General features: G+C 43.0%; 210 protein-coding genes, 2 pseudogenes, 2 riboswitches and 1 other annotated feature (1 of these 215 only partly in view). Of the genes and pseudogenes, 81 read left to right on the forward strand and 131 right to left on the reverse strand.

Features of this window, described 5'->3' with window-relative positions; genetic code table 11:
- From NYE72_RS15935 to NYE72_RS15965, 7 genes are all read left to right on the forward strand, one after another.
- Positions 1-470 carry the 3' portion of a hypothetical protein gene (locus tag NYE72_RS15935; protein ID WP_076099137.1) on the forward strand. It extends 1,378 nt beyond the left edge of the window, so 470 of the gene's 1,848 nt are visible here — the last part of the coding sequence; its start codon lies beyond the left edge, outside the window; its stop codon occupies positions 468-470.
- 565 nt (positions 471-1,035) lie between these two features.
- Positions 1,036-2,400 carry a cytochrome ubiquinol oxidase subunit I gene (locus NYE72_RS15940; protein ID WP_076099136.1) on the forward strand — a complete coding sequence of 455 codons (1,365 nt, stop codon included), beginning with the start codon at positions 1,036-1,038 and terminating at the stop codon, positions 2,398-2,400.
- Positions 2,397-3,413 (forward strand): cytochrome d ubiquinol oxidase subunit II, encoded by a 1,017-nt coding sequence (locus NYE72_RS15945; protein ID WP_036677093.1) that lies wholly within the window; start codon positions 2,397-2,399, stop codon positions 3,411-3,413. Before NYE72_RS15940 ends, NYE72_RS15945 begins: the two co-directional genes overlap by 4 nt.
- Before the next feature lie 68 nt (positions 3,414-3,481).
- On the forward strand, positions 3,482-5,326 hold the full coding sequence (gene cydD / locus NYE72_RS15950) for a thiol reductant ABC exporter subunit CydD (protein ID WP_076099135.1): 1,845 nt from the start codon (positions 3,482-3,484) through the stop codon (positions 5,324-5,326).
- Complete coding sequence (gene cydC / locus NYE72_RS15955; protein ID WP_076099134.1) at positions 5,323-7,050, forward strand: thiol reductant ABC exporter subunit CydC; 1,728 nt, start codon at positions 5,323-5,325, stop codon at positions 7,048-7,050. The genes cydD and cydC overlap by 4 nt, the downstream gene beginning before the upstream one ends.
- Before the next feature lie 337 nt (positions 7,051-7,387).
- On the forward strand, positions 7,388-7,981 hold the full coding sequence (locus NYE72_RS15960; RefSeq protein ID WP_076099133.1) for a sigma-70 family RNA polymerase sigma factor: 594 nt from the start codon (positions 7,388-7,390) through the stop codon (positions 7,979-7,981).
- Positions 7,982-8,066: 85 nt separating this feature from the next.
- Positions 8,067-8,891 carry a hypothetical protein gene (locus tag NYE72_RS15965; RefSeq protein ID WP_076099132.1) on the forward strand — a complete coding sequence of 275 codons (825 nt, stop codon included), beginning with the start codon at positions 8,067-8,069 and terminating at the stop codon, positions 8,889-8,891.
- A gap of 199 nt (positions 8,892-9,090) precedes the next feature.
- Here the strand turns inward: NYE72_RS15965 and NYE72_RS15970 are convergent, their stop codons facing one another.
- Positions 9,091-10,113, reverse strand: a complete 1,023-nt coding sequence (locus NYE72_RS15970) for an MBL fold metallo-hydrolase (RefSeq protein WP_076099131.1) — start codon at positions 10,111-10,113, stop codon at positions 9,091-9,093.
- A 206-nt stretch (positions 10,114-10,319) separates the two neighbouring features.
- Here NYE72_RS15970 and NYE72_RS15975 point away from each other — a divergent pair, with 206 nt between their 5' ends.
- The 10 genes from NYE72_RS15975 to NYE72_RS16020 all read left to right on the forward strand — a co-directional run bounded on the left by NYE72_RS15975 (position 10,320) and on the right by NYE72_RS16020 (position 28,152).
- Positions 10,320-10,901 carry a TetR/AcrR family transcriptional regulator gene (locus tag NYE72_RS15975; protein WP_076099130.1) on the forward strand — a complete coding sequence of 194 codons (582 nt, stop codon included), beginning with the start codon at positions 10,320-10,322 and terminating at the stop codon, positions 10,899-10,901.
- A 380-nt stretch (positions 10,902-11,281) separates the two neighbouring features.
- Positions 11,282-12,229 carry an ABC transporter permease subunit gene (locus tag NYE72_RS15980; protein WP_076099129.1) on the forward strand — a complete coding sequence of 316 codons (948 nt, stop codon included), beginning with the start codon at positions 11,282-11,284 and terminating at the stop codon, positions 12,227-12,229.
- A 13-nt stretch (positions 12,230-12,242) separates the two neighbouring features.
- On the forward strand, positions 12,243-13,112 hold the full coding sequence (locus tag NYE72_RS15985; protein ID WP_036677077.1) for a carbohydrate ABC transporter permease: 870 nt from the start codon (positions 12,243-12,245) through the stop codon (positions 13,110-13,112).
- Positions 13,113-13,178: 66 nt separating this feature from the next.
- A complete protein-coding gene (locus tag NYE72_RS15990) occupies positions 13,179-14,765 on the forward strand; it encodes an extracellular solute-binding protein (protein ID WP_036677074.1) in 1,587 nt (528 codons plus the stop codon).
- 294 nt (positions 14,766-15,059) lie between these two features.
- Positions 15,060-16,799, forward strand: a complete 1,740-nt coding sequence (locus NYE72_RS15995) for a histidine kinase (RefSeq protein ID WP_076099128.1) — start codon at positions 15,060-15,062, stop codon at positions 16,797-16,799.
- Between the two features lie 2 nt (positions 16,800-16,801).
- Positions 16,802-18,421, forward strand: a complete 1,620-nt coding sequence (locus NYE72_RS16000) for a response regulator (protein ID WP_256715539.1) — start codon at positions 16,802-16,804, stop codon at positions 18,419-18,421.
- A gap of 84 nt (positions 18,422-18,505) precedes the next feature.
- On the forward strand, positions 18,506-20,737 hold the full coding sequence (locus NYE72_RS16005; RefSeq protein ID WP_076099126.1) for an FAD-dependent oxidoreductase: 2,232 nt from the start codon (positions 18,506-18,508) through the stop codon (positions 20,735-20,737).
- Positions 20,738-20,754: 17 nt separating this feature from the next.
- Positions 20,755-21,963, forward strand: a complete 1,209-nt coding sequence (locus NYE72_RS16010; RefSeq protein ID WP_076099125.1) for an SGNH/GDSL hydrolase family protein — start codon at positions 20,755-20,757, stop codon at positions 21,961-21,963.
- A 296-nt stretch (positions 21,964-22,259) separates the two neighbouring features.
- Positions 22,260-27,866 (forward strand): hypothetical protein, encoded by a 5,607-nt coding sequence (locus tag NYE72_RS16015; RefSeq protein WP_076099124.1) that lies wholly within the window; start codon positions 22,260-22,262, stop codon positions 27,864-27,866.
- Positions 27,867-27,978: 112 nt separating this feature from the next.
- Positions 27,979-28,152 (forward strand): hypothetical protein, encoded by a 174-nt coding sequence (locus NYE72_RS16020; protein WP_179087750.1) that lies wholly within the window; start codon positions 27,979-27,981, stop codon positions 28,150-28,152.
- Between the two features lie 306 nt (positions 28,153-28,458).
- On the opposite strand, the gene NYE72_RS16025 is transcribed toward NYE72_RS16020, so the two are convergent.
- Positions 28,459-29,175 carry a discoidin domain-containing protein gene (locus NYE72_RS16025; RefSeq protein WP_249267696.1) on the reverse strand — a complete coding sequence of 239 codons (717 nt, stop codon included), beginning with the start codon at positions 29,173-29,175 and terminating at the stop codon, positions 28,459-28,461.
- Positions 29,152-30,300 (reverse strand): annotated as a pseudogene (locus NYE72_RS16030) (glycosyl hydrolase family 8); the annotation flags it as partial. The gene NYE72_RS16025 and the pseudogene NYE72_RS16030, both read right to left, overlap by 24 nt.
- A gap of 975 nt (positions 30,301-31,275) precedes the next feature.
- Here NYE72_RS16030 and NYE72_RS16035 point away from each other — a divergent pair.
- The 26 genes from NYE72_RS16035 to NYE72_RS16160 all read left to right on the forward strand — a co-directional run bounded on the left by NYE72_RS16035 (position 31,276) and on the right by NYE72_RS16160 (position 64,379).
- On the forward strand, positions 31,276-32,217 hold the full coding sequence (locus tag NYE72_RS16035; protein ID WP_076099121.1) for a hypothetical protein: 942 nt from the start codon (positions 31,276-31,278) through the stop codon (positions 32,215-32,217).
- 109 nt (positions 32,218-32,326) lie between these two features.
- A complete protein-coding gene (locus NYE72_RS16040; protein WP_339209986.1) occupies positions 32,327-39,124 on the forward strand; it encodes a stalk domain-containing protein in 6,798 nt (2,265 codons plus the stop codon).
- A 200-nt stretch (positions 39,125-39,324) separates the two neighbouring features.
- Entirely contained in the window at positions 39,325-40,002 is a 678-nt protein-coding gene (locus tag NYE72_RS16045; RefSeq protein WP_036677049.1) for a response regulator transcription factor, read from the forward strand.
- Positions 39,999-41,015, forward strand: coding sequence for a HAMP domain-containing sensor histidine kinase (locus NYE72_RS16050; RefSeq protein WP_339209988.1), 1,017 nt, complete (start codon positions 39,999-40,001; stop codon positions 41,013-41,015). The genes NYE72_RS16045 and NYE72_RS16050 overlap by 4 nt, the downstream gene beginning before the upstream one ends.
- 87 nt (positions 41,016-41,102) lie before the next feature.
- Complete coding sequence (locus NYE72_RS16055) at positions 41,103-41,816, forward strand: ATP-binding cassette domain-containing protein (protein ID WP_339209990.1); 714 nt, start codon at positions 41,103-41,105, stop codon at positions 41,814-41,816.
- Positions 41,813-42,586 carry an ABC transporter permease gene (locus NYE72_RS16060; RefSeq protein WP_326047211.1) on the forward strand — a complete coding sequence of 258 codons (774 nt, stop codon included), beginning with the start codon at positions 41,813-41,815 and terminating at the stop codon, positions 42,584-42,586. The genes NYE72_RS16055 and NYE72_RS16060 overlap by 4 nt, the downstream gene beginning before the upstream one ends.
- Positions 42,583-43,341, forward strand: coding sequence for an ABC transporter permease (locus NYE72_RS16065; protein WP_076223724.1), 759 nt, complete (start codon positions 42,583-42,585; stop codon positions 43,339-43,341). Before NYE72_RS16060 ends, NYE72_RS16065 begins: the two co-directional genes overlap by 4 nt.
- Before the next feature lie 294 nt (positions 43,342-43,635).
- Entirely contained in the window at positions 43,636-44,220 is a 585-nt protein-coding gene (locus NYE72_RS16070; RefSeq protein ID WP_232061372.1) for a TetR/AcrR family transcriptional regulator, read from the forward strand.
- A gap of 157 nt (positions 44,221-44,377) precedes the next feature.
- Entirely contained in the window at positions 44,378-45,247 is an 870-nt protein-coding gene (locus tag NYE72_RS16075; protein ID WP_076179410.1) for an NAD(P)-dependent oxidoreductase, read from the forward strand.
- Positions 45,248-45,311: 64 nt separating this feature from the next.
- Entirely contained in the window at positions 45,312-46,364 is a 1,053-nt protein-coding gene (locus tag NYE72_RS16080) for an LLM class flavin-dependent oxidoreductase (RefSeq protein ID WP_076106687.1), read from the forward strand.
- 60 nt (positions 46,365-46,424) lie between these two features.
- Positions 46,425-47,366 (forward strand): alpha/beta hydrolase, encoded by a 942-nt coding sequence (locus NYE72_RS16085; protein WP_036677034.1) that lies wholly within the window; start codon positions 46,425-46,427, stop codon positions 47,364-47,366.
- 307 nt (positions 47,367-47,673) lie between these two features.
- Positions 47,674-48,600, forward strand: a complete 927-nt coding sequence (locus NYE72_RS16090) for an ADP-ribosylglycohydrolase family protein (RefSeq protein ID WP_339209995.1) — start codon at positions 47,674-47,676, stop codon at positions 48,598-48,600.
- A gap of 44 nt (positions 48,601-48,644) precedes the next feature.
- The gene (locus NYE72_RS16095; RefSeq protein ID WP_339209997.1) at positions 48,645-50,297 is read left to right on the forward strand and encodes a DUF6138 family protein; all 1,653 of its coding nucleotides are present in this window, start codon (positions 48,645-48,647) and stop codon (positions 50,295-50,297) included.
- Positions 50,298-50,338: 41 nt separating this feature from the next.
- A complete protein-coding gene (locus tag NYE72_RS16100) occupies positions 50,339-50,668 on the forward strand; it encodes a hypothetical protein (protein ID WP_339209998.1) in 330 nt (109 codons plus the stop codon).
- Between the two features lie 33 nt (positions 50,669-50,701).
- Positions 50,702-51,154: an 8-oxo-dGTP diphosphatase gene (locus NYE72_RS16105; RefSeq protein ID WP_339210000.1), complete on the forward strand. Its 453-nt coding sequence runs from the start codon at positions 50,702-50,704 to the stop codon at positions 51,152-51,154.
- A 386-nt stretch (positions 51,155-51,540) separates the two neighbouring features.
- Positions 51,541-52,221, forward strand: a complete 681-nt coding sequence (gene pnuC / locus NYE72_RS16110) for a nicotinamide riboside transporter PnuC (RefSeq protein ID WP_339210002.1) — start codon at positions 51,541-51,543, stop codon at positions 52,219-52,221.
- On the forward strand, positions 52,218-53,228 hold the full coding sequence (locus NYE72_RS16115; RefSeq protein WP_036677020.1) for an AAA family ATPase: 1,011 nt from the start codon (positions 52,218-52,220) through the stop codon (positions 53,226-53,228). The genes pnuC and NYE72_RS16115 overlap by 4 nt, the downstream gene beginning before the upstream one ends.
- 26 nt (positions 53,229-53,254) lie before the next feature.
- Complete coding sequence (locus NYE72_RS16120) at positions 53,255-54,142, forward strand: NUDIX domain-containing protein (RefSeq protein ID WP_076106699.1); 888 nt, start codon at positions 53,255-53,257, stop codon at positions 54,140-54,142.
- Positions 54,143-54,144: 2 nt separating this feature from the next.
- Entirely contained in the window at positions 54,145-54,696 is a 552-nt protein-coding gene (locus NYE72_RS16125) for an NADAR family protein (RefSeq protein ID WP_036677017.1), read from the forward strand.
- A 59-nt stretch (positions 54,697-54,755) separates the two neighbouring features.
- Positions 54,756-55,031 carry a hypothetical protein gene (locus NYE72_RS16130; RefSeq protein WP_036677015.1) on the forward strand — a complete coding sequence of 92 codons (276 nt, stop codon included), beginning with the start codon at positions 54,756-54,758 and terminating at the stop codon, positions 55,029-55,031.
- 410 nt (positions 55,032-55,441) lie between these two features.
- Positions 55,442-57,412 carry an AraC family transcriptional regulator gene (locus tag NYE72_RS16135; RefSeq protein ID WP_339210004.1) on the forward strand — a complete coding sequence of 657 codons (1,971 nt, stop codon included), beginning with the start codon at positions 55,442-55,444 and terminating at the stop codon, positions 57,410-57,412.
- A 74-nt stretch (positions 57,413-57,486) separates the two neighbouring features.
- Entirely contained in the window at positions 57,487-58,512 is a 1,026-nt protein-coding gene (locus NYE72_RS16140; RefSeq protein ID WP_339210005.1) for an iron ABC transporter permease, read from the forward strand.
- Positions 58,509-59,522 (forward strand): iron ABC transporter permease, encoded by a 1,014-nt coding sequence (locus NYE72_RS16145; protein ID WP_339210007.1) that lies wholly within the window; start codon positions 58,509-58,511, stop codon positions 59,520-59,522. Before NYE72_RS16140 ends, NYE72_RS16145 begins: the two co-directional genes overlap by 4 nt.
- Before the next feature lie 9 nt (positions 59,523-59,531).
- Positions 59,532-60,389, forward strand: a complete 858-nt coding sequence (locus tag NYE72_RS16150) for an ABC transporter ATP-binding protein (protein ID WP_339210009.1) — start codon at positions 59,532-59,534, stop codon at positions 60,387-60,389.
- A 768-nt stretch (positions 60,390-61,157) separates the two neighbouring features.
- Positions 61,158-62,651 (forward strand): SMI1/KNR4 family protein, encoded by a 1,494-nt coding sequence (locus NYE72_RS16155; protein WP_339210010.1) that lies wholly within the window; start codon positions 61,158-61,160, stop codon positions 62,649-62,651.
- Positions 62,652-62,906: 255 nt separating this feature from the next.
- On the forward strand, positions 62,907-64,379 hold the full coding sequence (locus NYE72_RS16160; RefSeq protein ID WP_339210011.1) for a serine hydrolase: 1,473 nt from the start codon (positions 62,907-62,909) through the stop codon (positions 64,377-64,379).
- 248 nt (positions 64,380-64,627) lie between these two features.
- On the opposite strand, the gene NYE72_RS16165 is transcribed toward NYE72_RS16160, so the two are convergent.
- The 3 genes from NYE72_RS16165 to NYE72_RS16175 all read right to left on the reverse strand — a co-directional run bounded on the left by NYE72_RS16165 (position 64,628) and on the right by NYE72_RS16175 (position 66,680).
- Positions 64,628-64,978: a hypothetical protein gene (locus NYE72_RS16165; RefSeq protein WP_036677002.1), complete on the reverse strand. Its 351-nt coding sequence runs from the start codon at positions 64,976-64,978 to the stop codon at positions 64,628-64,630.
- Positions 64,968-65,207 (reverse strand): helix-turn-helix transcriptional regulator, encoded by a 240-nt coding sequence (locus NYE72_RS16170; RefSeq protein ID WP_036677000.1) that lies wholly within the window; start codon positions 65,205-65,207, stop codon positions 64,968-64,970. Before NYE72_RS16170 ends, NYE72_RS16165 begins: the two co-directional genes overlap by 11 nt.
- Positions 65,208-65,501: 294 nt before the next feature.
- Positions 65,502-66,680, reverse strand: coding sequence for an MFS transporter (locus NYE72_RS16175; protein WP_076099109.1), 1,179 nt, complete (start codon positions 66,678-66,680; stop codon positions 65,502-65,504).
- Positions 66,681-66,822: 142 nt separating this feature from the next.
- Between NYE72_RS16175 and NYE72_RS16180 the strand changes: the two genes are divergently transcribed.
- Entirely contained in the window at positions 66,823-67,434 is a 612-nt protein-coding gene (locus tag NYE72_RS16180) for a TetR/AcrR family transcriptional regulator (protein WP_038571358.1), read from the forward strand.
- Between the two features lie 551 nt (positions 67,435-67,985).
- Here NYE72_RS16180 and NYE72_RS16185 read toward each other — a convergent pair.
- Complete coding sequence (locus tag NYE72_RS16185) at positions 67,986-68,909, reverse strand: 2-dehydropantoate 2-reductase N-terminal domain-containing protein (RefSeq protein ID WP_076099107.1); 924 nt, start codon at positions 68,907-68,909, stop codon at positions 67,986-67,988.
- A 148-nt stretch (positions 68,910-69,057) separates the two neighbouring features.
- Between NYE72_RS16185 and NYE72_RS16190 the strand changes: the two genes are divergently transcribed.
- From NYE72_RS16190 to NYE72_RS16215, 6 genes are all read left to right on the forward strand, one after another.
- On the forward strand, positions 69,058-69,609 hold the full coding sequence (locus tag NYE72_RS16190) for a TetR/AcrR family transcriptional regulator (RefSeq protein ID WP_036676995.1): 552 nt from the start codon (positions 69,058-69,060) through the stop codon (positions 69,607-69,609).
- Between the two features lie 417 nt (positions 69,610-70,026).
- The gene (locus NYE72_RS16195; protein ID WP_036676993.1) at positions 70,027-70,953 is read left to right on the forward strand and encodes a DUF2268 domain-containing protein; all 927 of its coding nucleotides are present in this window, start codon (positions 70,027-70,029) and stop codon (positions 70,951-70,953) included.
- Positions 70,928-71,677, forward strand: coding sequence for a MerR family transcriptional regulator (locus NYE72_RS16200; protein ID WP_076099106.1), 750 nt, complete (start codon positions 70,928-70,930; stop codon positions 71,675-71,677). The genes NYE72_RS16195 and NYE72_RS16200 overlap by 26 nt, the downstream gene beginning before the upstream one ends.
- A gap of 386 nt (positions 71,678-72,063) precedes the next feature.
- Positions 72,064-72,297 carry a hypothetical protein gene (locus tag NYE72_RS16205; RefSeq protein WP_036676988.1) on the forward strand — a complete coding sequence of 78 codons (234 nt, stop codon included), beginning with the start codon at positions 72,064-72,066 and terminating at the stop codon, positions 72,295-72,297.
- 271 nt (positions 72,298-72,568) lie between these two features.
- A complete protein-coding gene (locus tag NYE72_RS16210; protein WP_339210015.1) occupies positions 72,569-74,068 on the forward strand; it encodes a dienelactone hydrolase in 1,500 nt (499 codons plus the stop codon).
- Positions 74,069-74,250: 182 nt separating this feature from the next.
- Complete coding sequence (locus tag NYE72_RS16215; protein ID WP_143758593.1) at positions 74,251-74,715, forward strand: ATP-binding protein; 465 nt, start codon at positions 74,251-74,253, stop codon at positions 74,713-74,715.
- Positions 74,716-75,692: 977 nt separating this feature from the next.
- On the opposite strand, the gene NYE72_RS16220 is transcribed toward NYE72_RS16215, so the two are convergent.
- The 12 genes from NYE72_RS16220 to NYE72_RS16275 form a co-directional block, all read right to left on the reverse strand.
- A complete protein-coding gene (locus NYE72_RS16220; protein ID WP_081393459.1) occupies positions 75,693-76,220 on the reverse strand; it encodes a putative immunity protein in 528 nt (175 codons plus the stop codon).
- 15 nt (positions 76,221-76,235) lie between these two features.
- On the reverse strand, positions 76,236-78,113 hold the full coding sequence (asnB, locus tag NYE72_RS16225) for an asparagine synthase (glutamine-hydrolyzing) (protein WP_036676962.1): 1,878 nt from the start codon (positions 78,111-78,113) through the stop codon (positions 76,236-76,238).
- A gap of 147 nt (positions 78,114-78,260) precedes the next feature.
- Positions 78,261-79,199 (reverse strand): alpha/beta hydrolase, encoded by a 939-nt coding sequence (locus NYE72_RS16230; RefSeq protein ID WP_051490944.1) that lies wholly within the window; start codon positions 79,197-79,199, stop codon positions 78,261-78,263.
- A 279-nt stretch (positions 79,200-79,478) separates the two neighbouring features.
- Positions 79,479-79,691, reverse strand: coding sequence for a DUF896 domain-containing protein (locus tag NYE72_RS16235; RefSeq protein WP_036676956.1), 213 nt, complete (start codon positions 79,689-79,691; stop codon positions 79,479-79,481).
- A 62-nt stretch (positions 79,692-79,753) separates the two neighbouring features.
- Positions 79,754-80,170, reverse strand: a complete 417-nt coding sequence (locus tag NYE72_RS16240; protein ID WP_254848917.1) for a MarR family transcriptional regulator — start codon at positions 80,168-80,170, stop codon at positions 79,754-79,756.
- 190 nt (positions 80,171-80,360) lie between these two features.
- Positions 80,361-81,455 (reverse strand): HAMP domain-containing sensor histidine kinase, encoded by a 1,095-nt coding sequence (locus NYE72_RS16245; RefSeq protein ID WP_036676951.1) that lies wholly within the window; start codon positions 81,453-81,455, stop codon positions 80,361-80,363.
- Positions 81,456-81,536: 81 nt separating this feature from the next.
- Positions 81,537-82,175: an ABC-2 transporter permease gene (locus tag NYE72_RS16250; RefSeq protein ID WP_036676948.1), complete on the reverse strand. Its 639-nt coding sequence runs from the start codon at positions 82,173-82,175 to the stop codon at positions 81,537-81,539.
- Between the two features lie 17 nt (positions 82,176-82,192).
- Positions 82,193-82,828 carry an ABC-2 transporter permease gene (locus NYE72_RS16255; protein ID WP_036676945.1) on the reverse strand — a complete coding sequence of 212 codons (636 nt, stop codon included), beginning with the start codon at positions 82,826-82,828 and terminating at the stop codon, positions 82,193-82,195.
- Entirely contained in the window at positions 82,821-83,690 is an 870-nt protein-coding gene (locus NYE72_RS16260; RefSeq protein ID WP_036676942.1) for an ABC transporter ATP-binding protein, read from the reverse strand. Before NYE72_RS16260 ends, NYE72_RS16255 begins: the two co-directional genes overlap by 8 nt.
- Positions 83,687-84,067 (reverse strand): GntR family transcriptional regulator, encoded by a 381-nt coding sequence (locus NYE72_RS16265; RefSeq protein WP_036676940.1) that lies wholly within the window; start codon positions 84,065-84,067, stop codon positions 83,687-83,689. Before NYE72_RS16265 ends, NYE72_RS16260 begins: the two co-directional genes overlap by 4 nt.
- Before the next feature lie 156 nt (positions 84,068-84,223).
- Positions 84,224-84,901 (reverse strand): succinylglutamate desuccinylase/aspartoacylase family protein, encoded by a 678-nt coding sequence (locus tag NYE72_RS16270; protein ID WP_339210022.1) that lies wholly within the window; start codon positions 84,899-84,901, stop codon positions 84,224-84,226.
- A 181-nt stretch (positions 84,902-85,082) separates the two neighbouring features.
- Positions 85,083-86,381, reverse strand: coding sequence for an alpha-glucosidase/alpha-galactosidase (locus NYE72_RS16275; protein ID WP_036676934.1), 1,299 nt, complete (start codon positions 86,379-86,381; stop codon positions 85,083-85,085).
- Positions 86,382-86,638: 257 nt separating this feature from the next.
- Here NYE72_RS16275 and NYE72_RS16280 point away from each other — a divergent pair, with 257 nt between their 5' ends.
- On the forward strand, positions 86,639-87,502 hold the full coding sequence (locus NYE72_RS16280; RefSeq protein ID WP_076099101.1) for an AraC family transcriptional regulator: 864 nt from the start codon (positions 86,639-86,641) through the stop codon (positions 87,500-87,502).
- A gap of 10 nt (positions 87,503-87,512) precedes the next feature.
- Here the strand turns inward: NYE72_RS16280 and NYE72_RS16285 are convergent, their stop codons facing one another.
- Both NYE72_RS16285 and NYE72_RS16290 read right to left on the reverse strand, forming a co-directional pair.
- Positions 87,513-88,043: a GrpB family protein gene (locus tag NYE72_RS16285; protein ID WP_235219390.1), complete on the reverse strand. Its 531-nt coding sequence runs from the start codon at positions 88,041-88,043 to the stop codon at positions 87,513-87,515.
- Positions 88,044-88,082: 39 nt separating this feature from the next.
- A complete protein-coding gene (locus tag NYE72_RS16290; RefSeq protein ID WP_076099100.1) occupies positions 88,083-89,303 on the reverse strand; it encodes an MFS transporter in 1,221 nt (406 codons plus the stop codon).
- A gap of 188 nt (positions 89,304-89,491) precedes the next feature.
- Here NYE72_RS16290 and NYE72_RS16295 point away from each other — a divergent pair, with 188 nt between their 5' ends.
- Both NYE72_RS16295 and NYE72_RS16300 read left to right on the forward strand, forming a co-directional pair.
- Positions 89,492-90,271, forward strand: a complete 780-nt coding sequence (locus tag NYE72_RS16295; protein WP_076099099.1) for a GNAT family N-acetyltransferase — start codon at positions 89,492-89,494, stop codon at positions 90,269-90,271.
- A 24-nt stretch (positions 90,272-90,295) separates the two neighbouring features.
- Entirely contained in the window at positions 90,296-90,604 is a 309-nt protein-coding gene (locus NYE72_RS16300) for a DUF4190 domain-containing protein (RefSeq protein ID WP_036676925.1), read from the forward strand.
- A gap of 76 nt (positions 90,605-90,680) precedes the next feature.
- On the opposite strand, the gene NYE72_RS16305 is transcribed toward NYE72_RS16300, so the two are convergent.
- The 8 genes from NYE72_RS16305 to NYE72_RS16340 all read right to left on the reverse strand — a co-directional run bounded on the left by NYE72_RS16305 (position 90,681) and on the right by NYE72_RS16340 (position 102,186).
- A complete protein-coding gene (locus NYE72_RS16305; protein WP_036676923.1) occupies positions 90,681-91,871 on the reverse strand; it encodes a Ger(x)C family spore germination protein in 1,191 nt (396 codons plus the stop codon).
- Positions 91,864-92,967: a GerAB/ArcD/ProY family transporter gene (locus NYE72_RS16310; protein WP_036676920.1), complete on the reverse strand. Its 1,104-nt coding sequence runs from the start codon at positions 92,965-92,967 to the stop codon at positions 91,864-91,866. The genes NYE72_RS16305 and NYE72_RS16310 overlap by 8 nt, the downstream gene beginning before the upstream one ends.
- A gap of 37 nt (positions 92,968-93,004) precedes the next feature.
- The gene (locus tag NYE72_RS16315) at positions 93,005-94,675 is read right to left on the reverse strand and encodes a spore germination protein (RefSeq protein ID WP_036677387.1); all 1,671 of its coding nucleotides are present in this window, start codon (positions 94,673-94,675) and stop codon (positions 93,005-93,007) included.
- 172 nt (positions 94,676-94,847) lie between these two features.
- Positions 94,848-97,046, reverse strand: a complete 2,199-nt coding sequence (locus NYE72_RS16320) for a DEAD/DEAH box helicase (RefSeq protein WP_076126645.1) — start codon at positions 97,044-97,046, stop codon at positions 94,848-94,850.
- Positions 97,043-98,362, reverse strand: a complete 1,320-nt coding sequence (locus tag NYE72_RS16325) for an ATP-binding protein (RefSeq protein WP_036676916.1) — start codon at positions 98,360-98,362, stop codon at positions 97,043-97,045. The genes NYE72_RS16320 and NYE72_RS16325 overlap by 4 nt, the downstream gene beginning before the upstream one ends.
- A 15-nt stretch (positions 98,363-98,377) precedes the next feature.
- Positions 98,378-99,937: a TerB N-terminal domain-containing protein gene (locus NYE72_RS16330; RefSeq protein ID WP_076296604.1), complete on the reverse strand. Its 1,560-nt coding sequence runs from the start codon at positions 99,935-99,937 to the stop codon at positions 98,378-98,380.
- A gap of 187 nt (positions 99,938-100,124) precedes the next feature.
- Complete coding sequence (locus tag NYE72_RS16335) at positions 100,125-101,336, reverse strand: MFS transporter (protein WP_094900681.1); 1,212 nt, start codon at positions 101,334-101,336, stop codon at positions 100,125-100,127.
- An 82-nt stretch (positions 101,337-101,418) separates the two neighbouring features.
- A complete protein-coding gene (locus tag NYE72_RS16340; RefSeq protein ID WP_036676915.1) occupies positions 101,419-102,186 on the reverse strand; it encodes a DUF1836 domain-containing protein in 768 nt (255 codons plus the stop codon).
- A gap of 114 nt (positions 102,187-102,300) precedes the next feature.
- On the opposite strand from NYE72_RS16340, the gene NYE72_RS16345 reads away from it, so the two are divergent.
- A complete protein-coding gene (locus NYE72_RS16345) occupies positions 102,301-103,611 on the forward strand; it encodes a hemolysin family protein (RefSeq protein WP_076296603.1) in 1,311 nt (436 codons plus the stop codon).
- 50 nt (positions 103,612-103,661) lie between these two features.
- Here the strand turns inward: NYE72_RS16345 and NYE72_RS16350 are convergent, their stop codons facing one another.
- Genes NYE72_RS16350 through NYE72_RS16360 form a run of 3 tightly spaced genes read right to left on the reverse strand, consistent with a single transcriptional unit; the run spans position 103,662 to position 105,027 of the window.
- On the reverse strand, positions 103,662-104,195 hold the full coding sequence (locus NYE72_RS16350; protein WP_076296602.1) for a GNAT family N-acetyltransferase: 534 nt from the start codon (positions 104,193-104,195) through the stop codon (positions 103,662-103,664).
- 24 nt (positions 104,196-104,219) lie between these two features.
- On the reverse strand, positions 104,220-104,648 hold the full coding sequence (locus NYE72_RS16355) for a GNAT family N-acetyltransferase (protein WP_076106756.1): 429 nt from the start codon (positions 104,646-104,648) through the stop codon (positions 104,220-104,222).
- A 25-nt stretch (positions 104,649-104,673) separates the two neighbouring features.
- Positions 104,674-105,027 (reverse strand): VOC family protein, encoded by a 354-nt coding sequence (locus NYE72_RS16360; protein WP_036677380.1) that lies wholly within the window; start codon positions 105,025-105,027, stop codon positions 104,674-104,676.
- 191 nt (positions 105,028-105,218) lie between these two features.
- Between NYE72_RS16360 and NYE72_RS16365 the strand changes: the two genes are divergently transcribed.
- On the forward strand, positions 105,219-106,535 hold the full coding sequence (locus NYE72_RS16365; RefSeq protein ID WP_036677378.1) for a TrkH family potassium uptake protein: 1,317 nt from the start codon (positions 105,219-105,221) through the stop codon (positions 106,533-106,535).
- A gap of 57 nt (positions 106,536-106,592) precedes the next feature.
- On the opposite strand, the gene NYE72_RS16370 is transcribed toward NYE72_RS16365, so the two are convergent.
- The gene (locus NYE72_RS16370) at positions 106,593-106,868 is read right to left on the reverse strand and encodes a hypothetical protein (RefSeq protein WP_038571400.1); all 276 of its coding nucleotides are present in this window, start codon (positions 106,866-106,868) and stop codon (positions 106,593-106,595) included.
- A gap of 178 nt (positions 106,869-107,046) precedes the next feature.
- Here NYE72_RS16370 and NYE72_RS16375 point away from each other — a divergent pair, with 178 nt between their 5' ends.
- The 3 genes from NYE72_RS16375 to NYE72_RS16385 all read left to right on the forward strand — a co-directional run bounded on the left by NYE72_RS16375 (position 107,047) and on the right by NYE72_RS16385 (position 109,963).
- Positions 107,047-108,279 (forward strand): aminopeptidase, encoded by a 1,233-nt coding sequence (locus NYE72_RS16375; protein WP_038571402.1) that lies wholly within the window; start codon positions 107,047-107,049, stop codon positions 108,277-108,279.
- Between the two features lie 44 nt (positions 108,280-108,323).
- Positions 108,324-109,553: an aminopeptidase gene (locus tag NYE72_RS16380; RefSeq protein WP_076099098.1), complete on the forward strand. Its 1,230-nt coding sequence runs from the start codon at positions 108,324-108,326 to the stop codon at positions 109,551-109,553.
- 227 nt (positions 109,554-109,780) lie between these two features.
- The gene (locus tag NYE72_RS16385; protein WP_036676895.1) at positions 109,781-109,963 is read left to right on the forward strand and encodes a hypothetical protein; all 183 of its coding nucleotides are present in this window, start codon (positions 109,781-109,783) and stop codon (positions 109,961-109,963) included.
- A 74-nt stretch (positions 109,964-110,037) separates the two neighbouring features.
- On the opposite strand, the gene NYE72_RS16390 is transcribed toward NYE72_RS16385, so the two are convergent.
- The 10 genes from NYE72_RS16390 to NYE72_RS16435 all read right to left on the reverse strand — a co-directional run bounded on the left by NYE72_RS16390 (position 110,038) and on the right by NYE72_RS16435 (position 118,286).
- A complete protein-coding gene (locus NYE72_RS16390) occupies positions 110,038-110,730 on the reverse strand; it encodes a hypothetical protein (RefSeq protein WP_036676892.1) in 693 nt (230 codons plus the stop codon).
- 25 nt (positions 110,731-110,755) lie between these two features.
- Positions 110,756-111,328: a TetR/AcrR family transcriptional regulator gene (locus NYE72_RS16395; RefSeq protein WP_076106759.1), complete on the reverse strand. Its 573-nt coding sequence runs from the start codon at positions 111,326-111,328 to the stop codon at positions 110,756-110,758.
- Positions 111,329-112,045, reverse strand: coding sequence for an MBL fold metallo-hydrolase (locus NYE72_RS16400; protein ID WP_339210025.1), 717 nt, complete (start codon positions 112,043-112,045; stop codon positions 111,329-111,331).
- Between the two features lie 98 nt (positions 112,046-112,143).
- A complete protein-coding gene (locus tag NYE72_RS16405; RefSeq protein WP_038571413.1) occupies positions 112,144-112,611 on the reverse strand; it encodes a DUF6773 family protein in 468 nt (155 codons plus the stop codon).
- Between the two features lie 2 nt (positions 112,612-112,613).
- Entirely contained in the window at positions 112,614-112,817 is a 204-nt protein-coding gene (locus NYE72_RS16410) for a helix-turn-helix transcriptional regulator (RefSeq protein WP_036676881.1), read from the reverse strand.
- Between the two features lie 1,078 nt (positions 112,818-113,895).
- Positions 113,896-114,498 carry a nitroreductase gene (locus NYE72_RS16415; RefSeq protein ID WP_076099095.1) on the reverse strand — a complete coding sequence of 201 codons (603 nt, stop codon included), beginning with the start codon at positions 114,496-114,498 and terminating at the stop codon, positions 113,896-113,898.
- Positions 114,499-114,649: 151 nt separating this feature from the next.
- Positions 114,650-115,426: a phosphate ABC transporter ATP-binding protein PstB gene (gene pstB, locus NYE72_RS16420; protein ID WP_036687516.1), complete on the reverse strand. Its 777-nt coding sequence runs from the start codon at positions 115,424-115,426 to the stop codon at positions 114,650-114,652.
- Positions 115,427-115,464: 38 nt separating this feature from the next.
- The gene (gene pstA, locus NYE72_RS16425; RefSeq protein ID WP_036687518.1) at positions 115,465-116,361 is read right to left on the reverse strand and encodes a phosphate ABC transporter permease PstA; all 897 of its coding nucleotides are present in this window, start codon (positions 116,359-116,361) and stop codon (positions 115,465-115,467) included.
- Positions 116,358-117,260: a phosphate ABC transporter permease subunit PstC gene (pstC, locus tag NYE72_RS16430; protein ID WP_036687519.1), complete on the reverse strand. Its 903-nt coding sequence runs from the start codon at positions 117,258-117,260 to the stop codon at positions 116,358-116,360. Before pstC ends, pstA begins: the two co-directional genes overlap by 4 nt.
- Positions 117,261-117,350: 90 nt before the next feature.
- A complete protein-coding gene (locus NYE72_RS16435) occupies positions 117,351-118,286 on the reverse strand; it encodes a phosphate ABC transporter substrate-binding protein PstS family protein (RefSeq protein WP_036687522.1) in 936 nt (311 codons plus the stop codon).
- 328 nt (positions 118,287-118,614) lie between these two features.
- On the opposite strand from NYE72_RS16435, the gene NYE72_RS16440 reads away from it, so the two are divergent.
- Positions 118,615-119,505: a LysR family transcriptional regulator gene (locus NYE72_RS16440; RefSeq protein WP_076223783.1), complete on the forward strand. Its 891-nt coding sequence runs from the start codon at positions 118,615-118,617 to the stop codon at positions 119,503-119,505.
- Positions 119,506-119,555: 50 nt separating this feature from the next.
- Here the strand turns inward: NYE72_RS16440 and NYE72_RS16445 are convergent, their stop codons facing one another.
- The 15 genes from NYE72_RS16445 to queF form a co-directional block, all read right to left on the reverse strand.
- Complete coding sequence (locus NYE72_RS16445) at positions 119,556-120,545, reverse strand: substrate-binding domain-containing protein (protein ID WP_036687526.1); 990 nt, start codon at positions 120,543-120,545, stop codon at positions 119,556-119,558.
- Positions 120,542-122,326: a sensor histidine kinase gene (locus tag NYE72_RS16450; protein ID WP_038571423.1), complete on the reverse strand. Its 1,785-nt coding sequence runs from the start codon at positions 122,324-122,326 to the stop codon at positions 120,542-120,544. The genes NYE72_RS16445 and NYE72_RS16450 overlap by 4 nt, the downstream gene beginning before the upstream one ends.
- Positions 122,323-123,933 (reverse strand): response regulator, encoded by a 1,611-nt coding sequence (locus tag NYE72_RS16455; protein ID WP_076106763.1) that lies wholly within the window; start codon positions 123,931-123,933, stop codon positions 122,323-122,325. The genes NYE72_RS16450 and NYE72_RS16455 overlap by 4 nt, the downstream gene beginning before the upstream one ends.
- Before the next feature lie 80 nt (positions 123,934-124,013).
- Positions 124,014-124,994: an ABC transporter substrate-binding protein gene (locus NYE72_RS16460; protein ID WP_076106765.1), complete on the reverse strand. Its 981-nt coding sequence runs from the start codon at positions 124,992-124,994 to the stop codon at positions 124,014-124,016.
- A 60-nt stretch (positions 124,995-125,054) separates the two neighbouring features.
- Positions 125,055-126,008 carry an ABC transporter permease gene (locus NYE72_RS16465; RefSeq protein WP_036687770.1) on the reverse strand — a complete coding sequence of 318 codons (954 nt, stop codon included), beginning with the start codon at positions 126,006-126,008 and terminating at the stop codon, positions 125,055-125,057.
- Positions 126,009-126,079: 71 nt separating this feature from the next.
- Complete coding sequence (locus tag NYE72_RS16470) at positions 126,080-127,579, reverse strand: sugar ABC transporter ATP-binding protein (RefSeq protein WP_036687534.1); 1,500 nt, start codon at positions 127,577-127,579, stop codon at positions 126,080-126,082.
- 225 nt (positions 127,580-127,804) lie between these two features.
- Positions 127,805-128,650: a class I SAM-dependent methyltransferase gene (locus NYE72_RS16475; RefSeq protein WP_076099090.1), complete on the reverse strand. Its 846-nt coding sequence runs from the start codon at positions 128,648-128,650 to the stop codon at positions 127,805-127,807.
- 32 nt (positions 128,651-128,682) lie between these two features.
- Positions 128,683-129,597 (reverse strand): DMT family transporter, encoded by a 915-nt coding sequence (locus NYE72_RS16480; RefSeq protein ID WP_176462518.1) that lies wholly within the window; start codon positions 129,595-129,597, stop codon positions 128,683-128,685.
- Between the two features lie 142 nt (positions 129,598-129,739).
- Entirely contained in the window at positions 129,740-130,876 is a 1,137-nt protein-coding gene (locus NYE72_RS16485) for a zinc-dependent alcohol dehydrogenase (protein ID WP_076273253.1), read from the reverse strand.
- Between the two features lie 81 nt (positions 130,877-130,957).
- Positions 130,958-131,776, reverse strand: coding sequence for a VanW family protein (locus tag NYE72_RS16490; RefSeq protein ID WP_076142194.1), 819 nt, complete (start codon positions 131,774-131,776; stop codon positions 130,958-130,960).
- A complete protein-coding gene (locus NYE72_RS16495; protein ID WP_036687540.1) occupies positions 131,777-132,298 on the reverse strand; it encodes a cysteine hydrolase family protein in 522 nt (173 codons plus the stop codon).
- Positions 132,299-132,433: 135 nt separating this feature from the next.
- A complete protein-coding gene (gene queE, locus NYE72_RS16500) occupies positions 132,434-133,156 on the reverse strand; it encodes a 7-carboxy-7-deazaguanine synthase QueE (RefSeq protein ID WP_076316482.1) in 723 nt (240 codons plus the stop codon).
- Positions 133,149-133,631, reverse strand: coding sequence for a 6-carboxytetrahydropterin synthase (locus NYE72_RS16505; protein WP_036687544.1), 483 nt, complete (start codon positions 133,629-133,631; stop codon positions 133,149-133,151). Before NYE72_RS16505 ends, queE begins: the two co-directional genes overlap by 8 nt.
- Positions 133,631-134,293 carry a 7-cyano-7-deazaguanine synthase QueC gene (queC, locus tag NYE72_RS16510; protein WP_036687545.1) on the reverse strand — a complete coding sequence of 221 codons (663 nt, stop codon included), beginning with the start codon at positions 134,291-134,293 and terminating at the stop codon, positions 133,631-133,633. The genes NYE72_RS16505 and queC overlap by 1 nt, the downstream gene beginning before the upstream one ends.
- A 29-nt stretch (positions 134,294-134,322) precedes the next feature.
- A complete protein-coding gene (gene queF / locus NYE72_RS16515) occupies positions 134,323-134,796 on the reverse strand; it encodes a preQ(1) synthase (protein WP_036687775.1) in 474 nt (157 codons plus the stop codon).
- A gap of 163 nt (positions 134,797-134,959) precedes the next feature.
- Positions 134,960-135,003: riboswitch (PreQ1 riboswitch) on the reverse strand.
- Positions 135,004-135,322: 319 nt separating this feature from the next.
- On the opposite strand from queF, the gene NYE72_RS16520 reads away from it, so the two are divergent.
- Positions 135,323-135,658 carry a hypothetical protein gene (locus NYE72_RS16520; protein WP_036687547.1) on the forward strand — a complete coding sequence of 112 codons (336 nt, stop codon included), beginning with the start codon at positions 135,323-135,325 and terminating at the stop codon, positions 135,656-135,658.
- Positions 135,659-135,721: 63 nt separating this feature from the next.
- Here the strand turns inward: NYE72_RS16520 and murB are convergent, their stop codons facing one another.
- The 11 genes from murB to NYE72_RS16575 form a co-directional block, all read right to left on the reverse strand.
- Complete coding sequence (gene murB / locus NYE72_RS16525; RefSeq protein ID WP_036687548.1) at positions 135,722-136,633, reverse strand: UDP-N-acetylmuramate dehydrogenase; 912 nt, start codon at positions 136,631-136,633, stop codon at positions 135,722-135,724.
- Positions 136,634-136,783: 150 nt separating this feature from the next.
- Positions 136,784-137,584, reverse strand: coding sequence for an ABC transporter ATP-binding protein (locus NYE72_RS16530; RefSeq protein ID WP_036687549.1), 801 nt, complete (start codon positions 137,582-137,584; stop codon positions 136,784-136,786).
- 55 nt (positions 137,585-137,639) lie between these two features.
- Entirely contained in the window at positions 137,640-138,674 is a 1,035-nt protein-coding gene (locus NYE72_RS16535) for an iron ABC transporter permease (protein ID WP_076273257.1), read from the reverse strand.
- Positions 138,674-139,729, reverse strand: coding sequence for an iron ABC transporter permease (locus NYE72_RS16540; protein WP_051491521.1), 1,056 nt, complete (start codon positions 139,727-139,729; stop codon positions 138,674-138,676). The genes NYE72_RS16535 and NYE72_RS16540 overlap by 1 nt, the downstream gene beginning before the upstream one ends.
- A 220-nt stretch (positions 139,730-139,949) precedes the next feature.
- Positions 139,950-140,957: an iron-hydroxamate ABC transporter substrate-binding protein gene (locus tag NYE72_RS16545; RefSeq protein WP_081389272.1), complete on the reverse strand. Its 1,008-nt coding sequence runs from the start codon at positions 140,955-140,957 to the stop codon at positions 139,950-139,952.
- Between the two features lie 203 nt (positions 140,958-141,160).
- Positions 141,161-142,978, reverse strand: a complete 1,818-nt coding sequence (locus tag NYE72_RS16550; RefSeq protein WP_036687552.1) for an APC family permease — start codon at positions 142,976-142,978, stop codon at positions 141,161-141,163.
- 124 nt (positions 142,979-143,102) lie between these two features.
- Positions 143,103-143,262: riboswitch (cyclic di-AMP (ydaO/yuaA leader) on the reverse strand.
- 194 nt (positions 143,263-143,456) lie between these two features.
- Positions 143,457-143,921 (reverse strand): disulfide oxidoreductase, encoded by a 465-nt coding sequence (locus NYE72_RS16555; protein WP_036687553.1) that lies wholly within the window; start codon positions 143,919-143,921, stop codon positions 143,457-143,459.
- Positions 143,918-144,670: a DsbA family protein gene (locus tag NYE72_RS16560; RefSeq protein ID WP_036687554.1), complete on the reverse strand. Its 753-nt coding sequence runs from the start codon at positions 144,668-144,670 to the stop codon at positions 143,918-143,920. Before NYE72_RS16560 ends, NYE72_RS16555 begins: the two co-directional genes overlap by 4 nt.
- Positions 144,671-144,831: 161 nt before the next feature.
- The gene (locus NYE72_RS16565; RefSeq protein WP_036687555.1) at positions 144,832-146,148 is read right to left on the reverse strand and encodes a hemolysin family protein; all 1,317 of its coding nucleotides are present in this window, start codon (positions 146,146-146,148) and stop codon (positions 144,832-144,834) included.
- A 314-nt stretch (positions 146,149-146,462) separates the two neighbouring features.
- A complete protein-coding gene (gene gerQ / locus NYE72_RS16570) occupies positions 146,463-146,927 on the reverse strand; it encodes a spore coat protein GerQ (protein WP_036687556.1) in 465 nt (154 codons plus the stop codon).
- A 121-nt stretch (positions 146,928-147,048) separates the two neighbouring features.
- Positions 147,049-147,480 carry a cell wall hydrolase gene (locus NYE72_RS16575; RefSeq protein WP_036687557.1) on the reverse strand — a complete coding sequence of 144 codons (432 nt, stop codon included), beginning with the start codon at positions 147,478-147,480 and terminating at the stop codon, positions 147,049-147,051.
- A 294-nt stretch (positions 147,481-147,774) separates the two neighbouring features.
- Here NYE72_RS16575 and NYE72_RS16580 point away from each other — a divergent pair, with 294 nt between their 5' ends.
- Complete coding sequence (locus NYE72_RS16580; protein WP_155288137.1) at positions 147,775-148,185, forward strand: hypothetical protein; 411 nt, start codon at positions 147,775-147,777, stop codon at positions 148,183-148,185.
- A 258-nt stretch (positions 148,186-148,443) separates the two neighbouring features.
- On the opposite strand, the gene NYE72_RS16585 is transcribed toward NYE72_RS16580, so the two are convergent.
- The 3 genes from NYE72_RS16585 to ltrA form a co-directional block, all read right to left on the reverse strand.
- On the reverse strand, positions 148,444-148,836 hold the full coding sequence (locus NYE72_RS16585) for a DUF2500 domain-containing protein (RefSeq protein WP_036687780.1): 393 nt from the start codon (positions 148,834-148,836) through the stop codon (positions 148,444-148,446).
- 194 nt (positions 148,837-149,030) lie between these two features.
- Positions 149,031-149,207, reverse strand: a complete 177-nt coding sequence (locus tag NYE72_RS16590; RefSeq protein WP_169744776.1) for a hypothetical protein — start codon at positions 149,205-149,207, stop codon at positions 149,031-149,033.
- A gap of 252 nt (positions 149,208-149,459) precedes the next feature.
- A complete protein-coding gene (gene ltrA / locus NYE72_RS16595; RefSeq protein WP_036681916.1) occupies positions 149,460-150,722 on the reverse strand; it encodes a group II intron reverse transcriptase/maturase in 1,263 nt (420 codons plus the stop codon).
- 213 nt (positions 150,723-150,935) lie between these two features.
- Here ltrA and NYE72_RS16600 point away from each other — a divergent pair, with 213 nt between their 5' ends.
- Entirely contained in the window at positions 150,936-151,217 is a 282-nt protein-coding gene (locus NYE72_RS16600; RefSeq protein WP_339210032.1) for a hypothetical protein, read from the forward strand.
- 105 nt (positions 151,218-151,322) lie between these two features.
- Here the strand turns inward: NYE72_RS16600 and NYE72_RS16605 are convergent, their stop codons facing one another.
- Both NYE72_RS16605 and NYE72_RS16610 read right to left on the reverse strand, forming a co-directional pair.
- Positions 151,323-152,612, reverse strand: coding sequence for a hypothetical protein (locus tag NYE72_RS16605; protein WP_038571444.1), 1,290 nt, complete (start codon positions 152,610-152,612; stop codon positions 151,323-151,325).
- A gap of 30 nt (positions 152,613-152,642) precedes the next feature.
- Positions 152,643-154,025 (reverse strand): amino acid permease, encoded by a 1,383-nt coding sequence (locus tag NYE72_RS16610; RefSeq protein WP_036687561.1) that lies wholly within the window; start codon positions 154,023-154,025, stop codon positions 152,643-152,645.
- Between the two features lie 172 nt (positions 154,026-154,197).
- Here NYE72_RS16610 and NYE72_RS16615 point away from each other — a divergent pair, with 172 nt between their 5' ends.
- A complete protein-coding gene (locus NYE72_RS16615; protein WP_036687562.1) occupies positions 154,198-155,121 on the forward strand; it encodes an L-lactate dehydrogenase in 924 nt (307 codons plus the stop codon).
- Positions 155,122-155,312: 191 nt separating this feature from the next.
- On the opposite strand, the gene NYE72_RS16620 is transcribed toward NYE72_RS16615, so the two are convergent.
- From NYE72_RS16620 to NYE72_RS16630, 3 genes are all read right to left on the reverse strand, one after another.
- Complete coding sequence (locus NYE72_RS16620; RefSeq protein WP_249267770.1) at positions 155,313-156,284, reverse strand: glycosyl hydrolase family 53; 972 nt, start codon at positions 156,282-156,284, stop codon at positions 155,313-155,315.
- 110 nt (positions 156,285-156,394) lie between these two features.
- A complete protein-coding gene (locus tag NYE72_RS16625) occupies positions 156,395-157,300 on the reverse strand; it encodes a tyrosine-type recombinase/integrase (protein WP_038571448.1) in 906 nt (301 codons plus the stop codon).
- Positions 157,301-157,328: 28 nt separating this feature from the next.
- Positions 157,329-158,231 (reverse strand): LysR family transcriptional regulator, encoded by a 903-nt coding sequence (locus tag NYE72_RS16630; protein WP_038571451.1) that lies wholly within the window; start codon positions 158,229-158,231, stop codon positions 157,329-157,331.
- A gap of 128 nt (positions 158,232-158,359) precedes the next feature.
- Here NYE72_RS16630 and NYE72_RS16635 point away from each other — a divergent pair, with 128 nt between their 5' ends.
- The 3 genes from NYE72_RS16635 to NYE72_RS16645 all read left to right on the forward strand — a co-directional run bounded on the left by NYE72_RS16635 (position 158,360) and on the right by NYE72_RS16645 (position 162,339).
- A complete protein-coding gene (locus NYE72_RS16635) occupies positions 158,360-159,682 on the forward strand; it encodes an amino acid permease (RefSeq protein WP_036687567.1) in 1,323 nt (440 codons plus the stop codon).
- A 198-nt stretch (positions 159,683-159,880) separates the two neighbouring features.
- Positions 159,881-160,837, forward strand: a complete 957-nt coding sequence (locus tag NYE72_RS16640) for an alpha/beta hydrolase (protein ID WP_036687569.1) — start codon at positions 159,881-159,883, stop codon at positions 160,835-160,837.
- A 188-nt stretch (positions 160,838-161,025) separates the two neighbouring features.
- Entirely contained in the window at positions 161,026-162,339 is a 1,314-nt protein-coding gene (locus tag NYE72_RS16645) for a PQQ-binding-like beta-propeller repeat protein (RefSeq protein ID WP_036687570.1), read from the forward strand.
- Positions 162,340-162,345: 6 nt separating this feature from the next.
- Here NYE72_RS16645 and NYE72_RS16650 read toward each other — a convergent pair whose 3' ends face one another.
- From NYE72_RS16650 to NYE72_RS16670, 5 genes are read right to left on the reverse strand one after another with little or no spacing between them, the layout of a single operon-like run.
- Positions 162,346-162,729 carry a hypothetical protein gene (locus NYE72_RS16650; RefSeq protein WP_036687572.1) on the reverse strand — a complete coding sequence of 128 codons (384 nt, stop codon included), beginning with the start codon at positions 162,727-162,729 and terminating at the stop codon, positions 162,346-162,348.
- Positions 162,730-162,732: 3 nt separating this feature from the next.
- Positions 162,733-162,909: a spore gernimation protein GerPD gene (locus NYE72_RS16655; protein WP_111504304.1), complete on the reverse strand. Its 177-nt coding sequence runs from the start codon at positions 162,907-162,909 to the stop codon at positions 162,733-162,735.
- Complete coding sequence (gerPC, locus tag NYE72_RS16660; RefSeq protein ID WP_036687573.1) at positions 162,887-163,501, reverse strand: spore germination protein GerPC; 615 nt, start codon at positions 163,499-163,501, stop codon at positions 162,887-162,889. The genes NYE72_RS16655 and gerPC overlap by 23 nt, the downstream gene beginning before the upstream one ends.
- Before the next feature lie 42 nt (positions 163,502-163,543).
- Positions 163,544-163,771, reverse strand: coding sequence for a spore germination protein GerPB (locus NYE72_RS16665; RefSeq protein WP_036687575.1), 228 nt, complete (start codon positions 163,769-163,771; stop codon positions 163,544-163,546).
- A gap of 13 nt (positions 163,772-163,784) precedes the next feature.
- Positions 163,785-164,009, reverse strand: coding sequence for a spore germination protein (locus NYE72_RS16670; RefSeq protein ID WP_036687577.1), 225 nt, complete (start codon positions 164,007-164,009; stop codon positions 163,785-163,787).
- A 114-nt stretch (positions 164,010-164,123) separates the two neighbouring features.
- On the opposite strand from NYE72_RS16670, the gene NYE72_RS16675 reads away from it, so the two are divergent.
- Positions 164,124-164,582, forward strand: coding sequence for an Hsp20/alpha crystallin family protein (locus tag NYE72_RS16675; RefSeq protein WP_036687578.1), 459 nt, complete (start codon positions 164,124-164,126; stop codon positions 164,580-164,582).
- Positions 164,583-164,802: 220 nt separating this feature from the next.
- Positions 164,803-164,970, forward strand: coding sequence for a hypothetical protein (locus NYE72_RS16680; protein WP_169744777.1), 168 nt, complete (start codon positions 164,803-164,805; stop codon positions 164,968-164,970).
- 121 nt (positions 164,971-165,091) lie between these two features.
- On the opposite strand, the gene NYE72_RS16685 is transcribed toward NYE72_RS16680, so the two are convergent.
- On the reverse strand, positions 165,092-165,964 hold the full coding sequence (locus NYE72_RS16685; RefSeq protein WP_076142209.1) for a GNAT family N-acetyltransferase: 873 nt from the start codon (positions 165,962-165,964) through the stop codon (positions 165,092-165,094).
- Between the two features lie 186 nt (positions 165,965-166,150).
- Between NYE72_RS16685 and NYE72_RS16690 the strand changes: the two genes are divergently transcribed.
- A complete protein-coding gene (locus NYE72_RS16690; RefSeq protein WP_076099078.1) occupies positions 166,151-166,543 on the forward strand; it encodes a hypothetical protein in 393 nt (130 codons plus the stop codon).
- Positions 166,544-166,653: 110 nt separating this feature from the next.
- On the opposite strand, the gene NYE72_RS16695 is transcribed toward NYE72_RS16690, so the two are convergent.
- On the reverse strand, positions 166,654-167,334 hold the full coding sequence (locus NYE72_RS16695; RefSeq protein WP_076099077.1) for an SDR family NAD(P)-dependent oxidoreductase: 681 nt from the start codon (positions 167,332-167,334) through the stop codon (positions 166,654-166,656).
- 153 nt (positions 167,335-167,487) lie between these two features.
- Here NYE72_RS16695 and NYE72_RS16700 point away from each other — a divergent pair, with 153 nt between their 5' ends.
- Positions 167,488-168,036: a TetR family transcriptional regulator gene (locus tag NYE72_RS16700; RefSeq protein WP_076099076.1), complete on the forward strand. Its 549-nt coding sequence runs from the start codon at positions 167,488-167,490 to the stop codon at positions 168,034-168,036.
- 126 nt (positions 168,037-168,162) lie between these two features.
- Here NYE72_RS16700 and NYE72_RS16705 read toward each other — a convergent pair whose 3' ends face one another.
- The 3 genes from NYE72_RS16705 to NYE72_RS16715 all read right to left on the reverse strand — a co-directional run bounded on the left by NYE72_RS16705 (position 168,163) and on the right by NYE72_RS16715 (position 171,557).
- A complete protein-coding gene (locus NYE72_RS16705) occupies positions 168,163-168,576 on the reverse strand; it encodes a VOC family protein (RefSeq protein ID WP_339210035.1) in 414 nt (137 codons plus the stop codon).
- A gap of 34 nt (positions 168,577-168,610) precedes the next feature.
- The gene (locus NYE72_RS16710) at positions 168,611-169,540 is read right to left on the reverse strand and encodes a ketopantoate reductase family protein (RefSeq protein ID WP_038571470.1); all 930 of its coding nucleotides are present in this window, start codon (positions 169,538-169,540) and stop codon (positions 168,611-168,613) included.
- 244 nt (positions 169,541-169,784) lie between these two features.
- Positions 169,785-171,557, reverse strand: coding sequence for an ABC transporter substrate-binding protein (locus NYE72_RS16715; RefSeq protein ID WP_339210037.1), 1,773 nt, complete (start codon positions 171,555-171,557; stop codon positions 169,785-169,787).
- A 143-nt stretch (positions 171,558-171,700) separates the two neighbouring features.
- Here NYE72_RS16715 and NYE72_RS16720 point away from each other — a divergent pair, with 143 nt between their 5' ends.
- Entirely contained in the window at positions 171,701-172,945 is a 1,245-nt protein-coding gene (locus tag NYE72_RS16720; RefSeq protein ID WP_036687590.1) for an MFS transporter, read from the forward strand.
- 162 nt (positions 172,946-173,107) lie between these two features.
- Here NYE72_RS16720 and NYE72_RS16725 read toward each other — a convergent pair whose 3' ends face one another.
- The gene (locus tag NYE72_RS16725) at positions 173,108-174,064 is read right to left on the reverse strand and encodes a WYL domain-containing protein (protein ID WP_076142206.1); all 957 of its coding nucleotides are present in this window, start codon (positions 174,062-174,064) and stop codon (positions 173,108-173,110) included.
- Between the two features lie 111 nt (positions 174,065-174,175).
- Here NYE72_RS16725 and NYE72_RS16730 point away from each other — a divergent pair, with 111 nt between their 5' ends.
- Positions 174,176-175,111 (forward strand): Gfo/Idh/MocA family oxidoreductase, encoded by a 936-nt coding sequence (locus tag NYE72_RS16730; RefSeq protein WP_339210039.1) that lies wholly within the window; start codon positions 174,176-174,178, stop codon positions 175,109-175,111.
- A 560-nt stretch (positions 175,112-175,671) separates the two neighbouring features.
- On the opposite strand, the gene NYE72_RS16735 is transcribed toward NYE72_RS16730, so the two are convergent.
- The 4 genes from NYE72_RS16735 to NYE72_RS16750 all read right to left on the reverse strand — a co-directional run bounded on the left by NYE72_RS16735 (position 175,672) and on the right by NYE72_RS16750 (position 179,343).
- The gene (locus tag NYE72_RS16735; RefSeq protein ID WP_076099071.1) at positions 175,672-175,977 is read right to left on the reverse strand and encodes a DUF3889 domain-containing protein; all 306 of its coding nucleotides are present in this window, start codon (positions 175,975-175,977) and stop codon (positions 175,672-175,674) included.
- Between the two features lie 317 nt (positions 175,978-176,294).
- The gene (locus tag NYE72_RS16740) at positions 176,295-176,921 is read right to left on the reverse strand and encodes a type 1 glutamine amidotransferase family protein (protein WP_076099070.1); all 627 of its coding nucleotides are present in this window, start codon (positions 176,919-176,921) and stop codon (positions 176,295-176,297) included.
- 109 nt (positions 176,922-177,030) lie between these two features.
- On the reverse strand, positions 177,031-177,993 hold the full coding sequence (locus NYE72_RS16745) for a YafY family protein (protein WP_076099069.1): 963 nt from the start codon (positions 177,991-177,993) through the stop codon (positions 177,031-177,033).
- 537 nt (positions 177,994-178,530) lie between these two features.
- Entirely contained in the window at positions 178,531-179,343 is an 813-nt protein-coding gene (locus NYE72_RS16750; RefSeq protein WP_036687600.1) for a hypothetical protein, read from the reverse strand.
- Positions 179,344-180,059: 716 nt separating this feature from the next.
- Between NYE72_RS16750 and NYE72_RS16755 the strand changes: the two genes are divergently transcribed.
- Both NYE72_RS16755 and map read left to right on the forward strand, forming a co-directional pair.
- Positions 180,060-180,605: a TetR/AcrR family transcriptional regulator gene (locus NYE72_RS16755; protein WP_254924482.1), complete on the forward strand. Its 546-nt coding sequence runs from the start codon at positions 180,060-180,062 to the stop codon at positions 180,603-180,605.
- Positions 180,606-180,612: 7 nt separating this feature from the next.
- The gene (gene map, locus NYE72_RS16760) at positions 180,613-181,359 is read left to right on the forward strand and encodes a type I methionyl aminopeptidase (RefSeq protein ID WP_036687603.1); all 747 of its coding nucleotides are present in this window, start codon (positions 180,613-180,615) and stop codon (positions 181,357-181,359) included.
- A gap of 221 nt (positions 181,360-181,580) precedes the next feature.
- Here the strand turns inward: map and NYE72_RS16765 are convergent, their stop codons facing one another.
- The 8 genes from NYE72_RS16765 to NYE72_RS16800 all read right to left on the reverse strand — a co-directional run bounded on the left by NYE72_RS16765 (position 181,581) and on the right by NYE72_RS16800 (position 188,023).
- The gene (locus NYE72_RS16765; protein ID WP_080742510.1) at positions 181,581-182,321 is read right to left on the reverse strand and encodes a class I SAM-dependent methyltransferase; all 741 of its coding nucleotides are present in this window, start codon (positions 182,319-182,321) and stop codon (positions 181,581-181,583) included.
- A 178-nt stretch (positions 182,322-182,499) separates the two neighbouring features.
- Positions 182,500-183,474 (reverse strand): aminoglycoside phosphotransferase family protein, encoded by a 975-nt coding sequence (locus tag NYE72_RS16770; protein ID WP_076099066.1) that lies wholly within the window; start codon positions 183,472-183,474, stop codon positions 182,500-182,502.
- Positions 183,475-183,699: 225 nt separating this feature from the next.
- Positions 183,700-184,572: an AraC family transcriptional regulator gene (locus tag NYE72_RS16775; protein ID WP_076099065.1), complete on the reverse strand. Its 873-nt coding sequence runs from the start codon at positions 184,570-184,572 to the stop codon at positions 183,700-183,702.
- A 238-nt stretch (positions 184,573-184,810) separates the two neighbouring features.
- A complete protein-coding gene (locus NYE72_RS16780; RefSeq protein ID WP_076099064.1) occupies positions 184,811-185,290 on the reverse strand; it encodes a flavodoxin domain-containing protein in 480 nt (159 codons plus the stop codon).
- Between the two features lie 33 nt (positions 185,291-185,323).
- On the reverse strand, positions 185,324-186,175 hold the full coding sequence (locus NYE72_RS16785) for a hypothetical protein (protein WP_081384389.1): 852 nt from the start codon (positions 186,173-186,175) through the stop codon (positions 185,324-185,326).
- 61 nt (positions 186,176-186,236) lie between these two features.
- The gene (locus NYE72_RS16790) at positions 186,237-186,860 is read right to left on the reverse strand and encodes a TetR/AcrR family transcriptional regulator (RefSeq protein ID WP_038571504.1); all 624 of its coding nucleotides are present in this window, start codon (positions 186,858-186,860) and stop codon (positions 186,237-186,239) included.
- Positions 186,861-187,045: 185 nt separating this feature from the next.
- On the reverse strand, positions 187,046-187,147 hold the full coding sequence (locus NYE72_RS16795; protein ID WP_197069683.1) for a sporulation protein YjcZ: 102 nt from the start codon (positions 187,145-187,147) through the stop codon (positions 187,046-187,048).
- A gap of 366 nt (positions 187,148-187,513) precedes the next feature.
- A complete protein-coding gene (locus NYE72_RS16800; RefSeq protein WP_052097079.1) occupies positions 187,514-188,023 on the reverse strand; it encodes a GNAT family N-acetyltransferase in 510 nt (169 codons plus the stop codon).
- A gap of 165 nt (positions 188,024-188,188) precedes the next feature.
- Here NYE72_RS16800 and xerS point away from each other — a divergent pair, with 165 nt between their 5' ends.
- Positions 188,189-189,271, forward strand: a complete 1,083-nt coding sequence (gene xerS, locus NYE72_RS16805) for a tyrosine recombinase XerS (RefSeq protein ID WP_076316734.1) — start codon at positions 188,189-188,191, stop codon at positions 189,269-189,271.
- Positions 189,272-189,971: 700 nt separating this feature from the next.
- Here xerS and glp read toward each other — a convergent pair.
- From glp to NYE72_RS16845, 8 genes are all read right to left on the reverse strand, one after another.
- Positions 189,972-191,234: a gephyrin-like molybdotransferase Glp gene (gene glp / locus NYE72_RS16810; RefSeq protein ID WP_076179953.1), complete on the reverse strand. Its 1,263-nt coding sequence runs from the start codon at positions 191,232-191,234 to the stop codon at positions 189,972-189,974.
- A gap of 168 nt (positions 191,235-191,402) precedes the next feature.
- The gene (locus NYE72_RS16815) at positions 191,403-191,909 is read right to left on the reverse strand and encodes a DUF4178 domain-containing protein (protein WP_076130052.1); all 507 of its coding nucleotides are present in this window, start codon (positions 191,907-191,909) and stop codon (positions 191,403-191,405) included.
- A gap of 14 nt (positions 191,910-191,923) precedes the next feature.
- Positions 191,924-192,328, reverse strand: a complete 405-nt coding sequence (locus NYE72_RS16820; RefSeq protein WP_036687618.1) for a DUF350 domain-containing protein — start codon at positions 192,326-192,328, stop codon at positions 191,924-191,926.
- A 123-nt stretch (positions 192,329-192,451) separates the two neighbouring features.
- Complete coding sequence (locus NYE72_RS16825) at positions 192,452-193,120, reverse strand: PspA/IM30 family protein (RefSeq protein WP_036687619.1); 669 nt, start codon at positions 193,118-193,120, stop codon at positions 192,452-192,454.
- Between the two features lie 70 nt (positions 193,121-193,190).
- Positions 193,191-193,529: a hypothetical protein gene (locus NYE72_RS16830; protein ID WP_254924479.1), complete on the reverse strand. Its 339-nt coding sequence runs from the start codon at positions 193,527-193,529 to the stop codon at positions 193,191-193,193.
- A 24-nt stretch (positions 193,530-193,553) separates the two neighbouring features.
- Positions 193,554-194,486, reverse strand: a complete 933-nt coding sequence (locus NYE72_RS16835; protein WP_038571513.1) for a dihydroorotate dehydrogenase — start codon at positions 194,484-194,486, stop codon at positions 193,554-193,556.
- The gene (locus NYE72_RS16840) at positions 194,479-195,183 is read right to left on the reverse strand and encodes a dihydroorotate dehydrogenase electron transfer subunit (protein WP_076144768.1); all 705 of its coding nucleotides are present in this window, start codon (positions 195,181-195,183) and stop codon (positions 194,479-194,481) included. Before NYE72_RS16840 ends, NYE72_RS16835 begins: the two co-directional genes overlap by 8 nt.
- Before the next feature lie 87 nt (positions 195,184-195,270).
- Positions 195,271-196,305 carry an NADH:flavin oxidoreductase/NADH oxidase gene (locus NYE72_RS16845; RefSeq protein WP_076141996.1) on the reverse strand — a complete coding sequence of 345 codons (1,035 nt, stop codon included), beginning with the start codon at positions 196,303-196,305 and terminating at the stop codon, positions 195,271-195,273.
- 187 nt (positions 196,306-196,492) lie between these two features.
- Here NYE72_RS16845 and NYE72_RS16850 point away from each other — a divergent pair, with 187 nt between their 5' ends.
- Positions 196,493-197,374 (forward strand): polysaccharide deacetylase family protein, encoded by an 882-nt coding sequence (locus NYE72_RS16850; RefSeq protein WP_036687626.1) that lies wholly within the window; start codon positions 196,493-196,495, stop codon positions 197,372-197,374.
- Positions 197,375-197,478: 104 nt separating this feature from the next.
- Here the strand turns inward: NYE72_RS16850 and NYE72_RS16855 are convergent, their stop codons facing one another.
- Complete coding sequence (locus NYE72_RS16855; protein ID WP_036687628.1) at positions 197,479-198,135, reverse strand: 3D domain-containing protein; 657 nt, start codon at positions 198,133-198,135, stop codon at positions 197,479-197,481.
- A 400-nt stretch (positions 198,136-198,535) separates the two neighbouring features.
- Between NYE72_RS16855 and ppk1 the strand changes: the two genes are divergently transcribed.
- The gene (ppk1, locus tag NYE72_RS16860; protein ID WP_036687629.1) at positions 198,536-200,650 is read left to right on the forward strand and encodes a polyphosphate kinase 1; all 2,115 of its coding nucleotides are present in this window, start codon (positions 198,536-198,538) and stop codon (positions 200,648-200,650) included.
- On the opposite strand, the gene NYE72_RS16865 is transcribed toward ppk1, so the two are convergent.
- From NYE72_RS16865 to glgB, 5 genes and pseudogenes are all read right to left on the reverse strand, one after another.
- Positions 200,598-202,127, reverse strand: coding sequence for a Ppx/GppA phosphatase family protein (locus NYE72_RS16865; protein ID WP_036687631.1), 1,530 nt, complete (start codon positions 202,125-202,127; stop codon positions 200,598-200,600). The genes ppk1 and NYE72_RS16865 overlap by 53 nt on opposite strands.
- A gap of 161 nt (positions 202,128-202,288) precedes the next feature.
- The gene (locus tag NYE72_RS16870; RefSeq protein ID WP_036687633.1) at positions 202,289-203,011 is read right to left on the reverse strand and encodes an amino acid ABC transporter ATP-binding protein; all 723 of its coding nucleotides are present in this window, start codon (positions 203,009-203,011) and stop codon (positions 202,289-202,291) included.
- A pseudogene (locus NYE72_RS16875) lies at positions 202,998-204,461 on the reverse strand (ABC transporter permease subunit); the annotation flags it as partial. The gene NYE72_RS16870 and the pseudogene NYE72_RS16875, both read right to left, overlap by 14 nt.
- Before the next feature lie 452 nt (positions 204,462-204,913).
- Positions 204,914-206,338, reverse strand: a complete 1,425-nt coding sequence (gene glgA, locus NYE72_RS16880) for a glycogen synthase GlgA (RefSeq protein WP_036687636.1) — start codon at positions 206,336-206,338, stop codon at positions 204,914-204,916.
- Positions 206,339-206,385: 47 nt separating this feature from the next.
- The gene (gene glgB / locus NYE72_RS16885; protein WP_076098785.1) at positions 206,386-208,323 is read right to left on the reverse strand and encodes a 1,4-alpha-glucan branching protein GlgB; all 1,938 of its coding nucleotides are present in this window, start codon (positions 208,321-208,323) and stop codon (positions 206,386-206,388) included.
- A 216-nt stretch (positions 208,324-208,539) separates the two neighbouring features.
- On the opposite strand from glgB, the gene NYE72_RS16890 reads away from it, so the two are divergent.
- Complete coding sequence (locus NYE72_RS16890) at positions 208,540-209,763, forward strand: glucose-1-phosphate adenylyltransferase (protein ID WP_076098784.1); 1,224 nt, start codon at positions 208,540-208,542, stop codon at positions 209,761-209,763.
- 100 nt (positions 209,764-209,863) lie between these two features.
- Here the strand turns inward: NYE72_RS16890 and NYE72_RS16895 are convergent, their stop codons facing one another.
- The 6 genes from NYE72_RS16895 to NYE72_RS16920 form a co-directional block, all read right to left on the reverse strand.
- Positions 209,864-210,922, reverse strand: a complete 1,059-nt coding sequence (locus tag NYE72_RS16895) for a GNAT family N-acetyltransferase (protein WP_081382393.1) — start codon at positions 210,920-210,922, stop codon at positions 209,864-209,866.
- Positions 210,923-210,928: 6 nt separating this feature from the next.
- Complete coding sequence (locus tag NYE72_RS16900; protein ID WP_051491526.1) at positions 210,929-212,395, reverse strand: HAMP domain-containing sensor histidine kinase; 1,467 nt, start codon at positions 212,393-212,395, stop codon at positions 210,929-210,931.
- Positions 212,392-213,090 carry a response regulator transcription factor gene (locus NYE72_RS16905; RefSeq protein WP_036687642.1) on the reverse strand — a complete coding sequence of 233 codons (699 nt, stop codon included), beginning with the start codon at positions 213,088-213,090 and terminating at the stop codon, positions 212,392-212,394. Before NYE72_RS16905 ends, NYE72_RS16900 begins: the two co-directional genes overlap by 4 nt.
- The gene (locus tag NYE72_RS16910) at positions 213,083-214,363 is read right to left on the reverse strand and encodes a hypothetical protein (RefSeq protein WP_235219555.1); all 1,281 of its coding nucleotides are present in this window, start codon (positions 214,361-214,363) and stop codon (positions 213,083-213,085) included. Before NYE72_RS16910 ends, NYE72_RS16905 begins: the two co-directional genes overlap by 8 nt.
- A 34-nt stretch (positions 214,364-214,397) precedes the next feature.
- Positions 214,398-215,123, reverse strand: coding sequence for an ATP-binding cassette domain-containing protein (locus NYE72_RS16915; protein ID WP_036687647.1), 726 nt, complete (start codon positions 215,121-215,123; stop codon positions 214,398-214,400).
- Positions 215,124-215,213: 90 nt separating this feature from the next.
- The gene (locus NYE72_RS16920) at positions 215,214-216,368 is read right to left on the reverse strand and encodes an MFS transporter (RefSeq protein WP_076098793.1); all 1,155 of its coding nucleotides are present in this window, start codon (positions 216,366-216,368) and stop codon (positions 215,214-215,216) included.
- A gap of 148 nt (positions 216,369-216,516) precedes the next feature.
- On the opposite strand from NYE72_RS16920, the gene NYE72_RS16925 reads away from it, so the two are divergent.
- From NYE72_RS16925 to NYE72_RS16935, 3 genes are all read left to right on the forward strand, one after another.
- Entirely contained in the window at positions 216,517-217,434 is a 918-nt protein-coding gene (locus NYE72_RS16925; RefSeq protein WP_036687649.1) for a helix-turn-helix domain-containing protein, read from the forward strand.
- 36 nt (positions 217,435-217,470) lie between these two features.
- Positions 217,471-218,217, forward strand: a complete 747-nt coding sequence (locus NYE72_RS16930) for an HAD hydrolase-like protein (RefSeq protein ID WP_036687651.1) — start codon at positions 217,471-217,473, stop codon at positions 218,215-218,217.
- Between the two features lie 109 nt (positions 218,218-218,326).
- A complete protein-coding gene (locus tag NYE72_RS16935) occupies positions 218,327-219,034 on the forward strand; it encodes a DsbA family protein (protein WP_036687653.1) in 708 nt (235 codons plus the stop codon).
- A 141-nt stretch (positions 219,035-219,175) separates the two neighbouring features.
- Here the strand turns inward: NYE72_RS16935 and NYE72_RS16940 are convergent, their stop codons facing one another.
- From NYE72_RS16940 to NYE72_RS16990, 11 genes are all read right to left on the reverse strand, one after another.
- Positions 219,176-220,132, reverse strand: coding sequence for an ABC transporter ATP-binding protein (locus tag NYE72_RS16940; RefSeq protein ID WP_036687656.1), 957 nt, complete (start codon positions 220,130-220,132; stop codon positions 219,176-219,178).
- Positions 220,122-221,108, reverse strand: a complete 987-nt coding sequence (locus NYE72_RS16945) for an ABC transporter ATP-binding protein (protein WP_036687658.1) — start codon at positions 221,106-221,108, stop codon at positions 220,122-220,124. Before NYE72_RS16945 ends, NYE72_RS16940 begins: the two co-directional genes overlap by 11 nt.
- Position 221,109: 1 nt before the next feature.
- The gene (locus NYE72_RS16950; protein ID WP_080742512.1) at positions 221,110-222,012 is read right to left on the reverse strand and encodes an ABC transporter permease; all 903 of its coding nucleotides are present in this window, start codon (positions 222,010-222,012) and stop codon (positions 221,110-221,112) included.
- A gap of 36 nt (positions 222,013-222,048) precedes the next feature.
- On the reverse strand, positions 222,049-223,011 hold the full coding sequence (locus NYE72_RS16955; RefSeq protein WP_036687660.1) for an ABC transporter permease: 963 nt from the start codon (positions 223,009-223,011) through the stop codon (positions 222,049-222,051).
- 75 nt (positions 223,012-223,086) lie between these two features.
- The gene (locus NYE72_RS16960) at positions 223,087-225,228 is read right to left on the reverse strand and encodes a peptide ABC transporter substrate-binding protein (protein ID WP_051491527.1); all 2,142 of its coding nucleotides are present in this window, start codon (positions 225,226-225,228) and stop codon (positions 223,087-223,089) included.
- Positions 225,229-225,772: 544 nt separating this feature from the next.
- On the reverse strand, positions 225,773-226,639 hold the full coding sequence (locus NYE72_RS16965) for an SDR family oxidoreductase (RefSeq protein WP_036687662.1): 867 nt from the start codon (positions 226,637-226,639) through the stop codon (positions 225,773-225,775).
- Between the two features lie 2 nt (positions 226,640-226,641).
- On the reverse strand, positions 226,642-227,145 hold the full coding sequence (locus tag NYE72_RS16970; protein ID WP_174890041.1) for a hypothetical protein: 504 nt from the start codon (positions 227,143-227,145) through the stop codon (positions 226,642-226,644).
- A 109-nt stretch (positions 227,146-227,254) separates the two neighbouring features.
- A complete protein-coding gene (locus NYE72_RS16975; RefSeq protein WP_036687664.1) occupies positions 227,255-227,821 on the reverse strand; it encodes a MarR family transcriptional regulator in 567 nt (188 codons plus the stop codon).
- Between the two features lie 134 nt (positions 227,822-227,955).
- Positions 227,956-228,138, reverse strand: a complete 183-nt coding sequence (locus tag NYE72_RS16980) for an HAD hydrolase-like protein (protein WP_256715430.1) — start codon at positions 228,136-228,138, stop codon at positions 227,956-227,958.
- Positions 228,139-228,188: 50 nt separating this feature from the next.
- The gene (locus NYE72_RS16985) at positions 228,189-229,055 is read right to left on the reverse strand and encodes a GNAT family N-acetyltransferase (RefSeq protein ID WP_036687666.1); all 867 of its coding nucleotides are present in this window, start codon (positions 229,053-229,055) and stop codon (positions 228,189-228,191) included.
- Positions 229,056-229,185: 130 nt separating this feature from the next.
- Positions 229,186-229,420 (reverse strand) — a binding site (T-box leader).
- Positions 229,421-229,601: 181 nt separating this feature from the next.
- Complete coding sequence (locus tag NYE72_RS16990) at positions 229,602-230,594, reverse strand: helix-turn-helix transcriptional regulator (RefSeq protein WP_339210049.1); 993 nt, start codon at positions 230,592-230,594, stop codon at positions 229,602-229,604.
- Positions 230,595-230,686 lie beyond the last annotated feature (92 nt).

Raw genomic sequence — 230,686 nt, forward strand, 5'->3', positions numbered from 1 at the left:
GAGAGCTCTGGGATGGCAAGAATGGCCATTTAAAAGCTGTAGCTGGAATTACGGTTGAGCATTTAGGCAGCATGGAGTGGAAGGACGATGATACGGGTCACTATGGTCCAACTGGACAAATAAGTACAGAATATACGTATGCAGGCAATGAAATGATGGCAGCCATTTGGCTGAAGGCTATTGAAAAGACAGATAGCACACGTACTGTATTATTGCGTGGACATAACAAGTTTGAGTTTGGAGAGAGTCAGCCCTTATTTGAAGCAGGGATACCGGTGATTGGATTCATTCCAATGCCCGACTATCTGCTCGTGGATAGTGACAACAGAGAGATGGACAAATTTGATGCAAAGCTAATGAATACGCAAATTGTATCGTTGCTGAAAGCGGTCAAGCTAGTGGACGGAACGGAGACGACTAAACTCGGGAAGTCAGATGGGTATTCTTTTTTCTACGGTCGTACTAAATGATGGTGGCAGTTCAAGATTTGTCATGACGAAGATGAAATTAGCTTGAATTCAAAAACACTGATGATTTAAGTCAGTGTTTTTTTGTTGCAAAAAGGGGGTATATTACGGCTTAAAATGAGAAAATTTCGTTTTTTTGTTAGCATCGAAGTAGGAGGAAACTTGTGACATCACATATACGCTAATCAATCAATAGCTCCTTCGGGTGCTTTTTGTGTTATTCACTGAGTTGTTAGAAAGATTTGTCCCTTTCTTGAACGTTTAGGGATTAAGAGATGTCGATGATTGAAATACTTAAAATTTAAGATAAGATAACTTTAATTATTAGGCCACGTTATTAATTTGACTGCTCAGTAACAGGTAAATCAGGTTCGCCAACTCTTGCTTTGTGAAATATTTCTCTTTTTACATAGCAAAGAACGAGGAATGTCATACTAAAACGAACAGGAAACGATGTCGCTGAGCCTTGCTAAACCTGATATTGAATGCAGCCTACAGTTAGCGGGCCTAATCATAAGTATCAACTTAAGACGAAAAATGAACAGAGTTTTGAAGGGAGCAGTAAAGAATGGCAATTGATACGGTGCTATGGAGCAGGCTAGTGACAGGCTTGACTCTCGGGTTCCACGTTATTTTTGCGACGATTGGCGTCGGTATACCGCTAATGATCGCTATAGCAGAGTTCATCGGGATCCGGAAGAAAGACCCCCATTATACACTTATGGCAAAGAGGTGGTCTCGAGGATTTGTCATTTCTGTGGCGGTTGGTGTTGTGACCGGTACAGCGATTTCACTACAGCTGGCCCTGGTATGGCCGAATTTTATGAAACTGGCTGGGAATGTCATTGCACTTCCGTTATTCATGGAGGTGTTCGCGTTCTTTTTCGAGGCTATCTTCCTGGGCATTTATTTGTATACGTGGGATCGGTTCAAAAATCCATATACCCATTGGCTGCTGACGATACCGATTGTCGCCGGGGCAGGCATGTCTGCCGTTTTTATTACGACGGTGAACGGATTCATGAACCAGCCTGAAGGCTTTGTCATGGAAGCAGGCCAATTCACAGCGATTAACCCGGTGCAAGCGATGCTGAATACGGCGACGTTCTCCAAAGTGTTCCATGTATTAAGCTCGGCCTATTTAACAGGAGCTGCCTTGTTAGCCGGGATTGCAGCCTTCGCGATGCTGAGAAAAGGTGTGTCCGCATACCACAAAAAATCTTTAAATCTCATGATGGCGGTCGTTTTACTATTCGGTTTGCTGAACACGTTAGCCGGTGATGTGTCCGCCAAGTTTTTGGCCGAGCATCAACCAGAGAAGCTTGCAGCGGCAGAGTGGCATTTTGAGACGAGTAGCAGTGTGGATTTGGTTCTATTGGGATGGCTGAATGCAGAGCATGAAGTTCTAGGGGCTCTTCATCTTCCGAAGCTGCTCAGCTTCCTGGCCTTTGGAGACTTTAATGCAGAGGTGACGGGGCTCGAGGAATTCCCCAAGGAAGAATGGCCACCACTTCTCGTTCATTATCTGTTTGATTTAATGGTCGGAATCGGATTTACTCTGCTCGCGATTTCGTTCCTATATTTTCTGTTTGTGTTCTGGAAAAAGCGTAATGAGCTTAACAAGTGGATGCTTCGCATCATCGCACTGAGCGCCCCCCTCGCTTTTCTGGCTGTTGAGCTGGGCTGGTTTTATGCAGAGGTTGGCCGACAGCCGTGGATTATCCGTGGATATATGCGTGTTGAGGAGGCGGCCACGTCTTCACCGAATGTAAGAATTATATTCTTCGCCTTATTGCTCTTGTACATCGTTCTCGGCAGTATGTGTGTAATCGTGCTAAGACGCTTGTTCAACAATAATCCGGCAGAAGCTGAGATGGAGAAATGGATGAAGGATCATCCTAATCAATCTACGGAAAAGGGGGGCACTGAATGATGAGTTACGAATTGATTGGCATCTCGGTGCTCTGGCTGTTTTTGTACGGCTATTTAATTATAGCTTCCATTGATTTCGGAGCGGGCTTCTTCGCCTTTTATGCCCGTTTAACGAAGCAGGATCATCTCATTAATCGTCTGATTTCGCGTTATTTATCACCCGTTTGGGAAATTACAAATGTATTTTTTATCTTTTTCTACATTGGCATCGTCGGTTTTTTTCCGGACACAGCCTATTATTATGGCTCCGCGCTACTTGTTCCGGGAAGCATTGCATTGATTCTTCTTGCGATTCGCGGTTCATTCTATGCTTTTGAAAATTACGGTTCCAAGAAAAACATAGTATATCTTTTTTTGTACGGAGCTACAGGTTTGCTTATTCCAGCATCGTTGTCAGTGGCGCTAACTTTGTCTGAAGGCAGCTTTATCGTGAAGCAGGGGGAGACGGTTTCTCTGGATTACTGGGCGCTGTTCACCAATCCGTTATCGTGGAGTATCGTTGGACTGGCAATTGTGTCCGTTTTGTTCATTAGCGGCTCATTTCTGACATTTTACGCTTCTCGGGCAGAGGATCATTCCGCGTTGAAGCTGATGCGCAACTACGCCCTGTTTTGGAGCACACCGACGATAATCCTCGCACTTACAGCATTTATCTATTTGGGTCAACACAATGAGCGGCATTTTCAAAATATGATGGATTTATGGTGGTTGCTGGCACTTTCCGTTGCTTTCTTCATGATCGCGATGTGGCTATTATATAACGGACGCCGTTACGGATTAGCTTTTATATGCGTCATGTTGCAATTTTTCTGTGCCTTTTTCGCTTATGGAATTGGGCAATACCCTTATATTCTTGATCCGTATATCACGATTCAGAGCAGTGCAACTTCACCGGCAATGGGCTTAGCATTAGTTATTGTGTTTATCGGCGGTCTATGCCTGTTGATCCCATCCCTTATTCTGGTCTTCAGACTCTTCCTGTTTGATGCGGATTATGTAAAAGGGAAAAAATAAAGCTGATTAATCCATTACGGCATGTTTGAGGTTTCCCTACAAGCCTATATATAAAGGAGGTGTGATCTGTGAAGAGGAAATCCAGTTTGATTTCTCAACAAATGTCTTCACAAAGGAAAAACATGGCTCTCCTCGCAATCATTTCGCTCGGGCTTGGTATAGCTATTGTGAGTCAGGCTGGACTGCTTGCTGAAGCAGTCCAACGGATTTTTGTGGAGAGAGCTTCATTTTCATCGGTTATCCTGTTGCTCGGTATACTTCTGGCTATTATGGCTGTACGCACACTATTGTCTTATGGAAACGGTATTGTTGGCTTGCATATGGCAGCTGCTGCCAAGACAAATATGCGCGCAGCCGTGCTGCAAAACTTGACCCATGCTTCCATGCCTTCAACCCTTAGTGGACAGACGGGAGGGAAGGTCAGTATTGCTCTGGATGCTGTGGATGAGGCTGATAGTTATTTCAGTCAATACATGCCGCGTATGATGGAAGCTGCTATCATCCCGGTTCTGATTTTGGTCGTTACATTTATCCAACATGCCAACACGGGGTTCATTCTATTGTTTACTGCTCCGTTCATCCCGCTGTTCATGATTTTGGTAGGGCTGAAAACGAAGAACAAATCCGAAGAAAAATATGCGCAACTGGCTGAGTTTTCAGGGACGTTTCTGGACTCTCTTCAAGGACTGGTGACATTGAAAATATTTGGACGGGCTCACCGTCAGCAACAGGAGATTGAACGCAGTAGCTTGGGTTATCGTGATGCCACGATGGGTATTTTGAAGATTGCGTTTACGAATACATTCATGCTGGAATCAATCGTGATGCTAAGCATTGGTATTGTGGCTCTCGAACTGGCCATCCAGTTGCTTGTTTTCAAAGCTATGACGTTCCACACTGCCTTTTTCGTTTTGCTGCTCGTTCCCGAGTTTTACAACCTGTTAAAGAATACGGGAACAGCCTTTCACAGCGGCCGGACAAGTATGGGTGCGGTTCGTAAGGTGGAACAGATGCTTGAGGAAACGGCAGGGGAGAGCAGGGACGCTAATGGCATTGAAGGAGCATTAACAACCGATGGAATCGACGAGATCGACAGCATAGATAAGGTCGGGGATAGGACCGACAGAATAAGCAAACTGGAACTTGCCCATTCTGGAGACCTTTTAATACCACCGTCTATCGTAATTGACCAACTTCGGTTTCAGTATGCTCCAGATTCTTTCGAGCTTAAGACGGGGCGGATCCAGCTTAGTCCAGGAGAACACATTGCCATTGTTGGCAAAAGCGGTTCCGGCAAAACGACTTTGCTACATCTCATTGCCGGTCTGCTGAAACCAGAATCGGGTACGCTTCTGGTGAATGGAAGTCCACTCTCGCAATACGATGAAACCGAATGGTTCGAACATGTTAGCTACATTACACAGCATCCGTATATTTTTGCAGGCACATTTTCTGAAAATATTGCGATTGGTGCTGGTGGAAACATCTCCAGAGCTGAAATTGAGCGGGCGGGGGAGGAAGCCGGACTTGCTGCGCTTACAGCCCAATTAGAGCATGGATTTGATACCTTTGTTGGTGAAGGAGGCCGGGGACTGTCTGGTGGGGAAAAGCAGCGGCTTGCCTTAGCACGCGCTTTTTTGAAGCGTCCTGCTATCATTTTGTTTGATGAACCCACAGTTGGACTGGATTTGCACACCGAGCGGGTACTGCAACGCTCCATAGCCAAACTGGCAAAAACGGCTACGATGATTACGGTGGCTCACCGATTATATACGATTCAACAAGCCGACAAGATTTTGTTTATGGACAATGGAGTGTTGGTGGACTCGGGACGACATGACGAGCTTCTGGAGCGCCTGCCTCAGTATGCCGAGATGATTGATGTAGAGCGGAAAGGGGGGATATCCTCATGAATGAACTGGCTGTTCTGTCAAAGGCGATGATTCAGGAGCGCAAGGATATCATTCTTTCGATTTTGGGTGGATTTATTGCCGGCATAGCCGGTGTGGCACTCTTTTCTGCGAGCGGGTATCTGATTTCGCAAACGGTATTTGCGCCACCGCTTTATACTTTAATTGTACTCACCTCCATGGTCAAACTGCTGGGTCTGCTTCGGGCGGCGAGTCGTTATGGAGAACGCTTGTATTCTCACCGGGCGACTTTCTCCATGCTTAGCCGTTTACGTACATCCTTTTTCGCCAAGCTTATTCCTTTAACGCCTGGTATATTGAACAAAAATCGAAGCGGGGATCTGCTTGCGCGGATCGTTGGGGATGTGGAAAGTTTGCAAAATTATTTTTTGCGAGTCGCTTATCCTCCGATCATGGTCGTCATGGTATTTTTGGCTACGGTGCTGTTTACTTCTACCTTTTCGATCTGGATTGCCGTTTTGTTTGTAATAGGTATGCTGGTAACGGCATTCGTTGTACCGGGAATTGTGTTACTCGGGCAGCGGAGAACACATGGACGCGTTCGTGAGCAGAGGGCGCAGCTGTCCACGGAAGTTACCGAAGTGTTGTACGGTTTCCGGGATTTGAAAGTATATGGTCAATTGGCACAGCGGGAGGAGCAGCTTCAGCATGCTTCCGCTGTATTGGCAACTGAACAGCAACGAGCAGCCGGGCACTTGCTGCGCGGGCAATCGATGCACACTTTTGTTACATTTCTCGTTTCCTGGGGAGTGCTGACGCTCGGCGCCTATTTAATTATGGAAGGAGCGCTTGCAGGCGTATTTCTTGCCATGTTGGTTATGGCATCACAAACCGTATTTGAAGAAGCGGCGGCTATGGCCACATTACCCGCGTATAAAGAGGATAGCGAACACGCAGCCAAACGACTGACGGAAACAGTTCAGACTTTTGATGAGCAGTCTTCGCAACCAAGTGGCACATTGCCTGTTAATCATGCTGTTACGATGGAACTATCCAATGTTACATTTCAATATGAAGGGGAGTGGAGACCGGCACTCAGGGATATGTCCCTGCACATTTCACCTGGCTCCAAAACGGCAATAGTCGGGCCGAGTGGGTCAGGAAAATCAACAAATATCGAATTGCTGCTCAAACTGCGAACACCAACGGCTGGCGAGATACGATTAAACGGTATTTCGGTGAAGGAACTGGACGAGACGAGCATTTGGCAAACGGCTAATGTGGTATTTCAGCAAAGTCATTTCTTCCGGGGAACGATTCGGGACAACCTGCTGCTGAATGGAGAAGAACACGCTGACGAACAATTGTTGGATGTGCTAGCTAAAATGCAGCTGCCCGATACATCGTTGACCGATATGGTGTATGAAAAAGGGGAGAATCTGTCAGACGGCGAGAAGCAGAGGTTGGCTATGGCGCGAGCGATGCTCCGCAAAGGACGGGTATGGCTTCTGGACGAACCAACTTCATCGCTGGATTATGTGACAGAGCATCACGTATTGAAGCATCTCTACGCACAGGCGGCTAATGATACGCTTCTCCTGATTTGTCATCGGCTAACCGGATTAGAAGAGATGGACCAGATTGTGGTCATGGACCAAGGCAGGGTAGTCGAAACGGGGTCCTATTCGGAGTTGATGGGGCAAAAAGGCTATTTTTATGAGATGAAACAAATCGAACAGCAAATGATCGGAGAAGTTGAAGTGTAAATATAGACCAAACACATCAACTTGTTGCAAATGCCACTTCTCAGATTCCGATGGTTTATACACGATTGATTCAAAAAATGGTTAAGATAAAAACTAAAGGTTGATCTTGTTTGGTATTATCCCCTTCAAGTAGACACTCGAAAAAACCTGCATGTTATCATGGAGGTTCGAGTGACACTTGGAGGGGATATTTTTATGGCGAAAAAAGGACAAACATTCCAACGGAAAAGGGCCACACAAGCTCCTTGCGAAGCTCGATTTAGATTGTAATGATCTTTATTGCTGTCACATTTTGGGTCGAGCTCTTCGTTGTATAGAGTGAAAGGGGGGAGACAGCTTGAATGATACGGAGTTAAATCAGATCATTGCAGATGTGTTGGATGGGAACACAGAACAATTCGAGAAAATCATGGAGATTTATCAAAAACCGATTTTTCTCTACTGTTATCACATGCTGGGCAATTATGCCGAAGCCGAGGAGAACGCACAGGAGGTATTTTTGAAGACCTTCCGCACCTTGAAAAAATATACCCAATATCAGATCGATTTTGGCGCCTGGATATACAAGATTGCCTACCATCAATGTATAGACATCATCCGTAAGCGAAAGTTGGTTAAATATTTGCCTTTCTTTTACCAGGATGATAAAGAAAATAATGAAGTCGATTTGCATATTGAAGCCAACTATTTTGATGAATCCGTACATCAGGCCATGGCAAAATTATCGGCGGAAGAGCGTAATTTGTTAATCTTACGTTGTGTCGAGGATAAAAGCTATCAGGAGATCGGATTGATTCTCGGTAAAAACAGCGCCAGCCTTCGTAAAAGGTACGAACGTACATCTGCAAAATTTCGAAAGTATTATGCTCAAGTGAAGGGAGTGGGAGTGTATGAATATGGACAGGGATCGGGATTTGAAAAAACTGTTTGATGACGCGAGCATTCCTGACGCCGACTTGACAGGAAAAGTAATGAGAATAATACATGCTAAGCCAAAAGAAAAGGAGAGGTTTTTTATGAAATATAAAGTTGTTCTGACTGCGTGTGTAGGGATGATGTTAATGGCCTCCACGGGTTATGCGGCAGTTCAATATCATTCTTTGACCAATAAGGATGGCAAAGTCGTATATGAAACGAAATCTACGAAAGATTACGAAAAAACAGAATCGAAAGATGAGGCAGCGCGGTTCAAGGCATTTTTTGAACTGAAGGAAAAGGTGCTAAAGAACGGGGAAGCTGGGCTGTTCTATTTGGTTGCCAATAACCCGAATCATCAAACAGATCTTGGAACAAAGTTGACTATCTTCCACGATTCATCTCAATTGCGTGATAAGATTACGGATCAATCCATTAAGATCGCAGACAACATCAATGGAATTTATACATTCCAGAAGGCGGACGTAATCTTTAAAAATGCTCAGGAAGTGAATCCTCCTTCTTCGGAAGAAAAAAAGAAAATGGCAGAAAAACTGAGAAAGCAGGCGGAAGAATCCAATCAGGGATATGCCATGATGCCGGTTGAAATGACAGATCAGTTTTTCCTTCTCTTTGCTACGTATAAAAATGGCGAAGATGAAATCGGGGTTGATATCACTAATCTGAGTGGAAAGAGCGACCCTACAATGTATATTGACGAAAAGGTTGAATTTAAGCAGGAGAAGATTCAAGTGAAGGGAGTAGAAATGCTGCATACAGAATTTGCTCCTTCGCAGACGCACGAGCTGAAATGGGTATACGAGAGCCCAGACAAAAAGGTGAAATACGCCTATACTTTACGTGGTGACATAAATAAAGTAAGCAAAGAAACCCTAATGAAACTTGCCCAAGGCTATTTGGAATAATAAATACAACAACAACGGGAATCTCTCCAATCCAATTGGGGAGATTCTCCTCTAGTAAGTCATAGTCCTTCTCCATTTTTTATCATAATCGTTTCTAAGCACCGATTTTAATTCCTTGGAACAATGCAAAAGAACCGCCGCTGTTCGCATCATTAGCGACAGGGCCGTTCTTTTGTTTTCATAGGTTAGCTGTAAATTGCTATTCTTGCCAAACACTCATAGGGTCCCATGGCTTGATCTGATTGTCATATTTTCCAGCCAAGAAAGCTTTCATGTCTTCCAGCTTAGCAGGCACCTCGTTCCAAACTGGAAGGGGTGGCAACCCTCGTTTGCTTTTCAATAGGATATCCACTGTAACATACAAGCGTTCTGGCTGAATCCAATGAAGGAAGCGGGAAATATCCATTTGCTTGGTCAGGGACAAGGAATCGATTTCATCATTGTAATACTTGTTGAACTCGCTGATCAGGTTCAAGAGGTAGTCTCTCTGTTCCTTCACGAAATCCAAGCCGCAAATGGCGCCATGCCCTGGAACAACGATTTCGGGTTTAATTTCATCAATAATGCGATCAAGCACTTTAACCCAATTGAGGGTTCCCTCTTCGCTGTATGCCGTACAACCATTAAACACGACATCGCCAGCGAACAGCACTTTTTCTTTTGGCATCCACAACAGTAAGTCACTATCAGAGTGGGCTGGAGCTACGTTGTGAATCATAACTTCTGTATCGCCAAGACGGATGTTGATATCGTCCTTTATCTCAATACTCGGGAGCACCCATTCTACGCCTTCCAGGTCGAACCCTTCAAATTCCGCTGCAAAAAACCGCTCGCCCGGAGTCGATTCCGGAGAATTCTTTCCTCTTCTGATGACGCTGTCCATCCAGGCGATATTTTCGGTGAGACGCTCTCTGGAGGCTTCCTTGTGCATAATAATACAAGCATCTTCAAACACTTTGTTTCCCCAGGCGTGGTCGCTGTTATAGTGCGAGTTCACGACATATGCGGGAGAGCCGCCGTTGCTTACTTCCATAAAAACCTCCCGCATTTCCCGTGCATGGAACAAATCGAAGAACGTATCATACACCAACCCATCACCCTTGTTGATGAATCCGGCATTGGCCCAACTGATCCCACGATACGGCGAAATACCAGCAAAGACGCCATCTGCGACTTCAAAAAATTTAACGCGAGGTTTTTGGATAATACGTCCATACTTCATAAAAATTCTCCTTTACGTTTATGTTTTTAGGATAAGGCATACTGACTAAGTCATTATTATAGAGAATGCAAAGAATAAATACAAGCGAGTACTTGCTTGCATTTATTCTTTGCGATATGATAGTAAAAGGGCACGCTCACGCAATTGGTACCTGACTGCAGAACTTGTAGTAGAATAGGTTTAACATATGCAAAAGGAGAAATACAATGCAAACTTCAGACAGAATCATTGAAGCCGCGACACGGCTCATCAAAAAGAATGGCTATCGGGGAGTAAGCACCAAAGCCATTGCAACAGAAGCTAAAGTCAATGAATCTACGATTTTTCGGCAATTTGGAAGTAAGCAAGGGATATTGGAAGCCATCATTGAAAGACATTCGGATATTCCGCAATTTGAGAAGCTGTTAAAAGAGGAAGCGACCGATAATCCGGAAGTCGATCTGCTAAATGTAAGTCAGCAGTACCGTTTGTTTTTCCATAAAAATGCGGACATCATTTTGATTGGCATCCGCGACAAAGGAATGCTTCCCGAATTAGACAGAGTGCTCGCGGATCCGCCGGCGAAGCTTCACTCCTTGCTGGTTGAATATTTCGAACGCTTGCAGAAGAAAAAAGTTATCGCCAGACAGGATGAGCGTCTTGTCGCAATGTCTTTTCTCTCGATGTGTTACGGATTTCAGATGAGCGAGCTGATTCACCGGCAATATCAATCCCAATTTGTCACCGAGGAAGAGTTCTACAAGCATAGTGTCTCATTGTTTGTTAAAGGAATTTTGGCTCAGTCATAAACATTATTAATTTATATATTGAGAAGTCTAAACTTACGTGAACAGGGATGGAGGATGCCTTTTTTGCTCATGAATGTAGTTTTTAGTAATGGAAAATAAAATACGTGGATGCATTATATAAAAAAACATGACTCATTAAATTAAGCCCAATTTTTTCTAGGGCTTTTTTTGTTTGGGACCTCAGGATTGTATTTGGTCTATACTGAAACTTTCGAGCCAGAGTTATTGTACAGCTTTAAATCAAGACAATCATGCCTATTGCATTGGAATTATCCAGGGCTGTACTTACTTAATATCTTATAAGAAATTCTTGAAATTACAGAAATTTATCCAATAACGAGATGCTATTATACAAATACAAATAAAGACGAGGTGATGATATGCAAGCAAAATTGGCAGCGGACGCCATTCCCCTCCCCAAAAAGCGGAACTCATGGATAAGGACGATAAAAAAGTATAAAGTGATGTACGCTCTCTTGTTCCCGGCATTAGTTTACTTTGCCGTATTCAAATACATTCCTATGGCGGGAATCATTATTGCCTTTAAAAACTATAACCTAGCTTTGGGACTATGGGATAGCCCATGGGTGGGATTTAGAAATTTCACAGATTTTATGAACGGCGTTTATTTCTGGGACATCATGAGAAATACGATTATCATATCCCTGTATAAGCTGTTGTTTGGTTTCTCAGCTCCTATCATACTTGCTTTGCTGCTCAATGAAGTTTATACCCAATGGTTTAAGAAAATCGTACAAACGATCACTTATTTACCCCACTTTCTATCATGGGTCATTGTTTATGGAATGATGGTGGCATTACTAGCCCCAGGGGATGGTCTTTTTAACATGATTTTGAAGGAAACTGGAGTTGAACCCATCTCATTCCTAACGGAACCTGCCTGGGGCAGACTGCTGATCATCTTATCTGAAATATGGAAGGATATTGGATGGGGAGCGATATTGTACCTTGCAGCATTAGCAGGAATCGATCCAAGCTTATATGAAGCGGCTAAAATTGATGGCGCTTCCAAGTGGAGACAGCTATGGCATGTAACACTTCCCGGCATTCGAGGCGTTATGATTCTGATGCTGATCCTTAAATTAAGCCATATTCTGGATGCTGGTTTTGACCAAATATTCATGTTTGCCAACAGCTTTAATCAGGAGAAGATCGACATTATCGACACATGGGTATACCGTGAAGGGCTCGAGCGACTTAAGATTGGCTTGGCTACTGCTGTGGGATTATTTAAAGCGGTCATCGGATTTGTTTTAGTGTTGGCAGCGAATAAGCTCGCCAAAAAATTCGATGGGCAAATTTGGTGAGGTGGTTATCAAAATGATCAATTTGACAATCGGAGAAAAGGTCTGGCAAGCATTCGTTTATTTTATTCTTATTTTGCTAGCTCTACTTTGCTTACTACCCTTTCTATATGTGGTTGCTGTTTCAGTAACGCCAGAATCGGAAGTGCTAAGAAGAGGAATTGTTATTATACCAGAAACCTTTACCTTTCTAGCCTATAAAGAAGTATTTATTTCTCATGGTATTGGGCAGGCGTATAAAATTACATTGTTTCGAACGATTGTGGGCACTGCTCTCAATGTGTTCTTTACGGTAATCGCGGCATATCCGTTATCCAAAAAATATTTGCCGGGTCGCAGCCCATTTTTACTATTCATTGTCTTTACGATGATGTTTGGGGGAGGATTAATTCCGACTTATTTACTAGTCCGCTCTCTGGGATTGCTAAACAGCCCGTGGGTATTGATTATTCCAAATCTCATTAGTGCATTTAATCTGGTGATCATTAAAGGCTTTTTCGAGCAATTGCCTGCTGAAATCGAGGAATCAGCGAGGGTAGACGGTGCAAGTGAACTTCAGTCGCTATGGCGGATCATCTTACCTCTGTCCTTGCCCGTCCTATCCACAATTTCTTTATTTTACGCAGTCGGGCATTGGAACAGTTACTTCGATGCTATTGTTTATATCAATGATTCCAACTTAATGCCGCTTCAAGTGATCTTGCGCAACATCCTGCTTAACGTCGCAACACAAAGTGCTGATTCGCTTGCCAATACCGGAGCTGTTAGTACGTTCGCTATACAAATGGCAGCAGTTGTCGTGACTACAGTTCCGATTTTGATCGTTTACCCATTTATGCAAAAGCATTTTACCAAAGGTGTGCTCTTGGGATCGGTTAAAGGTTAAAAAGATATTCCAACCTGAGTTGTTACGGGGAAACCGTGATAATATAGAAGCAAAGGAGAGGTCATTATGCAACGTAAAGCGATTACATTTGCTATTCTGACAGCAATGGTCGGTGTGGGAACAGTATTGTCAGGCTGTGGGGAACAAAAAGAGGTTACATCGACAGCTTCGGGTAATTCACAAGGCCAGTCTAGTCCCTTTGAAACCAAATTGAAAATTTCGATGTTTAACCAAGGAACTTTCAATGCTGCTGCTCCGATTCCTCCCCGTGAAGAAGATATCCAACGCCAAATGTTGGAGAAAGCAGTAAATATCGACTTGGAAATGATGATTCCTCAATCAGGGCAAGCAACGACTAAATTAAATACGCTCATTGCTGGCGGAGATATTCCAGATTTGATCTTCTTAAAGAGCCGGGCTGATCTTGCACAATATTATGACCAGGGCGTTCTTGCGGATTTGACACCGTATCTGGATCAATTTCCTGAATTGCAGAAACGTTTTAGCAACGACTCCTGGGAGGCGATGTCCTATCAGGGAAAAACCATTGGGGTTCCAGGTTATGATAACGTAAACGGTATTAGTCGAAGCTTCTTTATCCGTAATGATTGGCTGAAAAAGCTGAATATGGAAGTGCCAACAACACCCGACGAGCTATTTGAAGTTATGAAAGCCTTTACAGAAAAAGACCCGGACGGCAATGGCAAAAATGATACGTACGGATTCATAGGCGGTATGAATAAAGAAGGTAATCTGCAAACCTACGGCTTCGATAGTTTGATGTGGATGTTTGGTGTCAATCCTCCCTCAGCCATTGATGTGAAAGACAATGAACCGGTGTTCCTGTTTACCGACCCAAAAATGAAAGAAGCACTCGCTTATATCAATAAAATGATGGAAGCTAAAGTTGTAGATCCAGACTGGGTGACGATGAATACTCCCGATTTATTGGACCAAAAGTTATTTAAGGGTAAAGTTGGCTTCATGATAAGAGATGCCCGCAGGTTGGAACCAGATTATCAGCAAAAAATGAAAGAAATCAGTGGAGAGGTGCCGGAATGGATCGTCATTCCTCCAATGACAGGTCCTTATGGTGATCAAATTGTAGAGAGAAAATCGTTCCAAGGCAATTCATGGGCCATATCCAAGAAAGCGGATAAGGACAAAATCATTCGGATCTTGTCCATGCTAAATTATCTCTTTACGGACAAAGAAGCATATCCGAATTTTGCATACGGAATTAAAGGGATTCATTGGGATTTGGTAGACGGCAAGATCAAAAATAAAACCTCCGAATTATCAAAGGAGATGAAAGAAAAGTACTTATGGGTCGATCATTATAGAATGCCGCGTCGTGGTGATGATGCTGAGTACTTCAGCTTCCAGAATCCTAAGACGGCAGAAGCTTTTGAGAACAACCAGAAATACGTGGCGGCTACGTTGCCCGGGAATTTATTGACTGAAGACCCGAACGATTCATTGGCAGCTGACCGCCAACGTTACATTAATGAAAGCTTGGTCAAATTTATGACTGGCAAAGAACCTCTTTCGAACTGGGACAATTTCCTCAATACATTGGAAACTAAGTTTGACATGCAGAAGTATAAAGACTCAGTAATCAAGCAATTTAAAGAAGCAGGCTTAATCAAGTAAATCAAGTAGAAACGGCGCCGTCCTTTTAAAGGACGGTACCGTTTCAGCGAGAAAGATAAGGAACATTTATGCGCGAAGCATATAAATGTTCCTTATCTTTTAAACGAAGAGAGCGGCCATAATTAGCCCCTCTCTTTATTGAAATATAAGAAGGTTAAGTTTTACTTTTTACTTTATACTTTATTTTTCTATTTTTCGAAGAAACGCTTATCGTCCTTAAAAAGGACGCCGAAGGCGTTTCTTCTTATCATATGCTATTATTTGTTTATTACAGATTTAAAAGGAAGATGATCGATGCGAAGAAGAATCAGCTTGCCTTTAAAACTATTTTTTATCGTGTTTGCATTTGTATTAAGCTGCATAATCTTGATAAGCCAATTGTCTTATCGCTATGTCCAAAAGGAAATAAGAACCTCTGACATTTATTACACCAACCAAATACTTGATAAGATTGATCAGTATTTCACAGTTAATTTTTCCTCCTTCCAGACGATGCTGTTCTCGGTCGAGTCATCGGTGAAAGCCAACATTGACAATCCGGACGTGATTAAAAAGCAATTAAGAGAGCTGTATGAACTCAACAGTAATTACGTCAGTAATATTTATTTGATCAAAAGCGATTTATCTATTCTAGGCGGAAGTACACCTACCCGAATATTTGATGAACCTTTAGCTGAAAGAGAACCATTGTTTGATGCAGCTGACAAGAATAGAAGGATTACATTTGTCAGTGATCCTTACAAATCTAAATATTCCGGCTGGACAGTTACGATGGTCCGATATCTGAACAGCGCTCCGTTTCCTATGGCCATTGCGGTAGATTTAGATCTAAATGCCATTGAAGAAACCTTGTTCAAGATTAATAAAAAAGAACAAATGAATTTGGCTCTAATCACCGCATCGGGAAAAATCATTGCCGGATTTTCGGAAAATAAAGGCCCCCTGAATGTTCAAGATCATACTTTTTCAATCGGTGAAACGTCAGCGGAACAAATTCTGGATACTACAGAAACAAACCTTCAACTGCACACTAAGGAGGGGATTCAGGTCTCCCTTCTGAAAAAACCGACTGAAAAATTCAACTGGACCATCATCTCAATCAACGATGAATCACGCCTAAAAGCTGCTTTATCCAGATTGGAAACCTATTATATCGAGCTTCTAGCTGCAGGTTTTCTCTTAAGTCTGTTCGTTTCCTTCTTTATTGCCAAATATATTAGGAACCCGCTCTATGCACTCAAAACAAAAATGAAGCGGGTGGAGCAAGGCTCCCTCACAACTACAATATCGATTAACCGAAACGATGAGTTTGGAGATCTCTCCCGAGCATTCGATCGTATGCTGCAGCAAATTGTGGAACTGATTCGGGGAGCAGAGCTTCATAATGAACTTGAACGCAAGCTGGAAATTCAAGTACTGCAGTCTCAAATAAACCCTCATTTTCTGTATAACACGCTTGGTTCTATCAGCAATGTCATACGACTCGGACAAATAGAGAAAGTAGATGTGGTGATTGAGTCTCTTATTTCAATATTGGAATATGGGATAGCCGACGCTTCGGAGAAGGTATCACTGCGTCAGGAATTGCAAAATGTATCGGACTATATCGCGATCCAGAACATCCGCTATAACAGAAACTTCCACTTAATCGAAAATATCGAAGCAGGGCTAATAGATTTTCCGGTTTTTAGAATGCTGCTGCAGCCCCTTGTGGAGAATAGTATCTTCCATGGTTATAACGGTGGGGGGATCGAAGGCCCTATTACTATTCATGCGTACAGGGAGGGCGGCAATGTCATCATAGAAGTAGTTGATCAGGGCGAGGGAATTCCAACTGATAAAATAAAGCATATTTTAATTTCAGAACCGGGGGATGTGGAATTGAAAAGAAAAAGAATCGGGTTAAACAATATTCATGACCGAATCAGACTTCACTACGGAGAACAATTCGGGCTCCAAATCATAAGCATACCTAAGGAAATAACCCGGGTTCGCGCCTTATTCCCAGCAGGCTTGTTTAAAGGAGATGCATGATGATGAGAGACTACACCTGCTTCATTGTTGACGATGAAGATCTAATCATTCAGAGATTGGAATTGTTTTTTCACGAGCTCTCCCTTAGGGATAGGCGATTTCATTTAGTGGGAAAAGCGAATAATGGGCTGAAGGGGTTAGAGGAGATCGTAAAGCTTAAGCCGGATATCGTAATATCTGATATCGTCATGCCGCGAATGGATGGGATTTCCATGATTGAGCAGCTAAAGCCAAAGCTTCCCCATACCCAATTCATTCTTTTGACCGCTTATTCATCCTTTGAATACGCCCAGAGAGCTATTCAAGCCAACGTATTGGAGTACATTGTTAAGGTTCCGCTCAGGGACGCGGATTTGGATCGAGCTTTAGATAAGGCAGCCGGGATTTTAAATGAGGTAAAGAAAAAAGAAGCGGAATTTCAATCGTTAAACGTATCCGTGCTTGAAAATAAATATAGAGTCCGCAAGCAATTTTTTAACGAGCTTATCAGAGGCGAAATTCCTTCTCATCGGGCATCTGATTTTGCCAATCGCATGCAGTTCCATTTTTTTCAAGCCAACTATCGCTGCTTCATTGTCGAAATGAATATGTATGAAAGTTTCCGAAACGATTATTCAGCGTCTGATCAAAACATCTTGCGGTATGCGATTACAAATATAATCGAAGAAACGGTGATGAATGGCGGCAGTGGTGTAGCTGCGGATCTATCCGATAATCGTTTTATTGGCTTTCTTTCCTGGGAAAATAATCGTAGTGATCTGGAAACGGAATATGATTGCCAGACACTGGGGGGGCAGATCGTCTCCCATTTGCATCAATATTTGAATCAAAGGGTATCTGTCGCTTTTGGAGGTCAGCACCGAGGCTGGGAATCCATCAAACAAGCTTACACGGAAGCACAAAATGTGAGTGATGATTTCTATTATCATACAGAGAAAGTAGTAAAAACACCCATGCATCGGTTCCATTACCATAATGACAGAAAAGAAGAATTTCAGCAGAAACTGGCTGATTTTCTTGCTGGGGTGAAAAGAAAGGTTTCCAAGGAAGAGCTGGAGAAAGCATTTGCTGATCTGAACCAATTTGTTACGGACCATAAAATCCATAAGTCCATCATGGCGCCTATGCTACGAGACTTGTACAGAGACATTATTGTGAAGTTTAAATCGGGGAACAAGTTGGCCACGGAAGTAGCAGAGTTTCCCATAGAATTTTTAGCTTTTCGGGAGCAGCTTGCCTATATTGGCGACTTTACCTTCGAATATGTACACGCTGGCCAACTTTTACATCGTATAGAAATCATGAGTGCTATGCGGTTTATAGAGAAAAACCTGAAACAGCGATTAACGCTCGAGGCGATTGCCGAGGAAGTGAATTTAGCTCCATCGTATTTTAGCAGCTTATTCAAAAAAACAATGAACGAGGGCGTTATCAGCTACATCAATCGTAAAAAAATCCAATTAGCTCTCGAGCTGTTAAATGTTCAGGATTATTCTATATTGGAATTGTGCGAGGAAGTAGGAATTGTGAATGAAGGTTATTTTTGCAAATTATTTAAAGAATATACGGGTGATACTCCTAAGCAATATCGGATAAAAATGACACGGTATGAATCCAATTAAGGTTGCAAAAAATGTGTGATTTTTTCGCGAAATCATGTAAAAAAAAAGGGAGCAAAAGGATTACCATGATAGAAGGATCTAATCATGGAGGTTATCAAAATGGAGCTTATTAAAGCAGATGTAACCGTCGTCGGCGGAGGTATTGCTGGGATATGCGCTGCCATTGCTGCCGCACGCCAAGGGCTGCAAGTGTCACTTATTAATGATCGACCGGTTCTTGGGGGAAATGCGAGCAGCGAGGTCAGGGTTCATATCAACGGGTCGGCATATCTCGGAAACAGTCCATCCTATTATGCACGCGAAGGAGGGTTGGTGGAAGAACTCAAGTTGAAGATTTTCCACTATAATCCGTTATACAACAAGAAGCTGATGCTTTCGCTTTCGGATACGGTCTTGTTGGATATGGTCTATGCTGAGCCTAACATTTCTCTATTTCTGAATACATGCGTGCATGAAACGGGCATGGAGAACGGCAGAATTAAATGGGTGGAGGGCCTTCAATTGGCTTCCGAAAGGAAATTTCGTTTTGAAAGCCGAACCTATATCGATTGCTCCGGAGATGGAGTTGTCGGATATCAGGCAGGTGCTCTCTTCCGATGGGGGAGAGAAGCGAAACATGAATACAAGGAAGAATTGGCTCCTGAAGTGGCGGACCATTACACCATGGGCGATACGATCCTGTTTCAAGCCCGTGACGTAGGATATTCCGTTCCATACAAAAGACCTGGCTTTGCGTATGATATTACGAAATTGGCCTTTTTCGATAGTATCAGAAAAGGCTTGAACCATCGGGCTTTTCCAAGAAAAATCAACGGGCTTGGCGGATTGTGGTGGCTGGAATACGGCGGACATATGGATATTATCAAAAATAATGAAGACATCGCGTTGGAACTGCGGAAATTGGTGTACGGGATTTGGGATTATCTCAAAAATAGCGGTGAATTTGATGATGTAGACAATCTCATCTTGGATTATGTATGCCCGATCCCGGGAAAGCGGGAGTCGAGGAGGTTTATTGGGGATCACATGTTGTCTCAGAACGATCTCACAGCAAAGCCGCATTTCGAAGATGCTGTATCCGTCGGTGGATGGTATATGGATTTACATGCTAATAAGGGTATCTACGATGAGGGGCCGGCTACAGCTTGGAATTTCGTGCCCGGATTGTACAATATCCCTTTCCGCAGTTTATATTCACGAAATATTCCTAATCTCTTGTTCGCTGGTCGCAATATAAGTGCTACCCATGTGGCTTTCGGATCTACAAGGGTTATGGCAACCTGCGGTTGTATGGGGCAGGCGGTTGGAACAGCTGCTTCTTTGTGCTCGAAATATGAGGTAGACCCCGCGGCCATAGTCGAAGCTCATATGGGGGAGCTGCAGGCGCTACTGCTTCGAGACGGGCAAACCATTGTAGGCCTTCAAGAAGAATTGGATCCTTACTTCGCTGACGGATTAACTATTCGTGCCTCGTCTCAGCGCAGTTATGACAATCTTCATCCAACCGAAGAGATTTCCTTGGAGAAAGGGTTATGTTTGGTCTTGCCGATTCAGACATCCGTGGCTGAAAGCGTACGGATCAAAATTAAAAATAGGTCCAAGCATTCGGAAACTCTACATGTGAAGCTGTTTGGCGGGGAACGGAAGGAAAATTACATTCCAACCAGCGAGTTGAGAGACTACCACTTGGTTATTACAGCCGGTCATGACGACTGGATTACGCTAGACTTGGACTGCAAGAAACCGGCTGACGACAAAATCTACATCATATTGGAGGGCACGGCGAGCATTGCCATATACGGTAATGAAGAGAAATTGACAGGTGCGGTCAGCTTCCATTATAGGCCGGAAGAGCCGTCCAGGCTGAAGAAATTCAATAAGAGCATTTGCTTTAAGGACCTGATGCCAGCTCAGAATATGTATAGTCCTGAGAATGTTGTCAATGGCTACTCCAGACCTTATGGCCAACCGAACGGCTGGATTTCTGAACATTCGAAAGGACAGGAATGGTTGGAATTCTGTTTTACAAGCCCCAAAAATCTGGACGAAATCCATCTTGTTTTTAATTCGCAGCTGGATTTGGAGCATTTCAACGATCCGATCGAGTCCCTTATTCAAGATTATGATATGACCTTGACCTTAGAAGACGGAACCGATAGGACAATCATAACTCGTGGGAATTATCTCACCTTGAATAAACATAAGGTGGATGAGAAACGTGTATCCCGAATCCGGATTAATTTCTGCGCAACTTATGGTTCGCCTTATTTCGAAGTGTTTGCTGTAAAATTGTTTGCTCCTAAAATCGATAAATGAGGTCAGGTGAAGTCACGATGAAGGAATTATTCCCTCGTAAAGGGCTCCCCAATATAATTCAAAAATTGGAAAATGGGGATACCGTAACAATCGTCTATTTCGGCGGCAGTAATACACGTTCTGAAGGCTACAGGGTCATGACGGCGGATTGGCTTCGTAAGCAATATCCTAAGGCGGATATCCGCTCTGTGAATGCAGGCATTGATGGGACAGGATCGGATTTGGGCTGTGCCCGTTTGGAGACAGATGTACTGCGTCATCGGCCTGATCTAGTATTTGTTGAATTTGTCGGTAACGATGGCGGAGATCCCGAATCCAAGGCGCGTATCGAAGGGATTGTCCGTCAGATCCGCAAGCGGAACCGGTTTACCGATATCCTGTTCGTTTATACGCTGAAGGAGCGGGATGTGGCCTTATTTCAGTCTGGGGAATACCAGAAGGGGGCTATAATGCAAGAGGAAGTGGCCGACTATTACGGCATTCCTTCGATTCATCTAGGCGTAGAGGTCAGTCACTTGGTGTCGGAGGGAAAACTCGTTTTTACCTCAAGGGAAGACGTGTCCATTTCCGGAGCCGTTGTTTTTACGCATGATTCGATCCATCCGACTATTCCTGAAGGACACCAGATTTACACGGATACGATCACCCGGTCATTTGAGAAAATTAGAGAACTTCAAGATCATCCGGGAAGGTCAGTACATCACTTACCTCAGAATCCGTTGGTTCCGGCTAATCCTTGGGAGTATGCGACCATGCTGTCACTGGATAGTCTTACCGATTTTTCCGCAGGATGGTCTTACATGACTCCGGATGATTGTGCTTTAGTGCGCGAGTACAATTGGTTGTTCCCCGGCCTATGGCGAGCAGTCGATCCTGGAGAGGCTATCACGGTGCAGTTCGAGGGAACCCATATCGGATTATTCGATATCGGGGGGCCTGATTCTGGCAGATTGAAGGTGTCGGTGGATGGTGGAGAACCCTTTATTGTCGATCGATTCACACTACACAACGATCATAATCGTAATCAGTATGTATTCTTGCCAGAGCTCCCGAATGGGAAACATACAGTTCGCTTCGAAGTCGATACCGAAAAGACAGACAAAGCGGCTGTGTTTGAGGCATGCGGAAATGAACGAAGTATTGAGCATGTTCGGCAGCATCCAGATTGGTATGATCAAACGGTGATCCAGCTTGGGAAGTTGTTATTGGTGCAGCCGCCATTATAATTAATCTAAAGGTTTTATCCAATTGAAAGACCTATTTTATACTGACTGCAGTTGAGCGGCCAGTTATGATGTAGGTCTCTTTTTTAAAGGAAGACAAAGTCGTTTCTTCTTGCTTAAAATCTTATAAGAAATTCTTGAAATCAAAGAAATTTCACAGTTCTGTGACATGCTATGATAAAAACGACGGAGCGGGATTAGCCAGAAGGATACGGCTGATCGCTTCTTTATGATCTTCGAACAAAGGAGGGCTTTATTATTTTGAAAGCGTTATCAACTTAAGGGAGGCTGTGAGTTGTATGATAAAAAGGAAGCTGTTTTTCTTAATCGTTTTCATCGTGACGATATTAGTTCCTTTCAGCCTAGACGGAATAAGGACCGCTTATGCAGAGACCTTACCGTATAAGACGATTATCATCGATGACGGGAGCATCACGATCAATGATGTTGTGACACCTGATGTGGGTAACGAGAACAACGGATATTTGGCACCGAATTGGACCACAAGTACAGGGGTGAAGGGGTATGATAACTCCAGTTCCAAATATACGAGTACAGCAGGCAGAACGATATCATGGAATCCACGATTGGAAGCGGGAACGGCGAGAATTTCGTTATACAAGCTTAACTGGGAAGATAAAGCAGATAGCAATGTAAAAATTGAAATCGTCCACAATGGAACGACGGATGTTCTTTTTATGGATTTGAGACCTTCATTTGGCGCTTCTGTGGGATGGGTTGATTTGGGAGAGTACTATTTTTCCGGAGTGGGTAACGAATTCGTTAGATTAACTCGGTCTACCAGCACAACCAGCACGATACTTACTCGTGCAGATGCGGTCAAGTTCGAAGGTAATATTCAGCAAAAAGAACCTCATAAGACGATCATCATTGATGATGGAAGCATCACGATTGATGATGTCGTCACCACTGATGTAAATAACGCAAATAACGGATTCTCCGCTCCTGATTGGACTACAAGTACGGGAGTGAAGGGATATAATTATTCCAGTTCCAAATTTACCGATGCAGTAGGAAGAAGCATCACATGGAATCCGCGATTAGAAGCAGGGACGGCGAAAATTTCATTCAACAAGCTTGATTGGGCGGACAAAGCAGACAGTAATGTTAAAATCGAAATTGTTCACAATGGGATTACGGATGTCATGTTTATGGATCTGAGACCCTCGTCGGGACCATCGGCCGGATGGGTTGATTTGGGGTCATATTATTTCAGTGGTGATGATAGCGAATTTGTCAGACTGACTCGAACACAACCTACGACCGGAAAGATCATTACGCGAGCCGATGCGGTCAAATTTGAAGGGAATATCCGGCAGCAGGCTCCCCCGTTGCCTCCGCTGCGCAGCCGTACATTGGCGAATCTCAGTTACACGGAAAAAGGCAGCATCGAGAATGACGGCTATAAAGCAACCTTCTATGAAGCAGCTTGGGATGGTGGCAAATCCATCGTTCGTGATTTGTTCTACAAGGACGCGGATACGGAGAACTGGGTACCTGTCAATAATGTATCAGAAAGACTTGAAGAACAATGGGTCTTATTGGATGGGAATGCGGGGAGTCGTACCAATTACTACGATACGATGAACAAACACTGGATTACATTCGACGAGATCGACTTCCCCGACAGCCACACGGCGATATTAACCGATTCATCACATGAAAGCGATTACGATTTACAAGTGAACTGGTCTATGTCAGGGGACAAACCTGATGTTTCCTTCGCCTTTACACCTCGCAGGGATGGCAATTATGTAATCGGTTATCAGTCCTTCACAACAGAGCAAATCTCAGGTGTCAATGAAGTGTTAAATGGTTTCAGATCACACGCCAAAATGGTAGGTTCAGTGGAATCAACAAGCTTAAGGGAACTGAGCGCTCCGATGAGTCTGGTTGAGAAGAATGACGGTTCGGGGAATCCATTGACGTATGGGGTATTTGTACCGTCGGATGAGCTTCTGGTTGAATTTGAACCGACGGGAGGTGTTACGAAGCAAAGGCTCGGCATGAGCCTTGTCAACAACGAAGGCAGCATGCAGCCAATCTTGTATGCTCCTCAATTAGGGACCTATTCGCAAATGAACGCAGAAAGCACTTATCAATTTCATATGGGACTAATCGCTCAAAAAAGTAATTTGTATGAGTCCTACGCGGATATTCTTCGCAAAGAGTACGGTTATTCTGCATACCGTGAGAATGTATCAGATCAGTCGCTTACTGACGCGATGTTCAATATGATCGATTTACTTAAGATAGAGCCGCAAGGAGATGACTCTGTTGATTATGTCCCGTCACCCAGCGGGTGGTGGAGCCGTGCCAAGGGCTTCATTGACATCGAAAACGAGGATAGCGTTCGAACAAGCTCGAATGCGGTTCTTTTGGGGGCTTACTATTTGACTGGGGATGACCAGCTTTACGATACGAGAGCATTGCCGTCCGTCCAGTATGGCTTATCGCGAAATGGCATAGGTTGGTCGCCGACGCAGAAGCCAGTATACGGTGTGCCGTCATTATGGAAAATGGCAACCTTGCCGTTTGATTTTTCAAGCGTAGCCGCTGTCAATCAGATGATGGGTACTTCGGCAGGAATTGGGGCGCTAGCACAGGAAGAGTACCTCGTGCGTGATCCTGACCAGAAAGACCGCGGTCCTGTCATTCAGCCCCTGATGATGTATCGTATGACGGGAGATGCGCATTATTTACAGGCTGCCAAGGATGCAGCCGACAGCTATATCATGCAGCATATTGATACGCCTGCATCTGTTAATGTGAGTAAAAATGAGTTCATTTATTATTATAGCAAGCTGTGGATGGAGATCTTGGAGCTTTACGAGGAAACTCAGGATCCCAAATACTTGAATGCTGCTTATAAGGAAGCCAAACGGTATGCAACGATGTTCGTTGCTCGTCCGGTTCCTGAAGGTGCCGTTACGATTCCGCAGCCTGAGACGTATAATTACGCGGAGTCGTTCCATTGGCCGGAAAGTGGTAAATATCAATATCCTCGGATCAAGCTCCCAGAAGATGTAGCCGGAGGCGTACAAGCGGATAGTGAGCTTGTTTCTCCCAATGGATTGACGTTTGAAGCGGGAAGTACAACTGGCTATTATCGGATGAATGCTCAGGAAGCTCCATTCATGCTGAGATTGTCGCTCTATACAGGTGATAAACTGCTGCAGGATATTGCTCATAATGCGGTTATTGGTCGGTATTCCAGTTATCCAGGTTATTACTATAAGGGCTTCGCCGTTAGCCAACTTGAACCAGAGTTTCCTCTGGAAGGCCCAAGCGGGGCTACATCTATCTATTATCACCATATACCGGGACAACTCGGGCAAACTATGGATTATTTGATCAGCGAACAATCGTTGAAATCGAATGGTAGTATTACATTCCCTACTGTATTTGAAACTAATTTTTTATGGTTCAAATATCACCTCTATGGAAATAAACCAGGTCATTTTTACGGTAATTCCGACGTTTGGCTCTGGATGCCCAAGGGGATTATTAAGACCAACCATCCTCAATTGAACTGGATAACGGGAGAGAGCGGGAATAAATTCTACATCGGGTTAAGCAACGAATCGTCAGCTGAAGTCCAGACTCCTATCGAATTGAATGCGCAAATCATTGGGTTCAACCCGGCACAAGATTATACCGTAACCATCATCCGCGACAATGGCACACCAGAGCAAACGGTTATGAGTGGCGGAATCATTCAAGCCACGGTTTCAAGCAAGGGAATAACCGCTATCATTGTAGAAGGACTCAACATTGATGTGCCGCTGCACCAGGTCAGAACTGCTGATACATCGGAGGCAAGCTATTTCTTCGATATCCACAGCCCTATAGATGCGGTTAAAGGTATGCTGATCGTCAAGCCCGACGAAACGGCCTATGATGCTTATGTGCAGGCAAAAACGACAAAACCAGCGACGATCCATTATTCCTTGGATGGCGGGGCGACGTATACGACGATTCCAGATACGATTTATCCGATGGAATGGTCGATACGGGTAAACGATTTATCCCAAACCTTCACTTATTATGTGGAATCGGACGGGAAACAGACTCGCAAGCGGACACTCTATTTGCCTGATCAGGTACAAGAAACTCCGGTTCAACCGGATTGGCAGAAGGGTTCATCGATCATTGTGGATAATACGGAGGCGGAGACAGAAGGCGTCTGGATACGGGATACAACCGCTAACGACTATTACTATGATAACTATGTGTACGCCAAATCGGCTGCCGGCACAGCGACAAGCAGAATTAAATGGCAGCCTGAGCTGCCGGAAAGTGTTACTTACAGTGTGTATTACAAGCTTCCGCAAATAACCGCTACAAGTGAAAATTGGGCAACGAATGCCTCATTTACCGTTTATTATAGTGGAGGCTCCGAGACGGTTACCGTTGATGAGACAACGGCCAATGGGACTTGGGTGCACCTGGGAGATTATCCTTTTGCAGCAGGCTATAGCGGATATGTCGAGTTAACCAATAAGGCCAACAAGTCACGGGTAGTTGCCGATGCGATGATGTGGGTCGATCCAAAAAGTATGCCGCAATTGGAGTCTGTGGTGATCCTGTCGGATCGGAGTGAACTGCAAATGACTCAAACCGCACAACTAAGCGTGACCGGCTATTTGGATAACGGTCTGATTGGTGATCTATCACAGGCAAATGTGCAATATTTCGTTGATCGAACCGATCTGGCTGAAGTGGACAGTAGCGGTATGTTGACCCTTCTAAGTCTCGACGGAGAAACGGATCATATTGAGGTATGGGCCACTGTAACGATTGACGGGGTGACCTTAACAACGCCGTCTTTGACAATTGCGATCAGGGACTTAACGGTTATTGTCGACAGCACGAATACGACTGGGTTATACACGACAGAAGGATCTTGGAGCCAAAGCAATTTAGCCGGATACAAAATTGGGGTTAAGTCCCGTTACTCTACCGTGCAAGGATCATCAGCGACGTGGAAAGGCCAGTTCCCAGAGGGGAAATATACGGTCTCCATCTACAAGCTCGTCCATACGACGGCAAACGATAATTATGTCAAAGTAGAAGTGAAGCATCAGTCGGTTACCGAGGTCACGTATATTGATGCAACCGTCGGCTCCTCAGGTTGGGTTAATCTAGGAACGTTCGACTTTACTGGAGACGGCAGCGAGTATGTTCGTCTAACCAGGGTTACTCCGACAACGGTAGATCCGCCAACTCTACCTGCCGATATGATTTATACGAGGGCTGATGCAGTCAAGTTCGAACGGCATTCCGTTAGCCCGGAATTGCTTGCAAATGGGGTGCCAGGTAAACCGGCACTTTCGAATAATAGCGGTGTTGCCACAGGCATAAATGATGGCAATTACGAAGTTACGATGAATATGTGGTGGGGAAACAATGGCTCACTGTATAAGTTGTACGAGAATGGCCAATTGATCCAAACGAAGTCACTGGCCGATGTTTCGCCTGCTGCCCAGACTTCCATTATTCCTATTCAAGGAAAGCCGAATGGAACCTATGTGTATACATGTGAGTTATCGAATTTGTATGGAACGACTTCATGTGATCCACACACCGTCACCGTGACTGAGGCGAATCCCGGCAAACCTGTGTTGTCTAGTGACAACTGGGATCAAGATGGGGACTATAACATTACTGCTAATATGTGGTGGGGCACGAACGCAGCACAATATCGATTATATGAAAATGGCGAACTCATTGAAACGCAATCTTTATCTTCACAAACACCAAGTGCTCAATCGGCCATTACACAAATCTCAGGGAAAACTCCTGGCATTTATCAATATCACTGTGAGTTTATGAATGGAAGTGGAACTACGGAAAGTGATACTATACAGATTATTGTAAAATAAACCTATGAGCTGAGTGGATGAGAACGATCCATTCGGCTTTTTATTTCTAGGAATTTAGTATTGAATTATGCAAAACACTTGTAAAACGATGATGTAAGAAGACAGTACATTTTTGGAACATATGCCGGAGCATCCGATCGTATTTAATCTAATCTTTCAAAGCTCACAACTGGGTGATATTTACACGATACTGCTCATGCTAGATCAGCAGGGCGATATCAGCCAACCGTATTATTTTGAACGTGAGATGTGCCAGATTAAAAAATATAACTATGTGCATCCTTGAAAAATCAATTACGGCTTTGATCGGCCCCTCCGGTTGCTGGAAATCAACCTTGTTGCGAACGATAAATCGAATAAATGAACAAGATCAGGATATGAGAGTGGAGGGAGGCATCCAGATTTCGGGATATTTAATCTTTAATAAAGAGATACGAGCAAATGTCGCAATGGAAATGGTTCTTATTCTCCTATAATCGAAATGAAGTCCATATAGCTGCACATCCAGTGATAATACGGTTTATAGAACCGTCGCTGCCCTAAGCAAAAGTAACAAAGCCTGACGGATTCATATCCGCCAGGCTTTGTTCAATTAAGAGCCGTAAACCTCGAAATCGAATATTGAATATCCGTATACGGTCCCTCTAGCAGTACACAGCACTCTGACGTAACGTCCGCTATTTGCGGTAAATGTAATATCGTCAATAGAACCATTACCGGTCGTTGTTACGTAAGTATCCGTCCATGTTGTTGCGTCGTTAGACACCTGAACTTTGTAGCCTTTAGCGTAAGCATCTTCCCAATTCAACTTGACGCGGTTCACACTTTGGGTTGCACCCAGATCGACGTAAATCCATTCATTGTTGCTTCCTTCCATGCTCGCCCAACGGGTAGTGGAGTTGCCGTCTGTTGCCTTGGAAGCTTCAAATCCTGCACCTTCGATAGAGCTGGCTACCGCTGTCTTACCTAGCGCAAGGTTGGTGTTGTCAGGAGAAGTTGCACTTGTAGTTGCTGTTGCGGTATTGCTGTTAGCAGACAGGTTGCCTGCGGCATCGACAGCTTTCACCGTATAGCTGTAAGCTGTCGATGCGGTAAGTCCGGTATCGCTGAAGGATGTGTCTGTAGGTGCGCCTACTTCCACGCCGCCACGGAAAACCCGATAGCCTGTTACACCGACATTATCTGTGGAAGCAGTCCAACTCAGATTAATTTGGCTGCTTGAAGCTGCTGTTGCGGTCAGATTCGTTGGATCCGAGGGAGCTTGTGCATCCGCTGCACTGTAGGTAGGCTTCCACCAGTTCCCCGAGATGAACAGTAGGTTCAGCATGTTAAAGGAGTCGCTGAAGTAACTTTCCTTTTTGTTCTTCATCCAGTCCCAACCGGCATTGACCCAAGCTTGATGCGTGCTGGTAGTCGTCGCTGCGGAGATGAAAGGCGCTACGAATACCGCTGTTGCATAAGTACCGCGATTCGAACCGTTCAGTTGGTAACCGTCCTTCACATTGTTCGGATTGTTGCCTGTTTTTCCTTTGATCCATACCACCATTTTATTAGCGATATCCTTACCGCGGGTATCTCCGTACAAGGCGTAATCCATTACGATCCGAAGTGGTACACGGCTTGCATTGTAGTTGTATTCATTTGTTTCAGGGAACTCTTCCAAATAGTTTGGGGGAGCCGGCTTAGGCGGGTTGCCTACCACGAAGTCCGATATCAGACCTGTGCTAGACGAATAAGCTGCTGTAAATTGGCTGTATACGTTATACAGATTGTTGATGACACTTAGCCAAGTTGAATCTCCAGTTACTTCATTGAAAGCCCGTAGATGGCTGAGCATCCAGTCGGAGGGACGGGTATTCAAGGCGCTCTTCGTATCCCAGTCACCAAGGTTCAGCCTGTTGTTAGTTGTCACATTGCTAAGCTTAATAGCGCCAATCATCTTTTTGGCTTCAGCCAAATAATTGATCGTTCCGGTCGAGCCCCATTGGCGATCAGCTAGAATAAGGGAGTAAGCGATATCGAGGTCCCCGTCTGTTGCCGAACCGAAGTGCCCTTGAGCCCCAGTACTATCTGCTACTACCCATCCCATCAGGTTCGGGTTGTTAGAGCTCTTGAACGCTCTAGCCGTTTTGAACAAACCGTCATAGATTGTTCTGGAATTCGTATCGTAACCGGCCATAAGCACGGTAATGACCATACCGTATCCTTGGCCTTCCGATGTGCCTAGCGGATCGAAGCCGTCCGCTTCGCCAGTAATGTCACCTTTTACATAGTATCCTCCAGGCAGCGAGGACAGGTTGTTTTTAAGATAAGTAGCCTTCCAGTAGTCATAGTAGGAAGCTACAGAACTATTCAACGAGGATTGACTGACGTGGTTTGGTTTAATGATACCCGGATAGCTGACTTGTTGAGGAAACGGTTTCAATTCACCCGCTCCATGAGCTTTTGGTTGAAGCGGTGCAGGTGCGGCTAATGTCGATAGAAGCATAACCGCCGAAAGCATAACAAGTAACATCACTTTCATTGTGCCTGAGGTCGATTTCAATGAGTACATAAAAATTCCTCCTTAAGTGATGGTTAGTTTAATTAACGTCAATGAATTCTCCTTCCCTATAGAATGATCTCCAAAGTAAAACGCTTAACAATAAGTGCTACACACGCTTATAATGTTAAAGCGCTTTAACTTTAGGGCGGAAGTGACATTTACTTATATGCTGAAAAAGATTTGGAGATACGTGCTTCATTAGGGAATCATCGCATCCTCAACGTTACTATTAACACTTTCATTGTGCCCGAGGTCGATTTCAATGAGTGCACAAAAATTTCTCCTTAAGTGACGGTTTTTAATTAACGTCAATGAATCCTCCTTCCCTATAGTCTGATCTCCAAAGTAACACGCTTAACAATAGATGTTATTTAAGCCTATAAAGTTTAAGCGCTTTAACTTTAGGGCGAAAGTGACATTTGACTTATATGCTGAAGAGATTTGAAGATATGCGCTTCAATAGGAAATCATCGCATCCTCAACGTCACTTTTCACCTATAGGTAGAAATTGCTAACCCAGCAGCATTACTTATGCTCAAATGTATCACAACTATTTTCGCCGTGTCTAGGTGTTTGTGAATAAAATTTAAAAATTAATATCCATAAATAAAAGCGTTTACACCAAACGACAGTTCCTTTTTAAGATATTGATCCCCTAGTACACACAAAGTTGCGAACTAGGACTGTTTTTTTATAAGTCAAATTTGTTCTAATTCAGTCTAAATAAGCGCTTACATTAGGGGGTGGCTAAACTTACAATAATGTCTAACCATTTAAATTTGGGAACTTCTCCTGCAACGGGGAAGAATTTCACTGTCATGGCTTTCATGCAAAGCTAGGTTGAATATTGGAAAGGGGGCTGTCATGGGGATTACAAGACGAAAACCAACAGTGATTATCTTGTTTACCGCTCTGATTGTTCTTGCTTTACTCATGTTGGGCTTAACTAACAAAAAGGCGGAGCTGCCTGAAAACTGGATATTTACCGTAGATGGATATGCAGTAACAGAGGAAGAATTTCATTTCTATGTAACAGAGCAAAGAGCTGTAACAGCAGACTATTTCTTCAGAACTTATGGGGCTCAAGTAGATGAGGGCTTCTGGACACGTAAATACGGCAAAAATCATGAAACCCCCTCTGAATACGCCAAAAATTCTGCGATGACTGCATTGCTAAAAACCAAGCAGGAGCAGTTTATTGCAGATGAGCGGGGGATCGCCCCTTACAAAAGCTTTGATGAGCTAGAATCCGACATGGATGATGAAAATGTTAAGCGAGCTAAGATGGATGATTCAGGAGAGACATACTATGGGCTGCCTCAGTTTGATTTATATCAATACATGCAATATTTAAGTGGCGCCCGTTGGCCGGATTTGGTAGAAACCCAGGTTAAGAAAACGAAAATGAGCAACGCGGAGTTACAAGTTGAGTATGCATCAAAAAGTGCGGAATATACTCGTGTTGCTGATAAATTAACGGCTGCGTTAGCGACAACGGGGCAGGCCAAGAAAGAGAAAGTGCTAAATCGTTTGGATATATCCAAAGAAGATACCGAGTCTCTTAAGTTCTGGGAGTCATTAGCTGCTGCTTCTGTAGGTGAGACAGTAATCGGTAAATATATGGACGAGGATGTCATTGCCACATTAATCACAAAACCGGAAATCACCAAGCTTAAACTGGAAGAAGTGAAAGATTCCATTATATACGAATGGGCGGAATCTGACTTGCGAGCGTTAATAACAAATACGAATAAGTTGAAGATCGTGTATAACGGTAATCGATTCAGTGAATTAGTAGTGAACTAGAATAGTTAGTTTTTAAGTTTATAAAAATCTTTGTCTATTGAGATTTCCATAGATACAGATTTTTTTATAAAGTATAAATTTATTAATTTCAAAGGGAGGAAATTTTGGAATGATACGATCGAAATGGATGCAAAAAGCTTTGTCGATAGTTACGGCAACAACGTTGGCATTCCCTGGTCTGTTCGGCTTGGCGCCTTCATCTGAAGTATCAGCTGCGGGAGGGGGCGAATCTTTTGACTCCGTTGTACTAGAATTGACACAAGCCGCAGGTCAGGCAGGCAGGGTAAATCTTTCCTATAAAGGTTCGCCTTTAAGCAGTCTGGTTAAAGGACCGGTTATTGACGAGGTAAGTTATGATTCCAGCAATTCGCATCTTTTAACTGTTAATAATCAGGGTAACATTACTTTATCTAACGGTTATACATTTGCGTCGCCAGGTGCCCCGGGCGTCCCGGTGACAATCACGGCCACGGCAGGTTATTACCCTGACTCAGAAGTGTTATTCATGGAGGACTTCGAGAACAACAATGGTCCGATGACATCTATGAGCAAATTAGGCTCGTCCTTCACGCTGTCCGATGCACAGTCCCGCTCTGGATTGAAAGCGATTACACCATCGGATGATACGAATAATGAAAAGGTAGCCCAGGACGTGGCATTGCCGGCTGGCAGCAATTATAAGATGACGGCATGGTATTTTGACCCGTATCCTAATGAGGAGAAGACTGCGACGGATAGAACGCAATTTGCTATTGTAGATGGCAAAAATGCCACCTTTGCCGGGACATTCTATCAAAGTTCAGAGGCTGATGTTATTCATAACCCGACGAAATATACTTGGGCTTATGAACCATCATCAGCGGGTACAGCAGGCAACCGTTGGAAAGATAGCGGGGCTTTACGTTCCACAGGCTGGCATAAATTCGAGTGGCTTATTACACCGAATGGTGCGACGTTACAAATAGACGGAACATTAATATCCGATTCAGCGCAAAGTGATATTTACAAAGCTATGAAGAGCGGTACAACCATTCAGCCTAAAATAGCTGGAGGATGGAATAGCCAGTCAGGGAACAAAGCTTATATTAAAAATAAACATCTAATTGACGATTTTTATGTTGTAAAAGATGTGGCTACAACAACAGGTACCAGAACATTAACAGTGAATTTGGTACCTCCCGGCGGATTGCCAAATTTAGAAATAATCACTCAGCCAACAAGGGCAGAAGTGAAACAAAGTGAGACAGCAACATTTAGCATTACGGCATCAGCCGCTGCTACTGCTTATCAATGGTATGTATCTGATGACGAGACTGGCTTGAGCGGGACAAAAGTCAGCGGAGCTGATAAGGCAGTATTAACACTTTCCAATGTGGACGCAGCTTCACAACAAGGCAATTTTTATTATTGCGAAGTCTCCTCGGCAGAGGGAGTTGTGGTGAAATCCCATGCTGTACCGTTGTTGATAACCACCAATACGCAGGTGAATGCACCAATTAATCCAAGGCTTGACTCGGATACGGGTATTTATAATGGCGCTTCCAATTACGGCGATACCCTTGTAACACTGTTCAAAGACGGTGGACCTGTTGGTTATTATTTATCGAAAAATGGGGGTCCCGACCAGCCTAACAATCATGAAAGGCATCATGTTCTGCCCTATGCAAGGGCACTGGGAGTGGGCAACTACACTGTTACAGCTATTGTCATAAATAATGCGGGAGATATCAGTGAAGAAGTTGCAGCATCCGGAATATTGAAAATCGAGAAATTGCCTACACCGGCAAATGCCAGATGGAACGGCACATACGCTACATGGGATCGCGTCGCTAAAGCATCTGCCTATTCGGTTCAACTCTTCAGTAATGGAGTGGTTAATGGAAGCCCGATTGCAGCGACAAGCAATGATACGGCTTTGTCTCCGACTTTAAACGATACCTTTAAAGTAAAGGCAAACGGCAACGCAACGTCACGATTCTTGGACTCTGATGAATCAGGGGAGAGTGCACAATATTCAGCGAACATTGCGCTAATTCGCCAGAACGATACATTACGGGCAGGAGATAGAACGCGGTTAATGGTTGACACAGCTGATGTGTTCGTTGCTGATAACATCAGCTTCAGTCCGGCGGATCAAGACAAGAATAAGATTGAAGTTGATGATGCCGGATTCGTGACGGTTAAGAAAGGTTATATTCCGACAGGGAACGAAGAAGTTACTGTACATGTGAGCGTTGATTACTTCAATAAGGCTGACACTAAATTTTACGATGGATTTGAAGGGGAGAAGAAATTTTCAAATGGTGCGAACGGATATATTCACAGCGATGTGATGTCCCGTACCGGAGGAAAGGCCGCGACATCAAGCGGCGCCGGTCAGGTGGCGACTGTTCCAGGAACCTATAATTACGCCCCTGCAACCGGTAAGACAACAATCGTTACTGCTTGGTACTATGATGATGGCAGAGCGGCTTCCAATGACCACGCTGTCTTTGGCTTAACCCCATCGTCCAATGAACATATCGCAATAAATTATGGCAATGGAGATGGTGACTGGACGGCAAATCTGACCAATTACGCAGTCAGACCCGGTTCATCCGGGAGATTCTATCCTGTAGATGTCAAGCGAAGTGAAGGCTGGCATAAATTTCAATGGTTCGTTACATCAACAGGAACAACCTATAAAATTGACGGACAAGACATTCAAAGGCAATCAACAGATGGCGGAAATTTTGATACCCTAGTCAAGAACAATATTTCCAAGATCGATGCATTGCAGCTTGCTACGAACTGGGGCAACAAGGCTGGAACGGTTAAGGATATACAGAACAGGCACTTTATCGATGACGTATATGTTATCGATAGTGGAATAACAGCCCAAACCGGAACATCTTCTATTACGCTAAAGCTTTTGCCCAAAGAGTATAGCCACTTGGAAGACAGCACATATGTTATGGGTCTGGACGACTATAATATCACCGTAAATCCTGATTTAGCAGATCTAGCTGGAGTGGAGATCGGCGCTGTAACACTGCAGCGGGATGTGGATTATACGGTTAGCGGTAATGTATTGAAAATTAACAAAGAATCATTCGCAAGAAATAATATCGTGCCGGGGAAATATACCGTTAGACTTGATCTGTATCCTGCCGAAATCACATTCGAGTTGAACATTGTACCCCTTGAAGTCCGTGATTATTATTTCTCCAATAACGGTGACGATCATGCAGATGGACGCACACCGGCTACAGCATGGAAATCAATCTCCAAAATTAATGAATATGTATTTATGCCAGGTTCAACCATTTATCTGGATGCGAATAGCGTATGGAATGAACAAATCAGACTGCGTGGCAATGGTGAGGAAGGAAATCCGATTACGCTTACAAAATATAATACGACCGACCCTAATCAACGCCCGGTAATTAATGGTGGAGGAACAGCGTCGAGCCCATCTGGCATTTCCTTAAACGGTACCATTGAGTTATATGACGTTAACTATTGGATTGTCAGTGGAATTGAAGTAACGAACATCGGCAATGCGGCAGGTGACGGCCGTTCCGGTATCGCTGTAATGTCACGGATTTCCAAGCTGGGACAAGGACAGTTTAATATTCAAGATTATGCTGATGCTCGTATGCAAGGAATCGTCATTCGAGATAACTATGTTCATGATGTTAATGGGCTGCACCAAGCAAATGGAGCAAGTAAGGTATCCGGCGGCATCATTATTAATGGCTATGTAGATATATTGGTTGAAGGCAACAAAACCCTTCGTTGTGATAACGAAGGTATTCGCAATAATGCCTACGGGCCAAGCAATCCAGGGACTAATAACACAGGCATTACTTGGAGTAACTCAAGCTATCCTTGGGCATCCAACGCTGTGTTTAGAAACAACTGGGTTTCTAGTTCGGTTGGAGATGGCATTGTCATGTCCGGCGGGAACAACTCCCTTGTGGAACGAAATGTGGTCACAGACAATGGTTATAGCTATTTAAGCGATAAGAGCGGCAATCTGGTTACGAACTGGGGTCCAAATAATACAACACCAACATATCTAGGTTCGCAAAACTATGCAGCAGCGTGGATTATGGCAAGTAAAGGCACCATCTTCCGCTATAATGAAGCTGTGGATAACCCTTATCATGCAAGTAATGACGGTATGGCTTGGGACATTGACAACTATTGTCAGGACAATGTGTATGAATACAATTACAGCCGAAATAACTATGGTGGTTGGTACTTACAGATGAACGCTGCCAAGGGCAATATCGTTCGTTATAATATTAGCGTGAACGACGGCCGCAGCCCGGATTTTAACAAGAGTTTTAACAGTCTAATATTGCTTGCAGGAGGTTCTTCAACGAGCGAGGAATTAAGTGGCTTATACTATAACAATGTTATCGTCACACCATTGAAGAATAGCAGTTCGTTAGTATTTGACCCGACAGCCTCCAACTTGCACATTTATTTCCAAAATAATATATTTGCCTACACTGGGGCAAACAACCAGGTTGGTCTGAAAGGCGGGGGAACATCAGCTCCATTTGCAACCGGACGGTTTACAAACAACATTGTATATCCGGCTAATCTTTTTGGCAGTATGAACGCAGGTGGAGGCGGATATCTAGGTGCAGGCGTAACAGCAACAGACAACCGCTATGTAACGGAAGAGGAACTAAATTCTATATTAAATGATTATAAATCTGCGCCGGAACATTGGATTACCAACAGCGGAACAGTGGATGCCAAGCTTGATTACAGTGCGATGAACGGGTTCCGTCTTGCTGATGGTAATAACCTGGCCTATGGTGCAGGTGCCGAGATTGTAAGCCCATATGTGGATCGGGCGAACGCTCTGCCTCATATGACGAAGAGAACAGACTTCTTCGGCAATCCACTTAGCGGAAGAACGCCTTCCATCGGCGCGCACAACCCTTATGCGGTAACTTTTGATTCCAATGGTGGCAGCGAAGTTGCGATGAAGTTCGCTGATATGGGCGGGACAATTACCGAGCCAACAGCGCCAACAAAAGAAAAAACTGTTTTCGGCGGTTGGTATCAAGATACAGGATTAAACGATGCCTGGAATTTCGTTGCTGATCCTGTTACAAGGGATATTGGATTATATGCGAAATGGGTTGAAGACGCAGGTACGGCACCAACGATTACGACGAATTCGCTTGCGGATGGCAAGGTCGGACAACCTTATTCGGCAGTTCTTACGACTGAAGGCGATAAGCCTATCAAATGGGCCGTTGTAGAGGGACAATTACCATCAGGATTGAGCTTGGATGAAGATGCAGGTGTTATCTCTGGTACACCGGATCAGTGGGGTCAATTTACGTTCAAAGTTCAAGCAAATAATGACGCAGGCAGTGACACAAAACCTTTCAATATAGTGATCACTGAAGATGTCTCAGTTGACACAGCTCCGGGGATTATCACTAAGAATTTGCCAAGCGGAAAAGTTGGACAACCGTATACGGTAACACTAGCGGTATATGGCAGCGAACCGATTACTTGGAAGGTCCAGGAAGGAGATTTGCCAGTAGATTTGAACCTAGATGAAGCAACAGGCGTTATCTCGGGTACGCCTCAAGAGACAGGATATTACGAATTCACGGTTGCAGCAACGAATGACTTTGGTATAGATGAGCGAGTATTGAGCATCGAGATTAAAGAGGATAAGCCAGTTGTTACAGCTCCGGAGATTATCACTAAGAATTTGCCAAACGGCAAAGTTGGACAACCGTATACGGTAACATTAGCGGTTTACGGCGACAAACCGATTACCTGGACAGTGAGTGATAATTATTTACCTGCTGGGCTGAATCTAGAAGGAGCTACGGGTGTTATTTCAGGCGTGCCTACTGAAGCGGGAACTTACAAATTCAATATTACGGCTTCCAATTATGCAGCTATGGATACGATAGAGTTAACTATTGTAATTACTACAAATGACAGTGGTGGCAATAATGGCAATAACAATGGCGGCAATTCAAATGGCCACAGCAGTACGCCGACTCCTTCGCCAGAGTTATCAGTAGCGGAGCGTATTGATGCTACAATCAAAGAGAAGCTGAAGAAGGGCAATTCCATTGAATTGACGATGTCAGCCGGAAAAGATGAGCTTGAGATTCAAAGCGATACGATCGGTGCGATTATTAAAGCTGACAAACCGCTAATCGTTACGAATGACACCTTATCTGTTGAATTGTCCGCTGAATTGTTGAAGCAATTGAATACAGGAAAGCGGATGAAGGTTGTTATTAAACCTGTAGATGAAAGAGACGGAGCTATAGGGCGGGGATATGAATTGAAGATCTTCGCGGATGGCCGGGAAGTAACGGATTATACAGGGCTTATACCCGTAATCTTCGATCTGTCAAAAGAGAAGTTGTCGACAAACGATCTTAGCATGTTATGCGGTGTCATGCTTCGATTGAACGGTAATATGGAACGTTTAGGCGGCAACTATGACCATGAGACAGGTAAATTTACCTTCAAGGCAAAAGGACTAGGCTATATCTTCGTTACAACCAAGCCTGAACCTGTGAAATTGGAATTCACTTTAGGGAAGACAGGGTATAAATTAAACGGAATCGAAATGAGTATGGATGTTGCTTCGATGGTAGTTAAAGGCAGAACGTTAGTGCCACTGCGCTTCGTTGCTGAGAGCTTAGGAGCAAATGTAAGCTGGGATAACGTTATGAAAACCGTAATGATTACCTTGAAAGGTCAGACTTTGTCGATTAAGATCGGTGAACTTGCACCAGGAATGGATGTAGCAGCTGAACTTGTAAACGGTCGTACTATGCTCCCATTACGTTTCATTGCTGAGTATTTTGGTGCAAATATATTCTTCGATAATACTTCGAAATCTATTAGTATCATGAAGTAGTATTCCTAAAATTAGCAGCTACGCACGAAACCCTCTAACATGCACTGTATGTTAGAGGGTTTTCTAGTGTGCGCCAGGCATGGACGATAACTTGGCAGTGAAAGTCCGCACGAACTATATAATTGTCTTAACTGGAAACAATTCTTTAGATTGTGTTAATCTGTCTAATAGTGAACTCGATTTAGAGAGAGGGAAGTTACTTGAAAAGAAACGTGTTATATATTGAAGATAATGAGAAGATAGGCAGTTGGGTAAAGGAAGAATTGGAACAACGAGGATTTTCAGTACAATGGCTACTTTCTGGTGAAGGAGCTGAAAAAGAAGTGAATCAGCATGAAATCGTTATTTTGGATATCATGTTACCCGGTTTAGATGGATTTACTGTGGGAAAACGATTAAAAAAGGCAGCTCCTGTTGTTCCAATTTTGTTGTTAACTGCTCGAACATCGATAGATGATAAGGTAGAAGGGTTACAATTTGCTGATGACTATTTAACGAAACCATTCCATACGGATGAATTAGTTGCTAGATTAGAAGTATTAATCCGTCGAAAGGGCGGAACACATTCCGAACGTATTTCATTAGGGAAATATATTGAAGTAGATCCAGAAGTTCAAATGGTATTTGACAAACACACAGGAGAAGAAATTATATTGACAGGGAAACAACATCATATTTTGATGTACTTCTTACGCCATCCTAATCAAGTTTTACCAAAAGAACAAATCTATGAAGCCATCTGGGAAGAAGCTTATATAACAGGTGATAAAACATTAATGGTACATATCCATCGACTGCGCCAAAAGCTGGAACGTCATCCAGACTCCCCAGAGATTATTGAAACGTTGAAGGGAATAGGCTATCGGGTGAAACTATGAAACAGACTAAATCATTATTTCGTCGTTTTCTAAAAGGACATTTTCTATTTATCTTTTCACCTCCGATCGTACTTATTTTCTTATCTGCGTTCATTGAGTCTCCTATTAATGGTGAAGAACTGAATGCGTTAAATCTATTTTACGTTGTACTACTTTTGTTTGGTTTTATTATTGTCGCATTTGTGGTAATCTCTTGGATTTTCTTCTTGAGACTTCGTAAACGTCTCACCCACTTACAGGAAGTCATGTCATTTTCCGCTAATCATAACTCATTTCCTAAACCAATATCTGTTCAAAGTGATCGTATGGATGAAATAGACCAGTTAGGCAGTTCTTTTAATTGGATGATTCAACAGCTTGAAGACAGTCGCAAGCGAGAACATGAAGAGGAATTGTTACGACATCGACTCATCGCGAATTTATCTCACGACTTACGAACACCGCTTACCATTTTGAGAGGACATGTCACCCGATTAAATAAAGAATCAATGAGTCTAGAAGGACAAAACTCATTATCAGAGATGAACCATACGATTACTAGAGTCGGAGAACTAATGGATGATTTACTTTCCTATACATTGCTTACATCAGGAAAACATCCTTTTGAGCGCACTTCAACAGATATTGGACGTTTAGTAAGAGCATCTGTTGCTGCGTGGTATCCTGTATTTGAAGAAAAAGAAATCCAGATCGAGGTTGATTTACCGACAGAGGCGACTTTTTATTGGGAAGCAGATCCTAAATGGATGACACGGGTTCTTGATAATTTATTTCAGAATATTCTTCGACATGCAGCAGAGGGGAAATATGTAAGCATTGGGGTTGATGTAGAAAAAGAACAGATCATTGTTGCAGACAGAGGTCCAGGTATGGATAACTCTTCCTATGAGCGTGGGGCGGGGATTGGTTTATCGACTTCAAATTATATGTTAAAAAAAATGAAACTGAAAGCTGACTTTACATCAAATGAAAATGGCACAAGAGTAGCTATTGGTAGAGAGAGCTTAACCTAAAGTTAACCCAGAAGTAAATAGCAGGATAACCGAGATGTAACTTTGCTTCTTTATAATTAGAACCATAACAGAAGGGAAGTGTTATGGTTGCTTACAATTAATAACTTAGTCAAACATCGCGGAACTGGGGAAATCTTATCAGGTATCAGTTTTAAAGCTAGACCTGGTAGAGTAACTGGTTTTTTAGGTCCAAATGGGGCAGGTAAAAGCTCTACGCTTCGTATCCTGCTTGGGTTAGATCGTGCCACCTCAGGGAGTGCGCTAATCAATGGAAAGCCATTCGCAGAACTACATAATCCTCTAGCAACAGTAGGTGCCGCACTTGATGGATTTGGAGCTCATCGTATGCGAACAGGACGGGCACACTTGCGTTGGATTGCTCGTGCCGCAGGATTGTCTAACTCACGTGTCGAGGAAGTTTTGGAAATAGTAGGTCTTACTAATGCCGCTGGAAAAAGAGTTGGGAAGTATTCTCTTGGTATGGGGAGAAGACTTGGAATTGCAGCTGCGCTGCTTGGTGATCCAAAAATATTGATTTTAGATGAGCCCGTAAACGGGCTCGACCCAGAAGGAATTCGTTGGATTCGGACATTTTTACGTGAACGTGCTAAGTCTGGAAATACGGTGTTATTATCCAGTCATCTAATGGGAGAGCTTGCAGAGACGGTTGATGATGTGGTGATTATTAAGCATGGAACCATCGTTGCAGATGGAACTTTGGAAGAAGTAATAGGTAACTATTTCACGCTGGAGGAAGCCTTTTTTGCCCTGACATCTGAAAATGCAGGTGATGTTATATGAGGGCATTCAACGCGGAACTATCTAAATTGATCTCCCTGCCAGGCATTTGGCTAGCCTTACTTATTGGAGCATTTGCTCCAGCGGCCATTGCTGCTTTGGACAGCATAGCACAAAAAGAGGAGATTATAGCTGGAATTAGCACACGGCTATCGGAAGTTGGCTATATCGGGTTAGCTCTTGGTGTGCAAGGTGTTATTATTCTTGGTGTGCTTGCTGTCAGCAGTGAGTATTTGACAGAGAGCAGTGAATCAGGTGGAGGACAACAGATTACAACGAGTTTAACAGTTGTTTCATCCCGTCTTCATTTTTTGCTGGCAAAAGCAGGCGCTGTGACTGTGATCAGCATACTGCTTTGTATTGTTGCTATTATGACAACTGTGTCTGTAACGCATCTTATTCTTGGTGAATATGCCCCTGCATTTGAATGGTCCAGACTTATCGGTGCCATTTGTTACTGGACATTCACTGCTCTTTTAGCACTTGGAATTACTTTGCTAACTAAGAATGGCATCATCCCGCTTGCAGTGCTCATAATAAATTCATCCGTTGTATCATTTAGTGTCCTGTTATATAGGGTTACAAAGTTGGCGTTTTACTTACCAGATAGGGCTGGCGCTGAAATGTTTATGTTTACGGACAACACGTCAACAGGCAGTTTATTCGACAGGTTTCACACCCCCTTCACAGGCGGTTTAGTCATGTTTGCCTGGGTAGTCGTTGTTTTCATTGTTGCAGCTATTGTATTCCATAGGAGGGACGTTGCAGCATGAGTGTCTCATCTAGTAGAAAGATAACACAAATCCTTGGTGCTGAACTGGATAAATTAGTTACATTACCATTGATAGGGCTCACTCTTATGGTTACATTCATACTTAATTTAGGTTTAGCCGCAGCTTTTACTTCTGTTGATCTACAAGAGGCAGCAGGAACGCAAAATATACTGAATACAGGACTTTCTTCTATGGGATATCTTCAAGCAGGGTTTATTATTCTTGGTATATTAACTACTTGTTCGGAGTATACAGGGGGACAGATTCGAACTACTTTAACTACGATACCTTGGCGAGGGTTTCAATTATCCACGAAGTATTTGGCCTTGGCCATTATAACCATTCCTGCGGCGTCTATTACTACTGCATCAGGTGTGCTATATACCTTTATCATGATGAAAGACACAGCAGTAGTGATTGAAATAGACGAAATGATAAAATCATTAGCAGGTGCAACAGGCTATCTAACTTTAACCACACTTCTCAGTGCAGCTATAGGTGCTTTATTAAGACGAACTACTCCTGCTTTAGTGGTACTGCTTGGCTATTACTTCATTGTCAGTCCATTGTCGAAAGATTTTCTACACAATACTAAATATTTTTTTCCAGATACAGCAGGTTATTATATGTTTATGCCGCCTTCCTCCGATGAAATAAATGTCCTTACACCAATGGAAGGGACAGGTATTTCCATGTTATGGACACTGATCTTTATTACAGCAGCCATTGTACTTTACCGTAAACGAGATGCCTAACTCTGAACTAGCTGATATGATCATTTAACTAGATCAATATGCAACAAACATTAATGTTTGAATAAAAGATGTTTTTGAGCAATTCAATGAATAAGTATTTCATCTAAGAACGGACACCAATATGAGTGTCCGTTTATTTTATAAATCAAAAGAATAGTCTGGATTAATGACATAGTCTAGGATTTTAATAATAGAAAATAAATGTACAAATATCGCAAAGAATCATGAGCGAAAGTTCTGCTCACTTTTTTCTGGACTGATCAGTTCAGATATGTTATATTTCAATGACGGGAGGTGTTACTTATCGCTAGGACAAAAGAATTTAACAAAGATCAAGCGCTGCATCAAGCCATGCTATTGTTTTGGAAAAAAGGATACGAAGCGGCTAGCATACCAGATTTACTAGAAGTGATGGGCATTAGCAGATCCAGCCTTTACGATACATTTTCCGACAAGCAAACCTTGTATACAGATGCCCTTGAGCATTATAAAAAGGGGAATTTCAATAAGCAGGCTATTCTTGAACAGGCATCAAGCGTTAGAGATGGAATTCTTCAATTTTTTGAGTATCACATTGCTTCAGCATACGATACCAGCCTGCCGGGCGGATGTTTTGTTACGAATGTAGCTACAACATTGGAGTCGCCAGATGAAAAAATTAATGAGTTGATAAAGACTAGTTTTTTGGAATTAGAGCAAGCTTTTTGTGACCTTTTAGAAAAGGGCCAGCAACGGGGAGAAATTGATAAAACGACTGATATCAAAGTGTTATCTTATTTATTGCTGAATTTACATCAAAGCATAAATATTATGGCCAAAGCAGATCAGCACCCGGAACGTGCAAAAGAGATGATTAGCTTTGTAATTGCAGGAATCTAATTTTTTTTAATTATTTTGGAACGATCGTTCCGTTATCATGTTTCCCATATTATGAAGGTGATAATTGAAGAGTATATGTTAGACTATATTTTTTTTGATTATTTCGGAACGATCATTCCGTTATTGAGAAGTCCATCAAAATAAGGAGAGGTGTCTAATGAAAGTATCGTTTATTGGGCTTGGAAATATGGGACTACCAATGGCCCAAAATCTATTGAAAGCGGGTTATGAATTAGTCATCTTTAATCGGACCCCTGAAAAAGTTGAACCCTTAATGAAACAGGGAGCACGATATGCCAAAACACCGCTAGAGGCAGTGAAAGAAGGCAATCTTGTAATTACCATGCTTTCTGATGATGCTGCTTTGAAGGAGGTCGTCGAGGGACCGAATGGTGTTCTGAATGGATTATCGGAAAATGGAATTCACATCTCTGCCAGTACAATCAGCGTAGATCTGGCTCGAAAATTATCCGTCTCGCATGCGGAGCGAAAGCAACACTTTGTGTCTGCCACGGTGATGGGGCGCCCAGATGCCGCTAAAGAAGCTAAATTGCGTATTATTTTAGCTGGTCCGGAACAAGCAAGACAACGGGTACTTCCCTTTTTAACAGCAATGAGTCAAGAGATAGTAGAGATTGGGGATCACGGCGAAGAAGGGAACGTTGTAAAAATTGGCGTTAACTTTCTAATTGCTTCAATGCTGGAAGCTTTGTCGGAAGTGCAGCTAATGGTAGAAAAGCACGGTATTGATTCGTCCCAATTTATGAATGTTGTAAATGCTCTTTTTCAGTCTCCAATATATCAGAACTATGGAGCGATCATGAGCGAACAGCGCTTTGAACCGGCCGGTTTTAAAATGAAGCTTGGGTTAAAAGATGTTGCATTGGCTATTGAGGCAGCGAAGTCCGTTCAAACTCCTCTACCTTTAGGTCAGCTTATCCACCATCACTTGTCTGAAGGAATTGCCAATGGTTATGGTGAGTTGGATTGGACGGCTTTAATCCGTTGTCTTGAGCATTCTTCTTAAGAAATTGGGTTGTCACCGATGATGTCGGACAAATTGCAAGAGAAAATATAAGGAGAGATTAACTATGGAAATAGGTGTTACTTCGTTCATAGAAACAAAGCCAGATACTGAGACCGGAGTTGTGATGAGTCACGCACAACGATTACGTGAAGTCGTCGAAGAAATCGTCCTTGCGGATCAGGTAGGACTAGATGTGTTTGGCATAGGTGAACATCATCGTGAAGATTATGCAGCTTCATCACCAGCAGTGGTGTTATCTGCTGCGGCCCCCCTAACAAAGCGGATTCGATTGACGAGTGCTGTGACGGTCCTTTCATCAGCTGATCCTGTCCGTGTGTTTCAGGATTTTGCCACGCTGGACGGCTTATCCAATGGACGTGCCGAGATTATAGCGGGCCGGGGTTCCTTTGTTGAATCTTTTCCGCTTTTTGGTTATGACCTGCATGACTATGAGGATTTATTTAATGAAAACATTGAGCTGCTTCTGAAAATACGGGAATCTGAGAAAGTAACATGGAGTGGAGGACATCGATCAGCGATAAATAATCTGGGTGTATACCCGCGCCCTGTTCAGCACTCTTTACCCGTATGGATTGGTAGCGGCGGTACTCAGGAGTCTGCCGTACGTGCAGGACTTCTGGGTCTGCCATTAGTCCTGGCGATTATCGGTGGAAACCCAACCAATTTTGCGCCGCTTGTACAACTGTATAAAAAGGCGGCAGCTCATGCCGGACATGATGTTTCGCAGCTTCAGGTAGGTTCACATTCCATTGGATTTGTTGCAGAAGATACGGAACAGGCGGCAGAACTCTTTTTTCCGTCTACCCAGTACGGTATGAATAAGCTCGGTAAAGAACGGGGGTGGGCGTACTATGATCGTTCCAGCTATGATGCTGCCCGACGCTTTGATGGTGCGCTGTATGTAGGGGATCCGGAAACAGTCGCCCAAAAAATTATCCATCTGCGTAAGCATGTAGGGATTACACGATTCATGATGTATGTTCCCTTAAGTACGATGCCGCATGAGTTGGTTATGCGGGCTATAGAACTGCTCGGTACAGAGGTTGCGCCGCGAGTACGAGAGGAAATTGCCAAGTGGGAAGCTCAAATGGGATAAGGATTATCTATGAATAAAACGTAAACGAACGAATTCATTATTTTATTTGGAGGGATTATCATGAGTAATGAAACACGTATACTACCAGAATTAAGAGAGGTTTATTCACAATTTCCTGGGTTTGAATTGGAGAAGAATTTAGAGTGGAGCAGGAGCTTAGTGTCAGCTGCATCCGTGAAAGGATCAGAGCATGTAAACACAACCAGTCGCAAAATCCCGAGGGATGGAGGCGAGATGCTGGTGAAAATTTATGAACCTGCCGGGCGAACGAATGACTTGTTACCTGCCATGCTATGGATTCACGGGGGCGGATACGTGTTAGGACATCCGGATATGGACGACGAATTATGCGAACGTTTTGTTCAGACAGCTGAATGTATTGTCGTATCGGTTGATTATAGGCTTGCTCCCGAGCATCCTTATCCGGCGGCGATCGAAGATTGTTATGCTGGATTGGTATGGATGACGGAGGAGGCAGCCTTGCTTGGCATTGATGTGAATCGGGTTGCAATTGCCGGTGCTAGCGGTGGTGGCGGACTGACAGCAGCACTCGCGCTGATGGCGCGTGATAAAGGAGGACCCTCTCTTATTTTCCAAATGCCATTATACCCGATGCTTGACAACCGTAACATCACACCGTCCAGTCATGAGATTACAGAAGCAGGCGCAATCTGGAACCGAACAGACAACATAGCAGCTTGGAACATGTACCTGGGCGAGGAGAGCGTTGGCAGAGGAGAATCTACTTATGCAGTACCCTCGAGAGCGGAGAACTTGGCAGGTTTGCCGCCAGCCTATACTTGTATAGGTCAGCTCGATCTATTCCGAGACGAGACAATGGAGTATGTGGCACGACTTGCACAAGCAGGTGTGGATGTCGAATTCCACCTGTATCCCGGTTGTTTTCACCTTTTCGAAATTTTCGCTCCAGAAACAGAAGTGAGTCAGCGCGCTGTTCAGGGCTATATGGATGCGATGGCCCGGGCACTTCACCCTAACTAATTACTGGGACTAAAGTAAATTGCGAATACGCAGAAAAACTTGATTGGTTATTTAAGTAGAGACACGTAATTATTCGGGAAAGATTCATAAAAAAGATGAGGTTGTTGATTTTTAAAAACAGCCTCATCTTTTGTTATATATTATTGATTTTAAAAAAGGCTTAGATTACTATCGTATTGTTCATTGGAAGCTTATTTTTTCAATTTTTATTTAGATGATGCAAAACAGTTTAAATATTGATAGGGTAGGCTTATATATTTGTAGGCTACTTGATCCAAATTATATCTAGTGATAAGGAGAATACAACATGTGGGATAAAATTAAGGGTGGGCTTTACGGCTTATTGATTGGAGATGCTCTTGGTGTCCCCTATGAATTCAGATCAGCGGAGCAGCTCCCACCTCTGAAGCATATTGAGTTTACTCCTCCTGTGGGCTTTCAGCCCACCTACCGAGATGTCCCTGCAGGCACCTGGTCGGATGATGGTGCGCAGGCACTATGTCTGCTGGAGAGTCTGATCGATAAAGGTACACTGGAGCTAACTGATTTTGCAGACAAATTGGTCGATTGGTATCACGAAGGTAGATGGGCAGTAGCCCAACAAGTTTTTGATATTGGGATACAAACCAGTCGTACGCTGACTACTTATTACCATGGAATGTCCCCTTACGAGAGTGGCAATACGGTTCCTGATGGGAAAGGGAATGGAGCGCTGATGCGCGTGCTACCACTTGCCTTGTGGCATAAAGGAACAGACGAGCAGCTCGTTCAAAACGCACATACTCAATGCCTTGTAACTCATGGACATATCTGTAATCAGGTATGTTGTGCCTTGTATGTGTTAATTGCACGTGAACTGTTGCAAAAGCAAGACTTCAATCTGTGCTACCGAACTGCTCTTAGCAAGCTTCGAAAGATCTACCAGCAGATGCCTGAGCATGAACGGGAGCTTGAAGAGAACATTCAGCCTGATAAAGTATTCTATGGCGAAGGATCTGGTTATGTCGTGGATTCCTTGTTCAGTGCATGTATGATCCTCCAAACCTGCACTTCCTACGAAAATGCCGTCAAACGAGCAGTTGCCTTAGGCAACGACACGGATACAACGGCCTGTATCACAGGCGGTCTTGCGGGAATCCAATATGGCTATGAGCATATCCCTCAGCGCTGGATCAACCAGCTGCGAGAGACAGATCTGGTTGATCAACTGCTGCTCCGTCTTCAATCTGCATGAGGAGTACTAAGTTCTATTAGCATTAACTATGAGGAGGAGTGGGAATGAACGCAGCAGTACAGAGGTTTTTAAACGATGTGTGGAGCGAGATGATGACCATATATAACAAAGAGACTATAAGAATAAATGAATTCATAGGCAATCGTCCGCTTCAGGCTGGGATAAAGGATTATCTCCAAGTAGCTTGGCGTGAAGGAAAAATACATATTGATGTTGAAGAACCGCTTGATTGGACGGACAGCTCTTATGAAATCGAAGCAGGTCCTTATATCGCCGAGCTCACGGATGAATTAATTAGATCTGAACTTTACCCGGCATTATGCAAGAGAGTGGAGGAGCTTTTTTTATCAGATAAACTAGGTCCTCGTTTTTTTGATTACCGATTCCAGATCGTACTTTCCTTTGAAATGGAGGACGAAGACTTAACGCTTTGCGTGCATCTGGTAAACGAAGAGAAGCTGAACGAACTCCGCCAATCATTACAGAAGTTTATAACATCCAAAATCATGTCTGATCTTCCGGTATTGCCGAGTGTTGATGACCAGTTTTTCTTTTCTCATCACTTGATGAATCCTAATCTTTTGAAGCAGGAAGAGAATGCGGTTGGCCCATTAATAGAGCGTTTGTCCGACAAGCTCAGAAGTAATAGGGGACGCTTAGACGAATGGACTGGCCAGTATACTTCGGCTATGGATGATTGGATTCAGAATGTTTTTCTTCCTCGCCATTTTGTGCGTACAGGCAGCTTTAGAATGGATTGGATACCTAAAGAGAATATGGCGCTTATGGATCCGAATGCAGATCAACTTTCCTTTTTTGTATATGCCGCTCTGCAAATTGGAAAAACGAAACCGGACATCCGGGAACAATATTTGAAACTTGCTGTCCAGCTTGGTTCAAAACGCGCAGCGGAGTATATTCAGGGGGGAAGCGGGAAATTCACTCCAGTATATAAAGGAACCCGTGTTGAAGTTGATAATAATGATGTAACCCAGAGCATTGAAATCCGGATTTTGACCGAGGAGGAAACAGCTTATGGAGAAGCATTAGATCACATTAACGAATTGCTCCAGCAAGGATTTCCGAAGGAATATTACCTGAAGCTTAAAAGCAAACAAAAGAACTATCTTCCTCTAAAAAAAATGGCTAAATCAGGTCTTCATCAGTTTTTTGCTGGTGCACTCGCATATCCGGCTCTATATCCTAAGCTAGCTACGTATGCGAATATCGCTATGGAGCCCTATGCGTGGTACAAGGACACAAATCCGGGTGAAAAGTCGGTCATGCCTGGTACCTATGCTGTACTCGGATTAGGATTGTATAGCAAGGAATATTTTTCACTCGTCTCTCGTTATATGGAGATGGTAGATACGGAGCACCAAATGATACAAGATGGTTATGCGGAGGCCTTTATTGATGCGCACGGTGTAGAGGCTGAGCTTATACCAGTCCTAGTAGACATTCTGCTAGCAGGAAATGAGGAAGCAAGATCTGTCAAAAACTTCGTGATCGATCGGGCCGAGCTAGCAGAAGTGCTGCTTCAAGAGGTGTCGCCTAAAGAAATATATGAACGGGAGCAGGTTCTATACCGGATATTCGGAAGTCGAGCAAAGCTGGAAAAAGCCGTGAAGTCAGAGCAGACGGAGCATGAGCTTAGAGTTATTCTATCAGAGCTGCTGACTCTTATAACTTGCTGATGCTATATAGAGATAAGTGAAGCTAGGATCTGAAATAGATCTTGGCTAAAGGAGGGACACAAAAGAGTAACCTAACCTCTCAAAATTGCAATCTAAATATATGGTATTACCTATCAGATGAAGTCTGGGATAAAGTAACTAATATATATGAGAGTATGCCAGGTTGGATAGGATATAAAAATGGAATTCCCTATTGGTTCGGGCAGGAAGATGATGATATTTTTATTGTGGCCTCAGTAGAGCCAAGTGGATTATCATTTTATGCACAGATGAGTAATGGTGACTGGAATTCTTGGATAGAGAGATTTAAATTGGAAGCGACAAAAGTATTAGGATTTGATGTTGGTGAACCCGAAGACGGGTTTATCTGATGTAGTGCACAATTTAATTGTGGAGATGATTTCGTGTTTCAATATAATGTGTGTTTTTTAAAGAGTGACGACCGTATCTTAATGTTGAATCGTGAAAAACCACCAATTATGGGCGTGTGGAACGGTGTTGGCGGTAAAAATGAAGTAGGCGAAAATGCTGATGATGGTGCAAAACGTGAATTATTAGAAGAAACGGGTATTAAAGTAAGCAAATACTATTCAAAAGGTATCATTACCTGGGATAAAAATGGCGAGGAAAAAGATGGATTGTATCTGTACTTATTCGAAGTAGATAAGAATTTAGGAAATCAGCCCATACAAATAACGAGAGAAGGTATTCTCGATTGGAAACAAATTGATTGGATATTGAACCCAAGTAATTTAGGAATTGCTGAAATGGTAGCTCAATATTTACCTGTTCTCTTAGAAAAAGAGGGTGATTATTTATTTAAGTATAAAGACGGAATAGTAAACCTTATAGAGTGAGAATTATAAAATACATACCTAAAAAAACAGTTCACCTATTGGTACGTTAGTTGAACAAGATTGGAGGAAACCCCTTTTTATTAGGGGTTTTCTTTTATTTTCACACAATTAAAGTTAGTTCTGTTGAGAAGCCTTCTGGACTTCCAAACGCATACCTTACTGGCGAGGAGTTCAATTATCCCTAGAGCAAAGGGCTTATGCTTGATCCTATAACGAACCATTACAAATGAATAAGTACCTGTCTGTAGAAATAGGAAGAATTTACTTGCCCTTCGCAGGATTTTCTGTTATTTTTGATAGTAACAATATGTTATTAACAAAATGATACTAAGTAAAACTTATGTTTTTCACTCTATGAATGAGTCGAAAAAGCGGAGGGATGCAAGATGAAAAAGGTGGCGGGTAGCTGGAATCTGTTCGAAATTACGTGGTTGGTACTGTTTACCTCAATCGCTGTCGGGTTTACGGTGATAACAAAGGACTCTTTATTCGGATTTACGGTTTTTATTACTGGGGTGTTATGCGTGGTGCTTGCGGCGAAGGGCAACCTGATGAGCTATGTTTTCGGCATGTACAATACAGTCGGTTACGCTTATTTGGCCTATATTAACGGTTTGTTTGGAGAGGTTATGCTCAATCTGCTATTCTTCGTTCCAATGAATGTCATTGGCTTCTACATGTGGAAAAGTAATCGGCAAGAAGACGGTAGGCTGACCATGAGGCAGATGGATCTTAGAAGACTGCTCCTCGTTGGGATGGTCTGTGTAATCGGCTGCTTGCTCCTCGGATTTGGTCTTTCGTTCATTCCGGGACAGAACTCGCCTAACATCGATGCTACTACGACGGTGCTGTCTGTTGGGGCGACCTTCTTAATGGTTAGAAGATTCAAGGAACAATGGCTGGTCTATATCGTGCTAAATCTCTTTACGGTGCTATTGTGGGTGATTCGTATGCTGGAGGGTAGCGGAGAAGGCCTGCTGATGATCGTGATGTGGAGCGCGTATCTGGTCAACGCAGTATACGGGTACTATATTTGGAATAAAGGGGCTAAGGAGGTGGCGGCATGAAAACGCTTGGACTAACACTGGGGAAGTTTGCCCCGCTGCATAAAGGCCATCAGTTCATGATCGAGACGGCACTACAAGAAGTCGATGAATTGATCTTGGTCATTTACGAAACGACGGTCACCCCGATCCCGCTTCATGTCCGGGCAAATTGGATTCGCAGGCTCTATCCGGAAGTCCGGGTAATCGAGGCTTGGGACGGTCCGGACGGGTATTCGGATGACAGGGAGCATGAGATTCGGGAAGAACAGTATATACTCGGTTTGCTGAACGGAGAGCAAGTAACGCATTTTTACTCGAGCGAGTTCTACGGCAAACATATGAGTCTCTCTTTGGGTGCAATAGACCGGCGGGTGGATGAAGCCCGAGAGCGGGTTCCGATCTCAGCGACGATGGTCCGTTCCAATCCATATAAGTACAGGGAGTTCGTAAGTGATATCGTGTACCGGGATTTGATCACGAAAGTGGTGTTCGTTGGAGCGATGTCGACGGGGAAGTCGACGATCACCGAAGCGCTGGCACGGCGATATTGCACGACGTTCGCGAACGAATACGGACGCGATTATTGGACCGAACATCAGGTGGACCGCCGAATCGGTTTGGAAGCGTTCGATGAAATCGCGGTGGGTCATATCGAGCGCGAAGAACAGGCAATACTTGAGGCGAACCGGGTTCTGTTCGTCGATACCAATGCGATCACGACGTATATGTTCGCCCTGGATTACCACGGCCGGGCCCCAGAGCTGTTAACCCGGATCGCTCTTGAGAACGCGCAACGTTATGATCTGTTCTTCCTATGCGCTGACGATATTCCTTACGACGATACTTGGGACCGCAGTGGGGATCAGAAGCGGCATGTGTTTCATAAACAGATTATCGCGGATTTGAAGGAGCGGCGGATCCCCTATATTACGCTGCGGGGGAGCCTGGAGGAACGTATTCGCAAGGTTGATGAAGTGTTGGCAAAGTTCGAGCCCTACGGAAACTATTTCGGAGAGCTGAACGGTTAAATCAAATATAAAGGAGGCGTACCCACTTGGATTTGTTGGATAAGGATGGTCTTATGGAACGCGAATTTTTGGAGCAATACAGAGCAGGGGATTACGAGCGGCCTTCAGTGACAACGGATATGGTTATTTTCACTGTGACGGAAGAGGATGCTGACAGTTATCGCAAACTGCCGGAAAAAGAGCTACGCGTCCTCCTTATTCGCCGGGGGGCTCACCCCTTCTTGGGCAAATGGGCTCTGCCTGGCGGTTTTGTCCGGCCGAATGAGACGACTGAGCAGGCAGCAGTAAGGGAACTATGCGAGGAAACCGGTGTGGAAGACATTTATCTGGAACAGCTGTATACGTTCAGTGATATCGGGCGCGACCCACGAACCTGGGTGATAAGCTGCAGCTATATGGCTCTGATCAACAGCGACAAGTTGGAGCTTAAGGCAGGAGATGATGCAGCAGACGCCGCCTGGTTCAAGGTATCCTATCGGCCGCTGCGGGAGCAAAAAGAGCTGATTGAGGACGGATACATCAAGACGCTGGAGTACGAACTCAAACTAAGCAGTGAAGAAGAAGAACTTTCGGCGGTCGTGGCAAGGACTATGACAGCGAAGACTACATCGACTGGCACGGATTATGAGATCGTATCGAATGACGGATTAGCCTTCGACCATGCGAAGATCATAGCATGCGCGATTGATCGGTTGCGGGGAAAAGTGAATTATACCGATATTGCACTGCACTTGATGCCGATGCTTTTTACCTTGACGGAACTGCAGCAGGTGTATGAGGTAATTATGGATAAAGAGCTGTTGAAGGCGGCCTTCCGGCGTAAAGTTGCAGATCTTGTAGTGGAGACCGATCATTATACCGAAAATGCGGGGCATAGGCCATCCCGCTTATATCGGAGAAATTTGGAGGGTTAACGATGATTTACAATATCGATGAGTTAAGAAAAGTATATAACGAAGGAAAAAAGTTCAAATTCGTATTTTTTTGGGGACATACACCGCCTAAGGACGGGAGCGTCGATAAAAGCTGCTTCAGCCAATGGTGGATGTGCCCGTTCACGGTAGAGGGAACGCAGTACTCCTGCGCCGAGCAGTTTATGATGGCCGAAAAGGCAAGGTTGTTCGGCGATGACGAAATGCTGGAGTCCATCCTTAAAGCTAAGCACCCAAAAGAGATGAAGGCTTTTGGACGTGCGGTCCAAAACTTTGACAAAGATATTTGGGATAAGGAATGTTACGGTATCGTCAAAAGAGCCAGCTTGGCCAAATTTTCGCAGAATCCGAAGCTTAACGATTATCTTAACTCGACGAAGAACCGCATCCTTGTGGAGGCTAGCCCGCGGGACCGTATTTGGGGGATCGGCATGGGCCAGTCCAATCCAGATGCGGAGAATCCCGTGAAATGGCGGGGTAGAAATCTGCTGGGGTTCGCACTGACGGAAGCGCGGGACGAGTTGCTGCGGAGTTAGATTTATACAAGATTAAGAAAATAGACATGATGAAATCAATGAAAGGATGAGGGAAGACCGTGAGATATACCGATTATATCCGCCTGAAAACAGGTAGATACCAATCTGTAGGAAAGTTTGGTGACAATATTTATGCATATGAGGTCCTAACGGGGGTAACCGACTCCCCGGAGTACCATCAAATATCAATGGCGGAATTCGATTCGTTTGAAACTTGGAGCCAAGAGTACATTTCCGATCTTAAAAAAATGTATGAAATCATTAACCGCCCCGTTATCTGCAGCGGCTACTTGGGGAGAGCGGAGCTTAATACTTCACTGCTTCGTGATATTTAGCTGTAAACTATATCTTCTGCTGAGATTGAGAAACGATTCTCCGATCAGAGGACAAGAACATAGTCTCACTGGAATCCGCGCTGGGCGCGGTTTTTTTATTGGAACAAGTTCTTGTCTTTTGTTCAGGGCAAGAACTTGTGATTGCCGATTCGATGTTCTTCTAAATTTCTCGAAGCGGAAGCCCGCTGAAACGTTCATTTTTACGATATCTGTGTTTAAAGGTGGGGTTGATGCAACGATGACCGTTCATGAAAGCATCCTAGATAAGGATTCTATACATTTATTCGGCCCCTGTCCCCAATGTCACTTAATGATGATATACTTACCTCATGAATTATGATATTGATAATCAATATCAATTAATAGGTGATATATAAAATGGAAAAAGTGAGATGAGGGAGCGCAGATAGATGCAAGACGAAGCAGCAGCAAGCCAGGTATTTACACCGGAGATGATCGATACGATGGCCCATATTTGGACACGTTCGATCATTACATTAATAGACGTGCGTTTTCAGAATGTAGCGTCCCAATACCCGTTGGAGCAGTATAAAATGCCTAGTAGCATGTTTATCTATGCATGTGGAGGAGAAGCACAAATTCAACTGAATGAAACCACATTTGGAATGGAACGCTTTGGTTTAGTTCACGGAGGGAAGGGGAGCCTGCTCAGTATTTCACCTATAGGGGAGAATGTGAAGACCTTTATGGTGTTTTATAAAGCAGAATTACCTCTTTTTTTCAAGAGGCACCTGCAGCAATTACTGGAGGAAGTGAACCCATTTGTTCAACAGTTTGGTTATACACCAAGTAATCCTATCTTGCTACTCGATTGGTTTCAACAGATGATGAATGGCTGGAACCGCGGCAAGGCGATGGATCAGCTGCAGGCCAAAAGTTTTCTATATCAATTGATTCATGGGGTCTACAGAGATTTTGAGAGTGGTGAGATTCGGTATCTCCAGCCAGATCCGGCTTGTTCTGCCAAGATATACCTCGATAAACATTACATGCAGCCGATTATGTTTCAAGAAATTGCCGATATGTTTGGGATCAGTGGCGGGCAATTGACGCGGCTGTTCAAAAAGAAGGAAGGCATGAGCTTACAGGAGTACCTCATTCAGAGAAGGGTTGAAGCTGCCTGCCATGACTTGAAGCATACAGAAGCAACCATTAAAGAGATCGCAACAGGATCTGGTTTTGCAGATGAGAAAAATCTGTTTCGGATGTTTAAGAAGTATTACAAGATGACACCAAGTGATTATCGGAAAATAAACGCACTATCCATGCAGGTTGATGGTATTGATAATGATTCTCATTTTCTTTACTATGAGAGGGAACTAGCAGGTCTAGTCCAGTCTTATAGAGAAGGGGAATCAATCATGTTTGGAAAAGTAAGAAGTAAAGAAATGATCTTGGCGGCGGCGATGAGCTTGATGCTGTTATTGTCGGCATGTGCGTCGGGAACGCCATCGAATAACGGGGGAACGGTAAATCCAAACCCTGCACAGACACAACAGACGACACAACCGGAAGTATCGGAGACGAAAGCTTCAGAAGCAGTCTCGCAGACGAGAACGATATCCACAGTAAAGGGTGACGTTAAGGTGCCTAACAACCCTCAGCGTGTTGTAGTCGATTACTTGGTTGGTGATGTGGTAGCCCTGGGTGTAACTCCTCTAGGTGTGGCGAGAGCAGCAAGGGACGGGAAAGAGGCTGTTTTTGCTAACCAGATTACAGACTCCATTAAAATAGCTATGGAGCCGGAAGATGTCATGACTCTTGAGCCTGATCTGATCATTTTAGCATGGGGTGATGAAAATTATGAAGATTTATCCAAAATTGCCCCAACAATTTATGTCCCTTATGGTGATATGACTACAGAAGAGCGTATACATTTTATTGGCGATGTTTTGAACAAGCAGGAAGAGGCTAAGGCTGTTTTGAGTGCTTATGCCGGAAAAATCGAAGAAGCGAAGTTAGCCCTTCAGAATGCAGGTCTTTCAGACGTGACGATTACTATGGGGGAATTCAGTGATAAAAGTAACTACATCGCTGGAGCCAAACATGCGGTTGGCGAGCTTGTTTATAATGAACTTAAAATGAAGGCACCATCAAAAGTTCAAACTGATATTATTGACGCAGATAAATATTGGGGAGATATCTCTATGGAGGTATTGGCTGCTTACATAGGGGATTATCTAATCGCTATAGGAGATACGGAAGTTCCAACTGATAATGCGGTCTGGAAATCACTACCTGCTGTGCAACATAACCGGATCATAACGGTGGGTACATCGCTATCTTGGTCCACGGATATAATGACTTCCAGTGCATTGATTGATCATATTATCAATCAATTGCTGGCAATGCCTCAATAAGGGTTTTGACAAGGTATTAAGAAGTACTCCAATTTACAAATATGACTGTCAGTAGGTAAGGAAAGGAAAACGTAATGAAAAACAAGCCTGAACAAAAACGCCGTGGGGCGGTGAACTTCACCATGTACATGGTGGTAGGGCTTGGATTAACGGTTCTCATGTCGGCGGCGTCGATTAGCTTCGGTGCCGCCGACATGAGGTTAGCGACTGCATGGGAGGCTATTTTCCGATTTGATCCAACGCTCACTGAGCATCAAATTATTCAAACCCTACGTCTTCCGCGTACCGTAGCCGATCTGATCGTCGGGTGCAGCCTTGCGGTATGTGGGGCTATTATGCAGGGAACGACGCGCAATCCGCTGGCCGACTCCGGGCTGATGGGGATCAGCTCTGGGGCAGCATTCGCGATTGCTCTTTGCCTGGCCTTTCTGCCGGGTTATTCGTATGGGCAGATGATGCTGTTTGCTTGTCTGGGAGCAGCGCTCGCGACCGGGATCACTTATTTCATCGCGTCACTGGGCAAGCGCGGGATGACGCCTCAGCGGCTGGTACTGGCAGGACTGTCCATCTCCATGCTATTTGGCGCTCTCAGTCAGTATTTAGCGATCAATTATAACCTGGGTCGAGCATTGGCATTTTGGACGGCAGGCAGTACAGCGGGGGTCAAGTGGGGGGAATTGCTGATTATCTCACCGCTATTTGTTGGTGGTGTGCTGCTGGCGCTGGCGCTATCTCCTTCTGTTACACTGCTCAGTTTGGGGGATGATGTGGCAAGTGGTCTCGGTATTCGTAGCGGACTGGTCAAGGGGTTATCGACGATTATCGTGCTCGTACTGACTGGATTGGCTGTTGTCTTAGTTGGCCCCATCGGTTTTGTTGGTCTGATTACCCCACATATTGTGCGATACATGGTCGGTGTCGACTATCGTTACATTATTCCGGCAGCTGCGCTATATGGTGCGTTGCTGACCGTGTCGGCCGATCTGGCTGGACGCTTGATCAATAAGCCGTTCGAAACACCGATTGGCATTATATTTTCTATCATTGGTGTGCCGTACTTTCTCTTCCTGGCTCGCAAGCAAAGGAGGGAATCTGAATGATCAAGCAGCGTTATACGGTGCAAAGGGGCATAATCGTCAATATAGTGCTTATGGTGCTCATCCTTATGTTTGCTGTCATTAGCATGAATTCTGGCAAAATGAATCTTTCACCGCTAGAAGTGCTGAATGTTCTCCTGGGAAACGGTACAGACAAGCAAAATCTGATCGTGTTCGATTTTCGCCTGCCACGAATCACACTGTCCATCTTGGTAGGCCTGGGAATGGGAGCGGCTGGGGTCGTGATGCAGAGTTTGCTGCGTAATGACATGGCTAGTCCGGGGACGCTGGGGATTAGTTCGGGATCGGGTTTGTTTGTCCTGTTCTTCGTCGTATTCATCGCATCGACAGGAAAGGGCTCCTTTATAGCCCTGCCACTACTGGCCTTTGTTGGCGGATTGTTGGCGGCGGGATTGATCTTCTTAATATCGTATCGCCGTGGGCGAGATATTTCGCCAATCGGTTTGATCTTAACCGGGGTCGCACTCGGAAGCGGGTATGAAGCGCTGACCACCTTCCTGACTCTCAAGCTGAATGATTCGCAGATGGATTTCATGCTGCACTGGCTGGCGGGAAGCTTGTGGGGCGCTGATTGGCGTTATATTTCCGTACTGGCGCCATGGGTATTGATTTTACTCGGCTATATTTTCTACAAGTCTCGCATACTCAACACCCTCCATCTGGGCAATCAGACGGCAGTAGGGCTGGGTCTTGCCGTGAAGCGGCAGTTTTTGGGGTTGTCGATCGCTGCGGTTGCTTTATCCTCTGGCAGTGTGGCCGTGGGTGGAAGCTTCTTTTTCGTTGGCTTGATCGCTCCGCATATGGCAAGAAAACTGGTCGGGCCCGATCACAAATTGCTCGTTCCCGCTGCCAGCCTGACCGGGGGATTAGTCGTGGTACTTGCTGACACGATTACGCGCACGGTTAGCCTGGGGGGAGATGTGCCGACGGGAATTGTCATTACGGTCATCAGTGTTCCGTACTTTCTTTATTTACTATCGAAGGCCAATTAGGAGGACGTCATGGAAAGTATTACAGCGCAACAAATCGATATTGCCTATAATGACACGCTTATCGTACAAGAACTGGACTTGCAGATTCCGCGTGGACAGATTACCTCGATTATTGGTCCCAATGGATGCGGCAAATCAACCGTACTAAAGGCAGTTGGTCGGCTGCTTAAGACGAATAATGGTACGGTTTATCTGAATGGTGCAGATATCCGCACGCTGTCCACCAAGGAAGTGGCCAAGCAGATGGCGATTCTGCCGCAGACGCCGACCGCACCAAGCGGTTTGACGGTCGGTCAATTAGTCGCCTATGGGCGTTTTCCACATCAACGGGGCTTCGGCAAGCTCTCCAAAGAGGATAAGCAAGTAGTAGCCTGGGCCCTATCGGTTACACAGCTTACAGCGTTTGAGCATCGTGAGGTCGATACGCTATCTGGCGGTCAGCGTCAGCGCGTATGGATTGCGATGGCTCTCGCCCAGCAAACCGATCTGATCCTGCTGGATGAACCCACCACCTATCTGGACCTGGCGCATCAGCTTGAAGTGCTGGAACTGCTCTATGAACTGAATCGCAGTCAACAGGTGACGATTGTGATGGTGCTGCATGACCTGAATCTGGCAGCACGCTTCTCCGACTATATGGTGGCGATTCGTGAGGGCCAGGTGGTGGAGCATGGTTCGCCAGAGCGTGTAATGACGGTACGAACGCTGCGTGAGGTGTTTGCTATTGATGCCGAGATTATGCTGGAACCACGAACAGGGCGACCGGTGTATGTGACGTACGAGCTCTTCCGTGATAGTCGTAGAGAACAAGGAGTAGATCAAGGATTCCCAAAAGCTAAGGAACAGAAAGAGGCGATTGCCACTTGAAAATCGCATAGCGTGTCCTCCTAGGAGCACGGAAATACTGGTGCAGTTAGGCATTGGATTTGCCGGGGTCGTGATAGCCACGATTCAACGCGTATAGCCTTTGCTGTAGCTTCCACAAGCAACTCCATAAAAGGGGGCTATGGCTTTGTTGGGGAGGGGAGAGATAATAATAAATTACAACATATCCTAAATAAAATTCAAAGCCGCAGGTACCTAGCTTGCGGGCTTTTTTTATTATTCGGAGCACTAGATTACGTGATTAATTTGAGAAAACCAGTATATATAACACTAAATGAAGCAAGGAGGACTATTGAAGGTATCAGAGGAATGCGCAACAAGCAGATTGCCCGGAAACTGCAGATGGGGACCGCAACACAGCAGTTGAGAAGATCAGCTGGTTCAGACTCAGGGCGCACAATCACAATAGAATCTAAACGTGGCTGAAAGCTTGGAACAGATGTATCCCGCGGTGAGGACAAATCGGGCTGAACCGTACCATAAATAGGGTAAAAAATTAGTTGTGAATGAAGTTTATATAGAGATAAAATTAACCCCTAAGATGACTCTTAGGTTTTTGTATATGACTTAATACAACAATATTTACAAATTCATGATACGATATTGCTAAATTGGGAAATAGATGCTCCATATGTAAGATAGAATTAATTATTGATAGAACTGTTGAAGATGAATCATAACAAAATGATTGATGATCAACCAAGGATGTTTACTGAAACTATTATGACTCTGTAGAATGGGGGCCACTATATGTCATTAGCTAATAAAAAAGAAGAGTGTTTAATTATTGAGACATTAAAATCGCATATACCAAATGTAGAGGAATTATTGAATCCAGCAGTTGAGGAATCAGAAATAGATCTTTTCGAGAGCATGATGAACTGCAAATTTCCAGAAGATTTCAGAAAGTTATACATGAATTCTAATGGAGAAGGAGAGCAGATTTTTGGTGTTATGGCTGGTCTTGGTTGGATGAACATTGAATCGATAGTAAGCAACTGGAAGTCCCTTTTGGAATCAGCATACGATATTATATCCAGCAAATCAGATGTAATAAAAGATGGGAACTACAGAGAAGGCTGGATTCCTTTTGCTGAAGATGGTGGTGGCTCATTTTTGGCAATAGATTTAGACCCCGGAAATAAAGGCGTTTATGGGCAAATTATTACGATTGATCATAATTCTAATTTTTCCTATGTTATTGCTGAAAGTTTGGGGCATTTCTTTGAATTTATTGATTCGAGCCTCAGAAATAATAGTATTGGTATTCGTGAAGAAGATGATGTAATCATATTATCTCGTGAAAATGGAAGTTTGTTAGATGATATTTTAGCTTTGACTAATTGGAATATCGAAGAGAACAGCCTTATCCCTGTAAGCGGATTTTGGGAAGAGTATTTTAAAGACGATGTTGATAGTGGTTTTGTATCTTCAAAAACATTGAAAAAAAAGAGAATGGTATTTATTAGAGCTGATCAAGCTCAAAAATACGGAGCAATATCTTTGGATATTTTAACCCATATGGTTAATCTTAAAGAACTTATTATACATGCGGATGAAATTACTAATTTTGATGTACTTCAACGGTTGACTTCTTTAGCAGAACTTGTGATAGGATCAGAAGCTTTTAAAGAGTCTGATTTGAAGTACTTGGTTTCTTTAGATGGGTTAAGGAAGCTAACATTAATAGGACTTCCATTAAAAGATATACATAAACTGAAAGATATAAAGAATTTAAAGAGTTTGAGATTATGTAGAATGAACTCAATTGAAATGGAATTAATAGGAACTATAAAAAATTTGAAGGAACTAAGTTTAGAAGAAATGGAGGTTGGCGACCTGCTTTATATTTCAAACCTTAGTAAGTTAATAAAACTAGAGCTCAAACAAGTGACAATACCACATTTATCATTCTTAAAAGCTTTAAAGAATCTTACGGTTTTTGAGACAGATAGCTGTGCAATAGATGAATCACATATAGAGGTTATAGGAGAATTGAAGAAATTAAAGCAGTTCACTTATCCGGTTGGAGATTTAACAATACTCAAAAATTGTATGAGTCTAAAGCAGATTGGAGTAGATGCATCAAGACTTAAAGGTTTGGAGGAAATTTCAGACTGTAATATAGTCGATATAACTATATTTCATGCAACATCGAAAGAGAATGCGAAGTCCGTAGTCGCGGAGTTTAGTAAATACTTTAAACTTCAGTCATATGGATGGCAGGTAACATGGAAAGATTAATGAAACTTGCCTACGCTGAGCTTTATCATAATAGGGTGGAATTTTTATAAAAGAAAGGAGACCTTTCCGGTAAGCAATCAGAGGGGTCTTTTTTGCGAAACAAGAAATAATATACATGGGTCTGTGAAGTTTACAATTGTAATCTAATTATTGAACGTCTAGCATTAAGTAAAATGGAACGATACATTAGGTGGATAAGGCGTACTACGGGTTGTTTATATTATCCTCGCATAATTTTTTCGATATGGAGAGTTTATGAAAAAGACTATTGTTTGTGTGATAACGATACTTATATTAATCTCAGGATTCGCAACACAAAGTTATGCGTCGTTGTCAGATACGCAATCTGCGGCAATACACGCGTTGCTGGATGATGCCCGTCGTATATCAGGTGTGCCGGGAATGTCAATCTCGATACTTGCTGCTGATGAAATGTTCTACTTTTCTTCCGGGTATGCAGACCGTGAAGGTGGATTGTCTGCAAGTGAAAATACACTATATGAGTTAGCCTCGGTCAGTAAAGCTTTTACCGGCATGGGCATTCTGCTGTTGGAGGAGCAAGGGCTGCTGTCAATGACTGACACTGTCCAAAAATATTTACCTTGGTTTACGTTAAAGTATCAAGGGAAACCTGTTGATATGACAAGCCTTACACTCAATAACTTTCTTCACCATACTAGCGGCCTAACAAATGGTAGGCATTCTCAAAATATTCCACAAGGCAATACACCAGATTTGTTGCAAAAGACTGTGGAAATGCTGGTAGATGCTGAGTTGGCGTTCCCTCCCGGTGAACAGTATAGCTATGGAACCGTTAATTATGACGTATTGGGTTTGGTTATTGAGATTGTGTCGGGACAAAGCTATGAAGACTTTATGAGGGAACAGGTATTTCAGCCGTTAGGTCTTCACCAGACGTATGTTTATAAAGAAGAGGCTCAAGCCACCGGACAGTTGGCACAGGGCTACCGTTCTTCCTTTTTTATGACAACTCCATATAACGCGCCGGATTATTCCGGGAATAAACCCGCAGGCTACATCATTTCTTGTACAAAAGATATGGCGCGTTGGATGGGCATACAGATGGGTATTGTGAAGGACATACCCGAAATATTCCATACGGTTATCGAAAAATCACATCAGGGGGATATGTCTGTTCCGGATGTCAACGAAATGTATTATGCGGCGGGCTGGACGGTAAACGCCAACCAAACGATTATAGAGCACCCCGGGGGAAATCCCAATTTTGGAACCGAAGTGATCATACTGCCAAATGAACGAACAGCCGTCTGCTTGCTGACCAACGGCGCCAATATCAACAGAAGCATGGTACTAAAAATCAAAGATATATTAGACGGCAATCTAACGCAGTCATATGAAATAAGCGGCACACAGCTTTTGGACATCATTTTATCGTCTACCACAATTATTTTTTGCCTATTGGCCGTTCTGTTCTTTCTCTTAGGATTACGCAGAAGAAAAATGAATGGGCGGCAGCCAATGACAAAAAAGCGAATAATCGTAACATCTATTTTGCTGATTGCTACGATTGCCCTGTGTATAATGTGCTGTGCATTAGATTGGTCAACGATACTTATTTGGCAAACATATAGTGTTCTTACAGCCTTGATTGCGTCAGCATTATTAACAGCAAGCATTACATGGTTTGTATACACTCACCGATATAATAGTCCCATAAGAGGCGGGGGTGAGCGCGGTTTTTTTTGATTTATGAATACATGTTCTTGTCGCGATCAAAGGACAAGAACATGTAACCATTGCCAAAAATGGACAAGAACATGTATCTATTTCCGCTAGAAGCAGAGGGGGGAAGGTACATAAAAGGATATTTTTGATTTTAGAAATTTATTTTACAACCCGATTGCACCTATTGAACTTCCATATCACTTAGTTAGTATATTTATCAACATTGTCTAATCCCCATCCTTAGCTGGCCCTCGCTCTGCGACCCTTCCTTACGACAAATCCTTTTTATACTGGATGGCCATGTAAATTCCACCAGCTAAAAATGCTAGCGCATATTTGAACAAGAAAAAGATGTTCCACATATACTCTTTAGGAAAAATCATGTCACATAGAATAATTGTCAACAGCATAAAGTAACTGCTTTTCAAAAAGATTTTATTTGTCCGTTCATCGTCTTGCCCAATCTTCTTATAAAATACATAGGTAAAAATCGCACTACCCATGAGCAGTAAAAAACCGACTCCAATGAGAATATTCCAATTTCCCGTAGATTGCTCAGCCCAGGACTTTAAAGGGTGAAAAATTGCGTTATGGATATCAGAAATAGACTTAATTTTCATTTTGATCATTTCCTTTCAAATAAGTAAAAACATCGTTTACATCAACATTAAAAAAATCAGCAATCCGAAAAGCCAATAGCAGAGTCGGAACATAATTCCCTTTTTCCATTACGAAAATGGTTTGTTTGGAAACCCCGACTTTCTCTGCTAATTCTTGCTGAGACATTCTGGCAAGTACACGATATTCATAAACCTTATTGGATATTGAATCACCAAAATCTTTCTTCATGACCATCACCTCTTGAAGCAAATTATAAACTTATTTTTAACAATAGTAAAGTATACTTTTACTAAGTAATATAAAACCTTTATATTTACTTAGATTGCTTTGATTTACAAGACTAGACTACAAAAAGAACCTGACGAAATTCATGATTCCGCCTGGTTCACATATCGATCTGATATAATTTATGGTTTTTGGTGGTGCATTTTATGATTTTCAGTGGCGCAAATCGATGAATGATTGCCACGATCGTGCAAGAACAATTCACAGTCAATAGCAGACGGATGGCAATCGGATTACTTAACGGATCTGGGATGGACGAAATCCATACCTTTTAGCACGCCAGGCAACAAACAGAGCAAGAAGCAAGAGAAGCAGGAGTGCCCAAGGAAAGGAGGTTGTACCCCATTGATTCAGAAGGACTCCTCCCAATATCCCACCGCCGGCGATAGCCAGATTCCAAACCGTTGTATTGATAGGCATCACGATATCCACACCTTGCTTCCCGGCAGCCTGGGCAAGTGCCGTCTGCAACAATGTTGCCGCACCACCGAATGTCAGCCCCCACAGCGCAACAGAAATGAAGATAATAGTACCATGCTCACTCCAAAGTCCTAGTACAAGAGATATCAGAGCAAATCCGGTAAGACTGATGAGAACCAACGGACGCAACCAACGATCAATGAAAATCCCAATCACCCAGATTCCCACCAGTGCCATAATCCCAAAAATAAGTAGAATCTGTCCGAGATAGGGTTCTAGCCCCATATCATCCAGGAAAGGAGAGATATAGGTGTACAAAATATTATGTGCCAGCATCCAGGTAAGAACCACAGCCAAGATAGGAATCACCCCAGGTGTGAGTAAAACTTTGAATACTGAAATGCGTTTATCAGCCGACTGTCCCGGATAATCGGGAACTTTCCAGAGCACCCAGAAAATTAGCAAGAACGCCAACAACGACATCAACCAGAACACCGAGCGCCAGCCCATTAAGGTTCCTATCAGCGTACCGGCAGGAACTCCAAGGGATAAAGCAATGGGTGTTCCAATCATGGCTACAGCCATGCCCCTTCCCTTTAGATGATCAGGCACCATACGTAGAGCATAACTGGCAATCAAACCCCATAAAACACCGGCAGCTACTCCGGCAAAGAAGCGAGCGACAAGTGTTAGTACATAGTTCAATGAGAGAGCTGTAATAGTGTTGAAAATAAGAAATCCGATAATCGATAGAAGCAAAAGCGGACGCCGCCGCCACCCCCCAGTCAGTACTGCCACGGGTATGGCGGCAACCATCGAACCAATGGCGTACAATGTGACAAGTTGTCCAGCCAATGCTTCCGACACCTGTAGCCCTTCTTTGATTTGCGGCAACAACCCCGCGGGAAGGGTTTCAGTCATAATTGCAATAAAACCAGCCACAGCTAAGGCTAACAACCCCAACCATGGGAAACGATTAGAAGATAAATCAGACATCTATGAGCCTCCTTTTAGGCAGATATGAAAAGTTAATCGACTTGTGGATCGATCATTCCTTATGTTATTCAACCTTTCACACCTTGTCAATAACTTTTGGATCGATTAGTATATAATTAAGAAAAACAAGGGGGGATCTCTTATGGCAAGAACTGGACGTCCACGCATTTTTGATCGGGATGAAGCGCTTTTAAAGGCGATGATGCTCTTTTGGGAACAAGGATACGAAGCAACCTCGTTGCTACAACTTCGAGCGGACATGGGGAATATTTCAGCAGCCAGTTTCTATGCGGCCTTTGAGTCAAAAGAAGCCCTGTTTAAAGAAGCTGTTGAACAATATATGGGGACTTTTGGACGAGTCACGGAAAGTCTTGCGGATCACACGCTTACTCCTCGGGAAGCAATTGAAACAACTTTAAGACGTACTGCAAAAATGCAAACGGATAGCGATCATCCGAATGGCTGTTTGATTGTGCTGTCAGCTAGCACATGCTCCTCCAAAAACAATCATATTCGTGAAATTGTTGCTGAAAAAAGAAAGCAGATTCGTAGCCACCTGCAAGATTGCATCCAGCGTGCCATAGATGTTGGTGAAATTCCTTCGTCCATAGATGTCTCGATGATGACTACCGTCTTTGATACCTTCATGCATGGCATATCTACACAAGCAAGGGACGGAGTCCCTTTTGCAACGATTGATCGCGCCATCACGGAGGTAATGGGCATCTGGGAGCTATTTAAACATTCAGCCTGACTTTAAAGCGATAGAAAAACCAAAATAGAGCACTCGGCCATAACGTGAGTCAAATCAAAACACCTTTAAGAAAGTTCTTCCCAGTCGTAAGATAGGGGGATCATTTGAGAGGTGTTTTTGTGTTGGTAACCAAAGTGGGCTACTCCGTAGAAGTGAAGATGAAAGGCACAGAAATGAGATTGGCGGGCGTTTCGGGGAGAGATTATCATGGGGCGTTTTGGACTTAATGGATTGCAAGTTAGGAAAAGTGGGAGGGGAACGTTTATGAGTTTTGATTATTTCTGGGGATTCTTTAGTGCGATATGTGGATATGTATGGTGTTCTGTGAAAAAAAGTCTTAGACTGGGTCCAGTAAATAAAGCAGCGACAGAAAAAGACTTGATAAATAAAGTCTTAGACTGCCGCTGTTGTTGTTCAATTATCGTTTCCCGTTAGTTTAGTCAAGGATGTTACGAAAAAACTATATATTTCGATTTTCATATTTAGATTAACCCCAATTGAAGGATTTAATGAAAATAAATTAAAAATCACCATACTATTTTAACAAAAAATTACTGAACATGTATTTCCGATTTGATATCATTTTGACTTAAAAATTTCATTAAATCATTACTCAACTGCACAATCTCATTGTTAGCATTATTCGCATAATCCGGCAACATCATATCCCTAACCATTTTAGTTCTTAGCCATGTCATAAAGAAAAGATCCAAAAATAAGTTTGGAAATTTCAGCACCATTTTAAGCATTGATGGATCAATTGAAACGCCAGCTTTTTGTATTGCCCTTAGATAGGTTTTTAAAGTGACTGTTATTTTGCGTGCCGTCTTTCTGGTTCTGGCTGTTTTTTTGTCAATTATCTTATTCTCAGAATGCAAAAAACTCAACATGGCAATATCTGATACGGAATGTGTGATTAAATACGCTTGCATATCCTTTTTAATAACGTAGGGAAGCTTTGCTGTCTTAAATAATTTTGCGAGGTTTTCTATGCGTTCTGTCACTACACTATTAATTTCTCCAAATGCAGTTGCCGCTATGAACTTTGGTAGAAATCGAGCATGCAATACTCCATCTTTAATCTGTCCGCCGAAGCCAGGAAAAGCTGGTAAAAGTCTATCTCCTATGATATCCAGCCACGAAGAAAATCCAATTGAATTACTAATCATCGTAACTATATTTTTGCTTTGATTATCTTTTAGCGCTAACAATGCTGATTCGGACCGATCATAACGAACGGTAACGAAAATAAAATCGTATACATCGTCATTTTCGAGCGTATCAATGACATTCACTTGTATCGATCTAATTGTACCTTTTTCTATATACTGCAGGCCATTTTCTCTTAATGATTTATATCTATTCGAATGTGCAAACAGGCTAACGTCAAACCCTGCTTCAAAAAGCTTAATTGCGTACATGCTCCCGATGACACCTGCACCAAAAATTAAAATTCTATCTTGTTTTGCTGACAATTAAACCACCCCTACTTATTAGCATTTTCTTTTAATTATCCGACAACATGTTGTATGATGTGATTATATATCTTCATTATTCCTTGATCAACCATCAGTTTTTTATGATTTGTCGGATGATATTCTTATTCACTAGCAGGAGGGTAACATGAAAAAGCAACCCCAAATAACGGAGAAAACAAGACAAAAGTTTGTAGAAGTTTTTTGTGAGTTATATAGCCAAAAGCCGATTGAAAAAATTTCGATTCAGGAAATTTCGAATAAGTCAGGATATAACCGCAGCACCTTTTATCAATACTTTACTGACATTTACGAATTGTTAGACTCTGTTGAAAATGACTTATTGAATGACATAAAAAAAGAATTGGCGAATAAAGAGCTATCGAAGGATACGGTTCAAGATACGCTCAATTGTCTGGATAAAAAAGAACATCTCCTGGTTCTTAATGCCCTTTTGGGTGATTATGGAAGTGCCCGTTTTTTAAAACGCTTAAAGAAAGAAATCACTTTGGATCAATTAGAATTAAACGTTCCGCAAAACCAATCCTTAACGCCATACTTCATTGAGTTTTACCTGACAACTGCTCTTTCTTTGTTTCGTCTTTGGCTCCAGCGTCAAAAGGATTTGTCGTCAGAAGAATTTTTCAAGTTAGTGGAGAACCTATATTCAAAAGGGATTACGCCCTATTTTAACGAATGAGTCTGTCATTCAAACCAAATCCATATGTTCTATAACAATAAATAAGCGCGCATAAGCTTGTTTACACAATATACTCCATAAAAACTGACCTAACTTACTCTTAAGGTGGACGATGTTATAGAGCACGAGATAGGGCGTTATTGCTTATATATTTACTGAGCGACGTTCCATACGATCAGTTTCTATTATATTGAAATATCAACGAAATTGTTTGTAACCTTTTGCAAAAAAATTCGTATCTAACAATTTATTCAACAGTGTAATCATAATTATTAAGGCAAAGGAGAACCATCTGGGAAGAAACTTATATAACTGGCGATAAAAATACCTAATTTTCAGTATTTGATCCAAATCCCTTGACTATGACGTTAGGTCATAGTGCATAATTCTCACTATAGACGACTAGGAGTGAGAGATATGAACATAAAAACATTGCGTTCAGACCACATTTATCAAAAAGTTGCCCAAGCTTCGCCCGAGGAAAAACTTGAATTATTCAGAAATGAAATGATGGCTCCCTTTATGAAACAATGGCAAATTCAACAGATCCCTTTTAGAGCTGAAGAGGGGAATGGTTTTGACGTTGTTACGTTTAATAGTATAATGCATCGATCCCCTGATCAGATTACCCAGCAGATTTCATCTGAGGTAGAGTTGATTTCATCAGATTCTTTTTGGTTAGAGTGTGAGCACGCGGTAAGGAAAAGCCTCCGTCTATTTATAGAGCATGAAATAAGTCTCCCCGTATCCGAATATTTGTTTACCATTCAACTAGGGAATCCTGAAAGCAGTGCCTTAACAATAAACGAAGGATATAGTGGCTTTGGGGGCATTCCCGGGTTTATCTGGGGTACACTCTTGCCAAATGAGTACACGATTTCTCGAATGAAGGCTGCGCTGGCGCACGAATGCAACCATAATGTGCGATATCAATTTATTCAGTGGGATCACACCGTTAATTTGGGCGAGCTCATTGTAAGTGAAGGATTAGCTGAAAACTATGCTATGTTCATGTTTGGCGAAGAATTGCTCGGCCCTTGGGTAACGAAAACAAACGCAGACACACTTAACAGGCGCATAAAGCCTGTCCTTAGAGAGCAATTGCAATTAACAGGGTTTGATAAATTTGCTCCGTATCTTTACGGTGACGAGATCGCCAAACTTCAAAACTTTGAACCGGTCAATATGCCTTATAGTGCTGGCTACGCTTGCGGATATTATTTAATCCAATATTATTTAAGAAAAACAGGAAGAACAATCTTTGAGGCCACAATAACACCTGCTGCTCAAATACTAGACGAAGTAAAAGGATTTTGGGATGAAGAAACCATTATTAGCTGTTAAAGATATTGTTCAGATTACAGGCATTACTAGCCGGACCTTGCATTATTACGATAGGATTGATTTATTTAAACCGACACATCTGACGGAAAAAGGGTATCGCTTATATGATCGAAGCAGTTTGGAAAAACTTCAAACTATTTTGTTCTTAAAGGAATTGGATTTTCCCTTGAAAGAAATTGCGGACATTTTAAAGCTGACCAGGCAAGAACAGAATCAAATATTAAAGAAGCAGAGACAAACCTTATTTTCGAGAAAACAAAGACTAGAAACCATCATGGTTGCTCTCGAAGAATACGTTTCGGGGAATGATATTAGTAATTTGCAAATTTTCAACAATTCTTCCGTTTTGCCATTAAAAGAACAATATGCAAATGAGGCGAGATTCATCTATGGTGAAACAGAAGCGTATAATGTGTTTAATGAAACGTTGGATAAACTATCACAAGATGAAAAAGATGAACGTTTTCAATCGATGGAGGAAGTATTCAAGCAAATTGCGTCTTGTGTCGATCAGCATCCTTCCTCCGATGAAGTTCAACGATTAATCGAGGAGTGGAAAAAAAATCTAATGCAATTCATGCCATGTGATAAAGAGCTACTGGCTTGCATTGCCGATACTTATAAATTCGATGTACGATTCAATAACTACTTTAATCAATATAGCAATGAGGATTTTGCAGATTTTCTACACAGTGCTATTATGCATCATATATCTCAATCGTGAACAGGAAAATTCGTTTGAAACTTCGGTTGATAAGCGGAGTGTGAAGATAGAAGAGAGGAACAATATAGAAAAGACAGCCAAGATAAATAATTTGAAAGCCACAGATAATGCAGTTTTTATAATAAAAAATGAGGAACAGATAGAGAACGCCATACCATATAAATCGAAAACATTTTGGTATGAGTCTTGGTTGAAGATAAAAGAGTTCTTCGGAGTCTAACACGGTTGAACTAACGGGAAACGAAGGCCCGCGATGGAACTCGCCCAACAATTGGGCAGACGCATGGGGAACTTCATCGTTATAGGACTCATTATGAAGTATATTCATGCTGGCAATGGACAACGCTTAAGGTTAAGTATTATCTTATACGGGAGGTCATCGCTTCTTGAAATTTGAACTAGGACGTTGCTTACTGAATGAACGATTGATGGAATCCGGAAAGTCAGCGGAATGGCTGGCAAAAGACTTGTTTTTTAAACCGGAACGAGTTTACGACTTTATTGAAAACAAAAGAGTGATGCCACTCAAAATTGCCATATCGATCGCCGATTCCATCGGTTGTGATGTTCGTGCCTTGTATGAATTAATTCCGAACGATAATGAAGTAAAGGGAGATTAAGGGAATAAGTGGTAGGTTGCATTAAAACTACAAATGTGATCCATTAAGCTAGTTAATGATAAACGATAGCTCAATCAAAATGAAAAGGCAGCCGGTCAAATGATCGGCTGCCTTTTCATTAGCTAATAAGCAGTTTACAGTAACGAAACTGATACATTTTGGATTGAGAAACCGTCTTTATACTGAAGCAGCAAAAGGAGGGGAGGTTAGGCTAGCTAGGCAGGAATGATTGGAACAAATGAAAATGAAATTTTTTTAAAGGAGACTTGAGATGAGATTGTTTGAATTATTGCTATATTTGTCAAACATCAGTTTGTTTGTATTAACAGTTGTATTAAAAAAAGGTCAGCGTATAATTCTAGTATTCGTTGCAAGCGGGATCGCCGCAGTTTTACTGGTCATTCATTGGACGGTGGAAGGATACCGAGTGCAGCTGTTTTTATCATATTGCATAACGGTCTTTTTTTTAGCCATTTCAAGTTATAGTTATTTAAAAAAAATCAGTTTCCAAAAAATCCCTCGATTCCTGTTGGGTTCAGCTTATACCGCTATAGCGATCATGCTGGTCGGAACAGCGGTCCTCATGTATGCTTTTCCTGTATTTAAACTCCCTGAACTGACAGGCAAATTTAAGGTAGGAACTCAAACGTTTCATTTTGTGGATACCAATAGGGAAGAGATTTTTGATAAAGCAAGAGAGGGTAAAAGAGAATTGATGGTTCAGGTATGGTATCCGACTCAAGCTGGTAGTGGCAAGCGAACTGCTTTTATTCCCGATACGCGGATTTTAAGTTATATGGCCGCGAACTATGGTCTTCCCGGGTTTACTTTTCAACACCTGAAGTACGTATCCAGTCATGCATATTCGGAGGCGGAAATCTCTACGGCACAGACTTCATACCCACTGATCCTTGGGAATCCCGGCAACGGCTCTTCTAGGTTCCTCCACACGTCGCAAGCCGAATATCTCGCGAGTCACGGATATATCGTGGCAATGATAGACCACACCTACAACACATCTGCAACCGAGTTTCCGGACGGTCGAATCACGACCAGCACAACCAACGACTTATTCTCGCCTGACCATGATTATCGGACGGAAAGCGGAAATCGCGACAAGTTAGGGAAAGTTTTAACCGACGATGTGGTGTTTGTGCTGGACCAATTCGAACTTATCCAATCGGGGCAGATTCCAAGTCATCTAAAAGGCTGGATTGATCTCGACCATGTCGGGGTGTTCGGTCATTCTATCGGTGGAGCAACGGCTTATGACGCTTCTTACGATCCGCGAATCGCGGTTGGCATAGACCTGGATGGAGGGCTTTATCGTCTGCGTGAAAGAGAGGGACTGCAAAAGCCGTTTTTATTCCTCAACTCGGAAAGCTATTTTGAAAAATTAAAAATGGTGATGGATAACCGGGTCTACACGGATGCAGAAATTAACCGTATGGGCTCAACCAGAGAGTGGGAGGATCAAGTAACGGAAGATAAAAAGTTAGAGCTAGAACGAATGCGCAAAGCGGTCGACGAAGGGGGACAAGTCCTCTATATCGAAAATACGGAGCATTTGAATTTTACCGACGTACAGTTCATTTCTCCGATTTTCAAAATGCTGGGCATTACAGGAAAGATTAAGCCCGATAGAGCGGACTCCGTTACCAATACCTATATGCTGAATTTCTTCGATATGTATCTGAAAAATCAAGACGGAATCTTAATGAAAGGACCGGATAGCCGTTTTCCGGAGGTGAAGTTCGTAACCTCGCTATAAATTACGGAGCAGGTTAATATGATTGCAGTTATTTTAGACTGAAGCAACATCATTACGCTTACGGGGAATGATCGATCAATCCATACACGATAGCAGCCGTCTAGATGATCGGCTGTCTTTTTATTAAGCTAACGGCCACCCGTTAACTTTACCCTTTTAAGTACCGTAGCCGAAGTAGAATATTGTTACGCCATCCCGATCATACGATCGAGGAAGAAAGTGCTCCAATTTCAGCCATTCTGAAAGAAACCAAAAGAATGAGCAACATGGTAGACGGCCTACTTCTTCTGGCAAGAGGCGATTCACATGAGGAAGTTATCTCATGCACACCTGTTCGTATTGACGGGATCATTAAAGAGATCGCCAAAAAAATGGAGCCAATAATGGATTACAGGCAGTTGCGGGTACAGCTTCATGTCGAAGGCTCGGAATTGCTCATGAATGGAGATGAGAATCGTCTCATACAGTTGTTCATGATTTTGTTGGACAATGCCATTAAATTTACGCAGGCGGATGGGCAAATCGATCTTGAGTGTCTTAGGCAGGGGAAATCAGTTCTTGTAACCGTCAAGGATAACGGAGTGGGTATTTCGGAACATGAATTACCACTCGTATTTAATCGCTTTTATAAGGGGAGATTCCTCTAGAAGTAGAGGGGATCATGGAGCAGGTCTAGGGCTATCGATCGCACGTTGGATCGTCGATCAACATCAAGGTACTGTCCACATTAGCAGCGGGGTAGGGTGTGGTACGACAGTTATGATTCGTTTTCCGGTGATTAGTTAAATAATAATAGTACTCTTCAAAAGAGACTTGCAATTGTTGTCGGGACTTTTGGGGATATCTATAGAACGCAGCAAAGTTCTTTATTATCTAATCTTTTCAAAAAAGAAGAAATTAGTACATACTGTGCAATAAGCGAAGAAGATTATATGGCTTCGCTACCGGTTATTAGCGCATATAAACAAAGGGTGATTATCGCTCAATGTTTAACTTGGATGTGATGCCTTGTAGGAATTTCAAAAAAACCGTTGAATCAGCTCAGCTCAACGGTTTTTTTGAATGCATTTGTGTGTCGTCCTATAAGTGGTTGATGAAACTCTGAGCAATTGATATGGCCAGTCGAAATCGCAAGGCTCTAATTAATGATGTGGTTATTGCTCGGAACTCGAAAGAGGAAGTGATAAATAGATCAAATAATATAAACCCCTAGATTGTGACACAATCCATATAGATCTATGTATAGTCTAAGTAGAATGCATCTTAGTGACATATGTACAAAATACGGGTTTTGTGAGGAAGTAGTATATAAATTAAAGGAACCAACCAATTTGATCCAAATTATTGTCAATTTACTGTCTATTAATGATTATCTAATCAATGTTCAAACCTGTTCAAAATAGCTGCCCTTTCATAAGCAATTGATTCTTATTTAGTAATCGCTTTATCTTAAACGAGTATTAAGCTTTAAAGCTCATCAGAGTGTCGCATAAAACTTTAAGTGCTGATAATGTTTTTATTGTTGCATTAGATTACATAACTCTCGATTATAAAAAGTTAATTATTACCAGTATTTAATTTTTTAGAATCATCCTCATACATGTTCATCTTTAAAGCTTTAATTTCAAAGCAACTCTTCAGCTATCCTTAATTGTCTTTCCCGTTCTTTAGTAGCTGCCTCTGCAACTGAAGAATGTTCTGATATGTAATTCACTAGTTTAACTGCATAGTCACTGCAAACCATAGCATGTCCTCTCATATGTCCAGTTGCAATGGCTTGTGCAAAAGAACGGGCAGCATACTTACTAACCTCGGTTGTGGACTCTTTGGCCAATTCATTGACTATGAATCCAACTTTTCTTAAATCAAAGGCTCTAATCTCACCAGTTATACGCTTTTCTAGCGTTTCTATACCTAAATCAATCCGCGGGTCATTTACAAGCTGCTGGTCCAGATGATCCAGGTGCTCAACTGCTACTTTCAAAGCCCATTTGGCCAGAAACTTCTGCGGCAGCTCTTCAAGCGTTTCTTCAAGCCAATTTCTTAATTCATGGTTATCTACAATCTTTATCTTTGGACTACTATAAGTAAACATGTTAGTTTCTCTTAATTGCTGTTCATGTTTATTCCATGCATATTCCTCAATATTCAACGAATCACTCCCCCATTACAAAACAGCACTATTTAATTGCTTCAGATCTTCTTTTATAAAAAGAGTGTACCATACTGAAAAAATGTAAATTAGCCATATTCTACGCGAATAGTCGCCTTTATTACTCCGATGCTGGGTAAACATCTCTTCGATGATATTCATATTGAATATTTCTTCAATGCCACTATATCGTATTTGTTCGAACATTATATCTGAAATTGGAGTTTTGAGCCAATCACGAATGGGTACGGGAAATCCTAGTTTCGGGCGATTCACAATAGCTTCCGGAACGATTCCTTCCATAGCTTTACGCAAAGCAAGTTTTGTTGTTTTTTGCCCAATCCGATTGGACACAGGTATTTTACTAGCCGTTTCGAAAACCTCTTTATCTAAAAATGGGACTCTTAATTCTAATGAATGAGCCATGGATAGCTTATCTGCTTTTGATAAAATATCTCCAGGTAACCAAAAATTCATATCAATAAACTGCATTCTTGTCGTAGGGTCTAGGTGAGCTGTCTTATCATAAAAAGGCTTAACGATATCCGCGGGATGTAAAAAGCTATGCTGAGCGTGTACCGATTCGTGGAGCAAATTCATCTTACCGGTTTTGTTGAAGATGTTCGCATTACCGAAAAAACGTTCTTCTAAAGGTGTCAGACCCCGAAGCAAATAATTTTTTCCATAAAAATGATAGGGATATACGGATAATGATTTTCGTAACGAATCCTTTATAAAGTTAGGCATCCAGGTTATCGGTCTTAAAGCATTTGGCTCTCTATAGATTCTGTATCCTCCGAATAATTCGTCAGCACCTTCCCCTGATAAGACAACCGTAACATGTTCTTTGGCAAGCTGGTTTAGATGATAGAGTGCAATGGCAGAAGGATCCGCTACAGGTTCATCTAGATGCCAGACCGTTTTCGGGATACTTTCAAAAAAGTCTTTTTGCGATAAGATGTGAAAATAATGATCTGTCCCCAGTTTGGCTGCTGTTTGATTTGCAATGATTGTTTCATTGTTCAACCCTTCAAATCCAATTGAAAAGGTTTTGGTGGATTCTTCTGTTCTCATCATTGCAGCTATAGCTGTAGAGTCAATTCCACTGGACAAAAAACATCCTCTATTCACATCACTTTGTAAATGAAGGTTTACAGACTCTTTCAATTTCCACTGAATTTCTTCTGCGTAGTCTGCTAAAGATCGTACTACCGGTTGAAAATGGGGTTCCCAATATTTCTCGATCTTCATTTCACCTTCCGAGTTAACAAATACTCGCTCTGCAGGTCCTAATTTATGAATGTGTTCAAACATCGTATCAGGATGCGGGACATACTGAAAAGTTAAGTAGCTGAATAAACTTTGATACTGAAGCTTTCTGGGTACCCCTTGCACTGCAAGTATGCTTTTAATTTCCGAAGCAAATAAAAGATTATTTTCGTCTTTGTAATAATAAAAAGGCTTGATCCCGAAATGATCTCTAGCAGCAAAAAGAGATTGTTCCTTAAGATCCCAAATCGCAAAACTAAACATTCCACGTAAATGATGGACACAGTCCTTGCCGTATTCCTCAAATAAATGCACAATGACCTCTGTATCTGATTGCGTCTGAAATTGATGTCCCTTTAGCTTAAGTTGATCTCGTAGTGTTTTATAATTATAGATTTCACCATTAAAAATAATCCAAAGAGTACGATCTTCATTCGTCATCGGTTGATTGCCATCACGTAAATCAATTACAGACAATCTGCGAAAACCAAGTCCAATGCGAGAATCGAGCCATACTCCCTCATGATTGGGACCTCGGTGATTCATAACCCCTGTCATTTGTTTTAAGGTTTCTTCATGTGGTGGCTGTCCATTATATTTTAATATTCCTGCTATTCCACACATACTCTGGCAGTCCTTCCTATTATAAAGATTAGGATATAGAGTGCCCATAATTGCTTTGATAAATTTATCATTTTTTTCTAAAGGATTCACTTATTTGAAAATATAAAAAAAGAAAAGCCTGTATTAGCAGGCTTTTCTCATTCATTTTTACTTTATCTCTCCCCGAAAGCTTCTAAAGTTCTCGACAATGTCTTTAGATCGGGTATGGTGCAAATAATGCTCCCCATCAAGCAACATCAATTTCCCGTGTAAGGAGTCTTTAATCTGTTCTTTATGCAGGGATTCCCAGCCTGGAACATCCGTATTGTCTTTCACTAAGAAGAAAATAACAGGAAGTTCTTTAGGGAAATTTAATGTTTCCGTGGCTTTGAAATTGCTTTTAAAATGCTCTGCTTCGCTGATGATATTAGGATTCATCATGTTTTTAAGTGAAATCATTCTATTTTGTTCTTTAGTTTCCTCATCATCACTTGGTGTAACGATTTGGGCCGGGTTGAGTTTTACCAGCAATCGCATAAATCCTGATTTTTTAAGCAGCTTATAGGTTCCTGATGGAAATTCTTCATCGTTACCCCCTTGTGTGGGTACGCTGCTGTCGATGCCTACGAATGCACTAACTTCGTTTTCGTATTTGTTCACATAGTCCAGTCCGTAAATTCCTGCTATAGAGTGTCCCATCAGAATATAACGATCTATCTTTAATTCTTGTAAAGCTTCATGAAGCTCACTCACTATATTGTCGACTGTTCGTTCTTTTGTGGTGACATCACTTAGTCCATAACCAAACGGCTCAACTACTACAACTTTATAGAAAGGAGTCAGTTCATCTACAAGTGGTTTGAAATCAATTACGGGTGATGCGGTTCCAAACCCTGGGAGTAACACGACCGTTTCCTTGCCTTGCCCTTGTATGGTTACATTCATCTTTTTCCCGTCGACAGGTACAAGCTGACCATAGGGTTCTATTTTTCCTTTCTCCACTTTATTGCTGATCACATTGACTGTAAAAACGATGACCAGAAAAAGTGCTATGAGTATGACTATAGCGACTATTACTTTAAGTAAAATTAATAATGTTTTCTTCATACTTTCATTTCCTTCCTTGATGTTTCTTTTAGTTTCTCCAACTTCTGCACCCCTTCTTGTTATCCCTTATCTGTTGTCTATTCCATTCTATCAATCCAGTCTTAGATCCTGTGTAACGCAAGTTTAATTGATTCTTAACTTTCAACAGCCCCTAATGATAACGATTTAAGCTTCTGTTAAGATTGGAATAACAAAAAAACACCTTTAGTTATCCGTCGATTAACCATAGGCCAATTCAACGTTTTCTAAAGGTGTAGTTTCCACTTATTAGTTCATTGATTATTTACGCGCTGCACGAAGCTTCTCAGGAGTTACATCATTTCCATCCGGATCTAAAATTGTCACTCCAGAAAGACTGTTACGAACTTGTCCACGAATTTCACGCAGGTAGTCTTCACGCAATGCGATCTGTTCAACCCATTCGCCTTGTGTCAGACCTACTTCACGTTCTTTCTTAGCTAATTCATTGATGCGAGTCAAACTTGTAATCATCTATATTCCTCTTTTCTTAGTTTTAATTAGCTTACTAACGGTTATGGCGATTAGTTCCAGATTCAAGCTAAATTATCAGCCATTTGTTTCATAAGTCTTCTTAATAATAAACGTTCTTCAGGTATAATTCCGGCTAGTAATTTATCCAGCTGTTTGTTCCAGATCTGTTCCACAGGTTCGCAGAGATTACGTCCGGCTGGGGTTAGATACACTCGGCTAACTCTGCCATCTTCAGGATCTCTTTTTCGAACAACAAACCCATGATTTTCAAGAGATTTCACCATATTTGTTATGGTTGGAGGCTCACAATTCAAGCGTTCACTTAGCTGTATCTGTGTCATTCCATCTGTTCTCCATAACCGGCATAATAACTGTTCTTGACCCACATGAAGATTTAGTTCTCTAAGCAGCTCTGCATAATCTCTACGCATTTCCGCTGATATTCTATCCAGTAGTTCCCTTATCTCATCTTCTATCACAGATATTTCCTCCGTACTGCCTTACAAATTACTTAGCAAGCTAATAATATCACGATTTATTAAAAATTTCAAATAAATGTCCGTAACGTTCATCCTGTTTGCTGACCAAACCATTAAAAAAGAAGTAAAACCACAAGATCACGTAGATCTTGTTTTTTTACTCCTGCCCAGTCAACACTTGACTTCGTTCTCAATTATTTTGTGGAAGCCGCACTTCAAACATCGTCCGCACTACACTGCTTTGTGCAGAAACTGTTCCAGCATGTTGTTCCACAATGTTTTTAGTGATAAATAAGCCCAGTCCCGTACTCCCTGTGGGATGCGTTCGCGCTCGATCCCCGGTGTAGAACATATCAAAAATACGCGGCAGCTCTTCTGGATCAATACAATCTCCATAGTTAATAATCTCAATAACGACTTCGTTTTCTTCTAAATACCCATGAATATCAATAAATTGACCGTCGCTTCCGTATCGCGCTGCGTTAGTGAGAAGATTCTCAAATACACGTGCCAGCAGCTCACCGTCACCCTCTATCTTCAGAGGTTGGGTTACATCCAAGCGGGAAGTAAGACCATTTTTCTCAAAAACGGGATATAACTCTTCATTTAACTGCAAAAGAAGCTCACTCAGGTCGATCGAGGTTTTCTCAAGCGTAAGCTTACCATAGTTCATTCTTGTGATTTCAAATAGCTCATCAATTAATTTTTCCAAACGTTGAGATTTAGTATAAGCAATCGTTGTGTAATGTCTGGTCTGTTCTGGCGTTAATTCATTGTCCTTAAGGATAAAATCCAAATAACCTATAACTGAGGTAAGTGGAGTACGCAGATCATGTGCCAGATTTAACACAAGTTGATCTTTACTGCTCTCCGCAAAGTCTCCCCGCTCAATAGCTTCCTGAAGATGATCAATAGCCAGATTGATATCATGGCCAATAAGGCCGAATTCATCTTTAGAAGGGATATCCACCCGCTCCGAGAAATCACCCGACGCCAGCTGATGGATCCCTTTCGAGATTTCCTTGAAATAATTTGCATATGGTTTAGTAAATATAAAAAAGAATAAGATGGCCAAAGGAATGAAGATAATCAAAAACGCATTAACATCACCGATATCCCGCATCAAGTAGCGAACTTTAGTCAATGGATTTTCTAATAAGACCTCTGATCGATAATATCTCTGCAGAATTTTATAGATTGAAAAGGTAATTCCACCGGATACAAGCATACTGGCCATCAGCAGCATAATCATTTTTGTACGAAAGCTATAAATCATTTTAGGCATTGGTTGTATACCCTTCCCCTACTATTTATCTTTGTAGTGACAATGGTATATGAATTCATTCAAAATCTCAAATCCTTCGAATCAAAGATCTTTCCGCACAAAAATCCGCAGAGAAATGATATATGAACAGCTAAGCAAGAATATATAAGCCAGCCCTAGGATTATAAAGGGAATGACCGTACCTTTCACTCCAAAACTTAGCCATCTGTTCACATCAGGTATCCACTGGATCAAAAAGCTAAACACGTTCGGGCCAAACATAACAATCATCATAAAAACAAGATTAACCACTTGTGCCCCCTTTGCCCCTAACCAGTAATGAATCGGTAAATAAAGCATCGCAAGGAGAGGGAAAATGGATATCGTAATACCAACCTCTTGCCAAAAATGAGGGGTTACGGCTTTACCTGTCACAACAATCAGGAGATAGGTAAAGGCCGTTGCTGCCAGCCCGACAAGAGCAAACGGAAGGATCGAAAAATATTTGGCACGGACAAGCTCTTGTCTCCGTACAGGGAGATTAACGAGAAACCGTTGCGTCATCTGCTGAGTATCCATTGAACAGGAGCTTATCAATAACAGCATAGGTGGCATTACCGTAAATAAACTGAAGCTATGATAGTTTGAGTATGCTATGAAAATAAAGAAAGGGATTAGCAGCATCAGAAATTTACGCAGAAGAATGAAGTCTTTTTGAATTAAAAAAAATGATTTATACACTTTACGTCCTCCTTAGCTTATAACTCTTCCTTACTAAACAATCGTAGTGAAATTCTATACGAGCAGTACAATATAGATAGATAAACAATCCCTGTCAAACCAACCGGCACCAGATGATCTTGCAGCTTTAAATGGGTAATCGTTAAGAAAAAGGATGAATTTGAGAGTGAAGATCCAGTGTTTAGGGTGGTAATCGTTATTACTACATTAAAAAGGATATTGAAGTAATAGTTTTTGGAACCAAGCCAATAATGAATCGGCAGATAAATAGACGCAGTCAAAGGAATCATCAGTAATGTTAAAGATACCCCTATCCAATAAAACGGGCTAATGGAATATCCAAATGAAAAGGAAATTAGTAACAAAGCTAAAGAGCAAACCAAACCGATGAAACAATAAGGAACAAGTGATAAGTATTTAGCCAAGATAATCTCTTGCCGTCTTACTGGCAACCCTATAACAAACTTTGTGTTGTTATTCTGTGCATCCATAGAACAGGAGTATACGAGCAACAGTAAAGATTGAAATGTAGCAAACATGCTGGAGTTATCCAGTTGAACATATGCGATAAACAAGATACTCAAGAGAAATATAGGGATAAAATTCCGCAGGAGAATAAAGTCTTTTCGAATCAGCAAAAAGAGATTAAACATACAAAGTGTTTCCCTTTACCGTAAAATACATGATTTCTTCCAGAGTAGGTGTTTCGCATATGGCATGACCTTTAAAGAAGTGTTCCCCCTCAGAGCGATTGTTCAGAAGACCCTCGAAACCAACTTCCGTCTCTCTAAGCCCGATGAACCATTTTCGTACATCCCGATCAAGCAACTCTTTTTTGCCTTTAACCAGCATATATTTGTTGGCTAGAGATTCTTTCATTTCATTAAATACTAGGCGCCCTTCATTCACAAAAACAATATAGTCTGCGATCCGGTCCAAATCAGTCGTATTATGCGTTGAAAAAAGAATAGACTTCTTCTCATCCTGGATATGCTCACTAAGCAAATCAAGCAACTCTCTTCGGAATATAGGATCAAGTCCTGCAGTAGGTTCATCCATAATGAGCAGATCTGCACCATGTGATAAGGCAATAGCGAGCGAATACTTCATTTTCATTCCTTTGGAGAGCTCCTTAATCTTTTTCCGCGGGGAAAGCTTGAACATCTCTATGTATTTCCTATACGTTTCTTGATCCCAACGACTATAAAAAGGAGCAATAATCTTACTCATCTGATCGATGGTTAATTGATCGTAAAAGTAATTTTCATCGGAGACATAGCCAATCCGATCCTTATTCTCTGCTTCATGAATAGACATCTCTTGGTCAAAAATCTTGACGCTGCCGCGATCAGGAAACACCATCCCCATCATCATTTTAATTATTGTTGTTTTCCCTGCCCCATTCGGCCCAATTAGCCCCGTGATATACCCTTCTTTGATACCGAACGTAAGTTCGCATAGGCTAAAATGGCCATATTTTTTAGAAATTTGGTCCAATTGAATGACTTCTTTCATTCTGTCTCCTCCTCATAAAGCAATTTCAACATCTCACTAAACTCAGCAAAATTAATCCCCAGCATTTTACTCTCGTCGATAATCTCCTTCATTTTTTGCTCCATAATCCGTAGCCGTTGTTCCCGAATAAACTCCTGATCTGCACCAGAAACAAAGGAACCTTTCCCCACAATTGAATTGATAAGCCCTTCTCTCTCCAGTTCTTCATAGGCTCGTTTCGTTGTAATTACGCTAATCTGCAGCTCTTTGGCTAATAGCCGGATAGAAGGTAATGGGGTACCAGACACTAATTCTCCTTGCAGAATCATCTGGCGGATCTGGCTGACAATCTGTGCATAGATGGGTTCACCGGAAGTGTTGGATATCAATATGTTCATGGAATCGTGCCCTCACTCCTAGTTTATGTGTTATCAATGTATATATGTAATATATACACTATACTCAATGTTGTCAATTACCTTTCTTGTATCGGCAAAAAAGCTGATTCCTAGGATCTAAGAACCAGCTTACACAGTTATCAGATATTTTCTCCATCACAATAATCCAGCACTTTTTAAAAAACGGCTAACAATATCTATCTGATAGCGAATCCGTAGCTCACGATCAAGGCTCCAGCAGGTTTCCACAGTAAATACTTTAGCCCCTAATATACGGGTAACGGCTGCCCTTGAGGAGCCGGGGCGCTCCCGTAAACGGATATTAAAATGATAAGCGGTTTTGGGAATCGTTCGATTAATGCCTTTGATGACACGTTTTGCTGTACCTATTCCTCGGCTTCCCGGAGTGACGATGATCGACTGGCCAAGTCGCTTCGGATTTTTTTGTGACAACCCATTTGCTTCATGAAGATCCAGAAACCAGGTGGGACGATATCTTAGTACTAGCTGTAGCAAAGCTGAAGCTAATGGATGTTTTGCCACTACTTTGTTAGAACGTGGAAAGGTGCGATTTAAATCGGGTACACCTCTGATCCGTTTGCGGTAAGCTTTTTGATTCAATAGAGGAACTACAATGATCGTGCCCCGGTGTATATACAACCTTCTCTGGTTAAAACGTTCTACAATGATCTGTGCGGCACGAATACTTCCTGTCTCATTCCCATGTATCCCCGACACCACCATAAAGACAGGACCAGGAAGCTCACCTCTAATCACATAATAAGGGGTAGCAAAAGCTGTGGACGATGCTAAGGTATAGCTTTCAACGATCATAAAGGATCACCTCCACATTTAGATAATCCATATATGTGTATTCCGATATACCCCAGTTGTCCTAGACAGATAAGCAAGAAGAAACGACGTTGTCTTTTTTTAAAGATAACAATCGTTTCTCGTAGAAATATATTCAAAAAAAGCCTGATTTCTCAGGCTTCCTTAGTCCTAACTAGTTAATTTATTTATACGCCGGGAGCCAGTCTCCATGGGCTGTGATCAGCTCGTCGCACATATTTGTAATGTCATCCATCGACAATTCAGCTGCTGTATGTGGATCAAGCATTGCGGCGTGATAGATATGCTCTTTCTTATGGGTAATGGCCGCTTCGATCGTTAACAGCTGTGTATTGATGTTTGTACGATTTAGTGCGGCGCACTGCGGAGGCAGATCTCCCACGTAGGTCGGAGTTACTCCGCTTCTATCTACTAAACAAGGGACCTCTACACATGCTTCATTTGGCAAATTGGTGATAAGACCTGTGTTCATAACATTGCCACCTATTTTGAAAGGCACATTAGTTTCGATGGCTTCCATGATATAAGACGCATATTCATGCGAACGTTCATGTTTAAGTTCTTTGTTATTAACCAATTCTTCCCGCATTTGTTGCCAACGTTCAATTTGATCTACACAGCGGCGTGGATACTCGTCGAGTGGAATTTGAAACCGTTCGATAAGCTCAGGGTAATTACGTTTGATAAAATAAGGATGATACTCTGCGTTATGTTCCGAAGATTCCGTAATGTAGTAACCGAATTTAAGCATCATTTCATAACGGACCATGTCTCCGTGATGTTCTTTTTGCTTCTCAGCTGCACGGCGTTTAATTTCCGGATACAAATCCTCGCCGTCTTTAGTAACCTCCAATAACCAAGCCATATGGTTAATCCCAGCGATCTTAGCCTGAACACCTGTCTGATCCATACCCAGATGCTCGAACAAGCCCGGAATACAATGCTGCACACTATGACATAATCCCACCGTCTTTACACCGCCATAGGTATTCATCACATTGGTCAGAACTGCCATAGGATTCGTATAGTTCATAAAGAGTGCGTCCGGACAAACCTCCCGTACATCCGCAGCAAAGTCCAGCATCACTGGAATAGTACGCAGGTTACGGAATATCCCACCTATGCCAACTGTGTCCGCAATCGTTTGCCGCAAGCCATATTTCTTCGGAATTTCAAAATCTGTGATGGTGCAAGGATCGTAACCTCCCACTTGGATTGCATTAATGACATATTTAGCTCCACGCAAAGCTTCTTTACGATCCGTATAGGATTTCACAACACAAGTGCTGCCGCTGCTCTCTTTTATATTATTAAGCATATTCTCGGAATCTTTAAGGCGTTGCAGATCAATATCATACAGGGCAAGTTCAAACCCTTGCAGGGCTGGCGTTCTCATACAATCTCCCAACACGTTTTTGGCGAATACGGTGCTGCCCGCTCCGATAAATGTAATTTTAGACATATGAAATATTCCTCCTTATAGGTGAGGTGAACGGTGTTAACATCGCAGTTTTATGGAGTAGAGTAAACTATAATTCCCTTATAAACACTAGGATGTTAGATCATAACCGTCTGCTCTCTTCACTAATCACTATAAATGAGAGCGGTCCCAATGAGTATGGAGAAATACAAGAGAAATATGGACGTTTGTTGCATTTGTATATTCAATCCTATACTCTAAATGTATTATAAAAGCAATCTTGGGGAGGTCCTAAGTGAATGGCTTCAGAGCATTATCATTTTACAGCAGGGTTTAATCTGGCTCCCGATGATCATGACCTATCTGTATTATTCAGCGGAGAAGGCAAGCCTGTTCCTGGCCATAAAATGGGCCCCTCTGTTCATGATTACTATCTCATTCATACAGTAATTGATGGTAAAGGTGTTTTTCAAAGTGGCAGTAATTCACAGGGATGTAGTAAGGGGGATACCTTTGTAATTTTTCCGGGTGCGTTATTTAGCTATCAGGCAGACATGGATCGTCCGTGGACATATGTATGGGTGGCCTTACAAGGGGAAGCGGTTGAACAGCTACTACACGAAGTGGGAATTACAAGGGACAAGCCAATAATCCACTTAGATAACCTAATAGAGATACATAAAATATATGAACATATTCGTTTATCCTTTCAGCAATCTGCTTATCCTCGACTGGAGAGCTTAGAAGCTTCGGGTTGGCTGCGGCTGCTAGTGCACAAATTCGGTGTTGCGAACATAAGTTCGCTTTCCTCTCAATCGATAGAATTACCGGATGTTATCGACCGCCAGATCGATCAAGCGATCCGTTGGATTTCTCTGCAGTTTCATCAACAGATCAGTATCGACCATATGGCATCGTCTCTAGGCTATCATAGAGCGCATCTCTCTAAAGTCTTTAAACAAAAGATCGGCATGTCTCCCAAACAATATTTATTAAAGGTTCGTATGGATAACGCAAAAAAACTGCTAGGAGGAACGCTGACCATCGACCAGATCTCTTCCTCGGTCGGTTTCAATGACGCGTTATACTTCTCCAAGCAGTTTCGTAAGTGGAGCGGCATGTCTCCAAGTGAATTTCGAAATCATCTTCGAACGGGCAAATGATTGATCTTTCTTACGTTTCTTTCATGGCTTTAGATAAAATAGAGGTAACAAACGTTGTCTTTCCTTCACAATAAGCATCAATGTCATAACGATGTTGTTCTGCCAGGCGCTGTTTGACCTCTGCATACGCTTGACGCGCTGCTGTATTCGATCGCAGATAGTCTCTGAAAGCGATATGCTCCAAGTAGCCTTTTCCATCCTTAGGGCAAACATACAGATGATATTTCATAAACCCGTCATCCTGAAGTCTTTGAAAAGCTTCTCTGCCCTCTATTCCCAAGTTCCCTTGGTGTTCATAACCACGCTGTTGTAAACGTTCGATGATTTGTGGGAGTACATCGTAGCTTTCCATCACAAGATCTAGGTCGATGATAGGTTTAGCAGCCAGCCCTTCAATGGAAGTACTGCCCACATGCTCGATAGAAATAATAAGATCTCCGACATAAGATAAGAGCTGTTCTTTTAATCTATTGAATTCTGCCTTCCACTCTGGGTTATACGGGACAACCTCTATAACTTTCGTCTTCTCAGCGATGATCAAACACCTCCCGGGTATAATAAAAGGTAATATAATACGTTTCTAGCTAATCTCCGGTATATCCTCTTTCTCGATCACTCTATAGACTATCCATATACATAGAGCGGCTACAACAAGCGTTCCCCCCATTAAGCAGACGCCACTCCAGCCCCAATGCTGCCATGCAAAACTTCCCAGCGTGGATCCAATCGCTCCACCTGTAAAAGTGCTGACCATAAAAACAGTATTTATACGACTTCGAGCCGCTGGTTCAAGTGCATATATCCGTGTTTGGTTACTGACCTGTGATCCCTGTACCCCAAGATCCAGAATAATAACTCCTGCAATCAAACTCCAGATTGTAAATCCGGCTAAACCAAAAAATCCGTAAGCAATCAATGTAATTAACAGTAGGATTCCTACAATCTTTTTGGGAGCAATTCTGTCTGCTAACCTCCCGATAAATGGAGCACCAGCAGCACCTGCTACACCAATAAGACCAAACAATCCTGTGATTGAGCTACTGTAGTGATAAGGTTCTCCTTCCAGAAAGAAAGCTAGAGAAGTCCAGAACACACTGAAGCCGCCAAACATGCAAGCCCCAATTAAAGATGACTCACGAAGCGTCGAATATCTGAGAATCAGTTGCCCCATTGATTTCAGCAGATCGGAGTACGAAGAATTATTGTCTGGTTTCGTTGCCGGGATTAGCCGATAAAGAATAAGGGATAGCAATAACATGACTACTGCGGCAATCCAGTACATCGCCCTCCAGCCGAACATATCCCCTATAATTCCGGATATTGTTCTTGCTAGCAGAATACCAAAAAACAATCCACTCATTACTGTACCTATAACCTTCCCCCGTTCCTCCGGTAAAGCTAACTCAGCCGAGAGAGGAATGATGACCTGCGGCACCACCGTAGTTATGCCGATAGCAAAGCTCGCGATATACATCCAAGTGAGGTTTTGTGCGGTAGCGAAACCAATTAGGGACAGTGATACAGCAATAAGAAGTCCGGATATCAGTGTTCTGCGTTCACGAATGTCACCTAGTGGAACAAAAAATAACATTCCCAGCGCGTAGCCGATTTGAGTAAGCATCGATACATATCCCACTGAGTTAGAGGAAGCATTAAAGGTGCGTCCTATCTCAGCTAGGAGCGGCTGATTATAATACATATTTGCCACGCTTAGTCCTGATGCAATGGCTAGAATTAGGATGAATTGCTTAGATAGACCTTCTCCTACACGAACAGCAGCGCCTGTGATAGATTGTGTCATGAAATTATGTGCCTCCGTTCACGTATGCTGCTTCAAACAGCGAGCTTTATTTTCCCTAATATATTATATCAGTCACTGTCAACCTTCTTTTTTCAATAGATTAATGATTAGTAAAAGCAAAAATATAAATATCTGCATAAGTACAATTTATAGTAAAATATATAAATCTGAGCTAGGAGTGGATGGGTGTGCACCAGAACGAACAAATCATAAACAAACTACAAAAGAACCCCTTAAAGAATGTTAGCTTGTTAAAAATGTTAACCTCCTTCCACGAAGTCATGAAAACACATCTAGTAGAGCAAGGTGAGCAGTGGGGTGTTGTTTTACTTCTTCCAGCCACAGCATACGCATATGATCATAGGGTATATCCTCAAGCGGATTACATCGTATTTTTGGATTACAGCTGCCCCGATATATTTCCAGCATTACTAACGCTGCTCCCCACAGAGGCGAAGCTTGTTTTTAAACTGCAGGATGTGAAGTACCAAGAGGCACTGTCTGCGCATTTTTCTTTAGAAAAAGTTCGGGGGTTTTTCTCTTACAGCACAACTGAGGGGTTAAGGTATGTTAAGGACAAAGAGGTAACAATCAATCATTCATTTGACGACAGACTACTTCCACTTTGGGCTGCTAACCATTACAATAAGGAAGAAATTGAGGAATATTTCCAAAAAGGAGCGTTTTCCGTTTCAATCTTTCAGGGCGACAATCCGGTTAGTACCTGCCTAGCGTTCCGCAATGAAGAGCAGATTTGGGAAATCGGCGCTGTACATACTTTAGAAGCATTTCAAAGATACGGATACGCGAAAATGGTAGTTCGCACAGCCATACAAGAAACGTTAGAACGAGGCTTTATTCCACGCTATCACGTCCTTGAAAGAAATCAAGCGTCCATTCGTCTAGCTGAATCTATTGGACTTGTCCCTTGTGTGCAGCTAGAGCACTGGATTAACTACATTCAATAACAATTTCTATTGGAGGTGATTTTAATGAGCTATCCACCAAACGACAATTTGAACTATTATCAGCCTCCACCCCCTCCGGCACCAACGAATGGCAAATCAATCGCTGGTTTTGTCTTGGGAATCCTCTCCATTGTTGTGCCTTATATTGGTTTTCTGTTAGGAATTATTGCGATTATTCTATCCGCCTTATCGCTGAAGGAAATCCGTAATCGTTATGAACAAGGCAAAGGCTTAGCGATTGCAGGTCTGGTATGTGGAATTGTGGGCACGCTGATGTACGCAATTATTATATTATTCGTCGTTGTGTTTGTTTTTGCAGCTTCTACTTACTAACCACGAAAAGGATCTCAATAGCCATCATCGGCTGCTGAGATCCTTTTTGAGTTAACACGTTTATCAAGTGAACCCTTCATTCAGTCGTGGAACCAAAATCGGTGATTTTAAGCTTTACATCAAAGGTTAATGGCATCCGAATAAATTCCTCGTCCCAATGATCCTTGACCTTTTTCCAAACCTGCGGTTTTTCTATGCTGAACCAATTTCCGAACCCTGCCACATCTACTTTATAGGTGGAATGCATTTTGTGAATAAGAGCATTAATTTTTTCGGTCAATCTCTCCTCGAATATCTTCTCCAATTCTTTGAAATAGGCAACTTCCGCGGAATGCTCATTATCATCCCAATGCTCAATAAGACGTCCATCAGACTCAATCGCAACATGAAAGGAAAACTTCTCATCAGCAGTCTCCTTCAGTGTAATCTTGCTCTTGACTGATTTAATCTCATAAGTAATTGCTTCGTTTGACTGATCATATGTTTTGATGCTCCCGCCTTTAACATCGCCTTTGATCCAGGCAATACTCTCCACATCCTGTTGGTTCAGATTGCCGATCCAATATCCTGTGTCTCCCTTGATAATACCGGCACCGGAAAACTCCACCTCACCATTTGCCTCAATAACGTTCTGCAAAACAAAGCTTTGCTTCGAATACATCAATGCATCTAGATTCGACAATGTTATGCCCTTCATAACTTTACTAGTCCTGAAGTGGTTATGGACCATGTCCTCCAGACGAAAAGAAGGAACCTCCTCTGCTGTCGTGTTTAGCGTATCAGACGCACGTCCTTGGCTAAGAAAGATGAGGCAGCTAGGGCGAATATCGTTATCACGCAACAGAAAGTCCATTAGCCGTCGGATTTTCTCCTCTTGTATCAATTTCTCGGATATGACAACAACCTTGAGGTGATGGCCTATAATCGGACGGTTCTTGCGGATCGAAATCTGGCGGAATACTTCAAGCAGGGAATCTCCAGACTCTGAAATATTATGGAAATGAGTTTTGGGTGTTTCACCTTCTTTGCCGGAGTTTCCAATTACATTTTCAGGCACAATTTGTACCGTAGCCGTCAATTTATTATGCTTAAGGTAACTTCCTCCGAGTTCCTCAAATTTCTTTTCGACTGTTTGAGGTTCCCCCTTGTCAAGCGCCAATCCCGTATAAACACTCAAGTCTTCAATTTCCTTACTGCTCCAGCAGCCGGACTGCGTAAGCAGAATCATAAATACCAATAGTAAGCGAATAACCTGCTGTCTAAACATTCTGCTTGAGTCCTTTCTTCCTAATGATTAATACAATCGACAATAACAGTGGCAGCAATATAAAGATCAGCACACCCATATAGCCAATCGCATCACCAAGACTGAAGACATCATTGATGCGTTGAGGGATCATCGTGCAGATGAAGATGATGGGCATTAAAGCGAACATAACCGGATGGATCTTTAGGTGAAACACCTGGGAGATTCCGAGTGACGCATTAAAGAAAAAGCTGCAAAAATTGCAGAACATCTGCATCAGCCAGATAACCAGCAACGGAAATTCAAATCGTTCAAAAAAGAACCCTGAAATTTCAAAGCTCCGCACCAAATCTATCGTCGGCCAGGTGCTGGAGATTACAGAATTAATAGATAAGCCGCCGATAACCATTACAACAGTAACCAAATATAATACAAATGGTATGCTTAAACCAACCAACATTCCCTTGACTGCTTGCTGTGGATGCTCCATAAAGGCCGTCATTGTCATCACAACCTCACAACCGGTAAAGATCAGGATGCTCGACTTCATGCCTCGGATCACCGGGATCATACCTTCACTCAGAAAAGGACGCAAATGCTGGATATCAAATATTCTGGTACTTAAGATATAACAAATTATCAGGATAAAAATACTGATCGGAAATACAATCTGAAACACGCGGGCCATGGAATTAATCCCACCATACACCAAATAAGTGCCCACCCAGATGAACGGCATCACAATCGCCCAGATCGGTGTCCCTTCCAGAAGAAAAAACAATGTTACTTCCGCCAAAACGCGGATTTCGAAACCCGCTATCACAATAAAGTACAGAATCAATATTGTACTCATTACACTGCCTGGAATATTCCCAACAATTCTTTTAGAATACTGAAAGACAGTCTTCCCTGGAAATTGCTGGCTAAGCTTCACCATAACCAATATCACCAAAGATACGGTGATACCTCCCAGCACTACTGAAATCCAGGCATCGGGAGTCTGTACAGCCTTAACAACATTTCTGGGCAAAGTCAAAATTCCCGCACCTAGCATTGAATTGGTCAAGATTATGGAAGCCTGCGAGGTTGTGATCTTGTCATCAGTTCGTTTGAACACTGTGGTCTCCCCTCTGCTCCTGCTAAGAATACATTCTCTAGGACCTGCGCTTTTTCTTCTGGGTCTTCAGCATCTCCGGTCTTCGCTTCATGATTGATAACGGTGCACGGACGAACAAATCCTTCCAGTCACTTAACCGGAAAGGGGAAATAGGAGTGACGTAAGGAACTCCAAAGCTTGAAAGCCGAGTCAGATGACTGCAAATAAGCAGGAAGAAAAGGATGGTTCCGAACATGCCCAGGACCGCCGCAAATAACATGCCTGCGAATCGTAAGATCCGGAGAGTAATCCCCGCACTGTACATCGGTATGGAAAACGAAGAGATCGCTGTCACGGCTACAACAATTACCAGAAACGGACTCACAATACCAGCCTGTACCGCGGCATCTCCAATGATCAGACCTCCGACAATCCCCATTGCCGGACCTATGGGCTTCGGCAGCCGGATTCCAGCTTCACGCAAGATTTCAATGGAAATTTCCAGAATCAACACTTCAATTAATGCAGGAAAGGGTACACCTTGGCGTGTTTCGATAATGGAGATCGCCAGTTGTGTAGGAATCAGTCCCGGATGAAAGGAGATAAAGGAAATATACAGCGCCGGAGCCAACAGAGCCAGAAATGATGCGCAAAACCGGAGTATCCGCAAAAGTGTACCCGGAATCCAGCGCTCATAATAATCCTCAGGAGACTGCAAAAGCATACTGAACGTCACTGGAACAACGAGTGCAAACGGTGTGCCATCCAGCAAAATAGCGACTCTTCCCTCTAACAAGGAAGCAATTACCCGATCGGGTCTTTCCGTATTCTGTGTCTGCTGAAACGGGCTTAAATAATCATCCTCGATCAACTGTTCCACATAGCCGGATTCCAGAATAAAGTCCATATCAATTTTGGAGATACGTTCCTTCACTTCCTGGAGCAGATCAGGATTTACAATGTTTTTCATATAAGCGATAACCAGGTTCTTCTTGATTTCGCTGCCTACTTCAACCATTTTCATTTCCAGATTCTTATTAAGCCCTTGGCGCCGCAGCATAGAGGTATTCTCACTGAGCACCTCGGTAAAGCCAATCCGAGGCCCCCGCAGCAAAGCCTCTGAGGTCGGCTCAGTAATCGAGCGCACTGCTCCATGCGGAGAACCCACCAGCAACATCTCACACATGCCTTCGACAATCAGCGCAGTGTATCCGAATAGGACAAACTCCTGCAGCTGGTCTAAATCCTTGGCTTCACTGAGCTGAGCTAGCGGGAGCATATTCTGTTTCAAGTAGTTGTATATTCCTTCTGAAGCTTGCGTTTCGCCGGCAAACATCAAATTCTGCAGCACCTGCTGATTGATCAGTTCTTCGTGCTGCATCCCCTCTACATAGACTAATGCGGCACGTGCCTGAATACCTTTAACTGAGAATTCACGAAAATGTACATCACTGTTCTCCCCCAATGCCGTTTTTATCGCTGTCAGATCGGCATCATAGTCCTGAGTAAAAGCAGTAGACACAGGAGGCTGCGGATTTACTTCCCGATTGTCATTCTTCTTCAGTTCCGCATCCTGTGATTTGGCCTCTGTTTCCTTAGAGCGTCCGCTTCCAACATAAAAATACAAATGCCTGTAAAGATAAAAAATCCCTACGGGAAAGAGCAGCGTAATCGCCGCCTGCATAAAAATTGTCCAGTCCGGAATATAAGAGACTATTTTAGGCCACATCGCAATCATCCTCTATAGGAATCTGTTAGTACTATTCTCCTTCCACCCTATTCTTATGCAACATTTGAAACTTAAGGAAAGTTCATATATCACCATGGATCCGGACATAACAAAACGCCCGCTTATGCGGGCGTCTGCAATTTAGAGTATTTTCGGTGTTTACTGCTCAAGGTTAATTAGGTTGCTGCCACTGCTTTAAAACTTCAATCAGACCCGGGACATCTAATCCATCCAAGGAAAAAGCTTTGCGCAGCAGCTCATGCGGGATGAACTCATCGTATTTTCCGAGGTAGGGCGCTTCATCTGGTGATAACAATGATAATGGATCTGTGGCAGCCATACTTTCGGCAATGATCTCTGCTTCCAGCGTTTCTGCATCAGTTTTACCCGCAACAACCATATAATAAGGTTCCATCGGAACGATAGAACGCAGTCCCAGAGGGCTCTTCAGATTGTTCTTCAGAAGGCGCTCCAGCGTGCGGAATTGTCGACTGCCCGCCCAGGGCAGAATGAACATAGAATCTCCACCCGCCGGCATAACGGATCGCACAAGCATTCCGCTTTCCTTCGCTAAACGACGAGCTCGTTCGAGCCGCGCAGCCGCACTCGGAGCTAAATACGGATACAATGAAGTGGCTCCTAAGATTTCACGGATCTTGTTCATGATGCGTGTATGTACATCCCCACCCGCACCAAGCCACAACGTATCTACTTTGCCGCGTGAGGTTTTCACATAAACGGCTTTATGGCGATTATCCACCTCTTCTACCTTCCAAAGCTTACCTGCTAGAGTAAAACAGTAGCCTGGTGGTGGAACCGTTGTGATCGATCCGATTTCCTCAGTTCCGTTATAGACCACATGCTCTTCATCATCTTTGAAGACCGCGTAGAAGCGGAAGTTATTCACGATCTTCTCTCCCGCCATCCCGATGATCAAGCTGCCTTCGTCCATCTTCTCAATTTGTCCCATGCCTAACATATAGGTCATGAAAATATCATAATCAGTAGGATCTATGGTTTTAAACGAAGGCAAACTCAGAACCGCTTCTTTTAAATCATCCGGTTCGGCCTCACCCATACTTTTCAAAATGCTCATCGTCTGATGGTATAGCAGTCCAACTGGCAGCTGACGCACGACCAGGGGTTCAACCCATTTCTCGCGCACATATAGCTCAATAACCGCTATCGCTCGAAGCAGTGTCCACGGCATCCGCGCCGGAAGCTGAGCTTCCTCGTCCTCTTCCTCGGGCGTGACAAAGATCATCTCGGATGCAGCGTCTCCACGCCTGCCCGAGCGGCCTAACCGCTGCACAAAGCTAGCACAGCTATAGGGAGCGCCGACCTGTAGCACTCGCTCCAGCTCGCCCAGATCAATGCCCAGCTCCAGCGTCAACGTCGCTGCGGCAACAGCCGGTCCGGTGCCTTGCCGCAGCGCGGCTTCCGTCTCTTCACGCAGCATCGCGGAGATGCTGCCGTGGTGAACGTGAAACACATCCCGTTCACCACGCTTCGCGGCCGTTCTCCGCATCTCTAGGGTCGCCGTCTCCGCATCTGAGCGGCTGTTGGTGAAGATCAACGCCTTCTTCAGATGCGTATGATCATAAATAAAATCGTAATAAGACTGCTTCGCACGTTCTAAATGCTCCGCCTGCACCTCATCCCGTGCATCCGGGAAAGAGAAATGCTCCACACTTAACCTGAGCTTACGCCCGCCTTGTGGAGCGGACACTTCAACGCTCTCCCGTGTGCCTGCCGCTAGCCACTCCGTGACAGAAGCGTAGTCGCTCAGCGTAGCAGATAGACCGATTCTGCGAGGATGGCATCCCGCCATTCGTGAAATTCTCGCCAGCTGGCTTAACACCTGGATCCCCCGGTCAGCTCCCATAAAGGCATGCACCTCGTCAATGACAATAAAACGTAGATCATGGAACAACGCTGGAATAGCATTCGGGCGGTTCATCAACAATCCTTCAAGCGATTCAGGGGTGATTTGCAGCACGCCTGAAGGATTCTGCACCAGTTTTGTTTTATCAGCTTGTGGTACATCTCCATGCCAGTGCCACACCGGAATGTTGCCTTCGCGAAGCAAATCATTCAAACGTGTAAATTGATCGTTGATCAAAGCTTTCAAAGGGGCGATATACAAAATGCCAACCGAACCGGAAGGACGTTCATACAGCTCAGTAAGCGCAGGGAAAAAAGCTGCCTCTGTCTTACCTGAAGCGGTACCTGAGGCAATCAGCAGATGATGCGGGGTATCAAAAAGCACACGGCAGGCATCCACCTGTGCCTCACGCAAAGTCTCCCAGCGGTTCTTATAAATAAACTCTTTAATGAAGGGTGCCAGCCTATAGAACGGATTATCACTCATAATTCAAACTCCGCTAAGAACCCATCCAGTTCATTTTGCTCGGTCTCAGCTGGCTTAGCTGTTTTTTCGCCCACTAGCTGTTCAAAAGTAATCTCCGGATGCTGGTGGAGCGTATGCAGCAGATCCATGAAATCACGAACTACCTCCCGTGGAGTCAAGAGTTCCTCAGCCCCTAATCTTCCAACCGCTTCCTCCATAAAATGAACCAATTGTTCCTGTGATAAACGCGCTTCATAACCATAATGTAGGGCGTGAATCCCTTTAAGCTTTTGCAGCAGTACCAGAATTTCCTCGTGTGATAACATGTCCAGTGCAATGATAGGTCCAGTATAATTGTTCAGACCCGCCGCCCCGTACCGGCCTGCAACCAATCTCGATCGCAGTGCCTCATAACTAAATAATCCGCGCCGTCCATCTTCCACAAATTGCGGTGTTCCCCCTATAAAAATCCCAAGGTTCTCTGCCTTCCCCTGCATCGTATCATTGAACATGGTAAGCAGCTTTTCATAGTTGCTCTGGCGGGAAATACTGTTCGTAATTTTATAGAGATTGACACCTTCATCAATAAACAGCAGCAGACCTTTATAGCCAATAGCCGCGGTAAATTCCGCCCAAAGCTTCATATAGTCATACCAATTATCATCATCAATAATCACGCCAACTCCAAGCGCTTTGCGGGCTTCTGTCCGAGTTGCAAATTCTCCACGCAACCAGCGAAGCGAATCCTGTTTCTGGTCATCATCAGCCAGCTTGTGTGCATTCCAATAAGAGGCGAGTACTTTGGCAAAATCAAAACCATGCACCAAACCACGCATTTCAGAGGCTACAGCGTAAATTCGCTTCTCTACTTCTTCACCAAGCTGAGGGTGATCAGGTCCATATTCCTTCTCCTGCATCACGGACTGCTGTAGCGTAATAATCCATTTCTGCAGGATGATCTCCAACGCTCCACCATCTGGACGTGTGCGGGTCGATAAATGGCTCATTAACTCCCGGTAAGTCGCTAGGCCTTGTCCTTTGGTTCCCACTAATCTGCGCTCAGGGGAGAGGTCAGCATCTGCTACTACAAAATCACGATCCATCGCGTAATTACGGATCATCTGAAGCAGAAAGCTTTTGCCGCTGCCGAATTTGCCTGTAATCAGCTTAAAAGCTGCCCCACCCTCTGCAATGTTCTCCATATCTCTTAATATGGCTTCAATCTCCGGCCGGCGGCCAACGGCTATATGCTCTAGTCCGATACGCGGAACAACACCAGCCGTCAACGAATTGACTAGCGCAGTTGTCATTCGTTTAGGTATTTTTAATTCACTCATCCAAAGTTCACCTCATTAAATATTGCGCAGCATAGAGATATATTCCTCAACAATATCTTCACCCTCAATGATCAGATCACCGAGAATATCCATTGCGATTTCATTAATCTCATCAATTAAAAGCTCTGACATCGTGCCATTGGCAGCAGCCAGCTTCAGCATAGATTGACTTCCATCCTCATCCAAAAGAGCAAACAGTGCTTCCCGTTGTAGTGGACTTAAAGCATTGGCAAACTGTTCTGCCTCCGACCCTATGTTAACCACTTGAGCTTCTTCCATCACATCTACAGGCAACAATTCTTCCTTGCTGTCTTTTATTGGACCGATTTCATCGATAGTTACATCGATCTCGCTATCCTCGTAATCTTCCTGCTCGTCCATATTCTCAACCGTAAGCATCGTCCGTACAATTTCAGAATCACTTTGCAGGCGTTCTAGCTTCTCCGGATCTATGACGACTGCCGGCCCCTTGTCTTCCTGCGTCTCTTTAAGGTACTCACGCTTTAGAAAACGAGTGATCAAATCGTCCATATCGGCATCCACATTAACACCTTTAAGTCGTCCGCGGTAGCCCATCAGTTCCCGTAGTTTATTCTCAGTCAGACGAAATAGCCTGGTAATCAGACTGCGAAGTGGTGGAGATTTACTAATACGTACAACCGGTATAAGAACAGAATAGCCATATAATGAAATGTCATATACGGCACTTCGGAATAAATAACGCTCCCGCATCACCGCTGGTCCAGGTGGAAACATTTCAACTAGATTGGAGCCGTGTTTTCGGGTGACATAAGCATTGATTAACGCCACGACCTGCGGAATGTATTGTTCAAGAGCTTCTTTGCCTTCTCCGATGTAGAACTTGGATTTACTAATATCATAGTCCGACATTGCCGTTAATACTGCAAAGGTTAGTTGCTCAGGCGCTGCGGTCAAGCCTCTCATTAATTCAAGTTCCGCCAGATCTCCTGCAAGACCACGTGAACGAGCCACAATGATAGAAAGCGGGACATCCAAGTGATGTACAAAAGAGAAGTCCGCGATCCAGCCGCCAAGATATTGATCCAAGCGTTTATAACTTTCCCGGTAAGCTTCCCACATCTGATTTAGCTGCCTATAGCCATCATAAGGATCAGTCCACCCCACGCCATTAATAAGCTCATATACATGCAGAAAAATATAAGAAAGATCTGTTTTCAGATATCTGCCTTGTCTAACTTCATTCCGCCAATAAAAATACCATCTGCTTTGCGTGCCTGTCATATGGCCATATGTAGGCCAGTAACTCTTAAAAGGAACAAATAGCGCTGAATCCTCAGTTTTATCAACCAATTCCTTCGCTCTTGTTACGAACTGCCCTTCGGTGGTAGTCACAGGCTCCGGCGTTTCCATCTCTGTATCCCAAAGCTGCAGCTGTAATGAAGGTTCAGGGGTGGAATTTGTTTTGCCATTATTCTTAGAAGATGACTTAGGCAGCGCAGGTTCAGGGGAATTTCGCGGCGGAATCGGTACATTTTGTTCCGTACTTTCCCAGACTAATTCTGTGAAATGCGGCTGCTTCCTATCATTACTCATGTGCGATCGCTCCGTCCTTATAACTAAGGATTAATGTAAAAAAACGGTCCTGTTCACAACTGTGAAGGAACCGTTTTGTTCTTACGTAATAGTAGTGGTCGTCCATACAGGACGACAACATCGTTTCTTCTTGATATTTTAGCACTGTTGATAGATTAACATCAAGTATGTAATGCAGAATCACACTTTAGAGAAGCTCGGTACCCTTTGTTTCTTTGCCAAGGAACAATACCGCTAATGCACCGATAATAATTGTTACAAAAAATAACATAAAGATCGAGCCAATCGCCATAGATTTACCTACTAGAACCCCTACCAGCAAAGGTGCGATAATGCCCCCAATCCGGCCAAAGGACGTTGCTAAACCAGCACCTGTGGAACGAATAGCCGTTGGGTACAGCTCTGGCGTATAAGCGTACATGCCACCCCAAGCGCCAAGATTGAAGAAGGATAAACAAATTCCGGCAGCCATCAGCATACCTTCAGTAGTCGCATTTCCGAACCATGCAGCGCTAACCGCAGTGAACAGCATATAGATGACTAGGACAAATTTACGTCCGAACTTTTCAATAAAGTAAGCGGCAGTAAAATACCCAGGCAGCTGAGCGAGCGTCATAATAAGCACATACTCGAAGCTTTTGACCAAGCTGAAGCCTTTAAGTACCATAACTGTAGGCAGCCATAGAAACATGCCATAATACGAGAACACCACCGTAAACCATAAAATCCACAACATAATTGTAGAACGGCGATATTCTGGCGACCATACGGTAGCGATTCGTTTCTTTAAGGAAACGGGTGCCTTTTTAATCTCAGCAAATTTCGGTGAATCATCAATCGCCCGTCTTAGATATAAAGCGTAGAGTGCAGGTACAGCCCCAATTCCGAAAGCTATACGCCAGCCATAATCAGGGATAATGAAGAACGCGATTAATGCAGATGCAATCCAACCGACTGCCCAAAAGCTCTCCAAAAGCACAACCGCACGGCCTCTCTCCTGAGCAGGCATGCTCTCTGAGACCAAGGTAGAAGCGACAGGCAGCTCTCCGCCAAGGCCAAACCCAGCAATAAAACGAAGCACACAGAGGATCGCAAAGCCTGTTGCAAATGCAGATAATCCGCTTGCCGCCGAGAAAATAAGGAGTGTCCACAGCAATACCGGTTTACGACCAAAGCGGTCTGCTAATATTCCTGCCGCTGCAGCACCTACTGCCATACCGACGGAATTAATACTAGTCAATATACCGATCTGCTCCGGTCCCAGATTCCAATCCTTAGCTAAAGCTGCTACAACAAAAGAAATCATTCCGACGTCCATCGCATCGAACATCCAGCTCAAGCCAGCGCTGAAGAGTAATTTCCTTTGTTTCGGATTCCGCAGCAGTGTCATTTGATTCACTTCGAAGCCCCCTTATTTCAACCTGCTAACTAATAAAACTTACTTTTGATTGTTTCACTTATACATTTTAAAATTGAAGTGCTCAAAAATCAAGAAATAAAGCAGCATTAAAGTATTGCCTAGCCAGCGATTGAAAATAACAGGTCTGCACAGAAATTGTGGCGATAAGCAGCATATTACGAACGGATTCTCTCTGCGCTCTCGACAAATGTGTCAGCCGGTTAATTACACGATCTATAGAGCTTTTTAACGAGGTATCTTCTTTCCAAGAGAACTCCTTGTGCAACACTTGATCTACTTTACATTGCGTCTGAATCGATGGATTGCTTTTGATCTCCTCAAAAAGCCCTGCATATGCGTAATACAGCTTGGCCGGTTCAATTAGATCATCATCATCGCGATCCGGCTTTAGGAACATTAGCTGGAACAATTGGCGAATACTTTCAAAGTTAAGGGCTGATTTGAGATCATCAATAATAAACAAAAGCGCCGCCTGATTAACCGAATATTTCTTTCCTTCTTTAGGCGAACCGAGATATTCCTTGAAGTCGCGCTTGACCCAATTTTGCATAGCTGTGACGGTCAATGTGGAATACTCTATAAGATGGCCCAATGAAGCAATTTCACCAAGTGAAAAGCCTTTTACATGGCCGCCTTTAATGATCTTTTGTAATATGGGTGGAACATTGGTTGATAAAAAAGCGGGTAACGAAGTCCCCTTTTGTAATTCTTCACGGTGAAACTTTGCCCATGCCTCTTGGAGGATATTCAGCGGTTTCCGGTCTGACAATCCGGTCAATGAGAGCAGTAGACTGGACATCTCCACACGAGTCAATGCAAATGATTCCATATCTGTTTCCCTCCACCATTTGATATTTTACTGAAAAGTTCGTAGAATAGTTCATAAGAACTCATAATAATGAGTATAACCTATTTTAGGAACGAAAGGGATGGTAAAGATTATATGGGTATAGGACTTAGTTTGACGTTGGTGGTTATTTTGATTATTTTAACCGCTTTTTTTGTAGCAACAGAATTTGCATTGGTGAGACTTAGAGGTAGCCAGATCAGTCAAATGGTGCTTGACGGAAAGAAGAATGCCTTAGCAGTACAGAAGGTATCCGCTAATCTCGATGGCTATTTATCCGCTTGTCAGCTCGGGATTACAATCACTGCGCTGGGTATTGGTGCACTGGCAGAACCTGCATTCGAACAGTTATTGCTTCCGATTTTCGACTGGGCCAATATCAGTTCTAGTGTGAGTCACCCTCTTGCGTTTTTACTCGCATTCATCATTGCAACATTCTTACACGTTGTTGTCGGAGAACTTGCTCCGAAGACGGCAGCTATAAACATTCCGGAAAAAATCGGTCAAATTACTTCACCGCTGATTATTTGGTTCTACAGAATTTTGTACCCTCTCATTTGGTTCATGAACGGTTCCGCTAATATGCTTGTTCGTCTTTTCGGGATGAAACCAGCTAGTGAGCATGGAGACGCGCATAGTGAAGATGAGATTCGTTTGATCTTGTCCGAGAGTTACGAAAGCGGGAAAATCAATAAAGCCGAATATGGCTATGTTAACCGAATCTTTACTTTTGATGAGATGCTCGCCAAAGAAATCATGGTTCCGCGAACCGATATGGTATGTCTTTTTACCAATCATTCGTTGAAAGAAAATTTCGAAATTATCCGCAAGGAGCAATATACTCGTTTCCCTGTGGCACAAGGCAGCAAGGATAATATTATCGGGATGATCAATACAAAACAGCTCTATTTGCAGTATGATAACAATCCTGATTTTGATTTCCAAAGTTTGATTCAACCCGTCCTGACAGTATCTGAGGTTACACCAGTCAAGAATCTTCTAACTCGTATGCAGTTGGAACGTGTGCATATTGCCTTGCTGCTTGATGAATATGGTGGAACATCCGGTCTCATCACGATTGAAGATATTTTGGAAGAAATCGTTGGTGAAATCCGTGACGAGTTTGACGGTGATGAACGCAGAGAAGTCGAAAAAATAAGCGATACTAACTATCTGTTCGATGGTAAAGTATCTCTGTTAGAGGTCAAGGAACTTACAGGGCTTGATTTCGAAGATGAAGAAGTGACTACAGTTGGAGGTTGGGTATATAGTCATATTACAGATCCAGCCATTGGCAAAAGTATTGTTCGTGACCATGTAACATTGACCATCCGCGAGATGAACAGATACCGTGTCCGCAAGGTTGAAGTTGTTATCGAACAATCAAGCAACACTGAATCATCATAAATTACGAAATCATAACCTTTATTCATAAAAAAAAGGATAGAGTCATCAGATTAAATCTGATCCTCTATCCTTTTTTCTTTTGGGAGAATTTTGCTCATATAATATTCGTCCACCCACTCACCATCGATAATAAGAGATTTCCGCTTCGTCCCTTCGATTTCAAACCCGTTCTTGATATATAGCGCCAAAGCAGCTTGATTATGGGTCATGACGGATAACTCAAGACGAACAATCCCATTGTTCATAGCCCAGATGTCCATCTCACGGAACAGGCCAGCTCCAATCCCATTCCCCTGATATTGTTTCTGAATCCCAATCACTATGTACGCGCTATGTCTATTGCGTCTAACACTTCCACCTCTAACAGACAAGTAACCTGCCAAATGATTGTCAACCTCTGCCCCTATAAGAATTGAAGTTTTCCCTGCCAGAAAGCTTTCGAGCATTTCTTTGACCTGACAAAGACTAGCTTGTCTTTCATCCGGTTCCAATAACATAAATTTGGACTCCTGGTCTAACTGATGCTGAAGTCGAAGCAATTCACCTGCATCCTCCGGCACCAGCTCTCTAAGTGTGACCATCATATCATCACTTCCAATCGTAAATAACTATAAATACTTCTTGAACAACTTGCTGGAGCTGCCATCATAACCTAGATGCTCGTAAAAACGATGCGCTTCTTCTCTCTTTGCAGCACTTGATAACATAATCTTAAGGGCTCCCTTGAAGATTGCTACATTCTCGGCATGTCTCATTAGCATTGCGCCATACCCTTTTCCTCGTACTTTTTCAGCCACAATAACTCTTTCTATAACAGCAAAGGGCCTATCGTCACACAAAGCATCCATACAAAAATGAAGATGTAACGACCCGACAATTATTCCTTGTTCTTCGTACACATAAAGAAAACTATCCGGATGATCTGCTATCTGCTTCAGTCGCTCAGGGGATACATGAATAGCTGGATGCTCAGGTAGCAAAATCCGGTATAGTTCTTCAATATTGATAGCGTCTTTGGGCACAGCTTCTCTTATCATTCGTCTACTCCCTTCTATATAACGCTTAACAACGACAGACCATAATCACATTTCCATCGGGATCTTTAAAATTAAACCAATGATCATGTTCGATATCCGTCAGAATCTCTCCTCCGTTGGCCTTTACATAATCATAAGCAGCATCAATGTCCTCGGTGTTTAGATGAAACGAAGGGATGTTTAGAACAGATTCAGCGGTGTAAATCTTACTGTCCAAAACGATGCCCGGTCCCTGCATAGGGACTACATATAAATGGCCGAATAATACCTCTCCATCTAGTGGCAGTCCAAGCAATTGGCAATACCATTGTTTAGATTTCTCAATATCCTTTACCGGAATAAAAACAGCACCAATCTGATTCAGAATCGGACTTATCATCATTAAGAAAGCCTCCTCTTTAAAGTTGACGGATAGGGTGTTATTCTAGAATAATTCGATAAAATATGTCAATTACCTCCCTCCATTTAGGGAAGGGCTGGTAAGTTGTGTTATAATTCTGTGAGCATTACTCCAATATCACGTACGTCAGGAGAATTACATTGGCTAACCTGAACTTCGGTGGTTTTAAAATGACCCCGCCCAAAGTTTTATCACTAGGATTCTTAATCCTTATCACTGCCGGGACTTTTCTGCTTAGTCTCCCGGTCTCCTCAACATCCGGACAAATATCCTTTATCGATGCCTTGTTTATGGCGACTTCAGCCACATGTGTTACAGGTCTTGCAGTCATTGATACGGGAACTCAGCTAACTACCTTCGGACAAGTTGTTCTACTCATTTTATTTCAAATCGGAGGATTAGGCTTTGTAACGATGGCTACTTTGATTACCTTGGTCCTTAATAAACGGATATCCTTGAAAGAGCGAATCCTTTTGCAAGAATCTATGAACCAAAATTCGATGCAGGGAATTGTACTCTTAATCCGTAGAGTCCTGATCTATTCTCTTGTTATTCAGCTGTCGGGTGCCGTGTTGTTTGCTGGAAGGTTTATGATGGATATGCCCTTTGGGAAAGCAGCATATTATGGGATTTTTCATAGTATATCTATCTTTAATAATGCAGGCTTTGATCTCTTCGGTGATATTCATGGACCCTTTAGCGGACTTACTCGTTTTGTAAATGATCCCATTGTTAACTTCACCTCAATGAGCCTCATATTTCTTGGAGGGATTGGTTTTATCGTTCTGTCTGATCTTATGGACTTTCCTAAACGCAGAAGACTCACTCTTCATTCAAAGGTTGTTCTTTGGACTTCTCTTATATTGATTATTATTGGTGCGGGGCTGTTTTTCTTACTGGAGTATAATTCTACGCTGAAGCCCTTGAGTGCAAGCGGAAAGTTTTGGGCGACCTTTTTACAAGCGGTAACTCCGCGATCTGGTGGTGTCACCACCATTGAAGTTCCACTTTTACGGCAATCCACACAATTTCTGATGATTCTATTGATGTTTATCGGAGCTGCACCTGGGTCGACGGGTGGAGGAATTAAGATCACTACATTCGCCGTACTGGTTACTGCGGTAGCTGCACGATTACGGGGGAAAGAAGATATTGTAATGTTTCGCCACCGGATCGCTAAAGAAAATGTATATAGAGCCCTTACCATCACATTAATGTCTCTCATGCTGCTTGTCATCGCTACGATGTTATTATCCTTGACCGAGAGCGCTGAATTTCTAACTGTACTTTTTGAAGCTGTATCTGCTTTTGGAACCTCAGGCTTATCTATGGGCCTTACTCCGGAACTGACTACGGCAGGAAAGGTTCTAGTGATTATCCTGATGTTTATGGGCCGGACCGGACCACTTACACTTGCTTATGCTTTGAAACCAAAAGGTAGTAAAGAACTGTATCGTTACCCAGAAGGTAAGATAACGATTGGATAGTCATGATATGGCCAGCGGCTACCAGATAATGCCGCTGGCGTCATATCAATAATAGTATTATTCTTCCACGATTTCTTGTTGATCAAGTGCCGCATCCAGCAACTGATTGTACACATCATCGTCATTCTCCAGCAATGCATCCGTTTCTAAGAACTGTTCCTCGCTCCCAGGCTCACCCGCAAAGCTTAGACTGTAATCCCATTCCGTTCCTCTTGTACTGAAGAAAGTAATTTCATATGGAGCCTTATGATTTTCGAGAGTGAATACAGTCCTCCCTACATAACTTTTATCTTCTTTACGGCTCATTTCAGCACTTACGATCTCTAAATTCATCCACTTATCTTCCTTCCTATCATCAAATCAGCTACCCTTTCAGTATATCATTGAAATGATTGTAATTCCTTCTCTTTGCTCTGTAAATTCCACGTAATTGACTTTTTTCATCCGGCGGTTAATAATTTAGTACAATGCTTGTAAAGTACTAAACTATTAGTAAATGGAGGAAATTACAATGACTGATTTTCAGGCTAAGCTTAGTAAATATGCAGATTTAGCTGTACAAATAGGTGTTAATGTTCAACCCGGGCAAATTCTAGTGGTGAATGCACCGATTCTTGCCGCTGATTTCGTACGTCTAATTACCGCTAAGGCATATGCCATCGGAGCAAGTTTAGTTAAGGTGAACTGGAGTGATGCGAGCATTACACGCCAACAGTTTGAACACGCTGCGCCAGAGGTATTCACTCAGCCTCCTACTTGGTACGCAGGTGAAATGACTGAATTCGCCGAAAAAGGTGCGGCTATCCTTAACGTGATCGCTGAAGATCCTGATGCACTTAAAGGTATTGATCCAGTACGTATCTCCAATTTTCAAAAAGTACGTGGAGCTGCCCTCACCAAATATCGTGAAATGCAAATGTCCGACAAAGTTAGCTGGAGTATTGTAGCTGTTCCTTGTCAAGCTTGGGCGGATAAAGTGTTCCCTGAGGTTCCAGCCGAAGAACGTGTAGATAAACTCTGGGAAGCCATTTTCCACACCGTGCGTCTTGACCGTGAAGATCCAGTAGCTGCATGGCAGGAGCATCTCGACACCTTAGAACAAAAAGCAAATGTACTCAATGCAAAAAAATATAAAAAGCTGCATTACATAGCACCTGGCACTGACCTTAGCATCGAGCTTCCTGAAGGCCATATCTGGGCACAAGGAGACAGCATTAATGCAAAAGGTCATTCTTTTGTAGCCAATATGCCTACCGAAGAAGTCTTCACTGCACCACTAAAAACTGGTGTTAATGGCACTGTAAGAAGCACAAAGCCACTTAGTCATGGCGGCAACATCATCGATGGCTTCTCTATTAGCTTTGAGAACGGCCGTATTGTAAGTGTTACTGCTGAGCAAGGTCAAGAAGCGCTAGAGCACCTCATTAGTATGGATGAAGGAGCGAAATACTTAGGGGAAGTTGCCTTGGTTCCTCATAAATCCCCTATTTCTGAATCCAACATTCTTTATTACAACACATTGTTTGACGAAAATGCTTCTAATCACCTTGCTATAGGTATGGCTTATGCCTTCTGTTTAGAAGGCGGTAAAGACATGAATCCAGAGCAGTTAATTGAGCATGGCCTCAACAATAGTGTAACCCATGTGGATTTCATGATCGGGTCAGCTGAGATGAACATTTACGGGATAACTGCTGATGGAACTGAAGAACCTGTCTTCCTGAATGGAAACTGGGCGTTCTAATTTAAGCACACAAGAGATACAGGATATTGGGAGGAATAGAAACTATGTTGGATTTCAAGCAAAAGCTGGAGAATTACGCATTGCTGGCCGTGAAGATTGGCGTTAATATTCAACCGGGTCAGACACTCGTTGTGAATGCAGATATTGTATCCGCAGAGCTTGTGCGACTTGTGGTTCGTAAAGCCTATGAAGCCGGCGCGAGACTTGTAAAGGTGAATTATAGTGATGAAGTTGTATTACGTACACGATATGATCTTGCTCCATCCGATTCCTTCCTGGAGCCGCCGCAGTGGCAAGCCGATGAATTAGAGGATCTTGCTAAAAAGGGAGCGGCATTTCTAACCATTATCTCTGCTGACCCGGATCTTTTAAAAGGCGTTGAACCTGGAAGAATTGCCGATAATCAGCGTATCTCTGGGCAGACCCTAGCGCCATATCGTGAGTACTTAATGGGAAATCATGCGAGCTGGAGCGGTCTTGCCTTCCCATCAGCCTCTTGGGCTGCAAAAGTGTTCCCTGACGCTCCATCCGAGCAGCAGGTTGAACTGTTATGGGATGCCATCTTTAAAGCCACACGTGCGGATCAGGACGATCCTATTGAAGCATGGAGCCGCCATTTAGATGGACTCAAAACTCGTTGCGCTTCCTTGAATGAAAGTAAGTTTCGCAAGCTGCACTATACAGCACCTGGTACAGATTTAACTATTGAGTTGCCAGAAGGACACATCTGGTGTCAGGCAGGAGCTGTGAACGGTAAGGGCGTCCCTTTCTTAGCCAATATTCCTACGGAAGAAGTGTTTACTGCCCCTTTGAAGTCTGGTATTAATGGTAAAGTGAGCAGCACTAAGCCACTTAGCTACGGCGGCAATCTAATCAATAACTTCACGCTGACCTTTGAGAACGGTAAAGTGATTGATTTTACTGCTGAAGAAGGCGCTGAAACTTTGGCATCACTAATCGCGCTGGATGAAGGCTCTTCCTATCTTGGCGAAGTTGCTTTGGTACCTTTCCACTCTCCGATTTCTGAGAGCGGTATTCTTTATTACACTACGTTGTATGATGAGAATGCCTCCTGTCATTTGGCTTTAGGTGCAGCTTATGCCTTCACAATTCAAGAAGGAATTACGATGACTAAGGAACAGCTGTTGGAAAAAGGAATGAATCAAAGCCATACCCATGTTGACTTTATGATGGGCTCTCCTGAAATGAATATTGACGGAATTAACGATGATGGAACAACAGTACCTATCTTCCGTAATGGGGATTGGGCTTAAGGCTTAAACAACACCCGTTAGATCCTAGATAGAACCAACTTCAAACAACCCGCTTAGCTCTCTAATTAGAGAGTAAGCGGGTTGTTTTTGTTTTAACAATAACATTTCAGGTGGTGAAATGCCCAAATTTGAATAAATGTTCAATATTTGTTCACACTATTGTTGATTTCCGTTCACAAATATGTCACAATACAATTAAGGATTGAATTTCCAAGGAGGGGATTATCATGTTGAGAGACCCAGTATCCAAAGAAGTTGACAGCATCGAAGAAGAACAGCTAGAAATTCAACCACCGGTAGATTCAAGAATTGTTGCATCTAATGCTATTAAATACACTGCCTATGTTATGCTGCTTTTTGGATTCTTGTATTTCCTGATTGCTTACTTGGCGCCTATGTTGGAACCTTAATGTGATGGATATAACTTTATTGGAAAACGCTTACGGTTAATCACTCTCTATGGAGTAGTGATTAACCGTTTTTATTAATTCCATGAGAATGCTTTGTTTGTCCAAGCTATTGCTGTAGGCGACCATACCCCGTTCATCTTCGATTGTATCCAAGCTATGGCCTCTTCTCTATCCCCTTCAAAAGCGGATAAACCGTTATCTGACATCCAGTGACTGACCGTCTCGAACGAGGTACTACTCCAACCATTTACTTCACCTTCATCATTCAGGCGTTGCTTGATGCCTGAGATCACCATATCTAAAGATCCTTGCAGCTCAGTAACCGCGTTATCGAAGGCTGTTTTCTTTTCTTTTGCCTTCATATCAGCCTCTGCCCGAAGTTTACGTGTATCAATACCTTCATGTTCACGAACAATCTGCAGCAAGGTCACAGCTTCTTTACTAGCCAACCCATCCTTATACCGCTCTTCAATAGATTTGGTACTGCCTGCTGCTGCTACAAATGCCGGGAACCACTCCCTTGAGACCAAAATAGCCTTTTTCTTAATAAACTTTCCGTATCCTGCAAGGCCCTCACCTGGAAACTGCGCACGCCATGACCACGGATCTAAATCTGTTCCAGTATGCCAATTCTCGGGCTTAGTTAAGCCGTTTAAAGACGGGTGCCCGGGGATGAGCGCAGCAAGCGGTAAAATCCCCAATTTCGCAATAACCTCTGCTGTTTCACCATAAGTGGTGACACTACCTTGTTCATATTCCTGACCCATTTGTTCATCATCTCCTAGATCTAATTTAATCAGATTTCATATTTCCAATTCCGGTTATAAAAGTGCTAATCAAGCGGGTTAGACTCTCGTTAGTATCGAGCGCCATACCGAATCCACCCTTTTGCTCCAATGAGGCGAATCCATGCAGGATACTCCGTAATCCCCTTACGGCATGAAGTTCTCCTTCTTCGCCTAATTGATAACTCTTCATCACCTGAATTATAAACTGCAAAATATGCTCACCAGCCGCTTCAAGCTCCGTGTTCTCCTGCTCAGGCGCTCGTAGTGTAGTCTCATACAGACCTGGTCTACTCCTAGCAAAATCCACATATGCCCGGCCCATCGCGTGTACAGCAGCATCTCCATTTAATCCTTCAGCTGCGTTCGACATGCTTGTAAATAATAACTCTAATCCGTAAATGGCGAGCCCAGTCCGCAAATCCTGCAGTCCATTTATATGGTTGTATAATGACGGGGAACGAACACCTAGTTTACCTGCTAATGCAGCCAAGGTAACCGCCTCTATACCTTCATCATCGGCAATATCTGCTGCTCTAATCACTAGTGTGTGACGATCTAATCCTGCTCTAGGTGACATTTAATTACTCCTATCCTGAATCATTTGTGCCTTACGTATGGCTTTCTCCATCTCCTGCTTTGGCGCTTTCAGTAAGTTGCCGTGACCAACAGCAAGTAAAGCTGGAGATAACTCTAGAAGCTTAATCGCACTATTCAGAGCTTGAGCTTTATTCCATGTAGCCATTGCTGGAAAAGGAAACAGGGGGATGATGGTTCCAGCCACCGCAGTTCCCCGGAAGGTCTGAAGAGCATCCCCAACGATTACAGCACCGCTGCGTGAATCAAGGAAAGACATAGAGCCGGGGGTATGTCCTGGAGTGTGAATCGCTGTTAATGATCCAATGGTATCCCCTTCGTGGAGAAGGACATCTGGTTTTGTAGCTATCTTCTTCGGAACGCCTCCCTTAATAGGGGTCTGAGGTTCTCCTTCCCGAAGTGAACGATCTCCACGAAGTAATGCCGAATCTCGCTCAGAGATGTACACCTGAGCCTCTGGACGTTGCTTTTTTAGTCCATCCAGTGCCCCAATATGATCATCATGCGCATGCGTTAAGATTATACGTGTAAGCTTCTTATTTAGCTTCGCTTCAGTCTTCATAATTCCTTTTAGACTAAATGGCATAGCGGCATCTATTAAAGTTAATCCATCCTTTTCCTCAATAATGTAACAATTCACTGGAAAAAAATTTGGCATCCAAGTCAACTGCAATAAATGACCTTCACGTGTTACTCTCATCCTTACCCCTCCGATAAACTAATGATATTAGCTTAAATATAAACTAATGATATTAGTTTTGCAAGAGATTGTTATCTTTAATATTTAATATTTAATATTTAACTCTCAATGTTCTTGTCAGCATTTTTGTTGGATTTATTAATTATGTACCACATCGCCCAAGTGATCCCTATGAAAAAAACAACCGCCCCCACGAGAGTACTCGATATATTTTTTCTAATATCCACTTCTCCCGCTTCTCTAAAATCAAGCAAAAATGTTAGCGTGGCCCAAATAATCGTGCTGATAACACCCGATATTAAATGAATCTTCTTAAACCGTCTGAGTTCTCCTTCCTTACTCGGCAGCAGGTATATCCCATCTTTGACACAACGAACGGTAACATACAAGCAACCTAACAGCATAATCCCAAAAGTATCTACCCAATATTTGATGTCCCATTCCAGGATAAATACTTTTACCAAAAGGCTGATCATAAATCCCACTAACACAATCAATAATCCGTGCGTACTAAACTTCTGAATTTCTGTGATAATTCGTTCGTCTTTAATCTTTGGCCCTTTCACAACTAATCCTCCCAAAAAATATCGTTTAATGACGTATCTAACGCCTTGCAGATGGCTATGCACAGCTTAATCGTCGGGTTATAGTTACCAGCTTCAATCAGGCCGATCGTCTGCCGTGTAACCCCTACAACTTCCGCTAACTGTTCTTGGGAAAGATTCTTTTGGATCCTTGCCAGCTTTAACTTGATGTTTTTGTTCTCTCCCACTCCATAACCTCCCTTTAATGTTTGTGATGCATTCCATTTTCCACCATTGTAATCTATATCGGTCATTATGTACATTATATATTACATTTGTTTATTGGGATCAACATTTCACTTTAGGATCGACGTGTCATTTTAGGATCCAGACTTCATTTTCCATTCCCTCTCCGTCAGGAAATACTTTCTCCCCACCGTTGGATCAAATGGTGAAGAGTGATTGTAACTGAGTCCATAGCCAGTCAGCTGCGATGCCTAACTCGCCGCCTTTGCTAGTATGTAAGTACACTTTTGCCAATAGTTCGGACTCAGATGACCTTATTATGCAAATTCGAGTGTTTTCTGCGGGTTATCGGACTCAATTGCAGCTATTTACTCAAAACCACACCAATTCTGCGCCTTTACAAGGTAATAAGAGCTATGGGGTCCGATACTTCTACAAAATGACTCAAAAAGCTCAAATAGCTGCAATACAGTCCGCAACATGAGGTTCTTTAGTTAGTTTAGGTTAGTTTGGGGTTAGTTCGCTTATTCGCCGTTGCATCGGACTGAGGAGTCCTTATTTCGTATATTTGCAGCTAATTGACGTGCTATCGGACCCAGTTGCAGCTATTTACTCATAACCATACCAGTTCTGCACAGTTACATGGTTATAAGAGCTATGTGGTCCGATACTTTTGCAAAATGACTCCAAAAGCTCAAATAGTTGCAATACGGTCCGATGCGGAGGTCAGTAGGAAACCCGCAGGAGGTTAGTAGGAGGTCAGTAGGATATCACTAGGAGCCCGTAGGAGGTCTGTATGAAGCCCGCAGGAGGTCACTAGAAAGCCCGCAGGAGGTCACTAAGAAGTAAGTAGAAGGTTGAGCCACATCAGCAGAGGAACCGGCAGCGAAACGTGATCAGCACCTAGCACCCAGTAGCCCTCCCCTTACTATCGCTAGTCAAAGTAACAAAAAAAAGCATCCCTAAGGATACTTTTGATATTTCGATGCTTATAATCTTTCGATCTTTTTGATATTTCGACGCTTTTTCGATGTTTATGATCTTTCGCCGCTTTTAATATACGGATGCCTTCGACTTTCCTTATTCCACTACACCATTCTCTGGATAGAAGTCTACGATCTTCAGCAGCTCCGAAGCGTCTGTGCGTGGACGGCTGTCAGGTACAGTCTCCGGATATCCGGCATGGATCATGGCTACAATTTTTTCGCCGGGCTTCACACCAATTTTAGTGCGGAATTCAGGGTTGTTGATGTATGGATCAGTCTTCCAAATCGTTCCTACACCTTGTTCCCAAGCTGCGAGCTGGAAGTTCTGTACTAGTGCGGACGCTGCTGCAAAATCCTCGTCCCACTCTCTTTGCCGAGGATCTTCAGGCATCACTACGATTACTGTTAATGGAATATTCGAGATATATTCTTTACGTTTAGCAGCCACTTCTGGATCAGCTATAGCACGTTTTACAAAAGCAAATGCAGATTCAGCTAGGAATTTCGAACCTTCCCCTTGAAAAGCAATAAATCTCCACGGCTCACGCACACCATGATTCGGTGCCCATACCGCTACATTTAATAATTCCTCTAAAAGGCCTTGTGGAAGTGGATCTTTTTTAAAAAGCTTAATCGAGCGTCGTTCTTTTATAATTTCGGCCACACTATTCTGTTGAGTCTGTTGAGATTGCGTCATAAGATCCACTCCCTAATATAGTAATAATGATAATCATTATCACAAATGATACAGCATCTTTCTGCCTTTTGCAAATAATAGGCAACCATTCAAATCACAACTCTTGAATTCACAAAAAAACACCGTTCCCGAAAGAACGATGTTCACAGCTTCAGCCGAATCGGCCCATGATATATTCTTGCGTCATTTGATTCTCTGGATTGGTAAAGACTTTATCCGTCTTATCATATTCGACAAGGGAGCCTAGATAAAAGTATGCGGTATAATCAGAGATCCGAGCTGCCTGCTGCATATTATGTGTCACAATAACGATGCGAAGCTCTTCTTTCAACTCCTTGATTAGCTCCTCTACTTTACCTGTGGAGACCGGGTCTAGAGCTGATGCTGGTTCGTCCAAGAGCAGAATTTGCGGGTTAACCGACAACGCTCTAGCAATACAAAGGCGCTGCTGTTGTCCACCGGAAAGTGCAAGTGCTGAATCTTTTAAACGATCCTTTACCTCATCCCACAATGCTGCTTTGCGAAGACTGCTCTCAACAATCTCATCAAGAGCCTTTTTGCCTTTAATGCCGTGATACTTAGGTCCAAAAGCGATGTTATCGTAAATCGATTTATAGAACGGATTTGGCTTTTGCCATACCATCCCGATCTTCTGACGCAGCTTAATCACATCCGTACCCGGAGCATTAATATCCACTCCATCAATCCAGATGCTTCCTTTTGTTTTTGAGCCAGAAATTTCGTCATTCATCCGGTTCAAAGAACGAAGAAAGGTTGATTTACCGCAGCCGGATGGGCCGATCAGTGCAGTAACCGTATTTTCAGCAAATGGAAGGCTTATCCCCTTTACTGCCTCATATGTTCCGTAAAAAATACTCAGGTCTTCGGTTTGAAAAGATTCACGCACTGCTGTTGCCGACGTTCCCATCGATTACTCCTCCTACATCTCTACTTTAATTTGTATGATTAGTTCATTCTTTTTGAAGCTGTAAGCTTACGATAAATAAATCTTCCGAAATAACGTGCTGCCAGATTGAAGATTAACACCATAATTACAAGCACCGCCGAAGCTCCCGCAGCAATCTGTGCAGCATCTGGAGCTAGACCTTCACTGTTGACCTTCCAAATGTGGACAGCCAGCGTTTCCGCTGGACGGAAGGGATTCAGTGGCGAATTCGCACTAAGTGGATTCCAGTTGGTGAAATCCAATCTAGGGCTACTCATTCCTGCTGTGAACATCAACGCAGCTGCTTCCCCAAAGACACGGCCAGCGGACAAGATAGTACCTGTAATAATTGTAGGTAATGCTACCGGAAACAACACCGAGGTAACAATTTTCCACTTGGATAATCCTAGTGCAAAACCGGCCTCTTTTTGTTGTTTTGGAACACTACGAAAAGCTTGCTCCGTAATCCGCACCATCAGTGGTAGATTAAAGACCGTCAATGCCAATGCACCGGAGATTAAGGAGAAGCCTAGATTGAAATAGTTAACAATCAGCAATAGACCAAACAAGCCGACTACGATGGAAGGGAAAGATGACAATACTTCAACAATCAAGCGAATAAAGCCGGTAATCTTACCGGGACGAGCATATTCCGCCATATAAATACCGGCACCCAGTCCAAGCGGAACTGTAATAATAAGTGTCAGTACTAACAGGAATAAGGAGTTAAATAGCTGTGGTCCGATCCCTCCACCTGCACGAATCTTTTGCGGTGCGGAGAAAAGAAAATCCCAACTGATATGGCTTAAGCCTCTAAAGAGGATATATCCCAAAAGTCCAAGTAGAATGGCAACGATGAGCATCGCGAAAAATACAATAAGACTGGTGGCAATTTTATTTACGGTTCTCGGCTTCAAATTTTATTTCTCCTTTCAAGCATTCTCACAAAGAAGACAAATACGAAAGTCATCAGCATGAGAACCAGTGCCATACTCCACAGTGCATTATTGTGAGGTGAGCCCATGGTCGTGTTCCCCATACCGAGTGTGATCACACTGGTCAAGGTAGAAGCTGACTCAAAGAGTGATTTTGGTACGAATGGCGCGTTCCCGATAACCATTTGTACAGCGAGTGCTTCACCGAAAGCACGAGCCATTCCCAATACAATCCCTGTCATTATGGCAGGAAAGGTTGTTGGAATAATCACCCGCGAAATCGTCTGCCACCGGGTGGCACCAAGCGCATAGGAAGATTCTTTTAAGTTTTGCGGCAATGAAGCCAGCGCGTCTGCAGCCACGCTTGTAATCGTCGGAAGAATCATTACCGAGAGCACAAGCGCGCCTGCAGCTACCCCGATGCCTTGGCCCGGCAGGTTGTTGCGTAGAAACGGTACAATTACACTTAATCCGATGAAACCATATACTACCGAAGGAATCCCTGCCAAAAGCTCAATAACAGGTTGAAGTAATTTTTTGCCCCACCCTGGAACAATCTCAGTCATAAATAACGCAGCGCATAAGCTAAGTGGACTAGCAATCAATGCGGCAAGCAAAGTAACCAGAAAGGACCCCGAGATAAATGGAAAAGCTCCGAAGGAAGGCGTATCCGCTTCTGGCGACCACTTTGTACCGAATAGAAATTCAGAAACTGTAGCATTACCACTTGTGAAGGTTGAAATTCCTTTAGACGCTACAAAATATACCATCGATACAATGATTGTTATCAACAGTAATACACAGAAGGACATATAAGTACGTCCAACAAAATCTTCAATATGATGTTTTTCGAATCGTGAGTTCTTTAGTTTCACCCTCAATTGCTCCCTCTTTCTAAAGTGAAAAGAGAGGCAGATGTATCCGCCTCTAATCACTTGAGATTCTAATCAATAACATTGCCTAGAATTTAATTACTTAGCGGTAACAGTTCCTGCAACGTCGCGAACAACTTGCATTTTAACAGCTGGGATGTATCCAAGTTCAACAACTTCACCAGTTTGCACTTCGTCAGTTAAGAAAAAGTCGAGGAATGCTTTTACTGTCGCGTTAGGTTCACCATTTGTGTACATATGCTCGTAAGCCCACACTGGGTATTTACCAGAAACAACATTATCAACAGATGCTTCCACACCGTCAAGACTAAGTGTTTTAATGGAATCATCCAGGTAAGAAAGAGCAAGGTATCCGATTGCCCCTGGAGTTTCACCGATCATTTTCTTAACCGTACCGGAGGAATCTTCTTGAATCGAACCTGGGATATCTTCTGTTTTGGTTCCAAGTGCAAAGCTTTCAAAGGTTGCACGAGTACCGGAGCTGCCTGGACGGTTGATGATTTGGATTTTTTGATCCGCTCCGCCTACTTCAGACCAGTTAGTGATTTTACCAGTGAAAATGTCCACCAGTTGTTGTTTAGTTAAGCTATCCACACCAGCATCAGGATGAGCTACTGCTGCGATCGCTACTACTGCTACTTGATGATCTACGAGTGCTGCTGCTTTTTCTGCATCTGCATCTTTTAATTTTTCTTCTGCGAATACGTCAGAGTTTCCGATATCTACTTGTTTCTCAGCTACTTGAGTAAGACCAGTACCACTGCCACCGCCTTGAACTTGAATGTCCACGCCAGTGTTTTTATCCATGAAATTCTCTGCTACCAGCTCAACCAAGGGTTGTAATGCTGTTGAACCAGAAGCCAGAATCGAACCACTTATTTCAGCGCCGCCGCTTCCTTCGTTAGTTGCTGCAGCGTTTCCTCCTGTGTTGTTTGCCCCGCCGTTACCGCAAGCCGATAGTGCCAGTACGCTTGTTAAAGCCAAAGTCATGATCCATGATTTTTTGAATTGCATTGTTTTGTCTCCTCCTAAATGGTTTGTTAGCATGGCTCCCTGATCAGTTCATACCAAACTGGCTTCGAAAGCTTTAACATGGTGTTGTGGAGCTTGGCCCCCATATGCATGGTTACTGTAAAAGTTCATCAAACGCATATGTTATATGTTGTCCGGGACTTCTTGGCCCCTCTGACTCTTCTTATTCTAGAGCTCGTTCGTTAGAGAAACTTCTTATCTTTGTAAAGTGAACGAAAAAAATACCAATATAAAGTGTATATCTGTATAGATATAATCTATAATGGAGATATAATTTGTAATCCAACTTAGCATTATGTGGAGGAAAGTCATGAATATTATGAAATTGAACATCGTAGTTCTAATTGAAAAATATAAAAAGGTAACCGATGTAGCCGCAGAATTAGGCCTTAAACAGCCTACTGTTTCTTTTCATATGAAGAATCTGGAGGCTGAGCTCGGAACCCCTCTATTTCTTTACCGCAGCGGAAGAGTGCTGCTTACGGATGCTGGGCGAGCCCTTTATCAATACGCCCTCAAAATCGTTTCCCTCACAGCAGAAGCTGAGCGTACAGTCAAACAATTTTCTTCTCCCTCAAAAGGAACATTAGAGCTGGAAGCCAGTTTTATTCCTGCAACTTATATTTTACCTAATGTGTTAATCCAATTCATGAAACTCTATCCGGGGATTAACAACTCCTTGACTGTTCAAAGCGATGCTTTGTTACGTGAACGTCTCCGTAGTCGGGATATTCAGATGGCCATTTTACATACTTCGGATTGGCAGGACGAATCTTTTGATTTTCAGCTTATTGTCCGTGATGAACCTGTCCTAATTTTTGCACCTGGTCATCCATTTGAAGACCTAAAGAAATTAACACCTGAACTAATTGCCAATGAGCCGTGGATTCAGCATGAGCAAGGATCTTGTTTACGGGGGTATGCCGATCAATGGGCACAATTCAATCAAATCCGTTTATGGAACCGATCCGAGTTGAATTCTCCAGAAGTGATTAAGCAGCTAGTTAGCGGGAGTGACTGTGTTGGCATATGTTCTAAAGCGGCTGTTAAAGCTGAGATTGAGCTAGGCAAGCTTAGCTATGCCAACCTACCAGGGATTTTGCCTGAAAGCGGCGGGTTTGTGCTCGGCTGGCGTAAAGATCATATTTTAACACCGTTGCAGCAATCCTTTGTTGACCTTGTTGAGTCTCTTACCCCTTAAACAAAGGGTAGCTCCTAAATCCACGAATGGTTTAAGGAGCTACCCTTTGTTTATTCTATAAAAGGAAACATTAATTTCTCATTTTCACTTAAATACATATTCTCCTTCGTGATGACCACGGAGCCTGTGTCTATTATCTGTTCCACTTCCTCACCCTCAACAGCTTCAATCGCCGTCTTCACAGCTAAGTACCCCATATTAAAGGGCTTCTGCATGACCGTGCCAAGCAAAATCCCTTTTTCGAGGAGCTTCACCTCATTGCTAGAATTGTCGAACCCAAACAATTTCACTTTGTCCTGAAATCCCATATCCATAATCGCCTCCCCAGCACCTAGTGTAGAAGGTTCATTAAGACCGATTATTCCCTTTAAATTTGGCTCGTCCTTTAGCAAATCAATAGTTAACTGATACGCTTTTCGCACGGAACCATCACTGTATAATGTAGGCTGCACATCATGAACTCCATTTTCTAAAAGGGCGTCACGAGCTCCTCTTTCCCTCTCTATTGCTGTCGCAGAGCCTTGTACAAAGTTAACGATGGCGACTTTATCCTCTGGATCGATATATTTTCTTAACTCCTGCCCTGCCTTACGTCCTGCTTCATAATTATCCGTAGCAATAAAACTCTCTGATACACCACCGCTCAAGCCCGAATCTACAGTAATAAGCGTAATGCCAGCTGATTTGATCTTTTCCGCGATTGGAATGAGGCGATAATAATCCGTAGCAGATAAAATAATGGCGTCAGGCTTCTCCTTAATTGCTTGCTCCAGCAGTTCTATTTGTTGATCTACATCAAGCTCTGTATCCGTTCCAACCGTGCGAACCTCTGCACCGAACTCCTTAGCCGCTGTTGCCACACCTTGTTTCATCACTTCCCAGAATTCAATACTGCTGTCGATAGTCTTGGGCACATAAATAATGGTCCTAACCTTTGCGTCAAGCTCATTTGCAAACATACGATAGGCTAATGAACCCAAAGTAACAATGAAGAGCAGCAACAGAGTATACAGGCCAATTTTTGACCGTAATGCGCTCATTGACTCTCCTCCTCATAAATTACAGGTATTCGTAAAGTGGCCGTCGTTCCTTCCTCCATCTCGCTTGTAAAAGACAAACCGTATTTCACACCGAAATACAGCTGGACACGATGGTTCACATTTGCGACACCTACACCGCTGCCAGTCTTGAAATCTGATTTTTGCAGCAGTACCTTACCCATCTGCTCTTCATCCATCCCAATACCGTCATCAATGATCTGTACGATAATATCGTTCTGTTCTTGTCTTGCCCGGATCAGAATGTGCCCTTGCTCAGGATTATGTTTTATGCCGTGATAGATCGCATTTTCAACCAAAGGCTGAAGTACCATTTTTAAAATGCTGCAGGTTAGGATATCTTCTTGTACCTCTATGGAATAAGTGAATTTATTACGATAACGCATGTTCTGAATCGTTAAATAGTGCCGAATATGCTCTAATTCTTTGGCCAGCGGAATCAATTCCTCACCCTCACCAATTGTTGAACGGAGCAGCTTGGATAGAGATGAAGTCATCTCCACCACTTCCTCCATCTTTCCTGTCTCTGCCATCCAAATAATCGAATCAAGTGTATTGTACAAAAAGTGAGGTTTAATCTGCGCTTGCAGCGCCTTCAGTTCACTGACACGCTTCATCTCTTGCTCCAAGACGATCTGCCCCATTAACTCTTTAATCTTCATGATCATAAGATTAAACGTACGAGCAAGCTTGCCGATTTCATTCGTGCTCTCAATCTCTACGCGTATGTCGAACTCTCCACGTTCCGCTTTTTTCATATTCAGCTCCAAATTCTTCAGCGGTTTGGTCAGTGCGTACGAGAGAAATATCGATATAGCCATAGCAAAAATCAAACTAATTGCTCCCCATAAGGCGGCGGTTCCTTGCATACGTTGCTTGTTCGCGACCAAATCATCCGGATAAGTGACTCCAACTATTTTCCAGCCAAAGCTGGTAGTGTCCACAGTGTACAGTTTCTGGTCATTCCCCGTGTTAACCGTAACAGATCCATTTTTGATCCCAAGGACCGTCTCCAATTGTTCGAACTTGAGCTGGGAGTAGATCAACTGCTGTTGTGGATGATAGACAAGGCTACCTGCGGGATCGACGATAAAAACATAACCGCGTTTTCCCAGTTCGATTTGTTTACATAGATTATTAATTACACTGTAATTGAGATCTACGAGCAGTACACCTTGTTGATCCGCTTCCGTCACAGCATTCGCATTCGAGAGCTTTCGGCTTATCGACACTACCCACCGGTATTCATCTTGAAAGATGTGCTGCACATGAGAGGAAGAAACTGCAACGTCTAGTTGATTCATAGCTTTTTGATACCAATCTTGAGCTATTAGTTCAGGAAGCGGTTTCAAAACAGCATGCTGTCGATCCGAAACGGTCATGCCATCTGAGCCTGCATATAATATAGAGGAAATATCCGAGCGGGACTGAACGACTGACCGGAGATAATGACTGGCAAGCAGTTTATCCTTAAGCGCCTCTTCTTCATCTAATTTCGAGCCTTTTATATATTTCTCTAGATCACTGCTAGTTAACACCAGAGCAGCTATGCTCTCCATATTGCCAATGTAATTCTCGATATTCAGTTTTACTTGTTCTATTAATTGTGAAGTGTAGGCTACAGAATTGCCCTTGACTGCAGCTGAGGACAGGCGATAGGAAGTATAAGTCAGGACAATAGTTGTGCAGAGGATAAGAAGTGAAAAGGAGACAGCAATATTAGTATGAATACTTCGGCTGCGGAAAAAGCGCTGTGATCTCATAGAGAGAGATTCTCCTTCTGCCGGTGTCGATATTCCTTCGGTGTGCTTCCTACATTACGTTTGAAAATAACACTAAAATACTGTGGATCAGCATAACCAACTCTGGCAGCGATATCATATGTCTTCAACTGTGTGACCGTAAGGAGTTCTTTTGCTTTTTCCAAACGGAGTCGAGTCAGATATTCTATAAATGTTTCTCCAGTATGCTGTTTAAAAGTTGCACTGAAATAACTGATGCTCATAAAAATATGGCTACACAGCTCATTGAGTGAAAAGCTGTCATTACAATAATTCTCGCGAATATAAGCTTCTGCGGCTTGCATCTGAGAAGTCCGAACCGTTGTTCTCTGTGCCGATAGTTTAAGTATCAGCTCATGGCAAGTCCTCTCCAAATAATTTCTAGCTTCATCTAAAGTCTTAAGCGCAGCAACCTCTGCAAACATATTATGCGAAACAACTACTGTATTTGGGAAGCCGATGTCGACTACATAGTTCATCAAAGAAACCAGCAGCTGATAGATGCTGCTACGGCAACCTTCTATAGAGGAGGTATTACTTTTAAGCTCCTGAAACCACTTCAACAGAATTTCCGATACAGCTGAAGCTTTACCTGTCTTTAAAGCGGATATGAATTGCTTTTCCCATGAGGTGAAATGCGCCTGATCCAATCCCTTGCCAAACTCAAGATCCTGTATGGAGATAACTTTATTTATGCCTAAAAGGTAACGATATTCTATGGAGGAGACCGCTTCTTGGAAGGATAGTGGAATTTGTTGTACAGTATTATATTTTCTACCGATGCCTATGGTTGATGACAGCTTCAAATATTTATTTAAGCTACTCTGGACTTGCTCTGCGAGAAGCTGCGTTGCTACTTCTAACGCCTCTGAATTGCCGGATAATATCGCAGCGATTTTTCCATCTCTCGTCTGGAATACCACTCCGTCTTGCTCTTTCTCCAGCTGCTCTTGAACAATGTTAAAGGCGCCGAAACGCAGTAGCTCTGCATCGAAAGTTATGTTCTGGCTTCGTTTCTCCAGTTCTATATCTATAACGAGCGCAAGGTACACTTGACCCTGCAACTGAATATGAAAATAACTCAATTTATTCTCGATTTCTTCGCTTTTCATTCGAGTAGTTACCAGCTGCTCCAAGAATCGTTCCCGCAGCAATGGAAGACTCTGATTAAGTTGCATACGAAGCTTAACTAAATTCGCTTTTTGTAAATGCTCTTCATCTAAATCCTGCTTCATCTTACTTAGAAATTCAGCAAACTCACGTGCATTAATCGGTTTTAATAAGTACTCAGTCACCTTTAGCGTTATCGCCTGCTTCGCATATTCGAAGTCTTCATATCCAGTGACGATAATGACCTTCATATCCCGGTACCTATCCATCACAGCTCTGGCCAATCCCAGTCCATCCATAAAAGGCATACAAATATCAGTAATAATTACGTCAGGCCGATGCTGCTCGATCGCTTCCAGCGCATCTCGGCCATTATCGAAATCACCAACTAGCTCAAACCCATATTTACTCCATGTGATCTTCTGTTTGATCCCTTCGCGAACCTCATCTTCATCATCAACCAGAATTATCTTATACATCCAACACCTCCACAACTTTAAACTTATCAGCATAAGCATAATAGAGGCCGCCTGCGTGAGGCAACCTCTATTATTAAACTCTATTCGTATAGTAGAGGTTTGATCTCATCGGAATCCATATTGTTTTTATCATACCAGTGGAACCCCGTGTCGATGTTCTTTTCAACCGCTTCCCCTTTAATCGCTTGCACAGCTGCCTTCACAGCTTGATAGCCAATACCAATGGGGTCTTGTGTAACAGCGCCAGCCACAACACCACTGCGGATAGCATCCATCAACTGCTTGCCAGAGTCAAAGCCGACGACTACGATCTTACCATTCATTTGCAATTCATTTACTGCATTAGCCACACCTACAGCAGAACCTTCGTTAGAGCCATAGATTCCTTTCAGATCCGGATTTGCCTGCATCATCGCTTTCGCAAGGTCTGTGGACTTTAACTGATCTCCACCCCCATATTGCGGCTCTAACACTTGAATATCCGGATATTTTGCTTTCATTTGTTCCAAGAAGCCATCGCGACGCTGTTGCCCTGTGCTGCTCGTTTGGTCATGTATGACAAGGCCCACTTTACCTTTCTTGCCAATCAGTTCAGCCATTTTATCTGCGGCCAAAGCAGCTGCTGCTTTATTGTTAGTCGCTGCTGTTGCTACAGGGATATCACTGTCTACACCAGAGTCGAAGCCGATGACCGGAATCTTATTTTCCTTTGCCTTTTCTAGATAAGGAATCGCAGACTTGCTGTCTAGTGCGGCTAGCGCAATTGCTGCTGGCTTCTTGTCGAGAGCTGTTTGCAGCATCTCAATTTGTTTATCCACCTGACTCTCATTTTCTGGACCTTCGAAGGTAATCTCAACATCAAACTCCTTAGCAGCTTTCTCCGCTCCTTGCTTTACCGCTTGCCAGAATTGATGCTGGAACCCTTTTGATATGACTGGAATGTATGGTTTGTCTGAACCGGATGCACTCTTGTTACTATCATTGTTGTTACATGCACTCAGCAATGTAGTAACTAATAACAGACAGGCAAGCATGATAAACCCTCTACGACGCAGTTTCATTTGAATCTTCCCCCTCGTCATTTGCTTTGTATATCACTCCGGATGGAGATCATACCAAGTTCATTGCTTACGGCGGCGTAGAATATCAGCGTAAACCGCAATGATGATTACAACACCGACAATGACCGTCCGCCATTCCTGAGCAACAGACATAATCTGCAAGCCATTCGTCAACACACTCATAATCAGTGCGCCAATAATCGTGCCTAGAATAGAACCTACACCTCCACTTAAGGAAGTCCCGCCAATGACCACTGCCGCAATAGCCTCTAGTTCATAACCGGTGCCCAGTGATGGCTGTGCTGAATTCAAACGTGATGCCATCAGGATACCTGCGATTCCGCTAAAGATCCCTGTAATGGAATAGATAATAATCTTCCATTTGACTGTGTTCACACCTGATAAGCGAGTAGCTTCTTCATTACTGCCAAGTGCGAAGTTGTAACGCCCAATAATCGTCTTAGACAAGATTATGCTTGCGATCATACCGAGTAATAAGAAGATAACGATGGTGTTGGGTATACCGGGGATCATTTTACCCATGGCGATCTTGGCAAAGATCGGATCATCGTTGAAATAAATGGGTTTGGCTCCTGTGATGACAAGCGACAAGCCTTTGGTGACCATCATAATCGCCAGAGTGGCGATGAAGGGTGGGATGTTCATCTTCGCCACCATCAAACCGCTGATGAAGCCGCACAGTGCTCCAGCCAGAATCCCACCTACAATGCCTAACGGGACGGGCAGACCCCAGAAGGTAATAATGACTCCAACCATAACAGATGAGAATGTCATTACAGTACCCAGAGCGAGGTCGATGCCACCCGTTATAATAACAAAGGTAGCTCCAAGCGCTAATACTCCGATTACAGCTGTAGAAACTAGAATTCCGACAAGATTTGAGAATTGAAAAAAGTTACTGGAGGATAAAGAGAATACGATGACCAATATGATCAGACTTGCAAATGCCAATAATTTTTGTTTGAATCCGGATTGCCCTCCCGTTTGCTTCATACCCGCTGGCTGACTAATCTCTTTATCCGCGATCTTCATAGTCCTGACACCTCCGGTTAACTCTTGAACAGTTATGAACGTTTCGTCGCATATTTCATAATCGCCTCCTGCGATGCTTCTTCTGCGGGGAGTTCTCCTGTTATACGCCCTTCACACATAATGATAATCCGATGGCTCATTCTTAGAATCTCAGGAAGATCTGAAGAAATGATAATGATCGCCTTCCCTTGACTCGCAAGCTGATCCAGCAGCTTATAAATTTCACTTTTCGCGCCTACATCAATACCTCTTGTGGGCTCATCGAAGATGAGTACATCACAGTCTCTCGTCAACCACTTGCCGATGACCACTTTCTGCTGATTACCCCCGGACAGAAACTTAACCTTTTGACCTACACTTGGAGTTTTGGTGGCTAGCGCTTCAACATGCTGCTCCGCTGAGCTTCGCATCTCCCGCTCCTTCATCCAGCCAAATGAATTACGGAATTTATAAAAGGAGGCAATCGCATTATTCATGCTGATATCCATATCCACAAGCAGTCCGAAACGTTTACGGTCTTCGGACAAATACCCAATACCATGCTGTACCGCTTGATGTGGCTGACGTATACGAACCGATTTTCCATGGAGCATAATTTCACCCTCATCGATGGGATCGGCACCAAATACGGCACGAACAACCTCGGTACGTCCAGCTCCCATTAAACCAGCGAAGCCCAAAATCTCACCTTTATACAGATGAAAGCTAATATCCTTGAACGCATGCCCTCTAGAAAGATTCCGAACTTCTAAGACAACTTGCTGAGTCTGTTTCGCAATCGTTGGTTTCGACGTTTGATATAATTCACGTCCAACCATCATGCTGATGATCTGATCAATCGTTATTGAATCGGTACGAACGGTATCTACATAACAACCATCGCGCATAACTGTAATGCGGTCTGTAATTCGCTTCAATTCATCCATGCGGTGAGAGATATAAATAATTCCCACACCTTTATCTCGTAGCTGCTCAATCATTCGAAATAACTCGTTAATTTCTGTATCTGTTAACGCGGCGGTTGGTTCATCCATGATCAATACCTCGGCTTGGAAAGACAAGGCTTTAGCGATTTCAACCATTTGCTGATTAGCAACGGTCAGATCTGATACCAAAACTCTGGGATCCAGCTTCAGATTCATTTGATCAAACAAAACCTGAACTTTTCGGTTTATCTCTAAATCATCAACGAACCATTTCAGAGCTTTTCGCGGCTCTCGTCCAATGTAAATGTTCTGGGCGACCGTAAGATGAGGCATTAAATTCAATTCCTGATGGATGATACTAATTCCAAGCTCCTGTGCTTCACGGGTATTAACAATTTGCACTTCATTTCCCTTGTACCACATTTGACCAGCATCCTTGGAATAGACACCTGTCGCAATCTTCATAAGGGTAGACTTGCCAGCGCCATTTTCTCCTACTAACGCATGAACTTCTCCACGCTTCAGCTCAAATTGACATTCATTCAAAGCATGAACACCTGGGAAAAACTTGTTGATTCCCTCCATACGAAGCAACACTTCGTTCATTTTGATATCCACCTCAAATTCTTTGAGAATGCATTAACCCTTAAAGTAATCGCTTACAATCCGGAATGTAAAATCATTGTATTCCCTATAAGTTGCCATTGTAATGGAATAATCTCCGTAAAAAAGTTTAAAATTTTATGTTTTACACACAAAAAAACTGAACCGAGAGCACCTCAGTTCAGCACAAATGTTATATCCTAAAAAATCACATGTCAGCGATCCCTCTTACAGGCTTGCGCCATTTCCAGCCACCAATGTGAAGGTCTTAGGAATTCCCTTATCATACACGTCGGAAGATAGATTAGGTTCTTCTACTAATTGGCGGATCACTAGTCCGCTATTAGCTGCAGCGGTTACAATTTCTCCGAGTGTCCAGCGGCGCCAATACACAACACTATGCTCTTGTTCACCTGCTGGTGTACCTGTGGAAGGCAAATACTTGGAATAGGATACCTTCTTCTCTTCCAATGATGAGTCAAAATAATCTCCGTTTACTTTGTGTTTGCGTACCTTCGCAGTAGATCCCTTCGAGGAAATAAGCTTGGTCGTTACCGGATGAAAATCGCGGAGTACAAATACGCCTCCAGGAGAAAGCAATCGGCGAGCTGTTTCCATGAATAGTGTAAGGTTGGTAAAGTAATGAACAATTCCTAACTCCGCGAAGACGATGTCATATGAACCATCAAGGACGTCTTCTGGCAGCTTAAGAATATCTGAGACGATATAGGTTAGTGGTACCCCTGCTTCTTGGGCAAGATCAGCCGCATATCGCGCATTGGCTTCCGAGAAGTCAGCAACCGTTACTTCCGCACCTAGTAATGAGAGTGCCACGGCCTTCATTCCGTTTGAGCCCATTAAATTCATCATTTTCTTCCCCTTCACCTCTCCAAAAAAAGAAAGGAGCGGGTAAAGCTTTGCACTTGGTTCCTTTATTAATTTTGCAGCTGCTTCTGACGGTGTACCAAACCGAGTTACCCAAGCGGTATAAGTATCTTCGTTCCATAGTTCTTCGCTTGTTGGCACAGCGTTTTTTTCTGCCTGATTATTTGAATATTGATTCTGCTCTTCCATCCATTGCTACCCCTTTATGTGTAAAATATCTGTTATGAAGCATTCTGAATGGCATCAGCCATCCGGATAGTTTTCCTTCTTCCCGCGTACAAATATACTGCGAGTCCAATCATAACGAGCAGCCCACCTGCCCATTGTAAGGTTGTTAGCTGTTCACCCAAGAGTAAATACGCTAAGATACTGGCACCCACTGGTTCTCCTAAAATGTTCATTGAAACCGTAGTCGCAGATACATATTGTAGTAACCAATTAAACAAAATATGGCCAAACACCGTTGGCACCACTGCTAACAATACAAAGATTCCCCATTCCTTGGCCGGATAATTAAAAAAGGAAATCCCCATGAACAGATTGTATACGGCGAACACGCCAGCGGCTGACAAGAAGACAATCAAGCTATATAAATAAGAGGGCATGCGCACCACTAGCTTTTGACCGATCAGCATATGTACAGCTACCGCGACAGTGCCTCCGACCGATAATAGATCACCTTTAAGATTATCTGCAGAGATTCCAATATCACCCCAGCCGATAAACACGACACCGCCAATTGCAATGCCAAGCCCTAGAATAGCAGACAGAGCTGTCTTTTCCTTATACAAAAAATAAACACCCAGCATAATAAATACAGGCTCCAGCGCCATGATCATTGTTGAACTAGCTACCGAAGTATACTTTAATGATCCCATCCATAGCAAAAAATGCAGCGCAAGCATTGCGCCTGAAAGGATGAGCATTAGCCAGTCTTTTTTACTTAGAGCAAAAGCAGCTCCACTATAGGGTCTTGCAAAAGGCAGCATCAGCAGTGAGGTAAATAATAATCTGTACATGCCTTGTATAGATGCAGGTGCATCAGACCATTTAATAAAAATGGCGGAAAAAGAGATGGCCACAATCCCTATCAACATTAATAGTGGAATCGGAAGTGGCGGTTTTTTAAGTTTCACATGTTACGCGTCCTTTCAATATCTTAAGTCACTTATGTTAATTTAACGCAGACCGTGAAAAAATGCATCTTTTTTCATAAGATTTCACTAAAAAAAGCACAAGCAATGTCATTTCTGACGAAAGCTCATGCTTCTTAAAAGGCTAGGGCTTCAGAACAACCTTGATGCAATCTTCTTTTTTCTCACTAAAAACGTCATAGCCATGCTCCGCTTTACTAATTGGCAGGCGATGCGTAATGATATCTGTAGGATCAAATTTATTTTCTTTAATCATCTTATACAGCAACGGCATATAGTGAATCACCGGCGCTTGTCCCATCTTTAATGTGATGTTTCGTTCAAATAGCTGACCCAGCGGGAACATATTGTAATTAAGTCCATAGACCCCTACAAGCTGGATGGTTCCGAATTTACGTACGATATCCGCGGCCATTCTGAATGCACTGAGCGAGCCCCCTTGCAGCTTCAGAACCGTTTCCACTTTCTCCAAGGCAGATATTTTGGCATCTAGACCCACACAGTCAATAACCACATCTGCGCCCCCATGAGTGATCTCCTTCAAATGAGCCCCAATGTCCTTGATCTCTTCGAAGTTATAAACTTCAACATTATTGGTCAACTTCGCATGTTGCAATCGGTAGCCGATATGGTCAACAGCAATGACTCTAGAGGCTCCTTTGATCCAGGCAAACTTTTGAGTTAGCAGTCCCACGGGCCCGCAGCCGAGAACAATGACCGTATCTCCCGGCTTCACTCCCCCGCTTTCTACTCCCCACCAAGCAGTAGGCACAATATCAGATAAGAAAAGAATTTTCTCATCTTCCATTTCTGCATCCTCCGGAACTACAAAAGGCCCAAAATTACCATAAGGTACCCGCAGCAATTCAGCTTGTCCGCCAGCAAAACCGCCATAAGTATCGGAATAACCAAGATAACCGCCTGTGTCCTTGGCGTCATTAGCATTGTCGCATTGGCTCTCCATCTCATGCTGGCAGAAAAAACACTGCCCACAGGCGACATTAAAGGGGACGATGACTCGGTCACCTTTTTTGACTCTAGTTACGTCAGGTCCCACTTCCTCAACAATCCCCATCGGCTCATGACCAATAACATAATCATCATGCATACCTGGAATTTCTCCGTTATAAATGTGCAGATCCGAGCCACAAATCGCCGTAGTGGTAATCCGAACAAGAATGTCATCTTTTTTCTCAAGCTTCGGATCAGCTACTTCTTTAACTTCCACTTTTTTCTTCCCTTGGTAGGTTAGTGCTTTCATGCTGTTAATCCGCTCCTTTGGAGATGGTCTAGAGATATAACGATCATACCTTTCTATGTTATATCCCTAAGCCCTAACCTCTTATCCATGAAGAAGCGGAGAATACATCATCAGTGCGTAATTATCAGTTACAGCTTCATCTCCAATTAGATCTCCAGATCGGGTATATACTTTTCGACTGATCTTATTACTGCGTATATATCCGCCCCAAGGCTCTAGACTAATCCTATGATCACTTTCGTATACTTCATAATCATAAAGCGCCTGCTCATTGCATCTCCATTCCCCGTGTAAATGGCTATCGTCCAGCCAGAGCTTTAGTTGATACGTTTGAGCGGTGTTATTTTTCAATTGAAGATCCAAATAGTTATAAGAACAGGTCGCCCCGCTTCCAAAAGGTTGTGTACGTTGTTCATCTGGAAATACATCATAGCTGTGACGATGCCGTTCCATAACGGTAAGTGGTGTGTGCAGTGCCATCCAATAGATCAGATTAGACAACTGGCATAAGCCTCCTCCAACCCCGGAATGAAAACCACCATAATGCAGCACCATACCCTCCAGATACCCTTTTCGTTTAGTGGGCTTACCAATACTTCTCCAGTAGGAAAAAGTCTCCCCCGGCTGCACAACAAGTCCATCCAGCTTCGCAATTGCCAGCCGTAAGTTAGTAATTTTATTGTATTGAAGCAGCATATCTACATTCCGAAGACTTCTTAATAACGGGGTAGCATGAGTCATAGCTGCATAAGATAATGTTTCATCCGTACGCTGCTTCGCTATTTTGCTTCGTCCAGTGTACCATTTCAAATATCTTTTCCAAATAAAATATCGTTTGCCAGCAAACAATCTAAGGCGAGAACGCTGAATAGGCTTCATGGCAGCCTGGGGTGTATTCATCTAGAACTGAACCTCGCTTTCAGCTCGTAACTGGGCGAATCTACCTCCAATTATCGCATTATGATGCTTAACGATCTCCCTACTACTCAGAACCCCATTATCAAAGGTGCTATGAGCATCTGAAACCAGTACACTTTTATATCCCATGCTGTATGCGCGTCTTATTGTCGTATCCAGACAGAATTCACTTTGCATCCCACAGATCACCAGATTCGTGATCCCGAGCTTTTGGAGTTCATCTTGCAATTCCGTTCGGTGAAAAGCATCCCAAGTAGGCTTCTCAACGATAACTTCGCCTTCCTGCGGTGTGATGCGGTGACTGATCTGCCAAGTGGGTGTACCTTTTGTGTACTCCTCATCTTCGGTATGTTGAATATACACAATAGGAGTACCTGCTAATCGAGCTTTTTGCTGAAGGGAGACAATCCTGTCCATCACACCCTCTTCATCGTACAGCTTTAGTTCATAGGAGAACATGGCTTCTTGAACATCGATAATTAATAATGCTGTTGATTGTTCCAAATGAATAACCTCCAAGAGCTTTTTTCAAAATCATACCAGAAACTGGGACAGACTATCTACCTACTAGAAGTTACAAATGTTAAAAATAAAAACCGAGCATCTGTAAGCAGATACCCGGACGATTTCATCAATCTTTTATTTGCCACGCTTATTATGCCAGATCAATGCATGCAGCTGTGGAAGTACACGAACCTTGTTCATATCCGAATCCACGATTACTTTATTAAACAACCACTCCAGCCTTCCCAGAAGTCGAGCAGAAATGTTGCCCTCTTCCGTGACATCATCATTACCAGGCTGCAGAAAGAGCTGCACATTCGGATATCGCTGGTGAACGTTTTTCGCATAATCAAAATCCTTATCATCAAACACTACGACCTTCAAGCTATGCGTAGAACGACCCAGTTTCTCCATCTTACTCATGATGTTATCTAGCATTTCCCAATTCGTTGTCATTCCTGAGCTTGGAGGTTTAGGACTGATTGTCAGCACATCCACGTCATTGAACCAATCCTGCCATTTACTCCCCTGAGTTTCTATCGCTGCTTTTATTCCACGCTCATGAAGCAGGTTGATGAAGGTACCCATTCCTTCACCAATCAAGGCAGGATTACCGCCTGAAATCGTAACACAGTCGAAATTATCTCCAGCTAACGCCAATAATTCATTTATGATTTCTTCTGCTTCCATCATGCGAACCTTATTCTTAGCCGTACCATCCCAAGTAAAAGCGGAGTCACACCAGCCGCAGCGATAATCGCAGCCATAGGTGCGGACAAACATCGTCTTCACTCCAATTACCGCACCTTCGCCTTGAATAGTTGGACCGAACATTTCAGTTACAGGAATCTTACTCACAGTCACAGCCTCCATACAAACGGTAGGATGGCCCTTCATCCGGAACATCTTCAGCCAGCACCTCTGCCCAAGAGGTTGGAGTCTCCCATAGCTTTACCGAGTATAAAGGCAATCCTGCTTGCTTAAGCTTGTAGGCAATATATGAAGACATATTCTCCACTGTGGTGCGGAAAGACAATAAGGCTACTTTGGAGCCCGTATTCGTTAACGTCTCTAACACAGGTTCATTTCCCATAGCAAGAAAAGCGTGATCTAAACGATCTACAAGGCTTTGTTGTACTGTCATTTTGATATCGCTGAAATCAATGACGAAGCCTTCATCCGAGTGGCCTTCCGCGGCCATAGGTTTGCCCTTAAGCACTACTTCGAGCTTATAAGTATGTCCGTGCAGATTGCTGCATTTCCCTTTGTGTCCCACTAACTGGTGTGCCGCATCGAACGTAAATATTTTGCAGACTGAAACCTCGTTAAGCATTAAGAGCCGGCCTCCATTCTCTCCGCCTCATATTGCTCAAGACCACGCTGACGCAATAGACAGGCTGGACAAGTACCGCAGCCACTGCCAATAATACCGTTGTAACAGGTCAGTGTGTGTTCGCGAACATAATCAAAATACCCCAGTTGATCTGCCATTTTCCACGTTTCTTTTTTATCCAGCCACATTAGGGGAGTGTGGATCGCAAACTCATAGTCCATAGATAAGTTCAGCGTAACATTCAATGATTTCACAAAAACATCACGGCAGTCCGGGTAACCGCTAAAGTCCGTTTGGCAAACCCCAGTGACGATATGGGAGTACCCCAGTTGTTTAGCTAATATTGCGGCAAAAGATAAAAACAACAGATTTCGTCCATCGACGAAAGTACTTGGAAGCTCATCCCCTTCCCCAGCCACGATATCAATATCCTGACGGGTAAGAGCATTGGGTGCCAGCTGATTAAGCAGCCCCAGATCAAGAATATGCTGTTTTACATTAAACTTAGCTGCTATCTCTGTTGCAACTTCGATTTCAGCCGCATGACGTTGATTATAGTTGAAGGTAACTACCTGCACTTCCTCATACTGCTGCAATGCCCAAACCAGGCAAGTGGTGCTATCTTGTCCGCCGCTGAATACGACGAGTGCTTTTTTGTTCATATGAATCTCTCCTTATCACAAGTTGGAATTTAGCGGTTGTCCACTTTTTCTGGATAGAGGTCGTGATTGATTAAGCGGTGTTCCGCCATCGCCTCATACTTCGTACCCGGTCTTCCATAGTTGCAATAAGGATCAATTGAAATGCCTCCGCGCGGAGTGAACTTGCCCCATACCTCAATGTAACGCGGATCCATCAATGAGATCAGATCATTCATAATAATGTTGACACAGTCCTCATGAAAGTCACCATGGTTGCGGAAGCTAAACAGATACAGCTTTAATGATTTGGATTCCACCATTTTTTGTTCAGGAATATACGAAATATACAGCGTGGCAAAATCCGGCTGACCCGTTACAGGACACAAGCTAGTGAACTCAGGGCAGTTGAATTTAACAAAATAATCACGTCCGGGATGTTTGTTATCAAACACCTCCAGAATGTCTGGATCATAACCAAACTTGTACTGTGTTCCCTGATTACCAAGCAAAGTAACTTCTTGCATTTCCTCTTTCAATCTTCCTTCTGACACGACAAAAAACCCCTCTCTTTTCCTTCGGCCTTGGCCGGTAATGGAAAGAAGAACGAGATTTCGAAAACTTGGCTCCACTAAGAAGAAACGGAAGCAACGTCCGGATAAAGGACAGCAACCGCTTGTACTGTTTAATATATTCTTAGTTTTTTATAGAGGGAGTTCGCGAACCTCTCCTGCACAACTTTAGTGCAGACTTCTTCTTAAAGCATAAAGCATATTGCGTCTTGAACTATACCATGGGTAGCCCGCTCCTGACAAGTTCTACTCTTTACTGTTACCTTATACAGATCAGCAAATCACTCCAGATTAACGTGGATAGACCTGCGTATGTAGAGATTAGGAAGCTCAAAACCAATGCCAATTTGATTGTGGATTTCTTTTTAATGACATGAATTATTCATATGGTTAATTAAGATGCGGCAAAAAAAAGGATTCAAATCCTAAGAAAAGGGTAACTTATTCATAATAATCTTCGAGCTAAGGGTGGGAGCATTTTATGGAACAAAGTATACAGCAGCTTATGGATTGGCTTAACAATCATTTGAATGAAACAATCGCTATTGAAAAGAAAGAACTTCGTGATTTGGATAAAGTTCATTTCAATTTAGAGTCCGTAGATTTCCGGAGTGCAGACGATGTTATTGATGAATATCTTGGAAGTGCACTGATATTAAGAGGTTTCGGCAGCACACTTAACGCCGATGGTGAACTGGTATCCCTGCCACAATCCACTTATGATTTAGCTGTTGAAGGTCTTCAAATCGTAGACTTAGCCGACCGCAAGGCAGAAATAACTACGGACAGAGCTAATTACACCCTTTCAGTAGATTAAACGAACATGATTATGATAAGCAAAAAGAGCCCACAGCGATTGCGGGCTCTTTTTGCTTATCATTTATTCTTCTCCAATGATCTCCACTTCAGTTTCCAGCTCTACACCGAATTTATCCTTCACAGTCGCTCTTACATGGTGGATTAGCCCGATGTAATCACTGGCTGTTGCATTATCTGCATTCACAATAAATCCCGCATGCTTCTTGGATACCTCAGCACCGCCGATTCTTGTACCCTGTAAGCCGCTCTCTTGAATTAACTGACCTGCAAAACGGCCTGGAGGCCGCTTAAATACACTCCCACAGGATGGATACTCAAGCGGTTGCTTCGATTCACGTAAATAAGTTAGTTCATCCATTTTTGCCTTGATCGTTAAAACATCACCGGAAGTCATAGCAAATTTGGCCTCAAGTACAATGTACTCACCGCTTGCGAACACGCTTTTTCTGTAACCCCATTGCAGCTCATCACCTTGCAGAGTTACCAATTGCCCGTTCTTATTTATAGCTAGTGCACTATGCAGGACATCTTTGATCTCACCGCCATAAGCACCTGCGTTCATATAGAGCGCTCCACCAACTGTTCCTGGAATGCCACAGGCGAACTCAAGACCCGTAAGCTCCTTATCAAGTGCATATCTGGAAACATCAATTATTTTGGCACCACATTGCGCATATAAGAGATTGTCGCGAATCCCCATTTCGGTCAGTCCTGCCGTTTGCAGAACGATCCCACGTACACCTCCATCACGGATAATCACATTGGAGCCATTCCCAAGTACCGTAAGGGTTATCCCATTTTGTTCTGCATATGTAACGATCTTTTGAATTTCATCATAAGTAGCTGGTGCAGCCAAAATATCAGCTTTGCCGCCCATTTTAGTGTACACGTGATCTTTTAAATTCTCATGACTTTTCACTTTTCCTGCAGTCATTAGCTGCTCTAGGTCATCTTGAATTTTGTCAATATTCATGTTTTCATGCTCCTTTAACCATGTATAAATGATGGTCCTTGATCTATTTTAAAGAGTTATTATGAAATTGTAGGCAACCACAACTGTAACAACGAACAGGCTCCCTTGTCAATGACGGGAGCCTGTTCGTTGTATGATTTTAGATGATAATTACACAGCTTTATAGGCAGCAAGCTCGTAAGGAAGACACAGTGGCACACCCGTACGTGGATCCGGAACGATATCCGCTTCAATTCCAAACACTTCCCGCAATACATCTGGTGTCATAACCTCAGTAGGTGAGCCTTCGCTAACCACAGTACCGGACTTAATCGCTACCATATGCTGCGCATAACGAGTAGCATGATTCAAATCATGCACGACCATGATGATGGTACGACCTTCTTCCTCATTCAGCTTTTGCAATAGCTGAAGAACTTCGAGCTGATGCGCCATATCTAGGAAGGTTGTAGGCTCGTCAAGGAATAAAATATCTGTTTCTTGAGCTAACGCCATAGCGATCCATGCGCGTTGACGTTGTCCACCTGAGAGACGGTCAATAGGGCGATCATGAAAAGATTCCATGCCCGTAACAGAGATGGCGTTGGAGATGATGTTGCGATCCTCAGCGGTCATCGTGCCAAATCCCTTCTGATGAGGGAAACGACCGTAGCTGACCAGCTCAGATACCGTCAGACCGTCAGGAGCCGTTGGGTTCTGCGGTAGAATCGCTAGCTGCCTAGCAACCTCTTTAGTTGAAAAGTTATGGATCGATTTGCCGTCCAGCATTACGGTGCCACTCTTCGGCTTCATAATCCGGGCCATCGTTTTGAGGATTGTAGATTTACCGGAGCCGTTAGCACCTACTAGTGCAGTGATTTTTCCCGTAGGGATAGACAAGTTCAATCCTTTAACTATAGTAGCCTCTGCATACCCAATACTTAATTCTTCTGTATTCAAACGTTCTGACATGATCTACAACTCCCTTAAAAGTTTTATGGAGCTATGCTCCTAAGTATGAACTAATTTACGCTTTAGACTTGGCGAGTAAATATAAAAAGTAAGGTGCGCCAATAATCGCAACCACAATGCCAGTCGGAACTTCCGCAGGTTGCAACACCCATCTGCCGATGGTATCAGCGGTAATCATAAGAAGCGCCCCTGTCAAAGCACTAGCAGGTAATAACACCTGATGACGGGGTCCCACGAGCCTGCGAGCCAGGTGTGGTGCTATCAGGCCGACGAAGCCAATACCTCCGCTTACTGCGACGCAGGAGCCGGCAAGCGCTACGGCTGTTACCAGAAGGAGAATACGTTCCTTCTCCACACGCATTCCTAGACCTAATGAAGTATGGTCCCCTAGATTCAATACATTTAGAACCCGGGCTTTATAGAAGGCGAACGGTAACAGAATCACGATCCAAGGCAGCAAAGCAAGGACGAATCTCCAATCCCCACCCCATATTTTCCCGGCGATCCAAGTAGCTACAAATTGATAATTATTAGGATCAAGCCTAAGTGCCAATACAAGCTGGCAAGCATTGATTCCTGCAGCGACCGCAATCCCGATAAGGATCAGCCTTGTAGGAGACAGACCATCTGCCTTCCGGTAGGCAAGAATATAGATTAAAGCTGCGGTCAGGCCAGCCCCACCAAGCGCTAGGAGAGGCAAGACAAATACCGGAGCTGCGGTTGTAGCCGGAAAGAACGAGATGAAAATGATTACAGCAAAACCTGCACCAGCACTTATGCCCAGCGTAGCCGGTTCAGCGAGTGCATTACGTGCGAGACTTTGTAGAATACAGCCTGACACTGCAAAGCCCGCTCCAACTAACAATGAAATTACGATGCGGGGTAATCTGAAATCAAATAAAATAAGCTTTTGCTGATGTGTTCCATCACCCAGCAGTGTATGTAATACCTCCAGTGGGGATAGACGCATAAACCCTGTATTCATACTGACTATAAACACCACGACGATCAGTATAGCAAGGAGCGATAACACCGTTATGGTGCGTGTGCGGCGTTCTTTTTCATCTGGAGTAAGGGTTATTTTGGGCATTACAGCTCCCCCTTCCGCTTACTCGCTAAATAAATAAAGAAAGGTACGCCGATGATGGCAATTAAGGCTCCTAGCGGTGTCTCATACGGTGCATTTATCATTCTTGCGGCAATATCTGCAAAGATAATCAATAAGCTCCCCAGAACAGCCGAGCAAGGTATAATCCAGCGGTAGTCCACTCCAACGAAATAACGTGTAACATGTGGAATAATTAGTCCTATAAAAGCAATCGGGCCAACCGTTGAAACCGCACTTCCAGCTAAGATAACCACAACAATCATACATGCCAACTGAACTAACCTTGTCCGCTGCCCCAGACCAACCGCAACTTCTCTTCCTAAGCTGAGCAATGTAACGGATCGTGATAACATCATCGCTGCAATTAAGGCTACGGCCACCCAAGGGAATATAATCTTGATCTGAGTCCAGCTAGCTCCCCCCATCCCACCGGCTAACCAGAAGGCTATATCCTGAGATAAGTTGAAAAGAATAGCTACTCCCTGACTAATAGCAACCAATAAAGCACTAACTGCCGAACCTGCTAGTGTCAATCGCAAGGGGGTCAGGCCATTAAAAGAAAGCGAACCGATTCCGAATACGATAAAAGAGGCCACAGCGGCACCGATAAAGCAATACAACATTAGTGAAGTGAATGAGAGTGAGGGTGCAAAAGCAAATACTATTGCCAGCGCTACTCCTGCTCCTGCATTCAAGCCTAACAGCCCTGAATCCGCAAGCGGGTTTCTTGTCATCCCCTGCATGATAGCCCCTGCTACTGCGAAGCAAGCACCGACTAAGGCGCCAGCAATAGCACGTGGAAATCGCAGTTCTCTGATCACCTGATGTTTTTGTAAATCTGGATTGAAATGAAATATAGCTTCCCATACTGTAGCTAACTTGATATCTGCCGCACCCACTGAGACCGAAAGTGCCAATCCGAAGGCAATAGCAGCAAGTCCAAAAATAAGAATACCAATGGCAGCTGCCGGTCGGGTATGTAGAGCTTTTTTGGGTTCATTGTTAATACGATTTGCGAAATCTGAGGGTGAAACCATGGGTTGTCTCCTTATTCAATAGTTACAATGGTTTATATGATAACAACAATCATTCTCATTATCGCAAAAATATTTATGTTGTACAATTGCAGGAACGATTTTTCCGTACTATGGGATTGGTTTATAAAAAAATGGTGCAGATCTTTGTATCACGAGATACTTGATCTGCACGCCCTTCCCCACCGAAATGATCAGTCTCATTCATGGTGAATTACGACTTTTATTTCACAAGACTTTTTAGCACATCGTCAATGATTTTGCTGCCAGCGTTCGCACCACTGTAAAGCCAGCTGCTTGTTGAGCTCATTTCATGCACATTTCCAGCTTTTACAGCTGGGATGCCCTTCCAAATTGCACTATCTAAGATCTCCGAACCCTCAGTCTTATCACTATTTACAAGGAAAATATGATCTGCAGTCAGCTCAGAAAGCTTCTCTAGCGAGATCGGATTCCAAGTTGCTCTTGTTCCTACTGGGATCTCTGTTACTAAGTTAGGCAGCTTTACGCCAAGGTCTGTATATAATACAGCACCACTGCTGCGGGTTTCGTCTACAATATAGAAGTTTTTTTGCACCAACCATAGAATAGCCGCGGACTCTTGTCCAATAGCTCCTGCAAGCTGTTCTTTCGCAGCCGCTGCTTTAACATCATAATCTTTAATGGCTTTTTCTGCTTCAGGGGTTTTGTTCAAAATCTCACCAATCTTGAGCAAAGATTTGCGCCAATCTTGATTTAGTTCATCCCCAATTACATAAGTGGGTGCAATCTTATTCAACTGATCGTAAATCCCGTTCTGAACAGAAGACTCCGATGGGATGATAATAAGATCCGGAGCAAAGCTGGTTACAGCCTCTAACGGAAGATCGTAACTAATTGTAGGAACATCCTTCAATTCAGTGGCCAGATAATCCTGAACGCCATTTGTAACTGACCATTGAGCTACTGGAGTCACACCCAGAGTTACCAATGAGTCTTCCAAATATGAACCCAGGACGCGCTGTGGATTAGCCGGAATCGTTACTTCATGGCCCATTGCATCTGTTAATGTCTTAGGAGCAGCAGGTGCCTCTGTAGATTCTGCTGTAGGAGCTGTTGTAGGCGCTGTTCCTGCATTTGATGAACTTTCAGCATTATTATTACCACAAGCGGAAAGTAATAGCGTCATCACTATTAGTCCGCTCATTGTCACTTTCATGCTTCCTGATCTTTTTCTGTTAAGCCAAAACATTAAAAACCCTCCTATATGTAACTGCTTTGATATTCAAAGGTGACCTTTACCTCTGCTTCACTTTTAAATGATATTGATTCTCATTCTCTGTGTCAACATATAAATTTCAAATTCTGTGGATTTGCAACAATTTCCTTCATATAAAATACAAAAGAGGTTATATTCCGAACGTTCCGGATATAACCTCATCTTTAATCTTCTACTTATTTATTTAAATGATAAGGGACAGTCGCTACTACAACGTCCTTTTGATTCATTAGATACGAGCGGATTAAAAAGCTGGTCTGATTATGAAGCACGGCTTGCCACCAATGTTTGGTAATAAACTGTGGAATCAGAATCGTGATGTGATCCGTCGCAGCTGTCTTCCACTCAACCGTATCGATAAACTTCACTAACGGACGAATGATACTACGATATCTGGAGCGAAGTACAATCAGGCGTACGCCTGGATTCCATTCCTCCCACCGTTGCTCCATCTTATGAATGTCTTCTTCATCAAAGCCTACATACACAGCAACAACATTATCTGTTAGAGACTTCGCATAGCTGATGGAATGTAATACAGCACGTGTAACCCCTGCAACAGGAACAACTACAGTACTTCCTTTAATTATAGGTTTATCAGTAGCCGGACATATACGCAGTTGATCCGCAGTGTTCAAATAGTGCTTATGAATACGGTGGAACACGAACATTACAGCAGGTAAGAAAATGAATGCCATCCATACGCTTGAGAATTTAGTAATAATAAATATAAGCGTAATCGTCAATGTAGTCAGCATACCGATGGTATTTACAACAAATCTTTTCACCCATCCAGCAGGTCTTGTTTTGATCCAATGCACCATCATCCCCAGTTGGGATAAGGTAAAAGGAATGAACACGCCTACCGCATAAAGTGGAATCAAACCTTCCGTATTCCCATGGAATGCAGCCACAAGTATGATAGACATAACTCCTAGAAAAATAATGCCGTTTGAGAAGCCCAGGCGGTCACCACGGACCATAAATGCGTGTGGCAGATATTTATCTTTTGCAAACATAAAGGCAAGCAGCGGAAACGCTGAATATGCTGTATTAGCTGCCAAGAACAAAATCACTGCTGTAATCCCTTGAATGAAAAAGTACAATCCGCCACGGCCAAAGGTCGATTCAGCGATCTGAGAGACAACCGTAGCCTTTTCATCTGGCACAATACCATACCAATACGCCAGCACAGTGATTCCGGTAAACATAAAGCCAAGGATAAGTCCCATGATCATTAGCGTCTTGGCTGCATTCTTCTCAGCCGGTGCTTTAAAGTTTGGGATCGCATTAGATACGGCCTCAACCCCCGTTAGGGCTGAACAACCAGAGCTAAACGCTTTTAATAGTAGAAACAAACTTACATTAGATACGGCGCTGCCTATTTCAGGAACATTCGCATGCGCGCCACCCATTGCATATTTAACGATACCGGAGATAATCAGAACAACAATCGAAACCACAAACAAATACACTGGAATTGCGATGAACGAAGCCGATTCAGTCACTCCGCGAAGATTAATGATTGTTAATAGAACGATAACAGATACAGCGATGAGAACAGTATGATTATGAAGACTTGGAAAAGCCGATGTGATCGCATCCGTCCCTGCCGAGGCACTAACCGCTACGGTAAGAATGTAATCCACCAATAATGAACCCCCAGCGAGCAGCCCTGTCGGAATACCAAGATTGCTCTTGGCTACGATATAAGCTCCGCCTCCTTGCGGATAAGCAAAAATCGTCTGCCGATAGGATAAAATCAGGATGGCCAGCAGGCCCAATACGGCTAATGCAATTGGCAGGGAATACCAGATGGCAGTAAACCCGGCAGCCACCAGTACAATCAGTATTTGTTCCGTTCCGTAGGCTACAGACGAGAGCGCATCAGAAGACAGGACAGCCAGTGCTTTAACCTTGGATAACTTTTCATGATCGAGTTCATTCGACTTCATCGGACGTCCGATCAATAGTCGTTTTACCTTGCTTACCATGGTGGATACAGTTCCTTTCTTTGGGAGCTGAAACGGAATTTCCGTGCGCTGTTTTCATCGGTGGATTTCATAAATGCAGACACAAAAATAAGCATACGGAAATGATCCGCATGCTTATGCATGGTCATTTTCCCACCTTGCTTACGAGGTTAGCTGGCGGATTCGGGCTGTGGTTATAGCCCTACGGTACAGGTCTGTTCGACCCGGTTCCGATTCACCCCATTGGCATGAATGCCAAGTTTGGTTCCCCCGTTTTTCCTAAGAAAATTCAGCGCATATTCAACTTCTCACAAGGTCTAATATTAGTCTACAAAGTGCCTACAGTAAAGCGTTGAAAAAAATGAAAAAAGAATGAAAAAACATCCAATAAGCTCAAATATAGCGTCTTATTGGATGCTCTCTTTCATTATCTTCAATTATCCCTCTAGCCCGTGATTTTAATACCTTTTCAGCTTTTTTGTAACTTCCAAAGCGAAAACTAAAATCCTAAGCTCTCCTCTGCATCTACTTCAATCATTTCTTCTTCCTTACGTCCATACCAAAGAAGGAGACTAATTAGAGCAAAAGCGATTAAAGCTAACAAAGGAATCGTAATAAATCCGAAGTAGTTCAAGTAATCTTTATTACAAGGAACACCAATTGTACAAGGTAGAACTTTACTTAACGCTGGAATCTTCTGTTCCGCATAATGATAGATTGAGATACTGCCACCAATCAAACTTAATGGAAGCACATAAGGAATGATGCGCTTATCTCCACGGAAAGTGGCAATTCCCAACAAAAATAACTGCGGATACATAAAAATCCGCTGAAACCAGCAAAGCTTACAAGGTTCATATTTCAAGACTTCACTTAAATACAAGCTACCAGCTACAGCAACCAAAGAGACAAACCAGGCCAGATAGAGGCAGTTACGCTTGCAAAAAGATAGGAATTTTGTCACTTTGCCTCCACTGCTTTTGCGGCGGTGTTAATTTCAGATGTAATCGCTTCAATATCGAAAGGTTCAGCCGTTTTCACCCCATTAATGTAGAGCGAAGGCGTAGTTGTCACGCCTGCGTCAGTTGCCAACTGAATGTCTTTCTTCAGCTCATCTGCATAAGTTTTCTCTTGGATGTCTTTACGCAACAGATCGTAATCGATCGCTAATTTCTCTTTTTCAGCAAGGCTTATCAAGAAATCCTCAGTGGCCCATTCGTCGCTCTCATCCCCTTGCTGCGCATATACAGCATCATAGAACTTCCAGAATTCATCCTTATTCTGATGGTATACAGACAATGCAGCTAGTGAAGCTGTCTCAGAGTCAGGACCAACGAAAGCCATATTTACAAAGTAAAGAGCTGCTTTTCCCTCGTTGACAAAATCTTGAACAATTTTCGGTTTCATGGAGCCAGCAAACTGGGAACAAGCTGGACATTTGAAATCGCCAAATTCAACAAGCTTAACAGGTGCATCCTCATTACCAATCCTAGGTAGCTCACTGTAATTGAATTCTACCGGTTCTCCTGTAGAGACATTCTTTGCTGCATCTTTCGAAGCTAACATAAACAATCCAACAAAAATGATAACTACTACAGCTATTGAACTAATAACTAAAATTCTCGTTTTCTGCTTCTGTTGCTCCTGTTCTACCCGTCGTTTCTCTTGTTTGCTCAACTGGGGAACATTTGGACTTTTTTTAGGTTTACTCAAGGAGAATTCCTTTCTGTCCTCTAGGGACTAATGTAGTTTTTATCATATACATTTAAAATTATATAATTATTAATCTCTTTTTGGCAAACAGTATAGTCAAAAAAAACAGCGTGACTCCAAAAGGAGAAACGCTGCTCTTATTTTAAAAATATATAATTCCATCAAGCTCCAGCTTCTTCATTCAATAACTGTAACCGCAATAGCTTAATTCGAGAAATTCGCTTATTCTCAGTCTCTTCTACAATAAATAGATGATCATCAAATTCTACGGATTGCCCTTTTTGAGGTGGATTAACCTCCAATTTAGAATACAGCCAGCCGCCTATCGTATCGTAATCCTCAGTCTCCATATGAAGACCCAAAAGATCATTAATCTCTTCAATAAGCATCAAACCGTCAATGGAGTGTTCATCCTCGCCAAGCTTCTCAACACCGGGACGTTCCTCATCAAATTCATCCTGAATTTCTCCAACAATTTCCTCCATGATATCTTCCAATGTCACCATTCCTGAAGTTCCACCATATTCATCGATCAATATGGCGATTTGTGTCTTCGCACGCTGCATAACTTTCAGCAAAGCGCTAATCTGAATGGATTCCGGCACGGTTAATATTGGACGAATTAATTTCTGATAACTTTGCGGGCGATCCTTAATTAAGTCCTTTATATGGATGAAGCCTAAAATATGATCCTTATCACCATCACAGACGGGATAACGTGTCCTCATGCCATCATAGGCAATCTCAAGGTTCTCCTCAGCAGAAACATGATTATTCAGACAGATCATCTCTGTCCGCGGAATCATGATCTCCCGAGCCATGGTATCCACAAATTCAAAAATATTGTCAACCAAAGCCATTTCAGTATTATCGATAAAGCCGCTTTTGTTACTTTCCTGCATGATAATACGAATTTCTTCTTCCGTATGCGCCGTTCCCAGCTCTGAAGCCGGGGCTAATCGGAAAATTTGCAGTAAACCACGCGCCAGCCCATTAACGATCCATATCACTGGATACATGATTTTGTAAAATACATTCATCGGTCCTGCTGTTAGTAAAAGGACAGATTCAGCCTTGTTAACAGCAATGGTCTTAGGTGCAAGCTCACCTAATACGATATGCAAGATAGTAATGAACATAAGAGCAATAACCAAAGATACAACATTAACAGCAGTTTCTCCTAAACCTATGCTTCCTAATAAAGGCCCTATAAGATTAGCTATAGCTGGTTGACCCAGCCACCCTAATGCAAGTGAAGCCAATGTAATGCCGAGCTGACAGGCTGAGAGATAGCCATCCAGGTTGCTGACAATGCTTTTTGCATTAAAAGCTTTTTTACTACCTTCTTCAATCAGGGTATCAATTCTACCACTTCGCACTTTCACCATTGCATATTCGACTGAAACAAAAAATCCATTTAACAATACCAACAAAATAATAAGACCAACATGTAATATACCGGGTAAAGGGTCGCTCAATTTATACTCCTATCCACCATTTTCCGTACATGGATGGATAGGCCCACCTCCTTCGTTTTTTCAGAGTATTGGCAAAATGCTCGCCGTTTGTTCCTTTCAGTATCAATTTCCCAATGGTTTCATCTCCAGTCTAGAATCACGTTTTTGAATATATACTTTATTATATTAATATATTGGGGCAAACCGCAAGCATGCGTGTCCTTTCGAAAAAAAATGGGCAGTGATTATCAAGATTATTCCATAAATTAATCACAAATAAAAAGAACTCCTAACCGTTTGGCGTTGGAGTTCTTCTCATCGAAGATGGATTACATTTAGCGACAATTTCTCATCGTTGGAGGATTGCCAATTACACCTGGGTATTGATAAGTAAGGGGCTCATCGAAGGTAGCATAATCAAAATAAATCATAAGTAAGACGGTGCGTTGGCCAGTCGCAGGGTCACTGATAATAATGTGGTCACGGCCTGCCGCTTCCAGCACACCCTTGTAAACTTTGGCATTCCAGTCTTTGTTGTTCTCATAAGTAAAATAAAACGTACCTACTTTTCCTAAATTCAGGCGGAAAATATTTTCGATGTAGGATTGTTCGAACGTTTGTGGTGGATTCTGAACTACTACTCCCCCTGGCGTCATTGGACTGCCACTGCTTACTTGAGGTGGCATGCTGCCCATGCCTTGCATTCCTGATGACATCGGCATTCCGGAAGACATTGGCATACCTGAAGAAGAGACACTACCGATGGTATAAGTTACGGGGCGGTAAGGTTGAACGATCATTTAATGAAACCTCCTAAATGTTTATCGGAGCATAAACTCCTTTGGACACAATTGAAATCACTCTTACTTTCTGTGAGAATTACTCATTTTATTGAGTAATTCTCTTTGCACAGTTACCATTCTAATTGCCGATAAATACAGTCGGGCAATCTTCTCCGGTCGGAGTAAAGAAGCAATGGGCTTTGAAGCGGCCTGTGTTTTGTTGGTTATACCAGGTTGCAGGACAATCACCTGCGGGTCTGAAGAACCACAAAGCATTGGTAGCTGGCCAGGTTCTTTCACCTGCAATTACACGTTTGGCTAGACGGATATCTGCTTCTCTGGCTCGCTGATAGAAGTATCCCTTCTGCGGCGCTTCGAAACCTCCTGGACTTTGATAGACCATGTCATTCACATTCCGAATGTTATTAAAGTCCAAGCAATTGCCAAGAATCCGGTTGACGCCAACATTGCCGACCATGAGCATACCGAGTTCTCCATCTTCCTCAGCTTCCGCTCTCATCAACCGCGCCAGCACCTTCACATCTTCCGAGTTCGTTTTGATGACGGCCACGCTGTCTCCTCCTTGGGGTCACTTCTTGTAGCAACCTCGTTCTTAACTGCATGCTGTATAGTATGTGCATTCGCCTAAGAGGTGACAGTTCCCGCCTATTTTTTAGAGTAGGGATTTTTCCTTTTAACCACTCAGCAAATCCCCTTTATCTACACTCTAAGCTGCGTTTGCCCAATTACATTCGCGTTACAGCGTAAGAGTCGGGGGCAGCTGCGGTGTTAGCGACAATGTCAGCGTCAGCATCGATGTCCTCGTTAACGACAGCGTTAGCGTCTGAGTCGGGGGGCGGTGTCGGTGTTAGCGACAATGTCAGCAGCGTTAGCATCGATGTCCTCGTTAACGACAGCGTTAGCGTCTGAGTCGATGTTGGTGGCAGCATCAGGGTCGGCGTCGGTGTTAGCGCGTCAGTACAGCATCAGAGTCGGCGTCGGTTTTAGCGTCGAATCGGTGCTGGAATCGTTGTCGGTGTTAGCCACAATGTACACGTCAGCGTCGATGTCCTTGTTAGCAACAGCAATAGCTTCAACGTCAGCAACAGCATCCACGTCAACGTCCGCTCAGAAGGCGCTATCGGACACAGCTGACCTTATTCGCGATATTAATCCACTTTTGGGATTCTATCGGACCCCAAAGCCCCTATTGGCCCGCAAAGCACCGATTATAAGCATCTTTCTAATGAATAGCTGCATTGGAGTCCGAAACTAGGCTCAAAAGGCTGTGAAATTACAAATAACGTCATCTGGGTCCGTAAGGTAAGAGGGTAATGAATATCTGACACTTAATAGATGATCGCACCTACAGTGAGCTTTGAGAGCTATAGTATCAGTGAGCTTTGAGCGCTACGGGATCAGTGGGCTTTGAGAGCTACAGGATCAGTGGGCTTGAATGGTACATAACCAAAACGCAAAGCAGCGCTCCTCCATTAGCATGGGGATCGCTGCTTTGATTTTATATAACAAATGACTACTCCGCAGTTGAGTATTGTGGCTGTCGTTGGAATCCATGATATCTAGTTCCTTGATAAGTAAGCATTCCTCTATCGCCTTCTGCGCTCAAGCCATATTCATGGCCATCTACTTTAAATTCCATGCGACTGCCGCCTTCCAGCTCGTACGTTAAATAGTAAGTTGTACTCGTACGAGTTGAGCCATTCTCTTCCTGAAGCTGCTGCTGTCGTACTTCAGTCCGTTTGCTAACGATATGTGCAGGGATTGTTAGTATGGGGGAGCCATTGTTCCTGCCCCATTGAAGCAAGCCCCTGCCTGCTGATATAGCAAGAATACCAATCATAACAACGATAAAGATCGGCATCACCGTTCCGGCAAAATCAAACATCCATGAAAGATCCGGGCCCATTCCCATGACAGTTTCCCCCTTCTTCCTCTTGTAATTCAGCCTAATTGCTGCGTTCTGGGTACTTCTGTACATGTATATGCCTCATCTAGTCCAGAAAGCATTAAATAAGTGAGACTAGATGCAAAAAAGACCACTTCGTTTTCTTAGAAATCAAGAATTCGAGTGGTCTCTATACAGAGTTTTCAGTTATTAAATTAAGCATGAACTAGGTCTAGCAATTTCTTAGTTTCGTCTGTCTGATCATCTAACATTCCATTTTCAGCCCAGCAAGCTCTGCATTGTTCTTCAGTTTCACAAAGATGAGCGTCATCACAGTTGTAGCAAAGTTGCAAAAGGTTTCTTGTCATATAATCTGTTTCGAATGTTTTCATTGTAATCTCTCCTATTCGATGTCTGAGTTTGTGAAAATTTGAACTTGTTTTCTATGTGTTAAATATATCACAGGATTCTTTAAATGTCATGTGATTTTTTTCACATTTATAAAGAAAATTTTAAATAAGTTTTTTCCTTATATTCAATCATTCACAAACAACAATAAACCCCCACTCTGCTAATCGAGTAGGAGGGGGCGGCTAGCCCCCGACCTCTCACACCACCGTACGTACCGTTCGATATACGGCGGTTCATGAAATATTCCGTAAGGAGTTGTATCTGTCCAATACACTCTTTAATCCATTGGCTTCCCAATATTGGTTATTCAATGCATGTTGTAGAATTGGACTCCCTGCAATTCGCCAATACCCTTTTCGGGTATTTCCCCACTCATAGGCTTTATCCTTAGGTACCCCTAAGGATATAAGTCTTTTGACTTTGGTTCTAGGGGTCTTCCACTGCTTCCAGAGGCACATTCGTAGCCTTCTTCGTATCCATTTATCCATATCTCGAAAGGTACTTGGGGTATCCGCCAGCGAGAAATAACCGCACCATCCCATGAGGTAGTGGTTTAGTTCCTTGATTCGCTCTTCCATCTTCATCGATCTCTTTCGAGAGGATATCTCCTGTATTCGAACCTTGACTCTCTGTAAGGACTGCTTCGCAATTCTCACCTTTGGTTCTTTGTCCACACTAAAACTAAATCCTAGAAACTTTCGTTTCCAGGGACGGTCTACCGCGCTCTTTACTTGGTTCACCTTCAGCTTTAGCCTCGTCTCGATGAATCGGGTGACCGTTGTCTTGACTCTCTCTCCTGCTCTTAGCGTTTTCACGTAAATATTGCAATCATCCGCATAACGAACGAAGCGGTGCCCACGTTTCTCGAGTTCTTTGTCGAGCTCATCTAGGACAATGTTAGATAATAACGGACTCAGTGGACCGCCTTGCGGGGCACCTTCCGTTGTCGGGGTTACTAACCCGTTCTCCATCACACCTGACTGAAGATATTTGCGGATAAGCAGGAGAACTTTCTTGTCCTCCACTTTCTCCGAAATCTTCATCATCAGTCGGTCATGGTTGACGCGATCAAAGAATTTCTCCAAGTCTAGGTCGACTACGAATCGATATCCTTCTTTCATAAAGGTTCGAGCTTTCCTCACCGCATCATGCCCTCGTCTTTTCGGACGGAATCCATAGCTATGGTCGGAAAACTCTGGATCAAACAATGGAGTTAACACCTGCGCGATTGCTTGTTGAATCATTCGATCTGTCACGGTAGGTATTCCTAGTAACCTAACACCTCCGCCACCGGGTTTCGGGATTTCGACTCGGCGCACGGGGCTCGGTTCATAGGTTCCTTCTTCTATGGCATGCCGCAAGGTCTGCCAGTTTTGTACGATGTGTTCTCGTAAGGATTTTACGGACATCCCATCTACGCCATGACTTCCTTTATTCGCTTCAACACGCTTTAAGGCTTGCAGAAGATTTTCCCGTGATAGCAGTTGCTCCAACATTTTTTTTTTTAACCTCTCTTTACGTGATTTATACCTTCCATTTGTGCCAAAGATGAACTCCGCCCTGCTGAAGACCCCCACGGGATTCACCGTTTCCTTCTTCAGTCAGGTCCTTTCGGATTTTTTTTTTTTTCTGCATTCATCGCTCATCTTGAACGCCTGGATGTATAAATCCTATTCCATGTTCAGCCCTTCCGCAGCTGTTGCAACAGCTTGCGTACTATGGCGTCTGCTGACTTCTGTGCACTCAGCCTACTCTCACAAGTAGGGTTATCGCCTATCACACAGATCTCCCCAGGTAAGAACGCTATCTTCCTCTCCATCTATCTGCTTCATTTACTCTCGTACGCCTTTGGCAGTATGGACTTTGGTTTGTTGTGCAACCTCATCCAGCCTACGTTAGCCTTGTATGAAGTTCGTATTCCTCAGACCGGAGATTTGCCGCTGGCTTCCTTCAGATTCCACCTCGCGGTGGACACCCTTGCCTTAAGCTAATGGCTACTACTGCCTTCGCCATTCGGGACTTCAACCCTATAGATAGCGCCCATGCTGGGCGCACACAACAAAAGAACCTACCAACAGGCAGGTTCTTTTTCCTTATTACATTACGCGCCAGCTGATACCACCATTCGTAGTCTGTAACAGTATCGAGCGCTTGTCCTCTTTTTTCTCAATCAAAAGCCACCCCACCTCAGTGGAAAAAAACTGCAGCTTTACAATCTCCGGATATTCCAGAAGCTTAGATCGCAGTACACTGCTCTCTTTAAGAGGTAACCACGTAACTCCTTGATCCACCGTATGGTAAAGGGTGTCGCCAAGTATGGTCCAACCGATCTGTGAGTTCAAGAACGTCGGAGCAATTTGACGATTGACACCAGCTTGTGCGTTCAATCCAAAGGATGCAAATTTCCAGTTAGCTCCACCGTTAGCCGTAAAATATCCATGGTAGGCGATTGTTTTTTCTTTATCCTTTTGGCAGCCAACAGACATCCAACCAGTAGACTTACTGGCATCAAAGAACTCCGGTTTGCCCGTAATTACTCGGTCACAATCCTCTAAACGTTCGTTAACCAGAAAAGCTGGCCCGAGGGTCCAGCTCTTACCGCCATCTTTTGTCATAAAGATTTTGGGAAGAGCACCTGTCTGCATTGTCACAAATCCATGTGTACTATTGCGAAAAATCATTCCAGTGGTAACGCCGGCAAACGGTATCGAATCATTAGGGAAATTCGGATTGTATTGCTCATTCTGCATCACTTCTTCCCAAGTGGCCCCACCGTCTGTCGTTGAAAAAAGTGCCTTGTTCTCTTTATTGGAAGAAGCGTTCCATGAGGTCATCAGCCAACCCTTTCTGGGTGAGTTGAAATATACAGAGGATACTGTATTCACATCTCCTAAAGATGAGATTTTCCAGCTTTGGCCGCCATCTGTGGTTCGCAGCACAATCGTCTCTGTCGAGCCAAAAGCACTTCTTATAATCCAACCATGAGATGGATCCGTGAAGAAAATCCCCTTCCCATACACAGGATTGGAGAGGAACTGCACATTTGGTGCTGGTGAAATATTAGCCCAAGTTGCTCCGTTATCCCTGGTCAAGTACAACCGAAGTTCGTTTTTGGTAACCCCCCAGGCCAGACCCTCACTTTCACTAAGCAGCTGAAAATCTGTAAGACGAGTCTGAATTTGATATTTCGGAGCGCTATCATTATCAATATGATTGGCGTCTGGAGTAATCAGGGTTATCGTCTGTCCTTCTTCAGGTGCCTCTGTCGGCTGGGGCTGCTGAGTAGGTTCCGGGGGAGGAGATGAACAAGCCGTGACCACCCACGCTAACAAAATCAGCATCAATATTAATCTTATTCCCTTCAATCCAGCAATCTTAGATGCCAATAACCTCTCTCCTCTCGGATGGATTGAATCTTATTTATGATTCAAATTACTATTACGATAGCCGTATAGTGCATAGATTAGAAGTCCAACAACTGTCCAAATTAGAAAACCAATCCATGTCTCACTTCCTAGATTATACATCAAAATACCACAAGTTGCCGCACTTAACAGCGGAATGAAAGGTACCCAAGGAACTCTGAACCCTCTTTTTAAATCCGGATGAATATATCTAAGCGCGATTACCCCTAAAGACACTACAAAAAAGGCAAACAATGTTCCTATGCTTGTCAGATTTGCCAACCGATCCAGTGGGATGAAACCCGTTAACACGGCTATTAAGATGCCTACCATCCATGTGCTTCGTACGGGTACCTGTGTTTTAGCATTAATCTTAGATAAACTTATTGGCAGTAGGCCATCACGTGAGATGGCAAATAACAGCCGGGTTTGACCGAATAACATCACGAGGAGTACTGTAGTCATTCCCGCGATGGCTCCAACAGAGATCAGACCGGCAATCATATCCTGATTTACAAAGCGAAGCGCATATGATACAGGATCACTAACATTGAGATCAGTATATGGAACAATACCTGTTAATACGAGTGAGACAAGAACGTACAAGACAGTGCAGATAGCAAGGGATGAAATAATTCCAATCGGCAAATCGCGTTGGGGTCTTTTCACCTCTTCTGCAGCGGTTGCTAGCGCATCAAAACCTATGTAGGCAAAAAACACTGTGGCCGCGCCATTGATCACGCCATGGTATCCAAAGGGGAGAAATGGAGTCCAATTCTCTGGCTTCACATAGAAAAATCCAGTTACGATAAATAGAAGCACCACTGCTATTTTGATAAAGACCATGATGGCGTTAAAACGTGCCGTTTCTTTCGTTCCCCGAGTCAGTAAATAGGAAATTAACAAAATGATGATTACTGCAGGCAGATTTATTATTGTACCCGCTTCCGGATTATAAGCCCCCGATAGTGCAGTTGGGAGATGTATCCCAAAGCCCTCTAATAACCCCTGAAAATACCCTGACCAGCCACTGCTTACAGCCGCTGCGGCAACTCCGTATTCCAAGACGAGATCCCAGCCTAAGATCCAAGCTAATAGTTCTCCAAAGGCTACATAACTATAAGCATAAGCACTCCCGGAAACAGGAATGGTCGAAGCAAATTCCGAATAACATAATGCCGAGAGCACACAGGCAAACGCCGCCAGTAAAAAAGAAATTATAAGACCAGGACCTGCATGTTCTGCTGCGGCAACTCCTGTCATTACAAAAATACCTGTGCCGATAATGGCTCCTACCCCAAGCATTGTTAGATCCAGGGCACCCAACGTCTTGTTTAACTGCGTCCCCTCAGAACTTGTGGGTATGTTTAGAGCCTTTTTACGAAATAAATCCATCCTTACATTCTCTCCTGTCTAGTCTTGCTAAGATAATGAAATAAAAATCACATTTTAGTATGGCCTTAATTAGGGTAATGCATTAAATAAGATCAGCTTGAAAACACTACCGTTAACGATTATGATGGACAAGATTGAAACCAAAAATTTGAAATATTAAGGAGATGGAGACATGGCCCCCCCAAAACCCAATCGGGTCGTAGTTATCGGTACTGGAGCAGTTGGTACAACTACAGCCTATACTTTATTGTTACGTAGACGTATGCCCGAACTCGTACTTATTGACGTTAATCATCAGAAAGCACTTGGCGAAGCACTGGATATGAATCACGGCATGCCTTTTGTCGGTGGTGTGAAGTTATGGGCTGGTACTTATGAAGACTGCCGTGAAGCAGATATCATTATAGTAACTGCCGGTGCATCACAAAAACCGGGAGAAACCCGGATAGATCTGCTTCGTAAAAATATTTCAATTTTTAAAGATATCATTGAAAAAATTACAAAGTATAACCAACATGCCATTCTACTTATTGCGACTAACCCTGTAGATATTCTGTCTTACGCGACTTTGAAAATAAGCGGGTTTGACCGCAGACGTGTAATTGGTTCTGGTACGGTACTTGATAGTGCTCGTTTTCGCTATTTGATCGGTCTTCACAAAGAAATCGATCCTCGCAGTATTCACGGACAGATCATCGGTGAACATGGAGATTCAGAGCTTCCGGTTTGGAGTCTTGCGAATGTAGCTGGGATTGATCTTGGTTTTGACGAAGCAGAACGCGAAGAAATCTTCCAAGATACCAAGAATGCAGCCTATGAAATAATTGATGCCAAAGGCTCAACCTCTTATGCAATAGCGCTTGCACTGGACCGAATTGTAGTCTCCATTCTTCATAATGAAGGCGCCGTGTTGAATGTTTCTACTTTATTAAATAACTATAACGGGGTTTCGGATGTCTATCTCGGTGCACCTTGCGTAGTAGATCGCTCGGGTGTTCGACAGGTACTGGACCTCCCACTCAATGAAACCGAACAGGCTTTATTCCAGAAATCCGCTGAGAAGCTAAAAGCAGAAATAGCTAAGCTAGAATTGTAAGCGAATCTGGCTGGAAACAGCCCTTTTTGACTACAAAAGACACAAGAAACCGTCCTTTTTATATGTGGAGCGTTGCCTCCACTATGAAAAGGACGGTTTTTAATATAACACGAATTAACTTAGCCTGCCAATGACAAAAAGATCCTTTAGCAGGCCAGGCTCACCTGAAATTCCGGATCTTTTTTATCAATTTATTTAGTGATAGTTTGCTTATAGTATTCTTTGAGAACTTGTTCGGCTTTTTTGCCATAAATATCAAAACCACGGTCAATGGAAGCCTCTTCTAAGTCATACAATTTCGTGCTCCAATCCCACCAGAAGTAACCGGCAAACCAAGGTTCATTCCAGAATGCTTCCAGCGCTGAGCGATAGAAGTTGGCCTGTTCATCTTCTGAATATGGTAAGTCTGTGTATGTAAAGTCCCATGGCATGGTGGCACACCCATGAGCACTTCGGCAGCCAATCTCGATGAATACGAGAGGCTTGCCAAATCGCTCAGAGAGTGACTTAAGCCGCGGTTTCTGCCGCTCCCAACCAGCCAGCATATTCTCATAAGAATCTCCCGGCACTGAAGCTACCGGATAATAAGCGCTGGTTCCGATAAAATCCACCTCATCCAGCCACTCGATTCCTTCTTCTTTGCCATGATTGGCATTATAAATGATCGGCCCTGTATAAAGATTGGTGACCTCTTGAATCAATTGTCTCCATTCCGCAGTTCTAGACTCTGTGCCGACCATTTCGCAGCCGATACAGAACATCTCACATTCAAGTTCTTCCGCCAACTCTGCGTAGTGTTTAATGAAATTAGTATAAGAACGGAACCATGCTGCCCAATAAACATCTCCCTCTTCCGGAAATCCAATCCTAGCTCTCCAAATGCCATCCCTCGAATTCACTACAGGTTTAAGACAAACTTTAAGACCAAGCTGTTTTGCCAGTTGTACCGCATGTGTGAGATCACGATCAGTCACCGTGTAACCGTAATCATAATGAATTTCTGTTGAATGCACAGTGTCTTGCCATGTCCAAAAAGATAAGGCAATCCATTCACTACCTGTCTCTGCCAGCTTTCTCATCGAATCTTCTGCATATTCTGTACGGTATTCACCTCGTTTTGATCCCCAGCCATAAGTCATCCCTTTTAGAAAAACATTCTTCACGATTAGGACCTCCTATAAAACTCTTAATAACTGTTAGAATAAATCAATACCGTTATAATAACAAGTTATTTTTTGTTATCGATTTTCTAAGGAGGTTGCTTTCTTTTCAATCACAGCTGGATTTGTAATTTAGACATGGCCTCTTCCTTCTCACGACTCGTGATATGTGTGTATACGGTTGTAGTCTGGATCGAGGAGTGACCTAGCAGTTCCTGTACGGTACGCAGATCTGCCCCTTTTCTCAGCAGCATGGTTGCAAAAGAATGTCGGAGCTTATGGCTTGAATACGGGCGTCGCTGTGCTGCTGGCACATCCCTTTGGAAACGATCGAAGGTATCTGCTGCGATTTGCTGAATGCCTCGGATAGACAACCTGCGTCCTTTTTGTGAAATGAACATCGCTTCCTCTTTACTGCGCCAAGGGTCTAACCTTTCTGCTAACGCGGAGTCGAGAAAAGGCACTACATCCTCGGGAACCGGCACATTACGCCATTTACGCCCCTTCCCAAACACACGGAGGGAATGTCTTTCTACATTATAATCACTCAAATTCAGCGTGTGGACTTCCCCCACCCGAAGCCCCATATAGGACATCAACAAAAAAACTGCTAAATTACGCTTTTTGTATTTACCATCTATAGAAGATAAAAACCGCCCCAGATCACTTTCATCTAAGTAAACCGGCTCACGATTGATCTCAGTTTTGGATTTCTTAATTCCGGCTGCCGGGTTGTTCTGTAGTAGTTCCAGCTCGATCAATGACTTGAAAAAACAGTTAATCGCAGCATGCTTCCGGTTACGGGTGGCATCACTCACTCCACGTTCGCGGACAGAGGTCAAAAAGGAAATGACATGCAGCTTCTTCACTGTCTCAAGCTTTTTACCATTCAGACTGTCTAAAAACTGTTTCACATCTACTAAATAGGATTTTTGCGTATAGGGAGTGTACCCGGCATCCTTCATCCAGATGAGAAAGGCCTCCAGCCCTTCTTCGTAGTCTTCACACCACTCATTCATGCCTTAGAGCCTCCTTGTTAATGTTGATCTATATTAGACTTCTCCATTGCTCAGCATGTTTTTTTATTGCAAGTAAGAACTCCGTAAGCACGGGCGATTTCCATTTTTTATGATGATAGGCGATCTGCGTCGCCACACGCTGTGATTCATCATTCCAATTTAATCTGGCAAGTTTGCCTTCAGCCAGTTCATTTTTTACAGTAATTAATGGAAGAAAGGCAATGCCAAGATCAGCCATTACACATTGCTTTATCGCCTCGATACTCCAAAACTCTAACGTGGGGTCAGGAAATACACCGTAACTGTTCAAATGCCGTTCAAATAAAGTCCGGTAGGAACAGCCAGTTTCGGTATGAAGTATGGTCACTCCTTTTAAATGAAGGGGTTCTACCTCAGCAACGTTTAATAAGGGATGATCTGGCGCTGCGATCAGCGTCATCGGCTCATGTACTAATGTTTCTATATTTAAATCTTTATCTTCCGTCTCAGGTTGCAATAAGAACGCTAAATCCAGTTCACCCGAACGGACAAAATCTGATAGTTCCCAGCAAGCTCCAGGCTTCAGAATAATTTGCACCTGCGGATATTTAGCACGAAACTCCTTAATAATGCCTGGTAAGCGAAAAGCAGCCAGAGATTCAGGAGCCCCAATCCGCAAAGAACCCGTTAGTTCACTATCCGAGCGTAACGCGTCCTGTGCTAAATTGTGCATTCTGGATATTTCCTGTGCGAACGGAAGCAAACGACGGCCTGCGTCGGTTAGAATAATCTTTTTACTGATCCGATCAAATAATGGCTGGCCAATTTCAGACTCTAGTGCTTGGATTTGTGCAGTAATACTGGACTGTGCATAATCAAGCTTCTGTGCTGCTCTAGTAAAACTGCCCGTCTCCACTACCACTAAAAAGGTAAAAAGATGACGTGACTCCATGAATTTCCCCCTAAATGAAAATGAACCATCGGAATATCGAATGGATACTATTCAAAAATTCTGTTTTTCCAATGGATCTATTATCTGCTACTCTAGAACAAAAGACAAGGAAAGCAGGATAAAAAAACATGAAGGAATCCGCTTCAAACACTTTACAAAAAAACATTGGCATGCCTCAGGCTATTGCCCTTTACATCGGGGCTGTGTTGGGTTCTGGGGTCTTAATTGTTCCTGGTTTGGCTGCAGAAATGGCGGGTCCCGCTTCATTACTGGCGTGGGGATTTATGTCGTTGCTGATTTTGCCGATGGCCTTATCAATGGGTCTGCTCTCTGCTAAATTCCCTAACGCTGGAGGCGTGTCCCATTTTGTAACGCTTGCTTTTGGTCCAAAAGCTGGCTCACTGGTGGGATGGTTTTTTCTGATGTCCGTTCCGATAGGTGCACCTGTTGCTGCACTGACTGGAGCGGGTTATATGACAGCCGCTATGGGCTGGGACGAATCTGCGAGAATTACTATCGCCGCTATTATGCTGGTCATTGGTCTGATTACGAACTGGATTGGCATGCAGGTCGCTGGAAAGGTACAGATAGCGGTAGTAATAGCGATTGTTGCTGTGCTGGTCTTCTCCTTTGCTACTGCACTGCCCCGCATGGAAGTCGAACACTTCACTCCCTTTGTCCCACATGGATGGATGAGCATTGGCCAGGCTGCAGCAATCTTATTCTGGTGTTTTATTGGCTGGGAAGCTGTCTCACACCTATCTGAGGAGTTCAAGGACCCACAGCGTGCCGCCGTTAAAGGGGTCACCATCGCCGCTATTATAGTAGGGATTCTATATTTTCTCTCCGCACTAGCAACTGTTGGTACACAAAGCTACCTCAAAGGTGGAGCAAGCACATCACTCGTCTGGATTATTAGTCAGCCTCTTGGGCGCTGGGGAGGATTTATCGCCGGACTTACCGGTCTGTTCATCTGTACAGCCACAATTATTGCCTATGCAGGAGCTGCCTCACGTGTGGCTTATGCTTTATCGCGCCAAGGCTCCGCACCGAAATGGATGGGTAAAATATCCAAACTATACCATACCCCTATCGGTGGCATAGCTTTTCTTCTGCTCTGTTTTGTATCGGTGATGACACTGTATGGCAGCGGATCCATCTCCATCACCACTCTGATTCAGTTTCCGAATGCTACTTTTATCCTGACTTATATCGGAGGGTGTGCCGCAGGGATACGCCTGCTCAAAGGAAGTCGCTTAGGTGTGACGATAAGCTGGATTTCTTTTTTAGCAACAGCTGCTGTGTTTCCTTTTACGGGTTGGGCGATAGGCTATCCGCTGCTCATCACTTTGGTGTTCGTTTGGATTATCCGTAATAAAAGTAAACAGAGGATAAGTGTCACTGAGGAAATTAGTCGTGGAATGCATGAGAAACAACAAAAGGTGTTGTAAGGCTCTAACTGCGTTTGAACCTCTCCCAAAGGAATAGTTACACTGGTGTCCGAAACCGTGCTCAATAGGCGATAAATGTGCAAATAGTGTCAAATCTCTAACTAGTCGTAAACTGGCATTCGTTTCAGCAGCTGCTTAGATGGTTATGGAATGAAGAGGGTATACTAGACTATGACCAGTCAAAGGAGACGATAAATCATGCCAAACAAAACTAAGATCATTCTTGAGCCAGCAGCTCAAAAATTTGCCGATGATAATGCGAAACCTCCCTTTCTACCTGACCTTGGGCCAGAAAAAGGTCGTGAAACGGTAGATAGCGTACAATCCAGTGATATATATAAACCGGAAGTTGATATTGAAGATCTAATGGTGCCAGGTGGACCTAACGGTGATGTTTCCATACGAATCGTTCGCCCCCCTAGCTCCTCATCAGCATCGTTGCCTGTTATCCTGTACATTCATGGCGCAGGATGGGTGTTTGGGAATGCCCATACCCATGATCGCTTGATCCGTGAACTAGCTGTCGGAGCGGAGGCCGCTATTGTTTTCCCAAATTACAGCCTCTCCCCAGAAGCTAAATATCCTACAGCTATTGAAGAAATCTACGCAGTTCTCAAGTGGACAGCTGAAAAAGGAAGCGAGCACGGATTAGATACTAGCAAGCTTTCTATAGCCGGAGACAGCGTCGGTGGGAATATGGCAGCTGCTATTACTCTCATGGCGAAAGAACGGAGTGGACCGAAGATAGCGAAACAACTACTATTCTATCCGGTAACGGATGCCTCGTTTGATACTGAATCCTATCATGAGTTCGCCGAAGGTTATTTCTTGCAGCGGGACGGCATGAAATGGTTCTGGGATCAGTATACCACTGACCCTGAGGAACGAAATCAAATCACTGCCTCTCCTCTTCGGGCTAACCTAGAGCAGCTACGGGATTTACCAGATGCACTGGTTATTACTGGTGAAGCAGATGTGCTACGGGATGAAGGTGAAGCTTATGCCGCCAAATTGCGGGAAGCTGGCGTGAATGTTACGGCTGTCCGCTTCCAAGGCATCATTCATGATTTTGTCATGCTGAATCCTTTAGCCGAGACTCATGCTAAAAAAGGAGCTATCAAGTTAGCGACTACATGGCTTCGTGAAGGTTTCTAAACAAATCAACTGTTGACATATTCTTTTACTAGGCGAATTGGTTCTCACAAGAATTTTGTGCGAAACTGATTCGTCTTTTCTTGTTAACATATTATTTATTATGTTAACAAGTGTATTTTTACAATTGAGAAACAAATATCCATTCCCTGCGTCAATATATTATAAATGATCTATAAGGAGCTAAAATCGTGAAATATGTACCGTTTATCCTAAAGACCGTTATAGCATCCTCCTTGCTCGTATCTGGAGCTGGTGTATATTTGCCTGGTGCTCAAGCAGCAGTAACAACCCCTGCCTCCTCTTCAACAACCGTCGACTCTATCACCACAATTAAACCCTTATGGCACGACAAGGCAGATGGTCAAGGGATTTATAGCCAACAGGCCCCTACTGCAAATGGATTATTCTATTATTCATCAGGCGGGACACTAAAGGCCGCCGATCTCAGTACAGGCAAAGTTAAATGGTCCTACAAAAACGGAACAAATCCTGAGATTATAACGAATAACTCGATTTTCTTTATCACTTATGAGGGTTATCTTGTAAAAGTTAATGCCCAAACGGGGAAATTGCTTTGGAAGGTTAAGGCTGCCAAAGATCCGATTGAAATCGGTGCTTTCGCGGAGTTAGTTAACGGAGTGTTGTACTTCCGGAACGAGCATGGTGGAATTGCAGCTTATCACCCGGTTACTGGTAAAAAAATCTGGGAGAATAAAGACATCCCTATGTATGTAGGAAGTATCGACGGCCTATATAACGGGGTATTGGTAGTATCCAGTACTGTTGATAATAGGCGTACACAGTTTTTCGGGCTCGATCCGGCTACAGGCAAGAGGTTATGGAGAATTCAGGGATTTTATAGCTTTGTTGCTTACCGGGATGGTGAATTATTACTCCGCGAACAAGTAAATGCTGCAAATGATGCCTCTAACGAGCCTCTTAAAGGCTATCAGTTGACCTTGGTACATGTTGATGTTAAAACTGGAAAAGCGAAGACCAAAAAGAACTATAAACCGCTCGAAGATGTCAGTAGACTCGGTAATTATTTTACATCACTTCAAGGCTCGTATCTATATACAGTCGATGGAGGTTTAGACCAATGGGGGGGTCATCCACTATACCGCTTTACCTTAGGTCAAGAAACAGCGAGTGAACCCAAAAGTTATGAGGAGTACGGAAATTGGGTGGCTGGTCCAGTAAATAACATGGCTTTTTTCCAAAAGGATGCACAGATCACTGCCGTTCAAATGAACGATAATCGCATTATAAGCTTCAACGGGCCGGACAGTCCTGCGTTAAGCGTTCAATCTATGGGTAAGGGGCTATACGCCGGCTATGAGAACGGATATTTCTTTATCATAAATGCAGAAACAGGAAAAGCGCTTGGCAAAGTAAAAACTGGAGCACAACAATACGGCAAACTATTCAGTGCGAATGGTATTCTCTACATCCAGACGGAGCACAATATATTCGCAATTTCTCTGCCAAAAGAATTAAAATAGTTGTTGTTACTCCTTATCTTTTGCAGCCACTTCTCGTTTAAACTCAATGGTTCGACTCTCCAGATGAACTGACCCGCTGTTTCCAATCTGGAAGGTCGTGCCAGACCCAATCGACAGAATTTTGATATATTGTATATTAATTGTTGATTCCGCGGAATCCTTTAATATCACAAATTCATCCACTTCATTCCCTTGGTTTGTCCATACAGGGATAGGAATGTCTATGAGTGTAGTATCTTTCGTGCGATTATTAATCTCCTTTATGTTAAAAAGGTAATTCTCCTTGCTTCCCAGGAATTTAGATTGAACCCGGCCTACAGATCCACATATAAAAATAGAACTGTCAGACAGATTGTTGATATAGACATCTTGTATGCGTGAGGTGTGCATAGGTTAACTGCCTTTTTTGACTTGATCTGGAGCGCTCTGAGTATATTCTATTACGCTGTCAAACGCCGAGGAGCAATGAATGGATTGAGTATCCCCTACTAAAAATACTGATGAACCCGAGATCGAAACGACTTTCACTGCATTGACACTAATATCTCTATTGATCACCGTTATCTTCATTCGTCTCCCGCCTTCCGGTTATATTTATTTCCAAATGCCGCTCTACTGCCATAACGATATCTCGTTTGATTTGCTCTACAATAGAAGCGCATTCCTCATCAGTGTATCCACGCCCTTCTTCTGTGGCAGGGAGTTGGCTTACATACTCGTTAATCCGTCCATCCATCTGATTCAGCAGATCCTGAGTCACCATTTGGATATATTGCTCATCAATGCTTAAATTCTTCTCTTTTTCTAAACGTGAAAATTGCGAGGGAACCTCTTCTTGCACATACTTCAGAATCTGTGGGCGAATCTGATCCGATAAGGCAGTTGTACCTACCTCCTGCTCTCCAATAGGTTTACCGTTGATCATCGCTTCATCCAGATTGTTCCCCTCATTCGGTGTAATGCCTATATTTAAAGTGCCTTCCAGCTTTTCGATTTTTAATTGTTCAAAATGATAATTGATAGGTCCTATACTTGCAGATTTATTGTTCTTTATGCTGTCTACATCGCCTTGCAAATCTCGAAGCTGCTTCTCTAGCTGTTGAATCTTCTCCGCTTGCAATCTTAGTGTATTAAAAACCTGCTGAGCGTAATACGGATGCATACAACCCCCTCCTATGGTTTATTGTATGCGGGGACAAAGAGCCTAATTCAGATGTGCATATAGTTCCGCCGCTGGCGGTAAGGACACAAGGGGTGAATCCATTTTTTCCGCTGGAGGTGTTGGAGGCGATGATGGAGCTCCAGAGGTCTCATAATTATGAGACAAAGTATTGATTCGTCCCGATGTACCAATCTGAAGAACCGAGGAATTAGAGATAGTACCGATTTTTAGATTATAGATCGATATGCATTGATATACCGTAATGTTCATTTAAACCCCACCCTTAAGGAGGTGATACTTGATCCACCACATCTGAATCCATCGTATTTGTACTGCTGGCCGCATTATTCGTTATATTCGTACCTATGGAGTCACCTATGGAGAAGGAGTTGGCACCGGCATAAATTTTAGAGTTGCTGCTCAGGATAACGGATGCCGTATTTCCTACTAAGACTGTGGAGCTGGGGCCTACGCTATTGATTTTAATATTGCCGATGATTGAAACCACCAAACCACTCCTCCTTTCGGAATGATAAGCTATTCTATGTAGATATTCGCCCAGATGTCACTGAATAAGTCAAACGCCCATACAATGGATAAAAACCGTAGGAGGCGCAGAGCTATGAGTCCCAATAAGACGAACCCTTTAGATTGGATGAATGAAGATCCTTTTTTTAAGAAAAAGTTATCCTTGAAAGCTCTTGAAGAGCAGTGGAAGTTGGATCCTAACCAAATTGACGGGTATGTCGAAAAAGTCATCCGAGAAGCAACTGCAGCGACCTCCTCTTCATTTATGAACGAAACCTCAAGTTTAAGCTTTGAGCATATCGACACTCATAATCACCTGATTACCAAAATTCGTATTCCGAGCGGAATCCACCCCGAAAGTATATGGGCACAAATCAATCGCACACAAATTAAATTAACAGGTTTAGGAAAAGATCATAGCGAGATTATTCAGCTGCCAGTTCCCGTCATTCCAGATCAGAGCAGAGGCACTTATAAGCAAGGTTCCCTGCAATTCAGAATGGCTAAAATGTCAGCGGGAAGATTCAAAGATATCGACATCCGTTATTTATAAAATATCCCTTTAAAATCCACCTGTTTTACTCGTCCAAGTGCCCCATTCCCCCTAAAAAAACGCCTTAAAATCAAAACAGCGTATAATTTAAGTTATACGCTGTTTTTTGAGAGCGTTTTTCAGCCCTTTTTCTTCTGATTTTCTATTCTTTTCACTCTTCGAACTTTAAGTTCCTCTTGGTCATAAGATGGAGTATTAAGAGTAAAGGTGGGGTCAAATCATGTCAAAAAACAAACGCGGCAAAGCACTTTGGCGCATTCCCTCCCGTGCCAGAGGAACATGTCCGATCTGTGGCAGCACACGTATTAAGCTGTTGTACTTCGGGAAAGGCATTTCAGGTGAAAAGCTTAACGTATGTAAGAAATGTGATGGAAAGCAAAAGGCATGAAAGCATTTAGCAGATGATTCACAGAGCGGATTATCAAATAAAGTGCGACCTTAACTTCGAACCTAGGCTCGACAAAAAAGCTATCGCACTTTGCTTGGTAATCCTTCACTTTCAATAACTTTTATAGCTCAATCCGATATCGTCTTTCCTCATTTGTTAGAATAAATCCCACTGATTCATATAGCCGTAATGCTGAATCATTTTCCGTAAGCACCATCAGGCATGCCTCTTCCAGTCCGTGGGTTCTAAAATAGTTCAATGCTTGAAAAAGCATGTACTTAGCAATTCCGGATCTTCTCCATGGTTCAAGTACAAATACATTTTCGATATAGCCGCCCTTCTCTTCCTGCCAGACCATTAAGCTACCCGCAACCTTCTCCCCTTCTCGAACAACAAGTGATGTCCAGAGCGGATTTTGTTTGAATTCAGCTAACCGTTCTTTCCCTAGCGGAGTTTCCGGCCAAATCTCAGCTTCTAATTCCAAATAATGCTCGTCTTCTTCAGGCGTCTCCATATTCCAGGTTGCGAATTCAAGTTCCTTAGCCAGAGTGGGTTCGGACAAACCATCACTTAGATTGTGTTTCATCTTAAATAAGCTATTATAATGAGAGAAGCCCTTCACTTTTTCGAAAAATTGAGTATTCAAGACCTCTGCCGAATCGTTCCCTATACAAAGAGTGGTTTTGTAATCCTTTGATAAAGTTTCTTTTAATTCAAGGGCTCTTAATAAGAGTGACTGATACACTTTTTCTAATAAATCAAAATCACTTTCACGTTCTGGTATTGTTTTTAAGTTCAGGTAGATCGAATGTCTGCTATCCTTGGAACGGCCGGGCGGCACAATATTGATGATGCTCACTTGGCCTTTGGCCACCATTTTACCGTCCTCGAAAGCGCAATATACATTTTCCCAATTTTCCTCATTACCAACCCACCAAAAAACAACATTCCCCTTTGTAGATACCGAGTTATAAAGTTCCCCAAGTAATGGCATGTCACCTTGTTCAAAATGACGAATAGTAGTCAATGCAAAACCCCTTTTCAAATCATTAATATGGAATATATTTATAATAACATGCATGTCCACGCTACATTTGGTAATTAATTGTTATAAATAACTTCTCCTTGATGTAACATTTTTTAAGTAAACCCTGTCTTACTTATATAGGGGGACTAAAAGATGAGAAAACGATTTTTTATAGGGATTACGATATTTCTGATTGCTTGTGGAGTTGTTCTTGGCGTAGGGACGATATCAAATCTTCTGAGTCCGTTTAAAAGCTTCTCAGTCATCGTAGATAATCAATCTGATGTTGATATTAGCTCTATCGAAGTAGGATTAATTCGTGCGGATTCAAAGAAATTATATACAAGTCCAATAAAAGCAGGACAAAAGAAAAAATTCAAACCAAAATTGAGTCTAAATGGTGAAGGTGCTATATATCTTCGATACACCAACTCTAACGGACAGTCTAAAGAACAAACCGTGTGCGGTTATACCGAATATTTATCAGGTCATTCCAAAGTCACGATTACTAATGAACGCACTACCGTTGTTCAGCAATGTAATTAAATCCTTTCATCTGACCCTTCAATCCTGCTTCACTCTGATGAGAGATAAGTCTTCTAATAGATAAAAAGCCGCCATTAAGGCGACTTGCTTATCCAATAAGATTTAGTTTTTTAATTTGGAAAAAGGGTCGGGTCGAATCCTAGAGGGAATACTTCCTCAAAGTTATCTTGCTTTTCATATAAGCTATACCAAGTCTCTGCAATAACATCAGGATCACCAGCTGTTCCAGCTTGTATCATTGTCCCTATGGAAAGATGGCCGACAAATACTCCTTTATCTATTAACTGATTGTGTAAAGCAGTAGCATAATTTCGTATACCAGACATAACAATGCCGCCATTTCCTACAAAAGGCAACGGGAACATAGCAGAAATACCAGTGGTAAAAAGAATGGCTCCTGATCCTCTATGGATCATATCGGGTAATACTTCATTAACTGAAAGAACGGCGGGCAGCAAGTAACTGTTTATTTGTTCCAACACACTTTGAGGTGTAGTTTCCAGCACATGAGTGAATTTATCCCACCCTGCATACGGACTGAACTCTAGTACATCGATTGAACCAAACTCTTTTATTATCGCTTGAAAGACTTGTTTTAGCGCTGCTAAATCTGTCACATCCGCTACAAAAGATTGTGTTTCAATATTAAGTTTCTTAAGTTCACTTATAATCATTGATAATTTCTCGGGATTGCGTGAAATGACAGCCACCCTAAATCCATTAACTCCGAATTTTTTAGCTAGAGACAATCCTAACCCAGGCCCTGCACCAACGATAACAATATTTTTCATTTTTGATGAACTCCTTTTCTATGATATATTAAAGCAACAGCTGTTGCTTTAATTGCTAATATACAGCTACTAATTTAATGTATCAATCAACAATCAACCTGCAAATGTTGCTATAGCAACAAGATTGCTAAATTGTTGGGTAGGAGTGAAGTAATGGCTACTAAAGTAAACAATATTCGGCTGACACAGACTAAACAGTCTTTAATTGACTCCTTTTTAAGGTTAGTTTCCCTGAAGGATTTTGAGAAAATAACAATCGTCGATATAACAAAGGGAGCTAAAGTTAATCGAGCCACGTTTTATGCACACTTTAATGATAAATATGAATTATTGGATTATATTATGGGTGATTCGGCATCCGCGGCTATTGTAAAACATACTGAAGGAGAAATTAAATTCGATCAAGAAGGCATCATTCAACTCGTATTATCGGTATTCGATTTCTATCAGCAACCGAACATACAATGCCGCAGCAGTTATATAGGGATGGTTGTCCCTCAATTGAAAGAGAAGATTGTAAATGAGCTGAAGGTTCACTTATCTAACGCTTTAGGAGATAACATGAAAAGCTTTTATGTACCGATCATCGCACAAATGATCCATGAAGGTGTCTATCAATGGGTAACAGGAAATAATACTATAAATCAACAAGAAGTCGCCGAGAGAATTTCATCATTAGTCATAAGCGGGCTGCAATCGTGAGTTAAAATCAGAAGAGTCCTCAGACCTTTCCGCTGCCTGACACTAAGGGGCCGAGTTCGTCATTTATAGACGACCTCGGCCCCTTGTGATACAGCGTATTATCTGTCTGTGCAACACATCAATCGTTTACACATTCCCCAGAAGATTTAATTGCCAAGACACGCCAAATTGATCCGCCACCCAGCCAAATTTCGAACTGAATGGATATTCACCTAGTGGCATGAGCACCTGTCCACCCTGGGATAATGCTGCATAAACGCGGTCAATTTCAGCTTCACTTTCACAATTCACATATAAGGATACCGCTGGAGTAAAGGTGAATCCATGCTTCACATAGCTATCTATACACATAAAAACTTGTCCATGTAATGAAAAAGTAGCCTGCATGACACTCCCTTCAGGGCCTGCTTCATTTGCTCCATAACGCTTAATACTGATGATTTCGGAGTGATCAAATAAAGAAGTATAGAAATTCATAGCTTCTTCAGCCTTTCCTTCGAACATTAGAAAAGTCATTATCTTTTGATTCAGTTCCTTCATAATCGTCCAGCTCCTTACAGTCATTTTATACAGATCATCTCATATCATTAACGCTTTCGTAAACTTTCAAACGGGCATATGCGGTTTCGAGAATGGGATACATAACTTGACCAGGTACAGCCATCGCCATCGCCAAAAGTGCACCATGCAGATGCTCAGCTTCCACTGGCAGATGTTTTAGCATATCCCTATGCATAGAGGAGGTAAATTCGGGCAGGACCGAATCCATCTTTTGCATCGTGACCGACACCATATCTGGTCCAACAGGCATACCTGCACTTTGCGCTATGCTCACGATCTCATTCAGAAGCTGCTCATAAATAGCACGAGCTGTAGGTGAGGCTAAAATAGGTCCAACCGAGCTATCCATTAAAGTTGTAATCCCGCTTAAACTAGCTACGAATATATATTTCTGCCACACTTCGCGTTGAATATCAGAACTTAATATCACAGTGAATCCTGCTTTATCCAAATGGCTGAGAAGTATCTGCATCCGTTCTGACTCCCCACCCGCCCATTCACCAAACACAATACTATGGAAAGAACTACTTTGTATGATAGCTCCATTCGAATCTAACGTTGTTTCGATATAACAAAGACCACCCAATACCTTTTCTGCTCCAAAATGCTTGTGCATAATACCAAAATGATTATGACCATTGAGGAGCGGGAGAATCATTGTATGTTCACCGACGAAAGGGGTTAGATCCATCATCACCTGAGGCAAATGATAGGCCTTCACTGCAATAATAATACAGTCAAAAGGCTCTGCCTTCTCCCCGTATGTAATCGTCCGAACGGGAGTCTGAAAGTCACCATGCACACTTTTTATTGCCAGACCCTCATCTTCTAACTGCTTTTGTTTAGTAGAACGGACTAGAAAAGTTACATCTTCCCCTTTTTGAACTAGACGCCCTCCAAAATAACCACCAATAGCTCCTGCACCCACGAATAGAAAACGCATGTAAGTCTCCCCTTTTTTCACCTTATTTTAAACAAATAAAAAGACCGCTTAGCTTATCCGCTAAACAGGTCCGAATGGCAAAAAAAGAGTCAAGTATCGACCGTTCTTTTGTCTCGGTCCATACGGATCTGAGCAAAATCCAACGAGTTCACCTCCATGGCTACAATTCATAAATCTGATCCAACTAGAGCACCATTCGATTCTATCGATACAGCCTCCCTGGAAAGTATAACAAAAGAAAACCTTAAAGCCTAGTTTTAATCCATAACTTGGAGATGTCCAAAAACCCGAAGGAACCGGTGTGCAGACCAAACAGGCTTTGATTTAGCTGAGCTTTTTTATTCATATGACAGCCATGCAGCACCCAATAATTGTCTCGTAAAATCCCCTCCGCTTGATTCAGCAGCTTCACCCGTTCATCCTTTGGAGATTCTGTGAAAGGACCTAATACCTTCGAAAACAATGAAATCTGATCCTCTCTAAGCAAAGAAAATAAATAATTAGATTTATTATTAAAGTAGTTAATCATTCCCCATTGCCAATCATCTTCCAGCACCTCTTCAGCAAGTTGGATCTCGGCTGTTGTCTGTATATGATCTGCCTTAAATTCATTAAAAAAATATAACTCAATTTGCAAACCTACGGAGGCAGCGCGTGTTTTGAGCCATAACGCTTCTTCTCGTTCTTCTTTTTTATCCTTAGTTGCTAAAGTAATGACTTCTCCCTGATACCCATTTTCCACTAAAAGCGCTTGTGCATGTTCCAAAGTTGGATCTACAAGCTCTCTCTTACTGCTCTCCCATGGCAAAAAGCTATCTGCTGGAGTGATACGATTGCCACCCAACTCTTTTATTAAAGCCGTTCGACTGTAAAGGATACGGATCACTTGACGAAACCATAGCTGCTGATGAATTCCCTCTCTATGAAAATTAAACAGAATATATCTACAGCCTAAGGCCGGGTAATCTATACTGTGATTGCTGATGATATCAGGTAAAAGTTCTCCATGTTCAGGATCTGGCAGCTGGTATTGGCGTTCATTAGAAGCCTCTTTTGGCAAATACCAAATCTCAACACGATCCAGGAGCGGCCGAATTCCGAAATAAAAATCAAAAGCTGCGAGCACCAATACATCCTCATTCAGATCCATTAAACGGTAAGGACCTGTACCGATCACTTCACTAGTGATGTCTATATCGTATGGGAGTATGGACATGTGAATGCAACTAAACAGATGCAGAAAAAAGAGATTTGGACGAGACAGATCAAACCGGATTCGATGATCTCCTTCAACCTCTACTCGTTCGATATCCTTATAAAGGTTCACCGCAGGGCTATTCAAGTCAATAAGCCGTTGTAGCGTCTCTTTTACATCTCTCGAGGTCATAATTCTTCCGTGATGAAAGCGTACCCCCTTGCGGAGGTAAAAAATATAACTTGTATGCTCCTCATTAGCTTCCCACATATGGGCCAAACCAGGAAGAAAGGCATCGGTCGTTGCGTCATAAGTAACTAGTGTGCTATAGATCTGACCCAGCAAATAGGATTCAAAAGCGGTGTATACATAAGCAGGGTCCAGTACTTCCTTATGCCGGTTACGGGTAATCCGCAGGACGTCCAGCCCTGAGGTTGACTCTGCTTCACTACGAAAACCCATCTGTTTATTTAACATCGTTAACAATCGTTCCTTTAAGGGTCCGGTCACCTGATCGCTGCTCATCAATTCGATAGCTTCTTTTATCTTGCCTTTACTGACTAACTCCTGAAAGCTATCCTCGAACACCTCATCAATACTTTTTAAAAAAGTAAGTTGAGAGATATGCCCCCTGCCTCTCCCCGGCTGCCATAGAATATATTCCTGCTCTTCCAGTTTCCGCAGAACGAATTTAACATTGCGTGGAGTGCAAATTAGGATCGAAGCCAATAAATCTATCGTCACAGGAACAGGTTCATTCACTTTGAACGAACTAGTAACGCTTGCTGCTAAACATAAAAAATGATTACTTATCTGGTCCAAATGGTTCACTCCTTTAAAGGTGAAACGGTCAATGTATTTCTTACACTTTTCCTTCCCCCTTTTATCATTATAATTATACATAAATCAACAATGAATATGCAGCAACAATATTAGAGCAATAAGACTAGGAGATCGTAATCATTATGAAACAGCATCTAAGGCACATTCACCCTCTAGCCTGGACAATTATCATCGGCACTATGTTCGGACGTCTGGTGACCTCGATGAGCATCCCATTCTTATCCATTTATCTGACCCAAGTTCTCGGAGCTTCCCCGACACAAACAGGGATTACGGTCGCGGTTAGCTCGCTGGCAGGCGTATTGGCTAGTTTCTATGGCGGTTATATTTCTGATATTGTTGGCCGCAAAATCGTGATGTTAATCTCGGTATTTGGCTGGGCAGCCGTCTTCTTCGGTTTCTCAGTGGCTCAGCATCTATGGGTATTTTTCTTGGTAAACACCCTAAATGGCTTATGTCGATCAGTATTCGAGCCTACTTCACGGGCACTTTTGTCCGATATTACGCCACCCGAGAGCAAGCTGCTTGTCTTTAATCTTAGATATGCAGCAATTAATCTTGGTGTAGTATTTGGTCCGATCATTGGGCTACAGCTCGGCTCTGCGGAATCAACTTTTCCTTTTCTAATCGCCGGAATCGTATATGTTGCATACGGAATTGTATTATTCATGCAATTTAAGGCACATCGTTCAAGCATGCCCGCCCGTACACAAGCTCAAGCACCACGTTTACTCGAAGCTTTGACGATCACAGGAAAAGACCGTGTGTTCCTGCCAGTATTGCTGGGTACAATCTTTTGTGTGTTAGGATACGGTCACTTCGGCTCAACAATGGCTCAATATTTAGCGATGAACACGCATTTCACCAATGGGGGGCAATTGTTCTCCTATATGCTTTCACTGAATGCTATAACCGTGTTAGTAGTGCAGTATCCCATTGTACGTACGGCAAGTAAATTTCCACCGATTGTCCCTTTAATACTTGGGAATATCTGCGTTGCACTTAGTCTTCTCTTAGTGGGGCTTGCTGGTGGTGTGGCTCTACTAATGATCAGTGTAGTTCTGTTCACTATAGGGGAAGTCTTACTCTTTACGATGATGGATATGTTAATCGATCGGATTGCCAAACCTGAAATGAAAGGGACGTACTTTGGTACGATTGGCTTTAATAATTTAGGGAGTGTTATGGCACCTATCTTCGGTGGGGTGTTGTTAGACCATTATGGCGCTCAGAATGGCCTTGCGATCTTTGTGCCGTTGGCTTTAACAACAGCTTTTGGTCTTCCTTTTCTTCTCGTAGCGCACAAAAGACTTGTTGCCAGAGAGAAATTAACACTTGGTATTAAAAATAGAGCAATAAAAGGATGATTTTCCAATTCAATACGTTGTTTATTGGATCATCCTCATCTCGGTTAACATAATCATTATTATGTAAACCAATTATGTGAATTAATTCTTTTATCAGAAAAGAGGGACCGTATCTTTGCAGAATATGCAATAGCTACGGTCTCTTTTACATAGAAAAAACGGTTAATCATATATTCCCTGAAGAAAACTCAGCTGGCCTTTTACATATTGCCTTAGCTCTAAGGGCTCCATGATTTCGGAATGACCTATTATGCACCAGACATTAGCACATGCACTTTCATAACCAAACATATTCACCTTTAAAATGAATGCATCCCCTTCTTCTCTCATTTCCATGATCTCTAGCTGAGATAAAGAAGACATTGTTCTCTTATCAGCTCTGATCACAACAGGATAGACCTCTTCTTCTTTACACGCTTGCTTAAAAACCTGTCCCTGCTGCTTCCAGTGTTCTTCTAATGAAAAATCCATAGGTATAGAGTACTCTTCTTCCACAAGCTGCGTAGAGACAATTCGCTCACATTTAAACGTTCGGATTTGATTAGCTTCTTCACAGTAGGCTATAAGATACCATTCCTCTTTTTTCACCACAAGACCATAGGGCTGTAATTTCCTGCACGATACTTCTCCGTTAACCTTTTGGTACTTAACCTGTAGTTTCTGAGATCGCCAAACGGCTGTCCGGATAGATTCCAGACAGGGGATTTCTATTCGTTCTGTCCACCATGGTGTGTCATCGAAATAAAAGCGCTTTTGCGCTTTCTGAATGTCAGGTTGATAGGATGCGGGCAATGTTTTTTCTAATTTCAACAGCGTCGTCTTCAGCTTAAGACCAGATTCAGAATGTCCCCCAGAATAGATGCCCATACCTGTTAAATATAGATTGATTACATCTTCACCATGTAACTGCTTCAGGTTAACTGTATATCCCTCCATTAAAGAGATACCACCATTCGGCCCCGACATAGACAACAAAGGAATTCCAGCTTCAGCTAGTACATCAATATCTCTATAGATTGAACGTACAGAAGTCTCCAAGGCTTGAGCTAGTTCATTGGCCTTCATTTTCCCTCTCGACTCCACTAATAATAAAATAGCAATCAAACGATGCAAGCGCATGGGAACCTCCGAGCTTTTCTTTTTTATCAAGTATACTTCAAAATTCTTGCCATGATGTTGTCAACAATAAGAGGTTATGATTAGTTCATTACATAAAGGGAGCTGAAACATATGAAAATTGCCGTTTTAGGAACAGGGTTCGGAGCTTATCATGCAGAATTATTGACGAAAAATGAGCGTGTAGACAAAGTTATTGTTTATGGTAGAAATGAAGCTAAGCTGCAAAATTTAAAACAAGCGTTAGGCGTTGAGATTACCACAAATATAGAGGATATCATGCTTGATACCACAATTGATGTGATCGATATCTGTCTGCCCGTAACTTTACATAGACAGTTTGCCGTTGAGGCGCTTAAGCATGGAAAACATGTATTCTGTGAAACACCTGTATGCTTTAACAATGAAGATGCCCTTGCGATGAAGGAAGCAGAACAACAGTATGGCAGACGAATCCTCGTGAACCAATTTATTAAATTTGATCCTGCGTACAAATATTTATACGAAACCACTCATCAAGAGAAATATGGAAAGCTCTTAGCCTTCACCTTAAAAAGAGAAACGGCACCTCTGTGGGGTGATCTCGGACTTCATTCTATCTCCACAAATCTGATGATTCACGAACTTGATTTTGTTACCTGGCTGCTTGGATCTTTAGAAGAATACTCTGTGTGGGGAACCGATGGTGGACGAAATGAACAAGCGTTAGTACGTACCCATTTTCAGAAAACGAATGTCTCCGCAGAAATCGTTGTATCCTCACAAATGCCAGCTGGTTATCCTTTTTCCGTAGGGTATGAAGCTTATTTTGAACAAGGAAAGCTTGTCTATCAAGAAAGTGACGACATGAACGGAAAGGTTGAAGGATCATTAATTGAATATACCTCTGCAGGTAAACAGCAACTATTGATAGAACAAGCTAATCCTTTTGAAAAGAGTATTACGCATGCTCTCCAATGCTTAGAGGAGGGTACTTCATCCATAATCGAGTTAGACCATGCCCTACAAGCTATGGAACTAGCAATAAAAATAGAAAAAAAGCTTGTGTAAACATAGAGGTTGGTGTTGGGTATCCTTTTTCATGGGTTTTGTTTGTGGGGGCGTAGAACTTATTGAATTAGTGAATTGTAGCTAGGGAGAGGAATAGGTTTTGATTTTTCTATTGTGAATTTTTCATATGTTGAAATTATAGAACAAAGTAGTAATTTTAGTCCTTTTTGGTAAGGTAAGCTGTCCTTAGTTCTAGTTTATAAAATGCTGTTATTTCACAGCATTTTGCAGGGATTTCATCCTGGGATTAAGATAGTTCAATTAGAGGTTAAACTAGTCATACGATGGAAATTCTCAAAGATCGTGGTCCCTGCTGATATTGTGGAGGTAATGTCCGAGGAAAATAGGGTTTTTAGAATGGCGCCTTATAAAACCAGCGGTAGTCTTGGACTGGAAAATAAAGTCCTATCTTTAATCCACCTCTATTACTCTTCTCATTAAAATACACACCTACATCACGTTATTCTGCCCGTTAGCTGAACAGGCTGCCTATGATCTCGGCAGCCTGTTGTCATTGTGCTATCGTGCCCCATTAGCGTAAATAGCGAGATTTATTAAATCTAACGATTAGTTTCAGAAAACTGAATCGATTGGATTGTATCAGTTGATGGGTCAAATTGGATTGATACAAAAACCCCAAACTCGTTACCTGCTTTGCTTCTAATCCATAGTTTGAATTTCTCTTCAGACTTTTTAGGTGTTAGTTCAGTACGACCAATGTGCTTATAATCAATTATGACTGCATTGTATCGTTTTTGTGTTTCCTCTACTGCAATTTTGCCCCATTTTGCGTATTCAGGCGCAGCCACTACTGTAACAGTGGAAAAAATAAGTATCACCAAAAATGATATCAGTATTTTTTTCATAATAACCGCCCATCTGGAGAAGTTTTCAGTAATATCTCCCACTTTATCCAAATGTATTCTTAAACAACTTAATGCCAGCGTGCAGTCTACAACTTTATTTTTTCAATTAATCAAGATCTAGATTTAGGAAAGTCAGATATAATAAAGGGTTCTACATATTATACATGACTAATATGTGGAACCCTTTATGCTTAACTATCGTACTCCATTAGGATTCCTATGGAAGGAATATTTTAAGTCGCATTGTTACTCATGTGGCATCTTGTCCATATCCATATATACAACACACTTTCACTTTTCCTTAAATGCTGATACCTTCATTGTATTGAATTCATCAACTCATAGTAATATTTAGAATCATTAGTCTTATTAAGGCTATACCAGGCGTCTAATGTTTTTGGAGAAAACACATCCAAAGCTTTCAAGATGTGTGCAGAAAATTCCAATGGAGCTATTCCAGATGCTGTGATCAGTTTTCCATCCGTTACAGCAGACTCCATTTTGTAATACTTTTCTCCTGTATAAGTGGGACAGATCATTTTAAGGTATTCCAGATCATTGCTTGTATGCCCACGTGAATTCAGCAATCCTGTCTGGGCAAGTCCCATTGTAGCACCACAAATCGCTGCAACCCATATACCTTCCCTTAAACACCTTTCAGCGATTTTTAAGAGGGGGTGGTGAATGGTTTCTGTCCATGTATCTCCACCGGGTAAAATCAATAGATCTGATCTTTCAATGCTGCACTCATCCAATTTGATGTCAGGCAGTATTTTCAATCCGCCCATTGTAGTTACTGGAGTCTTATCAATTCCCACGGTAACTATTTTTGACGGGACCAGCCCCTTTTTATAATATCTTCCCGATTTCAGTTCGGCAGTTACGTAGCCTATTTCCCAGTCTGCCATTGTGTCAAACACATAAAGATATACCGTATTATTCATTTGCAAGTTCTCCTTATTTTACAATTCATCTAGTGATACCAACCATCGGTAATCAATGATTATCGTCATTATAAAATGACTTCACTGACATCCGCTGTCAGTGAAGTTATTAAAGTTGATAATATTCCAATAACTCCGACACCACACCAACAAGTTTTTCCTTCAAACTCTGTGGTTCGATTACTTGAATGGATTTCCCGTAGGATAAGAGAAAATTAGGAACATAGGTATGAATTGATTTTTCCTCAAGTAAAAAGATTGCTTGATTTGATGTACGCTCTTTCAGATGATGCCCCAAAAACCAATGCAGGCATAAGTCATCCAACGCCTCTGACCTACCTTCGATAACTAAAGCAATTAACCCGTCCTTGCCGACTAAATCAGGTAATAGATTTCGCAAAAAAAATTCTCGAGCCAAAAAAGCTTCGGAACGTTTAAATATGTTTTGAGTCCGCTTGATTTGTAAAATCCGTTCTACCCGAAAGCTGCGAATCTCATTTCTCAGGTGGCAAAATGCAACAATATACCATTTATTGTTCCAGTACACCATACCATAGGGATCTATCACCCTAGTCTTGGGTTGATCATCACGGCGTGTGTGATAATCAATTTCTACAGAGAACTCGTTTGCTACAGCTTGCTCCAATTCCGCTAATACTGGCTGAATAGAAGGATCTCCCCTACGGTTTATAACTTCAAATCCGGCTAAATGACGGCTGAGAACACTTTCCTGTTCCTCATTCGAATACATTTTCAATTTGGATGTCGCATTACCTAATGCCTCACTCAAAGGGTATCCGGCTTCTTTTGCAAAAACAGCAGCATGAAGAAGTGCTTTTTTTTCTTCAATATCAAATAGCAGTGGTGCTCTGATAAAATTATTCAGTAGGCTATACCCGCCATTATGACCAGTGTCGGATATTATAGGCACTCCACTGGCACTTAGCGCATCAATATACCGATAGACTGTCCTTATATTTATTTCTAACTTTTCGGATATTTGTTTTGCGGTCATTTTAACACCCGAATTCAGCATCCATAGGATTGCCAGCATATTATCGTTTTTTGGCATCACATATACCTCATCTTTTATTAGGATCGCTCAAAATTATTAGCTTTGCGAATCGCCTGCATCCCTTTATTCATCGATCTTCCAGCCTTTCAATCCTCACTTAGCAATCTATAAACAACAATCTGCAATTTTTAACATTGCTGCTCTTAGCTCAACCCAACAATCTACTTTACCACAACTTGTGATACAGTTCACCGCGCTGTTTTTAACGGTGAGTTTTTGGGTCATCCTTTGCAGGATGCTCTTTCTTTGATCCGCTAGGTTCCAATTGCCCTAACCGCCGTTCAGGGGACTAAAGAATATACTCAGCATATACATCACCTCGAAGAATGGATATTTCCAGTTCAATAAACTTGAGTGATGCGTATAGACTTTACCAAGTAGACAGTTAATAACGCCTTTACACAAAAACAAACTTACCATGCGTCTGCTCATGAGCAGTAACGCACGGTAAGTTCCATCAATAATAACTCTTTATTTGGTAATATGTTGTATTTTTACGAAAATATCTTCCTTCTTCATTTATTTATGCCGTCATCAGTATTTAAGCTCAATATTCTTCCACATGGTATTCCCATCCTTGTCGAAGCCTGTCATCTCGGTAGCGCTCATCAATTCGCCTGTTTTGACATCAAAGAAAGCGCTCATTCTCAAACTGTCATTCTCACGATTAGGAGAATTTGGCGAGATACCCATAACTCTTAGCAGCAGACGTGTTTTGGAGGAGTTAGGATCAGTATTATACCTGCTGATAGTAAAATGATACCCCTTGATCCAGTCATCTGCTATAGCAGGATTTCCTGGTTTCATCCCCAGTCTCTCAACAGCTTGTTTAACTGCATCGGAAGAATCGATTTGAATATCAGATATCGCATACTGTCCTTTTACAAGTAAATTCTTATCGTGCTTTTTCACATCAGTCTTAATGGCCATTCCATTATCGATCTTGATATAAATAAAAACATTCCCTTTCTTGCTGCCAAATTCGAGATTCCAAGCATCTCTTGTTCCATCCGAACCATCGGTTCGTTCCTGGGAAACAGAAGTGTCATCCGTGCTTGTTATGTTAATAAGTAATGGCTCTTCTTCCGTAAGCTTATTCGCCTCTGAGTACCCAAGGCGCAGTGCCTCCATCGCGGTTACGCTCTTCTTTTCATTGGTTCCCTTATTCGTTATTGTGGCAGCTGGTTTCTCTGTCTCGTTAATCATCTCACTGGTTGTTGTGACGGCCTGTTCCTCTGATTTGTTAGAAGAGCCGTCGAAAAGAACATTTTTCATACTGAAGAATAGAACGACCATAATCACAATCAATGTAATTGAGGCTATGCTAACATATTTCTTCTTACGCAAGGCTGCTTCTCCTTAGTTAATAAGTATAAGAAACTTTGGTTACGCCATAATTAACTGCTGAAGTAGTATCCGTACTGTCCACACAATGACGATTAAATTTTCCAATTTTTAACACAATAAAATCATACAATAATATTTCTTCAAATGCAATTTTTGTCGCATATTTAAAAATAATGGATATTATTCACATTAACTCGAAACGAAATTGATCCTAGCTCACTGGTTTCAAGGGTTAAACTTGCCCCTATTTATGATACAGTTCACCGAGTATGATCTTAAATTAAGCTGCCCGTAAGCTGGATAAGCTAACAGTCATTCCCTCAAATCCATTGATAGACCTCCGCATAGGAAAACTTAAGTTGTTCTCGCAACTTTTTATTTTCTTCTTCGAGCTTCTTCATCTTTCGTTTTAACGACGCAATGATGGCGTCCTTGTTGTTTTCATCCATCTCCCGCTTAATTTGTTTCGGTGTCGGCTCTTGAACTTGCTGCTGACGAAGCGATTCAATGCAAATTCGTATCTCAGGATTGTCTTACCCGGTAAGCACTTTATTATTCAGTCTAATACTTGTTTTCATCGAACGCCAACGGATAATTGCATTTCTCCGCCTCATGCGTTACACTCTTTATATTGACAAATTTGCAGGTCTATATAAAAAAAGGAGGTTAACGCGCCCATGTGCCCCCGTACCAAAGAACAAAATGAGCTCATACGTATGCAGCGCAGAGAACAGATCCTGGACTTCGCCGCGCATACCTACTTCCGTACGGGCGGAAGCTTTGATATTCGCGACGTCGCCCGCGAGGCTGGTCTCGGTTATGGCACGGTATACCATTATTACCCCAACCGGCATTTACTAATAGAAGATGTGCTGAGCAGCGGCTTCGAGCGATGTGAGCAAACCCTGACTCAATGGGCGAACATCAGCCGGGACAACCCTGACGACAGGCAGTTGTTAACGTATTGCAAGACGCTACTCCAGTTGTGGCAGTCAGATGCCCGCGCATATCTCGTCTACAAAATGGCAGCGGAACATTTTACAGGCTTGCCAGAGAAAGATCGGCACCCTGCCAAGAGACGATTCATGGAAAGGCTGTATGTTCCACTCCAATCGACTATGCAGCGTGAAGACGACAGCATCAACCTTATGCTTGCCGTGTTGGTCGGCTGCTGCGGGCTGCACTACTATGCGAGCAATTCCGAGCTGGACATCGATCGAATCGCCCAGCTCGCGATACAAGCCATTACAAAGGAGTCCTGAAACAAACATGGTCATCTTAAAAAGCAAGTATGAAATCGAAGCCATCCGCAAGGCATGCCAGGTTGTGGCCGAATGCCATCGCACAATTGCCCCGCTCATCAAACCGGGCATCACAACGAACGAGATTGAGCGCATATTCGAGGATATTATTTTGAAGCACGGCGCCAAACCATATACGAAGGGCTACAATGGTTATCAATATGCGACCTGTGCCTCCGTCAATGACGTAATTGCACATGGCTTCCCTACAAATAAGCCACTTGAGGAAGGCGATATCGTGACGATCGACACGGTAGCGGAGCTCGACGGCTGGCTCGGCGATTCAGCCTGGAGCTATGCGGTCGGGAAGATCTCACCGGCGGCTGAGAAGCTGATGCGCGTCACGAAGGAGTGCCTTGACCTCGGCATCGCGCAGGCACAGCCCGGCAATCGGCTCGGAGACGTGACGAGCGCAATCCAGCAGCATGCCGAATCGAACAACTTTGGCGTCGTGCGCGACCTTCTCGCTCATGGCATCGGTCGTGACCTGCATGAGGAGCCTACCTATATGCATGTCGGCAAGCCCGGCAAAGGCCCCCGCATCAAGGAAGGCATGGTATTCACGATCGAGCCCATGATCACTGAAGGCACCTACAACATGACAATTGATCAGGACGGCTGGACCGCCCGGACGCTGGACCGCAAACTCGCCGCCCAATACGAGCATACGATCGCCATCACCGCTGAAGGTCCACAAATCCTGACCGCGCAATAGAACAATTAGAAGCCGACCAACGAGAGGGTCGACTTCTTTTTTATTTATTGAGCAGAACTTCTTTCTTCATCCGATACATGTGTGATCTTCTCACATAGGTGGAGAAAACGAATGTCCCGCGGACCGATTGAATTCTTAATGCGAAAAGTATGCTAAACTTAGGAACAACAAAATCCCCCTCAATCTGAGGGGGAGTTCTATTGCAATGCATTACGTTTCTCCTAACATTTCCTACAAACGCTAATGATAGATGAAGATGACGGAGAAAACGGCGTTTTATTCCAGTCAGCATATAGATGTTCGACGCGAAAGCCGTGACGGGTTAATAAAGAATGCAGCGTATTCGGATCCGTGAACCGACAAGCAATCCGGGAAGTCGTTCGTTTATACCCCCAATCACGCATCGTGACCCAATGCATGATATGCTGGCCAGCATCGTAACATTGTGTGCCTGATACCTTGACGTTATTTCCATCCTTATCAATAAATGATCCCCATTCTGTCTCCTCTTGATCGGATAAATCCGTTCCCTCCGGATTACGGGTCTCAAATGCAAAGATTCCATGAGGTTGTAAATGTTTGTGAACGGTCGTGAGCAAATCGCTTTGATCTTGATCACTTAAAAATGCCTGAAATGCATTACCAGTCAAATAAATCATCGAAAATCGCTTGTCCGATTCGAAGGTACGGGCATCACCTTCCATAAAAGTAACAGTCAGCCCTTTCGCCTTCAACCGCGCATATGCAATCATTGCTGAAGAGATATCTACACCGGTCATTGTTATACCGGCTTTCGAGAGGGGGATCGTTGTTAAGCCTGTACCACAAGCAAGTTCTAACACTTCCCCAGGACTCGATCTAGCAAGCTCAAGATAGAACTGATATTTGTCCATTTCACCGTCAAATTCAAGATCGTAATTTACCGGATCTTGAAATTCTTCAAGATTGCTATGTTCAATCAACACCATTCCCCCTTTCATTCCTTGTTATAATATAATCGAAATAAATGCTCATCGACAGCCATCGCGCTTAACAGTATTATTTTACTATTTTTTTGATAACACGTTTGGTGATAAACGGATATAATCAATTTTTATCAAACCTACCACTCCTCGTTAGTTCAACCATGAACATTCCATTTCATATTTTATAAAATATACTTTCACCATTGAGGAAGGGGCGACAATACTCAGCGCATAATTTGGGCATTCTTTCACGCATCCAGGCATGAACATGTACATTCTCCATCTGGAAGACGTAATATCCAATAATAGCGACCAACATTAAACCTTCCAACTGAAGTAGATCATTCGCTGTATTTTCGTACTCTCTGTAGTAACCCTTTAGGAAAGTATCTCTTCGATCGGATGGCAGCATCATAGCTCCCATGGCTACATCAAGTAAGGCATAACCGTTACCGAAAAAGCCAAAATCGATGAAGCGCACCTCTCCTTCGGTTGTGATGATGATATTACCCATACACAAATCCCCATGAATAAGGTCAGGGCCAGCCTCCCCGCCACGGTCATCTAACCGGGAGTTGATCAATTGCAGCGTTTGTTCAATGACATTAGCATCAGAAGGCGTAAATAAATTCTTTTTCACACCCGAATGAATCACACGGATCATCCGTTCATTATAAGCTTTACCTTGACTCGGTCGAATCTCCATACCTGTATGTTCGTACTGCCGAAAAAAAGTATGCAGTTCTGCTATTTGCGATCCCAGTTCTTTTACCAGTTCAAGATTGTTAACATCATTCATATTCATGTCTCTTCCATCCAGCCAGGTGAGGACGGAGCAGTTTAGCAGTTCACCTTCGTATTCAATGATCGTAATAAGTTCACCCTCATTGTTTCTTACGGGAGTCTGTATTTCGTTGCTGCTCCAGCTTCCCAGCTTCTCAAGCATTTGCAATTCTCCAAGAATGCCGCCGTATGTATGTTGCAGACCTTTCATGTCATCTATAAAAGGGTCATGAATGCGGAGTAAATATGATTTTCCCGTTCTGTCATTAACACGATAGGTTCTGTTCTCGTTATGCCTTAAGAAAATAATCTCAGGCTGTTGGATATCGTAACTGCCTAGTAAGTCCAAAAGCTTCTCGTTCGTCATAAGGACTCCTTTAAAATAGAAGGATTCATTGATTCAATCTTCGTCTGAATCATAAAAATTGAAATCTACAACATTCCAAAAATCATTCGACTCACCAATTGTACTTCTACAACATTTTCGAAATATCCTGCCTATAGCTTGACGAAGCTGCCGGAATGTTTTTCGCGGCAGCTTCGTAGTGAAAGGATATTCAGCTCTCAGTCTCATTAATCCAACCAAACTCTTTTATTTCTTAGTGATAGGCACCCATATTTCGCTTTTAAAATTTGGCGATGTGATATCTTTGTGCTCATTCCAAAGAATTTCAGGCCCTTTAATTAGCTCATATCCCGATGACGGAGCCCATTCCGAATATATTCGCCCCCAGATCTCTTGTAGCGCACTCGGAAAAGAGCCGACGACTGTGAATACAGCCCACATGGAGGCCGCCACTTCCAGCTGATCCAAGCCATTCCATGCGTCTTTCGTAGTGGCAACGCCAATATAATGATCGAACTCTCCTTTTTCCTCCATACGCCCCTCAGAGAAATTTGTAGAGGCGCTTATAAACCCTGAGGGCTCAACATCGGAAAATCTCTTCATCTCATCAATCATTTCCGGCGTCAACCCTTCATACATCGACGCAATCTCCGGATTGACCCCTTGGAAAATGATTGGTACCCGTTTTTTTATGCCCACGATGTGAAAAGATTCTTTGATTTCAATACGGTAATTCATTTCATTTCCTCCTTTGATAGTCAGCTGAAACGACATCCGAGGGAACGCCTTAAGGGATTGTCCATGGACCCGAGCTTCCGAAGGATTTACCCCATGCATGCTATGGAAAGCCCTAGAAAAGGAATCAGGCGAATTATAACCATATTTCAGAGCGGTATCGATAATTTTGATATTACTTTGTGATAGCTCGAGTGCTGCCAAGGTTAGACGTCGACGCCGGATGTATTCCGACAGAGTAATGCCTGCTAGGAATGAGAACATGCGAGTAAAATGATATTCCGAACAGCAGGCTATTTTCACAACCTCCTGATAATCAATTTGATTTGTTAGGTTCTCCTCAATATAGTTTATTGCTTTGTTCAGTTGTATCAGCGTATCCATGACGTTGCCTCCCCTCGTTAATTATAGGTTATCAGAGAAGGTTTTTACCTTCCCGACTTTTTCTGCACGATTCTGTAGGGTTTTCATGTTTCGATGAACAGAGACTCGATATGAGGAAGTAAAATTCTTCTCACAAGAAGGACTACTTTTTTTGAATGTCAAGATCATAGTTAACATAATCATAATTATGTTAACTATGACCTGAAGTACGTTTAGCAGTTCGTTTGTCCACTCACTTTCACTGCCTTTTCATAGCAAGCGCAAAACGCTCTATCGTCTCTTTTGACAACCCATTTACGTTCTTATTTTTTCTTTTTACCATCCGCAATACAAACCGATCTAGCAAAGTTAGCTTCTCTTCATAGATCTCATCTCCAAAAACTTCTTTCGTCACAGATTGGTTATATAACACTTCTGGAAACGCAGATTTCAATTCTTGTGAGGCCTCCTCACCTTTTGCTCCTGCACAAATAAACAATCCTACTCGTTTTTTCCCTAGTTCATGTTGATATTTTGCTGTAAAATCAGTCATTTGTTTTTGGATTTTCCCATAATAAATAGATCCTCCCAAGATGACCGTATCATATCGTTCCAGTGTCGGCTCTTTAGCATGCATCAAATTAACTACTTCGGTTTCTTCGCCCAGTTGAGATTTTAATAAATAAGCCGCTTTCTCCGCACACCCATATTTCGAGGTAAACATAATTATTGTCTTCATTCTAATCGCTCCCTTCCGCTCGCTGGTCACTTATTATCTTAAGGGTTCACGTACATGCTTTAACAAAATAACCATACAAGCAGCAATAGCTAAAGCCATCGTCGGAAAAATTACACACTCGGCTATAGACACAGCCACACCGCTATAGATCATTGCCGCCAGCATTGCCGTAATTGCTAGCAGTAATGTAACTCCTTTGAAAACAACGACAGTTGCCAGTAGGTACCCAAAAGGTTGTCTACGAATGACCATAATCCCCGTAACAATTGCTAATGGGACCAAGATCGCAAGATCCAAAACTTGAATTACCAACGTACTATAGTGCTCTAGCCCTTGTGGCGGTATTCCCCCCAGTAGTGAATTCAGTATTTTCCCTAGCCAGAGAAATAAAATCATAAAAGCAATAACCATTAGTGAAAAGCCGATTCCTTTAGAAGGTAAACTGTTTTTAAAGTAAGTATGTATGGATTCTTTATCGAAGGAAAATAAAGCTAGGATGAATGCGAAAAAACTTAAAGAAAACAACAGCACATAAACTAAAAACAATGAATTGTACATCGTCAGAAAGCTGTAGGATGCGTAAGTATATAAAAAGTACCCCAGAGTGCCCGTAAGGAGCATCCTCCCCTTTATCGAGCCTTTAATTGTCGTGATGAGCGAACTGAGCAGTAAAGGTATGGCAAGAAATAATGTAACTCCATCCTGTGCTTTAGCTTGTGCCGCCGCAGAGACAGAATCATGGCTGTACACTCCTGACCCCTGAAGCTTTACATCCTCGCCCCATATTGACGTAAAAGTATATTTTGTTCCATCACTTATCCCATCTGAAAACAAACCAACCGCTGTTGCAAACACTGCAATAACCGAAATCAACACCGACAGCACTACGACTTTCCTTATATGTTTTATAACAACCTCCCCCTCCCTTCATGAAAATATTTAGATTTTACCTGGAGGCAATAGCAACCATTGAATCCAAATGACATGAAATCAGAGCTTCGACCTGATCATCAGGCAGATCCTTTTCGACAAGCAAACGCATAATTAAACCGAACGCTGCACTCCATATCACCTGAGCAGTGAGTTCTACGAAAGCTTCCTCACGGTTTTTCTGTGCTTCAAATCTGAACAGGCCCTGGCAGAGCATCCCAATCGCTTTACGCTCCTGGGCTGCTCCTCTAAATAGAACAGCTGTGTAACTAAGAACAGCCGGCGTATCGTTTAGCATGACATTCCGGTATTCTACACCCGTGGAAAGAGACATCCTGATGAACTTCTCCAATGATCGTTTTAAAAGTGTATCTGGAGGTAATTCCTGCTGTACCTCTTGTTGCACAGACTGAAGCTCAGTAAGCATATCCGTATATTTTTGTTGCAAATAGTTCTCGATAATCTCTTCTTTGCCTTTAAAATAATGATAAATAATTCCCGGTGAATATTCGATTTTCTCAGCGATTTTTCGGATAGAGAGCTTCTCTATTCCCTCTTCAGCAATCAATAAAGCTGCATTTTGCAGGATTAGATTCCTCATTTCTTCACGCTCACGTACTTTTCGTTGTTCTTTAGTCATAAATTTGTCTCCTCATGTGTTGAACACTGTTTAATCTTTGAACACTGTTTAATATATGTTTTGGATTAGTATTATGTCAATATCCTTAGTCACATGTATTCCCCTCCTCCAATCTACATATCTGGACATAAAAAATCCGCCAGTCATTTAGACTGACGGAACCTTTAATTTGTGAAGTTAAAGGATTACAGACAGAGGGTTTTAGTAATGATAACCAACAGGATAAACAGAACCAGAATAGCTCCTGTGGAAGTGAAACCACCGTATCCTCCTGCAAATTCGCCCATTGTTGACTCCTCCTTTGTAATTGAGTACATCATAAGATATGCAATATTGCCCTCACTGACTGGGTATTTTGAACACAAAAAATAAACCAACGACCCTTTTTATGGTGAATGGTTTAATTGGTTTACATAAATAATGTTATGTTAACTAAAGTAGAGAGCATTAGATGCTCATTACTTTACAATTCGTATATGTTCTTAATAGCTAGCCAGTTATATAAAAAAATACAGTTTCCTAGCCGTCCTTCTTGACGCTCTCTTGGTCATCCTCCACTGTCTAGCTCTCACTCGCTTAGCACCACTTTTCCATTCCATTTGCTGTTAATGGTAAACTCCTTCTTTAAGAAAAACCCGAAAACACACGGATTTTCATTTCTTAATTCGATTAATAGTTAATGTGTTGAAGTATTGGCTGGGATTGCCTTGTTGTGGATTAAAGCGCTCTTGAAACTCTCCATGGGTATAGTCCCCGATCACTTTATGCCAGAAATCACGAGCGGGCGTATTCGCACGGACTTGTGAAACCTTCCATTCACCAGGGTACATATCAAAAAGCTTATGCGCAGCCCATGTTCCTACACCACTTCGGCGGTATTTTTGCATCACAAAAAACTCAGTCATATAAAACTGGCCTTCAGGATTACGCAATAACCTGTCCACCAAAGCAAAACCAGCAATATGCCCGTCCACCTTAAACAAATACGCTGATTTATTATTTCCGCTACTCCAATAAGCTTCTAGACCCGGATAGGCTGGAAATACCCCGTCTTGATTGACATCAAATTCTAAATAACGGGTGAAATCATATAGGTAGAACTGCATTAATCTGCTTATAGTATGCTTACGTTCTTTGGGAACCAGCTCAATTTCAAGTTTCATTATGTGCACCTCTGACATTTATGTTTACTTCACATCATAAAGCTTAGCGGCATCAGGAGCAAGGCTCGGCCCTAGTTTTCCCTTCATTCGAAGTCCAATCTGGGACAAAACATGTTAAGATAGAAGGAAGAGATTTTATGCAATCTATGGAAAAAGGTGAATCACATGAGCGTTCAAAAGAACGATGACCGTAAAAAACTTGATCAAAAGCTCCCCCTCATGCCCTGGTTCGTTCAGCAGTTTATTGACTATAAACGACCTGATCTCTCCCCCTCCACACTGCTGGAGTATATCCGGGATTATGAATCTTTTTTCGGCTGGTTGCGGGCAGAGGGCTTATCCCAAGCCGGCTCAAATACCGAGATCACGCTTCTAGAATTGGAAACCCTACTTATGGACAGTATTGTCGGATATCGGTTGCATCTAACTACCCGAGCCGAAGGTACGAACACTCGTGTTACTGTATCCCGTAAACTATCTGCATTACGCTCCTTATTTCATTATTTAAGTCAAATCGCTGAGGACGAGAACTTTTATCCATTGCTTAAGCGAAACATTATGGCTAAGGTTGAGGTCAAACGAACACATAAGCCAAAAGACACTGCCGCTAAATTAAAGGGTAAGATTTTGGAAGATGAGGAATTACTGGAGTTTGTGGGGTACATTTATGAAGGGTATGGACGGGATGTGGAAGGCAACAAACAGGCTTATTATTCGTTTCAATTGAATCACGAGCGTGATGCCTGTATTGCCAGCTTGATTCTGAACTCTGGCCTGCGTGTATCTGAGGTAGTCAATCTAAACGTAGACGATTTGGATATTAACAACAAGCTGCTCTATGTCACCCGCAAAGGGAATAATGACGAAACGTTTAAGACACCCGTCTATTTTAGAGAGCAAGCTAAAGATGATCTAGCTCTTTATCTTAGTCTGCGCCAATCTCGCTACAAAACACCCAAGAGAGAAAAGGCCTTATTTATCTCTCTCCCTAACGGGCGTCAAGAAGGCAAACGTATGACCAAACGTGCGATTCAAGAAATGATTATTAAGTACGCTAAACGCTTTGGTAAACCGTATCTTACGGTTCATAAGCTGCGTCATTCTTTTGCAACAGATTATTATCTGCAAAATGATATTTATAAAACGAAGGAACAGCTCGGGCACGCATCCACCGAGACAACTGAGATCTACGCTCATCTAACGGATAAAACGATGTCTGAGGCGATCGAGCGGCGTGTCGATAATTAATCATCACAAAGGGAGCTCATACTTCGGATGAGTAGCCGCTCTTCGCTAGTGCAGAGTTGTTATCGGACTCAGCTGACCTTAAACGCAGGATTATCTCATATTTGGGTGGCTAACGGACCTCAAGGTCGCTATTGGCCTGAAATACGCAAATATGAGCTCCATGCTATGAAATAGCGACGCTGAGGTCCGAAACCCCGCTTAAAAGGTGATAAATATGCAAATAAGATCATCTGAGTCCTTAAGCATCTGTGGGTGATTAATCTCGGCACTGGCGCAGGCTAATAACTCCAACCAGCAGAGCAGCGACTCTTCCGAAAGGAGAATTGCTATGATTGTGTCGTCTACCCGGACATTTCATTCTCGCTTTTCTTCAAATTTGAATTACATTCGGCGGGCACCCCTAACCCGATTATTGTTGCACTAAAAACCCACTTACGGTACGTAAGTGGGTTTTCTTATTCTAATTTCTGGGGTAACCCTCCCTTTAAAACCGGTTGTTAGCGACTATTGGGTTAGCAGGAATGCTGTTTTTTGCTTATCTATTGTGAATTTTTCATATGTTGAAATGTTGGAAATAATACCGTTGACCTAGCAATTCTATGGCGATTTCTGTGCGTGCGTGGATATCAAATACCTTTAATTACTCCAATACCTGCGGTGAAATTTTGTTCATCATCGATGGGCAGAGTACCATCCACATCTAGCCCCGAATCTCTCCTGGCAGCTTGATCACCGTTACCTTATCTCCGGCAGATAGCCCCTTTTCTTCTGGGGGTACAACTATCAAACAGTCGCTATCCTTGATCGTGACCGTTACGGAAGATTCATCAATGAGTGCCGGATAAGCAAACAAGCTGCCGTCTTTTATTTCTAAGCGAGCTCGCACAAATCTAGTAAAATTATTCACTCTTTTATAATCTGTACCGAGTGTAACGTTCCATTCCGGTAAAAAAGGCTGAGAAGCACTTTGCATCAGTGAAATCACAGGCCGTGCAAACAGTTGAAACCCAACGAAACAAGCCCCCGGATTCCCGGATAAAGCTAACAGCAGCTTACCACCTCTAACCGCAGCAGTAGTTACGCTTCCTGGACGCATCGTCACTTTGTTGAACAACATATTACCACTTTGTTCACGAACCAAGTCGCCCATGATATCATAATCCCCCACAGAAACGCCACCCGTTGTGATCACAAAATCATAAGTTTCCAGCGCCATCTGTACTTTACTTCTAGCCAGCTCCAGATCATCCACAATAGCGCCTAACATTACTGGAACACCCCCTGTCTCTTTGACTAGAGCTTCGAGCATAGGGGAGTTACTATTGCGGATTTTGCCAGGCTCCAGCGGCTCATGCACTTCCAGCAGCTCTGTTCCTGTGGCAAAGATGGCTACCTTGGGACGACGATAGACTTTCACGGTATGTAATCCAAACGCTGCAAGAACAGCTATATCCCCCGCAGAGATTAACCTTCCTGTTGGCAATACAAGATCACCTTGGCTTAATTCGAAACCTTGAGGTGTGATATTGCTGTTTGCTTCTAGTTTTTTTCGAATTCCAACGTAAGTCTTTCCTTCCTCTTCACGTCTCTCCGTGACCTCCAGCATCACCACAGCATCAGCCCCAACCGGTACTTGTGCACCAGTCATAATTCTTGCGGCTGTTCCCGGAGTTATATCTACCGCAGGCACTGCGCCACACGGAATATTATCCACAATTTCTAACCATACAACTTGTCCATTAACACAGTTACGGGTATCCCCCGCGATAATCGCATATCCATCCATACTAGATCGATTAAACGCAGGAAATGGGTGTGGAGCAATCACTTTTTCAGCCAAATAACGTCCACAACACTCATCTAGCGATACGTCTTCTGATTCTAGCGGATTGGCATATTTGATTATTTTGGCCTGAGCTTCTTTGACTTGCAGCGCTTCCCGCTGAAATTTATTATCCTTCATAAAGACCTCCGCTCTGAAACGTCGATTTTTGCTGTAATAGGTATTATTTTAACATGAGACCTCTTGAAGTAAAATTATAAACACAAAAGGCCACCATCCATGTTTATGGGCAGCAGCCTTTTCTACAATATTTTTTCCGGTATAGTGATCTATTACTTCTCTACTAGGCTAGGATGCTCTAATTACCTTTACATCCCCAGGGATTATTTTCTCCCCTTCATAAAGCATAAACCGTCCATGTTGCCACTCTACACGCAGTAGACGTGAATCATCTGATTGATATTGCCACACATGCTGCTCTCCACCATTCATAAATGGCGTCTGACCTGCAACAGCGACAAAACCTTCATATTCTTCCTCCAGGAAAAATGTATAGCCATCGAGCTCAAGAGTTGCTGGAACCTCAGCAGGATTATCAAGCCGCCCATCGATAGGTCTGTACAATCCATATTGCAGCTGTTCCCGCTCTTCTATATGAAGATAAGCTATCTGGCTTCCATCTCTAAGGGTCAGAACTACAGCATTACGGCCCCGATTATGTGTCCGGCCAGTGACTTCATAGGTGACAAGCGATACTTCACAAATGTCTCCGGGAGACAAATTAAGCATACTTTTTTGAACTTCCTGAGGCGCTGGCTTAGAGAAAAGGTTACCTATACGTTTCCACATACTCAACTTGATCGTTCCTCCTACATAAAGGCAGTAATAATTAAAGCACCCGTAATTTGCAGTGAACCTGATAGCAGGCCATATCCGATTTTACCAAGCTGTGTACCATGATCCAGATCCAGCTTCCCCCAATTTGCTAGTAGAAGCCGAACCGTTCTTTCTAGAATTAACAAAAGTAAAAATGATACTAACGAAATCAGCAACGCATCTAGCAAACTATTGGAAGCCGCTATCGATGAAGATAAAATGAAGGCCTGAGCTAGAAGCTTCATTACAAACCGTGTAGTCACCGCCATATTTCCAGCCTTTAACTCTTCTATATCGTTATAACGAGTAAAAAGTGAATCTATATACATCAGTACAAACAGCAACACAGCGCCGCTCACCGTCCACACGACCATGGACACCAGAATATGGAGATCCATTCTATAGCCCCCGCTTAATCATTTTGCATGCCTTTCATAAGCATAGATAAAGCGAAGAAGAAACGAATTTCTGTCTCTCCTTCGCCTGTGAACACCAGCCGTGAACCGGCTAAAGATCAAATGTTATTGCTTCTCGTATTGTTTCATCAGAGCCGCCAGTTCATCTTCAACCGCTTGATCTTTGTTCAGCTTCTCGAATTCATCATCCAGAGATTTATTGCCTGAACTCATCTCATTGCTGGCTTCAGCCTGAGCTTCTGCTTGCAGCATTTTATCTTCCATACGTTTGAGACCTGCAGACGCTGAATCGGAGCTAAATCCGCTCATTGCTTTGTTGATCTCGGTTTGAGCTTTGGCAGCGTTATAACGTGCGACCAAAGTCTCACGTTTGTTCTTCATTTGGGTAAGCTGTTTGCGCATCTCTTCAAGCTTGCCACGAAGGTTATCCGCAGAAGCTTTGTTCTGATCAAAGCTTGCTTTGTATTCTACCAGTTTAGCTTCAGCAGCATTTTTCTCTTCCAGAGCACGGCGAGCAAGGTCAACATTACCCGCTTGAGCTGCTGCATGAGCCTGTTGGGTACGTTTGTTAACAAGCGCTTCTTGTTCTTCATACAGCTGTTTGAATTTCTTCTCAATGGCGATTTGCGCCGCTACAGCTTTTTCTGCATCTTCTAAATCTTCGGTCATATCACGAATGTATTGATCTGTCATTTTAATCGGGTCTTCTGCTTTGTCAATAATCGCGTTCACATTAGACATGGTTAAATCGCGCAATCTTTTAAATATAGACATGGTTTCATTCCTCCAAAAGATAATTTAATTCCTCACATGCTATCTTTTACGTAGAATTGTCACTACCGTTTCATATTTGTTGCGCTAAATATTGATTTACTTTTAAATTCACAATTTCCACGACTTCCATAATACCTTCTTTCGTGAGATTGTCATAATGAATCCCCATCACTACTGTGACCGTCTTGTTCAGCGCTTCAGCTACTCTGATCGCAATGGGCTCGCTTATCGTGTGCTCTTTATGATGAGGAACCGCTGAAGTCAGTACTTTAACCTGCTCCCCCTCCAGATAAGCAGTACTCGTAGCACCAATATGCCGAACACCTCCACTAATTAAGAGCAAGAGATCACGTCCGACAGTCGTCGCCTTCAGCTCAATATCCTCAGGATCAATCTGGTTAGTAGTCAATAGTATTCCCCTCACTACTTCACTTTATATAATGCCCCGTATTTCCTCTAGTGATTGAATATTTTCTTCAACCATAAATTGCTCAAGCTCTGCAACTAGCTGACTACCTGCACGCAAGTTCATGAAATTATAAGTTCCCACTTGGATAACTGCAGCACCTGCCATAATAAACTCGATGATATCCGTTGCTGAAGTGATGCCACCCATTCCGATCACGGGAATCGTTACGTTTTGTGCAACTTGATGCACCATACGAAGAGCGACAGGCTTAATCGCAGGTCCAGACAATCCAGCATATAAGTTATTGAATACACTGCTTCTGCGGCGGACATCAATCTTCATTCCTGAGATCGTGTTGATGAGTGAGACAGCGTCTGCTCCCTCCTCCTGACACATTTGTGCCATTTCAACGATATTTTCGGCTCCCGGCGACAGCTTTACAGCGAGGGGCAGTTTAGTTGCGCGTCTAACAGCCTGTACTACTTTTTGAGCTTCTGAAGTTTGGATCCCAAACGCAATGCCGCCCTCTTTAACATTTGGACAAGAAATATTCAATTCAATCATGTCCACTGCTGTCTTACCTGCACTCGCACGAGCATCTGCATCCCGCTGAATCATCTCAGCACCAAGAACATAATCTTCAAGTGTGCCTCCACCCAGGTTGACCAAACGAGCAGTATCGAGTGTTTCCCAATAAGGGCATTCTTTATCTATAAATGCAGCTACACCCGGATTCTCGAGTCCCACACTATTCAGCATACCAGAAGCTGTCTCATATACACGAGTGCCGGGATTCCCCGCTTTCGGATTGAGGGTTAACCCCTTGCCAGAGATTCCACCCAGCAGAGACACATCATACAGCTTGCCATATTCACGGCCAAAACCAAACGTTCCAGAGGCCATTATAATTGGATTTTTAAAATGAACGCCAGCAATTGTTGTGTTCAACTTAGTCATGGAAAATCACCTCCTCAGAAAGAAACACAGGTCCGTCTGCACAGGCCTTCTTTTGACCATCACGGCAGGATACACTGCAGACCAGACAGGCTCCAATCCCACAAGCCATTCGGTTCTCTAGAGAAAGGTATACTTTCGTTCTAATGCCTGCTTCTTCAGCAGCAATGCCTTTACGTTGAGCAGCTTTAAGCATAGGGTGTGGGCCGCAGACAAAGACATGATCATATTGGCTGAAATCCACACTATCCAAAATTAAACCGCCAACATCGACTACAAGCTCACTTGCAAGTGGGCGAAACGCTTCTGTCCGGTAAGCTTCACGGCTAAAGCCCAAAAAGATATCACTCCCCGGAAGCTGCTTCGCACAATAATAAAGCGGTGCAATTCCGATCCCACCGCCGATGAGCGCAACCTTCCCTTCGACCTGTGGAAATCCATTTCCAAAAGGGCCCTCAAGCTCTACCGAATCACCTGAACCCAGCCGTGAGAATATCTCCGTACCTTCCCCAACTACGTGATACAGAAATTCAACACTATCCTCGTGTACTTCATGTATACTTAAGGGTCTGGATAGGATGGGGTAAGCTCCCCATGCCCGTAACATGTAGAATTGACCCATTGCTCCGCCACTATTCGTCTCTACCTTAAGGTGATACACACCATCTGTCAGCCGTTCGTTACTTAGAACCGTCCCCACGTTATCAAGCTCCTTCAAATTTTATCTTTATTAAGATTGCCTTAGAAGGAGCATAAAATCTGTGACAAACTTCACATCGAAAACGGTCTAGCCTCTTTTCCAAATCCCACGTTCATAAGGTTTAGGTACATCATGTACGCCACCAAGCGCTTCTTCAGCATGTAAAGCCCAATAAGGATCACTTAACATCCCACGGCCAATAGCTACAAGCTCCGCCCTTTTTTCTGCAATGATGGACTGTGCCTCAGAATAGGCTTCAAGCCGTCCTACCGCAATTACTGGCACTTGTAATCCACTGCGAATATATTCTGCCAGATCTGCTTGGTAGGCTGGGCCCGCATTAGGTCCACCATTAGAGCCAATGGGCCCTTCACCACCTGAAGACACATGGAACATATCCACTCCAGCATCCTTATATCGGCGGCAAAACTCCAGGGCATAGGCAGCATCATATCCACCATCAACATATTCTTTCGCGGATACCCTCATGATCAAGGGCATATCTACTGGCACTACTTCTCGGATTGCTGCAACTACTTGTTCTCCAAAAAGTGCAGGATCTTGTCCATATTCATCCTCTCTGAGGTTGGACAGAGGTGAATGAAACTGGTGAATTAAGTAACCATGCGCACCATGAATCTCCACAGTATCAAATCCTGCCTCCACAGCTCTACGAGCGGCATCACGAAAGGCTTCTATCATCTCAAGGATGCCTTCCTTAGAAAGCACCTGTGGCTGCTTAGAACGAGCATCAAAAGGAATTGCAGAAGGTGCAACCGGCGGCTCAGCATCGACCGCTTTACGTCCGGCATGCCCTAGTTGAATGGCTATTTTTGCTCCATAGGCATGTACACTATCTGTGAGCTTACGATACGCCTCTATATGCGTATCACTCCAAATCCCTGTATCCCGGTTCGTTATTCTACCGTCCGGATGTACTCCAGTCATCTCGACAATGATTAGACCAGTACCTCCAATAGCACGGCTTACATAATGAACAAAATGCCAATCATTGGGGATGCCATCCTCTTTATCCACCGAATACTGGCACATAGGTGGCATAACAATACGATTTTTCAGCGTTAAACCCTTCAATTCATAAGGTGCAAACAATTCTGACATCCTTGTCCCCATCCTTCCACCTGTCTATAATTGGCCCGGGAATATCCCGTTCTATTTAGTATACACGCATTAGTGTGTGCAAGAAATCTTTACCAGAGACCTTGAAGAAACGGCATAAATTCATCCTTCAATGGAGATAACAATGAAGAATATGGTGATGATCAGGTAGTAAAGGAGGCATTTGGGGATGTATGATCAACGGAGAGTCCAGAAACTGCTGGTAGTATTAGGATCAATCATTGTCCTGCTATTTCCAACCTCTTCAGCAGAGGTTGCTTCAGCTCCAGCTCAGAATCAGAAGTCCTCACAGGATCAAATTAAAAGTACGCAGACCACTGACGAAGACAAGGCGATATCTGCGGGAACTTCTACTACAAATAATTCAACGAGCAGCAACAATAAGAACACTAAGGGCTTGTCTCTGAGTCAGCTATTACACAAATATCCCGAGACCTTTAAGACCAGCGGTCCTCGGAATAAAGTCATCGCCTTAACTTTTGACGATGTGCCTGACCCAAGGTTTACACCCCAATTGCTAGATGTTCTTAAAAAATATCATGTCAAAGCAACCTTCTTCGTGGTAGGAAGCCGAGCTGAGAAACATCCTGCTCTAGTGAAGCGGATGATTAGAGAAGGACATGCTATTGGAAATCACTCTTATGACCATCCTCAGTTTGTGAAGCTGAAGATGCATGATTTCAGATCACAGATCATTGAGACCGAGAACATTATTCAAACCTTAGCCGGATATAAACCACGCCTGATTCGTCCACCCTATGGAGATATCTCTGAGCAACAATTGAGATGGGCAAAAAATCATGGTTATAAGCTCGTAAATTGGAATGTGGATTCGTTGGACTGGAAGGGACTTTCCAAAACTCAAGTTAGAAATAACATCTTAGCTAATGCAGGAAAAGGAGCAATTATCCTTCAGCATGGTGGAGGTGGGCCGGGTAGTGATCTTAGTGGAACGATTCAGGCTTTACCTGAGGTAATCACGATTATGCGTAAACGCGGCTATTCTTTCGTTACCGTGCCTCAATTGCTGCAGGTCTCTAAAAATAAATAAATAAATAAGAAACGGAGGCAGCCGCTAAGGACTCCCTCCGTTTCTTATTTAACCTATTTAAAACCATTCCATATCTCTGTATAAATCTCTATATTTTTAGCTAGCTATTTAACAATGTATAATTGTACATATTGATAACCAAAATCCGCTACAAAGCTTTGGCTGCCTGGAATAAAGATATCGATGCGGTTACCTTTAATGGCACTTCCCATATCGGTTGCAGTAGCCAGAAAAGCTTCTTTAGGCAATCCTGAGTGTGAATGGCCGGTAACCAACACTTTTGTTCCAAGAGGAATTACACTTGGATCAACCGCAATGGTTCCTAGCTTAAGTGGGTTTCCAAAATAATCAACCGCACCCCAGCCTCCATTCTCACTAGCCGCTGAGGAATAAGCAGAAGCCTTAACTTGTATCGTTTTCTCATAGTTAAATGACTTGCCCCATGCTTCAACTGTTTTTGATTCTGGAGTAACATTCAGGCTTGGGGTAAGCACTGGAGTTTCTGTCGTAGCTACAGCTTCTGCTTGCATTTTACTAGGGATCGTTATTTTAAGTCCATCGTAAATATTAAGAGCTGCAACGTTTGGATTAGCTTTCATTAGATCATTAACACCGACATTGTATTGTTGAGAAAGAGTATAGAAAGTATTGCCTTCCTTTGCAATATGAACGCTGTCTGCAAAAGCAGGAGCGGTGTGCAGCAATGCACTAATTCCCATAACTGCAGCAAGGGTTTTAATGGTTCTGAACTTGTTCTTCATAAATGCCTCCTCTTTAGATGGGCGTAAGCGGTATGACTTCCGTATACGCTCGTGTACATTTCCTGTACTTATGTACATCTTGTGTGATGTCCTGATGTATTGTTGTCTTTTGTAAAACTGACAGGACTTAATATATCACAATTTTGTAACCTATGCGTATGTAATTGTTACCATTCTGAAATAACATGTTTAATTATTGTCTTTGATTCATTAAGAAGTTAACATAATTTTTATTATGTTAACTAATTAGCGACAATCATATCCTATTATATAAGATAATTAAATAATATTCTTTGAGATTTTACATAGATTTAACATTTCGTGCCTCATCCAATAGTAAAATGATAGAATATGATAAATAGATTTGAGATACAGACATCGAAGCATATTTGGAGGTCCCATGAATACAGAAGAGATTAAAAACAACCAAAGCAGTCCAGCCACTGCTTACCTCAATAGGGATTTGAGCTGGATCGAATTTAACCGCCGTGTACTCAAGGAGGCGCAGGACCCTGATAACCCTTTAATGGAACGTGCCAGATTTCTGGCAATCGTCTCGAGCAATCTGGATGAATTCATAAGCGTTCGCGTAGCGGGAATTCAAGATCAGATCCGGGCGGGTTATACTAAAAAAGATTTCACAGGCTACACCCCTTCCGGGCTATATAAACGCCTCATCAAACGCGTAACCAAAATCATTGCCGATCAATACCGGACATTCCGTGATATTTCGCGGAGTTTGCATAAAGAAGGCATCGTATTTGTGGATTATAAGGATCTTACCCATGCCCAAGAGCAGTCCATAGAACAGTATTACCGGGATATCATCTATCCTGTACTTACGCCAATGGCTGTTGATCAGAGCCGGCCGTTTCCACTCGTGCACAGCCAGTTTATCTACCTAGCTGTTGTTCTTACTCGTAAGAATGGCCTTGAAGAGGAGCCTTATTTTGCTATCCTGCAAATTCCTTCGAATCTGCCAAGATGTATCCCTCTTCCACACCGCTCTAATAGTAAGAAAAGACAATTTGTATTTATTGAAGATGTGATCCGCCATCACATTCAAACCTTATTCAGCGGTTACGAACCTGTTGCGGTTAGTGAGTTTCGTTTGACTCGTAACTCAGATCTTACAATCGATGAGGAAGGTGCCGAGGATCTGCTGGAAGAGATCGAAAAAGAGCTGCGCAAGCGTCGTCGCGGGGTGCCTGCTCGTCTGGAGGTACAAAAAGGTATCCATCCCTATGCTCTTGAGCAGCTACAAGCTGAATTTGAGCTGGAGGACTTCGTATTTGAAATAGAAGGTCCGCTCGATCTGGGCTTTCTTCGTAATTTTGCCGGAAGCTTAAAAGGTTTTAGTTACTTGAACTATCCACCTATTGAGCCGGTCTACCCTGCTGAATTTCAAGAAAACGAGGATTTCTTCGAGGTGCTGCGTGAACGGGATGTATTAGTCTACCACCCTTACGAGTCTTTTGATGCGATGACAGACTTTATCATTCAAGCTTCAGAAGATGAGCAAGTGATGGCTATTAAAATGACCTTATACCGCGTCAGCGGAAATTCTCCACTTATCACTGCACTAGCCAATGCTGCGGAGTCTGGCAAGCAAGTTACAGTGGTTGTAGAGTTAAAAGCCCGATTTGATGAGGAACGGAACATCGCTTGGGCACGCCAGCTTGAAAAATCAGGCTGTCATGTCGTTTATGGTCTGATCGGACTCAAAACGCATGCCAAAGTGACCTTGATTGTCCGCCAGGAAGGCCCTGAACTGCGTCGTTACGTGCATGTAGGCACAGGAAACTATAATGACAGTACAGCCAAGGCTTACACGGATCTCAGTCTATTCACCGCCCAAAGCGATATCGGACTGGATGCTTCCGAGCTGTTTAATCAAATGACTGGATATTCGGCTAATTTTGACTGGCATTCCTTCATTGTAGCGCCAACGAATATGAGCTTATCCCTGCAAAAGCTAATGATGCGTGAAGCTGAACATGCGCGGGCAGGCAGACCCGCACGCATAATCGCCAAGATGAACTCACTCTCTAATCAGCAAGTGATCGACGATTTATATGGCGCAGCCCAAGCCGGTGTCTCCATTGACTTAATCGTGCGAGGGGTTTGCTGCCTACGTCCGGGAATAGAGGGCTTAAGTGAAAACATTACAGTACGCAGTATCGTAGACCGTTTTCTGGAGCACTCCCGGATCTATTATTTCGAAAATGGCGGCAAACCTGAGGTGTATTTATCCAGTGCCGACTGGATGACTAGAAACCTAACCCGCCGGATTGAGCTGATGTGTCCTGTCAGAGACAGCGGCATCCGTAAACAGATCGTCAAGATTCTAGAGTTGTCTCTACAAGATAATGTTAAAGCCAGCTTCTTGCAGGCTAATGGATATTACGAACAACCAGACGACAAAAAGGCCCCTTTCCGGAGCCAGTTTGCTGCAATGGATGTTACACGTTGGAAGGGAAGCCGAGTTTTACCTTCACCGCCCAAGCATTCTTAAATGCTTTTATCGCGTTCTCAATGTCCTCTAGGCCAATTAGCAGTGACGATGCGCCCTCTAAGTCCAGATGAAGCGTATTGCCGTGCAGATTGGCCTTCAGGCCGCTTACAATTCCAATCTCCGTGCTGTCCAGCGCAATGCTAAGCTGGACAAGCGATCCGAGCTTATGAATCCACTCTTCGTCGGATGGCAGCAAAATGTCCTTATGTTGTTGGGACAATTTCTGCTTCCGGCTTTTTGTGCTGTATGAGGCAATCATAGCGCAAAGAATAAGCTGACGGTGGGTAAGTCCACGAATCGGTGAATTCATCAACCAATACAAAGTATGTCGTTTGGATTGGTAATAGTTAATATTCGTTCCCGTACGATGCAGCATGATGGACACATAGATTAACATCTCGTGCTCTGCTCTATTCGATTCATCTTTAAATGCGTCAAACAGGCTGAGCGCTAGCTTGTTGATATGATCTAAATACCGTTTAGAGGTATGAATATCAAAGCGAATGATCGTGTTTAAGCTATATTCCAAAGCACTAGCACGCACTGGCTGCTCCGGCTCCAGCAGATCATGCAGCAAACCTTCTCTGAGTCCTTCCCCGCTGATCACCGCCTCACTCGCCCCAATATACTGATACACCGTATGGAAAATAATCAACCCGGATACAATGATATCCGCCCGACTCTTAGATAGTCCTTCTAAATCCTTACGTTTTTCGTAAGGCATTGAAGGTAGGGTGTTCATAAAGTGCTCGATCGTCTCACTGGTCATCGTATAGCCATGGGAGTTAGGCAATGAGTATGCTCGTGTCTTCTGATCCAGCTTCCCTAAAGAACGAACCGTCCCTCCTAAACCGAATAAAGGAAGACCAGCTTTGGCATTTAGCCAATCATGCTCAACCAGCCTGCCCAGAACAAAGGTCTGCAGCTTGTGAATCTGCTCATCGCTCCAATTCCCACCTTGGCCAAACATTAGGTTGGTATTTACTGCCCCAAACGGGAAAGAAATGCTGTGTTGATAACGCCGCTGACAAAAAAGAGTGATTTCAGTACTCCCGCCACCAATATCAATGACATAACCATCCTCTACATTAAAGGCATTAATAACACCCAAGAAGCCATAATATGCCTCCTGGTGGCCACTGATCACCTCAATCGGAATGGAAGAGGATTGTGACAAAAAGCTTATTATTTCGCTTGAGTTAGCTGCATTACGAATAGCTGCCGTTGCACCCGCCCGAATGGTTTCCACTGCAAAAGCATTGCAGATTTCCTTAAACTGCCGCAAGACCGGAACAATCGTTTCCATGTCCTTTTGTTCCAGTCTATTCTCCTTCGTAATCTTCTCACTAAGGCGAGCGGAGTACTTACACTCCTTGATGATCTTATAGCCTCCTTCGCGCGTTGTATCATAAATTACAAGACGAATGGAGTTCGAACCAATATCAATAATGCCTATCCGGCGTAGATCATCTCTCATTATGTATGTACTCCTTTTCCTGTTGATTGACTGACCATCTATTATACATGGTTTACATAAATAAATGAACTCAGTCCCAGCGATATATCCCCACATTACCCTCAGGACCCTATAACAAAACGGCCACCGGATACTTGTCCAGGGCCGTTTTGACGAATTCTTTATAATACTTTACTTAAAAAATCCTTAGTCCGAGCATGTGTAGGATTACCAAATACTTGTTCAGGAGTACCCTGTTCAACGATTACCCCGCCATCCATAAACAGAATGCGGTCACCCACTTCACGGGCAAAACCCATCTCATGTGTAACAATAACCATTGTCATTCCGTCTTCGGCAAGCTTTTTCATAACCTCAAGTACCTCTCCTACCATTTCCGGATCAAGCGCTGAGGTAGGCTCATCAAAAAGCATCACATGCGGCTGCATGGCTAATGCACGAGCAATCGCAATCCGCTGCTTTTGTCCACCGGACAATTGAGCTGGATAAACATCCTTTTTATCTTCAAGCCCTACAGTCTTGAGGAGCTCCATTGCGAATTTATCGGCCACAGCCTGTTGCTGTTTTCTTACTTTAATCGGTGCGAGTGTAATGTTTTGCAGAACAGTTTTGTGCGGAAAAAGGTTGAACTGTTGAAAAACCATCCCCATCTTCTCACGCGTTGCATTGATATCATGCTTCTTTGAGGTGATCGATTCCCCTTCAAAAGTGATCTCTCCACCTGTAGGCTGCTCCAATAGATTCAAGCAACGCAGAAAGGTACTTTTTCCCGAACCACTGGGCCCGATTACAACGACAACCTCACCCTTTTTAATCTCCAAATCGATTCCCTTGAGAATCTCCAGCTTTCCATAATGCTTCTGCAGGTTCTTAACGGCGATCATCGGTATTCAGCCTCCTTTCGAGTCTACCTAGGATCTTGGAAAGCGTAAATGTTAGAACAAAATACATAAAGGCAGCAATCACGAGTGGTGTCATACCATCATACGAAATCGTTGTAACCGTACGAGCTTGAAACATCAAATCCGTTACTCCGATAAATGAAATAATTGATGATTCCTTGATAATGGTAATGAATTCATTACCGATTGCCGGAAGTACACTTTTAAGTGCCTGAGGAAGTACAATATGACGCATTGTCATCCCTTGTTTCATTCCAAGTGAACGTGCGGCCTCCGTTTGTCCACGATCGACACCCTGAATTCCGGCGCGAAATATTTCTGCCAGATAAGCAGAACTGTTAATGGAGAGTGTAATCGCCCCGGACTGAATCGGAGTAAACTCAATCCCAAACGTCGCCAGCCCGTAATGGATGAGAAACAGTTGCACAAGCATTGGAGTGCCCCGCAAAAATTCAACCCAAGCAGTGGCTAAGAAACGTAACACTCTCCATTTTGACATCCGTAGTAGAGAGACGATAATCCCAAGAATGAAGCCAAAAAAGACACCAAGAACAGCAAGAAGCAAGGTATATTGTAATCCAGTCAAGAAAAGATCACGATAATCATAAGCCATTCTAAATAAAGTAATATCCAATATCTTATCCCCCTATCTCCAAAAAAATAGAAAATAGCAAAGTTCCGCTATTTTCTGTAATACACATACAATTTACTTCAGCAGACCTAAAACAATATCCATTCCTTACTTCGTGCTTTCAGCAAGCTCACTGGCTGCCGCTACATATTCATCAATCTTACCTTCTGATTCTAGACGTTTAAGTGTTGCATTTACTTTATCTAGAAGCTCTGTATTGCCTTTTTTAATACCAATTGCGTATCCATCATCTTCTACTTCAGGCTTAGCATCGGTAATTACAAGACCCGCTAAATTCTTAACAAAAGATTTGGCTACAGGTCCTTCAATAATTGCTGTATCGATACGGTTAGATTGCAATTGCAGAACGATCTCGGAGATTTTACCAAGAGAAGTGATCTTTGCGCCTTCAATCTCTTTGGCGATTTCTTCTTGAATAGAGCCTGTCTGTACACCAATTTTGGTGCCCTTCACCGCGTCCATAGTAGCGTATTTATCTTTATCTGCTTCGCGCACTACAATAGCTTGCTCTGCTTTGTAATAAATATCTGAGAGTTCAACCGCTTTTTTGCGTTCTTCAGTCGGGCTAAGACCGGAAATCACCATATCTACACGTCCACTGGACAATTCGTTAAGCAGTGAATCAAAAGGCAGATCCTTAACTTCAAGCTCAGCGCCCATGTCAGCAGCAATTTCCTTAGCGATGTCGATATCGAAACCTACGATAGTATCTTTTCCGTCCACTACTTTATGGAATTCGTACGGAGGAAAATCTGCACTTGTTCCCATAATCAGCTTTTTAGTAACTGCACCGGAATTTGCATTACCACTAGCAGCGGTATCATTATCATTTTTATTTTGACCGCAGCCTGAGAGCAGACCTACCGCTAATACCATTCCTAAACTAAGTTTACCCCATTTGTTCATTTCTATATCTCCCCTATTCATATGAAAAAATCTAAGTTGACCCAATGACTGACTTATTATAAATCAGAACGCATGAATATGCAAAGGCATAATTGTGACAATAACTTCCTTTTAATGGATTTCTATGAGGGGAATTCTATAATACGCAGCTAAAAAATCACTTTTATTCACGTTGAAGCTAAATTTATACATTTTTACTATCCCCTATACTGGCTAAATCATTCGACTGTTTATTCCTAATTTCATAAAAAAAGGACTGCTCCCAGAGTATTTACCATACTCCCGGGTGCAATCCCTTATTAACCCATTACAGAATTTGTTAAACTTTATCTGGTTATATCATCATAGATATCCATGTACTGCTGAGCGGATACATTCCAGCTATAATCTCCCGCGAATGCATTTTTTGTGATCTTTTTCCAATGTTCAGGCTGCTTGTAAAAAGAAAGCGCCCGGCGCAGCGTAAACATCATATCGTGTGCATTATAATTGCTGAACGTAAAGCCATTGCCTTCACCGGTTTCTTCATTATAAGCGTGCACAGTATCATTCAGGCCACCTGTCTCACGGACAACGGGTATGCTACCATACCGTAAAGCGAGCAGCTGACTGATGCCACAGGGCTCAAACTTAGACGGCATAAGGAAGATATCGCTGGCAGCATATATTTTTCGTGAGAGTGCATCATTAAATAAGATCTGTGAAGACAGCTTGGTCGGATACCGCCATGCCGCTTCCTTGAACCAACGCTCGTAGGATTCATCACCTGTTCCTAGAAGCACAAATTGAATATCATCGTGATATAGCAGCTCATCCAGCACTCGGGTAAGCAGATCTAAGCCTTTGGAGTCCACAAGACGCGTGACCATAGCTACCATTGGGATATTAGCATCTACGGGTAATCCCAGCTCTTCCTGCAAGGCTACTTTGTTTTCCGTCTTCTTGGTTAAATTGGAACGATAACGGGTGACAAGGCTGGAATCTGTCGCTGGATTATAACTTTTAGTATCAATGCCATTCACAATCCCACTTAAAACATCTGACCGTGCGTTCAACAAACCATCCAGGCCGTAACCATAATAAGGTGTGCGAATCTCTTCTGAATAGGTCGGACTAACGGTCGTGACCCGATCACTGAATACAATCCCGCCTTTTAAGAAATTCACATTACCATAGTACTCCACACTACCAAAATAACTGCTATCCAGACCTAACAGCTCTCCAAGTACCTCATAAGGAAACACTCCCTGATACAACAGGTTATGTATTGTAAATACACTCCGCATTTCACTGTAAAATGGATTGTGACGATAATGCCCCTGTAGGAGCATTGGAATTACGGCCGCGTGCCAATCATGGCAATGCAGAACATCAGGCTGGAAATCAATGGCCGGCAGACACTCCAGTACTGCACGATTATAGAACGCAAACCGTTCACCATCGTCCATATAACCATAAATTCCATCACGCCCAAAATAATACTCATTGTCGATAAAATAAACGGGGATACCCTCATAGATAATGCGTTCAATTCCACAGTATTGTTTTCGCCAGCCAATTGGGACATACACTTCCGTTAAATGCTCCATTTGAGCGGTGAACTTATCAGGAATCCCACGATATTTAGGCAAAATCACTCGTACATCTACCCCGGCAGCCTTCAGCGCTTTAGGTAGTGCTCCAATGACATCGGCCAAACCACCCGTTTTGACAAAAGGATGGGCTTCAGCTGCGGCAAATAAAACTTTCATGATTATTTCCCCCTTAAACTGTACGGATTCTCTATTCGTACTTAGATCTATAACTCTTTTGCCTCTTTATTCTTACCCATTCGTGACGTTTTTTTAAACACCAGGAAGCTAAGGGGCGGAAGAGTCAGCTCTATGCTGTTCACCTGATTGTGCCATTCCAGCTTAACGCTCTTTTGAGGGACATTGTGCAATCCGGAACCGCCGTACTCTACATTTTCGGAGCTAAAGAACTCTTCATATGTCCCAGCCCGTGGCACGCCTATACGATAATTGTGCCGTTCTACCGGTTGGAAATTGATGACAATAAGCAGCGTATCTCCTGGTTTCTTCCCTCGGCGTATATACGAAATCACACTTTGATCATTGTCATCTGCATCAATCCACTGATAACCTTCTTGAGCATGATCCAGCTCCCACAGCGCTTTTTCGGAGCGGTACAGTTTATTAAGTGCAGCCGTGTATGCAAGCATACGACGATGGCTCTCATAATCCAACAGCAGCCAGTCCAGCTGCTCCTGATCCTTCCATTCGATAAACTGACCGAACTCTCCACCCATAAACAGAAGCTTTTTACCGGGATGTGAGATCTGATATCCCAGCAGCTGTCTGAGCCCTGCAAACTTCTGTTCATAAGCACCTGGCATTTTGTCTAACAAAGACTTCTTGCCGTGGACAACCTCGTCATGCGATAGCGGCAATGCGTAATTTTCGGCATAAGCATAACATATTGGGAACGTAAGTAAATTATGATGATAAGGGCGCCCACCAAAATCATGTTCTATGTAGCCTAGCGTATCATTCATCCAACCCATATTCCATTTGTAATTGAAGCCAAGGCCTCCTTCATGCACTGGTGCAGTAACCCCCGGCCAAGCACTGGATTCCTCCGCCATCATCAATGCTTTTGGGAAATAATGAAAGATAGCCTTGTTCAGATTCTGGATAAATTTGATGGCTTCCAGATTCTCCAATCCACCGTTAACATTCCGCCGATATTGATGATCCCGCTTTTCGAAATCTAATCGAAGCATACTGGTAACCGCATCTACACGCATTCCGTCGATATGATAATACTCAAACCAAAAAAGCGCATTAGAAATAAGAAAAGAAGAAATCTCCGGCTTACTGAAATCAAACGAAAGTGTCCCCCAGCCTGGTTTTTCAGCTAACATTGGATCGGCATATTCATAAAGTGGCGCTCCATCAAACATACGTAATCCGTGTGCGTCTTTGGCAAAGTGAGCTGGAACCCAATCTAAAATCACACCGATACCTGCCTGATGCAGCTGATCGATCAAATACATCAACTCATGGGGTTCGCCATAACGGCTGGTTGCCGCAAAATACCCCGTCCCTTGATAACCCCAGGATAGATCGTATGGATGTTCTGCCAGCGGCATAAATTCCACGTGTGTATAGTTCATCTCCACCAAATAAGGAATTAAGAGCTCGCTCATTTCCCGATAGGTGTAGAACTCTCCATCTTCTTTTTGACGCCAGGTACCGAAGTGCATTTCATAAATGTTCATTGGTTGTTGATAAGGCGCTTTGCTTTTCCGACGCCATGCTGCATCTCCCCATCGGTAGCCATCCAGTTCTGCTACTACCGAAGCCGTTGCCGGTCGAACCTCGGCTTTGAAAGCAAAAGGATCCGCTTTTAGGAAACTTGATCCATCTGAGGCAAGAATCCTGTATTTGTAAAAAGTTCCCGGCTGTATTCCCGGAAAAAAACGACTCCAAAATCCTGAATCGGGTATCTTATATAACGAGTCCACGCCCTGTGTTCCGTCCCAATCATTATGATCACCAGCTAGTCCTACATATGTCGCATGAGGAGCCCACACGGTAAAGCGCACACCGGTAACGCCTTCTTCAGCGGCAGTGTGTGCACCCAGCAAAGAATAGCTGCGATAATTGGTGCCCTCATGGAACAGATAGATATCAGCAGCTGACGGAAGGGTCTCGATTTTTGCTTTTTCAGCCAATTCTACACCACCTTTTTCAATGTGCTTGTACCTATTACCTTACCCGAATATTACCATTTTGAAAATGTTTTGATGTTAAAAGAAAAGATTTTCTGATAAAGAAATATTAATTGTAATTTTTCTGTTTACAAAGCAATATATTTCACCTATGTCGTTTCAAGCGCTTGTCGTAAGTTTATATTACAAGCATTGACAAAATAATGGGAGGGATAACAAATGAACAACAAAAAAGATTGTATCGCCATGTTATTGGCAGGAGGGGAAGGCCGCAGATTGGCTCCCTTGACTTCCAGTATGGCTAAGCCTGCAGTCCCTTTCGGTGGACAGTATAAAATTATTGATTTCCCGCTAAGTAACTGTGTAAATTCGAACATTGATACAGTAGGTGTTCTGACACAATACGAAGCTGACTCTTTGCATAATCATATCGGTGAAGGCGAGCCTTGGGGCTTAGTTAGTCAAAAGGATAAAGGTGTCACATTGCTTCCTTCAGGTGTTGAAGGCAGAGACAGTTATACAGGAACTGCTGATGCGATTTATAAAAACATTGACTTTATTGATAGCCGCAACCCAGAACATGTGCTCATTCTATCCGGTGATCATATTTACCATATGAATTACCGTAAGATGCTGAATTATCATATTGAAAAAGGAGCAAAAGCAACTATCTCCGTAATGGAGGTTCCTTGGGATGAGGCTAGTCGTTTTGGAGTAATGAACGTAAACGATGATCTGAAAATTTCCGAATTTGCGGAAAAACCTAAAGTACCAAAAAGTAATCTTGCTTCAATGGGTATCTACCTGTTCGAGTGGGCTTATCTGAAGGAGCACTTGTTGCGGGATGCAGCTAATCCTAATTCCAGCCATGACTTTGGTAAAGACGTTATTCCTACCATGCTGGATCAGAATGATGATTTATTCGCTTACCGTTTCAAGGGTTACTGGAGAGATGTAGGTACAGTCGGCAGTCTCTGGGAAGCACATATGGACCTTCTGCAAAAAGACAATGGCATGAAGTTAGACAAGACTCATTGGCCTATGTATAGTCGGGTTCGCCGGAATAAGCTTGCAGTTCATAAACCACGTGTACAGATCCCGTCAACGGACTCTCTCGTGAATGAATCCTGCTCCCAAGAAGGTAGTCTACAACGTTCTGTAGTCTTTAATGGGGTAGAAATCGGTAAGATGAGCCAGATCAAACAAAGTGTTATTATGCCTGGAGCTCGCATTGGTCGTGGAGTATTGATTGAGAATGCCATTATTGGTGAAGGGGCAATCATTAAGGATGGCGCAGTCATCAAGGGAAGCATAAATAATATCGTTGTCGTTGGACCACATGAGACTGTGGCTGCCAAGCCGGCGGTCCGAAACCAACCTTCCCGTCTGTTTCAGGATGTGTATGAGAAGACAGGACGTTTGCGTGAAGTTCTTCCTTCATAACAACCATTATATAGAAAAATACTTTATATAAAAAGGGGCTGTTGTCCTGGTCGATCATGACCAGAGCAACAGCCCCTTCGGTTGTACAAAATTAATGATTTTATGAATTACGGCTAGCCGTCCATTCTCTGTCTAATATGCTCATTTCCACACAATCTACATATTGCTCACCGAATAAAGCGGACTCACGTTGAACACCCTCCCGCTTAAAGCCAACAGCTTCATAAGCTTTCAGGGCAGCTGTATTGAAATCGAAAGCGCCTAGAGACAGACGATGCAGGTCCAGACCTTCAAATCCAATTCGAAGCATTTCTTGTATCATCCGTTTACCAATGCCTCTACCTTGAAACTCAGGGTCCACTACTACCCTGCCGATACGTGCAGAACGATTAACCCGGTCAATGGCTGAAAAGCTAATATGGCCCACTACCTGCTGCGTAGCTTCCTGAATTGCACAGAAGATAAGGCGATCGGATAAGCCTGGATGATTAGCATCCGTTAAGTATTTAACAAGCTGCTCATCGTCTAAAGGATAAGTAAGCGAAGGTCCTGCCCACTGCTTCAGATACTCTGGAGAAACACTCCAGCGCTTTAAGTGTTCAAAATCAGATTCTGATATAAACCTGAGGATCAGACGGTCTGACTCAGCACTCTCCTCAAAATGTTCATATAAGTTCACTAAACGACCATTTCCCATATCGTTAGTGCCCATGTAGTGAAAACCCATGCTCTGATAATAACGATTGAGCTTAATGTTATGTGCCACAGTGTCAAACCTAAGACTCTTACAGCCTAGATCTTTGGCTAGAACTACTGCATATTTAAGCATTTGCTGTCCAAGTCCTCGGCCGCGGTGGGAGTCTTTCACAGCCAATCGGTGCAAATAAGCGTAGGACTTATCATTTTTACTGCCCCAGTACTGTGGATCACTGAATTGCAACGTGAACATGCCAACTACAGCCCCATCGTCAAGGGCTAAATAAACATGTCTGTCAGCGAAATATCCTGCAATATCGGTCTCATTAAATTGTCCGGGTGTCCATTGGTTAATCCCGTTACGCTCCATCCATTCTGCCGCTTCTTGCAACAGCCTCAAGATGTCGTTAACCCGATCAGGCTCTCCACGAACTATACGGATCGAATTCTTCGTTATCCCCATCTCAGGTCACGTCTCCCAATCATCTAATTCAGGAAAGGTAGCTGTAATTTGAGTTACCTCATCTGAGTTAACTTCCGGCTGTGGTTCAGTAAGAGGCAAGATGACGGTTACTTCCGTTCCCTTTCCAAGCTCACTTGCCATATCAAGTGTCCCATTATGAAGTTCTACAATCTGCTGTGAGATCGCTAACCCCAAGCCTGTTCCTCCATTAAGTGCATCCACTTGAAAGAAACGGTCCTTAACTCTGGAGATATGCGCTTCACTAATCCCTATCCCGCTGTCTCGTACCATAATCGCTGTTTCTGTAGCAGACAGCCTCTTTGCTGACAATTCAATACTGGAATCTTCATGTGAGAATTTCACTGCATTGTCTACCAAGTTCAAAAATACCTGTTTTAAGCGATTGGCATCCCCTTTAACAAAGATCGCGTCTTCACATTCCAGCAGCAGATGAATTCGTTTCTTTTCCGCTTTAGCCCAAACATTCAGTATCGTCTCTTGTAGCAGTACCTTTACATCTACAACCCCAATCGACAGCTTCATTTGGTTCTGCTGCAGCTTAGAAAAGTCGAGAATTTCCTCCACCAGCCCAATCAGGCGTTCACTTTCTTTGGAAATGATGCTGACTCCAAGTTTTGTCTCCTCCGGATCATACCCGCCGGAAACTAAAGTTTCACTCCAGCCCTTGATACTTGTAAGAGGTGTCCTCAGCTCGTGAGAAATGGACGAGATAAAATCATCCTTAATCTGATTGCTGCGCACAATTTCCTGAGCCATATAATTCAGCGTTGAAGCCAAATCACCAATCTCAAATTTATAGTCTCCCTTAATCCGTACGTTGAATCTCCCCTTGGCCATCTGGGCTGAAACTGCCGTAATATTATTCAGCGGCTTCACAATCGAATTGGCCAGTCCGAAGCTAAACCCAACAACTACAGCCATAACAGCTGCAGCAATAGCAGTAGACAATAAGGTAAGATTAAGCAAATCATTATTGATTTCTTCTAGTGAAGTAATATACCTTAGGACATACTTATCCTGTCCATGAATCTGCAGCATTTTGGAAACCGCCATTACGCTCTCATTCGTGCCTGCCTGACGCCCTACCCAGCGTCCAACGCTGCCGCCAACGGCTTCTGGTACATCACTGGTCGTAATGGTCCGATCCGGCTGAAAGCCAGTGGAACTAGTGATGATATCCCCATTTAGCGATAAGATTTCCAGCTCCGTCTTGCTCAATGAGAACCTCTCCAGTACTTCTTGTAGCAGATAGATGCTATTATCGCTTGGTATCATGTTCTTTTGAAAAAACGACTCTGAAACAGAAATGTGATTTTTAATCTTGCTGTATACACTGTCATAATAATATGTTCTGATGGCCAGCAGGAAGATAACTTCTACGAGGAGAAGCGCCAAAAAAACTACAAGAATGTAGTGCAGAACAATCTGTCTGCGCATCCCCTTCTTAATCATTGTCCTTGGCCTTTCCATCTATATCCGTGCCCCCATACAGTCTGCAAAAATTCCGGTTCCGAAGGATTGTTCTCAATCTTCTGGCGTAAGCGCCGGATATTTACATCTACAATTTTGGGATCACCCATATACTCCTTGCCCCACACATGATCCAACAGAAGATCGCGGCTAAGTGGAGTGTTTTCTTTTTCAAGAAAGAATTGAATCAGAGAGAACTCCGTAGGCGTCAGTTCAATGGCTACATTATCACGTTTGAATTGTTTAGTAATAAGATCCAAGCTGAAAGGCCCCGAATGAAAAGAAACCTTGGCCGACTGTTCACGATGCACATTTACTCGGCGCAGCAAAGATTGAATACGCGCAATTAGCTCCGTTGGGCTAAATGGCTTACTAACATGATCATCTGCACCTACGGACAAAGCGTAAACTTTATCCTGCTCCTGAACCTTGGCGGTAAGAAAAATAATTCCCAAGCGTTCATTAGTCTCCCTAATCCGTCTACAAACTTCAAATCCATCAATGCCGGGAACCATAACATCCAATAACGCAATATCAATATCAGGTATAGTGGTTAATTTATGCAATGCTTCATTTCCGTCAGCAGCCTCCAGCACTTCGAACCCATTACGCTTCAAATTAATGACTATGAAACTGCGAATGGACTCTTCATCTTCCAATATCAGAACTTTACTCATCTATTCCCTTCCTTTCAATAGGGGAGGCAATCTTATTGCTTCCTTCTTTTGTTGTACTTTGTTCTAGCTCACCACGGTAGCCGATGACTTTATCTGAATCCCGCCCAAGCAGCTCCCAGCCTTCATTCTTAGCCTTATCCCATTCCGAAGGAGAAAAGAAGGAAACCTCAGCAAACGTCTCTCCGGTGTCGGTCATGATGAACTTAAGGTTTTTATCCAGAACAGATTTCGTGTCAATACTTACCTTTCCATGCAGCTCTGGATCAAAATTAATAGTAAAGCGATCCGATGGATCACGATATAGCTGGACTGCAAAGGTTAGGCCATCTTTTCCATCCCATTTATAATAGGAGGTGAAATAAGGAATATCTGCGGGGTCGAAATACTCCCATCCTTTTGGCGCTTCAAGCAATCCAACTTCAATAATGCCATCATGATCAATATCTTCGCTTGCAATCAGACGATCTTTGTAAGTCCTCGTATCACCTGGCAAAACCACGCGCAGCTTGTTATGCTCCATAAGAACAATTAAACTGTAGGCGGATTGGAAATCCACCGAAGCGTCCAATACGATTCCTTCTTTATCTTTGGCAATCTTTCCTGCGACAATATTGTAATAATTAAAAAAATACGGATCGATATCCTCGATCTTATCGAGCACCTTAAAGCCATCATTGTACTGATAGATCGAAATGGTTGCAAATTCATTTCTTTTAAAATAAACAACGGTGATGTCTTCAATTCCATCCTTGTTAAGATCATCAATCATATATTTGGTGTAAGGAAGTGAAAGCACTTCTTCCAATGATCCGCTGGAATAGCTATACACGACGAGGCCTTTTTCTTCCCCACGTGAATAACCTGTAATGATATTCAGCTTCCCGTCACCTGTCATATCTTTCAGATCGACGGACTCCAGCATAGTTCCATCCCCATCAAAAACAAGCTTTTTGACCCAGGCATCTCCTTGCTTCTCTAAGATCATCCCGTGAATCTCTACAGCTTCGCTTGGCGTTCTATAGAACACCAACGACTCCATAATTCCATCGTTATTGAGATCCTCTGTGAAAATTGAGCTCTCATCATTAACCGGACGGATCAACTCCGTACCCGCTGGAATATGTGAATTAATAGCAGCCATAAGTGTTGCTTTGTCAGCAGACAGCTGCGGAGCTTTCATCTTCGAAACGGGATCACTGATGAAAGTACAACCCGAAAGTACGGATAACGACAGTGTTGCAGCTGCCAGGCACCTAAGACTTTTTATACTCAACCTCATCACTCTTTTCCTTATCCGTGTCCGAACTTTACAAATTCGCGCGTTCCTGAGACGTTAATCTACGTCCCTTTATATCATGCTTAATTCGTCCATCTTCTAGTACCCATATACGTGAAGCGAAACGTTCAGCCAGTTCAATAGGCAGCACCGTCACTACGGTAAGCCCCGTCTCTTTACATAGTCTGCGCAAAGTTTCCAATACACTCTCTGCCGATTTGGGATCAAGACCCGTAACCGGTTCATCCGCTAGAATTACTTTGGCACCATGAGTTAATGCTCTAGCAATCGCTACACGCTGACGTTCACCACCGCTTAGCTGGCTAGTCTTCATCTTCGCTTTATCTAGAAGTCCAAGGGCATCTAATTCATCCATCGCACCCATATAATCATCTGAACGAACCATCCCTGTAACCATACGCCACATTGGCGTCTGTGCGGACTGGCCGATCAGCACGTTTTTCAGCGCTGTTCGGTTAGGATTGAGCTCAGCATTCTGCTCCAGGTAAGCCCACTCCCGGCGAATTTTTCTTTTTCCGGAAAAGGCACTCGCCATAATATCCGTACCGTCCACTCTAAAATTCCCTCTGTCCCACTTCTCTCGCAGCGCTAAACAGCGTAATAAAGTGGTCTTACCGCTCCCACTCGCTCCAAGTATGGCTACGAGCTCACCCGGCTCTAATTGAAATCCTATATCCTGCAGGACCGGATTTTTATCTTCCCCAACTGCCTTGGCTAAGTGTTCAACTGTGATCATAGTTCAGCCTCTCCCTGTCTTCATCTATAATCTATAGTGTACTCTGAATGTGAGTTCAATTTCCATGCGAGCACTCGTTCTTATCTTACCTCAATTTCTAGGTTGTGGCGAGAATAATAACCCAAGCAAGCCGAACACGATATATAAACCACCCATCAGGGCAAAAATACCGCCGCTTAAGCCCACTTGCAGCAACAAACCACCAATGCCGGGCCCAATAATACTGCCAATACTAAAATGGAAAGAAGCAACCACATTGGCAGCAGGCAGTAGATGTCGTGGCAAAATATCCGCGGCCAGACTTAGCCCTAATGAGAAAAAGGAGCCCACTAGTCCTCCTGCGATCATCAGAAGCACCATTGTCAACGTAAAATGGTCACCTGCCAGCGGCAACATAGTGAAGGCGATCCCGCCTCCGATCCCGGCAATAATCAGTACCCGCTTGCGGCCAAACTGGTCGCTCCACAGACCTAATGGAAACTGCAGAAGCAGTCCTCCGACCCCCGCAAAAGGCAATAATGCTGCAATTTGATCTGTGCTGTAACCGATACGCAGACCATATACCGGAAAGCTGCTATTTAAGCTGGCTTCCATAAAGCCATATAAAAGGGCTGGAATTAAAGCGAACCAGGCTAAGCTGTAACAACGACCGAAACGGCGAACCTGACTTTCACCACTCTCCGCTTTATCTGGCCGGGAATCCGGCAGAATTGTAGTCACAAGAATTAAGACTAACAAAAATAGAAATGCGAGAACAATAAAAGGCACGGCCTGTCCATAACGCAGCAGACTTATCCCAAGTGGCCCTAAGCTAAAGCCCAGACCATAGGACATGCCATATAGTGAAAGATTACGTCCGCGATGCTCGGCAGGTGTCATGAGTAGAACCCAAAGCTGGGCCCCGTAATTAATCGCAGCATCGCCCACACCCACAAGCAGACGCAATACAAACCATACCTTGATCCCTGTAAAAAAGGGAAACATGAGCAAGCTTACTAAGACTAAACTAATCCCACCAGCTATCAATTTTTTAAATCCAACCGCTCCAAGAACACGTTCAGCAATCAAGGTCATCCCAAATGATCCTATGTATAGGGCAGCAGCATTCAGTCCGTTCAGTGACGAGGAGACTCCTTTTTGCTCCAAAAGAATGGATAGAATGGGCAGCAATAGCCCTTGGCTAAGCCCCGCGGCTATAGTAGCTGTAATAAGAATCATGAAAGTCATTTTGCTATTACTTCGTATAGATACTTTAAGCCGGTCTGACACGGATGATATCCCCCTATAATAAAAACAATGATGTAATGGCAAACACCGAACATTATAGTGGACAACCTTCTTCAAAACAAGAGATAATATGTAGAAGTTACGGATTTCTGGGGGTGCATGTTACATGGATTACGAATTAAAAATCGACGTATCGCCGGTTTATGAACTGCTGGACAGTTTTATGATATATGTAACCAGAAAATGGATCTCCAATTTGGACCTCGGTCCCCACTGGGTAAGTGATGTGGAAGATCGCATTACTCCTCATAAAGTAACAGCTCTCATGCAAGCTGCGGAGTGGCCATTTACGGATTATGATGTGTTATATGCTTGGGTTTACAGCCGAGGGCCCGCAACGTCAGTGCTGCATTTTCTGGATGATCTGGATTCAGCTTCTATAGAAGAGTGTTATCAGCAGATCGCACCGTTAATTCATGATTTCACCATAGATGAAGCTTCCCGGATCAAGAGCAGCTATAGTCCGCTTCTAAGACTCTGGTATGAGCAATATTTTCGTCATGTAGAACACAAGATTTTACCGTTATTAATTGAAGATGCCTCCGAGAAAAAAATGCTGGAAAGCAAAATGGACCCTATTTCTTTAATTGAATATGCATCTGGTGGTGTAGTTTTCGAGGATATACGGGATCTTAAGACTATAGTATTATTGCCTACCGTTCATAATCGACCAATTAACACCTACTGCTTCTACAAAACTATGGTGATTGTACAGTATCCTGTAGATGTGCCATTGGAAGATGAAAATGAGCCACCGATGGTGCTATTGCGCATGACCAAGGCGCTGTCGGATCCAACCAGACTCCGATTGCTTCGGTATGTCGCCCATGAACCCAAATCTTTATGGGAGATGCAGTCCGATTTAAATCAATCCAGAGAAATGCTTATGCATCACCTAATGATCCTACGCGTAGCTGGTTTACTCCGTATCCATCTTCGTGGGGAACAAGATGAGCGCTTCAGTATCCGTCCAGACGGCGCTTCTGAGCTTCAAATGTTCTTAGAATCTTATATTCACCTATAGAACACTATACAGATACAGATCCAAGGAGTGAGAGATATGAAATACATGACTCAACAAGTAATTTTCGATCTAGATGATACGCTGGTTCACTGCAACAAATATTTCGATCTAATTTTAGGGCAATATTTCGAGCTCATGACTGATTGGTTTAATGAATTTGGCCCAAGCACCAGTGAATTACGCAGCAAGCAAATAGAAATTGATGTTGATACCGTCAACACGAGTGGCCTGGCCAGCGACAACTTTCCCAAATCCTTAATCGCCACCTACCGTTATTTCTGCGCCAAATATAACCGTCCGACAGATCGCTTTCATGAGCAACAATTACACAAGCTCGGTCTAAGCGTCTATGACCAAGAAATTGAAGCTTACCCTGGCATGGTTGAAACACTCGATACGCTGAAGCAAGAGGGTCACCATTTATTCTTGTATACTGGCGGGGACGACACCATTCAGCAACGTAAAATTGAACAAATGAAGCTGGATGCTTATTTTGACGATCGTATCTATATTCGGAAGCATAAAAATGTTGAGGCACTTGAAAATATTTTGGCTACCCAAAGCTTTGACCGCAAACGTACCTGGATGATTGGCAACTCGTTACGTACAGATGTACTTCCCGCAGTTACCGCAGGCATTAACAGTATCTACCTGAAGCAACAAAATGAATGGAGCTATAACCTTATCGAGCTGGAGCAGGAGATGCAGCAAGCCGTGATGACTATTTCGTCCATCCACGAGGTGCCTCCTGTCATTCGCTCAGCCGCTAAATTCAAAAACTAATAATCTAGCTACAACGTTACGTAGCATTGTTACAAATGACATATCTACACTACCTACTGGATGATTATACTATTTTTATAGTATTCCTATATTGTCTAGGAGGTGAGATATGAATAAGAAAGTGTCAGCTAAACAATCTCAGACCAAAAGACCTTTGCTTCCCATGATATTAGGTGTCGTTGTTGTAATCCTTCTCGCTGTAATTGTTTTCATCTTAAGCAATAAGACTGATGATACAGCAGATCTACCCAACTACACCGACGTAAAGGGAAGCATTGTTGTTGATGGGCTGAAATATGAGAAGCAACCTCATCTTGGAAGTCCTGATGCCAAAGTTAAAGTTATCGAATTCGCAGATTTCAAATGTCCCGCCTGCAAAATGTGGACTGAAAAGTATCTGGATACTTTTATTAAAGACTACGTGGATACCGGAAAAGTGGAACTTTTTTTCATGAACTTTGCATTTTTGGACCGGGACTCTTATCTTGCTGCTAGCGCCGGCGAAGCCATCTACAAGCAAAGCAACGAGAAGTTCTGGGAATACCTTCATAAGCTGTACGCTAATCAAGGCGATGAGAGCGAAATTTGGGCCACTCAGAAATTCATTCTAAAATTCGTTAAGAATAACATCGAGGGCATTGATTACGCTCAATTTGAAACAGATCTCAAGAATCATACCTACATGTTCGATGTAAAAGAAGACTTTAAGATCGCTGGTTCCTACGGAGTGAACGGTACTCCTAAATTTATGGTGAACGGAGTACTGCTTCAGGATTCTTCCTATGAAGGGTTAGCAGCAGCGATTGATAAGCAGTAAGCAGATTTTAACTGCGCCCTATAAGCTGTTCACTTTGAAAAAAGCGACCTTCTTATAGGGCTTTTTTGTGTGTATGAATTAAAAAAGATGACTTCTGTGATATACAGAAGTCATCTGCTGATTACTTAATTAAGCCTCTGCTTATTCTACCAAATGACACACGGCACTATGGCCTTCTGACACGATTTTCCGTTCAGGCTTGACAGCCATACATACATCCGAGGCAAAAGAACACCGCGGATGAAAAGTGCAGCCTCTTGGTGGATTGAGCGGTGATGGCACCTCGCCTTGAATCGATACCATCTGCTGCTTCTGCTCCACACTATCCGGAATCTTCAAAATCGAATTTAGCAGGACCTGCGTGTAAGGATGCGTAGGTTTCTTGAACAATTCATCCGCCGGAGCTTGCTCAACCACCTCTCCTAAATAAAGAACCGCGATATCATCACTCAAATACTCCACTACTGCCAAATTATGCGAAATAAAGATATAAGTCAGGTTAAATTCCTTCTGCAAATCCTTTAGTAGTTGAATGACTTGAACCTGAATAGATACATCCAATGCGGACACCGGTTCATCACAAATAAGCAATTTAGGATTCAGTGACAACGCTCTGGCAATCCCAACCCGCTGCAATTGTCCACCTGACAGTTCATGCGGATAAGCGTATTGGACTTCAGAAGGCAAACCGACCCGCTCAAGAAGTTCGATCACACGCTCATGCCGGCTTACTTTAGTTCCGATTTTGTGGATAGCCATTGCATCTTCAATAGCGTCTCCTACCGTCATTCTCGGACTTAGGCTCGCCTTGGGATCCTGGAAAATAATTTGCATATCCCGGCGCATCGCCCGCAGCTTCTCTTTATTTGCCTTTGAGAGCTCCACGTCCTCAAAAAATATTTTTCCTTTGTCAGATTCGAGTAGACGCAGAACCATTCGCCCTAAGGTTGATTTTCCTGAGCCACTCTCCCCAACAAGCCCCAGTGTTTTCCCCGCTTCCAGGGTAAAAGAAACATTCTCGATGGCATGCAGCTTTTTTCCTTGTACCCGAAAAGTTTTTGAGACATTCTCTACGCGCAAGAGCGGATTATTGGGCATAGGAAGCGACCTCCTCAGCATGATGGCAGGCGATCTGATGATCGGTGCTAAAATCTCGAAGCTTGGGAACCTCATTCTGACACCGCTCAGTTGTATAGAAGCAACGATCGGCAAATGGGCAGCCGGTCAATGTCTGTGTAAGTGTCTTTGCCGTCTTTGGAATAGGCATTATTTCTTTTCCCTTGTGGCCCACTTCGATAATGGAGCGTTTCAATCCAAGTGAATAGGGATGCGCCGCCTCACTTATGAACTTGTCCGTAGTGGCTTTCTCCATGATTTGGCCCCCGTACATCACGATGATTTTGTCACAAAAGTTGGTCGCAAGGCCAAAATCATGCGTTACCATCACTACGCTCATCCCATGTTTTCTGCGCAATTCCTGCAATAGTGCAAGAATCTGCATCTGCACAGTGACATCAAGCGCGGTTGTTGGCTCATCGGCAATCAATAATTGCGGTTCACATGCCAAAGCAATAGCAATCATGATACGTTGGCGCATACCCCCGGAAAATTCGTGAGGATAACTTTTAAACCGTGATTTGGGATCCGGAATCCCCATTTCATGCAAGAGCTGAATGGTTCGGTCAAAAGCTTCCTTCCGGTTTGCATATTGATGCGTCAGCATGGCTTCCATTATTTGATCCCCGATACGCATGATCGGGTTCAAGCTGGTCATCGGATCTTGAAAAACAACGCCGATGTCACGTCCACGAATATCTTCTAATTGTTTGGGACGCATTTTAAGTAAGTCCTTACCATTAAACTGAGCTGTCCCCGATGTTATTTTTCCATTTTCGCGAATGAGCCCAATTGATGACATCAATGTAACGGACTTGCCGGAGCCACTTTCACCAACAATCCCCAAGGATTCATTTTCATTGATTGAAAAACTAACGCCGTTTACGGCATAAACTTCATCTTCACTGCGGGAGAACTTCACATGAAGGTCATCAATAGAAAGTAGCGGTTCACCCATATTAATTGCCTCCTTTCGGACTGAATGCTTCCTGGAGACCGTCTGCTACAAACAGAAACGAAAGCAAGGTTATTGCAAAGATACCTGCCGGAAAATACAGCAGCCACGGAAAGCCGAGAATATTCTCACTGGCTTGAGCAATCATACTCCCAAATGAAGGGATTGGCGGCCGAAGCCCCATGCCAAAAATACTTAAGCCTGCAATCTGGATGAGATCACCGGGAATCCCGAAGGCAAGAGAGACACCCATACTGCCGATAACATTCGGCAACATATACCTTCTAGCAATATGCGCCTGAGATGCGCCTAACGCTCTTGCCGCTTCCACCATCTCCCCGTCCCGCATACTCAGGACCAGACTTCGGATCAAGCGCGCATACCCCGCCCAGCCCGGAATTCCAATCGCTAGAATCAAAGATAAATACCCACGTCCCAGCATAATGACTAATATCAAGGCGAACAAAAATCCCGGCAAGGTCATCATGAAATCCACAGCACGCATAATAATCATATCGGCAATTCCGCCGCGCAATCCGGCCCATAAGCCCAATATGATCCCGATGATGAAGCTGACCAAAGTCGCGCCAAAGGCAATAATCAAAGCGCTTCGAACACTGAACAAGATCTGGCTGAACATGTCATGCCCCACATTATCCGTGCCAAAAATATGCTGCCATGTCGGCCCTTGATTGATGGCCAAAAAATCTCCCGTGCGATAATCATACGGAGCCACCCAAGGTCCGATAATCCCCGCGATCAAAAAAAGGACAACCCAGACCAAACCAATAACGGCAAGACGATGTCTTTTAAATCGCTTCCAACCTTGATAAAACTGGGATCTCTGAAGATTCTTTTTTCTCTTCAAAGCTACATCCGATTGAGTTGCTGCAACTGTGCCAGCCAATTGCTCCCCCTCCTAGGTTCGTATAGTCTGTGCCGCTTATAATCTGACACGCGGATCAATAAAGGCATAAATAATGTCAACAAGTAAATTCATAATCATAATCATGGATCCCAGCAGAAATACAGATGTGATGGCGAGCGGATAGTCGAAACTGGTAAATGCCGTCTGCATCACCTGACCAAGCGCTGGAATGGCGAAAATTTGCTCCACCCAGATCGTGCCCATCACTGTAAAAGCAAATTGAGGTCCGATGACGGTTATCATCGCTGTCAGCGAATTTTTGACACCATGCTTAAAAATCATCGGCCAATATTTGACGCCCTTAGCTTTTGCGGTCCGCATAAAATCCGACCTCATGGTTTCGATCAGACTGCCCCGCATATATCTGGCCACAACACCGACATTTGCCGCAGATAAACAAATAATCGGCAAAATTGCTTGCCTCCAGTGACCCCATCCCGTTACAGGCAGAATCCCTTGAAACACAACACCAAATAACAAAACCATAATCACCGCGAGAACAAATGCCGGAATGGCCTGACCCGTCAATGAGATGGTGCTTACAACATAATCGATCCAAGTGTTACGTTTGAGTGCTGCAATAATGCCAAGCGGAACCCCGATAATTACCGAAAGAACAACAGAACCAAATGCCAAAAGTGTACTGATCGGCAAAGCTTGCTTCAGTTGAGTCGCAATTTGCAAAGACGGATTCTGCATCGAATTACCGAAATCGAAGGTTAATTGATGCCATATATACTTCATGATTTGCTGCCACAGCGGTAAATTTAAACCATACCGGCTTTGAAATTGGTCCATGACTTGCTGATAGAGAACAGGGTTTTGCCCTTGCAGCGGAGCCAGTGCCGTAGCCATGGTATTCGTATTCATGAAACCGCCAGGTGAATAATACATCATGGTATAGCTGACTGAAATGACCAAAATTAAAGTGATAATGATTTGTAAAATGCGCTTTGAAATAAATTTCAATATGGTCAAATTCGACCCTCCTTTACCGATTCACGGGCACCATAATTGGCGCCCGCGATTGGTAATTATTCAACCCATTTAGGATTATTCTACAGATAAAAGATGCAGCCCATAGAAGTTGCCCCATGCCCAAGGATTTGATTGCACTCCTGTAATGCCGGGTTTTACCAAGAAGTATTGCTGTTGATAATACAACGGAATAGCATAAGCTTCTTCTAGCAGGTTATTAACTACCTTAGCCGCGATAGGAGCAGCGTCTTCGACGGTCAGCGCATTTACGAATTGCGCTTGCCACATTCTCAAATCTCTTAAGGTATCGGATTGATAACCGTTATAGTATACCTGTACATCAAGTGCATTTTGATTCAACTTGCCACCTGGCGCGTTTGGTGCTACGAAGGTCCAAGCGGTTACAAAGGCGGCATGTTTTTCATCGTTATTTTTAGCATTTTTCCAAAGATCTACAATCTGTTGCCATTGTTCGGCGGCCGTTGGAAGCCCCGGTTGTTTCAGATAAGGCTGCCAATCCGCAGGCTGCTCTGCTGTCCATTTATCCAAAAAGGCGATATCCTCTTTGGCAGCTTTTTCTAATGCTGCCCAGTCGCTCCATTCCACACCGGCGTTCTTATTGTCCGGATCTCCATATTTTTTAATGGCCGGTTTATAATAAGTTTCCTTGGTCCAATCCACGAATTGTTTCGTAGCTTCTAATGGAGCATCCAGCGTTCCTATGGAATATAGTTGCTGCGTTGCACCCATGTCCAAACTTCCTGGTTCACTCCAGTTTGTTGCGCCCGACGCCAGAATAAAGCCCGGTTTTGCGTCGCCCTGAGGACCGCTGTACTGATAAGCGTTAAACTGCGCCTCATTGAGCTGAACTAGCTCTGTTTTGATACCAAGATTTTGTTGCAGTAATTGACCTAACGCCAAAGCGATTTGCTCACCCTGAGCATCTACTTGCTTGACCCCAACATACAGCGATAAGGTTGGCAGACCTTTACCGCCTTCATAACCGGCATCCTTCAATAATTGTTTGGCTGCCTCGAGATCTTCCGGAAGTCCTTGCTCCAGTTTTTCCGTTGGCCAACCTGGTGAAGCAAAGATATTGGTCGCCCCGCCCATGCCGTTCAGCACCGATTCTACGATCGGTTTACGTTGGATCGCTTTGGCGATAGCCTGGCGCACCTCTTTTTTGTCATATGGAGATTCCGTTGTCGGGTTGCTCCAGAGCAAATATTTGATCGCATAAGTCGCTGCAGTATACAACTGGGACTTTAGCTCATCCGTTTTCTTCACGTATTGTAAATCAGACGCGCTTTGGATTAGAACAACATCCGCATGGCCGGACATATAATCCTCCACCGGCACGGTTGTTGCCGGAAGAACATGGATGGTCTCTACATTGCCGTGATTAAGCTGGCCAGCTGCACCTACATAATTCGGATTGCTCACCATGACGAGTTCACCGTTTGGTGTAAAAGATTTAACCATGTAAGGGCCATTGCTCACAAAATTCCCCGGTTCAAACCACTTACCAGGGTTCGCTTCGACCGCTTTAGGATTCATAGGCATCGACCCGGAAAGAACCATATCACCCAGAATCGCGTGAGGCAGCGTGGTCGTAATTTCCAGCGTGTAATCATCAACTACTTTTAGACCAACTTCTTCTTTACTTACAGATCCGGCATGGTATGCATATCCGTTCTTCACAAAATTAAGCACGCTTAGCCAAAGTTGTGCGGTTGTGTTAGCTGGATCCAATTGATACATATAAGAAAAATAAAAATCATGGGCGGTCACAGGATCGCCGTTAGACCATTTGGCATCTTTACGGAGGGTAAATGTCCAAGTTTTTTTGTCGTCGGAGACGGTATAACCTGTCGCAATTTTCGGAACGATTTCATTATCCTGATTGTAGCCATAAAGCCCTTCGAGCAAAGTTCCTTGCCCTACCAGAATTTGTCCTTGCCATTGTGTAGGATCAAGCGTCGGGATCTTTGGATTGAAAACGGTTACCGAACTTCCCGCCTTAATTTCAAGATCAGCAGCACCTTCATTCTTAACTGCCGTTTGACCCACATCACTGGTTGCTTTTACAGAAGTATTGCTATTGCCTGCAGCATTTTTACCGTTCTCATTGGCAGTATTAGAGGAATTACTGCAAGCAGTCACAGATAACAAAGAAAATGACAGAAGTAGAGCTAAGAACGCGTTCTTTTTTTTCATCCTCAAGTGAACCCCCTCGTACATAGTCATGAATCTAAAAAATAACATTTTATTTTTTTGTTATCTATGATGTTATCCTTCACCTTCTCATGTTTTGCCCCCCCTAAATTTAAACTCAGATGTTTGTTTGTGAACTTTCGAATGTCTTCTTTTGAATTTCACTTAGAAAACTAAGAGTAATCGCTTACATTCTAAAATTTTCCACAAAGATTGTCAAGAAAAAATGTTACGTTAGTTAGCATAACTCGTTATAATTAATATAACTTATTTGTTGAATATGAACTTTTCGTTAATATTTTATTAGCTTTTTTAGTGTTATTTCGTAAATAACACTAACTTATTGACGAATTTTAGCTTATTTCTTGTAATGCTGTTATAAACGCTATAGAAGAACAAGTTCTATGAGTTCCATAGAACATAATAAAAAGAGTGTATCCCAGCAGTCATTTTATGACCTTTGGGATACACTCTGAACCATTGAGATATGGGAATCGGAATAAAATACTGCTATCGATACAAATATCAGAATAGGTGGACTCCGCCTCTACCGGAAATTATCTATACACTCATGTAGAAAGGCGTCTAGTGTGCGTGGATCTCTGCCGAGCAAACGCTTCACAGTGTCATTTGGACTTTCTGGCACCATCCTAGACATGGTTTGAATTTCCACAACGTGGTTCGCGAGCCAAGGAGGCAGATTCCCATGCTCAATAAGATTACGGAGTAGTACTTGAGGTTCCATGTTGATGTAACTTATCGGCCGATTAAGCAGGGCAGATAGTCGACTCGCGATCTGGGGATAACTGAAAATCTCCGAACCAGTAAGCGTATATATATGGCCTGATACCTTGTGGTTGGTCAGAACTTCTGCGGCAACGTCTGCAATATCGCGACAGTCAATAAAGTTACACGGTGAAACGCCCATAGAGCCGAAGAAAACATTTTGGGTTGTGATCGTTGGTGCAAAGCGCATTAAATTTTGCATGAACGCATAAGGGCGCAATACGGTATGGGTGATACCCGATTCCCTCAACGTGTTCTCAATTTCTTGATGCCAGCCCGCCACTGCCACTGGAGAGCTCTGCTCAAAAGCTGGACTAGATATTTTTACGATGTGTTTGATTCCAGATTCGGTGGCAATCTGAATGATTGAGGTTTCCAATTCGATTTGTCTTGGACTGTTGGACATGGCAAGGAAGAGCTGGCTAGCACCTGTAAACACACGTCGCAGCGATTCAGGATCGGAAGCGTCTACCCTTGCGACCTCAGTAGTCGATCGGCCTTTCTCTCCGATTTGATCACGCAACTTCTCTGGCTCTCTGCTCAGCGCCCTGACAGGTACGCCAAGATCAACCAAACGTTCCAAAAGCGCACTTCCAATCGTACCTGTTGCTCCGATAATAACTATCATTTTTATCTTCTCCTTTTGGATGAAAAATTAGTTGTGAAGGCAAGTCGCCACCGCCATGTCACTATCGTGCTCGCTATGAATCCAGACAACGGGAAATCGATCCAGACACGATTTACCCAGGCCAAGTGATTACTCGGAATCATAATTTCTACTACAACAGATGTCACCCATGCAGCGTATAGCCCAAATGAGGACCCGGCCATTGCGAATACCCCTACCACAACCAAGTGAGGTGCACCGATGACCCATCGCAAACGGCCCACTCGGCTGTGCAACAAAAGTCCAATCATCAAGGCCATCAAGGCCGATGCACCGCCAATAGTAGTCAATGCCGCTATTTGAAGCCCCCTATCTACAGTAACCAATCCCCCGATACCTGCCATAATGGCAGGAGCAGCATAGGCCATTACAACTTCACGCCATAGTACAAAAGTCTTTTTCTTGGAACCAACAGCCTTGATGCTGTAAACATCTTCTGTCTGATTCGGGTATTTCATCTGGTTCATTTAGTTGCTCCCTTCTTCTTTGAAATAGTTCAACGATTGATTTCAGTAAATTATAATTAGGCACCTAACTATATAAGAGTAAAAAAAGGCTAGCTTCACTAGCCCAATTCTACTCATTACTGATGTTTCCCTTTGGTTTCGAGCCTAATTCGCCCGTAAGTGCTGAAATGCCCTGTGTAACTCGACCCAGCAAGTCGAGAAATACGCTGCGTTCTTCGATGTTGAGCAACCCCACCATCGCTTCCAGCCGAGCGAAATGCTCAGGAGCCATTTCACGGAGCTTCTTCGCTCCTTCTTCCGTTAAAACGACTGATTTCTGACGGCCATCGTCTGAGCTTAATCGCCGAGATACTAGCCCATCTCGTTCAAGAATATCGATAAGACCAGTCACTGTAGCACGTGTAACGCCTAGATGCTCCGCTAATTGCGAAGGCAACTCTTCTCCTTCGTTATCTTCAAGATCTGCCAATAAACGATAACGCCCTGTTGATAAACCGAATCTAGAGAAATGAATCTCAGAGGCGTGTCCAAGCATGGCTCCCGCTGCCATTAGCCTAGACGCGACGAGTATAGCCTGTGCGTCTATGTCTAGGTTATAACGATCAATCTGACGCTTGGATTGTACAAGCGAGGGAATAGCCTCAATGTCGTTTATTTTTTTATTATTGTTGTTCATATATGTAGTATGGTCCCTAACTACTTTTGTGTCAACTCATTTTTTTATAACTCGTCAACCCTGGAGTTATACAGTTGGATTTGGTTGTAACTCTATATTTCTCCCAAAGCTCGATCAATCGACCTTCAAGCTCTTCAATTCAAGAGGTCCTTTGCAACAAAATCTGTTGATGCTAGCTCATACCATGTGTGACGATAATTTTCCAGAGACTGCTTACTCCATCCTGTCTCTACGAGAATTCTTTTGGCACCTACAGCTGCAGCTGCAAGCATATCTGTTGAACCTACATCACCAAAACGCGCCGTCGTATAGTGAATATTGTGCTCTTATTTTCTAAAGTAGTAGAAGTTCTGTCCGCATCATTCTACTATTCAAATTTTAACTGAAGCGAATCACAAATTGGCATATAGCCTATCTTTTGATAGATGCTATTAGATGTGGGATTTGCTAAGTCCGTATATAAGACGCACTTAATAAACCCTTTATCCAATGCAAGTTGGCTTATTTGCGCCACAATTGAAGTAGCGTAACCCTTTCCGCGCTCATATGGAGGGGTATAAACAAATGCCACGCCAATTGCCGTCTGCATTTCCCTTGTATATCCTGCCATAGATACGGGTATCCCGTTGTCCTCTAAAATATAGAGTTTCTTCGATGCTATTCGGTAGAGGTAAGGGTCTGCATCTTGCGGGATGGACATTTCTGTTTTACCATAATTCCCCGCTGCATAAAATGCTTCAGCCCAGTATGGGAAAAAGTGAATATCCTTTTCATCTAGCAATCGAACGATACCAACCTTTTGAATGTCTGGATTTACTGCAGTAAGTTCATATATACGTTGGCTCATCATTGTTTTAAAGGATATTCCCTTGCGCAAGGTATATTCTTTGGCAAAATACTCTGCCAAGGTTTTTTCGGTCATCACACCTGGAATTTCACGGTCTTTCAGCCCATCTATCAGACAGTTTATAGCTTCTGGGTTTATTATGTTGTCTGTTGCATAAAGCGTAATATTGTGTGGCGGTGTCATTATGGCGGTAAGTTGTATGCCCCTAGAATCTGAAATAGTTACCATAAGCCAATTTACAGGGTCACGCCAGTCTGTTTTGTCTTTTCCTTCATGCCCAATTATGATATTGCCAAGAGGAATCAAATTTTGTGCTTCATGACGCATCAGCATACCATAGGTATCATTGTAAAACTCATGCACATCCGTATACAACTTGAATTGCATTGCAATATCACCCTTTCATCTGCTCAACGTTTTTCCAGATTTTTCGAACTAATCGTTCTTCTTACAGTTTGTTGATTTTTCGCCTGCCAATTTAATAATTAATTAATGAAGACGCAAAAAACCCCATCCCATTAGGGACGGAGTTGCTCCGCGTTACCACCCTGATTGACGTTTATAATAAACGCCCTCTTAGCCATCGTCCAACAACGATGCTTCTTTGTAACGGTAGAATCCCGGTCCCATCTACTATAATTCGGGGGACAGCTCTGAGGTGATTTTTTGATTCGGATATCCGCTGCCTCGCACCAACCGGCAGTTCTCTGAACGGCGTTTCCAGATCTAATTGTCCTCTTCATCGCATTTGGTAATTATTAATTAAGTTTAATATAAGATAATAGGAATATTCTGTCAATAACTCAAACAACAATAGGGATCTCTAAACTTATATTGCTTCTAAAGCAGATAATCCAACTAATCATGCGACTATATGATTGCGGAGACTACACTACAGTCTGCTTATTTTCTTCATCAACACATAGCACCTGCTTAATCTGTTTCGATTAGCTTGGAGGTCAACTTCACTACTGGCCTGATATACTTCAACAACCGCTCCGGATCGTGATAAACGTAATGGATTCTCCCAGGGGAAGTATCAAAGCAGTAACCAGTGTCTGCAAAATTAAAAGCTGCCATTGCCCTTTCCATCTTTTCCTCTACACTACGATTTTCCTGTTCATAATTGAATGGCCCATGTTCAAAAACAATATACTCGGCTTCGAGAACATCAATCATAAGCATTTGTGGAGGTACTTCACCTTTATAATCAAGAGGAAGACGTACACCAAAACACTCTGTACGTGGAATACCCCAATCGCAGAGTCTGCCATCCGGGTCATTAATGTAAGCCATAATCTGACCGCTGCCACCGTTAGATTCACTCCCACCATCGTCATCCAATTTGCCCTTGATACTATCGAGTAAGCCGCAAATAGTTTCGCAGTCCTGTCCTGTAATAAGGCTTTGCTTTTGCCAAAAATCCCAATACCCATTACTCTCATAGTTTTTAATGTGCAAAAATTTGTGAGTGGGAATGGTTACAAAATAAATGTCAAGATCATCTGTAGATTTCATCATACCAATCTCTCCAAATCCGAAAAAGTAGCGGTCGAAAGAGTTTATTTTTGTACGAAGGGCGACAGGCATAGGCCTTTTCCGGTATTCACTTGGAGTTACACCATATGTTCCCTTGAAAGCCCTGGTAAAAGCTTCATGTGATGAAAAACCATAATCAAAAGCAATATCCAAAATGCTCTTTTCACTATCCCGAACCTCTTTTAGTGCGAAGGCTAATTTTCTATGCCGTAGATAATCCCTAAATTGCATTCCCGATATTTCCTTAAATTTTCTCGTAGTATGAAATTCGGAATAACCTAACTTGTGAGAAAGAAATCGTAGCGTTATTGCTTCACTGTTACGATTCTTAATACACTCGTCAATTTCATTAACGATTATTTGGATTTGCTTGTGCCACTCGTACAATTGGTCTGTTCACCTCGTTTCAACCACTCTATAGTCATTGTAGAGTAATGGAATTTGCATTACTTGATTCTACTTGCGGAAAAGAGAGGAGA

It is taken from the genome of Paenibacillus sp. FSL L8-0333, assembly GCF_037965665.1.
Lineage (GTDB): Bacteria > Bacillota > Bacilli > Paenibacillales > Paenibacillaceae > Paenibacillus_AQ > Paenibacillus_AQ odorifer.

What these genes read in the sequence shown, in the direction of transcription:
- NYE72_RS16365 (WP_036677378.1), top strand. Translation starts at nt 105,219, where the DNA reads ATGACCCCGCCCAAAGTTTTATCACTAGGATTCTTAATCCTTATCACT.
- NYE72_RS16195 (WP_036676993.1), top strand. Translation starts at nt 70,027, where the DNA reads ATGAACATAAAAACATTGCGTTCAGACCACATTTATCAAAAAGTTGCC.
- NYE72_RS16655 (WP_111504304.1), bottom strand. Translation starts at nt 162,909, where the DNA reads ATGAAGATAACGGTGATCAATAGAGATATTAGTGTCAATGCAGTGAAA.
- NYE72_RS15945 (WP_036677093.1), top strand. Translation starts at nt 2,397, where the DNA reads ATGATGAGTTACGAATTGATTGGCATCTCGGTGCTCTGGCTGTTTTTG.
- NYE72_RS16615 (WP_036687562.1), top strand. Translation starts at nt 154,198, where the DNA reads ATGGCCCCCCCAAAACCCAATCGGGTCGTAGTTATCGGTACTGGAGCA.
- NYE72_RS16015 (WP_076099124.1), top strand. Translation starts at nt 22,260, where the DNA reads ATGATAAAAAGGAAGCTGTTTTTCTTAATCGTTTTCATCGTGACGATA.
- NYE72_RS16665 (WP_036687575.1), bottom strand. Translation starts at nt 163,771, where the DNA reads ATGAACATTACGGTATATCAATGCATATCGATCTATAATCTAAAAATC.
- NYE72_RS16735 (WP_076099071.1), bottom strand. Translation starts at nt 175,977, where the DNA reads ATGAAAAAAATACTGATATCATTTTTGGTGATACTTATTTTTTCCACT.
- NYE72_RS16390 (WP_036676892.1), bottom strand. Translation starts at nt 110,730, where the DNA reads ATGGGTCAGGAATATGAACAAGGTAGTGTCACCACTTATGGTGAAACA.
- NYE72_RS16300 (WP_036676925.1), top strand. Translation starts at nt 90,296, where the DNA reads ATGAGCTATCCACCAAACGACAATTTGAACTATTATCAGCCTCCACCC.
- NYE72_RS16635 (WP_036687567.1), top strand. Translation starts at nt 158,360, where the DNA reads ATGAAGGAATCCGCTTCAAACACTTTACAAAAAAACATTGGCATGCCT.
- ppk1 (WP_036687629.1), top strand. Translation starts at nt 198,536, where the DNA reads ATGAATACAGAAGAGATTAAAAACAACCAAAGCAGTCCAGCCACTGCT.
- NYE72_RS15985 (WP_036677077.1), top strand. Translation starts at nt 12,243, where the DNA reads ATGATCAATTTGACAATCGGAGAAAAGGTCTGGCAAGCATTCGTTTAT.
- NYE72_RS16695 (WP_076099077.1), bottom strand. Translation starts at nt 167,334, where the DNA reads ATGAAAAATATTGTTATCGTTGGTGCAGGGCCTGGGTTAGGATTGTCT.
- NYE72_RS16960 (WP_051491527.1), bottom strand. Translation starts at nt 225,228, where the DNA reads ATGAAAAAAAAGAACGCGTTCTTAGCTCTACTTCTGTCATTTTCTTTG.
- NYE72_RS16470 (WP_036687534.1), bottom strand. Translation starts at nt 127,579, where the DNA reads ATGAACGAAGTGTTGCTTCGTATGGAGGGAATCAACAAGTTTTTCCCA.
- NYE72_RS16230 (WP_051490944.1), bottom strand. Translation starts at nt 79,199, where the DNA reads ATGAAGAAAACATTATTAATTTTACTTAAAGTAATAGTCGCTATAGTC.
- NYE72_RS16280 (WP_076099101.1), top strand. Translation starts at nt 86,639, where the DNA reads ATGGCTTCAGAGCATTATCATTTTACAGCAGGGTTTAATCTGGCTCCC.
- NYE72_RS15990 (WP_036677074.1), top strand. Translation starts at nt 13,179, where the DNA reads ATGCAACGTAAAGCGATTACATTTGCTATTCTGACAGCAATGGTCGGT.
- NYE72_RS16320 (WP_076126645.1), bottom strand. Translation starts at nt 97,046, where the DNA reads ATGAGTGATAATCCGTTCTATAGGCTGGCACCCTTCATTAAAGAGTTT.
- NYE72_RS16590 (WP_169744776.1), bottom strand. Translation starts at nt 149,207, where the DNA reads ATGAAAACATTCGAAACAGATTATATGACAAGAAACCTTTTGCAACTT.
- NYE72_RS15940 (WP_076099136.1), top strand. Translation starts at nt 1,036, where the DNA reads ATGGCAATTGATACGGTGCTATGGAGCAGGCTAGTGACAGGCTTGACT.
- NYE72_RS16985 (WP_036687666.1), bottom strand. Translation starts at nt 229,055, where the DNA reads ATGCAATTCAAGTTGTATACGGATGTGCATGAGTTTTACAATGATACC.
- NYE72_RS16970 (WP_174890041.1), bottom strand. Translation starts at nt 227,145, where the DNA reads ATGAACCAGATGAAATACCCGAATCAGACAGAAGATGTTTACAGCATC.
- NYE72_RS16005 (WP_076099126.1), top strand. Translation starts at nt 18,506, where the DNA reads ATGGAGGTTATCAAAATGGAGCTTATTAAAGCAGATGTAACCGTCGTC.
- NYE72_RS16550 (WP_036687552.1), bottom strand. Translation starts at nt 142,978, where the DNA reads ATGGTAAGCAAGGTAAAACGACTATTGATCGGACGTCCGATGAAGTCG.
- NYE72_RS16485 (WP_076273253.1), bottom strand. Translation starts at nt 130,876, where the DNA reads ATGAAAGCACTAACCTACCAAGGGAAGAAAAAAGTGGAAGTTAAAGAA.
- NYE72_RS16915 (WP_036687647.1), bottom strand. Translation starts at nt 215,123, where the DNA reads ATGATCACAGTTGAACACTTAGCCAAGGCAGTTGGGGAAGATAAAAAT.
- NYE72_RS16680 (WP_169744777.1), top strand. Translation starts at nt 164,803, where the DNA reads ATGTCAAAAAACAAACGCGGCAAAGCACTTTGGCGCATTCCCTCCCGT.
- NYE72_RS16630 (WP_038571451.1), bottom strand. Translation starts at nt 158,231, where the DNA reads ATGGAGTCACGTCATCTTTTTACCTTTTTAGTGGTAGTGGAGACGGGC.
- NYE72_RS16800 (WP_052097079.1), bottom strand. Translation starts at nt 188,023, where the DNA reads ATGAAACTTGAAATTGAGCTGGTTCCCAAAGAACGTAAGCATACTATA.
- NYE72_RS15995 (WP_076099128.1), top strand. Translation starts at nt 15,060, where the DNA reads ATGCGAAGAAGAATCAGCTTGCCTTTAAAACTATTTTTTATCGTGTTT.
- NYE72_RS16895 (WP_081382393.1), bottom strand. Translation starts at nt 210,922, where the DNA reads ATGGGGATAACGAAGAATTCGATCCGTATAGTTCGTGGAGAGCCTGAT.
- NYE72_RS16125 (WP_036677017.1), top strand. Translation starts at nt 54,145, where the DNA reads ATGATTTACAATATCGATGAGTTAAGAAAAGTATATAACGAAGGAAAA.
- NYE72_RS15970 (WP_076099131.1), bottom strand. Translation starts at nt 10,113, where the DNA reads ATGAAGTATGGACGTATTATCCAAAAACCTCGCGTTAAATTTTTTGAA.
- NYE72_RS16395 (WP_076106759.1), bottom strand. Translation starts at nt 111,328, where the DNA reads ATGTCACCTAGAGCAGGATTAGATCGTCACACACTAGTGATTAGAGCA.
- NYE72_RS16650 (WP_036687572.1), bottom strand. Translation starts at nt 162,729, where the DNA reads ATGCACACCTCACGCATACAAGATGTCTATATCAACAATCTGTCTGAC.
- NYE72_RS16855 (WP_036687628.1), bottom strand. Translation starts at nt 198,135, where the DNA reads ATGAAGAACAAGTTCAGAACCATTAAAACCCTTGCTGCAGTTATGGGA.
- NYE72_RS16175 (WP_076099109.1), bottom strand. Translation starts at nt 66,680, where the DNA reads ATGTCTGATTTATCTTCTAATCGTTTCCCATGGTTGGGGTTGTTAGCC.
- NYE72_RS16255 (WP_036676945.1), bottom strand. Translation starts at nt 82,828, where the DNA reads ATGTTTAATCTCTTTTTGCTGATTCGAAAAGACTTTATTCTCCTGCGG.
- NYE72_RS16625 (WP_038571448.1), bottom strand. Translation starts at nt 157,300, where the DNA reads ATGAATGAGTGGTGTGAAGACTACGAAGAAGGGCTGGAGGCCTTTCTC.
- NYE72_RS16730 (WP_339210039.1), top strand. Translation starts at nt 174,176, where the DNA reads ATGAAAATTGCCGTTTTAGGAACAGGGTTCGGAGCTTATCATGCAGAA.
- NYE72_RS16180 (WP_038571358.1), top strand. Translation starts at nt 66,823, where the DNA reads ATGGCAAGAACTGGACGTCCACGCATTTTTGATCGGGATGAAGCGCTT.
- NYE72_RS16475 (WP_076099090.1), bottom strand. Translation starts at nt 128,650, where the DNA reads ATGGAAGAGCAGAATCAATATTCAAATAATCAGGCAGAAAAAAACGCT.
- NYE72_RS16150 (WP_339210009.1), top strand. Translation starts at nt 59,532, where the DNA reads ATGGAAAGTATTACAGCGCAACAAATCGATATTGCCTATAATGACACG.
- NYE72_RS16400 (WP_339210025.1), bottom strand. Translation starts at nt 112,045, where the DNA reads ATGAGAGTAACACGTGAAGGTCATTTATTGCAGTTGACTTGGATGCCA.
- NYE72_RS16520 (WP_036687547.1), top strand. Translation starts at nt 135,323, where the DNA reads ATGGAACAAAGTATACAGCAGCTTATGGATTGGCTTAACAATCATTTG.
- cydC (WP_076099134.1), top strand. Translation starts at nt 5,323, where the DNA reads ATGAATGAACTGGCTGTTCTGTCAAAGGCGATGATTCAGGAGCGCAAG.
- NYE72_RS16505 (WP_036687544.1), bottom strand. Translation starts at nt 133,631, where the DNA reads ATGCTTAACGAGGTTTCAGTCTGCAAAATATTTACGTTCGATGCGGCA.
- NYE72_RS16490 (WP_076142194.1), bottom strand. Translation starts at nt 131,776, where the DNA reads ATGAATACACCCCAGGCTGCCATGAAGCCTATTCAGCGTTCTCGCCTT.
- NYE72_RS16925 (WP_036687649.1), top strand. Translation starts at nt 216,517, where the DNA reads ATGGATTACGAATTAAAAATCGACGTATCGCCGGTTTATGAACTGCTG.
- ltrA (WP_036681916.1), bottom strand. Translation starts at nt 150,722, where the DNA reads ATGTTGGAGCAACTGCTATCACGGGAAAATCTTCTGCAAGCCTTAAAG.
- NYE72_RS16675 (WP_036687578.1), top strand. Translation starts at nt 164,124, where the DNA reads ATGAGTCCCAATAAGACGAACCCTTTAGATTGGATGAATGAAGATCCT.
- NYE72_RS16355 (WP_076106756.1), bottom strand. Translation starts at nt 104,648, where the DNA reads ATGATAAGAGAAGCTGTGCCCAAAGACGCTATCAATATTGAAGAACTA.
- NYE72_RS16445 (WP_036687526.1), bottom strand. Translation starts at nt 120,545, where the DNA reads ATGAGCGCATTACGGTCAAAAATTGGCCTGTATACTCTGTTGCTGCTC.
- NYE72_RS16435 (WP_036687522.1), bottom strand. Translation starts at nt 118,286, where the DNA reads ATGCAATTCAAAAAATCATGGATCATGACTTTGGCTTTAACAAGCGTA.
- NYE72_RS16530 (WP_036687549.1), bottom strand. Translation starts at nt 137,584, where the DNA reads ATGTCAGAACGTTTGAATACAGAAGAATTAAGTATTGGGTATGCAGAG.
- NYE72_RS16845 (WP_076141996.1), bottom strand. Translation starts at nt 196,305, where the DNA reads ATGTCAGAATTGTTTGCACCTTATGAATTGAAGGGTTTAACGCTGAAA.
- NYE72_RS16330 (WP_076296604.1), bottom strand. Translation starts at nt 99,937, where the DNA reads ATGAGTAATGATAGGAAGCAGCCGCATTTCACAGAATTAGTCTGGGAA.
- queC (WP_036687545.1), bottom strand. Translation starts at nt 134,293, where the DNA reads ATGAACAAAAAAGCACTCGTCGTATTCAGCGGCGGACAAGATAGCACC.
- NYE72_RS16705 (WP_339210035.1), bottom strand. Translation starts at nt 168,576, where the DNA reads ATGAAGGAACTGAATCAAAAGATAATGACTTTTCTAATGTTCGAAGGA.
- NYE72_RS16740 (WP_076099070.1), bottom strand. Translation starts at nt 176,921, where the DNA reads ATGAATAATACGGTATATCTTTATGTGTTTGACACAATGGCAGACTGG.
- NYE72_RS16200 (WP_076099106.1), top strand. Translation starts at nt 70,928, where the DNA reads ATGAAGAAACCATTATTAGCTGTTAAAGATATTGTTCAGATTACAGGC.
- NYE72_RS16270 (WP_339210022.1), bottom strand. Translation starts at nt 84,901, where the DNA reads ATGATCGTTGAAAGCTATACCTTAGCATCGTCCACAGCTTTTGCTACC.
- NYE72_RS16795 (WP_197069683.1), bottom strand. Translation starts at nt 187,147, where the DNA reads ATGGGCGAATTTGCAGGAGGATACGGTGGTTTCACTTCCACAGGAGCT.
- NYE72_RS16260 (WP_036676942.1), bottom strand. Translation starts at nt 83,690, where the DNA reads ATGAAAGAAGTCATTCAATTGGACCAAATTTCTAAAAAATATGGCCAT.
- NYE72_RS16690 (WP_076099078.1), top strand. Translation starts at nt 166,151, where the DNA reads ATGAGAAAACGATTTTTTATAGGGATTACGATATTTCTGATTGCTTGT.
- NYE72_RS16145 (WP_339210007.1), top strand. Translation starts at nt 58,509, where the DNA reads ATGATCAAGCAGCGTTATACGGTGCAAAGGGGCATAATCGTCAATATA.
- pstB (WP_036687516.1), bottom strand. Translation starts at nt 115,426, where the DNA reads ATGGGAACGTCGGCAACAGCAGTGCGTGAATCTTTTCAAACCGAAGAC.
- NYE72_RS16245 (WP_036676951.1), bottom strand. Translation starts at nt 81,455, where the DNA reads ATGCCTAAAATGATTTATAGCTTTCGTACAAAAATGATTATGCTGCTG.
- glp (WP_076179953.1), bottom strand. Translation starts at nt 191,234, where the DNA reads ATGAAGGATAATAAATTTCAGCGGGAAGCGCTGCAAGTCAAAGAAGCT.
- NYE72_RS16825 (WP_036687619.1), bottom strand. Translation starts at nt 193,120, where the DNA reads ATGTCTATATTTAAAAGATTGCGCGATTTAACCATGTCTAATGTGAAC.
- NYE72_RS16305 (WP_036676923.1), bottom strand. Translation starts at nt 91,871, where the DNA reads ATGTTTAGACAGCAGGTTATTCGCTTACTATTGGTATTTATGATTCTG.
- map (WP_036687603.1), top strand. Translation starts at nt 180,613, where the DNA reads ATGGTCATCTTAAAAAGCAAGTATGAAATCGAAGCCATCCGCAAGGCA.
- NYE72_RS15980 (WP_076099129.1), top strand. Translation starts at nt 11,282, where the DNA reads ATGCAAGCAAAATTGGCAGCGGACGCCATTCCCCTCCCCAAAAAGCGG.
- NYE72_RS16640 (WP_036687569.1), top strand. Translation starts at nt 159,881, where the DNA reads ATGCCAAACAAAACTAAGATCATTCTTGAGCCAGCAGCTCAAAAATTT.
- NYE72_RS16085 (WP_036677034.1), top strand. Translation starts at nt 46,425, where the DNA reads ATGAGTAATGAAACACGTATACTACCAGAATTAAGAGAGGTTTATTCA.
- NYE72_RS16135 (WP_339210004.1), top strand. Translation starts at nt 55,442, where the DNA reads ATGCAAGACGAAGCAGCAGCAAGCCAGGTATTTACACCGGAGATGATC.
- NYE72_RS16080 (WP_076106687.1), top strand. Translation starts at nt 45,312, where the DNA reads ATGGAAATAGGTGTTACTTCGTTCATAGAAACAAAGCCAGATACTGAG.
- queF (WP_036687775.1), bottom strand. Translation starts at nt 134,796, where the DNA reads ATGCAAGAAGTTACTTTGCTTGGTAATCAGGGAACACAGTACAAGTTT.
- NYE72_RS16095 (WP_339209997.1), top strand. Translation starts at nt 48,645, where the DNA reads ATGAACGCAGCAGTACAGAGGTTTTTAAACGATGTGTGGAGCGAGATG.
- NYE72_RS16465 (WP_036687770.1), bottom strand. Translation starts at nt 126,008, where the DNA reads ATGAAGCAAACGGGAGGGCAATCCGGATTCAAACAAAAATTATTGGCA.
- NYE72_RS16155 (WP_339210010.1), top strand. Translation starts at nt 61,158, where the DNA reads ATGTCATTAGCTAATAAAAAAGAAGAGTGTTTAATTATTGAGACATTA.
- NYE72_RS16945 (WP_036687658.1), bottom strand. Translation starts at nt 221,108, where the DNA reads ATGGGTGAACCGCTACTTTCTATTGATGACCTTCATGTGAAGTTCTCC.
- NYE72_RS16360 (WP_036677380.1), bottom strand. Translation starts at nt 105,027, where the DNA reads ATGATAAGTCCGATTCTGAATCAGATTGGTGCTGTTTTTATTCCGGTA.
- NYE72_RS16440 (WP_076223783.1), top strand. Translation starts at nt 118,615, where the DNA reads ATGAATATTATGAAATTGAACATCGTAGTTCTAATTGAAAAATATAAA.
- NYE72_RS16965 (WP_036687662.1), bottom strand. Translation starts at nt 226,639, where the DNA reads ATGATAGTTATTATCGGAGCAACAGGTACGATTGGAAGTGCGCTTTTG.
- NYE72_RS16865 (WP_036687631.1), bottom strand. Translation starts at nt 202,127, where the DNA reads ATGAGAGATGATCTACGCCGGATAGGCATTATTGATATTGGTTCGAAC.
- murB (WP_036687548.1), bottom strand. Translation starts at nt 136,633, where the DNA reads ATGAATATTGACAAAATTCAAGATGACCTAGAGCAGCTAATGACTGCA.
- NYE72_RS16290 (WP_076099100.1), bottom strand. Translation starts at nt 89,303, where the DNA reads ATGACACAATCTATCACAGGCGCTGCTGTTCGTGTAGGAGAAGGTCTA.
- NYE72_RS16540 (WP_051491521.1), bottom strand. Translation starts at nt 139,729, where the DNA reads ATGGTTTCACCCTCAGATTTCGCAAATCGTATTAACAATGAACCCAAA.
- NYE72_RS15965 (WP_076099132.1), top strand. Translation starts at nt 8,067, where the DNA reads ATGAAATATAAAGTTGTTCTGACTGCGTGTGTAGGGATGATGTTAATG.
- NYE72_RS16075 (WP_076179410.1), top strand. Translation starts at nt 44,378, where the DNA reads ATGAAAGTATCGTTTATTGGGCTTGGAAATATGGGACTACCAATGGCC.
- NYE72_RS16720 (WP_036687590.1), top strand. Translation starts at nt 171,701, where the DNA reads ATGAAACAGCATCTAAGGCACATTCACCCTCTAGCCTGGACAATTATC.
- NYE72_RS16745 (WP_076099069.1), bottom strand. Translation starts at nt 177,993, where the DNA reads ATGCCAAAAAACGATAATATGCTGGCAATCCTATGGATGCTGAATTCG.
- NYE72_RS16710 (WP_038571470.1), bottom strand. Translation starts at nt 169,540, where the DNA reads ATGCGTTTTCTATTCGTGGGTGCAGGAGCTATTGGTGGTTATTTTGGA.
- pnuC (WP_339210002.1), top strand. Translation starts at nt 51,541, where the DNA reads ATGAAAAAGGTGGCGGGTAGCTGGAATCTGTTCGAAATTACGTGGTTG.
- NYE72_RS16325 (WP_036676916.1), bottom strand. Translation starts at nt 98,362, where the DNA reads ATGAGTGAATTAAAAATACCTAAACGAATGACAACTGCGCTAGTCAAT.
- NYE72_RS16190 (WP_036676995.1), top strand. Translation starts at nt 69,058, where the DNA reads ATGAAAAAGCAACCCCAAATAACGGAGAAAACAAGACAAAAGTTTGTA.
- NYE72_RS16460 (WP_076106765.1), bottom strand. Translation starts at nt 124,994, where the DNA reads ATGAAACTGCGTCGTAGAGGGTTTATCATGCTTGCCTGTCTGTTATTA.
- NYE72_RS16775 (WP_076099065.1), bottom strand. Translation starts at nt 184,572, where the DNA reads ATGGATACGCTGATACAACTGAACAAAGCAATAAACTATATTGAGGAG.
- NYE72_RS16040 (WP_339209986.1), top strand. Translation starts at nt 32,327, where the DNA reads ATGATACGATCGAAATGGATGCAAAAAGCTTTGTCGATAGTTACGGCA.
- NYE72_RS16780 (WP_076099064.1), bottom strand. Translation starts at nt 185,290, where the DNA reads ATGAAGACAATAATTATGTTTACCTCGAAATATGGGTGTGCGGAGAAA.
- gerQ (WP_036687556.1), bottom strand. Translation starts at nt 146,927, where the DNA reads ATGATCGTTCAACCTTACCGCCCCGTAACTTATACCATCGGTAGTGTC.
- NYE72_RS16315 (WP_036677387.1), bottom strand. Translation starts at nt 94,675, where the DNA reads ATGTGGCCTAAAATAGTCTCTTATATTCCGGACTGGACAATTTTTATG.
- NYE72_RS16450 (WP_038571423.1), bottom strand. Translation starts at nt 122,326, where the DNA reads ATGAGATCACAGCGCTTTTTCCGCAGCCGAAGTATTCATACTAATATT.
- NYE72_RS16790 (WP_038571504.1), bottom strand. Translation starts at nt 186,860, where the DNA reads ATGACTAAAGAACAACGAAAAGTACGTGAGCGTGAAGAAATGAGGAAT.
- NYE72_RS16115 (WP_036677020.1), top strand. Translation starts at nt 52,218, where the DNA reads ATGAAAACGCTTGGACTAACACTGGGGAAGTTTGCCCCGCTGCATAAA.
- NYE72_RS16090 (WP_339209995.1), top strand. Translation starts at nt 47,674, where the DNA reads ATGTGGGATAAAATTAAGGGTGGGCTTTACGGCTTATTGATTGGAGAT.
- NYE72_RS16700 (WP_076099076.1), top strand. Translation starts at nt 167,488, where the DNA reads ATGGCTACTAAAGTAAACAATATTCGGCTGACACAGACTAAACAGTCT.
- NYE72_RS16455 (WP_076106763.1), bottom strand. Translation starts at nt 123,933, where the DNA reads ATGTATAAGATAATTCTGGTTGATGATGAAGATGAGGTTCGCGAAGGG.
- NYE72_RS16160 (WP_339210011.1), top strand. Translation starts at nt 62,907, where the DNA reads ATGAAAAAGACTATTGTTTGTGTGATAACGATACTTATATTAATCTCA.
- NYE72_RS16000 (WP_256715539.1), top strand. Translation starts at nt 16,802, where the DNA reads ATGAGAGACTACACCTGCTTCATTGTTGACGATGAAGATCTAATCATT.
- NYE72_RS16890 (WP_076098784.1), top strand. Translation starts at nt 208,540, where the DNA reads ATGAACAACAAAAAAGATTGTATCGCCATGTTATTGGCAGGAGGGGAA.
- NYE72_RS16170 (WP_036677000.1), bottom strand. Translation starts at nt 65,207, where the DNA reads ATGAAGAAAGATTTTGGTGATTCAATATCCAATAAGGTTTATGAATAT.
- NYE72_RS16935 (WP_036687653.1), top strand. Translation starts at nt 218,327, where the DNA reads ATGAATAAGAAAGTGTCAGCTAAACAATCTCAGACCAAAAGACCTTTG.
- NYE72_RS16770 (WP_076099066.1), bottom strand. Translation starts at nt 183,474, where the DNA reads ATGACGAACGAGAAGCTTTTGGACTTACTAGGCAGTTACGATATCCAA.
- NYE72_RS16140 (WP_339210005.1), top strand. Translation starts at nt 57,487, where the DNA reads ATGAAAAACAAGCCTGAACAAAAACGCCGTGGGGCGGTGAACTTCACC.
- NYE72_RS16585 (WP_036687780.1), bottom strand. Translation starts at nt 148,836, where the DNA reads ATGGGCCCGGATCTTTCATGGATGTTTGATTTTGCCGGAACGGTGATG.
- NYE72_RS16345 (WP_076296603.1), top strand. Translation starts at nt 102,301, where the DNA reads ATGGGTATAGGACTTAGTTTGACGTTGGTGGTTATTTTGATTATTTTA.
- NYE72_RS16210 (WP_339210015.1), top strand. Translation starts at nt 72,569, where the DNA reads ATGAGATTGTTTGAATTATTGCTATATTTGTCAAACATCAGTTTGTTT.
- NYE72_RS16930 (WP_036687651.1), top strand. Translation starts at nt 217,471, where the DNA reads ATGAAATACATGACTCAACAAGTAATTTTCGATCTAGATGATACGCTG.
- NYE72_RS16375 (WP_038571402.1), top strand. Translation starts at nt 107,047, where the DNA reads ATGACTGATTTTCAGGCTAAGCTTAGTAAATATGCAGATTTAGCTGTA.
- NYE72_RS16065 (WP_076223724.1), top strand. Translation starts at nt 42,583, where the DNA reads ATGAGTGTCTCATCTAGTAGAAAGATAACACAAATCCTTGGTGCTGAA.
- glgA (WP_036687636.1), bottom strand. Translation starts at nt 206,338, where the DNA reads ATGAAAGTTTTATTTGCCGCAGCTGAAGCCCATCCTTTTGTCAAAACG.
- NYE72_RS16380 (WP_076099098.1), top strand. Translation starts at nt 108,324, where the DNA reads ATGTTGGATTTCAAGCAAAAGCTGGAGAATTACGCATTGCTGGCCGTG.
- NYE72_RS16060 (WP_326047211.1), top strand. Translation starts at nt 41,813, where the DNA reads ATGAGGGCATTCAACGCGGAACTATCTAAATTGATCTCCCTGCCAGGC.
- asnB (WP_036676962.1), bottom strand. Translation starts at nt 78,113, where the DNA reads ATGTGTGGAATAGCAGGAATATTAAAATATAATGGACAGCCACCACAT.
- NYE72_RS15975 (WP_076099130.1), top strand. Translation starts at nt 10,320, where the DNA reads ATGCAAACTTCAGACAGAATCATTGAAGCCGCGACACGGCTCATCAAA.
- NYE72_RS16610 (WP_036687561.1), bottom strand. Translation starts at nt 154,025, where the DNA reads ATGGATTTATTTCGTAAAAAGGCTCTAAACATACCCACAAGTTCTGAG.
- NYE72_RS16385 (WP_036676895.1), top strand. Translation starts at nt 109,781, where the DNA reads ATGTTGAGAGACCCAGTATCCAAAGAAGTTGACAGCATCGAAGAAGAA.
- NYE72_RS16235 (WP_036676956.1), bottom strand. Translation starts at nt 79,691, where the DNA reads ATGATTACAAGTTTGACTCGCATCAATGAATTAGCTAAGAAAGAACGT.
- NYE72_RS16265 (WP_036676940.1), bottom strand. Translation starts at nt 84,067, where the DNA reads ATGAACATATTGATATCCAACACTTCCGGTGAACCCATCTATGCACAG.
- NYE72_RS16870 (WP_036687633.1), bottom strand. Translation starts at nt 203,011, where the DNA reads ATGATCGCCGTTAAGAACCTGCAGAAGCATTATGGAAAGCTGGAGATT.
- NYE72_RS16275 (WP_036676934.1), bottom strand. Translation starts at nt 86,381, where the DNA reads ATGTCTAAAATTACATTTATCGGAGCGGGCAGCACCGTATTCGCCAAA.
- NYE72_RS16940 (WP_036687656.1), bottom strand. Translation starts at nt 220,132, where the DNA reads ATGCCCAATAATCCGCTCTTGCGCGTAGAGAATGTCTCAAAAACTTTT.
- NYE72_RS16835 (WP_038571513.1), bottom strand. Translation starts at nt 194,486, where the DNA reads ATGACTAAGTTGAACACAACAATTGCTGGCGTTCATTTTAAAAATCCA.
- xerS (WP_076316734.1), top strand. Translation starts at nt 188,189, where the DNA reads ATGAGCGTTCAAAAGAACGATGACCGTAAAAAACTTGATCAAAAGCTC.
- NYE72_RS16905 (WP_036687642.1), bottom strand. Translation starts at nt 213,090, where the DNA reads ATGAGTAAAGTTCTGATATTGGAAGATGAAGAGTCCATTCGCAGTTTC.
- NYE72_RS16850 (WP_036687626.1), top strand. Translation starts at nt 196,493, where the DNA reads ATGTATGATCAACGGAGAGTCCAGAAACTGCTGGTAGTATTAGGATCA.
- NYE72_RS16010 (WP_076099125.1), top strand. Translation starts at nt 20,755, where the DNA reads ATGAAGGAATTATTCCCTCGTAAAGGGCTCCCCAATATAATTCAAAAA.
- NYE72_RS16350 (WP_076296602.1), bottom strand. Translation starts at nt 104,195, where the DNA reads ATGATGGTCACACTTAGAGAGCTGGTGCCGGAGGATGCAGGTGAATTG.
- NYE72_RS16340 (WP_036676915.1), bottom strand. Translation starts at nt 102,186, where the DNA reads ATGGAATCATTTGCATTGACTCGTGTGGAGATGTCCAGTCTACTGCTC.
- NYE72_RS16755 (WP_254924482.1), top strand. Translation starts at nt 180,060, where the DNA reads ATGCAGCGCAGAGAACAGATCCTGGACTTCGCCGCGCATACCTACTTC.
- NYE72_RS16725 (WP_076142206.1), bottom strand. Translation starts at nt 174,064, where the DNA reads ATGCGCTTGCATCGTTTGATTGCTATTTTATTATTAGTGGAGTCGAGA.
- NYE72_RS16545 (WP_081389272.1), bottom strand. Translation starts at nt 140,957, where the DNA reads ATGTTTTGGCTTAACAGAAAAAGATCAGGAAGCATGAAAGTGACAATG.
- NYE72_RS16975 (WP_036687664.1), bottom strand. Translation starts at nt 227,821, where the DNA reads ATGAACAACAATAATAAAAAAATAAACGACATTGAGGCTATTCCCTCG.
- gerPC (WP_036687573.1), bottom strand. Translation starts at nt 163,501, where the DNA reads ATGCATCCGTATTACGCTCAGCAGGTTTTTAATACACTAAGATTGCAA.
- NYE72_RS16035 (WP_076099121.1), top strand. Translation starts at nt 31,276, where the DNA reads ATGGGGATTACAAGACGAAAACCAACAGTGATTATCTTGTTTACCGCT.
- NYE72_RS16050 (WP_339209988.1), top strand. Translation starts at nt 39,999, where the DNA reads ATGAAACAGACTAAATCATTATTTCGTCGTTTTCTAAAAGGACATTTT.
- NYE72_RS16820 (WP_036687618.1), bottom strand. Translation starts at nt 192,328, where the DNA reads ATGGATCTCCATATTCTGGTGTCCATGGTCGTGTGGACGGTGAGCGGC.
- NYE72_RS16685 (WP_076142209.1), bottom strand. Translation starts at nt 165,964, where the DNA reads ATGCCATTACTTGGGGAACTTTATAACTCGGTATCTACAAAGGGGAAT.
- NYE72_RS16535 (WP_076273257.1), bottom strand. Translation starts at nt 138,674, where the DNA reads ATGCCCAAAATAACCCTTACTCCAGATGAAAAAGAACGCCGCACACGC.
- NYE72_RS16415 (WP_076099095.1), bottom strand. Translation starts at nt 114,498, where the DNA reads ATGACGCAATCTCAACAGACTCAACAGAATAGTGTGGCCGAAATTATA.
- NYE72_RS16900 (WP_051491526.1), bottom strand. Translation starts at nt 212,395, where the DNA reads ATGATTAAGAAGGGGATGCGCAGACAGATTGTTCTGCACTACATTCTT.
- NYE72_RS16165 (WP_036677002.1), bottom strand. Translation starts at nt 64,978, where the DNA reads ATGAAAATTAAGTCTATTTCTGATATCCATAACGCAATTTTTCACCCT.
- NYE72_RS16370 (WP_038571400.1), bottom strand. Translation starts at nt 106,868, where the DNA reads ATGAATTTAGAGATCGTAAGTGCTGAAATGAGCCGTAAAGAAGATAAA.